This window comes from Flavobacterium sp. 9, assembly GCF_002754195.1.
Lineage (GTDB): Bacteria > Bacteroidota > Bacteroidia > Flavobacteriales > Flavobacteriaceae > Flavobacterium.
Window position 1 is genome coordinate 1 of sequence record NZ_PEEU01000001.1, and the last position, 230686, is coordinate 230686.

177 protein-coding genes, 1 pseudogene and 1 riboswitch (1 of these 179 cut by a window edge) are annotated in these 230686 nt (G+C 33.7%); of the genes and pseudogenes, 82 read left to right on the forward strand and 96 right to left on the reverse strand.

All coding sequences use genetic code 11. The annotated features are described in order from the left end of the window. Nucleotides 1-250: 250 nt before the first annotated feature. Complete coding sequence (locus CLU81_RS00005) at nucleotides 251-931, reverse strand: DUF4294 domain-containing protein (RefSeq protein WP_099707948.1); 681 nt, start codon at nucleotides 929-931, stop codon at nucleotides 251-253. Between the two features lie 81 nt (nucleotides 932-1012). On the opposite strand from CLU81_RS00005, the gene CLU81_RS00010 reads away from it, so the two are divergent. The 8 genes from CLU81_RS00010 (at nucleotide 1013) to CLU81_RS00045 (ending at nucleotide 11829) form a co-directional block, all read left to right on the forward strand. Further along, on the forward strand, nucleotides 1013-2101 hold the full coding sequence (locus tag CLU81_RS00010) for a M42 family metallopeptidase (RefSeq protein ID WP_099707949.1): 1089 nt from the start codon (nucleotides 1013-1015) through the stop codon (nucleotides 2099-2101). Nucleotides 2102-2165: 64 nt separating this feature from the next. Then, complete coding sequence (locus CLU81_RS00015) at nucleotides 2166-2846, forward strand: response regulator transcription factor (RefSeq protein WP_099707950.1); 681 nt, start codon at nucleotides 2166-2168, stop codon at nucleotides 2844-2846. Then, nucleotides 2843-4204 (forward strand): HAMP domain-containing sensor histidine kinase, encoded by a 1362-nt coding sequence (locus tag CLU81_RS00020; protein ID WP_099707951.1) that lies wholly within the window; start codon nucleotides 2843-2845, stop codon nucleotides 4202-4204. The genes CLU81_RS00015 and CLU81_RS00020 overlap by 4 nt, the downstream gene beginning before the upstream one ends. An 84-nt stretch (nucleotides 4205-4288) precedes the next feature. Then, nucleotides 4289-5536: a TolC family protein gene (locus CLU81_RS00025; RefSeq protein WP_099707952.1), complete on the forward strand. Its 1248-nt coding sequence runs from the start codon at nucleotides 4289-4291 to the stop codon at nucleotides 5534-5536. 12 nt (nucleotides 5537-5548) lie between these two features. After that, nucleotides 5549-6634 carry an efflux RND transporter periplasmic adaptor subunit gene (locus CLU81_RS00030; RefSeq protein ID WP_099707953.1) on the forward strand — a complete coding sequence of 362 codons (1086 nt, stop codon included), beginning with the start codon at nucleotides 5549-5551 and terminating at the stop codon, nucleotides 6632-6634. 4 nt (nucleotides 6635-6638) lie between these two features. Next, complete coding sequence (locus CLU81_RS00035; protein ID WP_099707954.1) at nucleotides 6639-7904, forward strand: carbohydrate porin; 1266 nt, start codon at nucleotides 6639-6641, stop codon at nucleotides 7902-7904. Nucleotides 7905-7990: 86 nt separating this feature from the next. Further along, nucleotides 7991-11089 (forward strand): efflux RND transporter permease subunit, encoded by a 3099-nt coding sequence (locus CLU81_RS00040; protein WP_099707955.1) that lies wholly within the window; start codon nucleotides 7991-7993, stop codon nucleotides 11087-11089. Between the two features lie 137 nt (nucleotides 11090-11226). Next, nucleotides 11227-11829: a DUF2238 domain-containing protein gene (locus CLU81_RS00045; RefSeq protein ID WP_099707956.1), complete on the forward strand. Its 603-nt coding sequence runs from the start codon at nucleotides 11227-11229 to the stop codon at nucleotides 11827-11829. A gap of 301 nt (nucleotides 11830-12130) precedes the next feature. Here CLU81_RS00045 and CLU81_RS00050 read toward each other — a convergent pair whose 3' ends face one another. Further along, the gene (locus tag CLU81_RS00050) at nucleotides 12131-12514 is read right to left on the reverse strand and encodes an ankyrin repeat domain-containing protein (protein ID WP_099707957.1); all 384 of its coding nucleotides are present in this window, start codon (nucleotides 12512-12514) and stop codon (nucleotides 12131-12133) included. 355 nt (nucleotides 12515-12869) lie between these two features. On the opposite strand from CLU81_RS00050, the gene CLU81_RS00055 reads away from it, so the two are divergent. Then, a complete protein-coding gene (locus CLU81_RS00055) occupies nucleotides 12870-13409 on the forward strand; it encodes an SRPBCC family protein (RefSeq protein ID WP_099707958.1) in 540 nt (179 codons plus the stop codon). Between the two features lie 112 nt (nucleotides 13410-13521). Here the strand turns inward: CLU81_RS00055 and CLU81_RS00060 are convergent, their stop codons facing one another. The 6 genes from CLU81_RS00060 to CLU81_RS00085 all read right to left on the reverse strand — a co-directional run bounded on the left by CLU81_RS00060 (nucleotide 13522) and on the right by CLU81_RS00085 (nucleotide 20316). Next, nucleotides 13522-14478 (reverse strand): phosphoribosylaminoimidazolesuccinocarboxamide synthase, encoded by a 957-nt coding sequence (locus tag CLU81_RS00060; RefSeq protein ID WP_099707959.1) that lies wholly within the window; start codon nucleotides 14476-14478, stop codon nucleotides 13522-13524. Nucleotides 14479-14674: 196 nt separating this feature from the next. Next, nucleotides 14675-17023, reverse strand: a complete 2349-nt coding sequence (locus CLU81_RS00065) for a prolyl oligopeptidase family serine peptidase (RefSeq protein ID WP_099712607.1) — start codon at nucleotides 17021-17023, stop codon at nucleotides 14675-14677. 400 nt (nucleotides 17024-17423) lie between these two features. Further along, nucleotides 17424-18257, reverse strand: a complete 834-nt coding sequence (locus CLU81_RS00070; RefSeq protein WP_099707960.1) for a Cof-type HAD-IIB family hydrolase — start codon at nucleotides 18255-18257, stop codon at nucleotides 17424-17426. A gap of 139 nt (nucleotides 18258-18396) precedes the next feature. After that, nucleotides 18397-18759 carry a DUF1801 domain-containing protein gene (locus CLU81_RS00075; protein WP_099707961.1) on the reverse strand — a complete coding sequence of 121 codons (363 nt, stop codon included), beginning with the start codon at nucleotides 18757-18759 and terminating at the stop codon, nucleotides 18397-18399. Further along, the gene (locus CLU81_RS00080; RefSeq protein ID WP_099707962.1) at nucleotides 18756-19241 is read right to left on the reverse strand and encodes a hypothetical protein; all 486 of its coding nucleotides are present in this window, start codon (nucleotides 19239-19241) and stop codon (nucleotides 18756-18758) included. The genes CLU81_RS00075 and CLU81_RS00080 overlap by 4 nt, the downstream gene beginning before the upstream one ends. A 124-nt stretch (nucleotides 19242-19365) precedes the next feature. Next, the gene (locus CLU81_RS00085; RefSeq protein ID WP_056190794.1) at nucleotides 19366-20316 is read right to left on the reverse strand and encodes a PhoH family protein; all 951 of its coding nucleotides are present in this window, start codon (nucleotides 20314-20316) and stop codon (nucleotides 19366-19368) included. A gap of 241 nt (nucleotides 20317-20557) precedes the next feature. Between CLU81_RS00085 and CLU81_RS00090 the strand changes: the two genes are divergently transcribed. The 7 genes from CLU81_RS00090 to CLU81_RS00120 all read left to right on the forward strand — a co-directional run bounded on the left by CLU81_RS00090 (nucleotide 20558) and on the right by CLU81_RS00120 (nucleotide 27447). Next, the gene (locus tag CLU81_RS00090; RefSeq protein WP_099707963.1) at nucleotides 20558-21385 is read left to right on the forward strand and encodes an S-adenosyl-l-methionine hydroxide adenosyltransferase family protein; all 828 of its coding nucleotides are present in this window, start codon (nucleotides 20558-20560) and stop codon (nucleotides 21383-21385) included. A 374-nt stretch (nucleotides 21386-21759) separates the two neighbouring features. Then, nucleotides 21760-22056 carry a putative quinol monooxygenase gene (locus CLU81_RS00095; RefSeq protein ID WP_099707964.1) on the forward strand — a complete coding sequence of 99 codons (297 nt, stop codon included), beginning with the start codon at nucleotides 21760-21762 and terminating at the stop codon, nucleotides 22054-22056. A 148-nt stretch (nucleotides 22057-22204) separates the two neighbouring features. Further along, nucleotides 22205-22579: a YbbC/YhhH family protein gene (locus tag CLU81_RS00100; protein WP_099707965.1), complete on the forward strand. Its 375-nt coding sequence runs from the start codon at nucleotides 22205-22207 to the stop codon at nucleotides 22577-22579. Between the two features lie 180 nt (nucleotides 22580-22759). Next, nucleotides 22760-23485 (forward strand): gliding motility-associated ABC transporter permease subunit GldF, encoded by a 726-nt coding sequence (gene gldF / locus CLU81_RS00105; protein WP_099707966.1) that lies wholly within the window; start codon nucleotides 22760-22762, stop codon nucleotides 23483-23485. Then, complete coding sequence (gene gldG, locus CLU81_RS00110; RefSeq protein ID WP_099707967.1) at nucleotides 23485-25170, forward strand: gliding motility-associated ABC transporter substrate-binding protein GldG; 1686 nt, start codon at nucleotides 23485-23487, stop codon at nucleotides 25168-25170. The genes gldF and gldG overlap by 1 nt, the downstream gene beginning before the upstream one ends. 107 nt (nucleotides 25171-25277) lie before the next feature. Then, nucleotides 25278-26396 carry a DNA polymerase III subunit beta gene (gene dnaN / locus CLU81_RS00115; RefSeq protein ID WP_099712608.1) on the forward strand — a complete coding sequence of 373 codons (1119 nt, stop codon included), beginning with the start codon at nucleotides 25278-25280 and terminating at the stop codon, nucleotides 26394-26396. Nucleotides 26397-26817: 421 nt separating this feature from the next. After that, on the forward strand, nucleotides 26818-27447 hold the full coding sequence (locus CLU81_RS00120) for a DsbA family oxidoreductase (protein ID WP_099707968.1): 630 nt from the start codon (nucleotides 26818-26820) through the stop codon (nucleotides 27445-27447). A gap of 322 nt (nucleotides 27448-27769) precedes the next feature. Here CLU81_RS00120 and CLU81_RS00125 read toward each other — a convergent pair whose 3' ends face one another. Next, nucleotides 27770-29542, reverse strand: coding sequence for a DNA mismatch repair protein (locus tag CLU81_RS00125; protein WP_099707969.1), 1773 nt, complete (start codon nucleotides 29540-29542; stop codon nucleotides 27770-27772). Nucleotides 29543-29610: 68 nt separating this feature from the next. After that, nucleotides 29611-30444, reverse strand: a complete 834-nt coding sequence (locus CLU81_RS00130; RefSeq protein ID WP_099707970.1) for a universal stress protein — start codon at nucleotides 30442-30444, stop codon at nucleotides 29611-29613. Between the two features lie 183 nt (nucleotides 30445-30627). Between CLU81_RS00130 and mnmE the strand changes: the two genes are divergently transcribed. Continuing rightward, nucleotides 30628-32028, forward strand: a complete 1401-nt coding sequence (gene mnmE / locus CLU81_RS00135) for a tRNA uridine-5-carboxymethylaminomethyl(34) synthesis GTPase MnmE (protein ID WP_099707971.1) — start codon at nucleotides 30628-30630, stop codon at nucleotides 32026-32028. 121 nt (nucleotides 32029-32149) lie between these two features. Here mnmE and CLU81_RS00140 read toward each other — a convergent pair whose 3' ends face one another. Continuing rightward, on the reverse strand, nucleotides 32150-33274 hold the full coding sequence (locus CLU81_RS00140; RefSeq protein WP_099707972.1) for a LytTR family DNA-binding domain-containing protein: 1125 nt from the start codon (nucleotides 33272-33274) through the stop codon (nucleotides 32150-32152). Between the two features lie 190 nt (nucleotides 33275-33464). On the opposite strand from CLU81_RS00140, the gene CLU81_RS00145 reads away from it, so the two are divergent. From CLU81_RS00145 to CLU81_RS00165, 5 genes are all read left to right on the forward strand, one after another. Then, the gene (locus tag CLU81_RS00145; RefSeq protein ID WP_099707973.1) at nucleotides 33465-34445 is read left to right on the forward strand and encodes a cytochrome P460 family protein; all 981 of its coding nucleotides are present in this window, start codon (nucleotides 33465-33467) and stop codon (nucleotides 34443-34445) included. Between the two features lie 2 nt (nucleotides 34446-34447). Beyond that, nucleotides 34448-34918 (forward strand): cytochrome P460 family protein, encoded by a 471-nt coding sequence (locus CLU81_RS00150; RefSeq protein ID WP_099707974.1) that lies wholly within the window; start codon nucleotides 34448-34450, stop codon nucleotides 34916-34918. 890 nt (nucleotides 34919-35808) lie between these two features. Further along, nucleotides 35809-38607: an outer membrane beta-barrel family protein gene (locus CLU81_RS00155; protein WP_099712609.1), complete on the forward strand. Its 2799-nt coding sequence runs from the start codon at nucleotides 35809-35811 to the stop codon at nucleotides 38605-38607. A 4-nt stretch (nucleotides 38608-38611) separates the two neighbouring features. Then, nucleotides 38612-39394: a GLPGLI family protein gene (locus tag CLU81_RS00160; protein WP_099707975.1), complete on the forward strand. Its 783-nt coding sequence runs from the start codon at nucleotides 38612-38614 to the stop codon at nucleotides 39392-39394. Nucleotides 39395-39658: 264 nt separating this feature from the next. After that, nucleotides 39659-40708, forward strand: coding sequence for a serine hydrolase (locus CLU81_RS00165; RefSeq protein WP_233209615.1), 1050 nt, complete (start codon nucleotides 39659-39661; stop codon nucleotides 40706-40708). 73 nt (nucleotides 40709-40781) lie between these two features. On the opposite strand, the gene CLU81_RS00170 is transcribed toward CLU81_RS00165, so the two are convergent. Then, complete coding sequence (locus tag CLU81_RS00170) at nucleotides 40782-41360, reverse strand: Crp/Fnr family transcriptional regulator (RefSeq protein WP_099707976.1); 579 nt, start codon at nucleotides 41358-41360, stop codon at nucleotides 40782-40784. A gap of 167 nt (nucleotides 41361-41527) precedes the next feature. Here CLU81_RS00170 and CLU81_RS00175 point away from each other — a divergent pair, with 167 nt between their 5' ends. Further along, nucleotides 41528-42208, forward strand: a complete 681-nt coding sequence (locus CLU81_RS00175) for a cysteine hydrolase family protein (RefSeq protein ID WP_233209616.1) — start codon at nucleotides 41528-41530, stop codon at nucleotides 42206-42208. A gap of 78 nt (nucleotides 42209-42286) precedes the next feature. Here CLU81_RS00175 and CLU81_RS26605 read toward each other — a convergent pair whose 3' ends face one another. From CLU81_RS26605 to CLU81_RS00195, 5 genes are read right to left on the reverse strand one after another with little or no spacing between them, the layout of a single operon-like run. After that, nucleotides 42287-42427 carry a site-specific recombinase gene (locus CLU81_RS26605; RefSeq protein ID WP_255410501.1) on the reverse strand — a complete coding sequence of 47 codons (141 nt, stop codon included), beginning with the start codon at nucleotides 42425-42427 and terminating at the stop codon, nucleotides 42287-42289. Between the two features lie 50 nt (nucleotides 42428-42477). After that, nucleotides 42478-43398 carry an IS3 family transposase gene (locus tag CLU81_RS00180; protein WP_144444448.1) on the reverse strand — a complete coding sequence of 307 codons (921 nt, stop codon included), beginning with the start codon at nucleotides 43396-43398 and terminating at the stop codon, nucleotides 42478-42480. After that, on the reverse strand, nucleotides 43341-43643 hold the full coding sequence (locus CLU81_RS00185) for a transposase (protein ID WP_099707978.1): 303 nt from the start codon (nucleotides 43641-43643) through the stop codon (nucleotides 43341-43343). The genes CLU81_RS00180 and CLU81_RS00185 overlap by 58 nt, the downstream gene beginning before the upstream one ends. Nucleotides 43644-43676: 33 nt before the next feature. Beyond that, complete coding sequence (locus CLU81_RS00190) at nucleotides 43677-45629, reverse strand: efflux RND transporter permease subunit (protein ID WP_099707979.1); 1953 nt, start codon at nucleotides 45627-45629, stop codon at nucleotides 43677-43679. Nucleotides 45630-45648: 19 nt separating this feature from the next. Further along, nucleotides 45649-46785 carry an efflux RND transporter periplasmic adaptor subunit gene (locus CLU81_RS00195; RefSeq protein WP_099707980.1) on the reverse strand — a complete coding sequence of 379 codons (1137 nt, stop codon included), beginning with the start codon at nucleotides 46783-46785 and terminating at the stop codon, nucleotides 45649-45651. Nucleotides 46786-46992: 207 nt separating this feature from the next. Here CLU81_RS00195 and CLU81_RS00200 point away from each other — a divergent pair, with 207 nt between their 5' ends. Beyond that, nucleotides 46993-47868 carry a LysR family transcriptional regulator gene (locus CLU81_RS00200; RefSeq protein WP_158235295.1) on the forward strand — a complete coding sequence of 292 codons (876 nt, stop codon included), beginning with the start codon at nucleotides 46993-46995 and terminating at the stop codon, nucleotides 47866-47868. A 432-nt stretch (nucleotides 47869-48300) separates the two neighbouring features. Then, nucleotides 48301-48801, forward strand: a complete 501-nt coding sequence (gene ilvN / locus CLU81_RS00205; protein ID WP_099707982.1) for an acetolactate synthase small subunit — start codon at nucleotides 48301-48303, stop codon at nucleotides 48799-48801. A 129-nt stretch (nucleotides 48802-48930) separates the two neighbouring features. Here ilvN and msrA read toward each other — a convergent pair whose 3' ends face one another. After that, nucleotides 48931-49425: a peptide-methionine (S)-S-oxide reductase MsrA gene (gene msrA, locus CLU81_RS00210; protein ID WP_099707983.1), complete on the reverse strand. Its 495-nt coding sequence runs from the start codon at nucleotides 49423-49425 to the stop codon at nucleotides 48931-48933. 291 nt (nucleotides 49426-49716) lie between these two features. On the opposite strand from msrA, the gene CLU81_RS00215 reads away from it, so the two are divergent. The 16 genes from CLU81_RS00215 (at nucleotide 49717) to CLU81_RS00290 (ending at nucleotide 66551) form a co-directional block, all read left to right on the forward strand. Beyond that, nucleotides 49717-51708 carry a GAF domain-containing hybrid sensor histidine kinase/response regulator gene (locus CLU81_RS00215; RefSeq protein WP_099707984.1) on the forward strand — a complete coding sequence of 664 codons (1992 nt, stop codon included), beginning with the start codon at nucleotides 49717-49719 and terminating at the stop codon, nucleotides 51706-51708. Nucleotides 51709-52440: 732 nt separating this feature from the next. Further along, complete coding sequence (locus CLU81_RS00220; RefSeq protein WP_099707985.1) at nucleotides 52441-53259, forward strand: alpha/beta fold hydrolase; 819 nt, start codon at nucleotides 52441-52443, stop codon at nucleotides 53257-53259. Nucleotides 53260-53327: 68 nt separating this feature from the next. After that, complete coding sequence (locus CLU81_RS00225) at nucleotides 53328-53648, forward strand: phosphoribosylpyrophosphate synthetase (protein WP_099707986.1); 321 nt, start codon at nucleotides 53328-53330, stop codon at nucleotides 53646-53648. 139 nt (nucleotides 53649-53787) lie between these two features. Beyond that, nucleotides 53788-54420, forward strand: coding sequence for a hydrolase (locus tag CLU81_RS00230; RefSeq protein ID WP_099707987.1), 633 nt, complete (start codon nucleotides 53788-53790; stop codon nucleotides 54418-54420). A gap of 77 nt (nucleotides 54421-54497) precedes the next feature. Further along, a complete protein-coding gene (locus CLU81_RS00235; RefSeq protein WP_233209618.1) occupies nucleotides 54498-55895 on the forward strand; it encodes an alginate export family protein in 1398 nt (465 codons plus the stop codon). 210 nt (nucleotides 55896-56105) lie between these two features. After that, complete coding sequence (locus CLU81_RS00240; RefSeq protein ID WP_099712613.1) at nucleotides 56106-56837, forward strand: M17 family peptidase N-terminal domain-containing protein; 732 nt, start codon at nucleotides 56106-56108, stop codon at nucleotides 56835-56837. A 7-nt stretch (nucleotides 56838-56844) separates the two neighbouring features. After that, a complete protein-coding gene (locus CLU81_RS00245; protein WP_099707988.1) occupies nucleotides 56845-58731 on the forward strand; it encodes an amidohydrolase in 1887 nt (628 codons plus the stop codon). 11 nt (nucleotides 58732-58742) lie between these two features. Continuing rightward, entirely contained in the window at nucleotides 58743-59177 is a 435-nt protein-coding gene (locus CLU81_RS00250; RefSeq protein WP_099707989.1) for a DoxX family protein, read from the forward strand. Nucleotides 59178-59351: 174 nt separating this feature from the next. After that, nucleotides 59352-59825: a Dps family protein gene (locus tag CLU81_RS00255; protein ID WP_099707990.1), complete on the forward strand. Its 474-nt coding sequence runs from the start codon at nucleotides 59352-59354 to the stop codon at nucleotides 59823-59825. An 8-nt stretch (nucleotides 59826-59833) separates the two neighbouring features. After that, on the forward strand, nucleotides 59834-60499 hold the full coding sequence (locus CLU81_RS00260; RefSeq protein ID WP_099707991.1) for a YoaK family protein: 666 nt from the start codon (nucleotides 59834-59836) through the stop codon (nucleotides 60497-60499). A gap of 53 nt (nucleotides 60500-60552) precedes the next feature. After that, the gene (locus CLU81_RS00265) at nucleotides 60553-62832 is read left to right on the forward strand and encodes a histidine kinase dimerization/phosphoacceptor domain -containing protein (protein WP_099707992.1); all 2280 of its coding nucleotides are present in this window, start codon (nucleotides 60553-60555) and stop codon (nucleotides 62830-62832) included. Between the two features lie 9 nt (nucleotides 62833-62841). Next, a complete protein-coding gene (locus tag CLU81_RS00270; RefSeq protein ID WP_099707993.1) occupies nucleotides 62842-64200 on the forward strand; it encodes a sigma-54 dependent transcriptional regulator in 1359 nt (452 codons plus the stop codon). Between the two features lie 71 nt (nucleotides 64201-64271). After that, complete coding sequence (locus CLU81_RS00275) at nucleotides 64272-64562, forward strand: GNAT family N-acetyltransferase (RefSeq protein ID WP_099707994.1); 291 nt, start codon at nucleotides 64272-64274, stop codon at nucleotides 64560-64562. Nucleotides 64563-64734: 172 nt separating this feature from the next. Then, complete coding sequence (locus CLU81_RS00280) at nucleotides 64735-65355, forward strand: alpha/beta hydrolase (protein ID WP_099707995.1); 621 nt, start codon at nucleotides 64735-64737, stop codon at nucleotides 65353-65355. Further along, nucleotides 65355-65705, forward strand: coding sequence for a hypothetical protein (locus CLU81_RS00285; RefSeq protein WP_099707996.1), 351 nt, complete (start codon nucleotides 65355-65357; stop codon nucleotides 65703-65705). The genes CLU81_RS00280 and CLU81_RS00285 overlap by 1 nt, the downstream gene beginning before the upstream one ends. A gap of 228 nt (nucleotides 65706-65933) precedes the next feature. Further along, nucleotides 65934-66551: a TMEM175 family protein gene (locus CLU81_RS00290; RefSeq protein WP_099707997.1), complete on the forward strand. Its 618-nt coding sequence runs from the start codon at nucleotides 65934-65936 to the stop codon at nucleotides 66549-66551. A 1-nt stretch (nucleotide 66552) separates the two neighbouring features. Here the strand turns inward: CLU81_RS00290 and CLU81_RS00295 are convergent, their stop codons facing one another. Beyond that, on the reverse strand, nucleotides 66553-68145 hold the full coding sequence (locus CLU81_RS00295; RefSeq protein ID WP_099707998.1) for a sigma-54-dependent Fis family transcriptional regulator: 1593 nt from the start codon (nucleotides 68143-68145) through the stop codon (nucleotides 66553-66555). A 315-nt stretch (nucleotides 68146-68460) separates the two neighbouring features. On the opposite strand from CLU81_RS00295, the gene CLU81_RS00300 reads away from it, so the two are divergent. Further along, entirely contained in the window at nucleotides 68461-69399 is a 939-nt protein-coding gene (locus CLU81_RS00300) for a ring-cleaving dioxygenase (protein ID WP_099707999.1), read from the forward strand. 77 nt (nucleotides 69400-69476) lie between these two features. Here CLU81_RS00300 and CLU81_RS00305 read toward each other — a convergent pair whose 3' ends face one another. From CLU81_RS00305 to CLU81_RS00340, 8 genes are all read right to left on the reverse strand, one after another. Next, entirely contained in the window at nucleotides 69477-70976 is a 1500-nt protein-coding gene (locus CLU81_RS00305) for an aminotransferase class V-fold PLP-dependent enzyme (RefSeq protein WP_099708000.1), read from the reverse strand. Between the two features lie 21 nt (nucleotides 70977-70997). Continuing rightward, nucleotides 70998-72998 carry a thioredoxin family protein gene (locus CLU81_RS00310; RefSeq protein ID WP_099708001.1) on the reverse strand — a complete coding sequence of 667 codons (2001 nt, stop codon included), beginning with the start codon at nucleotides 72996-72998 and terminating at the stop codon, nucleotides 70998-71000. A 339-nt stretch (nucleotides 72999-73337) separates the two neighbouring features. Then, on the reverse strand, nucleotides 73338-76133 hold the full coding sequence (locus tag CLU81_RS00315; RefSeq protein WP_099708002.1) for a pitrilysin family protein: 2796 nt from the start codon (nucleotides 76131-76133) through the stop codon (nucleotides 73338-73340). An 87-nt stretch (nucleotides 76134-76220) separates the two neighbouring features. Continuing rightward, on the reverse strand, nucleotides 76221-77354 hold the full coding sequence (locus tag CLU81_RS27275; RefSeq protein WP_099708003.1) for a TlpA disulfide reductase family protein: 1134 nt from the start codon (nucleotides 77352-77354) through the stop codon (nucleotides 76221-76223). Between the two features lie 194 nt (nucleotides 77355-77548). Continuing rightward, nucleotides 77549-78748, reverse strand: a complete 1200-nt coding sequence (locus CLU81_RS00325; RefSeq protein ID WP_099708004.1) for a TlpA disulfide reductase family protein — start codon at nucleotides 78746-78748, stop codon at nucleotides 77549-77551. Nucleotides 78749-78813: 65 nt separating this feature from the next. Further along, the gene (locus tag CLU81_RS00330; protein WP_099708005.1) at nucleotides 78814-80220 is read right to left on the reverse strand and encodes a RagB/SusD family nutrient uptake outer membrane protein; all 1407 of its coding nucleotides are present in this window, start codon (nucleotides 80218-80220) and stop codon (nucleotides 78814-78816) included. Between the two features lie 17 nt (nucleotides 80221-80237). After that, on the reverse strand, nucleotides 80238-83816 hold the full coding sequence (locus tag CLU81_RS00335; RefSeq protein ID WP_099708006.1) for a SusC/RagA family TonB-linked outer membrane protein: 3579 nt from the start codon (nucleotides 83814-83816) through the stop codon (nucleotides 80238-80240). A gap of 279 nt (nucleotides 83817-84095) precedes the next feature. After that, nucleotides 84096-85247: a FecR family protein gene (locus CLU81_RS00340; protein WP_099708007.1), complete on the reverse strand. Its 1152-nt coding sequence runs from the start codon at nucleotides 85245-85247 to the stop codon at nucleotides 84096-84098. Between the two features lie 291 nt (nucleotides 85248-85538). Between CLU81_RS00340 and CLU81_RS00345 the strand changes: the two genes are divergently transcribed. Further along, nucleotides 85539-86144 (forward strand): RNA polymerase sigma factor, encoded by a 606-nt coding sequence (locus CLU81_RS00345; protein WP_099708008.1) that lies wholly within the window; start codon nucleotides 85539-85541, stop codon nucleotides 86142-86144. A gap of 52 nt (nucleotides 86145-86196) precedes the next feature. On the opposite strand, the gene CLU81_RS00350 is transcribed toward CLU81_RS00345, so the two are convergent. The 3 genes from CLU81_RS00350 to CLU81_RS00360 all read right to left on the reverse strand — a co-directional run bounded on the left by CLU81_RS00350 (nucleotide 86197) and on the right by CLU81_RS00360 (nucleotide 88271). Beyond that, a complete protein-coding gene (locus CLU81_RS00350) occupies nucleotides 86197-86655 on the reverse strand; it encodes an RNA methyltransferase (protein WP_099708009.1) in 459 nt (152 codons plus the stop codon). Nucleotides 86656-86791: 136 nt separating this feature from the next. Further along, complete coding sequence (locus CLU81_RS00355; protein WP_099708010.1) at nucleotides 86792-86986, reverse strand: hypothetical protein; 195 nt, start codon at nucleotides 86984-86986, stop codon at nucleotides 86792-86794. Between the two features lie 193 nt (nucleotides 86987-87179). After that, complete coding sequence (locus tag CLU81_RS00360; RefSeq protein WP_144444449.1) at nucleotides 87180-88271, reverse strand: SEFIR domain-containing protein; 1092 nt, start codon at nucleotides 88269-88271, stop codon at nucleotides 87180-87182. A 424-nt stretch (nucleotides 88272-88695) separates the two neighbouring features. Here CLU81_RS00360 and CLU81_RS00365 point away from each other — a divergent pair, with 424 nt between their 5' ends. The 5 genes from CLU81_RS00365 (at nucleotide 88696) to CLU81_RS00385 (ending at nucleotide 94003) form a co-directional block, all read left to right on the forward strand. Then, nucleotides 88696-89736 (forward strand): sterol desaturase family protein, encoded by a 1041-nt coding sequence (locus tag CLU81_RS00365; RefSeq protein WP_199174535.1) that lies wholly within the window; start codon nucleotides 88696-88698, stop codon nucleotides 89734-89736. A 234-nt stretch (nucleotides 89737-89970) separates the two neighbouring features. Beyond that, the gene (locus CLU81_RS00370) at nucleotides 89971-90576 is read left to right on the forward strand and encodes an RNA polymerase sigma-70 factor (RefSeq protein ID WP_233209619.1); all 606 of its coding nucleotides are present in this window, start codon (nucleotides 89971-89973) and stop codon (nucleotides 90574-90576) included. Then, complete coding sequence (locus CLU81_RS00375) at nucleotides 90573-91553, forward strand: FecR family protein (protein ID WP_099708013.1); 981 nt, start codon at nucleotides 90573-90575, stop codon at nucleotides 91551-91553. Before CLU81_RS00370 ends, CLU81_RS00375 begins: the two co-directional genes overlap by 4 nt. Nucleotides 91554-91565: 12 nt before the next feature. Further along, nucleotides 91566-93329 (forward strand): carboxypeptidase-like regulatory domain-containing protein, encoded by a 1764-nt coding sequence (locus CLU81_RS00380; RefSeq protein ID WP_099708014.1) that lies wholly within the window; start codon nucleotides 91566-91568, stop codon nucleotides 93327-93329. Nucleotides 93330-93643: 314 nt separating this feature from the next. Then, complete coding sequence (locus CLU81_RS00385; RefSeq protein ID WP_099708015.1) at nucleotides 93644-94003, forward strand: hypothetical protein; 360 nt, start codon at nucleotides 93644-93646, stop codon at nucleotides 94001-94003. Nucleotides 94004-94064: 61 nt separating this feature from the next. Here the strand turns inward: CLU81_RS00385 and CLU81_RS00390 are convergent, their stop codons facing one another. From CLU81_RS00390 to CLU81_RS00490, 21 genes are all read right to left on the reverse strand, one after another. Further along, a complete protein-coding gene (locus CLU81_RS00390) occupies nucleotides 94065-94313 on the reverse strand; it encodes a hypothetical protein (RefSeq protein ID WP_099708016.1) in 249 nt (82 codons plus the stop codon). Nucleotides 94314-94505: 192 nt separating this feature from the next. Next, complete coding sequence (locus tag CLU81_RS00395) at nucleotides 94506-95468, reverse strand: CorA family divalent cation transporter (RefSeq protein WP_099708017.1); 963 nt, start codon at nucleotides 95466-95468, stop codon at nucleotides 94506-94508. 103 nt (nucleotides 95469-95571) lie between these two features. After that, complete coding sequence (locus tag CLU81_RS00400; RefSeq protein ID WP_099708018.1) at nucleotides 95572-96210, reverse strand: NAD(P)H-binding protein; 639 nt, start codon at nucleotides 96208-96210, stop codon at nucleotides 95572-95574. Between the two features lie 39 nt (nucleotides 96211-96249). Next, nucleotides 96250-97290, reverse strand: coding sequence for an adenylate/guanylate cyclase domain-containing protein (locus CLU81_RS00405; RefSeq protein ID WP_099708019.1), 1041 nt, complete (start codon nucleotides 97288-97290; stop codon nucleotides 96250-96252). A gap of 157 nt (nucleotides 97291-97447) precedes the next feature. After that, nucleotides 97448-98272 (reverse strand): DJ-1/PfpI/YhbO family deglycase/protease, encoded by an 825-nt coding sequence (locus CLU81_RS00410; RefSeq protein ID WP_099708020.1) that lies wholly within the window; start codon nucleotides 98270-98272, stop codon nucleotides 97448-97450. Between the two features lie 45 nt (nucleotides 98273-98317). Next, on the reverse strand, nucleotides 98318-99079 hold the full coding sequence (locus tag CLU81_RS00415) for a putative quinol monooxygenase (protein ID WP_099708021.1): 762 nt from the start codon (nucleotides 99077-99079) through the stop codon (nucleotides 98318-98320). 59 nt (nucleotides 99080-99138) lie between these two features. After that, complete coding sequence (locus CLU81_RS00420) at nucleotides 99139-99363, reverse strand: 2TM domain-containing protein (RefSeq protein ID WP_099708022.1); 225 nt, start codon at nucleotides 99361-99363, stop codon at nucleotides 99139-99141. 70 nt (nucleotides 99364-99433) lie between these two features. Then, on the reverse strand, nucleotides 99434-100021 hold the full coding sequence (locus tag CLU81_RS00425; RefSeq protein ID WP_099708023.1) for an NAD(P)H-dependent oxidoreductase: 588 nt from the start codon (nucleotides 100019-100021) through the stop codon (nucleotides 99434-99436). Nucleotides 100022-100096: 75 nt separating this feature from the next. Continuing rightward, nucleotides 100097-100687 (reverse strand): Crp/Fnr family transcriptional regulator, encoded by a 591-nt coding sequence (locus CLU81_RS00430; RefSeq protein WP_099708024.1) that lies wholly within the window; start codon nucleotides 100685-100687, stop codon nucleotides 100097-100099. A 26-nt stretch (nucleotides 100688-100713) separates the two neighbouring features. Further along, the gene (locus CLU81_RS00435; protein WP_099708025.1) at nucleotides 100714-101481 is read right to left on the reverse strand and encodes a methyltransferase domain-containing protein; all 768 of its coding nucleotides are present in this window, start codon (nucleotides 101479-101481) and stop codon (nucleotides 100714-100716) included. Nucleotides 101482-101778: 297 nt separating this feature from the next. Then, nucleotides 101779-102225 (reverse strand): hypothetical protein, encoded by a 447-nt coding sequence (locus tag CLU81_RS00440; protein WP_099712615.1) that lies wholly within the window; start codon nucleotides 102223-102225, stop codon nucleotides 101779-101781. Nucleotides 102226-102447: 222 nt separating this feature from the next. Further along, on the reverse strand, nucleotides 102448-103083 hold the full coding sequence (locus CLU81_RS00445) for a hypothetical protein (RefSeq protein WP_099712616.1): 636 nt from the start codon (nucleotides 103081-103083) through the stop codon (nucleotides 102448-102450). Between the two features lie 555 nt (nucleotides 103084-103638). Beyond that, the gene (locus CLU81_RS00450) at nucleotides 103639-103908 is read right to left on the reverse strand and encodes a hypothetical protein (protein ID WP_099708026.1); all 270 of its coding nucleotides are present in this window, start codon (nucleotides 103906-103908) and stop codon (nucleotides 103639-103641) included. Nucleotides 103909-103949: 41 nt separating this feature from the next. Continuing rightward, entirely contained in the window at nucleotides 103950-105302 is a 1353-nt protein-coding gene (locus CLU81_RS00455; protein WP_099708027.1) for a S41 family peptidase, read from the reverse strand. Between the two features lie 46 nt (nucleotides 105303-105348). Further along, a complete protein-coding gene (locus CLU81_RS00460; protein WP_099708028.1) occupies nucleotides 105349-106122 on the reverse strand; it encodes a hypothetical protein in 774 nt (257 codons plus the stop codon). A gap of 99 nt (nucleotides 106123-106221) precedes the next feature. Next, nucleotides 106222-106926, reverse strand: coding sequence for a hypothetical protein (locus CLU81_RS00465; RefSeq protein WP_099708029.1), 705 nt, complete (start codon nucleotides 106924-106926; stop codon nucleotides 106222-106224). Nucleotides 106927-107223: 297 nt separating this feature from the next. After that, nucleotides 107224-108540, reverse strand: coding sequence for a hypothetical protein (locus CLU81_RS00470; protein ID WP_099708030.1), 1317 nt, complete (start codon nucleotides 108538-108540; stop codon nucleotides 107224-107226). 556 nt (nucleotides 108541-109096) lie between these two features. After that, entirely contained in the window at nucleotides 109097-112333 is a 3237-nt protein-coding gene (locus tag CLU81_RS00475) for a TonB-dependent receptor (protein ID WP_099708031.1), read from the reverse strand. 157 nt (nucleotides 112334-112490) lie between these two features. Then, on the reverse strand, nucleotides 112491-113339 hold the full coding sequence (locus tag CLU81_RS00480) for a FecR family protein (protein ID WP_099708032.1): 849 nt from the start codon (nucleotides 113337-113339) through the stop codon (nucleotides 112491-112493). A gap of 219 nt (nucleotides 113340-113558) precedes the next feature. Further along, entirely contained in the window at nucleotides 113559-114137 is a 579-nt protein-coding gene (locus CLU81_RS00485) for an RNA polymerase sigma factor (protein WP_099708033.1), read from the reverse strand. A 529-nt stretch (nucleotides 114138-114666) separates the two neighbouring features. Further along, complete coding sequence (locus tag CLU81_RS00490; RefSeq protein WP_099708034.1) at nucleotides 114667-115725, reverse strand: serine hydrolase; 1059 nt, start codon at nucleotides 115723-115725, stop codon at nucleotides 114667-114669. A gap of 386 nt (nucleotides 115726-116111) precedes the next feature. Between CLU81_RS00490 and CLU81_RS00495 the strand changes: the two genes are divergently transcribed. Beyond that, the gene (locus CLU81_RS00495) at nucleotides 116112-116699 is read left to right on the forward strand and encodes a nucleosidase (protein ID WP_099708035.1); all 588 of its coding nucleotides are present in this window, start codon (nucleotides 116112-116114) and stop codon (nucleotides 116697-116699) included. Between the two features lie 248 nt (nucleotides 116700-116947). Here the strand turns inward: CLU81_RS00495 and CLU81_RS00500 are convergent, their stop codons facing one another. After that, complete coding sequence (locus tag CLU81_RS00500; protein ID WP_099708036.1) at nucleotides 116948-117385, reverse strand: cupin domain-containing protein; 438 nt, start codon at nucleotides 117383-117385, stop codon at nucleotides 116948-116950. Between the two features lie 306 nt (nucleotides 117386-117691). Further along, nucleotides 117692-118690: an NADP-dependent oxidoreductase gene (locus CLU81_RS00505; protein ID WP_099708037.1), complete on the reverse strand. Its 999-nt coding sequence runs from the start codon at nucleotides 118688-118690 to the stop codon at nucleotides 117692-117694. A gap of 92 nt (nucleotides 118691-118782) precedes the next feature. Between CLU81_RS00505 and CLU81_RS00510 the strand changes: the two genes are divergently transcribed. Then, entirely contained in the window at nucleotides 118783-119160 is a 378-nt protein-coding gene (locus CLU81_RS00510) for a helix-turn-helix domain-containing protein (RefSeq protein ID WP_099708038.1), read from the forward strand. Between the two features lie 278 nt (nucleotides 119161-119438). On the opposite strand, the gene CLU81_RS00515 is transcribed toward CLU81_RS00510, so the two are convergent. The 8 genes from CLU81_RS00515 to CLU81_RS00550 all read right to left on the reverse strand — a co-directional run bounded on the left by CLU81_RS00515 (nucleotide 119439) and on the right by CLU81_RS00550 (nucleotide 127316). Next, nucleotides 119439-120911, reverse strand: coding sequence for an aminotransferase class V-fold PLP-dependent enzyme (locus tag CLU81_RS00515; RefSeq protein ID WP_099708039.1), 1473 nt, complete (start codon nucleotides 120909-120911; stop codon nucleotides 119439-119441). 337 nt (nucleotides 120912-121248) lie between these two features. Further along, entirely contained in the window at nucleotides 121249-122241 is a 993-nt protein-coding gene (locus CLU81_RS00520; protein WP_099708040.1) for a TlpA disulfide reductase family protein, read from the reverse strand. 276 nt (nucleotides 122242-122517) lie between these two features. After that, nucleotides 122518-122618: riboswitch (SAM riboswitch) on the reverse strand. Between the two features lie 549 nt (nucleotides 122619-123167). Continuing rightward, nucleotides 123168-124253, reverse strand: coding sequence for a nitronate monooxygenase family protein (locus tag CLU81_RS00525; RefSeq protein WP_099708041.1), 1086 nt, complete (start codon nucleotides 124251-124253; stop codon nucleotides 123168-123170). A gap of 16 nt (nucleotides 124254-124269) precedes the next feature. Next, nucleotides 124270-124650 carry a nuclear transport factor 2 family protein gene (locus tag CLU81_RS00530; protein ID WP_233209620.1) on the reverse strand — a complete coding sequence of 127 codons (381 nt, stop codon included), beginning with the start codon at nucleotides 124648-124650 and terminating at the stop codon, nucleotides 124270-124272. Between the two features lie 76 nt (nucleotides 124651-124726). Further along, the gene (locus CLU81_RS00535; protein ID WP_099708043.1) at nucleotides 124727-125461 is read right to left on the reverse strand and encodes an SDR family NAD(P)-dependent oxidoreductase; all 735 of its coding nucleotides are present in this window, start codon (nucleotides 125459-125461) and stop codon (nucleotides 124727-124729) included. A gap of 5 nt (nucleotides 125462-125466) precedes the next feature. Then, nucleotides 125467-125685 (reverse strand): 4-oxalocrotonate tautomerase family protein, encoded by a 219-nt coding sequence (locus CLU81_RS00540; RefSeq protein WP_042564553.1) that lies wholly within the window; start codon nucleotides 125683-125685, stop codon nucleotides 125467-125469. Between the two features lie 26 nt (nucleotides 125686-125711). Beyond that, nucleotides 125712-126245 (reverse strand): YceI family protein, encoded by a 534-nt coding sequence (locus tag CLU81_RS00545; RefSeq protein WP_099708044.1) that lies wholly within the window; start codon nucleotides 126243-126245, stop codon nucleotides 125712-125714. A gap of 453 nt (nucleotides 126246-126698) precedes the next feature. Further along, complete coding sequence (locus CLU81_RS00550; protein WP_233209621.1) at nucleotides 126699-127316, reverse strand: Crp/Fnr family transcriptional regulator; 618 nt, start codon at nucleotides 127314-127316, stop codon at nucleotides 126699-126701. 163 nt (nucleotides 127317-127479) lie between these two features. Here CLU81_RS00550 and CLU81_RS00555 point away from each other — a divergent pair, with 163 nt between their 5' ends. Both CLU81_RS00555 and CLU81_RS00560 read left to right on the forward strand, forming a co-directional pair. After that, nucleotides 127480-127878, forward strand: coding sequence for a DoxX family protein (locus tag CLU81_RS00555; protein ID WP_099712618.1), 399 nt, complete (start codon nucleotides 127480-127482; stop codon nucleotides 127876-127878). Between the two features lie 145 nt (nucleotides 127879-128023). Beyond that, entirely contained in the window at nucleotides 128024-128845 is an 822-nt protein-coding gene (locus CLU81_RS00560; protein ID WP_099708045.1) for a thioredoxin family protein, read from the forward strand. Between the two features lie 209 nt (nucleotides 128846-129054). Here the strand turns inward: CLU81_RS00560 and CLU81_RS00565 are convergent, their stop codons facing one another. The 7 genes from CLU81_RS00565 to CLU81_RS00595 all read right to left on the reverse strand — a co-directional run bounded on the left by CLU81_RS00565 (nucleotide 129055) and on the right by CLU81_RS00595 (nucleotide 135776). Beyond that, nucleotides 129055-129822, reverse strand: a complete 768-nt coding sequence (locus tag CLU81_RS00565) for a LytTR family DNA-binding domain-containing protein (RefSeq protein ID WP_099708046.1) — start codon at nucleotides 129820-129822, stop codon at nucleotides 129055-129057. Next, entirely contained in the window at nucleotides 129803-130819 is a 1017-nt protein-coding gene (locus CLU81_RS00570; RefSeq protein ID WP_099712619.1) for a sensor histidine kinase, read from the reverse strand. The genes CLU81_RS00565 and CLU81_RS00570 overlap by 20 nt, the downstream gene beginning before the upstream one ends. A 228-nt stretch (nucleotides 130820-131047) precedes the next feature. Continuing rightward, nucleotides 131048-131821 carry a thioredoxin family protein gene (locus CLU81_RS00575; RefSeq protein ID WP_099708047.1) on the reverse strand — a complete coding sequence of 258 codons (774 nt, stop codon included), beginning with the start codon at nucleotides 131819-131821 and terminating at the stop codon, nucleotides 131048-131050. A gap of 67 nt (nucleotides 131822-131888) precedes the next feature. Next, entirely contained in the window at nucleotides 131889-132320 is a 432-nt protein-coding gene (locus CLU81_RS00580) for an organic hydroperoxide resistance protein (RefSeq protein WP_199174536.1), read from the reverse strand. Between the two features lie 71 nt (nucleotides 132321-132391). Next, nucleotides 132392-133432: an alpha/beta fold hydrolase gene (locus tag CLU81_RS00585; RefSeq protein ID WP_233209622.1), complete on the reverse strand. Its 1041-nt coding sequence runs from the start codon at nucleotides 133430-133432 to the stop codon at nucleotides 132392-132394. A gap of 442 nt (nucleotides 133433-133874) precedes the next feature. Beyond that, nucleotides 133875-134282 (reverse strand): cupin domain-containing protein, encoded by a 408-nt coding sequence (locus CLU81_RS00590; RefSeq protein ID WP_099708048.1) that lies wholly within the window; start codon nucleotides 134280-134282, stop codon nucleotides 133875-133877. A gap of 192 nt (nucleotides 134283-134474) precedes the next feature. Then, on the reverse strand, nucleotides 134475-135776 hold the full coding sequence (locus CLU81_RS00595) for an epoxide hydrolase family protein (protein WP_099708049.1): 1302 nt from the start codon (nucleotides 135774-135776) through the stop codon (nucleotides 134475-134477). 646 nt (nucleotides 135777-136422) lie between these two features. Between CLU81_RS00595 and CLU81_RS00600 the strand changes: the two genes are divergently transcribed. From CLU81_RS00600 to CLU81_RS00610, 3 genes are all read left to right on the forward strand, one after another. After that, nucleotides 136423-137169 (forward strand): hypothetical protein, encoded by a 747-nt coding sequence (locus CLU81_RS00600; RefSeq protein ID WP_099708050.1) that lies wholly within the window; start codon nucleotides 136423-136425, stop codon nucleotides 137167-137169. A gap of 88 nt (nucleotides 137170-137257) precedes the next feature. Then, nucleotides 137258-137467, forward strand: coding sequence for a DUF2798 domain-containing protein (locus CLU81_RS00605; protein ID WP_099708051.1), 210 nt, complete (start codon nucleotides 137258-137260; stop codon nucleotides 137465-137467). A 164-nt stretch (nucleotides 137468-137631) separates the two neighbouring features. Next, nucleotides 137632-138924 (forward strand): epoxide hydrolase family protein, encoded by a 1293-nt coding sequence (locus CLU81_RS00610; protein ID WP_099712622.1) that lies wholly within the window; start codon nucleotides 137632-137634, stop codon nucleotides 138922-138924. Between the two features lie 153 nt (nucleotides 138925-139077). On the opposite strand, the gene CLU81_RS00615 is transcribed toward CLU81_RS00610, so the two are convergent. After that, nucleotides 139078-139821, reverse strand: a complete 744-nt coding sequence (locus CLU81_RS00615; RefSeq protein ID WP_099708052.1) for an SDR family oxidoreductase — start codon at nucleotides 139819-139821, stop codon at nucleotides 139078-139080. Between the two features lie 243 nt (nucleotides 139822-140064). Here CLU81_RS00615 and CLU81_RS00620 point away from each other — a divergent pair, with 243 nt between their 5' ends. Both CLU81_RS00620 and CLU81_RS00625 read left to right on the forward strand, forming a co-directional pair. Further along, on the forward strand, nucleotides 140065-140415 hold the full coding sequence (locus tag CLU81_RS00620; RefSeq protein WP_099708053.1) for a helix-turn-helix domain-containing protein: 351 nt from the start codon (nucleotides 140065-140067) through the stop codon (nucleotides 140413-140415). A gap of 393 nt (nucleotides 140416-140808) precedes the next feature. Beyond that, nucleotides 140809-141561, forward strand: coding sequence for a hypothetical protein (locus tag CLU81_RS00625; RefSeq protein ID WP_099708054.1), 753 nt, complete (start codon nucleotides 140809-140811; stop codon nucleotides 141559-141561). A gap of 150 nt (nucleotides 141562-141711) precedes the next feature. Here the strand turns inward: CLU81_RS00625 and CLU81_RS00630 are convergent, their stop codons facing one another. From CLU81_RS00630 to CLU81_RS00660, 7 genes are all read right to left on the reverse strand, one after another. Further along, the gene (locus CLU81_RS00630; protein ID WP_099708055.1) at nucleotides 141712-143535 is read right to left on the reverse strand and encodes an alkaline phosphatase; all 1824 of its coding nucleotides are present in this window, start codon (nucleotides 143533-143535) and stop codon (nucleotides 141712-141714) included. Nucleotides 143536-143897: 362 nt separating this feature from the next. After that, on the reverse strand, nucleotides 143898-145433 hold the full coding sequence (locus CLU81_RS00635; RefSeq protein ID WP_099708056.1) for a RagB/SusD family nutrient uptake outer membrane protein: 1536 nt from the start codon (nucleotides 145431-145433) through the stop codon (nucleotides 143898-143900). Between the two features lie 21 nt (nucleotides 145434-145454). Further along, nucleotides 145455-148787 carry a SusC/RagA family TonB-linked outer membrane protein gene (locus CLU81_RS00640; RefSeq protein WP_233209623.1) on the reverse strand — a complete coding sequence of 1111 codons (3333 nt, stop codon included), beginning with the start codon at nucleotides 148785-148787 and terminating at the stop codon, nucleotides 145455-145457. A 268-nt stretch (nucleotides 148788-149055) separates the two neighbouring features. After that, the gene (locus tag CLU81_RS00645) at nucleotides 149056-149976 is read right to left on the reverse strand and encodes a FecR family protein (RefSeq protein ID WP_099708058.1); all 921 of its coding nucleotides are present in this window, start codon (nucleotides 149974-149976) and stop codon (nucleotides 149056-149058) included. A 115-nt stretch (nucleotides 149977-150091) separates the two neighbouring features. Beyond that, a complete protein-coding gene (locus CLU81_RS00650) occupies nucleotides 150092-150649 on the reverse strand; it encodes an RNA polymerase sigma-70 factor (RefSeq protein ID WP_099708059.1) in 558 nt (185 codons plus the stop codon). 538 nt (nucleotides 150650-151187) lie between these two features. Continuing rightward, on the reverse strand, nucleotides 151188-153116 hold the full coding sequence (locus CLU81_RS00655; RefSeq protein WP_099708060.1) for a glycoside hydrolase family 97 protein: 1929 nt from the start codon (nucleotides 153114-153116) through the stop codon (nucleotides 151188-151190). Nucleotides 153117-153331: 215 nt separating this feature from the next. Further along, nucleotides 153332-154363, reverse strand: coding sequence for an aldose epimerase family protein (locus CLU81_RS00660; RefSeq protein WP_099708061.1), 1032 nt, complete (start codon nucleotides 154361-154363; stop codon nucleotides 153332-153334). A 137-nt stretch (nucleotides 154364-154500) separates the two neighbouring features. Between CLU81_RS00660 and CLU81_RS00665 the strand changes: the two genes are divergently transcribed. From CLU81_RS00665 to gldM, 5 genes and pseudogenes are all read left to right on the forward strand, one after another. After that, nucleotides 154501-155409: an AraC family transcriptional regulator gene (locus CLU81_RS00665; RefSeq protein ID WP_099708062.1), complete on the forward strand. Its 909-nt coding sequence runs from the start codon at nucleotides 154501-154503 to the stop codon at nucleotides 155407-155409. Nucleotides 155410-155537: 128 nt separating this feature from the next. After that, nucleotides 155538-156947, forward strand: coding sequence for a sugar porter family MFS transporter (locus CLU81_RS00670; RefSeq protein ID WP_099708063.1), 1410 nt, complete (start codon nucleotides 155538-155540; stop codon nucleotides 156945-156947). An 18-nt stretch (nucleotides 156948-156965) separates the two neighbouring features. Continuing rightward, a complete protein-coding gene (locus tag CLU81_RS00675) occupies nucleotides 156966-160280 on the forward strand; it encodes a DUF5107 domain-containing protein (protein WP_099708064.1) in 3315 nt (1104 codons plus the stop codon). 448 nt (nucleotides 160281-160728) lie between these two features. Further along, nucleotides 160729-161376: a gliding motility protein GldL gene (gldL, locus tag CLU81_RS00680; protein WP_099708065.1), complete on the forward strand. Its 648-nt coding sequence runs from the start codon at nucleotides 160729-160731 to the stop codon at nucleotides 161374-161376. Between the two features lie 48 nt (nucleotides 161377-161424). Next, nucleotides 161425-162961: pseudogene (gldM, locus tag CLU81_RS00685) on the forward strand (gliding motility protein GldM). Between the two features lie 273 nt (nucleotides 162962-163234). Here gldM and CLU81_RS00690 read toward each other — a convergent pair. The 11 genes from CLU81_RS00690 to CLU81_RS00740 form a co-directional block, all read right to left on the reverse strand. Next, nucleotides 163235-165502, reverse strand: coding sequence for a GH92 family glycosyl hydrolase (locus CLU81_RS00690; protein ID WP_099708066.1), 2268 nt, complete (start codon nucleotides 165500-165502; stop codon nucleotides 163235-163237). Between the two features lie 238 nt (nucleotides 165503-165740). Further along, nucleotides 165741-168080, reverse strand: a complete 2340-nt coding sequence (locus CLU81_RS00695; protein WP_099708067.1) for a glycoside hydrolase N-terminal domain-containing protein — start codon at nucleotides 168078-168080, stop codon at nucleotides 165741-165743. Between the two features lie 165 nt (nucleotides 168081-168245). Further along, complete coding sequence (locus CLU81_RS00700) at nucleotides 168246-171191, reverse strand: discoidin domain-containing protein (protein ID WP_099708068.1); 2946 nt, start codon at nucleotides 171189-171191, stop codon at nucleotides 168246-168248. Between the two features lie 198 nt (nucleotides 171192-171389). Next, a complete protein-coding gene (locus tag CLU81_RS00705; RefSeq protein WP_099712623.1) occupies nucleotides 171390-172922 on the reverse strand; it encodes a RagB/SusD family nutrient uptake outer membrane protein in 1533 nt (510 codons plus the stop codon). Between the two features lie 25 nt (nucleotides 172923-172947). Further along, a complete protein-coding gene (locus tag CLU81_RS00710; RefSeq protein WP_099708069.1) occupies nucleotides 172948-175974 on the reverse strand; it encodes a TonB-dependent receptor in 3027 nt (1008 codons plus the stop codon). A 1019-nt stretch (nucleotides 175975-176993) separates the two neighbouring features. After that, complete coding sequence (locus CLU81_RS00715; protein WP_099708070.1) at nucleotides 176994-178586, reverse strand: solute:sodium symporter family transporter; 1593 nt, start codon at nucleotides 178584-178586, stop codon at nucleotides 176994-176996. A 3-nt stretch (nucleotides 178587-178589) separates the two neighbouring features. Then, a complete protein-coding gene (locus tag CLU81_RS00720; protein ID WP_099708071.1) occupies nucleotides 178590-179606 on the reverse strand; it encodes a GntR family transcriptional regulator in 1017 nt (338 codons plus the stop codon). 66 nt (nucleotides 179607-179672) lie between these two features. Then, nucleotides 179673-181877, reverse strand: coding sequence for an alpha-galactosidase (locus CLU81_RS00725; RefSeq protein WP_099712624.1), 2205 nt, complete (start codon nucleotides 181875-181877; stop codon nucleotides 179673-179675). Nucleotides 181878-181896: 19 nt separating this feature from the next. Next, on the reverse strand, nucleotides 181897-183873 hold the full coding sequence (locus tag CLU81_RS00730; RefSeq protein WP_233209624.1) for a sialate O-acetylesterase: 1977 nt from the start codon (nucleotides 183871-183873) through the stop codon (nucleotides 181897-181899). 4 nt (nucleotides 183874-183877) lie between these two features. Beyond that, nucleotides 183878-185833, reverse strand: coding sequence for an alpha-galactosidase (locus CLU81_RS00735; RefSeq protein ID WP_233209625.1), 1956 nt, complete (start codon nucleotides 185831-185833; stop codon nucleotides 183878-183880). A gap of 843 nt (nucleotides 185834-186676) precedes the next feature. Then, on the reverse strand, nucleotides 186677-187258 hold the full coding sequence (locus CLU81_RS00740; protein ID WP_099708073.1) for a Crp/Fnr family transcriptional regulator: 582 nt from the start codon (nucleotides 187256-187258) through the stop codon (nucleotides 186677-186679). A gap of 561 nt (nucleotides 187259-187819) precedes the next feature. On the opposite strand from CLU81_RS00740, the gene CLU81_RS00745 reads away from it, so the two are divergent. From CLU81_RS00745 to CLU81_RS00765, 5 genes are all read left to right on the forward strand, one after another. Continuing rightward, nucleotides 187820-188260, forward strand: coding sequence for a heme-binding protein (locus tag CLU81_RS00745; protein ID WP_099708074.1), 441 nt, complete (start codon nucleotides 187820-187822; stop codon nucleotides 188258-188260). A gap of 20 nt (nucleotides 188261-188280) precedes the next feature. After that, nucleotides 188281-189276 carry an L-glyceraldehyde 3-phosphate reductase gene (mgrA, locus tag CLU81_RS00750; protein WP_099708075.1) on the forward strand — a complete coding sequence of 332 codons (996 nt, stop codon included), beginning with the start codon at nucleotides 188281-188283 and terminating at the stop codon, nucleotides 189274-189276. Nucleotides 189277-189388: 112 nt separating this feature from the next. After that, nucleotides 189389-190849, forward strand: coding sequence for a glycoside hydrolase family 30 beta sandwich domain-containing protein (locus CLU81_RS00755; protein ID WP_099708076.1), 1461 nt, complete (start codon nucleotides 189389-189391; stop codon nucleotides 190847-190849). Nucleotides 190850-191039: 190 nt separating this feature from the next. Next, nucleotides 191040-191690 carry a carbohydrate-binding protein gene (locus CLU81_RS00760; RefSeq protein WP_199174537.1) on the forward strand — a complete coding sequence of 217 codons (651 nt, stop codon included), beginning with the start codon at nucleotides 191040-191042 and terminating at the stop codon, nucleotides 191688-191690. A 280-nt stretch (nucleotides 191691-191970) separates the two neighbouring features. Further along, nucleotides 191971-192654 carry a cytidylyltransferase domain-containing protein gene (locus tag CLU81_RS00765; RefSeq protein WP_099708077.1) on the forward strand — a complete coding sequence of 228 codons (684 nt, stop codon included), beginning with the start codon at nucleotides 191971-191973 and terminating at the stop codon, nucleotides 192652-192654. A gap of 247 nt (nucleotides 192655-192901) precedes the next feature. Here the strand turns inward: CLU81_RS00765 and CLU81_RS00770 are convergent, their stop codons facing one another. From CLU81_RS00770 to CLU81_RS00810, 9 genes are all read right to left on the reverse strand, one after another. Continuing rightward, a complete protein-coding gene (locus CLU81_RS00770; RefSeq protein ID WP_099712627.1) occupies nucleotides 192902-195226 on the reverse strand; it encodes a TonB-dependent receptor in 2325 nt (774 codons plus the stop codon). 565 nt (nucleotides 195227-195791) lie between these two features. Continuing rightward, the gene (locus CLU81_RS00775; protein WP_099708078.1) at nucleotides 195792-198743 is read right to left on the reverse strand and encodes an FAD-binding and (Fe-S)-binding domain-containing protein; all 2952 of its coding nucleotides are present in this window, start codon (nucleotides 198741-198743) and stop codon (nucleotides 195792-195794) included. Nucleotides 198744-198904: 161 nt separating this feature from the next. After that, entirely contained in the window at nucleotides 198905-201202 is a 2298-nt protein-coding gene (locus CLU81_RS00780) for an aminotransferase class III-fold pyridoxal phosphate-dependent enzyme (protein WP_099708079.1), read from the reverse strand. Between the two features lie 110 nt (nucleotides 201203-201312). Then, nucleotides 201313-203448 (reverse strand): beta-galactosidase, encoded by a 2136-nt coding sequence (locus tag CLU81_RS00785; protein ID WP_099708080.1) that lies wholly within the window; start codon nucleotides 203446-203448, stop codon nucleotides 201313-201315. Between the two features lie 320 nt (nucleotides 203449-203768). Continuing rightward, complete coding sequence (locus CLU81_RS00790) at nucleotides 203769-205775, reverse strand: trehalase family glycosidase (protein ID WP_099708081.1); 2007 nt, start codon at nucleotides 205773-205775, stop codon at nucleotides 203769-203771. Between the two features lie 356 nt (nucleotides 205776-206131). Beyond that, complete coding sequence (locus tag CLU81_RS00795) at nucleotides 206132-207631, reverse strand: RagB/SusD family nutrient uptake outer membrane protein (protein WP_099708082.1); 1500 nt, start codon at nucleotides 207629-207631, stop codon at nucleotides 206132-206134. A 23-nt stretch (nucleotides 207632-207654) separates the two neighbouring features. Beyond that, nucleotides 207655-210777, reverse strand: a complete 3123-nt coding sequence (locus tag CLU81_RS00800) for a TonB-dependent receptor (protein ID WP_233209626.1) — start codon at nucleotides 210775-210777, stop codon at nucleotides 207655-207657. Between the two features lie 158 nt (nucleotides 210778-210935). After that, nucleotides 210936-212489 carry an aldehyde dehydrogenase family protein gene (locus CLU81_RS00805; protein ID WP_099708084.1) on the reverse strand — a complete coding sequence of 518 codons (1554 nt, stop codon included), beginning with the start codon at nucleotides 212487-212489 and terminating at the stop codon, nucleotides 210936-210938. A 228-nt stretch (nucleotides 212490-212717) separates the two neighbouring features. Further along, nucleotides 212718-213533, reverse strand: a complete 816-nt coding sequence (locus tag CLU81_RS00810; RefSeq protein ID WP_099708085.1) for a DUF1338 domain-containing protein — start codon at nucleotides 213531-213533, stop codon at nucleotides 212718-212720. A 189-nt stretch (nucleotides 213534-213722) separates the two neighbouring features. Between CLU81_RS00810 and CLU81_RS00815 the strand changes: the two genes are divergently transcribed. From CLU81_RS00815 to CLU81_RS00880, 15 genes are all read left to right on the forward strand, one after another. Continuing rightward, the gene (locus CLU81_RS00815; RefSeq protein ID WP_099708086.1) at nucleotides 213723-214193 is read left to right on the forward strand and encodes an Lrp/AsnC family transcriptional regulator; all 471 of its coding nucleotides are present in this window, start codon (nucleotides 213723-213725) and stop codon (nucleotides 214191-214193) included. A 401-nt stretch (nucleotides 214194-214594) separates the two neighbouring features. Further along, nucleotides 214595-215032, forward strand: coding sequence for an META domain-containing protein (locus tag CLU81_RS00820; protein WP_099708087.1), 438 nt, complete (start codon nucleotides 214595-214597; stop codon nucleotides 215030-215032). A 407-nt stretch (nucleotides 215033-215439) separates the two neighbouring features. Continuing rightward, the gene (locus CLU81_RS00825; RefSeq protein ID WP_144444450.1) at nucleotides 215440-216300 is read left to right on the forward strand and encodes a LuxR C-terminal-related transcriptional regulator; all 861 of its coding nucleotides are present in this window, start codon (nucleotides 215440-215442) and stop codon (nucleotides 216298-216300) included. Between the two features lie 563 nt (nucleotides 216301-216863). After that, a complete protein-coding gene (locus tag CLU81_RS00830) occupies nucleotides 216864-217433 on the forward strand; it encodes a Pvc16 family protein (protein ID WP_099708089.1) in 570 nt (189 codons plus the stop codon). Next, nucleotides 217430-218263, forward strand: coding sequence for a hypothetical protein (locus CLU81_RS00835; protein ID WP_099708090.1), 834 nt, complete (start codon nucleotides 217430-217432; stop codon nucleotides 218261-218263). Before CLU81_RS00830 ends, CLU81_RS00835 begins: the two co-directional genes overlap by 4 nt. Before the next feature lie 36 nt (nucleotides 218264-218299). Continuing rightward, a complete protein-coding gene (locus tag CLU81_RS00840) occupies nucleotides 218300-219877 on the forward strand; it encodes a phage tail sheath C-terminal domain-containing protein (RefSeq protein ID WP_099708091.1) in 1578 nt (525 codons plus the stop codon). A gap of 54 nt (nucleotides 219878-219931) precedes the next feature. After that, nucleotides 219932-220405, forward strand: coding sequence for a phage tail protein (locus CLU81_RS00845; RefSeq protein ID WP_099708092.1), 474 nt, complete (start codon nucleotides 219932-219934; stop codon nucleotides 220403-220405). After that, entirely contained in the window at nucleotides 220392-220862 is a 471-nt protein-coding gene (locus tag CLU81_RS00850; RefSeq protein WP_099708093.1) for a phage tail protein, read from the forward strand. Before CLU81_RS00845 ends, CLU81_RS00850 begins: the two co-directional genes overlap by 14 nt. Nucleotides 220863-220868: 6 nt before the next feature. Further along, nucleotides 220869-221039, forward strand: coding sequence for a DUF5908 family protein (locus tag CLU81_RS26700; RefSeq protein ID WP_158235296.1), 171 nt, complete (start codon nucleotides 220869-220871; stop codon nucleotides 221037-221039). Nucleotides 221040-221240: 201 nt separating this feature from the next. Continuing rightward, complete coding sequence (locus CLU81_RS00855; RefSeq protein WP_099708094.1) at nucleotides 221241-221915, forward strand: hypothetical protein; 675 nt, start codon at nucleotides 221241-221243, stop codon at nucleotides 221913-221915. Then, entirely contained in the window at nucleotides 221915-223714 is a 1800-nt protein-coding gene (gene vgrG / locus CLU81_RS00860; protein ID WP_099708095.1) for a type VI secretion system tip protein VgrG, read from the forward strand. The genes CLU81_RS00855 and vgrG overlap by 1 nt, the downstream gene beginning before the upstream one ends. A 387-nt stretch (nucleotides 223715-224101) precedes the next feature. Further along, the gene (locus tag CLU81_RS00865; RefSeq protein ID WP_099708096.1) at nucleotides 224102-224401 is read left to right on the forward strand and encodes a PAAR domain-containing protein; all 300 of its coding nucleotides are present in this window, start codon (nucleotides 224102-224104) and stop codon (nucleotides 224399-224401) included. Continuing rightward, nucleotides 224394-224831: a GPW/gp25 family protein gene (locus tag CLU81_RS00870; RefSeq protein ID WP_099708097.1), complete on the forward strand. Its 438-nt coding sequence runs from the start codon at nucleotides 224394-224396 to the stop codon at nucleotides 224829-224831. Before CLU81_RS00865 ends, CLU81_RS00870 begins: the two co-directional genes overlap by 8 nt. Then, nucleotides 224828-228637, forward strand: a complete 3810-nt coding sequence (locus CLU81_RS00875; RefSeq protein ID WP_099708098.1) for a hypothetical protein — start codon at nucleotides 224828-224830, stop codon at nucleotides 228635-228637. Before CLU81_RS00870 ends, CLU81_RS00875 begins: the two co-directional genes overlap by 4 nt. Further along, nucleotides 228638-230686: the 5' portion of a hypothetical protein gene (locus CLU81_RS00880; RefSeq protein WP_099708099.1), read on the forward strand. The gene runs 702 nt beyond the window's last position; the window shows 2049 of its 2751 coding nt (coding positions 1-2049); the start codon lies at nucleotides 228638-228640; the stop codon falls past the right edge of the window.

Below are 230686 nucleotides of genomic sequence, written 5' to 3' on the forward strand. Positions count from 1 at the left end.
GGGAGAAAATCCTTTTGCTTTTTCCTTTAAAAAGCAAAAGATTGGAACGTCCCGAGACTTCGGGAGCGGGAAATAGCTCCTAATTCTTATATAAATTCCAAATCTTAAACGAAAAGCTTCTTACGAACCTTCGGCTCTCTTCGCTCGACAAAAATTCTCCTTATATATAGGTACCAAAAATAAACCCGACAGGTTTTAGAAACCTGTCGGGTTGTGGAGATCATATTCTTCCTTATATATAAGGAGTGAATTATTTTTTAGCTTGTGTCTTGGCTTTTTCTTCCCAAGTATTCATTAGATCGTTGTAATCTATTGGAGTCGCAGGTTTTTGATTTGCTAATCTACCAGATTCGAAAGCACGTTGAAGAATAGTTTCTATCAAATAGTCTTCGTTTACTTCAAACGGTTTATATTCTTTCTTTAGACTTATGTCGAATAAATTGGCCGTTGTATTAGATACAAAGGCTTTGAATCCGCTTTTTAAGGTTCGGATTAATTCATACGTTGTGATTCCGGTTTGTCGATTGATTAACTTTACAAGTATTTGACCTTGTCGGCGCGACAATTTCTTTAATCTGTCTTCAAATTCATTATTAAGATAGTCTTCAACGATCTTGAAATACTTTTTCTTTTCGCGATTGGTTTTCAATCGAGCCATTCCCTGATTTAATGCCGTCAATCTATCTGCCGCAAGTTTAGCATATGGATATACTTTATAAACACGGTTTTGAAGTATCAAAAATTGCTTTTGTGCTTCGGGATCGAGCTTTTCTTTAGAAATAATAATCTCAGGTAATTGAATTGTATCGTTCAAAATAGAATCCTGCTCGGTTAATATATAACCCATTTCCTCATTTGGCTTTGGGGTAACCTGAGCTTGACTTGTAAACGAAATCAATGTAAAGAATAAAATAATGTAGGTAAATCTCATCGAGTCATAATTTAAATGTAAAATTATATATTTATATACAACTCTAATACCAAATTTATAAATTAGCAAAAAAATATTTTTATGAGTACTGAATCTATCTTAAAAGATACCTCTATTGCTTTTCTGGAAAGCTACCTAAATAATGCCTCGCCGACTGGATATGAAAGTGAAGGCCAGAAACTTTGGATGAATTATTTAAAGCCTTACGTTGATACTTTTATCACTGATACTTATGGAACTGCTGTTGGTGTTATTAATCCTGATGCACCTTTTAAGGTTGTAATTGAAGGTCACGCTGATGAAATTTCCTGGTATGTAAACTATATTACTGACGATGGTTTGTTGTATGTGATCCGAAATGGTGGTTCTGATCATCAAATTGCGCCTTCTAAAAGAGTCAATATTCATACTAAAAAAGGAATTGTAAAAGGTGTTTTTGGATGGCCGGCAATTCATACGAGATTACGTGATAAGGAAGAATCTCCAAAAATCAGTAATATTTTTATTGATTTGGGTTGTGAAACCAAAGAACAAGTTGAAGCAATGGGTGTTCATGTAGGTTGCGTGATTACATATCCTGATGAATTTATGATTCTGAACGAGAATAAATTTGTTTGTCGCGCCATTGATAACAGAATGGGCGGTTTTATGATTGCCGAAGTTGCTCGTTTATTAAAAGAAAATAAAAAAGAATTACCTTTTGGTCTATATATCGTTAATTCTGTTCAGGAAGAAATTGGTTTGCGCGGAGCTGAAATGATTGCTCAAACGATCAAACCAAATGTTGCTATTGTAACTGATGTTTGCCACGATACGACTACTCCAATGATTGATAAAAAAGTTGAAGGTGATCTTAAAATGGGTCGCGGTCCTGTTATTGCTTACGCTCCAGCGGTGCAAAACAGACTTCGCGATTTAATTGTTGATACTGCGGTAGAAAACAAAATTCCGTTTCAGCGTCATGCAACTTCACGAGCTACAGGAACTGATACTGATGCTTTTGCTTATAGTAATGGCGGAGTAGCGTCGGCATTGATTTCTTTGCCTTTGCGTTATATGCATACAACTGTAGAAATGGTTCACAGAGAAGATGTTGAAAATGTGATTCAATTGATTTACGAATCATTATTGAAAATTGAAAACAATGAAACTTTCTCTTATTTTAAATAAAAAACAGCATTAAAACATCAATTCGGTTGTTTTAATAATAACCGAATTGATTTCTAAAAAAAATATGAAGCTACTATTACTCGAAGACGATTTTACTTTGTCTAAAGAAATCTCAGCGTTCTTTACTTCAAAAGAATTCGAGTGTTTTCCTTATTATGACGGTTCTTTATTACTAAAAAAGTATTTTCCTTATGAATACGATTTAATTATTCTGGATATTAATGTTCCCGGAATTAATGGTATAGACGTTTGTAAAGGGATTAGAGAAATCGATAAAAAGACTCCAATAATTATGCTCACAGCTTTTAGCGAAATCGAAGACAAACTTGCTTCTTTTGATAATGGTGCCGATGATTATTTGGTTAAACCTTTTCATTTTGAAGAATTATATGCCCGAGTTTCTTCTTTATTAAGACGAAAAGATATTCCGCAGCAAAGTGAAAAAAAATTATTGATTCAGGATTTAGAGATTTTAGAAGATGATATGAAAGTTTATCGCTCTGGCGAAGAAATAAAACTTACTCCAAAAGAATTTAAATTGATTTTGATTTTGGCTCATGCCAAAGGAAAAGTTTTGTCGAAACAATTTATTGCAGAGAAACTTTGGGATTATCATATTGAAACAAATCAGAATACAATTGAGGTCTATATTAACTTTCTAAGAAAAAAAATAGACAAAGACCACGAAACAAAACTTATTCGCACCAAAATTGGATACGGATATTATTTAAGCGATCAGGAATGACTTTAAAAAACCGAATATCATTATTAGTTAGTTTATTATTTACAATCCTATTTGGATTGGCATCTACTTTGATATTTGTTTTGTATTCTAATTTTAGAAAAGAAGAATTTCGTGACCGTTTGGAAATAAAGGCGCTTTCGAACATTAAACTTTTAGTGAATGTAAAGGAAGTCGACGATCAGCTTTTGAAAATGATCGACCAGAATTCCATCAATAAATTATACGATGAGAAAACATTGGTATTCGATTCTCACTACAAACTTATATATAGCAGTATTGACGATGCGAGAATCAATTGGTCTATTGATGATTTAAAATACTTAAAAAAACATAAAACTTTCTTTAAACAACAAGGTAATTATGAGGTTTATGGTGTTTTTTATGATACTAAAGACAGGGATTTTTATGCTTTAATATCTGCAACGGATGATTATGGACAAAGAAAGCTTCTGTTCTTAAGATATACTCTTGTAATCTCTTATATTTTCTTTACTTGTATTTGTTGGGTTTTAACGTCTTTTACGGTCAAAAAAGCGATGAATCCGTTAAGTTCTTTTCATCAGAAAATTAAAAATATAAACGAGAATAATCTTGATACCCGAATTGCATCGAAAAGCAATAAAAACGAAATTGATTTGATTGCAAATGAGTTTAATTTTATGATGGATCGGATTGAGATTTCTTATCAAAAACAAAAAGAATTTACCGCACATGCTTCTCATGAACTCAGAACTCCACTGTCGAGAATTACTTCGCAAATTGAGAATATTGTAGCTAATGATAAAACTCCGCCTGAAAGTAAATCGTTCCTAAAAACAATTTTATCCGATGTAAATCAATTAACTGAGCTAATTAATTCGTTGCTTGTTTTATCTAAAATTGATTCTAAAAACTTCAACAATAACGAAGTTCATCGTATTGATGAGATTCTGTTTTCGGCAATCGAAAAATTAAATAAAAGCTTTCCGGATTTTGTTATTCTGTTTGAAATAGAAGAAAATGACAATTTAGATACGGCATTAGAAATCAAAGGAAATAAAAATTTACTTGAAATAGCATTAAGTAATGTCTTAAAAAATGCTTGTGTTTACTCTGATAATAAACAAGCAAAAGTCAAAATTAGCACTAAGGAAGATTATCTTGTTATTTCGGTCTTAAATACGGGGAAAACCTTAAATGAAACTGAACAGCAAAATCTTTTTGAGCCCTTTATGCGTGGCGAAAACTCAAAAGGAACGACTGGTTTCGGATTAGGATTGCGTATTGTACAGCGTATTTTAAATCTTCACAACGCTACTATAACTTACACAGCTACAGATATTAACACGAATTTATTTCAATTATTTTTTCATTTATAATTTATTTTAAGGTATTTTTAAGGTAGAATTTAAGGCATCTTAAAGTCTGCTGATAGAATATTTGTATAAAATAAATTTGATACAATGAGAAAACTATGTGCACTTCTATTGCTTGTATTATTCAATCAAGCGATTACGGCTCAAAAAACGGTCACACTTCAGGATTGTGAGAGTCAGTTTCTTAAAAAGAATCTTTTTTTGTTGGCATCACAGTATAATATCGATGCTTCGAAAGCACTAACCATTCAAGCCCGTATTTGGGACAACCCCACGATCAGCGCAGAATTAAATGCCTACAATCCCGAAAGAAATCAATATTTTGATATTGGAAAAGAAGGACAAAAAGCATTTGGAATTGAGCAGCTAATTTACTTAGGCGGAAAAAAACGCAACGAAGTTAAACTGGCTCAAACCAATGAACAATTGGCTGAATTGCAATTTAATGATTTACTGAGGACTTTAAAATTGCAGCTTCGCAAAAGTTTTTACACTGTTTACTACAATACAAAAAATCTTGAAACTACAGACAAACAAATCGCGCACATTGAAGATTTAATTAACTCCTACTCTGTTCAGGTTCAAAAAGGGAATATTGCACTAAAAGATTTGGTTCGTTTACAGTCTTTGTATCTAAATTTTAAAAACGAACGAATGGAAGTTGTCAACGACAATATTGAAGAACAGGCAAATTTAAAGCTACTATTAAACGAAACCGAAACTGTAGTTCCTAGCGTTCCTGATGGTGAGTTTAATAAATACCTAAAAACGATTGCTTTTGATTTAAAGTCTTTCGAAAGTGATGCTATTACCAATCGTCCTGATTATTTGGCTAAACAAAAAGAAATTGACGCTAATACATTAAATGTAAAATGGCAAAAATCTCTTTCTATTCCAGATATAACTGTTGGAGCAAACTATGACCAACGAAGTGGTGCTTTTAATAAAGAAGCTAATTTGACTCTGGCAATTCCTCTTCCACTTTGGAATAAAAAAAAAGGAAACATTAAATATGCGCAAACAATTTTGGAACAATCTAAAGTTGATAAACAAAATTTTGACTTGCAATTGCAAACCGAAATTACATCGGCATGGAATAAATGGGATGAATCGCGTAAAAACTATGTGGTTATAAAGCCAACCGTTAATTCTGATTTTGAAGCGGTTTATAACGGAATGCTAAATAATTTTCAGAAGCGAAATGTTAGTTTATTAGAGTTTACTGATTTTATGGAAAGCTACAATCAAGCTTCAATTCAGGTAAATGAATTAAAGAAAAAAGTAGTGCTTTCAGGCGAAGAATTAAATAGTACAATCAACAAAGACTTATTTTAAAACCAAATAAAGATGAAACATAAACTAATCATAGCAATTGCAATCGTAAGCCTGTCAATTGCAAGCTGCAAAAAAGAAGTTGAAAATCCAGACACAAATGCCTCTTTTGCTTTAAGCGATGCGATGCTGAAAACTACAACAATGGCAGAAGCTCAAAATCAGCCTGTAAAAAATCAATTGAGTTTTTATGGAAAAATTACTGCCGATAATAATAAAGCCATCGACGTTTATCCGCTTGTTGGCGGAAGCGTTATAAAAGTAAATGTAGAACTTGGTGATTATGTAAATAAAGGGCAGGTTCTCGCTACTATTAGAAGTACAGATATTGCCGATTTTGAAAAACAAGCTATTGATGCAAAAAGTGATTTATTGGTTGCCAAAAACAGTTTGAAAGTTGCTCAGGAATTATTTGACGGAAAATTAAATTCTGAAAGTGATGTTCTTCAGGCGAAATCAGAAGTAAATAAAGCGCAATCTCAATTGAATAAAATTCAGGAAACTTATAAGATTTACAACATCAAAGCAGGTTCTATTTATGAAGTTACGGCGCCAATAAGTGGTTTTATCATTCAAAAAAGTATTAATCAGGATATGCTTTTAAGAAGCGATCGTTCTGAAAACATCTTTGATATTGCAGAAATCAGTGAGGTTTGGGCAATGGCAAATATTAACGAAATGGACATCAATAAAGTAAAACTTGGAATTGATGCCGATGTAACTACTTTAAGTTATCCTGATAAAGTTTTTAAAGGAAAAGTAGACAAAATCTTCAACGTAATTGATCCGGAAACTAAAGCGATGCAAGCCCGAATCAAATTGCAGAATCCCGGTTATATGTTGAAACCAGATATGAATGCAAGTATCAAATTGTCATTTAATGAAGATAAATCGATGATTGCAATTCCTAGCAAAGCAATTGTTTTTGATAAAAGCAAAAACTTTGTAATGGTTTTTAAAGATCGTCATAATATAGAAACCAGACAGGTCGAAGTTTATAGAGTTGTTGGAGACACAACTTATATTTCAAGTGGTTTAAAAGAAAATGAGAAAGTAATTACCAATAATCAACTGTTTATTTATCGCGCTTTAAACGACTAGCAAGATGGAAAAGTCTGTAAACATATTGAGTTTTGCAACGTTGTTTTTTTCAGCGTTATCATTTTCACAAGAAACAGATTCGATACGAAAATATAGTCTGAAATTTCAAATGACTTCTATTTATCAATATCATCCCGGTTTTAGCGCCAATTATTCCGGAACGAATAGTATGAATCCCAAAGAAGAAAGCGCGCTGTCATTGACTTCGACTTTATATCTTGATGTTCCGCTTTGGAAAGGCGCAACTGTAACTTTTAATCCTGAAATGTCCGGAGGAGAAGGTTTGTCGCAAGCCAGAGGATTAGGAGGTTTTCCTAACGGAGAAACTTTTAGAATTGGAGATACAAAACCAGTTGTTTATGTTGCCCGAATGCTTCTGGAACAAAAGTTTAAGCTTGGCGATAATAAGTCATTGCAATTAGTTTTCGGGAAGTTTGGATTATCAGATTACTTTGATGACAATTCATATTCACATGATCCAAGAACACAATTTCTAAACTGGTCTTTGATGACGCACGGAGCCTGGGATTATGCCGCAAATACTCGAGGATATACAGATGGATTGTATGCTAATTATCAATTTGATAGCTGGCAAGTACGGGCTTCTTTGACTGCTTTGCCAACATATGCTAATGGTCCAAATGTCGAGTTTAGTTTTAAAGATTCGAATGCAATAAATATAGAAATTGAAAAGAATATAGTTTTCAAAAATAATGATTCCGGAAACATCAAATTGTTAGGTTTTCGAAATGTAGCAGGAATGGGAAATTATGATGAAGCAAATTCAAATTTTACAACAACTCCGGATATTAAAAGTACAAGACAAAATGGTCGTACTAAATATGGTATTGGTTTAAATATGGAATATACACATAACGATATTTGGGGGCTTTTTGCCAGAATGAGTTATAATGATGGTAAAAATGAAACCTGGGCTTTTACAGAAATTGACAGATCGGCACAATTAGGAATTAGCTTAAAAGGAAAAATGTGGAACCGTCCAGACGATTTTGGCGGTATTGCTTTAGTTGCAAACGGATTATCGAATCCGCATGAAGAATATCAGAAACTTGGAGGAAATGGTTTTATGATTGGTGACGGGACTTTGAATTACGGAATTGAACAAATCGCCGAGGTTTATTATTCTTTTTTAGTTCCCAATACACATATTTGGCTTTCGCCCGATTATCAATTTGCCATGAATCCTGCTTATAATAAAGACCGAGGTCCAGTTAGTTTTTTTGCAATACGCTTTCATACCGAATTCTGATCTTGAATTTCAATCAGAATTTATACTAAGAATGCCAATATCATAATTAAAAAAATAAAAATTCATCATTAAAAATACTTTTTAAAATGAACAAATTCATACGAAATATTATTGCTTTTTCACTTAAGAATAAAGCATTTACATTTTTTTGGGTGGGAATATTGGCAGTTGCCGGATTTATTTCTTTCAAGAATATGCCTATTGACGCTTTTCCGGATGTAACTAACACACAGATAATTATCATTACACAATGGAATGGTAAAAGTGCCGAAGAAGTGGAGCGTTTTGTTACCTCGCCTATTGAAATCTCTATGAATTCGGTACAAAAAAAGACCAGCGTTCGTAGTATAACGATGTTTGGTTTGTCTGTAATCAAGATTATTTTTGATGATGGTGTCGATGATACTTTTGCGCGTCAACAGGTAAATAATTTATTAAAAAACGTTTCTCTTCCAGATGATGTTGAACCAGATGTTCAGCCGCCTTACGGGCCAACCGGAGAAATTTTCAGATATATTGTCAAAAGTGACAGTAGAGACAGTAGAGAATTATTAACATATCAAAACTGGATTATTGACAAACAATTGCGTTCAGTTCCTGGTGTTGCTGATTTGAATGTATTTGGTGGTCAGGTAAAAACTTATGAAGTTGGTGTTGATCCTATAAAATTGGCCAAATATAATATTACGCCGTTACAAGTTTATAATGCTGTAAATGCCGGAAACTTGAATGTTGGTGGAGATGTAATCGAGAAAAATGGACAAGCATTCGTAGTTCGTGGTGTCGGACTTTTGAAATCAATTCCTGATATCGAAAATATTATTGTTGATGACGCACACGGAAATCCAATTTTAGTAAAAAATGTTGCCTCGGTTTATGAAAGTTCAATGCCTAGAGTTGGTCAAACCGGAATAGGTAAAAATGATGATGCCGTTGAAGGAATTGTTGTAATGCGAAAAGGCGAAAATGCTCAGGAAACACTTGCTTTAATTAAAGATAAAATAAAGGATTTAAATGAAAATGTACTTCCAAAAGATATAAAAATTGAAACTTTCTACGATCGTGATAATCTGATGAATTTCACTACCGAAACGGTAATGCACAATTTATTCGAAGGAATTATTCTGGTTACTTGTGTCGTATTTCTTTTTATGGCCGATTGGAGAACAACATTCACCGTTTCGATTGTTATTCCTTTATCGTTATTATTTGCGTTTTTATGTCTCAAAATGATGGGAATGAGTGCAAATCTGTTGAGTTTAGGTGCTGTCGATTTTGGGATTATCATTGATGGAGCTGTTGTTATGGTCGAAGGTTTGTTTGTGGTTCTCGATCATCGAGCGCATCAACTTGGAATGGCAAAATATAATAAAATTGCAAAAGGCAGTTTGATTAAGAAAACCGGAACTGAAATGGGTAAAGCCATCTTCTTTTCTAAACTTATTATCATTACGGCGTTATTACCAATATTTTCATTCCAAAAAGTAGAAGGAAAAATGTTCTCGCCTCTAGCCTACACTTTAGGTTTTGCCTTAATGGGAGCTTTACTTTTTACTCTGACATTGGTTCCTGTTCTGTCACATATTCTTCTTAATAAAAACGTAAAAGAGAAAAACAATCCTTTTGTGAATTTTTGGGACAGAATAGTGGGTAAAGGTTTTGCGTGGACTTTTAAACATAAAGTAAAAACATTAGTTGCTTCTGTATCCTTATTGGCAGTGGTTTTCTTCTCAGCAACTTTCCTGGGAACTGAATTTTTGCCACAATTAAATGAAGGCGCTTTATGGGTAACTGCCGAATTACCAATGAGTACTTCATTGCAAGAAAGTGTACAAACAGCGTCAATGATTCGAAAAGATCTTGAAAGTTTCCCTGAAGTGAAAAATGTTTTATCTCAAACTGGAAGAAGTAACGACGGAACAGATCCAAATGGTTTTGGTTTTATTCAGCTTCAGGTAGATTTAAAACCTAAATCTGAATGGAAACGAAAAATTAATATGGACGAACTGATCAATGAAATGGATGAGAAATTAAAAGTTCATCAAGGAATTACTTATAATTATTCGCAACCTGTTATTGATAATGTTGCTGAATCTGTTGCTGGTTTTAAAGCCTCAAATGCAGTAAAAATATACGGAGATGATCTTGATAAACTAGATGAATTATCGAATGAAGTTCTGGCAAAAATCAAGGATATTCCCGGAATAAAAGATGCCGGAATTCTTAGAAATGTTGGTCAGCCGGAAATCAGTGTGGTTCTTGACAGAGAGAAAATGGCCGCTTACGGAGTTACTTTAAGTGATGCTCAAGCGGTTCTGGAATTGGCTTTTGGAGGAAAAACTGCCACTCAAAAATACGAAGACGAGAAAAAATTTGATGTCCGAGTTCGTTTCTTAAAAGAATACAGAAAAGACGAATTCGATCTTGCTGAATTGAAAGTGCCAACAATAAGTGGTGTAAAAATTCCGCTTAAAGAAATTTGTGATATTAAAACCGTTACAGGTCCCGCTTTTATTTACAGAGATAATACAAAACGATTTATTGGCGTAAAATTCTCTGTTCGTGATCGAGATTTAGGAAGTACAATCGCTGAAGCACAGAAAAAAGTGGCTGAATTAAAAATGCCAACAGGCTATACAACAGGATGGACAGGAGAATTTGAAAACCAAGTTCGCGCCAGCGCACGTTTAGCACAAGTAGTTCCAATTAGTTTAATTGGGATATTTGTTCTGTTGTTTATTTTATTCGGAAACATCAAAGATTCTCTGTTAGTTCTTGCCAATGTTCCTTTTGCTGTTATTGGAGGAATTATCGCTTTACATCTTACAGGAATGAATTTTGGAATCTCGGCAGGAGTTGGATTTATTGCTTTACTTGGTATTTGTATTCAAAACGGAGTTATTTTAATATCAGAATTCCATCATAATCTCAAGGCAAAATTCACACTCGAAGAATCCATATTTATGGGCGTAAAAGCAAGAACAAGAGCTGTAGTTATGACTGCATTGATGGCTTCTATAGGTTTAATGCCAGCTGCAATCTCTACAGGAATTGGTTCTGAATCACAAAAACCATTGGCAATTGTTATTATTGGCGGTTTGGTTACAGCAACGATTCTTACCTTATTAGTATTCCCAATTTTATTTTGGGTATTCAATCGTAAAAAACATATCAAAATTGAGTAAAATATTGAAGAGTATTAATTGGTTAAATTAATTTGATTCGGTTACAAAAAGAAAGCATCATTATTTTAATGGTGCTTTTTTGATTTCATTATCTCTAAGTTTGATATCTTGCAGACACTATAAGTAATATCTGATTTATGAAATACATCTATTCTCTACTCGCCATTTTTGCAATTTCTTTAGTGGCTTCTGTTATAAATCCAAAAGAAGGATTTACTTGTTTTCTTGAAATTATTCCGGCAATTATTGGTTTCTTAATTTTAGCTTTTACCTTCAAAAAATTCCGTTTCACAAATTTCACTTATACTTTGATATTAATACATTGTATTATTCTTTTCGTCGGAGGACATTATACGTATGCCGAAGTTCCTTTTTTTGACTACATAAAAGAGGTATTTCATCAAAGCAGAAACAATTATGATAAAGTGGGACATTTTGCACAAGGATTAGTTCCTGCAATGATTATCAGAGAACTTTTTATTCGTAAGGAAGTAATTAGTAATAAAAGTTTCTTCAACTTTATTATCGTTTGTATTTGTTTGGCGATTAGTGCGACGTACGAATTTATAGAATGGTTTGTTTCACTTGCAACCGGCGAAGGTGGCGATGCGTTTTTAGGAACTCAGGGATATGTTTGGGATACACAATCTGATATGTTGTTTGCTACAATTGGAGCAATTGTTGGGTTAATTGTATTCTCTAAAATTCAGGATAAACAAATTAAAACGATCAATTTTTAAGCTATTTGTAATTGAGTAATTCTGTATCTGATTTAGTCTTTATTGAATAGCCTCCTGCTTTAGCTGAAGGTACTTAATGCCCTTAGAAATGGCTTTAGCCAAATCTGCTTTTTTTTGGCTAAAGCCATTCAAATTGATTCTGTATAAACTCCAGCTAAAGCTGGAGGCAATTCAAAAGAACTTTGCTCACAAGCATCGGGATGAATTTATATAAAATAAAAACGACCTTCTGCTCAAGGAAGGTCGTTTCAATTACTAACTCAAAACTCTTTTAAACTTTTAGTTCAAAAACGTTTATTTTTTATTTTAAATCTTTTAAAAATGCAATTGCATCTGTTGCATTAGATAATTGTGCATATTTTAATGCAGTATATCCTTTCTCGTTTTTATCGCTTGGACGAGCGCCACTTGCTATTAGTACTTTTAAAATTTCTACTTTATTGTATCGTGCAGCCACCATTAATGGAGACATATCATCTGAGAACTGATTTACATCAGCACCATATTCGATAAATTTTTTCACGATTTCAAGATCTCCTTTGCTAACTGCAACGTTTAATGGAGATACCTCATAAGTTCTAAATTCAACTCCATTTTTTACAGATGGTGTTGTGTGATTTGAAGCCATTGAAACATTTGCAAATGCTATTAAAGCTACTCCTAAAATAATTACTGATTTTTTCATGTTGATTGATTATTAATTGATTGATAATGATGATTCTTAATTTCTATGTAAATGTACTCTATTTTATGTATTATGTATTGCAAGGTACCGTGTTTTAACTAATTCTTAACATTCAGTTAATAAATGGGTTACATTTTAAAACTTAACGTTTCCAAAATTTCAACTTGCTTTACTAATAGACGCGACAACTATCGAAATGTTACAGTAAAATCGAAAAAAATATAAAAAAATTCATCAAAAAATTTTAAACTCAACAAATTCAAGCCTTTAGTTTTTTAACTTTACTGTAGAATGAAAGCAAAAAAGAATGTCTAACCAGAACAGAACCTAATTTTTAACCTTTAAACTAGAGAAAATGATAATTATTAAAAGAATTTTGGTAGTGTTGATTTTAATTATAGCAATAGTATTAATCGCGGCTTACTTTATGCCAAAAGAGTATGCGATACAAAGAGAGATTGTAATCGACAAACCAGCCGATAGTGTTTTTAAATATGTGAGATATTTAAAAAACCAAAATCAGTTTAGTGTTTGGGCCAATATTGATCCAAAAATGAAATTAACTTACAAAGGAACTGATGGAACTGTAGGTTCTATATCTTCTTGGGAAAGTAAAGTAAAAGAAGTTGGTATTGGCGAACAGGAAATCACAAAAATCACTGAAGGAAAACGTATAGACTTTGCTTTACGCTTCAAAGAACCAATGAATGATACTGCGGTTGGTTTTATGTCTACAGATGCAATTGCGGGAAATCAAACTAAAGTGAAATGGGGAATCAACGGCGTTTTTCCTTATCCGATGAATATAATGATGCCAATGATGAATATGGATAAGATGATTGGAAAAGATCTGGATAAAGGTCTTGAAAATTTAAAGGAGCAAATGGAGAAGTAAAAAAAATAGCCACAGATTAAAAAGAAGAGAACGATTATTAAAATCATTTTAATCTTTTAATCTGTGGTTAAAATTTATTCTTTATATCAGAAAGAAATCCTTTGGCTAAAAACTATTTTTTAGCGTTAAGATATTCTACTACATTTTTTTCAATACGCTGATCGATATTAGCGATATCAGCTTTCACGAATTTCTCTCCAAGAATATTTTCATATAATTCAATATATCTTTCAGAAACTGATTCAATATAAGCATCTGTCATATCTGGAATTTGTTGTCCGTCTTGTCCTTGAAAACCATTTTCGATTAACCAACGACGTACAAATTCTTTTGAAAGCTGCTTTTGCTCCTCCCCTTTTTCTTGTCTTTCCTGATATCCATCAGCATAAAAATAACGAGAAGAATCCGGTGTATGAATTTCATCAATCAAAACAATAACACCGTCTTTAGTTTTTCCAAATTCGTATTTAGTATCTACCAAAATCAAACCACGACTTGCAGCGATTTCAGTTCCTCTTTGAAATAAAGCACGAGTATATTTTTCTAAAACCAAATAATCTTCTTCCGAAACAATTCCTTTAGATAAAATATCTTCACGAGAAATATCTTCATCATGAGAACCGTTATCCGCTTTTGTAGTTGGCGTAATAATTGGTTCCGGAAATTTATCATTTTCCTTTAAACCTTCAGCCATTGTAACTCCGCAGATTTGTCTTTTTCCGGCAGCATATTCGCGCGCAGCATGACCTGAAACATAACCACGAATAACCATTTCTACTTTAAAAGGATCACATAAATGTCCAACTGCTACGTTTGGATCTGGTGTTGCAATTAACCAATTTGGAACAATATCCTGAGTTAACTCCATGAATTTTGTTGCAATCTGATTCAAAATTTGTCCTTTGTACGGAATTCCCTTTGGCAAAACCACATCAAAAGCCGAAAGTCTATCCGTTGCAACCATTACCAAAAGTTCGTCATTAATATTGTAAACTTCTCTAACTTTTCCGCGGTAAACTGATTTTTGATTTGGGAAATTAAAATTTGTTGTTGTAATTGTATTGCTCATTATCCTTAGTTGTGTTGTTTTTTTATGATTGCAAATTTAAAACTAATTAAAGTAAAAAAAGAATCTATTCAGATTCTTTTTTTTAGTCGCGGTTTTCAGTTTTCAGTCGCAGTTTGTAGTTTTCGAAAAACTTAAACTTGAAGCTTTGTCAAAGTTTTAAACTTTGACAAAGCTAGCGCAAACTGAAACTGAACACTTATTTCTCTAGAAGCGTCGAATTAAATAAATTCAGAATTCTACTATATTCATCAATCCACGAGTATGTTTCTTTAAAACTGTGCGATTCTATTGGAAAAGTAGAAAGGGTCCAATTCTTCTTTTGTAACTCTATAAAGCGTTGAGATAAACGAACAACATCCTTATATTCCACATTATCATCGACCATTCCGTGTAACATAACAAGATTTCCTTTTAAATTATCAGCGAAATAAATCGGAGAACTTTTCTTGTAAGCTTCAGGATCTGTCTCCGGAAAATTCAAAATATTTCCAGTATATCCGTGATTATAATGTGCCCAATCTGTAACAGAACGCAATGCAGCACCAGATTTAAATTCGCCAGGAGTCGTTAACATTCCCATCAAAGTAATAAATCCACCATAAGATCCGCCGTAAATACCAACTCTGTTCGCGTCTACACCGTATTTTTCTACTAGATATTTTTTTCCGTCAAGTTGATCAGATAAATCTTTTCCTCCCATAAAACGGTAGATTCCAGTTCTAAAATCACGTCCGTAACCATCACTTCCTCTATAATCAATGTCCAAAACTGTATAACCTAAATCAGTCAACAAATTATGAAACATATATTCTCTGTAATAATTGCTCCAAAAATTATGTGCGTTTTGTAAATAACCTGCGCCGTGAACAAAAATTACGGCAGCTTTATTATTACTTTCTGCTTTTGGCGTATATAATCTCGCATTTACAGGAGTTCCGTCTTGCGCTTTGAATGTAATTACTTCCGGTTCTCTCCATTTATACTGTTTGAAACTTTCAGAAGTCGAAGAAGAAATTTGTTGTAATGTTGTGTTCTTTTTATTATCGGCAATATAAAAATCCCAAGGAATATTTTTATAAGAATAACGTACTAAAAGTGATTTTTCATCTGGCGAAACCACAACTTCATGCGCGCCGTCTTTAGTTAAAATTGGTTCCAAAACACCGCCAATTGCAGGCAATTTATAAAAATTTCTATTTCCCGGATTTGTTGTATTTGTCGTTAAATAAAATGTCTTTTTATCTTTAGATAATGCTACCTCACGAACTTCCCAATTTCCGGTTGTCAATTGTGTTTTCTTATTTGACTTTAAATTATAAGTGTATAAATGTGAATATCCTGTCGCTTCAGATTGGAAATAAATCGTTTCATTATCCGCTAAGAAACCAAGAATTCCAGATTCAAAAGAATACGATGGAATTCCGGGACCGCCAATCCAGGCTTCGTCATGCTGATGTTCAATTTCCTTAAATGTTCCGTTTTCAAGGTTTAAACTTATCAGCCATCTGTCTTTATTATCCTGACTTCTAATTTCAACAATTGCAAGCGTTCCGTCTTCGTTATAAACCGGAGCAAGAGTTGTAATTAGTTTATCTTCTTTGGCTTTATTTTTTAAATTAGCATAAGTTTCATAATACTTCGGAGTATCCTGAATATGACTTAAAGTCGAAAAATTCACATAATAAACGGTATCTTTTGCTACAGAATAAATTCCGAATTTTGTTTTTACCAAATTAGCTGTAGAAACTTTCTCTTTAGTATTCGGCGTTTGATTATAACCGTCATCCGTTATAAAAACTTCCATTTTTTCTTGTTTGATATCTGCTTCTTCAACTAAACTGAATGTTGCAAAATTTCCATTTGGATTTGCTTTCAGATTAGACAAATTATCTTTTCCGTAGAAATATTCTTTAGCAAAATCAGATTTAACCGCTTTAGTTTTAGCAAGATTCCATTGTTTTTTTGCTGCTGCATCTCTAATAAACTGAAACAACTCTTTTTGTTGCGTCACTAAAAAAGAATCTTTTTCTGCAGTTTTTTCTTTTTTATCTCCTTTAGTAAGGTTTGTTATTTGCAAAACTGTCCCTTCTTTAGCATTGTATTTGAAGATATTACCATTTTGTTCGAAAAAAACAATTCCTGCAGTTGTTCCTAATTCCAAATTTGAAATTTCATTACTTTGCTGAATAATTTTCTTAACTGCTTTTGTACTATTTGTATAAGAATATAAAGCACCTTTGTCTACATAATAAAAAACATCAGAACCTGGTTTATTTTTAAAATCAAGTTTAGAAAAACTAGCTTCTTTAGGTTCAACCAAAAAAGGTTTTACGGCACCTTTTTGCCAAGAATAAGTACTTTCGCCTAAATCATTCGTAGGATTCCATTCAAAATACACTTTTTTTCCATCCAAAGACCAGCGTCCGTTTGTTGGTTGATTCCCAATAAAAGACTCGCCTTTCATTATTTCTTCAAGTTTCAAAATTTGGCTATTGCCCGATATTGAAAAAATCAAAAAGGCAAGGATAGAAAAGTTTTTTCTCATAGTATTTTTCATTTAAGAAAACAAAAATACACTTTGCAAATTATTAAAAAAATGTTTCTGCAATTTGGTTACAAAATCCTTAGAATAAACCGTCAGTTGCAATTCAAAAAAAAAATTAACACATAGAAACATAGATTATATATTTGAAAAAGAGAAAAATAAGAAACATGTTTCTTTCACATAGTTGACTATGCTTATTTTTAATAAGTGAAACGCCTTTATACTCAACAAGAACTATGTATCTATGTGTTAGAATTAATTACGCTCAATAGGTTTCGCGTATATTCGTTTCATAAAAAAATCCCTGAAGAATTATCTTCAAGGATTCTGTTTTTGTTAAAACTCTAAAAATTACAATTTCAATAATAGTAGACTTTCTATGTGTATTTATTTTTAAAAATTAACTCTGAACAAATTCTTTATCCAAAATTTTTGAAGCTATATATTTCGCTACACCATCTTTGGCATTTGTTTTAATTACTTCTAAATTTGGCAAAGTTTCCTTTAATAAAGCCGGAGCATTTCCCATAATTAAACCTTTTCCTGTTGAAGACAACATTTGAACATCGTTGAAACCGTCTCCAAACGAAATCGCTTCTTCTAATGAAAATCCTTCTTCTTCCAAAACTTTCTGAATTGCAACAGCTTTATCTACAGATTTATCCATAAATTCCAAGCATGTTGGTAAACTAAAAGCATGATGTAAATCCTGAGAAGAATTTGCCATAATAGCATCTTTTAAAGCCACTAATTTTTCATGATTATCATGAGAAAAGAATATTTTAATAGCGCCAAAATCTTCCAGTTTTTTATAATCAACCAATTCCGGAGCATATCTTAATTCTTCCTGAAAAGCATTTAATCTTTCACTTATTCTATTGGTTTGCCAAACATTTTCTTTGAATAAAACTACTGTAATTTCAGGATCAATTTCTACGTTTAAAGCTGCTTTTACAACATCACTTTCTAAGTTAAATGCAAAAAGCTCTTTTCTTTCAGGTGAATGAATTCTTGCTCCGTTTGAGCTTACCAAATAAACCGGAACTTCCAGTTTTTCAATAATTGCCATTGCATCAAGATGATGACGTCCTGTGGCAACAACGATAAGATAATTTTGATTGTGTAATTCCTGAAAAATAGATTTAGTATAATCTGATATTTTGTGGTGTGGGTTGAGTAAAGTTCCGTCTAAGTCCGTTACAACAACTTTTATATTTTTAAGTTTCGAAGTCATATTAAAAATCAAGTATTTATGATGTGCAAATTTACGGCTTTACGCTCACAAGAGCAAAGATTACAAGTCATAAAAGCCCGAAATACGCCAAGTTTATTATTTATTTAACTATTTCGTTAAATATTGTTTTATAACTATTTTAAACTTGAATAATTCCTGATTTATATAATTTTATTGCTTTCTGTATTATGTCTTCAATTTGTTCCAAAGGCAAATCTTCATTTATATCAAAAAGCATAATTTTCATTCTCGACCGATTTTCCTGAAGTAAAAAATCTTCGTCAAAATGTTTTCCTTCAACAATTCCAATATAAGGTTGTTTGTATTTTTTATGAGTCCACAAATAGCAGAACATTTTTCCTTTATAACAGAAGAATGGCATTCCGTATTTTAAAACATTTGTAATGTCTTCGTCTTGTTTCAGAATAATTTCTTTTAATGCCAAAAACAAGCCTTTTATAGGCTCTTCTTGTTTTAAATAGAAATCATCCAGTTGTTTCATTTTCTAATCTTTTGAGTTCTAGCAAACGTAATTTTCAAAGTATCCGGACAGCCTGAACTTGATTTTAGTTTATAAACTAAGGAATCATTTTTGATATAAAATCTTTCTTTGATGAAAATCGCAAATGATTTATTATTGACAGGATCGCAGTTTGGGATTGTTAGAATATCTTTCCTGTTATTTTTCCCAAAAGGAATACATTCAGCAAAAGGAAACATCTTATAACAAGTATCACTACTTGTACTATTTAATTCAAGAGAATCTCCAATTATTTTCCAGTTTCCTTTAGAAACTACTCTCCAATCACAACCTGCACTTTTATAATAAAAAGAACTATCTTTCTTAATTAAAATACTTGATTTTCCCGGAACAATATATTCTGTATCATACCAAGTTCCAACAAATTTACTAATTGGAATTTCTGCCTTTCTACATGAAATCAAACAGATCATTAATGAGAAAGCTAATATTCTAATTTTCATTTAATTGCTATTTAAAGTTTTATCAAAAAAATATTCGTTTTACACATTTCAAAAGATATGTATAAAACGAATATTAATAAATGTCAAAACACATTTCACGATTTACATTTGACATTTTATAAAATTAATCGTGATTTTCTATTTGTTTATAAGCGTCAATTACCTTTTTGACTAATCTGTGACGCACGATATCTTTATCATCAAGATAAATAATTCCGATTCCGTCAACGTCTTTCAAAACTAAAATAGCTTCTTTAAGACCAGAAATAGTTCTGCGTGGTAAATCGACCTGTCCAGGATCACCCGTAATCATGAATTTGGCATTTTTTCCCATACGGGTCAAAAACATTTTCATTTGCGAGTGTGTCGTATTCTGTGCTTCATCGAGAATTACAAAGGCGTTATCAAGCGTACGTCCACGCATAAATGCAAGCGGCGCAATTTGTATAATTCCTTTCAAAATATAATCTTCGAGTTTTTCGTTAGGCAGCATATCGCGCAAAGCGTCATAAAGCGGTTGCATATAAGGATCTAATTTTTCTTTCATATCGCCGGGTAAAAAACCAAGATTTTCTCCTGCTTCTACCGCTGGTCGCGTTAGTATTATCCTTTTTACTTCCTTGTCTTTAAGCGCTTTCACAGCCATTGCAACACCTGTATACGTTTTTCCGGTTCCTGCAGGACCAACTGCAAATACCATATCATTTTTCTTGATGGTATCTACCAATAATTGTTGGTTAGGCGTCATAGCCTTAATTATTTTACCGCCAACACCATGAACTAATATTTTGTCATGATCGTATGATTTTCTTTCATCCTGACCATCACTCATTATTACACGTTCAATTACATTATCATCAATGTTGTTGTATCGGGTAAAATGAAGCATAAGCCTCTGAAATCTTTTTTCGAATTCATCTAGAACTTCTTTTTCGCCAAATGCTTTCAAAGTGGTACCTCTCGCTACTATTTTAAGCTTTGGGTAATACTTTTTAATTATTTCAAGATGAGTGTCTTGAGCGCCCCAAAAGTCTTTTGGAGCGATGTCTATGAGCTCGATAATTCTTTCGTTCAAATGAGATAGTTTTAAATTAAAAATAAATCAGTTTTTATAATTTAGTGGTTGTCGGGTCTTTTTTAATTTACATGCAGTTTTTGTGCCATTTTTCAATAATTGCCATTGTGACTGAAAGCTGAGACTATTATTGCAAATTGTCTTTTCTTTCTTTCATTTTGCAATTACTATTATTAGCTTTGCATTTCTCAAATTTAATGAAAATTAGATTTAAATACTACCAATAGTTATAAACAAAATTATGTCAATAATTACCCTTACTACCGATTACGGCTTAAAAGACCACTTTGTTGGTTCGCTAAAGGGTAAAATATTATCAGAGTATCCAGAGGTTACAATTGTGGATATTTCGCATGACATAGATCCATTCAACACTGCCGAAGCGAGTTACGTTGTTGGCGCATCTTATTTGAGTTTTCCAAAAGGAACTGTACACTTAATTGGAGTCGATATCGAACGCAATAAAGAGAATCAGCACATCGCAATGGAATGGAACGATCATTTCTTTATTTGTGCCGATAATGGTATTCTGAGTATGCTTACGCAGAAGATTGTTCCGCAAAAAATTGTTTCTATTAATATACATGATCGTTTTCCAAGTGAATTCAGTGATTTGGATATTTTTATAAAAGTAGCTTCTCATATTTCTAAAGGCGGATTACTAAATGTCATTGGAAAAGAAATCACAGAAATCAAGCAAATTACAGAACTACAGCCAGTGATTTCAAACGACGGAAGTTCAATAAAAGGATACGTGATTTACATCGATCATTTTGGAAACGTCGTAACAAATATTTCGAAAAAGCAATTTGTAGAAATCGCAAAAGGACGTCCGTACGAAATTGTAATGAAGCCAAAAAGCATCAAAACTATTTTGCCGAATTATTCTGCTATTGCAACATCAGATAAATATCCAATAAAAACGTATGAAGGAGAAAAACTTGCCATTTTTAATGAAGCCGGTTTTCTCGAAATTGCCATTTTTAGAAGTAATCCTTCAAAAGTAGGTTCTGCAAATAGCCTTTTAGGATTGAATTATCGAGATGTGATTACGATTAAATTCATTTAAGATTTTAGACTGTAGATTTTAGATTCTTTCGATAACGAAAAAATGGCTCGCTGACTAAACTGGTTTGGCAGATTTACACTGATTTTTCCTTTACTTTTTATTTTCGCTGAAGGGAATTTTTCATTGCATCGTGAACATAGCCCAAGGTTTCAACCTTGGGACACGTATTGAGATATTTATTGTGATATTTATTGCGCTCCCAAGGTTAAAACCTTGGGCTATGTTTTAGCATTATTATGAGAAAAAAAATGCTTTTAGAATATTTTACTTTTTAATAAAAAGAACAATCTATTTTGGTATTTTTGCGCACCTGAAATAATTTTAGACTTCAACAAAAAATCTAAAATCAGCAATCTAAATTCTAAAATTAAAATATGTTTGTTCGAATAGTCAAAATGAGTTTTCACGAAGAAAAAATTCCTGATTTTCTGGAGAATTTTGAATCCGTAAAAGACAAAATACGAAAAGCAGATGGAAATCGTTTTTTAGAATTGTATCAGGATAAAAACGACAAATGCATATTTTTTACTTATAGTTATTGGGAAACCGAAGAAGATTTAGAAAACTATAGACAATCTGAGCTTTTTAATACAGTTTGGAGTTTTACAAAACAATTGTTTAATGCAAAACCGGAAGCTTGGAGCGTGGATAAATTGGTTTCTTTAGTGTAAATTGTTTCAGGTTTCAGGTTTCAAGTTATTGCTGAATCTGAAAATTGGGATGAATTAACCGCAAAGAACGCAAAGATGGCATTTAAAAAGTTAAATAAAACGCAAAGTTCGCAAAGCTGAATGTGAAATAAAAACAATAGATTTAATTATGAAATACTTTTTCTTATCTCTTTTATTAGTTACGCTTGGGAGTTGTGCACAAAATAAACGTTTAGTTTTAGGGGAAGAAAATGCAAAACAAGAACTAAAAGAAGCTCTCACCAAAAAAGTGCAACACAATGTTATTGATTACAAAAAACTTATAATTAAAGATAGTCTTACAGCAATTAAAATCGCAGAACCAATTTTATTTGATATCTACGGAAAAGAAAATATAGAACAGCAAAAACCGTATGAAAATTACTTATTAGAAAATTACTGGGTTATTTCCGGAACTTTGCCTGAAGATTATAAAGGAGGAACATTTTTAATAATTATTGATGCTAGAAATTCGCAGGTTATTAAAATTACACACGGAAAATAATTCAACACATTTTAAATAAGAATGATTTAACCGCAAAGAACGCAAAAGAGATATTTTAAGATTTTGGTAAAACGCAAAGTTCGCAAAGTTGAACTTGAAACCTGAAACCTGAAACTTTAAACAAAAAAACAATTCAACAATTCAACGATTTAAACAAATAAACGATTAAACAATAATTAAATGAAATCAATCATTTTACGAGAAATAAAATCCTTTTTTGGCTCTCCTATTGGCTATTTAGTCATTGCTATTTTCCTAATTAGCAACGGACTGTTTTTATGGGTGTTCGAAGGGGATTACAATATATTAAATACTGGTTACGCAGATTTGACTCCGTTTTTTACATTAGCGCCTTGGATTTTGATTTTCCTGATTCCGGCGGTTACAATGAGAAGTTTCTCTGACGAAAAAAAACAAGGAACATTAGAATTGCTTTTGACAAAACCATTATCTATTTGGGAAATCGTAAACGGAAAGTTTTTAGGTTCACTCCTATTGATTGTTTTGGCAATTATTCCAACATTTATATATGTAAAAGTAATTTCTAATTTGGGTTCACCAGAAGGAAATATCGATATGGGAAGCACAATTGGTTCTTATTTTGGTTTATTGTTTTTGATTGCGGCTTATTCTGCAATTGGGATTTTTACTTCTACCCTATCAGAAAATCAAATTGTAGCTTTTATAATTGCTGTTTTTATATGTTTTTTCTTTTATTTCGGATTTGAAGGTTTAGCATCATTAATTCCGGGATCTTCAACAATTGTTTCGGCTCTTGGTATGCAGGATCACTTTAAAAGTATGAGTCGAGGCGTAATTGATACTCGCGATGTTATCTATTTTTTGAGCATCACCGTACTATTTCTGTCTTTTACAGTTTATCAATTAAAATCTTTTAAAGCCTAATGAAAGCGTCTACTCAACAAAATATCAAAACATTAGGTATTACTGTTTTTGTTTTAATCGTTTTAAATGTATTAGGAAGTTTGTTTTTCCACCGATTTGATTTAACAAAAGACAAAAGATATACTTTATCCGAAACCTCTTTACAGATTGTAAAACAGGTAAAAAATCCGTTGTCAATTAAGATTTACATGCAAGGTGATTTACCGGCAGATTTTAAACGTTTACAACAAGAAACCAGACAATTACTAGAAGAATTTCAAGCTTATAACAGCAATATAGTTTTCGAATTTGTAAATCCAATGGAAAACAAAGACGAAAGCATGGATGTGGTAAAATCTTTGTATCAAAAAGGTCTTACGCCAATAAACATAACTGTTGACGATAAAGGAAAGCAATCTCAGGCGATGGTTTTTCCTTGGGCAATTGCAGTTTATAACAATAAAGAAGTTAATATTCCTTTGTTGAAAAACATTATGGGCGCTTCAACTACACAAAAAGTAATTGGATCGATTCAGCATTTAGAATATTCAATTGCTGATGCTATAAATAAAATTAGCAAAGACAGACAAAAGAAAGTTGCGATCATAAAAGGAAATGGAGAATTGAACGAAATTCACATTGCCAAAATGTTACAGCAAATTCGCGAAAGCTACTATATTGGACCTTTTACATTAGATTCTGTAGCCAAAGATCCAAACGGAACTTTAGACGCTTTAAAGAAATACGATCTTGCAATTATCTCAAAACCAACACAAACTTTTTCTGACGAAGAAAAACAAGTTTTAGATCAATATATCATGAACGGCGGAAAAACGTTATGGTTAATCGATCAGGTTGCTGCAGATATGGACAGTTTATACAATCAATCCGGAGCAACTTTAGCGTATCCAAGAGATTTGAATCTTAACGATATGTTCTTCAAATACGGATTCAGAATTAATCCTGATTTGGTAAAAGACGAACAAGGAAGTCCAATAAAATTAGCTACCGGAGAACAAGGAAGTGCTACTCAATATCAGGAATTTATTTGGAAATATGCTCCAGTCGTAGTTCCTGTCAGCAATAATCCTATAGTAAAAAATCTAGGTCAGATTAAGTTTGATTTTGCAAGTCCAATCGATACTTTAAAAAACGGAATCAAAAAAACGGTTTTATTACAATCGTCTCAATATTCGAAGGTAATTGGAGCTCCAACAGAAATCAATTTAAATATTGTAACAGAAAAAAGTTCTCCACAGGATTATTTAAACAAAGGAAATATTCCGCTTTCTGTTTTACTGGAAGGTTCTTTCAATTCGGCTTTTGAGAATCGCGTTTTGCCTTTCAAAGAAAATTCATTTTTAGCAAAAGGAAAACCTAACAAAATGATTGTAATTGCTGATGGAGATCTGGCGAAAAATCAATTAGACAAAAACATGATGCCTGTAGAATTAGGTTACGATCAACGTACCGGAAACCTATACGACAACAAAGATTTTATGATGAATTGTATTAATTATTTGTTGGATGACACAGGACTTATTAACATTAGAAGTAAAGATGTCAGCTTACCATTATTAGACAAAGAGAAGGTTTACGAGAATTATACGATGACACAATTCATAACTATCGGACTTCCAATTCTAATTTTATTAGTTTTCGGAATCGTATTTACTTACTTGCGAAAAAGAAAATACAGCAAATAGATGTTAATAAAAAAATTGCGAAACTAAGATTGTTTACGATATATTTGTAAAACCTATCTTAGTTGAAGAAATACTGAGGAAAAGTGCAAAAAAATAAAACAAAAGAGATGAAATTTATAGTATCGAGTTCGTACTTATTAAAACAATTACAAGTTTTAGGTAGTGTAATCAACAGTAACAATACGTTGCCTATTTTAGATAACTTTTTATTTGAACTAGACAATAGTGAGTTGACAGTTTCGGCTTCAGATCTTGAAACTACAATGTCGGCTACATTATCAATCGATTCTACAAGTAAAGGAAGTGTTGCTGTTCCAGCTAAACTTTTGCTTGAAATTTTGAAAACGTTTCCAGAACAACCTTTGACTTTTACAGTTGAAGAAAACAATACAGTCGAAATTAGTTCAAACTCAGGAAAATATGCATTAGCATATGCTGCAGGAGAAGAATTTCCTAAAGCAGTAAGTCTTGAGGATCCTTCTGTTACGCTTGTTCCTGCAGATGTTTTAGCAACTGCTGTAAGCAAAACTATTTTTGCTGCCGGAAACGACGATTTACGTCCGGTAATGTCTGGGGTTTTCTTTCAGTTCTCACCAGAAGGATTGACTTTTGTAGCAACTGATGCTCATAAATTAGTAAAATATGCACGTACAGATGTAAAAGCATCTCAGGTTGCTGATTTTATTATGCCTAAGAAACCATTGAATATCTTAAAAAGTATCCTTGGATCTTCTGATGCTGAAGTAAAAATTGAATACAACGATTCAAATGCGACTTTCTCATTTGACAATTATATCTTAATGTGTCGTTTAATTGATGGAAAATACCCTAATTATGAAGCGGTAATTCCAAAAGAAAATCCAAACAAATTAATGATTGACCGTTCTTTATTTTTAAGTTCTGTTCGTCGTGTGGCAATTTTCTCAAACAAAACAACACACCAAATTCGTCTAAAAATCGCTGGAGCTGAATTAAATGTTTCTGCCGAAGATATTGACTATTCAAACAAAGCTGAAGAAAGATTGACTTGTGATTATCAAGGAGATGATCTTCAAATTGGTTTCAACTCTCGTTTCTTAACAGAGATGTTAACTAACTTACAATCTGATATGATTATGTTAGAAATGTCATTGCCTAACAGAGCCGGAATCCTTACGCCAGTTGATGGTTTAGAAGAAGGAGAAACCGTTACAATGTTGGTAATGCCTGTAATGTTAAATAGTTAACATCAAAAGTTCTTTTTGTTACAGGGATCTTTTTTAATTTCAAATTAAAGACATATCATTGTAAAAAAAAATATCGCTATTAACCAACCATTTTTTATACCTAGAAACCGCAATTCCTATAAAGAGTTGCGGTTTTTTATTTGGAACACTTTTTTGTTTCAGGTTTCAGGTTGAAAGTTTCAAGTTTCAAGTTGAAATGCGGTTAAAGATTGGGCTGATTTTACCGCAAAGTCCGCAAAAGTTTTTTATCTCGTGTTTACAGTGCTTTATAAAAGATAAAGTTCGCAAAGCTTTGTGTATAAAAACTTTGCGAACTTTGCGAAAAACCTTAGCGAGCTTTGCGGTAAAAAAAACACAATACAAGCAAACTTGAAACTTGAAACAAATAAAACCTGAAACAAATTTTCTTTAACTTTGTAATATGAAAATAGAAATTTGGTCGGACATCATGTGTCCGTTTTGTTACATCGGAAAAAGACAACTGGAAACAGCCTTAGCTGAGTTTCCAAATGGAGAATTTGAAATTGAGTGGAAAAGTTTTCAACTTGATCCAACTATTGCGCCACAATCAGGTAAAGATGTTTATACGTTTCTAGCTGAACGAAAAGGTATTTCTGTTGAACAATCAATAGAAATGCATAAAGGTGTCGTAGAACGCGCAAAAAGCGTTGGTTTGGATTATCATTTTGACAAAGCGATTATCTCGAATTCTTTGACTGCACATCGCATTATACATTTGGCTAAAACCAAAAAATTAGGCGACGAAATGGAAGAGATCTTCTTTAAAGCTTATTTTACTGAAGGAAAAGATCTAAATGACAATCAAACTTTAATAGCATTAGGTGTTCAAGCAGGTTTAGATTCAAAAGAAGTACAAGAAGTTATAGAGAATGAGAATCTATATCTAAGTGATGTTCACGCTGATATTCACGAAGCAAATGAAATTGGAGTACAAGGTGTTCCATTTTTTGTTTTTGATCGAAAATACGCTGTTTCAGGAGCACAACCAGTTGAAGCTTTTGTACAGACTATTAAAGAAGGATTGAAGTAGTGATTTTTTAGAAGCAAGAGGCAAGATTATAGAGTAAAGATTATAGAACATAGAATATAGAGTATAGATGTTTTACTTTGTGATTATGTTGTGCTCTTCGACTTCGCTCAGAGTGAGAAGCGATATTTGTCATGCTGAGCGAAGTCGAAGCAGTCAAAGTGAATCAACCCTAACTTTAGATTCAATCTTAAAGACAATCAAGATAAAAATCTAAAATCTTGACTCTTACATCTTGCTTCTATAATCTATATTCTATGTTCTACAATCTTGACTCTTGCATCTTGCTTCTATATTCTATGTTCTATATTCTATAATCTTCCATCTAAATCACCCCCATTTTTTGCATTAAGAACGTTGCGCTTTTATTCTGGCAGATTCCGTTGCGGAGTTTATAATCAAAGTGAAGTTCGTTGTTTTTAATTTCTACTTCAAAACATTGATTCGTTAAAATATTCTGATATTCATTTGTTGTTAAACATACTTCGATATCGTGCGTCGCGATTGCTCCAATTGCTTTTTTTGCAATAATCTTTTTTACAACCTCAATTGTTCCGTTTCGTTTGTCGTCAGAGTTTGTTCCTCTTAAAATTTCGTCTAATAAAACAAACGCCGGTTGCTCTTCTAATGCGTCCATAATTTGCTTTAAACGTTTGATTTCAGCAAAGAAATAAGATTCGCTATCTGCTAAAGAATCCGATAATCTCATTGAAACTAAAACTGGAAGTGGGTGAATGTTAGCTTTTGAAGCACAAACAACTGAACCTACTCCGCCTAAAACCATATTGATTCCTAAACTTCTTAAAAAAGTACTTTTACCCGACATATTAGAACCTGTAAGAATCATAAACGATTCCGGATAAAAATGAGTGTCATTCCCTACTCTAGTTGCCGGATTCAATAACGGATGACTTAAATCTGAAAATCCAATTTTATATTCTGAATTGATTTCAGGAAAAACAAAATCCTGGTTATTATAAGCAAGATTTGCATAACTATTTAAAGCTTCAAATTCACCAATAATTTCAATCCATTTTTCAAGTTCTGTTGAATAGTTTTCTTTCCATTTTAATAATGCTTTTAAAACGTGAAGATTAAACAAAAAGGTTCCGTTAAATACTATTGCAGTTACAAAATTATTAATAGTATCCATTCTCGAAAATAACTCCGAAAGATCATTTAAATGTTTACTTGCAGTTTCTTTTCTAAAAATAAGCTGTTGTTGTAAATCGATTAGTTTCTTAGATTGAAAAGTTTCGTTTTCAATTTTCTCTACTAATAAACTATATTGTTTAATGATTTTATCGATATTATCTGCCTTTGCAATTTCCGATTGAATTCTTTTAAATGATTGTCCTAACACGATCATATTGGCTATAAAAATATAAGTCACATAAGATAATAAAATCGTTTTTGAAGTTATAGAATAAGCTATTAGAAAGCCAAAAAACAAAGTTGGAAGGATAATTGAAAGTGCAATTAAAACTTTAGATAAATGATTATTTTTAAATGAATTCCAATAAATTAAAGAATCAAATGAATTCTTACTGTCATTACTGACAATTGCTAAAGCCAGGAAATCCTGACGCCAATCAATTTTAGTTTTTAACTCGTTAATTGCTTCTTGGTTTTCCAGAATTGTTTCATTAGGCAACAACTTCAATAATTGATTTGCCAATGTTTTTTTTCCGATAAAAGTTGCTGTTCTATTTATATTTTGGAATAAAGAATGATCTCCAAAAATATCTAAATCGTAAGCATAAGGATGATGAAAATCATTGAATTCAATTCCGTTTTCAAAAGGGATTTTTTCTCTTTTTAAATACGTTATTTCATTTTTATTGATTTTTAAAATAGCAGAAGTAAGTTCTTTCTGGAAAGACAATTTTGAATGAAGTCGCATCAAAAAAATAAAACCAACAAAAGATAGAAAAGCAAAAACTACGTAAAGAATTTCACTGGTTTTTATGTAATAAAACAACATAAACAAACAAAGAAAAACGGTTAAAAGACGCAGAATACTTATGCTATTGTATCTTTTATTGATTTTATGAAAAAGTGCAGTATAGTGTTCAACTTTATTATTGTATGCTTCCATTTTAAGAATTTAATGAAATACAAATATAGGTTTTAGACTTACAAAACACCATCAATAGTTATTAGATTTTAGGTTTCATGCATTACCAAAACCGGAATTGAAACTTCTTTTGTAATTTTCTTAGAAAAACTGGATTCAAAAATACTCTCAAAGAAAGATCTTTTATGCGTTATTGTCGTTAAAACATCAACATCTTTATAAAGTATAAAATCAAGAATTGTTTCTTTTACTTCGTCACTTGGCAAGACTAGAAATTCAACATTATCGTTTGCAAATTCTCTTTCCCATTCTTTAATAGTAGCATCTGAAACATCTGAATTAGAAGTTCTAACATATAAACTTTTTACTTTTGCTTTTGTTTTATTTGCAATTTCAAGAACTTTTCTTAACTCTGTTTTATCTTTTTCACGATAGCGCGTTGTGAAAGCAATTGTTTTAATTTTCTTGAATTTTGCATCGGCAGGAATACACAGAACCGGAACTTTTACTTCTGAAATTACAGAACTCGTATTTGATCCCAGAAAGAATTTTGTCCAGTCTGTAACTCCCGAAGTTCCCATTATTACAAAATCAATCTTATCTTCTTCGACTGCGTTTTTTAAATTATAAATTAAATCGCCATCCATTAAGCGATGTTTTATTACAATGTCGTCCAATTTTCGTTCTGTGGCAATAGCTCTAAGTTTTGGAATTTCATCCTTAAACATTTCAAATTTTGCTAATTCTATTGAACTATAAATCGAGGCATAATTTTCAGGAAAAAACTGGCTGTCATAAACCGGAATCTCAAAAGTATGCAACAAAATAAGTTCTGCATTAACAATTTTAGCAAATTCTAAAGCATGAACAAAAGCATTTGTGGCTGCTCCGGAAAAATCTGTTGGAAATAATATCTTTTTCATTTTGACTGAGATTAAGTGGTTTGTTTCTCAAATTTAATCATTATAAAGAGAAAACAACTTGATAATTATCAGTATTTTAACATTTAATATTGCCTCAAAAAAACATTTAATTGAACCAAAAAAACTCGCTTTCAGCATCAATTCCTGGTTGCTAACTTTACGGCTTTTTTATACCTTTGCAAGATGATAAATCAAGATTCTATAGTTGCATTGGCTACTCCATCCGGAGCTGGAGCTATTGCTATCATTCGTATTTCGGGTTCTGACGCTATTACCATTGGAAATTCGGTTTTTAAATCCATAAAAAACAAAGACTTAACGCAGCAAAAAACACATACTTTGCATTTAGGTCATATTGTCGATGATTCGAAAACACTTGATGAAGTTTTGGTTTCTGTTTTTAAAGGACCAAATTCTTATACTGGCGAAAATACCATTGAAATCTCTTGTCACGGTTCTACATATATTCAGCAGCAAATTATTCAGTTATTATTGAGAAAAGGCTGTAGAATGGCTGATGCGGGTGAATTTACGCTTAGAGCTTTCCTTAACGGGAAATTAGATTTATCACAAGCAGAAGCTGTTGCAGATTTGATTTCGTCAGATAATGAAGCTTCGCATCAAATTGCTATGCAGCAAATGCGTGGTGGTTTTAGTAATGAAATAGCAAAATTGCGTGAAGAACTTTTAAACTTTGCGTCGTTAATCGAACTGGAATTAGATTTTGCAGAAGAAGATGTGGAATTTGCTGACAGAACTCAATTTCACGAATTATTGAACAGAATTGAATTTGTTTTGAAACGTTTAATTGATTCGTTTGCAGTTGGAAACGTTATTAAAAACGGAATTCCTGTTGCAATTGTTGGTGAACCAAATGTTGGAAAATCGACTTTGCTGAATGCTTTATTAAACGAAGAACGCGCCATTGTTTCGGACATTGCAGGAACAACTCGTGATACTATTGAAGATGAATTGGTGATTGGCGGAATTGGTTTTAGATTTATCGATACAGCAGGAATCCGAGAAACAAAAGATGTTGTTGAAAGCATAGGAATCAAAAAAACTTTTGAAAAAATCGATCAGGCGCAAGTTGTTATTTATTTGTTTGATGGTTTAAAATTCCAGATTTCAAGTTCTGAATTTGTTTCTGAAATTGAGCAAATCAAGAATAAATATCCATTAAAACCATTGGTAATTGTAGTAAATAAAAAAGATGTATTGTCTGCTGATGAAGTTTTAAATATTACTACAAAGCTTGAAAACTTAAATGCAAAACTTTTATTGATTTCTGCTAAAGAGAAAATTGGTGTTGATGATTTAAAGAATGAATTACTTTCGTTTGTAAATACCGGTGCTCTTCGTAATAATGAAACGATTGTAACAAATACAAGACATTACGATTCATTACTTAAAGCATTAGACGAAATACAAAAAGTAAAATATGGTCTTGAAACAAATCTTTCAAGCGACTTAATTGCTCTTGATATTCGCGAAGCTTTATATCAATTTGGACTTATTACGGGTCAGGTTTCTAATGATGAATTATTAGGGAATATTTTTGCTAACTTCTGTATTGGAAAATAACAGGGCAAAACAAGGCGAAATAACCATAGAAAACGAGTTAAAATATTGATTACAAATATTTTAACTCGTTTTTTTTTATGGGATTTTCTTTTGGATAATTTCAAATTACTTGTCTCTTCTTTTACTGATCAAGCCAATTCTTAAATTCTGCTACTTTATTCTTACTGATAATAATATCGATTTTGAGATCAGGTTTTATAATTAGTTTCAACTGGTTTTTTCCATAAAGCAAGATGCTGCTAATCGAACTAATGTTTACTATAAACTGCCTGTTTGCTCTGTAAAAAATAGTTGGATCAAGCCATTTCATTATCTCGTCAAGGCTGCTATTACTGTTAAATTGACGATTGTCAAAAGTATAGATATAAGTAATTCCGGTATCCAGTAAAATATAGGCAATCTCCTCTATATCTAATTTTATCAGTTCATCTTTATGATACGTAAGTATTCTTTTCTTTGGAATTTCAGACTCTTTTGATGTATCATTTTGAATAGTGTTATCTGCCGGATTTTGTAATTTCTGCTGATTTGAGTTTAACTGCAGATTCAGGATCTGAAGCTCATTTACCCGGTAATTTAAATCCTCTTTTTCAAGATCAAAAACCCTTTCATATTTTCGATAAATAAGTCGTATCATTAAGTAACAGCAAACACTTATGAAAACTGTGCTTAAAAATAGACTCACCACAAACTGCAGATACAAATCTGATAATTCTTCTTCTAAAACAGCTAAGTTAGCATGAGAAGCTACCATCCAGTCTGTTCCTGCAACGGGATTTATATTGATTATTTCTGATTTTCTTTTTGGGTCATTCGGAAATGTTCGCATCCCTCCTATTTTTTCTCCCTGTTCTAAAACGGTACTTAATGGTTTAAACTCTTTATTCCCTATTCCATTTATCTGAGAATTATTTTCCTGAATTTTAAGCCCAATTAATGCCGGATTAGGATGGCAGAGTTCAATTCCTTTTTGATTGTACATACAGATAAAATCACTTTTTATGTCTGTATTTTCAATACTTATTTGAAGATTATGAATAACCTGATCTTTAGATAATCCGCTGCGAAGCTGCTGTTCTAAAAGACGGGAAATTTCCCGAACTTCCCTCTCACCCGATTCCAATTTACTATTGCACAATTTTTCTTTGGCAGACAAATAAAGATAACTGGAAGAAATCAAACTAATAATTAGAACAACAATACTAATGCCTGTAAGTGTCAAAGTATAAAGGCGTGCTTTTTTCATGTAAATTTATAGTCCTTAAAATGAAATCCGTTTAGAAAATTTTACTTAGGCTAAAATAAGCAATTTATTTAGCTTTCAATATTTCGGCTTTAAGGTCAAAAAATCCCCTTTGAACCAATTAAATCTTTTAAACACAGGGATTAGGCCTAATTTTGAATTGATAATTTATTTCATCTAAAAAATAAAACAAATGAAAAAAGGACTTAAAATCTTCGCAATTTTACTGGTTGCACTTATTGCTTTACAATTTTGGAAACCCGAAGAAATTGAATATAGTACACCAACAAAGGACTTAACTAACGTTCCTGCAGAGGTAAATACTATTTTAAGAAACTCTTGTTTTGACTGTCATTCTAATACTGTAAATCTTGCCTGGTTTGACAAAATAACACCTGCAAATTTTATAGTCGCTTCTCATATTACAGATGGCCGGAAAGCGCTGAATTTTTCTGATTGGGATAAATTAGAAAAGCCAAAGCAAAGTGCAACACTTTTTTACGCTTTCAACAAAATACTATCAGGCGAAATGCCGCTTAAAAGTTATACAGCCCTTCATCCTTCAGCCAAATTAGATGATCGCTCTATCGCTGTTTTAAAGAATTATTTAACAACAATAGCTGCCCGAAAACCAAGTCAGGAAATAGCGCCTGTTGCTGCTCCAAAAGATGTTGAAAAAGTGCTTCCAAACAAAAAAATAACAGATTACACTAAAGTTAAACCTACCCTAAATAATATTTCATATATCCCCGATTTTAGAAACTGGAAAGCCATTAGTACATCAGATCGTTTTGACAACGGCAGTATGCGTATTATTTATGGAAACGAAATCGCCGTAAGAGCTATTGCAGAACATCAAACTAATCCTTGGCCCGATGGTGCTATTTTTGCCAAAACTGCCTGGAAACAAAAAACAGAAGCCGATGGAACCATATCTGCGGGAGCATTCATTCAGGTTGAATTTATGATAAAAGATTCAAAAAAATATGAAGCTACAAAAGGATGGGGATGGGCAAGATGGAAAGGAAATGACTTAAAACCATACGGTGATAATGCCAACTTTGATCAGGAATGTATTTCCTGCCATAATCCGGTCAAAAACAATGATTACGTTTTTACTACTCCGTTGCATCTTGATGTCAATAAATTTAATATTTACAATAAAACCAAATAAATATGAAACCATTTCACACTATCATAATTGCGCTTATTATTATACTTTCTGGATGTAACGGAAATAATAAGGATAATCTTAATGAAAAAGCTTCTGTATCAGCATTAGATGCGCTACCGGAAAATCCTTTATTATTATCCCCTATTACATTTTCAATTAATCCGAATAAAGCAGCTATGTCAACTTTATACGGAAATAAAATTGCTTTTCAGCATGCAAGAGCAAAAGCAGACAGTTCTTATCCTAATGGAGCTGTTTTATATGAAGTTACCTGGAAACAAAAAACAGATTCTCTATGGTATGGCGCTAACATTCCTGATCAGATTATTAGTGTCGAGAAAGTACAATTTAAAGCAAATGCTGTTCCTAAATATGAATTGTATGCAGGACACCCTTTAAAAAAAGTTTCTTCTAATGATGAAAGAAACAGAATAGCCTCGATTTTATCTAAACATATGGCAGAGACTCCATAAAGTAAAAATGGTAATTTTAGAAACTGGACCTCATACCTTTTTTTGCCACAAAAAGTTAAGATGGTTTTAAAGATATTTCACCAGGCTGAGTTTTGTGGCAGAATTGTGGCACATGGGTATTAACAAAAAAGGATTTCCACTAAAATAAAGGCATAACGGATTTAGGTTCGAAACTGTATTAAAATTTAATATAAATTTCATCAATCCCAACAGGACATCCAAATCAAAATACTCAAGACACATAAAGACAGCCTTTATAAAACACACCAAATACTTTTTACTTTGATATAGGTTTCATCAAATCTACAGCCTGCCCCTGATTTGATCTTTCTCTTATTCATCTCTGATTCAATGAAAGCTGCAAATTTATAAACACACGTTAAATCATAGCATGATCCGCAATCATGCCCCAAAGCTTAAAATGTACTGCCAGCAGAATGATAGACTTTGGATAACAATGACTTTTGGTATTCATTTTTCGATGAGTTTAAAATTCTACAGATAAAAGCTATTCTCAGATGCAACAGAACCCATAATTGTACTGTAAATAATTAATCGACAATAAAAGTAAAGTCTTTTTAATATTGTAGTATTTTTATTTACTTTTGAACCACATTTACATTTAACTATTATAGTAACAATTACCAATTAAAACTATTAAAAATCAAACCACCAACAAGCAAAACCTCACAAAAAAATTATGAATTTCATAAAATCAAGTCACTATACTTCAGCAAACCTGTATCAAAAGGTGCTATTTCAATTTCTATTTTAGAATCTACAATCTTGCTTACTTAAAAAACAAATTACAAAACCACTGCATTTTATTTCTATTTTTCAAAAAATAGAATAGAACAATAATGCCTTTTTTCAAAAAACACAACCAGTTAATGAGACAAACAATTCTAGTATTATGTTGCTTTCTTTTTTTATCAAATACTTTACAGGCACAAAAATCAGGTACAATTAAAGGATATGTAACAGATACCATAAACAAATCTACTTTAGCCAAAGCATCAGTCTCTTTGTTAAGAGCAAAAGATTCTGTTTTAGTAAAATTTACACGAGCTAAAGAAAATGGTTCTTTTGAGTTGAATAATATTAAAGCCGGTAAATTCATTTTACTGGTTTCTTATCCCAAATATGCTGATTTTGTAGATCAATTTGCTATTGATTCCACAAAGTTAATCAAAGATTATGGTAAAATTAATTTGGCTGATAAAGGAAGATTACTATCCGAAATAATTATAAAAGGCAATAGAGCCGCCATGAAAATCAAAGGAGATACGTTAGAATTTGATCCAAAAGCATTTAAAATAGAACCTAATGCAAAAGTGGAAGATCTAATAAAGCAATTCCCAGGAATACAAATTGATAAGGATGGAAAAATTACTGCTCAAGGCGAAACCGTAACCAAGGTTTTGGTTGATGGTGAAGAATTTTTTGGCGATGATCCCACTTTAGTTACAAAAAATCTACGTGCGGATATGGTCGATAAAGTACAATTGTATGACAAAAAAAGCGATCAAGCGGCTTTTACAGGGATTGATGATGGTCAGAAAACCAAAACTCTAAATGTTAAACTTAAAGAAGACAAAAAAAATGGTCATTTCGGGAAAGTAGAACTCGGTGGAGGAACTGATAATTTTTACAAAGGTCAAGCCATGTTTAATAAGTTTTGGGATAAGAAAAAATTAGCAGCTTATGGCATTTTAGGCAACACAGGACAAGTAGGATTAGGATGGGGAGATAAAGATAAATATGGACAAAGCAGTTATCAAGTAAGTGATGACGGCGGTATTAATTTTTCAAACAATGGAAATGATGAGTTTGAAAGTTGGGATGGACAATTTAATGGTGAAGGAATTCCAGTAGTTCAAACTGGAGGAATACATTTTGACAATAAATGGAACAACGATAAAGAATCTATCAATGCAAATTACAAAATTGGCGATATCAAACTTTCGGGAAATCGCAATGATATTAACCAGCAAAATTTAAGTTCCAGCAGTATTTATAATACTTCAGACAAGAGTTTTGAGAAAAACATGACTAAAAATAAACTTGATCTGACTTATGAAATTAAAATTGATACTACTTTAACTTTAAAATTAAATATAGATGGATTATTTAAAAAGAGTAATTCAAATGAAGCAGAAATGCGAAAAGGTACTGACGAACAAGGTAACCAATTGAATAATTTGAAACAGACAACTACAAACGATGTTGATGACAAAACATTTAATATAAATACTTTATTAACCAAAAGACTTAAAAAAACGGGCCGAACATTATCTCTTAATTTAAGCCAATCAAGTACAAATAGCAAAAGTGATGGTTATTTAAATTCCAGAGCTGAATTTTTTACACCATCCGTAATTAGTCCGGATAGCACCAAGGTCGTCGATCAAAATAAAGTCAATAATATTACCAATACAGCTTTTAAATCGAATTTAATCTATACCGAACCGTTGTCCAAAAGTTTATCTTTAATTCTTAATTACGGATTCAATATAAGTAACGGAAAATCTGATCGTAAATCTTTTAATCAATCCACGGATGGAAATTATAATGTTCTCGATTCAGTCTTTAGTAATAATTATGAATTAGACCAAACGATAAATCAACTTGGAGCAATTTTTAATTACAAAAAAAATAAAACTGTTTTTTCTTTTGGTTCTAAATTTAGCGGCGTAAACCTTAAACAGTACAATGTTTATACAGATGAAAATTTTACGCGAAAATTTGTCAACTACATGCCTCAGATAAACTATCAATATAATTTTAAACAAAGAGAAGTGCTGCGTTTTTCGTATAACGGAAACACCGATCAGCCAACATTAGAACAAATACAACCGATACGAAACAATCAAAACCAATTAAATACGATTTTGGGTAATCCAGACTTAGATCCTTCTTTTAGAAATAATTTTAAAGGAAGTTATTATTCGTATAAAGTACTTAGTAATCAATATTTTTCGGTTAATGCTACGTACAATTTTACGCTAAATCCAATAATAAGTAATGTGGTTACAAATGATAGAGGAGAAAGTATTTCTCAATTTGTAAACCTAAAAGACAAAGCTACAACAAGTTATTTTTTGAATACTAATTTTGGCAAAACAATCAAAGCTATAGACGTGAACGCAGGAATTGGTTTAAGCGCCAACAAAAATGTAAACTATAATTACATCAATACAAAACTGAATCAAACTAAAAATTCAAGCTATTCCTTTAATTTAAACTTATCAAAATATAAAGAAAAAAAATATAATTTTTATGCTAGCTTCGGACCTACTTATAACGTTGCTAATGCAAGCATCAACGAAAATAGTGATAGCGATGGCTGGGGTTTTAATGGAAATTTCTGGAGCAGTATAGAATTACCTTTCAAACTAGAAATTAGCACAGATGGTAATTATCAATATAATGGAAAAACGCAAGTGATTCAGGAATCTTTTGAACGTTTTATTTGGAATGCATCTGTCACCAAAAAATTTTTAAAATCAGATAATTTAAAAGTTTCTATAACGGGAAGAGATCTTTTGAACCAAAATGTAGGATTTAATCGTTCTGCATTCAATGGAAACATCAACCAAAGTACCTATACCACTATTCAAAGATACTTTATGTTCTCTGTAAGCTGGGATTTCAGCAAAATGGGCGGAGGAGAAATTAAACAAAACTAAAACCATGAAAACAATAATAAATCACTACTTAATTTTAATAATTGTATTGACAAGCTGTAATACTTTTGCGCAAAATGACCACTTTGTACAAAATGGCGTAATCGAATTTGAGAAAAAATCAAATATGTATGCTTTGATTACAAAAAAAATAAAAGGGGAAACTGATAGTTATTATCAGGCTGCTTTTGAAAGTTATAAAAAAAACAATTCACAATTTAAAACTACAAAAAGCATTCTCAGTTTTTCAAAAAATAAGAGTTTATACAAATGGGATGAAACAAATCAATCAGCAAGCAACAGTTGGATTGCTGACGATGCAATGGCTAATTTAAAAAATGTTATCGCCACAGATCTTGATACGAAAACCAGCATTACCCAAAAAAATGTTTATGACGATTTATACTTAGTTAAAGACAGTTTGCGCAAAATTGACTGGAAAATTACCGATGAAACAAGAGAGATTGCAGGTTATGAATGTCGCAGAGCAAATGCTATAGTTCTCGATTCTGTTTATGTTGTTGCTTATTACACTATTCAAATTCCATTCTCAGGCGGCCCTGAATCTTTTACAGGATTACCCGGAACAATTTTAGGATTGGCCCTGCCTCATGAAAATATGACATGGTTTGCCACAAAAGTTACTGAAATTCCAGTAACCGAAAAAGATTTAGCTCCTCCGGTAAAAGGTAAACCTACTAACAATGAAGAACTAAACAAAACACTTTTGGAAGCTTTAAAAAATTGGGGGAAATGGGCAAGAAAGACATTACAAGCCTACTCCTTGTAATTTCTGTATAGGCAAATAAATTGCTTACTAACAACACTCTGCAGCAAAAAGGTCATGGTTTCTTTAAAACAATATTAAAAGAAATATATTTCTCTACAATTTACGCTTTCACGTAAAATTAAAAATCTTTTTTTCAATATTTTAGCAAAAATTATTATTCTCGATAAAACTTAGTGAATTAAAGAAGGTTAAATAAAACAAAACTTATTTAACCTTTTTTATAGCTGGTATAAGATAAGTGAGCGAGTAATTAAACTAAGAATCATGACAATAAAATATGTAATACCATTCTTGATTTTTGCCTTAATTGGGTGTAAAAGCAAACAACAAAACAATAAACAAAATATTGAAAATACGATTACAAAAAATGCTCTTCAGTTATTAGAAGACAAAAGATTTCATTCTGTTTCAGTGGCAGTGTTTAAAGATGGGAAATCCACAATAAAACATTTTGGAGAATTATCTATTGGAAAAGGAAATAAACCAAACGATTCTACACTTTATGAATTAGCTTCTGTAACTAAAACTTTTACAGGTTATGTAGCCGCTAAAGCTGTACTTGATAAAAAAATAAATTTAGATGATGATATCAGAATCTATCTTGACGAACCTTATCCAAATTTAGAATTTAAAGGTGAGCCTATAAGGATTAAACATCTTCTCACGCATACAAGCGGGTTTCCTAATTTTCCCATAAAAAGTGAAAATAAAACGGCTTTTTTTGAGGGATTGAAACTAATCAAAATTGAAACTATACCGGGAGAAACATACTCCTATTCAAACACCGCTCCGGAGTTAACAGCATATATACTTGAAAAAGTGTATCAAAAACCTTACGAAGAATTGGTAACTGAATTTGTTTTGAAACCGAATAAAATGAATCAAACCAAATTTACATTAAATGATAATGACAGACTAAGATTGGTAAAAGGTTACAACGATAAAAACGAGTTGATGCCAAACTTCAATAGAACTTTATGGGGAGGAATCTCAGGTTTGCATTCTACTACTCCAGATTTAATAAAATATATGAAATTACAACTTGACGAGTTAAATCTTGTTGTAAATGAATCTCATAAAAAATTATATAAAGAAGGTTCTGATTTTTGGGAAGGTTATCATTGGTACATATTAGAAAATGGTAATGAATTAATTTACAGACATCACGGAGGTATTTACGGAATGCAGAATTGGTTTGTGATTTATCCTAAACAAAATATGGGGATATCTATATTGACAAATACCAGCTTTAATGAAACAGGACAAATTTTGGAAAAAGTAGTTAATCAATTACATGACGATATAAGTAAATAGATCACTCTTATGTATTTCCTTCTCTCAAAACCCTAAAAATAAAGGAATTCATATATTACATACGAAATAAAGATCACAATATTTTTCTCCTGATTTTACTTAAAAATTCATGAGAAATCCCCAAATATGCCGCAATTTGATGTTGAGGAATTCTTTGTTCAAGCGTTGGGTATTTGCTTTTAAATTCGAGATAACGTTTGTCTGCGGTTTTATTGAGCATACTAATCATACGCAATTGAATTGACTCTAACGCTTTTTGATTCATCAAACGGAAAAGTCTTTCGGTTTGAGGCATTTCCTGATATAATTTTTCTTTTTGCTCTTTGCTAATCATGATTACTTTGGAATCTTCCAGAGCCTGAATGTTTAGTTTTGAAGGTGTTCCGGAAACAAAACTTCCAATATCCAAAACCCACCAATCTTCTACTGCAAAGTATAAAATATGCTCTTTGATATTGTCTTCATTATAGAAAATTTTAAAACAACCTTCTAATAAATATCCTTCGAAATCACAAATTTCTCCCTCAGAAAGTATCATTTGATTTTTTTGAATTTCTTCAATATGATAAAATGAATTCAGTTTTGCAAACTCAGTTTCAGAAAGATCAATATACTTTTTTATGTTTTCGTAAAATTGGTTTTGTTCTATCATTTGCTTTATAAGATCAATTTGTTGTGGTACTCTAATTTAAAAAAAATATTGATTTTCTGAACCAATATTTGAATTGATATCCCGATTTATTCCCATTTGAGTATTTGGTGAACTAGTTCAACGTCTCTATTTCTTGTGTCGCTATACCTTTGACAAAAATATAAGACATGAAAAAATTAGCTTCACTATTGCTCATAATTGCTACAACGATAGCATGCAATAAAAAAAATGATTCATCAATTCAAAACAGTATTAAAAACACAAAAGAAATGGAAAGTTCAAAAAAAGAAAAAACAGCATTAATTATTATTGATATTCAAAATGATTATTTCCCAGGCGGAACTATGGAACTTGTTGAACCTGAAAAAGCAGCACTAAAAGCAAAAGAGGTTTTATCGTATTTTAGAGAAAACAAAATGCCGGTAATACATATACAGCATATTGCATTGCAAGAAGGTGCTACGTTTTTTCTGCCAAACACAAAAGGTGCCGAAATTAATAAAATTGTTGCTCCTCTTGCTAACGAAAAGGTAATTACAAAAAACTATCCTAATAGCTTTAGAGATACTCAATTATTAGAATATCTACACGAAAATAATATTACCGATCTAGTTTTTGCCGGTATGATGACAGATGTTTGTATCGATGCAACTGTAAGAGCTTCGATGGATAACGGTTTTAATAACACTTTGATTAGCGATGCTGTTGCGACAAGAGATCGTGAACTAAACGGAAAAGTAGTTCCGGCAGGCCAAATTAATACTGCTTTTCTAGCCGGATTAAATGCTCTTGGTGGTTTGTACGCTACAGTTTTATCAAGCGATGAATTTCTATCAAAAAATAAATAATTAAAGGTTCTTTAGTATAAACCTTGGCAAACCAATTCAGGTTTACCAAGGTTTTTTTATTACAAGAAATTGTAAATATTATTCTGATGCAGGACTATTTTTTGGTGGAAAAAAGAATTGCAAAGGTTTACTTCTAAAATATCTAAAAATCGCTTTTGCCACTTGTCTTAATTCTGAAAGTGGAATATTACGCGAACGAAATGCAAGTCCCAACGACAAACTAAAACTAACTGGACTTGCAACAAAAAGTCGGACAAATTTTCTAAGACCTATGCTACACTTTCTATTTTATAAAATTCTAGTTCCATTTCTTTAGGTGTTTTATATCCCAAAGAAGAATGCAGACGTTTTCTATTATACCATACTTCTATATATTCAAAGACTGCTAATTTAGCTTCTTCAATGGTTGTGAATTTATGCTGATAGATAAGTTCTGCTTTAAGGGTCTTGAAAAAACTTTCAGCTACAGCATTATCCCAACAATTAGCTTTTCTACTCATACTTTGAGTGATTAAAGTATTTTTATTAATCAATTTTCTGAATTCTATCGAAGCATATTGTATTCCTCTATCTGAATGAAAAAGTAAAGATTCTGTTATTTCTCTTTTTGATACTGCCATTTTCCAAGCTGGAATAATCGTTTGATCGGTATACATTCGTGTGCTTAATGACCATCCTATAACCTGCCTGTCATATAAATCAATAATAGTAGTAAGATATAACCAGCCGGCAGCTGTTCTTATATAGGTTATATCAGACACCCAAACCTCATTAAGTGATTTTGGTGTAAAATTTCTATTGAGATGATTACTGCACACTGGATATCGATGATTAGAATCTGTGGTTACTTTAAAGCGTCTTTTAAGTTTACTTCTCCAGCCATTAAGAAGCATCAATTTAGCAACTTTCCTTTTGGATATTTTATATCCTTTTCTTTTTAGCTGTTCCGCTATTCTGGGACTTCCGTAAGTTTGACTGCTTAGATCAAAAACTTCTTTTATTAAATCTGTAAATAGACTATTTTCTATAAATCTATTAGAAGGACCGCCACTGAACCATCTATAATAACTACTTCGGCTTACTTTTAAAACGCTGCACATCTTTTCAATAGGATATAAATGTTTATAGCTGACTATAAATTGGTAGATTTCCCATCGCTCTTGGAAAAGATGTGAACGGCCTTTTTTAATATCTCAAGCTCTAATTCTTTTTCTTTAAGGGCTTTTCGTAATTGTTTTACTTCTAAAGAATCTATCTCTGTCTTTTTAGAAATAATTGGTTGTAGATTAGTAAATGTTTTTTGAGAAGACCTCCATTTATAAATACGCTCTACCTGGACGCCTAGTTCATCTGCTAATTCTTTGATGTTTTCTCGCTCGTAACTTAATCGTACTGCTGATGATTTAAACTCAGCACTGTAAACTCGTTTTTTCATAATTCTAAGATATTTATTTTTATTTAAACAGTCTTAAAATTTATGTCCCAGTAAATGTAGCAACTCCACTTCGGGCTGTTTTAAAATGGTATACGAAGCGGCGTAGGATGGTGAAACAGTGTTGGCCAATAAATTACTACCGTTCACCATCGCATTAAAATATACGCCTTCAAATTTACTCAGCTTTTTACTTGCCTGCGTTGTTACTGTTTTGGTACGTTCCAAAGAAGTTCCCGGAGGCATGCTTAAAGCGGTCATTACAAAACTCTGATCTTCTGTAGGGATAAATGCTTGCGGTGTGTTGCGTGCCAATACTACCGTTAAAATGGTAACCAAAACCAATCCGCCCAAAGCCAGCCATTTTCTTTTAATTAGAAAAAGAACAGCATTTGTATATCTTTTTGTAGCCGCATGAAAACCAGTATTAAAGAGTTCATAGAATCTTTGTAAGCCTTTTTTATGTTTATCTTCATACAATTCAGCATGTTTGTTTTTAAGTAAAACAGCACATAAAGCTGGACTTAAGGTTAAGGCATTTACTGCTGAAATTACAATAGCAATAGCAAGTGTAAAAGCAAACTGTCTGTAAAACACACCAACCGGACCTTCGATTAAACCAATAGGTAAAAATACCGCCGACATTACCAAAGTAATAGATAGAATAGCTCCGGTAATTTCGCCCATCGCGCTGATTGTCGCTTTTTTAGCATCGGTAGAATGGTGTTCTAATTTATGATGAACGGCCTCGACGACGACAATCGCATCATCGACCACCACTCCAATAGCCAGAACGAGGGCAAAAAGTGTCAGCAAATTAATGGTAATGCCAAAGACTCCCATAAAAAAGAAAGTTCCAATAATCGCCACTGGTACAGATATTGCCGGAATAAGCGTAGAACGAAAATCCTGAAGGAAAATAAAAACAACAATAAATACCAGTATAAAAGCTTCAACCAAGGTATGTTCAACCTGATTGATAGAAGCGTCCAAAAAGCGTTTTGTACTATAAGTGGTTCTGTAACTAATTCCTTTTGGGAAACTCTTTTTGGCTTCTTCCATAAATTTCAGAATCTCAATCTGAATATCATTGGCATTCGAACCCGGAGTCTGAAAAATCGCAACTCCAATTCCCGGATGCCCATCCAGCGTTTGTGCCGATGCATAAACATGATCCAACGATCCTAATTCTATTTTAGCAACATCTTTTAAACGCAGCACAGAACCATCCGGATTTGCCCTGATTACAATATCTTCATAATCCGGTTCTTTGTTCAGTTTTCCTTTGTATTTAATCGTGTATTCAAAAGCCGTTGCGCTTCCTTCTCCAAATTTACCCGGAGCTGCTTCAATATTTTGATGGTCAATGGCTTTCATGACTTCCTGTGCTGTCATTTGATAGCTTGCCAATTTTCCCGGATTCAGCCAGACACGCATGGCGTAATCCTTACTTCCAAATACCTGCGCTTTTCCAACTCCCTGAATACGCTGGATTCCCGGAACAATATTAATAAGATCGTAATTGTTCAGGAAAGCCGAATCGTAATTAGGATTGGTGCTTTCGAGATCAATAATCATGATCATACTGTTGTTTTGTTTGGAAGTATTAATACCCGTTTTTACGACTTCCTGAGGCAGTTGATTTGTGGCTTGCGAAACCCTGTTCTGTACGTTAATTGCCGCCTGATCCGGATTGGTTCCCAGTTTAAAATAAACGGTAATCGTCAATGTACCATCGTTTGAAGAAGACGATGTCATGTAGATCATATTTTCTACTCCGTTAATTACCTGTTCTAACGGCGTGGCTACAGAACGGGCAACGGCTTCGGCACTGGCTCCGGGGTAACGTGCGGTTACCACTACAGAGGGCGGTGCAATTTCCGGAAAGGTTTCCATAGGTAATTTTTCCAGAGCCAAAAAGCCTAAAATTACCAATATAAGTGAGATGACAGTAGCCGTGACGGGTCTGTCGATTATTTTCTTTAACATAATTTAAAAGGCTAGATTATTATTTTGAAACTTTTACCTGTATCCCTTCATGCAAGCGTTCAAGTCCTTTTGATACCAATATATCTCCAGGTTTTAATCCTTCGGAAATGATATAATTTAAAGCTGTTTTTTGTCCTATTTTTAAGGATACGCTTTTCAGCTTGTTGTTTTTTTCGACCACATAAGCCATGACTTTATTTTGTAATTCGTAAGTAGCCGACTGTGGAATCTGAATTACATTTTTGTTGTATTGCGACATGATAATCTTACCAGTATTTCCGGAACGTAAAAGTCCTCCGCTATTAGGAAATGAAGCTCTAAACGTAATAGATCCGGTAGATTTATCAAATTGTCCCTGAACAATATCGACTTTGCCCTGTTCGTCGTAAACTGAATTATCAGGAAGCATTAAACGAACAGAAGGAATTCTTTTGATTTTTTCTTCTATGGTTTTTCCCGGATATTGTTGTTTAAACTGCAAAAAAGCTTCTTCACTCATCGAGAAATAAGCATACATGGTATTGATATCTGAAACCACAGACAAGGGTTCCGGTTCGTTATGCCCCACAAGACTCCCAACTCTATAAGGCAGTTTGCCTACATAACCGTTTACAGGAGCTTTTATAAGCGTAAATCCTTTGCTTATAGCCGCACTTTTCTTTGCAGCTTCTGCTTGTCGAACAGCAGAATTTGCGGCGCTGAGTTCGGCTTGGGCATTTTTAAGCTGTACATCTGAAACTACTTTTCCGTCAACCAGTTTTTGTATTCTAGTGGCTTCAATTCTGGCTTTTTCCCTGTTGGCTAATGCAGTTTGCAAAGATGCAGTTGACTGATTTAGTTTTTCGCTGTAAGGCGTATCGTTAATAAGAAACAATGGTTGTCCTTTTCGTACATAAGCTCCTTCGTCTACAAATATTTTTTCCAGATATCCTTCAGCCTGAGGTCTTATTTCAATATTGCTGATTCCTTCAAGCATGCCCGAAAATTCTAATTCTGTTGTAACCGATGTGGTATCAACTGTAACGGTTGACACTAATGGCGTCACTGTTTTTTCTTTTTCTGCTTTGGATGAACATCCTTGTAAAACCAATAAGCAATAACCGACCATCGACGTTCGGAATATAGTACTAAGCAATGCTTTTAAATGTTGCTGCATGACAATAAATAATTTTTAATGGATTAATAATGAATTGGATGGAAATTTCAATATTGTTGTTTTTAATTGAAGTTTCTCAAATTGCATGCAAAGGTGTATCGGAATTAATTATAAAGGAAATAGCATAATTTATAGATATCTATAAATCAATTTATACTTAATATTATAAGGAAAATAAAAAACAAGTAACTTTGCACTATGGTAGACATGGAATGGTACAGAACGTTTAAAACGATATATCAGGTGGGTACGCTTACTGGCGCTGCACAGGAATTGCTTATTTCGCAACCCAATGTAAGTCAGCATTTATCAGCCCTTGAAGCTCATGTAGGTAAACAGTTATTCGAACGTAAACCACGCCGAATGGTGCCAACAGATTATGGCAAATTATTTTATACTCAGGTAATTGATGCCATTGAAAAATTAGAATATATTGAAGCCGAATTTAGATATACACGTTCTTCAAATATTCCGCTGACTTGTATTGGCACATCTAAAGAGTTTTTCTACAGCATTCTGTCTTCAAAAATAAGTCAGGCTCCCGCAAATCTTGTTTTTGAATTTTGCCCTTCCAAAGAATTAATGCAAAAATTAAATTCAGGAAAATTGTATTTTGTCATCACTTCAAATCGTAATGATGAGAAGGATATTGTTTATGAACCTATTCGTACTGCCAATTTACTTCTTGTTGGCAATAAGGAATTCGATACAACCGAATTTGATCTTTTCATAACTAATTCTGAATTTGATAAAGCCGAAAAATGGCTTTGCGATAAAGATTGGTATGCTTACAGCAGTGATCTGGCGATTATTAGACGATTTTGGTTAGAAAATTTTAAAAAACGCCCAACCATAAAACCCCGATTTGTTATTCCTGATTATAATTCGATTTTAAAAGGAATTCGTTTTGGTTCCGGTATCACCATTGCATCAGATTATTTAGTGCAGGATGATATTGATCAACATCATATTAAAGAAATCTGGAAAGGCCATCATCCTACTCAAAACACGATTTATCTTGCCTACAATAAAAATAATGTCACTACAGATCAAATCGAAATGGTCAAAAAGCTATTGAAATAATCTTTTGTTTTCAAAGATTTATTCTAAAATATGTTCGCCTTTGAAACAAATAGCTTCCATCAAAAAAAACTTTCTTTAGCATTATAAAAATCAATACATTTGTCGCACATCAGAAATACAAAATGAAAAACTTAATTAACATCACTATTATTAGCAGCATTATTATCATTCGATAATGATCAGGGATGTTATATAAATAAGTACACAGATACAATTTAAAACCTCCCTTTTCGGGAGGTTTTTTTATTTAAAATACACATGAAAAATTCAGTACAAATTATCATTATCGCAATTATCATTATTCGTCTTTTATGACGAGGCAGGATTCTATTGTATAATAAAAACCTTTCTCAGTCATAAATGAGAAAGGTTTTTTTATTTCCGGAAAACACTAACTACTAATAAATCAATCAATTTAGACACACTTTTCAAATGAAACAAGAATATACTTTAACCGCCTACACCGAAGATCAAATGGGATTACTCAATAAAATAACCATTATGCTTACGCGAAGAAAAATCAGTATAGAAAGCCTCAATATCTCTACTTGCGAAATTGACAAAATGTACCGATGTACGCTCGTTATAAAAGAAACTTTTGAAATCGCCAGAAATATTGCGCTTCAAATCGAAAAAATCATCGAAGTTTTTAAATGTTATTTTAGCACAAACGAAGAAATCATCTGGAAACAAATGGGATTGTTAAAAGTAAGGACATCTGGTTTCATCAATGAAGAAAACATAAATCATTTACTTAAAAAATACAACGCCAGATTTATATTAATCGAAAAAGATTTCACTGTTTTTGAAGCAACGGGACAAGAAGATGAAATCAATAATTTGGCTAGCGAATTAAAGAACTTTGGATTAATAGAATTTATAAAAACAGCTCGAATTGCTCTCACTCTAACCAACGAAGCTTTTGATATATAATCTACAATATATAGTAATATTAAACCAAATAAATAAAGCCTATAATCTCCACTTTTTTGGCGGAGATTATAGGCAATAGTTTTCAAATCGCACAGATTTTTAATTGTGCTTTTTTATGAAATAATTCGATTATAAAAACGAAGTTCCAAATCGTTCAAAATGGCAAGTATAACCATTTGGATTCTTCACAAGATAATCCTGATGATATTCTTCGGCAGTCCAAAATTTAGAATAAGGTTCCAACGTCGTAACAACTTTGCCCGGCCATTTACCTGAATCATCAACAATTTTAATTACTTCATCAGCATCTTGTTTTTCTTCCTCATTCTGAATAAATATCGCAGATCTGTAACTAGAACCTCTGTCATTACCTTGTCTGTCGACAGTTGTTGGATCATGCATTCTGAAAAAATAATCTAATAATTCTTTAAACGAAGTTTCGTTAGCATCGTAGGTAATTTCTATTCCTTCGGCATGTCCCGGATGATTTGGATAGGTTGGATTTTCGTTGTCTCCGCCAATATAACCTACTTCGGTATCTTTTACTCCAGGTCGCACGCGAAACAGATCTTCCATTCCCCAAAAACAACCTCCGGCTATGTACGCTTTTTTTAAATTTTCCATGGTATTTTATTTTTAATATCCTTAAGATTAGACGCTAATATCTATTTTAAATATATACTCTCATCCTATCTTATTTGAGCAGTTAAATTAATACTATATTTTTAGAACATTCGCATTTCTTAACAAAATTAAAGAGAACTTTCACAAACATTTTTGTAGAAGTATATTCTTATTTTATTCTTCAAATATTATAATTTATCCTCTAAAATAGCGAAATAATCAGTTCTAAGCCATATTTAACATATGTTTATATTACATTCTCTATACTTTTGTATTTTCCTTATTGACTGAATGAATAATCTACTACAACCTTTACCTCACAACGAGACAGAGCGACTTGCGGCATTAAAGCGTTACAATATTCTCGATACTTTGCCTGAATATGCTTTTGATGATGCAACAGCACTCGTTGCTTATATATGCGGTGTGCCCATTGCACATATTTCTTTTATAGACGAAAACAGACAATGGTTTAAATCTGAAATTGGAATTGGAGTAACAGAAGTTCCTCGTGATATTAGTTTTTGCAGATATACAATTATGCAATCCGAATTGGTTGAAATATCCGATACTTTTTTAAGCGAAAGATTTAAAAACGATCCAAATGTTCTTGATGGTTTTAAAGTGAGATTCTATGCCGGAATTCCGCTTACAACACCAGATGGTTATAATATTGGAACTATTTGTGCAATCGACCATGTTTCTAAAGAGTTGAATGAAAATCAACGAAATGCACTTTCGATTGTTGCAAAACACATTATCAATCAATTAGAATTAAGAACAAAAAATATTGATCTTGCAGCTCAGAAAAAAATTGCCGAACGCGCAGTTCTCGCAAAAGATAGTTTTCTGGCTAATATGAGTCACGAAATCAGAACGCCTTTAAATGCTATTATTGGTTTTACAGATCTTTTGGCGCAAACTTTTCTGGATACAATTCAACGTGATTATGTTAATAGCGTACAAATTGCCCAAGAGAATTTACTTTTAATTGTAAATGATATTCTGGATCTTTCTAAAATTGAATCCGGAAACCTGACAATAGATGAAGAACCATTCAATTTAAAAAGCACGCTGAAACACGTTTATGATTTACTAAAAGTAAAAGTTTCTGCAAATGTCGAATTCAATCTTTTTCTCGATGCCGATATGCCGGAAATGGTAATTGGCGATCAGGGACGATTGAATCAAATTCTGGTTAACCTTGCCGGAAATGCACTAAAATTTACAGAAGAAGGTGAAGTAACGGTTTCTGTAAAAAAGATTAGTGAAACCGAAGATCAATATTCGCTTAGATTCTCTGTAAAAGACACCGGAATTGGTATTAATGAAGCGAAACTTAAAAGCATTTTCGAAAGATTCACGCAAGCCGAAGAAAGCACAACACGAAAATTTGGCGGCACAGGACTTGGTCTTAATATTGTAAAACAACTTATTGAATTGCAGAATTCTGAAATTCAGGTAAAAAGTAAACCTGGATTTGGTTCCGAATTTTTCTTTACTCTTACTTATAAAAAAGCAAATCATATTGAAACCACAGTTGAAACCACAACTGCTTATAACCCCGGAAACCTTAAAATACTTCTTTGTGAAGACAATGTTTTAAACCAAAAACTGGTGAAAAGTGTTATTCATAATTTTGGATTTAAATTAGATATTGTTGGAAATGGTGAAGAAGGAATTGCTCTTTTATCCAAAAATGAATATGATTTAGTATTGATGGATCTTCAGATGCCAGTAAAAGATGGTTATCAAACGACAGAATACATCAGAAACGAAATGAAATTAACCGTTCCTATTATTGCAATGACGGCGCACTCTCTTGTGGGTGAACAGGAACTTTGTTATAAAATTGGGATGAATGCTTACGTTCCTAAACCCTTCAAGCAAGAACAACTTTTAGAAGCTATAAAAACAGTTATAACTAAAGATGTTGATCCGATACAAAAGAGAATAATTGATTTTTCTTTTATTGATGAGGTTTCAAGCGGCGAAGCAGATTTTAGAAAAGATATGATTGATCTTTTTCTGGAAAAAATTCCTAATGAAGTTGTAGAATTAGGAAAAGCCATTCGCAATAACAATTACAATACAGCAATGAGAATTTGCCACAATATGAAATCCAGTCTGGATATTTTCATGCTAAAAGATCTTAGTAATTATTTATCTACTATTGAAAAAGAAGCCAAACAAGAGCAATTTAATTCTAAAACAATAGAAAAAATAAAAGCCTTAGATTATGAAATTGCCGAAGTCTTCAAGATTTTAAAGGAACTTCGATAGAAAAGCATTAATTATCTCTTTTCTATTTCAATAAATCCACCTATAGCCCGTGGTTTCAACCATGGGGACACAATATATATAACACGTGTTCCCATGGTTGAAACCACGGGCTATGTTTTACCTATCCGTTTAATTATAATTCGATTTCAACCATGCAATCGCAATTATTTATAACATATAACACGTGTCCACGTGGAAAACCACGGATTATGTTCTCCCTATTTCAATAAATCCAACTATAGCCCGTGGTTTCAACCATGGGGACGCAATATATATTACGCGTGTCCCATGGTTGAAACCACGGGCTATGTTTTTTATCTTCTACATTTTTTTTCTTTTCCTTGCGTTCGCCTTATAAATCTCCTCTTAAAAAAAATGCATTTTATATAATTTATATAAAATCATAATCTCCGATTAATAATTTTACGAAATACCGTAAAATAAAAATCACTCCAAAAATCACAATTCATTTAAAAACAACCGCTTAACTTCAACGGCACATTGTTTGAAAATTACTCTGCGTAAAATAAATAGTATTTAAAAATGCAGAACGTGAACATATCAATTTCGAGATATTTTTTTTTCTTAATCTAGGTTAACTGACAGACTTTCGAAACTGCTGTAAGTTTGTCAAAGAAATCAAACAACATCAATAAAATTAAAATAACACTTTATTATAATTCAAATTTTAACAATTATAGAAACAATTTAATAATCTAAAACCATAACAAGATGAGCACATTTAAAACACAAGACGGAACAGAAATTTTTTACAAAGATTGGGGAACAGGAACACCAGTAGTTTTTCACCACGGATGGCCATTATCAAGTGATGACTGGGATGCTCAAATGATGTTTTTCCTAAAACAAGGATATAGGGTTATTGCACATGATCGCCGCGGACACGGTCGTTCAGGTCAAAGTTCAGAAGGGAACAACATGGAAACTTACGCATCAGATATCGCAGAACTTACTGCATTTCTTGACTTAAAAGATGCAATTCACGTAGGTCACTCAACCGGAGGTGGTGAAGTAATACGTTACGCAGCAAAATACGGAAAATTACGTGTTGCAAAAGCAGTAATTATTAGCGCTGTAACACCAATTATGATTCAAAACGAAACAAATCCTGAAGGAGTTCCATTATCAGTTTTTGACGAAATCAGACAAGGAACAGCTTTTAACAGAGCGCAATATTTTTATGATTTCCCAATTCCGTTTTACGGATGGAACCGCGAAGGAAAAGTAGTTCAGGAAGGAATTAGACACAATTGGTGGCGTCAGGGAATGATGGGTTCAGTTTTGGCACATCATGATGGAATCAAAGCTTTCTCTGAATCAGATTTTACAGAAGATCTTAAAAGTTTAGATATTCCGGTTTTGGTTTTACACGGAGAAGATGATCAGATCGTTCCTTACGGTCAGGCGCCAAGAGCTGCAGCACTTTTGAAAAACGGAAAACTAATTTCTTATCCTGGTTTTCCTCACGGTATGCCAACTACAGAAGCGGAAACTATCAACAACGATATTCTGGCTTTCATTAAAGCATAAGTAAACAATTAATTAAAACTGCCTCTATTGGTTCGCTTTTACAGGCAGTTTTTCAAAACTTTCCAACCATGAGTACTATTCAACAACCCTCTTTTGATACTGTTACAGAAGCTTTGCAATGGCTAAATCAACAAGGTTTTACCGAAAACTTTAATCTTGATGAAAACTGTATTCGTTACAACAATAACAAACAAACGATGTCACCGGAAGAATTCAAAATCGAATATCTATTCCGTTTTGAAGGAGATACAGATCCCGGAGATGAAGATATTGTTTACGGAATTATATCTGAAATCTACAATATAAAAGGTGTTTTGACCAGCGCTTTTGGAATCTATGCCGACGCTGTTTCTGCTGAAATGATCCGTAAACTTTCAACACATTCTTAATGAATTTCACCAAAGCGATAATAAATCTGCGAAATATCGTAACCAAAAAACATCGTTTTATCTCATACATCCCAATATAATAGCCAATTACAGATTTGGCACCTTGTTAGCTTAACTAATAATATTAAATATCAAACTTATGAAACCATCAGTAAACTTATTATCACCAGACAATCACGCATTAGTATTAATTGATTTCGAAGGGCAAATGGCATTTGCTACAAGCAGTATTGCTTTGAGCGAATTGCGTAATAATGTTGCTATTGTTTGCGGCGCATCAAAAATCTTTAATGTTCCAACAATTGTAACCACTGTTTTTGAAGAAAGTTTTGCAGGACCGGTTTTTCCGGAAATTGAAGAATATTATCCAATCGCAACTTCAGGATATATTGACCGTACAACAATGAATACCTGGGAAGACGAAAACGCTTATAAAGCAATTACAGGAACGAAAAAACAAAAACTGGTTCTTGCAGGATTATGGACAGGAGTTTGCATTGTTGGTCCAGCTTTATCTGCTATTGAAGAAGGTTATGAAGTTTACGTAATTACAGATGCCTGCGGAGATGTAAGCACCGAAGCACACGAACGCGCAATACAAAGAATGATTCAAGTTGGTGCACAACCTATAACTTCTATCCAATATATATTAGAACTTCAAAGAGACTGGGCACGTCAGGAAACATACGTTCCGGTAACGAATTTAATGAAAAAACACGGCGGATCTTACGGTTTAGGAATTCATTATGCACACAACATGTTGAAACACTAATTCATTTCAACATAAAACTTGAAACTTCAAACCTGAAACTTCAAACAAAATAAATAACCCTTTTACGCTTCATTATCTTGGAATCATCAAAATCCATATCGCCAAAAAACAAGAACTTCGGAATCATCATAATATGTTTTCTTTTAATAGGAAGCATTGCATCGGCGCAAAACTTTAAACTTTTGCGTTATGATGAAAACTACGAATTTCTAAAAGATTCAAGCAGAAATTTTTATGAGAATCTAAAATTCATTCCGTTAAACAAACAGAAAGATTTTTATATGTCTCTTGGAGGTGAAGCAAGATATGAATACGTTGATTTCAATAATGAAGATTGGGGAAGATTAAATATTGGTCACAACAACTTTTTTCTGCAACGTTATGATCTTCATGCCGATGTTCATTTAGGAAAAACCTTTAGAGTATTTGCACAATTAAGAAGCGCTTTGCAAGATGGCAGAATCAACGGTCCAAGAGGAATTGACGAAGATCAGTTGAATGTTCAGAATCTTTTTTTAGATGTAAATCTATATCAAAAAGAAGATAAAAAACTAACGATTCGTGCCGGAAGACAAGAACTTGATTACGGTTCAGGAAGATTAATTTCAGTAAGAGAAGGTCCAAATGCGAGACTTTATTTTACAGGAGCAAAAATAATGTACTCTTCTGCCAGATTCTCAATTGACGGTTTTGCCATGATGGCAGATACAGTTTACAAAGGCGTTTTTGATAATAAAATGTCGAAACAAATCAATTTATGGGGCGCTTATTCCAAAATAATATTCCCAAAAGCAGGAAATCTGGATCTTTATTATCTCGGAATACAAAAAAAAGAATCACTGTTTGAAGAAGGAATTGCTCCCGAAAAAAGACATACAATAGGTACAAGATTCTGGAAATACGGCGGAGGTTTTATTTATAATCTTGAAGCTGCATATCAATTTGGGAGTTTTGGTTCCGGAAATATTAATGCCTGGACAGCTTCTGCAGATTTAGGTTATTCCTTTGAAAATATAAAGTTCAAGCCAACGATAAACCTTCGAAATGATTATATCTCGGGAGATCAAAATCAAGGCAATGGAAACCTGCAAACGTTTAATCCGTTGTATCCAAAAGGAGGATATTTTGGTTTTAGTCCGCAAGTGGGTCCCGTAAACCTTATCGACATTCATCCTTATGCCACGATGGATTTATTACCACAATTAAAGATGCAGGTCGATGTGGTTTTTAACTGGAGATATTCACTGCAAGACGGTGTTTACAGACCAAGCGGCACACTAAATCTTCCCGGAAGTGCATCAGACAAACGTTATATCGGGACGGCTTATCTTGCTAATTTTACCTATAGTATCAGCAAATATATATCAGTCGTAAGCGGAATTCAATATTTTAAAACAGGCGCTTTTATCGACGACATCATTCCAAATTCTAAAGACGGCGTTTTCTTTAATGCCCGACTCGGATTTAAATTTTAAGAACAACCATTGAACATAATTAATTAACACATAGAAACATAGATTTTGTAATTTTAAAAAGGCGTTTCACTTGCATTAACAAACATAGACTATGTGTGAGAAACAAGTTTCTTTTAGATACTCTTTTTTATTCATTTCAAAATATAAATCTATGTCTCTATGTGTTTAAAAAAATTCACCATTACAATAACGTTAACTAAATTCATAACGATGAAAAATACCACACTTTTATCCACATATAGACTTAGAAATTCTTATCTAATTCTTTTTACAGCATTATTTTTTGCTAATGCTTCTTTTGCACAAACAGCAACACTCGGATCAACAACCACTTGGGGAAAAGTTGACGGAGTTTCCATAAACGGATTGGTTCAGGGACCATCATCAGCCGAAGCAGAATTGCAAGTTGCCTGCGTTTTCGAATATACTGAAGGTGACATTTTTAACCCTCCTGCCCTTCCTGCAAACTTAAACGGAATGGTACATTTAGACGATGCCTTAAAAGGAATTATTACCGAATTACGCAAAAGCGGAAAATTCACCGGACATTCTCTTGAAACTTTATTGATTACACCTCCAAAAGGAACTTTGGCAGCCAAACAATTATTACTTATTGGTCTTGGCGATCGCAATAAATTCACACCAGATTTAATGATAAGTGTAGGAAGTGTTGCCACGCGCGAAGCTTTGCGTTTAGGCGTTTCTAACTTCGCTTTTGCAAGTGATATTAAAGATGCAGGAATCGATTCTCCCACGGCTTTAGTCGCAACAAATGTTGTTTTAGGCTCTTTTGAAGCTTATAGAACCCAAACCTATTTAAAAGATAAAAAATTATCAGATTATAAGCCTTTGACAAAAATCACTTTGCTTGCAGGACCATCATTCTACAATGTTGCAGGCGAAGGAATTAAAGAAGCAATTACAAAACTTAACGCTAAATAATTGAATTATGAAAGCAGATTTAATTTTATTCAATGGCAAGATTCATAGTTTCAATGCCGAAACGCCAAATGTTACAGCCGTAGCAATCAAAGACGGAAAATTTATTGCAGTTGGAAACGACAGCAACATAATGGAATTTGCTTCTGAAGAAACCAAAATAATCGATCTTCAAAATAAAAGAGTTGTTCCCGGAATCAACGATTCGCACATTCACCTTATTCGTGGCGGTTTAAACTACAACTTAGAATTGCGTTGGGATGGCGTTCCTTCGCTTGCAGATGCACTTCGAATGTTAAAAGAACAAGTCGATCGTACACCAAATCCGCAATGGGTTCGTGTGGTTGGTGGTTGGTCAGAATTTCAATTTGCTGAACGCCGAATGCCAACTTTACAGGAAATTAATGCAATTGCACCTGAAACTCCTGTTTTTATTCTGCATTTATACGATAGAGCAATTATGAACAGAGCCGCATTAAAAGCTGTTGGTTATACTAAAAACACGCCAGCGCCTCCCGGAGGGCAAATTGAGCGTGATTCAAATGGCGAACCAACCGGACTTATTATTGCGACTCCAAACGCCATGATTTTGTATTCGACTTTAGCAAAAGGACCAACGCTTTCGTATGAGCATCAAATCAATTCGACGCGTCACTTCATGAAAGAATTGAATCGTTTTGGGATAACAAGTGTTATTGATGCCGGAGGAGGATTTCAGAATTTTCCCGACGATTATAAAGTTGTAAACGAACTAAACGAAAAGAAACAATTAACGGTAAGAATCGCCTATAATCTTTTTACTCAAAAACCAAAACACGAATTCGAAGACTTTGAAGATTGGATCGATACCGTAAAATTATATCAGGGCGATGATATGTATCGTCATAATGGTGCGGGAGAAATGTTAGTTTTTTCTGCTGCTGATTTTGAAGATTTCCTTCAGCCAAGACCAGATCTTCCTGAAAATATGGAAGCAGAATTGGAAAAAGTAGTTCGTCTTTTGGTAGAAAATCGCTGGCCATTTAGACTTCATGCAACTTATAACGAAAGCATTACAAGATTTTTGAATGTATTCGAAAAAATCAATCAGGAAATTCCGTTTAACGGATTACCCTGGATATTTGATCATGCCGAAACTATTGACGAAAGAAACATCGAACGTGTCAAAAATCTAGGCGGAGGAATCGCAGTTCAAAGCAGAATGGCATATCAAGGTGAATATTTCACAGATCGATATGGCGCAAAAGCTGCCGAAAATACGCCACCAATTAAAAAAATGCTAGAAATGGAAGTTCCCGTTGGCGGAGGTTCTGATGCCACAAGAGTAAGCAGTTACAATCCTTGGGTTTCAATGTATTGGATGACAGTTGGAAAAACGGTTGGAGGTTTGCAATTGTATAATGAAAGCAGATTAAGTCGAGAAACGGCATTAGAATTATATACCAGAGGAAGCGCTTGGTTCTCTCAGGAACAAGCCAAAAAAGGAGATGTCAAAGTTGGAATGTTTGCTGATTTGGTAGTTTTAGACAGCGATTATTTTTCTATTCCCGACGAAGACATTAAAAAAATCGAAGCAGATCTAACCATTGTCGACGGAAAAATTGTGTATGCAAACGGGGATTTCTCCTCCTTTTCACCGCCTCATATTCCGATATTACCAGATTGGTCACCAACGAATATTTACAACGGTTATCCAACCAAAAGTAATTTGCAAAGTGCGATCGAAAAGAACTCAAAAGCAGATGCAAAACCAAGTCTGACTTCTCAAATACACAGTTGCTCCGGAAGCTGCGATGTTCATGCTCATAGTCATGATATTGCCAGAATGAGCAACGTGCCCGTAAATAACTATAACGCATTTTGGGGCGCTTTAGGCTGTTCCTGTTTTGCCTTTTAAATTTAAAAAAGATGAACGAAATTATCAAACAAATCCTTTACTCAGATTTAGGAACACCATTCAACAATGCGGCATTTTTAGTATTTAGAGTATTACTTGCAGTTGAGCTATTCAGAGTACACGGAATGAAGAAATTTAGAGTTGAAAATGGACAAAGAGAACACGTTCCAAATCCACTTCATTTACCAGAAAAATTAAACGGATTAGTCGCTACTTTTTCTGATACTGTAGTTCCGTTTCTTATCATTTTAGGTATCGGAACCCGACTTGTTGTCTTGCCAACTATTGGCGTTACAGCCGTAGGATATTTTGTCGTACACAGAAAAGATTCACTCGAAGTACGCGACGTTCCTTATATGTACACGTTGTCTTTATTATTAATCCTTGCACTTGGAGCAGGAAAATATTCACTTGATTCTTATTTATTAACATTCTTAAACAATTAATTTAAACACATAGAATCATAGTTTTTGTTTCACGCAGATTTTGCAGATTAGAGCAAATCTAATTTTAGATTTTTATTAATTAATCTGCGCTTATCAGCTTAAATCTTTTTAAATCTGCGTGAAAAATATCCAATACATAAATTTAAAATGATTACTTATTAAACCTTATATAAAATGAAAGCAAACATCGGAATTAAACAAGAAAGCATCACAAAAGTTGTAGATGTATTGACTAAAGTTTTGGCTGACGAATTTGTACTTTATACCAAAACAAAAAAAGCACATTGGAATGTAGAAGGTCCGGATTTTTACAACAAACATATCTTCTTTGAGCAACAATACGAAGCGCTTGACGAAATCGTAGATGCTGTTGCCGAAAGAATCAGAACTTTAGGTCATTATGCGCCCGGAACTTTAAAAGAATATTTGGCATTAACGCATTTGACAGAAGAAACAAGAGAGAAAAACGACAGCACAGGTTATATCAAAGAATTATTGGCAGATCACGAAAGCATTTTAATTCACTTACGTGAAAACATCAATAATTTTGCTGCCGAACTTCACGACGCCGGAACCAGCGATTATATTACCGGACTTTTAGAAAATCACGAAAAAATGGCATGGATGCTTCGTGCTCACCTGAAATAATCAAAATTATGGAAATACAAAAAAACATTTGGTACGTAACCCTGCTTCTAACCATGATTGCAGGGTATTGCGATACCGTAACATTTGTTGCCGCAGATTCTATATTTTCGGCACACGTTACGGGCAACTTTATTGTCTTTGCTTATCAGATCATTAAAGGTTCTGATGTACATGCCTGGATAAAATTACTAACATTTCCGGTATTTATTATGGCCGTTATTACCGGAGGAAGAATCGCCTTAAAAAACACAAACCATTATACAATTTTGTTTTGGGAAGGTATCGTGTTGGTTTTAAGCGGAATTGCTTCTTATGCTTTTGGCTTTTTAGAAATTTTTTCAGAATGGACGATTTATACTATCGCAATGGCAACCGTTTTTGCAATGGGACTTCAGAATGCTTTTGGAAAATTGTATGCTAAAGAAACTCATGGTCCAACAACTATGATGACCGGAAATGTAACACAAGCTTCTTTGGATTTAGGCAGCATATTAAAAAACGGATTAAAAGATGCCGAAATCCTGTTGAGTTTTAAGAAACAAGTAGTTACTATTATGGGATTTTTGACAGGTTGTTTTTTGGGCGCAATTGCAGGAAAGTTTTTTGGTTTAGGAACTCTGATTATTCCCGGAATTGCCATGCTGATATGTTACCATTATCACCGCGAAAAATAGGCAAACTGAAGATACAGATTTGCAGATATCTCATAATAGATTATCTTTAAAAAATGAATTTGATCCCTATTATTCCTGTCAAAAACCACGTACGCGCCTTATTTGCAGTAACCTTTTTTATACTCGTAAATTATAGCGTTCCGGCGCAATCCAAAGAAGATTCAAATGTGTTAAAAAGTAAAATCAATAAAGCTGGAAACACGTCTCAAAAAGTCGAATTACTGTTGCGTTTGAGCGCTTATTATCTAAACAAAGATCACGAATATAAAGCCGATTTAGATGAGGCGGATATTTTAAACGGTCAAGCAAGACAATTAGCTACTAGTTTACATTATAAATCTGGAATTGGAAAATCAATCTTGCTTAACGCTCAGATTAATAGAGAAAAAGGAGATCAGAAAAATGGTCTGAAAAAGGCAAAAGAAGTTCTGGATTATTCCATAAAAAATAATTTAGCAGAACTTCAGGCAGATGCTTACTTAGAACTTGCTATGTATGGGGAATCACTGAGTGAGAGAATCAAATACAAAGAGATGGCCATCCCAATTTTAAAAAAAAATGGAGCAAAAGAAAAACAAGCAGACGTTTTAAAGGAGATTGGCGAATTGCACCTTATGCAGGATAATTGCGACAAAGGACTCGCTATTTTAAAAGAATCGCTGCTTTTGTATAAATCGATAAAATATCCTCATTTACAAGGCGTATATAACCTCTTTTCTGATGGTTATACACATACAGGGAATTTCGCAGAGGCTTTGAAGTATGCCCTTTTAGCAGAAAAAACAGCCTTAGCTGTACATGATAGTTCACTACAGTTAAGTTCAATTTACAATCATGTTGGAATGGCATATCTTAATCTTCAAAAAAAAAATAATGCAGCGGAATATTTTTATAAGGGTCTGGAAATAGCCAAAAAGCATAAAAGTACAGATTATGTCAGAGTAATTGGTGATAATCTTTGTTCGGTATTTATTTTGCAAAAAAAAGGAAACGATGCGCTCAAACTTTTAAAAGATATGCAGGTAAATTATCCTTCTTATGATGAGGAGAGGCAGATAAAAGAAAATTACCTTTTTCTTGGTATTTACAGAGTTCTGAACAATAATGAAAAAGCCACGATATACTATAATAAATTGGTAGCCTATTATGGCAAAAATGCAGAGAAAAAAGCCGAAAACAGAATGCCAATTCTGAGAAGTTTTGTCCGGTATCATTATCAGTTAAAAAACTATACCGATTTATATCCGGTAATTTATCGCTTAGATTCGCTTGCGAGGGCGTCGAACAATACTATAATGTTGTCTGACAATTATCTTATCTGGTTTAAAGCAGATTCTTCAAGAGGAAATTATCTCGATGCCATAAAACATTATCAGCTATATAAAAACATTTTAGATACTATTTATAAAGGTGAGACAAACAAACAAATTAACAATCTTCAAATTCAATTTGACACTGATAAAAAAGACAAAAATATTGACTTACTGACGCAACAAGCTAAAGTACAGCAAATACAAATTCAGAAAGACACCGTAGTAAGATATGTCTTTATAGGAAGTGTTGTCGTTCTAATACTTTTTCTGGCGTTTTTATACAATAGTTTCAGATCCAAAAAGAAAAAGAACGAAGAACTTGAAATTCAGCGACAACAGATTAACGAACAAAACGAGCTGAACAAAAAAATGTTGATCGAGAAAGAATGGCTTTTAAAAGAAATTCATCATCGTGTCAAAAATAATCTTCAGATCGTTATAAGTTTATTAAACACACAATCGGCTTATTTAGATAATGAAGACGCTTTAATGGCGATACAAAATAGTCAACACAGAATGCATGCGATGTCATTGATTCATCAAAAACTATATCAATCTGATAATCTGGCTAATATAGATATGTCTTGGTATATTTATGAATTAATAAACTACATGAAAGAATGTTTTGATACTGATAGAAATATTCTTTTTGTTTTAGATACAGAGAAAGTATATCTTGATGTTGCTCAAGCAGTTCCGTTAGGATTAATTATAAATGAAGCGATAAATAATACTATTAAATATGCTTTTCCTTCAGGCAGAAAAGGTGAAGTACATGTTTCACTAAAAAACACAGAAGCAAATCAATATCAACTTATTATAGACGATAATGGCGTTGGACTTCCGGCAGATTTTGAAGATACCGAAAGAGATTCGCTTGGCATGAATTTAATGATTGGTTTAAGCGATCAAATAGATGGAATTTTTGATATGAAAAGTGATAACGGATTGAAAATCAAAATCACGTTTACCCGAAACACAGAATTTGAAGGATCATCTGATAATGCAGAAATTATATAAATCTAAGAAATGAAGGAGAAAATTCTAATTGTTGAAGATGAATTTATAGTAGCAAATGACCTAAAAATCATGCTGCTAAAAGCGGGTTATCAAGTAACTGGTATTGCTTCTTCTGTGGTTCAGGCCCGAAAATTAATCGAAGCCAAAAGACCGGATTGGGTTTTACTGGATATCATGCTAAAAAATGATCTGACGGGAATTGATCTGGCTTGGGAATTAAGGGAGATGCAATTGCCATTTCTATACATTTCGGCAAATACCAACCAAACTACTCTTGAAGCTGTAAAAGAGACGCATCCGTATGGTTTTATGGTAAAACCGTTTAGAGAAAGAGATCTTATTGTAATGCTGGACATTGCAAAATATAGATTTGAGCAGGAAAAAGGAACATTTACGGAAATAAAAACGGAAAACGAAAATCAGGAAATCGACGGAATCATCGGCAAAAGTCATCTTTTAAAAGAAGTAATCGAAAAAATAAAAATTGTCGCTCCGGCAGAAACTTCTGTATTGATTCTTGGAGAAAGCGGAACAGGAAAAGAAAGAGTTGCGCATGCCATACATGATCTTTCGGCACATAAATCAAACCCTATTGTCATCGTCAATTGTGCTGCTTTGCCTCATTCTCTTATCGAAAGTGAATTATTCGGACATGAAAAAGGTGCCTTTACAGGAGCAAATGCTTTACGAATTGGGAAGTTTGAACAAGCAAATAACGGAACTATTTTCCTTGATGAAATTGGCGAATTACCGCTAGATTCTCAGGTAAAATTATTGCGTGTTTTACAGGAAAAAGAAATTCAGCGACTTGGAGGAAATAAAACCATTAAAATCAATGTTCGTATTGTGGCGGCAACCAACAGATCTCTGGAAAAAGAAGTTGCCGAAGGACGTTTCAGATTGGATTTGTATTACAGACTAAATGTTTTCCCAATACAATTGCCAACCTTAAAAGAACGTAAAGAAGATATTGAATCTTTGGCTAATTATTTTCTAAAGAAATATTCCGCAAGCTCCCGAAAAAATGTCAATAGTATTAGCACCGAAGCTTTAGAGCAATTGATGCAATACAACTGGCCGGGAAATATCAGGGAATTAGAACATTTGATAGAACGAAATGTACTACTTGCCAAAACAGATGAAATCAAAAAATTTGATCTTCCGTCTAATACAGTAAATTCTGTTTTAGAAAATACAGGAAAAATGAAATCCATGGAAGAAATGGAGAAAGAACATATTATGAACGCTTTACAATCCTGCAACGGTAAAGTTTCGGGTATTGGAGGCGCAGCAGAACTGCTAAAAATACAACCGCAGACTTTGTATTCAAAAATGAAAAAATTAGGTATAAAACAAGAATATAATTAATCTACATTAAGTAGACTTAACTCCTAGTTTAACGAACTTTGTAATTCTAAACCAAGACATAAAAAATAAATATGGAAACAATAAAACTAGAATTAGACGAAAAAAAACATGGAGCTTTTAATCTTTATGTTGATGAAAAAAAACTAGGCGAAATGACCGTAAGCATCAAAGATGATTTACTAACGGTTTACCATACTGGAGTTGAACCGGAAGCGGAAGGAAAAGGTTATGCAAAGAAACTTCTGGAAGAAATGATTTCTTATGTTCGTGCGAATAACATGATGGTTTTGGCACTTTGTCCTTATGTACACGCGCAATTCAAAAGACATCTGGATGAATATGCAGATATCTGGAAGAAATAATTGAATAGTCACAGATTTTAAAAACTTTGCGACTTTGCGTCTTTGCGCGCAAATTTCTCGCCGCTTAGAAAAAAAATAATCTCGCAAAGACGCAAAGTCGCAAAGTTTAATATATAAAGTGAAATAAAAAAATCATGCTATTCTAACAACATTAATTTAAAAATATAAACTCATGAATACAGACGTTATAACTGAAGGTATTCCCTTAAGCGAAGCAAAAAAAGCCCTAATCATAATACATGGACGTGGTGCTGGTGCTGACGATATTCTTTCGATTGCGAAACATCTTAAGGTTGAAGATTTTGCATTAATTGCACCTCAGGCCGAAAACAGAACCTGGTATCCATATTCGTTTTTAGTTCCTCTTGAAGAAAACGAACCTTCGTTTTCAAAATCATTAGAAGCTATTCATCAGGTTGTGGTTGCTATTCAACAAAACGGAATTGAGAAAGAGAATATCTACTTTTTAGGATTTTCGCAAGGAGCTTGTCTAGCTTTGGAATTTACGGCTAGAAATGCTGCAAAATATGGTGGCGTTGTGGCCTTTACAGGCGGACTTATTGGCGATAAAGTATATGGAAATCATTATGCAGGAAATTTTGAAAACACGCCAATTTTCATCGGAACGAGCGATCCTGATTTTCATGTTCCGGTTGAAAGAGTAAATGAAACCGAAGCACTTCTTGAAAAATTAGGCGCAGACGTTACTAAAAAAATCTATCCAAATATGGGACATACCATAAGTCAGGATGAAGTCGATTGTGCAAATGCGCTTATTTTTTCTAAGAAATAATGATCACGATAACGCGAGTTTACAGCGATGAAAATGGCGAAAGTCATTTTGAGGATTTTGAAGTTCCGTTGAAAAACAATGGCGACATCGGATTTTTATCGGATGATGAACCTGTGAAATCAATCGTTTTTAGAGAAGTCAAACCTTCTTATGATTATGATTTTCATAATGCGCCGGATCGGCAATATATTGTTTTATTAGAAGGCGGCGTAGAAATCGAAACTTCGCTTGGCGAAAAAAGAACTTTTGAAACCGGTTCTATTTTATTGGTCGAAGACACAACAGGAAAAGGACATAAGACCAAAAATATTGAACCGAAATTGCGAAAATCAATATTTATCAAATTATAGATTGAGAAAAAATTTTACCGCAAAGTTCGCTAAGGTTATATTATAGATTGTTTTGAAAAACACAAAGTTCGCAAAGCTTTGTCTTGAAATAGCTTTGTGAACTTTGCGTAAACCTTAGCGAACTTTGCGGTAAAAATTTAACTGCAAAGTTCGCAAAGCTTTGTCTAAAAACTCTGCGAACTTTGCGTAAACCTTTGCGAACTTTGCGGTTAAATAAATAATCATAAAATGGAAAAAGAAACCGTACGAATCGAGAATTTCAGCGATGCTGTTTTTGCCATTGCTATTACGCTTTTGGTTTTGGATCTTCATGTTCCGGACACAAATATCATCAAAAACGGCACAGATCTTTTGGTTTACTTAAAAGGCGAATGGACATCGTATCTGGCTTTCACGCTTTCTTTTTTCAGTATTTTTATCATGTGGGTCAATCATCATAAGATTTTCAAACAAATTTACAGCCGCAATACTGCCATTATGTTTGCCAACGGATTGATTCTTTTTTTGGTTTCTGCCGTATCGTTTCCAACCGCTTTATTAGCACGTTTTTTTGATGGAGAAGCTTCAAATATTGCTGTGGCGCTTTATACAGGAATCTTTGTACTAATCAATATTTCGTACAATCTTTTGTGGTTTATTGCAAGTAAAAACAAAAAGCTCTTGCGTCCGGGAATTACAAATTCGGCTATTCTGAAAATTCGAAATAACTATTTATATGGACTTCCAACGTATATAATCGCGTTTGGAATTTCTTTTCAATTTCCGGCAATTGCTTTGGCTATCTGTATGATTTTGCTTGTTTTCTGGGCTTTTTCTTCCGGAAAAATAAATGTAATACAAGAATAAATCAGCCTAAAAAATGTTCTTTTTTAATGCCTAATTTCTGCATTTTCGAAATTAAGGTTGTTCCGGGCAAGTCTAATAAAATAGCGGCGCCTTGCGGACCAGAAATTCTTCCGTTGCATTTTTTTACGACTTTCAAAATATGTTCGCGTTCTACTTCCTGCAATGTTTTTAAGTACAATTCAGTTTCCGTACTATTAGATTCTGTTATAAAAACTGGAGGGAAAATCATTTCACTAATAACATCGTTTTTAGCAAACAAAACACTTCTTTCGACCATATTTTCTAATTCTCTCACATTTCCCGGCCACGAATTTGCCGTCATACTATTAAGGACTTTTTTAGAAAAGCCTTTAATCTTTTTACCAATTCTTCCAGCGTGTCTCTCTAAGAAAAAATTCCCTAAAACGGCAATATCTTCCGGACGATCGCGCAAAGCAGGCAAAGGAATCGGATATACATTTAATCGGTAATATAGATCACTTCTAAAACGATCTTCGGCAACTTCTTTTTCAAGCGATCTGTTTGTGGCCGCAATAACTCTTGCATTTACTTTTATGGTTTTATTTCCGCCAATTCTTTCAATCTCTTTTTCCTGCAAAACACGAAGCAGTTTCCCTTGAAGTTCCAAAGGCAACTCTCCTATTTCATCTAAAAAAATCGTACTGTCTTCGGCTTGTTCAAACTTACCAATTCTTTGTTCTGTTGCTCCCGTAAAAGCGCCTTTTTCATGTCCGAATAATTCACTTTCGATAAGATTTACAGGAATCGAAGCACAATTTACTTTAATCATTTTTTTATTCGAAACAAGGGACAAATCATGAATCGCACTTGCCACTAGTTCTTTTCCAGTTCCGGTTTCGCCAAAAATCAAAACCGTAGATTGCGATGGCGCGACTTGAGCAATTAATTCATAGACAATTTGCATAGCATTGCTGTCACCAACAATTCCGTAAAAACCTTCCTTATTTAGGTTCGAGACTTCAGCTTTTTTTTCGCCTAAATTTCGTTTCAAAATCTTTAATTCGGCAATGTTATTTTCGTATTCTTCCGTCATCATAATATTTCTGACCGTAATAGAAAGCTGCATGGCGATTCCACGGATGATTCGGTTGGATTCTCTGCTAAAAGTAGTAGCATTTTTAAAGAAAAGAAAAAGCACATTCCGATTTCCCTTTATATAAGGAAGACAAATTCCAATTCCGTTTTTAAAACCTTTATTATTTACCGTACTTATATAAGGAGGAAAATTATTCTGTTTTTCGTTTATTGTTTTTAGATCGAAAATAACAGCTTCGGCAGAATCCAGACAAACGTCAAAAAAGCCGTCATTAATTATTAGTTTTTGTGACGTTAGATTTTTATCTAAAAATTGATAAAAAACATGATATTCGGTTTCTTTTTCATCGGCAGAAGCCAAAATAAAATCATCAAAACTAAAATGTTCTTTTAATAAATCACTTACTACATTATTAAATTCTTCTTTGGATAAAGCCTGAGCAAGCGCACTGCAAATAGACAAAATCAGCATTTGTTCTTTTTCTCTTTCCTGCAATCTATTCATAATAATTGCGGTCTGATCTGTCGGCTTTTCCATAAACGATAATTGGTGTGGTATTTTAATGAGGTAATAGGGTAAATTTAAGAAATAGCCTTTATTAAAATACTATTGATTTTGTAAATTAAACAATTTCCATCCATAAAATTACGATATATCGTATAATTAAAAATTACTTTACATCATTAAACTATTAATAAATAAGCAATTAAACAGAACGGAATATTATTTGGTTAGTACTTTACGAATAAAAAAATAACGGCTTTTTTATTTCTTAATCTAGGTTAATCGATAGACAGCCATAACCGAAGTAAATTTGTATAAGAAAATCAAAACAAATAAATAAAAAACATCATGGAAAATAAAATTTTAGGCTTACACCATATTACTGCAATTGCTGGTGACGCAAAACGTAATTTCAACTTTTATTCTAACATATTAGGATTAAGATTCATTAAAAAAACAGTGAATTTTGATGATCCTGGAACGTATCATTTTTACTTTGGTGACGAAGTTGGAAGTGCGGGAACAATCTTAACTTTTTTCCCTTGGGGAGAAGGAATTCAACAAGGAAGAAAAGGTTCTGGAATGGCAACAGAAATTGGATATTCTGTACCAAAAGGAAGTCTTGATTTCTGGCAAGAACGTTTCGAAAAATACAATGTAATTTATAATAAACCGGCTGAAAAATTCGGAGAAAAATATCTTACTTTCTTAGATCCGGACGGTTTAAAATTAGAATTAATCGAGTCTAAAACTGGCGATAACAGAAAAGCATGGGAAACTGATGAAGTAAAAGCTGACGTTGCTACAAAAGGTTTTCATAACATCACTTTGACTTTGAATAGTATCAAAGCTACCGCTACAATTTTAACAGATATATTTGGTTATAAATTGATTGACCAAGACGTAAACAGATATCGTTATGCAACAGATGCGGTAGAAAATGCTGCAATTGTTGACTTAGTAGAATTACCGGAAGAAAAACGCGGTTTAGGAGCAAACGGAACTGTACATCACGTGGCTTTCAGAGTAGAAAATGACGAAATTTTAATGCACTTCCGTGAAAAAATCGAAGAATACGGATTGCAAATTACGCAACAGATTGACAGAAATTATTTCCACTCTCTATATTTCAGAGAGCCAGGAGGAGTTTTATTCGAAATCGCTACAGAAAACCCTGGATTTACTGTTGATGAGCCACTAGAAGAATTAGGTAAAAATCTGAAACTTCCTGCACAATATGAATCTGATAGAGCTGCAATTGAAGCACATTTGGTTAAAATTAATTAATTCTAAAAACTGAATTAAATAGCTAAAAAAAAGGCGTTAATTTAATATAATTAACGCCTTTTTACATTTAAAAAATCTTATTCCAAAATAAACCATTGCTTAACATCTTCGGCAATTGTTTCTTGGTTTATAATACTTTCGAACTCATTGTTTGTTGGATTGTATTTATAAACTTCCTGCCATTGTTTATAGTAAAAAGTTATTTTTTGGATGGCATCACAAATAAATAAAAGTTCATCGTTGGTCATTGTTGGATGCAAAGAAATACGAACCCAACCTGGTTTATTGCTTAAGTTTTTCTGAAGAAGTTCTTTTGTTATTTCTGCAGATTCTTCCCGATTAATACCAAATAAATAATGCGCATACGTACTCGCACAAGACCAACCGCCACGAACCTGAATTCCGAAGCGATCATTTAAAATACGGACAATTAAGTTATAATGAATGTTTTCAATATTAAAAGAAACGCATCCAATTCGTTCTGTATTTAAATCACCTAAAATAGAAACTCCTTCTATTTTTTGAAGTTTTGAATAACATAAATCCAACAGTTCTTTTTCTCTGTTTTTCATGTTTTCGACGCCCATTTGCTCTTTCAATTCTAAGCACAAAGCCGTTCGAATTACTTGTAGAAAACCCGGAGTTCCGCCATCTTCCTTTACTTCTATTGTATCATTATAATGATATTCGCCCCACGGATTCGTACATTTTACATTTCCGCCACCGGGATTATCAGGAAAACTGGATTTGTATAATTTCTCATTAAAAACCAAAACACCGCAAGTTCCTGGTCCACCTAAAAATTTATGAGGCGAAAAGAAAATCGCATCCAATTGCGCTTCAGGATCTTCGGGATGCATATCGATTGAAACATAAGGTGCCGAAGCAGCAAAATCAACAAAACAAAAACCTCCGTTTTGATGCATGATTTTGGCTAATTCATAATACGGCGTAATAATTCCTGTAACGTTCGAACAAGCTGTAAACGAACCAATTTTTAAACTTCGGTTTTTATATTTCTTAAGTTCTGAAGACAAGATTCTTGGATCAACCAAATTGTTTTCATCTGCGGGCAAAACCACAATATCAGCAATGGTTTCGTACCACGGAACCTGATTAGAATGATGTTCCATATGTGTAATAAAAACAACTGGTCTTTCGTCATCAAAGTGCAGTTTTACATTATAAATATTATCCTCAGAACGAAGTCCCATAATGCGTTGCAATTTTGATAAAGCAGCTGTCATTCCGGTTCCAGTCGTTACCAGACAATCTGATTCATTGGCATTTACGTGCTTTTTGATTATTGTTCGCGCGTGTTGATACGCATATGTAGATGCTTTGCCGGTTTCGCTTGAAAACGAATGCGTATTGGCAATCATCGGACCTATTTTATTGAGCATTACCTCTTCAATTGGAAAATACAATCTTCCGCTAGCGATCCAATCTGCGTACAATATTTTCTGTTTTCCGTAAACTGATTCGAAAGAATGATTAACGCCAATTGTATTTCCTCTGAATTTAGAAAAATAATGTTCTAATTCTGTTGTCGCTGTTTTTTCTATAATAGATTCCATGACTATTTTTTCTAAAACCAATTATGATTTGAAGTTTTTGATTCCTGTATTCAGCCAATTATAATAATCTTCGATATCAGGATTATACGCCGAAGGTTCCGTTAAGTTTACACTATTTTGGTCTACAATTACATAAAAAGGCTGTGCGTTTGCTTTGTAGGTTTTGATTTGTAAATCGCTCCATTTATTTCCAACCGTTTTGATCTTTTTGCCTGTTGTTTCAGAAACATATTGTTCGTTTTCCGGAAGCTCATTTTTGTCGTCTACGTACAATGAAATCAAAACTACTTCATTTTTCAAAACACCTAAAACCTTTGGATCTGACCAAACCAATTCTTCCATTTTTCTGCAATTCACGCATGCATAACCTGTAAAATCTAATAAAACTGGTTTCTTGTTTTTCTTCGCGAATTCCATTCCTTTATTATAATCATGAAAAGTGATAATATTTTGCGGACCAAATTCAGCTCCTTCCGGTAAAGCCGACTTTACTTCGCTAACACTTTTAGAAGCGCCAAATCCGTCTGGCGATTCACTGTATTGCATTGGAGGCGCAAATCCGCTGATTAATTTTAAAGGCGCGCCCCAAAGTCCTGGAATCAAATAAATAGTAAACGATAAAACAATTAATCCAAAACCTAATCTTCCAACTGAAATATGGTTTAAAGGAGAATCGTGCGGTAATGTTATTTTTCCGAATAAATAGAAAGCCAAAGTTCCAAAAACGGCAATCCAAATCGTTAGAAATACTTCTCTTTCCAGCCAATGCAATTGCAAAACCAAATCAGCATTTGATAAAAATTTGAAAGCTAAAGCCAATTCCAAAAAGCCTAAAACGACTTTTACAGTATTTAGCCATCCGCCCGATTTTGGCAAAGCATTTAACCAACCCGGAAATGCAGCAAACAATGAAAATGGCAATGCAATTGCAGTCGAAAATCCTAACATTCCAACAATTGGCGCGATACCTCCTTTTGAAGCTGCTTCGACTAATAATGTTCCAACAATTGGACCCGTACAAGAGAATGAAACAATGGCTAAAGCCAAAGCCATAAAGAAAATCCCGACTAATCCTCCTCTATCCGCTTGCGAATCGACTTTATTGGCCAATGCATTTGGCAGCATGATTTCGAAAGCGCCCAAAAAAGAAACTGCAAAAACAACCAATAAAATAAAGAATATAAGATTGAACCAAACATTCGTTGAAAGCGCGTTCAGAGAATCGGCACCAAAAACAGCTGTTACAATTGAACCCAATAAAACATAAATAATGATGATCGAAAATCCGTAAATCAAAGCGTTTCTAATTCCTGCCGCTTTGGTTTTGCTTTGTTTGGTAAAATAACTAACCGTCATCGGAATCATCGGAAAAACACAAGGCGTTAATAAAGCTGCAAATCCCGATAAAAAGGCAATAACAAAAATGCTTATTAATCCTCTTGTATCTTTCTTTTTAGTTGGATTTTCAATTTGTGTTTCTGCTTTTTCTGTTGCTTTAACCGTCGTTTTTTCTTCAGCAACAGCTGAATCTTTTACAATTGCTATTTCTTCGGCGGAAGCCAACTTTTTAGAATTCGGAATTTTAAAAGACAATTCTTCTGATGACGGCGGTAAACAATTACTGTCGTCACAAACCATAAATCCAACTTCGGCTGCAATGTTTGTAATTTGATCTGATTTGAATTTTATTTTCTGCGTAAAAAGCGCTTTATCTTCAAAATATTTAATTTTCATATTGAAGATTTTATCCACGACTTCATGTCCTTTTCCTTCGGTAGTTTTGCCTGTTAATTCAAAGTTATTCTTTGGATTTTTAAACGAAAAAGCTGTCGCCGATGGTCCACCTTCTTCGATATATTGTCCGTACAAATGCCAACCGGACTGAATCGCAGCTTCGGCTTTTAAAACATATTCTTTATCTGATATTTTTTCTACAGAAGTAGTCCATTTTACCGGATTGTACATTTGTCCAAACATATTGCAACTCACAAGCAATAGTAAGGTTATGATGAATTTTTTCATTGTTTTTTTGTTTTGATATTTTAAGTTTGATTTAAAAAAAGAGCTGTCGGCAAAACAGCTCTTTTGGGTCTTTCACAAAAAATTGCTTACTAATTCAGATTTAAAAATGAAAGACAACTATTAAAATTGTTTTTTTTTGTTTCAGGTTTCAGGTTTCAGGTTTCAGGTTTCAGGTTTCAGGTTTCAGGTTTCAGGTTTCAGGTTTCAGGTTTCAGGTTTCAGGTTTCAGGTTTTGGATTGCGATAACTTTGTCAAAGTTTAAAACTTTGACAAAGTTGAATCACAATCTTGCTTCTAGTATCTTTATTCTTTATTCTAACTTCTTCCTCCTAAAAAAAATTACTTCAAAGGATTCCCTTCTTTATCTAATGAACCAGCTTTTATAACAATCATTTTGTCTAGCTGAACATACTTTTTGATCGCGTCGTTTACTTGTTTCAACGTTACTTTTTCGATATCTTTTGGATATTGGTCGATGTAACTTGGCTCTAAACCTCTTTCTATAAAGCCTAAAATTGTTCTCGTCATTCCGTTTGTGGTTGCCATTCCAACTTTAAAACTTCCAATTAAATTGGTTTTCTTATTTTCTAACTCTTCCAAAGTAATTCCGTCGTTTACCCATTTTTTCACCTGAACTATTGTTGCGTCCAGTCCTTTTTGGAATAAAGTTGGATTAAAAGATGCATTTACCATCCAATATCCGCCAGTTGCAATATTTCCACCTGTTCCAGATGAAATGTTGTACGTTAAACCGTCATTATCTCGAACTGTTTGCATCAAACGACCAGCAAAACCAGCGCCTAAAGTATAATTACCAATGTAAAACGGAATATAATCTGCATCGGTTCTTTTTAAACCTGTATATTGTCCAATGTACAATTCGGCGCTTGGTTTCTCCGGAATTGTAATAACTTCTGTTTTTGAATTTGCTTTTACAGCTTCTTCAAACTTCATATTTTCAATTACACCGCCGTTCCAGTTTTTGAAAGATTTATTTAATGAAGTGTTCAAATTAGCGCCTTCAGTATCGCCAACAATCACCAAATGCATTGAAGCTGGACCGAAATATTTTTTGTGGAATGCTTTTACTTCTTCCAAAGTTGCCTTTTTTACATTCGCTAAATCTTCTTCAACGCTTAAATCATGATTCGGATTTGCTTTTGGATAAATCGCCTGAGTTAATGCAATACTTCCTCTTTCTCCCGGATCATTCAGATTTTGCTGAATACTTCCGGTAAATTGTTGCTTTAAATTTTCAAATTCTTTGGCATCAAATAATGGGTTTCTTAATTCTTCAGCCAATAAAGTAATGACTTGATCTAAATCTTTTTTCAGACATTTAAAACCAATATTTACTTTAGTTGTAGAAGCATTTACGTTGATATTTACACCTAATTTTTGGAGTTTTTCTGAGAATTTAAATTTGTCATTCAACGTTGTTCCTTTTGACAACATTGAAGCTGTTAAAGACGGAATTGCCAGATTTTTGTTTTCATTGGCATAATTTCCTAGCGAAATACTTGCTGCAACGGTCACAAAATCTTTAGCCGAAGTTTTTACTGAAACGACATCAATTCCGGCTACTTTTTCTCTTTTGTAAGCCGAAGCTGTTTTTTCAATTGCATTATTATCTTCTAAAGTAAGTAGTTTTGTAATATTTTTTTCTTCAGATAAATGAACTTCAGAAGCTTCTTTATGATCGTGTCCATTTTCTGGATGTCTGTAATAAAACGGTCCATTCTCTGGCATAAAATTATTGGCTTGCGCCGATTCCTGATTTTGACCTCCATTTTGCTTCGGAACAAAATATCCTGTTGTGCTTTGATCTTCAACCAGATATTTTTTAGCAACACGCAAAACATCTGTTGGCGTTACTTTTTTCAATCGGTCAACTCCTGTAATATAGTCTGTCCAATCTCCCGCTGCAATGGCTTCGTTTAATTGTGAAGCGATTACGCCAGAACCATCACGAGCCAAAATAGTTTGCGCGCTGATATTGGCGACAACACGATTTACCTCTTCCTGCGTAACGCCATGTTTCTGAATTTTGGCTACAACTTCACTAATTTTAGCATCGATATCTTCGTGCTTTGAAGTCGTCGGAAAACCAACTCCAATAGTAAAAAGTCCTACTTCTTTGAAATTTGTTGCGCTTGAATATGTGTAAATTCCTAAACGCGTGTCTACAAAAGTTTTGTTTAAAATAGCCGATGGACCCGATCCAATAATTTCAGCAAGAATATTCAAAGCAGGTAAATCTTCGTGTAAAGCTCCCGGAATTTTATAAGCTTTGTTTATAACGCCTAATTCGCCGGGTTTTTTAACTACAATTTTGCGAGGTCCATATTGTTGCGGTTCTTCGGTATATGGCTGAGGCATTGCGTTTGGTGCTTTTGTAATTTTACCGAAATACTGTTCGATTAAATCAAAAACATTCTCTTTTTTGAAATCGCCAATAATAGTCAAAGTTGCATTATCCGGCCAATAATAAGTGTTGTAGAAATTACGTAATACTTCAATTGGTGCTTTTTCGATATCTGATTTCCATCCAATTGTAGAATGATGATACGGATGTGCAATATAAGCCGCTGCCCAAATTTCTTTGTCTAATAAACTATTTGGATCGTTTTCTCCGCGTTCGAATTCGTTGCGAACAACTGTCATTTCAGCATCTTTATCTTCTTTCAATAATAAAGAATTACGCATTCTGTCGGCTTCAATTTGCAATGCCAATGCGATTTTATCACTCGGTAATGTTTCAAAATAATTGGTTCTGTCATACCAAGTCGTTGCGTTAAGTTGCGCTCCCGTATTTTGAAGAACATCTGTAATTGTTGTTCCATTTTTCTTATTGAAACTTGGCGTACCCTTGAACATTAAATGTTCTAAAAGATGCGTTGATCCTGTGTTTCCTAAAACTTCGTTTTTAGAACCAACACGATACACAATTTGCACGGTTGCAACTGGCGAAGCATTGTCTTGCAAGAGTAAAACATTCATACCGTTTGGTTGATACAAATACTCTTCAATTCCACCTAATTCTTTGATTTTCTTAAAATTAACTGATTTATTTTGCGCTGAAATAAGCGTACAGAAAGCTAGTGAGCAATAGCCCACGAAGATGTGTTTTTTCATTTTTTGTGATTGAGATGTTTTTTTTAGCGTGAAGTAACTTTGTCAAAGTTTAAAACTTTGACAAAGTTTGACTGCTAATTTTATTGTTTATGACTTACTAAAAATCTCTTTTAGTTTAGACTGAAGTGCTTCTTCTCTTAGATTTTTAGCTACTATTTTTCCGTCAGGTCCAATTAAGTAATTGGTTGGAACTAGTTTTACTCCGTATAAAACGGCAACATCATTTTTCCATCCTTTTAGGTCAGAAACGTGTGTCCAGCTTAAGCCATCTTTTTCGATTGCTTTTTGCCAAAGATTCTTTTTATCGTCTAATGAAACGCCTAAAACTTCAAATCCTTTATCGTGATATGCTTTGTAAGCTACGACTACGTTTGGATTTTCTTTTCGGCATGGACCGCACCAACTTGCCCAGAAATCAACCAAAACGTACTTTCCTTTATAATCTGATAGTTTTACCACTTTTCCGTTTACATCTGTTTGAGAAAATTCCGGAGCAGCAACGCCAACAGCGGTTTTATCGTTAAGTGCAATTCCTTCTTTTATTTTTTTACCGAAATAAGATTTCTGAACTTCAGGGCTTAAAACTGCAAAATATTCTTTTACTTGTTCCGGAGTTCCGTATGTTACCAAACGATCGTCAAGAACTAAAGCTCCGGCAATCTGATCTTTATGAGATTTAATAAATTTAAAAGTAAGATCATCTGCCAACTTTTGTAAATCTGCCCAACGTTTGTCCATCATTGCTTTTTGCTCCGGAGTTAGTTTTACTTTTCCGCTTTGACTTATAGAATCAGATGTTTTGTAAACCGGACCTGCAATTTTCTGGATCTTTGTAAATTCGTTTTTGTAATAAGACATATAAATCGAATCCTGAATCGCTCCAGTTAATTTTGCATTAAAAATACTGTCTTTATGACCAACAAGATTTATAGTTTCATTTGATAAAACAAAAACTCTTCCAAATTCCTGCCCTTTTAATTTGATGCTGTATCTTAAAGGTTCGTCTACCTTTCCTGCAAAAGTAAATTTGCCGTCTACGATTTTAGCAGAATCTTTTACAACATTTTTATCTCCATCCTGAAATTCCAGATAGACCATTCCGTCTTTTTGTCCGGCAATATTTCCGTTTATTGTAAATCCTTCTTCTTTCTTAGAACAAGAACTAATTGTGGCTGTTAGCGCTAAGGCTAACAAACCTGATTTTAAGATTGTACTTTTCATGTTTGATATTTTTTTTATTTTAAGAATGTTTTTGTCTGAATTTTTAACACATAGAGCAATGTCATTAAGTTAAGATTTTTAGAAAATAAAATTAATCTCGCAAAGGCGCTAAGACGCCAAGTTTAAACAAACGTAGCTGTGTGACTATTTTGATTTTTAATTTTTAATTCTCAATTTTTAATTGAAACTGACAATTATGATTTCAAAAGTTCTTTTAATTTGGCTTCTAATTCTGCACCTCTTAAATTATCACCAATAATTACACCTTTGCTATCTACTAAATAGGTTGCCGGAATTGCTTTTACATTAAATGCATTACTTACTTTATTGTCATCCAGAAGATTGTGCCATTGCATATTTTCTTGTGCTAAAGCTTTTTGCCATGCTTTTTCGTCTTTATCAATTGAAATACTTAAAATTTCAAATCCTTTTCCTGCATATTCTGAATAAGCTGTTTTTAAATTTGGAATTTCTTTACGACATGGTCCGCACCAAGATGCCCAAAAATCAATCAGAATGTATTTTTTTCCTGCAACGATATCTTTTACATTATAGGCTTTTCCGTCTTTGTCTTTTAGACCGAAGTTGGCAACGCTTGTTCCGATTAATGACTTTGGGTTAAGATCTTTATCTACCAATTGACCATAATAACTTTTCTTTGCTGCGGGAGAAAATTGCTCATAAATTGGCTTTTGATCCGGTGTGAAATAACTGTATTGTGTGATCATAAAAAATGGTCCCCACCAAGTTGCTTTATTTCTTGTAATTAAATCTGCTGTTGTTGTTTCGACTTTCTTAAAAAATGCTTTTTCTTTTGCTTCGAAAGATTTCCATGCTGGAGAATTTCCAATAGAATCCATCAGTTTTTTGTTTCCTGAAACTCTTGCTTTTCCGTATGCTTCTGCAACTTCTTCGCTTCCTTTATGATATTCTTCGTAATCTTTGTTTAATTCTTCTCTAAAAGCTGTTTCTTTTTTAAAATAATCGTTCGATTTTGATCCTGAAACGACTTCATTTTTAAAATTGATTTTTCCTTCTTCTTGTTTTAAAACTTCGGCTTCAGCTGTTAGTTTTATTTTAGAATTTTCTATTAATACCGGAATGTATCCTTTGTTTTTTCCAAACTCCAAATAAAATAAACGAGGTTCATTTAATTTTCCTGTAAAGGTAAATTTGCCGTCTTTAAGCGTAGTTTCTGCAACTGCAGATTCTGATGAATGTGTTGCTCCGGGAATTAATTTTATGGTCGTTCCATCTTCAAGTCCTGTTATATTTCCTTCCAGATTATAAGAGGTTGATGCAACTGCTGGCTTTTTCTTTTGCGCTAGAATATTGTTGGAAAATGCAAATAAACAGATGCATAATCCAATTACTTTAAATTTAATTGTATTCATTTTTGATTGATATTTTAAGTAAAAGCTTCCTTTTCGAAAGTCCTAATCAGGAAGCTTTAAAGTTTTTATTTTGCTACATTTTGAGTTATAGTTCCGTTTCCAGGATTTTTTACAGCTCCTTGAGGAAATGGCATTGTCCATAAATGAGAATCCGGTGCTAATGTGTAGTTTACTCCACCAGAAGTTTTTGATAAACTTAATTTATAAGTACCTTCTGCATTTAGACGACGTGCATCTGCAAAAGGAATAATCGTCAGGATAAGTTCGTTATACTTCGTTTTGAAAATAGCGTTTAGGGCAACTGTTTTATCTGCAGTTACAATATCCTGATAAGCAGCTGGTTCAATACGAGTTTTACGTACTTTATTTAAAACGTCCAACGCATCGCTAATTTGTCCTGCACGAGCCAGACATTCTGCTTTAATTAAATATACTTCTACAGTTGTGATTCCGCCATAATTAAACATTCCTGATAAAGTTCTTCTGTAATAAGTATCTGCACCAACTGTTCTTAATTTCCAACGAGATTTAAAGCGAACATCTCCAGCTTCAAAACGTTGCGCACGTTCTACGGGAATACTATATTCTGTAGATAAATAGGTTCTTTCGCCATGACGAAATGTGTAATTCTCAACATAGTCAAATCCCATTGGAGATGGCGTCGCAGTATAAGAATTCGGAATGTCAATAATCGCTTTATTAGCATTATAATAAGCAACCCAATCGTACAGTTTATTATTTTCGGCAAGAGCCAAATCAGCGTATTTCAAGGCTTCTGTATAATTATTCATTTGCAAATAAACGCGGGAATAAAATGCATAACCTGCTCCTAAATTTGGATGCAAAGCGGTTTGAGAAACTTTTGGTAAATATGGCAATGCATCTTTTACATCTGCCAAAATAAAATCGTACAATTCCTGAATAGTTACTTGTTTACTTGGCGCATTTATATCGGCACTTGTAATTAATGGCACAGATAATTTTGTTTTTGCAGTTGAAGCCACATAAGTATCTGCATAAAAATTAACTAAGTTATAATATGACATTGCACGTAGAATTTTTGCTTCTGCCCAAATTACTCTTTTTTGATCTTCTGTTGCTTCTGTTGTTGTTAAAGCATTTGCGATAATCAAGTTAAAGGTCGAAATTCCAGCATATTGTCCGTAATATTGTCTTTCGTCTGCTTGATTTAACTGGATACGATCTGCAGTTTCATCCCACATATAGTTGGCTTTTGTCAAACGTTGCGCTGCCAGAGTCGCTATATCGATAAACTTATCGTTCAACAAAGTCGAAGCTTGTGCAATATCTACGCTTTGGTTGGTGTATTCATCACGAATAAAAGCTTCATAATCTGCCAATGTTGTTGGAATTTTAGATCCTTTTGGCGCATCGTCTAAATAGTTGGAGCAAGATGCTAAAACTAATCCTAGTGCTAAAATGCAAAGTATATTTTTATATATATTTTTCATAGTGTAGTTTTTTAAAATTAGAAGTTAATGTTTACACCAAAAACTAAACTTGGAGATTGAAAGCCATTTAAAAGAAATTTAGCGTCTCTGCTTTTAGCGAAAGTATAGACATTTTCTGCATTCAGATTGAAGCGAACATCTTGTAATTTTACTCTTTTTATAATAGACGAAGGCAAATTATAGGCTAGAGAAATATTGCTTAATCTGATATTTGAAGCATCAAGAATATTAATATCTGCATAACGATAAATGTCACGAGAATCTGTAGCAAAATCGGCTTCGTACTCGTAAACCGCGCGAGGAATATTGGTAAAAGCTTCGTCGCCTGGTTTTTGCCAACGGTTTTCGATATTTTTATTTACAGTTGTAATATCTGTTACATAACTACCAATTCCAGCCGAATAATTATTCTCTAACATTGGTAAAAATGTATTTCTGATTTTATGCCCTAACTCATAAATAAACAATGCCGAAAGTGAAAAATTCTTATAGTTTACAGCCGTATGAAATGATCCGCTGTGTGTAGGAACAGTTGAGCCATAATCATGAATTGCATTTAAATCTGCGGGATTGTAAATTGCTTTTTCACCTTTTGCATTATAAACCTGAGGCAAACCTTTATCATTTAAACCTGCCCATTTGTAACCGTAAATAGTGTTGTAATTGTTGCCAACTTTAGGATAAGCAGATGGATAATCTAATTGAAGGTAATATACCGGAGCTTCGACTTTTACGTAATCGACTTTGTTTTTATTGTAAGCATATAAAACTGAAGCATCCCAAGAGAAAGAATCTGTTTTTACGATTGTTCCTCTCAAAGTGGTTTCAATACCTTTGTTTGTCATTTCTCCATTGTTAATTTTATAGGTCGAATAACCAAATCCTTCTGTTGGGATTCCGTTACTGTTTGCTAATAAATCTTGTCCTTTTTTGTTGTAAACATCAAAAGTTCCGCTTAATCTATTTTTAAAGAATGAAAAATCTACACCAATATTCGTTGTTGTTGTTTTTTCCCAAGACAATTCAGGATTTGGTCTTTGGTTAACATATCCTTGATTTCCGCCAACATTTGGGTTTGCATAATAAGAAGCTGTTAAATAAGGCGCTGCATCTTTGGCAACATTTCCTCCAATACCATATGAAGCACGAAGTTTAAGAGAGTTTATCCAATCGACTGCAAAGAATGATTCTTTATCAATATTCCACGCTGCTCCTGTAGACCAAGTTGGTTTATTTTGATATTTATTATTTGTTCCCCAAAGGTTAGAACGATCCCAACGCAAACTTCCGGTTAAAGAATATTTTTTATCATAAGTATAACCTCCTGTTGTATAGAAAGAAACGTAACGATTTACCAATTCACGATCTGCTGCGAAATCATTTAATCCCATAGAACCTCCAAAAACAGACCCGTAAACTTTAAGTAAATCTGCCTGATTAATTGGTGTGTACGATAAAGTTTGCTCGTCCCAACCGTAACGTGTTTTATCTCCGTATTCTATTTTTGAATGGCGGATTTCCATACCTGCAATTGCGGTTACATCGTGTACATTATTAAAAGTCTGATCAAAATTCAATTGCTGACGGAAATTGTAAGCATTAGAAAATTGGTTGGTTTCTTTTAAGATATCGCCATAAGGCAAATTATAAACGGCTTTGTTATTACCATCAATAGTTACTAAACCATTTACTTCATTTCTAACATTAAAAGATTCTTTTTCTCTTAATAAACTGCCACGATCAACTCCATATTCGTACTGAAACATTGCATTATATGTAAGTGCTTTACTGAATTTTACATTAAACTTTGCAAAAGTTCTGTTCAGGAAGTTTTTAGTTTCATTTACATTTCGCCCTAATTCATCCATTGGCGTAATATCCATATTATAAAGACCGTAAGTCTTCATGGATTGAAGCGTAAAATTATTGTATCGTGATGCTGCTGTAGAAGTAAAATTTGATCCGTCGTCATTTACCAATTGGTTGTACATCTGAGTCTTATAATCTTGCTGAGTTAGAGGATTATAAGTTTGTGTATTGCTTTCGCCATAATTGATATAGGTTCCTAAATCTAAAGTCAACCAGCTTGTAATATCAGTAGAGTTTTTTAGATTTAAACCAACAGATTGATTATCAGAATATCTATCTTCAAATTTGTTTCCTTTATAAGTCAACGAAGCATTAAATGTGTTTGATTCTGTTGCTTTGCCTAAACTTACGTTATGCTGAATAAAATATTGATCGCGTTTTGCATATTTCGCAACATCATCATAATATTTATAACCTTGAGAACCCAATTGAGTCAAACGATTATTCATATCTGTTTGCGAAATATTTCCGGCATAACCGTTTAACAAAGTCTGCATTCCCTGACTAGTAAATACGGCATTGTTCAATAAAGATTGTGCGTACGTACTTGCATTTGCGCCTTTTAAACTTGGATTTGCATCTGCCCAGCCTTTTTCAAGACTTATAATATCGCCTGCGTCCGTAAGATTTCCGGTGTAATTTCTATATGGAGTTACGGTTAAATTGCTTGAAAACGAAATATTAGTTTTTCCGGCTTTGGCTTTTTTAGTAGTAATTACAACAACTCCATTTGCTGCACGTGCACCATAAATAGACGAAGCTGCTGCATCCTTTAGAACTGTAATAGTTTCAATATCTTCTAAATTCAGATTCGGAAGATTTTCTTCCAGACCAAAATTCTCCGTAAATTTTGTGTTTTCTATCGGAAAACCGTCAATTACATACAATGGAGTCGTTAAACCATTCATAGTCGTTGTTCCACGAATTTTACCGTCCTGATAACCAACGATACGTCCTTCTAAAATTTTGTTTAAACTGCTCAAACGCTGTTCTTGAAAATCTTTTGCTTTTAAACTAGAGAAAGATCCAGTCGCTTGTTCAGATGAAATATTTTGATAACCTGTAGTCAATACAACTTCGCCTAATTCAAGTGTATCTTCTTTAAGGACAACATTAATAACGCTTCTTCCGGCAACTTTAATTTCCTGTCTCACAAATCCTAAATAAGCAAATGCTAAAGTAGTTTCCTTTCCTACAGTAATAATCTGATATTCACCATTAAAGTCAGTCTGAACACCGTTTCCAGAACCATTATCGGAAACTGCTGCACCAGCCAAAGGATTCCCTTTTTCGTCTGTAACTTTACCTTTTACAATAAAATCTTCGGCTGCTTTTTGTACTGTAACAGCTTTTTCTGCAGGAGCTTTTTTAGGTGTTAAAATAATATGAGTTCCTGAAATTTTAAAATCAGTTCCTGTATTATTAAAAATTGTACCCAGAATCGCTTCAATAGATACATCATTGAGACTGACATCTATTTTGCGCTCTAAATCAACTGATCTTACATTATAAACAAATCTGTAATTTGTGGTGTACTCAATCTTTTCAATTATTTTTCCAACGGTCATGTCGCTGGCATTAAATGACATTTTTGCCTTTTGGGAATAAGTAACTCCCGCCTGCATCACTGTCAAAGTGGTCAATAAAAATAATGTAGTCAATTTCATCTTCAAATCAAATTTCAAAAAAGGCTTGTCGAACCTGATTTTGTTCAATAGTTTTTTCATACTTTTAAATGTTTTTAATTGTGGTTGGTTAGTTTACCGATCGCATCTTATCCTACCGGAAAATGTTGGCGCATTTTCCGGTTTTTTTTATAAAATAACGATCCATTTTTCGTGGAACTTTTTGTTACATAGGCTTCTTTTTTATTTTAGATTTATGATTTTAGATTCCTTGTTATTTCATCTTAATTCTTAATTATAAACTTTAGTCTACAAAATATAATCTTGCTTCTTGTTTCTATAATCTATTCTTTTTATTCTATACTCTATTCTCTTTCCAGGCTACTTTATAGTAATCACATCTTCATCAATCTTATAATCAATGGCATAACTGTCACTAAAATATTTCAGTACAACTTCGATAGGTTCATTATCAAAACGGGCGTTGAAAATTTCTTTACCCAGTTTTTTGTTTTTATTGATGAAAGTCACATTATAATGACGTTCTAACTTTTTAATAATTGACTCAAAAGAAGCGTTTTTAAATACTAAACTTCCTTGTACCCAAGCCGTATAATAATCAGTATTGACACTTTCTGTCGTGATTTTCTGTTGTCCGCGTGTGTTTGAGCCTTTTAATCCCGGAGTCAGATACACTTGATTTTCGGTTGTCTTTTTGTCTTTATAAAGCGAAACTTTTCCTTCGACCAAAACTACATCTGTACTTACATCTTCAGTATACGAATTGACGTTGAACTTAGTTCCTAAAACTTCAACATCAACTTCTTGCGTATTTACGATAAACGGATGCGCTTTGTCTTTTGCAACTTCAAAATATGCTTCACCGGTTAAATAAACTTGTCGGTTTTGATTCTTTAAAAACTGAACTGGATATCGCAATGATGTTCCGGCATTTAAATGAATCACTGTTCCGTCTGATAATTGAACTTCGAACTTTTTCCCGTACGGAATTTTCAATGTATTGTAAACCAGTTTTCCATTATAAGAAGTATTAGAATATACTAATCTGTTTTTTTCTTGTTTTCCAATTATTCTACCTTCTTTATCCGTTAAATTTTTTGATTCTGATGTATCAATTGTTTCTGATGATTCATTTTCTGATTGAAGTACAATTTCATCTTGTCTCGGAACTACAACATTTCCTTTCGAATGAAATAAATTTGAATTCTTATAGAAATAGAAACATCCTAAAGCTACAATCAAAATAGCTGCATATTTGTAATAAGATGAAAATCTTCTTTTCTGAAAAACATTATTTTCTTTCTGAATTCTTTCTGATAATTGTTTTCTCACTTCAGTTGAATCAAAAGTATTTACAACAGAATCTATTGCATAATTGGTTTTTACAAAATCCTTAAATACAATTTGATTCTCTTCTTCCTTAAGCCATTCCGTCAAGGTTTCTATTTCTTCCTGACTGGCTTGATTCGTGATGAATTTCACGATTAATCGCTCTGACTTTTTCACTGTCATTTTACTCTTTTTAAATATTATTACGAAGCTAAAAAACAAAACCCTAACAATTTGATAATCTTTTTTTCATTTTAGTGATTTTTTTATTATTTGAAGTCTTTTTCTTTCAATATAAATTTTTAAAAACTCTATTAATCACATAGAATTAATAAACAATTTAATATACCTTTGCATTTTCAAGTGATTTTCTATTTGTAATAAAATTCAATAGAAAATAGAAAAACGCAATGTTTTTGGCAAAAAAACTATCGTTTTGGGTCATAAAAATTATAAATTTATATATTTGTTTCTATGAAAAGCGAAGATTACAACGATAACGATATATTAATCGAATCTCTAAAAAACGGAGACGAGAAAGCATATACTTATTTGATCGACACGTATCATCACAAACTTTGTGTTTATGCCAATAGTCTGGTAAAAAATGTTTACAGTGCCGAAGATATCGTGCAAAATGTATTTATAAAAGTTTGGGAACAACGTACTCGCTTAAAAACAAATCATGCAATTAAGAGCTTTCTTTATAAATTAGTTTACAATGAGTTTATTGATTTGTATCGAAAAAATCAGTCTTTATTTTCATTAGAAAAATCATATTACGACGCCTTAAATTCAATTGTTCTGGAAGATGATTCAGAATCTTTGCAACATGTTATAAATGTCGTTAATAAAGAAATTCAAAACCTTCCGCCAAAATGCAAAGAAGTTTTTATTCTGAGCAAAAAAGAAGGTTTAACCAATATTGAAATTGCAGAACATCTTGACGTTTCGATCAAAACTGTTGAAGCTCAAATAACCAAAGCGTTTTCGATTTTACGATCTTCGCTTGACGAGAAAATAAAAAACTTCTTGTTTTTACTGTTCTCCATAAAGAAAAATTTACGCTTAAATACTTAAAGCGTTATTAATTCCTTCATCCGGAAATTATTGAAGTTTTTGATGTATTTGCTTAAGATCTTGGTTTTGGCAAGTTTCTGTCGTACATAATAATAGTTCCTGCAACAGCCACATTCAAGCTTTTTATAGATTTAAATTTCACTAAATGATGGCATTTTTCCATAGCTTTTAAGGACAAGCCATGATCTTCTGCTCCTAATAAATAAACGCAACGTCTTGGATGTTCAAAGGTTTCTAAATCTGAAGCTTTGTCATTTAATTCAACGCCAACCAATCGCGCTCCTTTTGGTAAATTTTCATAGAAAGCTTCAAAATTTTCATAATGAAAATAAGGTATAGCTTTTACTGCATCGTGAGTATCACAAGCTTGTTTGGCATATCGATTACCAATGGTAAATATAAAAGTAGCGCCCAGGTTTTGAGCTGATCGCCACAAAACACCCAAATTTTCAGGCGTTTTACCATTTTGTATTCCTATACCAAAGTATTCGTTTATAAAATTATCATTCATAAGTGCAAAAATACAAACTGCAAGCACATAAATCAATTTTAATTGAGATCAAACGAAGAACATAGAATTGAAATTTTACCAATTTCTTTGGTTTCCAATATTTAGGACTACCAAAGAAATGGTAAATAATATCTAGCTATTTCTGTAAAACATAAACGATGCTAAATGAAAATAATGATTGTGAAGGTTGCACAATATCTGTTTTATAAATCTTCCAACCATCTGCCAAATGCTGATTTAATTCGGTCGGTTCAAATTCAAGAGTATGGTTATTATCTCTTAATGCCTCTTTCAGTTCTGAATTTACATTTACTACTAATACTTTTTGCATTTTTAATTTATTATTAAGATTTTTAATTATTTTTTCACATCCTCTTTTTACTTAGAACTATGCTAAATTGGAAACTAACTTTTTATTGCAATTAAAAATTTTGAACCCAACCGCTTTCCGCTAAACGTAAACATGATAAAAAACGTTAATTCCACTAAATACCAAATCTGGTCAACCATCATAAACGGCCTAATTACAACTTAAATGGTTTTATTTCAACTTTTTTGATTTCAACCTCAGTAGTACTTATATCAGAAAATTGCAAAATATTCTCTTCTTTTAATTTAGAGAATAAATTATTGAATGAATGGTTGTCTTGGTCATCCTTAAGGTCTAATATATCAATACCTGCTATTGCTAATGGAGCTATAGTTTCTCTTTTAGATGTACCAAACGAAGCGAAAATATATTTATTTTTATTCTTTTTCATGTCCTCAAGAATAATTTTAAATTCTGTACCAACACCGCCCTCGAACTTATCAGCTCTTTTTTTATATTGCTCAGAAAGAATAATAATAATTTTGTCATTATTTGAAATACCTTCAACCATCATTTGATTAAAATTAATTGCAGTCTCTCCTTGACTTTTCATTCTGTCCATTGAGGCGTCAAAGTTATTTTGTCTCAAAAAGTCTACAAAAGAAATCACCAATGAATTAAACGCATCATCATTCCAAGCATATGTAACAAAAACAGATTTAACAGGAGTCTTGATTAAAGAATCTTCATTTTCTAATAAAATAGTTTCTACAGAGGTATCAGTTTTACGATTGAGCTTTTGGAATGCTTGAATTAGATCTTGTCTGACTTTTACCAGTACATATTCAATTGTCGCTGTTGGGAGTTTATGATATGCCGCATCTAAATGCAAACTTTTATTATTGTGATGAAAAGTTTTATCAAGCATTTTTACTAATTCTTTCGGAATTGGTTTTATACTTGTATTTTGAGTTAAATTTTTTAATGTTGTTTCTAAAAATGAAATTCCATCGGGTAAATAAGCAACTTCTAAATCGAATCCTATTCTATCCGATAAAGGCTTAAAATCTATTGTCTTTTCTCTAAATACTAATTGTCCATAAATATCTTTTATGTCACAAACAATTTCAGCCTTGACTTTTCTATATTCAGGTATTCCATCTTCTATTTTGTAGCCTTCAATTTCTTTTTCTATGTAGCTCAAAAGCTCTTTATCCTCTTTTTGTTCAGCAATAACTTTAGCTTCTAATAATAATAAACTTAAAGTATTTTCAGTATTATATAATTTTTTTAAAAAATCTTCCATTTTTTTATTTTTTAATCTTTTTAAAATCACCCATAAAATATTTAAAAATTCAAGAAAACTTAATATAAATATGAAGTTTCTATATGAAATTTAAAAATTTGTTTTACTTTATTTTTGTCTCAAATATATTAAATTTTTTCTTACAAACATCTAAATGATTCTCTTTCAAAAACATTTTTTTTATATTTTCTCATAATTAAGTTGTTTCAATAATACTTAAAATGATTATTTTAAAAAAAGCTGTTAAAATTCTCAAATACGACAAACTATACTCTCCTAAATCCCTTTAAACCAAAGGGATTTTCTTTTTTCAAAAAAAACATAAAAAAAGTCAAAAGCTACATAGGGGTAAAATGTGATTCGATTGTATTACTTCTATAACAATGTCAAATCGCATAAATCAATCAATCAAAAATCAATCATCATGTTACCAATCATCACTAAAATATTTATTAAGCTATCCCTCTTTGGCGCAGACCCAATTGCGATAGAAAAAATTCATGAAGTCGAAAAAAGTGCACCAAACTTAATCGTTTATGCCTTGCCAATTGTATTGATTTTTACTTTGGTCGAATTTGTTGTTTTTTATTATTTAGAAAAAAAAGAACATGACAAGAAAGAAACGATGGGATCTGTGTTAATTGGTTTTGGTAATCTAACAGTCAATCTCTTAATGAAAACCGGTTTGTTGTATGTTGTAGTAGGAATTTATAATATACTCCCGTATCGCATGGAATTGAATTGGTGGACTTTGATTCCGTGTTTTATTCTGTATGATTTTAGTTCGTATTGGACACACCGAATCTCTCATTATTGCCGTTTTTTCTGGGCGACTCATGTGGTTCATCATTCTGCAGAGCATTACAATCTTACGGTAAGTTTTAGGCAAAGCTGGTTTCAATATGCCAAAATTGTATTTTTTATTCCGCTGATTTTTGCCGGTTTTCATCCTGCTGTATTTTTTATCGCCAATCAGCTTAGCGTATTGTATCAGTTTTGGGTACATACCGAAGCCATTGGAAAACTGCATCCTTTTATCGAAAAATATTTTGGAACTCCGTCTAATCATCGCGTACATCACGGAAGTCAGGAAAAATATCTGGATAAAAACTTTGGCGCAACTTTTATGATTTGGGATCATTTATTTGGTTCTTTTCAATACGAAGAAGAAAAACCTAAATATGGAATTACAAGTCTTCTCAAAAGTAAATTGAACCCGTTATATCTTAATATTCATGAATTTCAGGATATTATTACTGATGTAAAAAAGGCGAATGGTTTTCGGAAAAAGATGCATTACATTTTTGCCAGTCCGGATGCTATTGCAAAACAAAAATTAGTTAAAGAAACTGCTCAACCAATCAAATTATCCACATCATGCGAACAAGTCAAAAAAAGCAACAAGAATTTCAATACCAACTTTTCAAATACTTTAGCCGAAAAGATAATTGTGCAACAGCCTTAAATAATGAAATAATTCATGCCGAAGAAACAGATCAAGCGCTGTCTTTTACCTATCTCACAGATCATATTTGTATTATTCATAGTTACGAATTTGGTTTGAATACTGAACTTGATATCGATACTACAATTGAAGCTTTTATTACCCTGTTAACCAATCATAACAGGATGCATTATCAATCGAATGCATCTTACAATTAATCAAAAAAATAATATTAAATATAAAAAGTATCTATCTTTGATTGAATGTCAAAACGTATTTGTGGAGTATAGCAATATCGAGCATATCAGTTTTATAAAGAACGGAAATGAAGCTGCTTTTGAAAAGATTTTTAAAATGTATTTTAGAAATCTTCATGCTTTTGCCTACACTTTTATGAAAGATGATGTTATTGCCGAAGAAATTGTCCAAAATGTATTTTTTAAGATTTGGGAAAAAAGAAATCAATTGCAAATTGATGATTCATTAAAGGCTTATCTCTACAGAGCGGTTCATAATGAGAGTCTTAATCACCTTAAACACGTAAAAATTAAATCTTCTTTTCAAATTCAATATTCAGGTCATATGGAATCCTCAAATGAAGATGCATCCAATCAAATGATGGCATCTGAACTCGAAGACAAAATTCAAAAGGCAATTAGCGAATTGCCACCGCAATGTCGTACTATTTTTCAGCTGAGTCGTTTCGAGCAGCTTAAATATCAGCAAATAGCCGATCAATTGAATATTTCGATTAAAACTGTCGAAAATCAAATGGGAAAAGCACTTAAAGTATTACGCTTAAAACTGGTTGAATATCTTCCGTTTCTACTGCAATTATTATATTTAATTAGAAGATCATGAGCCAAAACAATATGAATATGAACGATGATTTACTAGTGAAATATCTAGTTGGCGAAACTGATGCAAACGAAAGTGCAACAGTAGAAATTTGGCTTAAAGCCGATGAAAAAAACCAAAACTATTACAATGGTTTTAAGAAAATATGGGAAGACAGTCTTGTACTTGCCCAAAATACAACCGTGGATGAAAATGCAGCCTGGAAACGATTACAGAATCGCATTCACGAGAAGGATATTCCGGTACATAACCTGAAAAAAAACTCTTTCAATTGGTTACACATTGCCGCTTCTGTTCTCTTAATTAGCACTTTGGGATGGCTAAGTTATTCTTATTTCGAAAATAAATCAGCTAATACTTTAATTGCAATACATGCAACAAACACTACTCTAAATGATACTTTACCTGATGGAACAACCATCACTTTAAACAAAAATTCATCATTGACTTTTACTCAAAAGTTCAAGGGAAATACTCGTCCGGTTACCTTAAAAGGGGAAGCTTTTTTTGATGTTTCTCACGATAAAACAAAGCCTTTTATTATTACAATTAATGATGTTACAGTACAAGTTGTAGGAACTTCTTTTAATGTGAAAAACAAAAATGGAAAAACTACTGTAGATGTCGAAACGGGAATTGTAAAAGTGAGCAAAAACAAGGATCAGGTAGAATTAAGAGATGGTGAAAAAGTAATCATTTCTGATCAGGATTTAAAGTTGTTAAAAAGCATTAGCAAAGGCAGATTATATAATTATTACCGAAATAAGGAACTCGTTTGTGATCAGACACCTTTACAGGAATTGGTTGAAGCGTTAAACGAAATTTATAATGTCAATATCGTTATTAAAAACCCTGAATTGCAGGAAAAACCAATAACTACAATATTTAAGGATCAATCACTGGATCAGATTTTAGAAGTAATTCAGGAAACATTTTTGATTAAAATCGAACGTAAAAACAACCAAATTCTATTAAAGTAATTCCTTTTTTATATGCTGATTAATTCAAGGTCTATTTTCGTTTGGATTTTATTTCTGTTTCTTTCAGGTGTTTTTTTTAATGCCAATGCTCAATCTGTATTAGGTAACGAAATGTCTATCGATGGCGATAAAAAACCATTGGGTACTATTTTAGAGGAAATGGAACAAAAAGGCAGTTTTAGGTTTGCTTATTATAGCAAACTGGTTCCAAAAGATAGTATTGTTACTATTCATTCTGAGCAATCTACTGTAAAAGACATCTTAGATCAATTGCTAAATAATAAGTATGAATATAAAGAATCTCCGGGTTTTATTATTCTCAGATATGCGCCTTTAGAACTCAATCTCGAATTGGAAAAAAACACTGTTTCTGGTGATTTCAATATAGTAAGCGGCTACATTATTGATGTTCAAACCAACAAACGTCTTCAGAATGTCAGTGTATATGAAAAGAATGCACTGCAATCGACATTAACAAATAAGGACGGTTATTTTGAACTAAAGCTAAAAAATCTACAACAACCTGTCGAGTTGACTGTTACAAAGGAAAATTACAAAAGCATCACTATGATGTTGCTCTCGGAAATTACAATTCAGAAGGATTCACAAAAAAATGGTTCCGATTATTTCACGGATAATTTATCAGAAGTGGAACGTACAGGAATTGGACGTTTCTTTATTTCTTCTAAACAAAAAATACAATCACTAAATCTTGGCGGACTTATTGCCAAAGCGCCAGTTCAGGCTTCTTTAATTCCGAGTATCAGCACACGCGGTATGATGAATTCGCAAATTAACAGCAGTTTCTCTTTGAACTTATTGGGAGGATATACCGGAGGAGTTCGCGGAATAGAAATGGCCGGACTTTACAACATCAACCGAATGAATGTTTATGCGCTACAAATGGCTGGTTTGTTCAACACCGTTGGAGGATCTGTCAAAGGAGTTCAACTCGCCGGAATCTACAATAATGTATTTGGTGATTTAAGAGGTCTTCAAATGAGTTGTATTCACAATAGTGTAAAAGGTTCGCAAATTGGACTTCAGATAACGGGAATTTACAATAATGTAAAAAAAGATTCTAAAGGGCTTCAAGTTTCAGGTATTCAAAATACGGTGAATGGTACTCAAAACGGATTACAACTTTCGGGTATTTATAATATTGGAAAAGATACCGTTCGTGGCGCCCAAATTACAGGTATTTTTAATTATGCCAAAGAATTAAAAGGAGTTCAAATTGGATTAATTAACGTTACAGATTCAGAATCAGGTTATAGTTTTGGTTTATTGAATTTTAAAAAGAATGGTTACAAAAAAATAAGTATTACAAGTAATGAAATTTCGGATCTAAATCTTGCCATAAAAACGGGCGATAATAAACTCTATACTATTTTGATGGCGGGAAGAAGCGAACGAAGTAACGAGGAAAAACTAACTTCTTTCGGGATTGGATTGGGAAAAAATATCAAATTAGGAAAGCGTTTTACATACAATCCGGAAATCAGTACTCAATATCTTTATTTAGGCAATTGGGATCAATATAATTCGTTAGGTAAATTTGATTCTCCTTTTACATTCCGAATATTCAAAGGTGTTGCGATATCAGCCGGACCTTCCTTTAATTTGTATTGGAATGGAAAAAATGATAAAGATCCTGCCATTATCACTACTTCTACTTTTGTCCAAGATCGAACAAAACGCTATAATGTCTTAAAAGATAATGACAAAGGATTAAGCGCATGGATTGGATGGAGTTTTGGATTAACGCTTTTTTAAGACAAATACGTTTCAAAAAACTGCGTAAAGACGCCGCTTTTTTGAGTATTAAATTTATTGAATAGGCTCCAGCTTTAGCTGGAGAAACCCATTACGCAAACAACAAGGCTTTAGCCAAATTACGCATTTTGGCTAAAGCCATTCAGATTGATTTTATAAAAACTCCAGCTAAAGCTGGAGCCTATTCAAAAATGGTTTACGAGAGATTCTTGCAGCTCCGTTAAGAGTTAAATATTGGTAGTAGAATAATAAAATTTACCCGAAAAAATATCACGTTTTGCCTTATTTTGCTCAAATTTGCATCAAAAAAATAAATGATTATAGAAGAACTAATCGGGAGTTATGCGATTTCCGGAAGTAATCAGGATGAAAGTCTTGAAATGACGTACAAAGGTATTTTGAGCTTATCATTAGACAATGACAAACGTGTTATTGCTAAATGGCTTATTAACAATACTCAGGAACAAAAAGGCTACGGTTTCTTCAAAGACAATATTCTTGTTATTAATTTCAGCTATAAAGGCGAAAATAATAAAACTTATAAAGGCGTCGCTGTTTACAGATGCATCACCAAAGATGTTCTGGAAGGTTTTTGGTCTGAAAAACATGGAAATCCCCTATTTCTTGGAACTGAACATTGCCTGAGAATGGAAAGCACCGAGAAACTAAACTAGATTTTGTCTTTAAATTTTCAACTGGATTTTATTGCAAATTCAAAGACAATCCTCCAAAATATTATTTGTAAAGTGTAATTGTATCGGCAAGATTTTCTTTGCTAATAAATGCTGTAATATATTCCTGCACTTCATTAGTAGTTTCAACTGGCGTCTCGAAGGAATTGATGTGAAATTCATCATCCTGATCCAGAATATGTATTATTTCTGTATAACCAAGGGAAATTAAACTTCCTTTTAATTTAATGATATTAAACTGCTGTTTGCCATCTAATTCCTTGCGTACTTTTAGTTTTATAGCTTTGTCCATAGTAAAATATTTTAAATTAATAAGTCAGTTACTTATTCCAAATATAAAAATTAATTCTTTGAAACCACTGTTAAAAAAGACGCTTTAACACATTATTTATCAACACATTAATAACAATTTCATAAGATAAAATCAACATTTATTTCCTGAAAATTTACGCTTATCAAAATGAAATTCGTTGCGAAATTTTAGTTAATTCAGCCATTTTTTTCGTTTAAACCATATCAACGGTACAACAAAACATAAAAGTATTAGCGTAATCGCAAAAACATATCCGTATTCCCAATCCAATTCCGGCATGTTTTTGAAGTTCATTCCGTAAATTCCCGCAACAAGCATTGGCAAAGAAATGCACATTGTTATTATCGTCAGGGTTTTAAAAATCTTATTTTGCTGAAGATCTATTCTCGTTGACACATAATCTTTAAGATCTTCCAGACGCTCAAAATTATTCTGAACATATTCATTGATTACCGTTAAATCTGTTAATTCTAATAAAATTGCGTCTTTAACTTCAGCTTCCAGTTTTTCGCTTTTTCTAAGCATGAGTAAAATTCGCCTAAACTCATTAAGAGATTCTTTAATTATAAAATTATTGAACTTTAAAGCGGTTATTTCATTTAATCCCTGTTCAGAAAAGTCATTTTCCTTTTGTAATCTTAAGTAAATAGTTTTGATATTCTTTGAAATAATCTCCGTTAAATCAGCAAAATAATCGGGAACAATCCCAATCATCATCTGCAGAAATGTATCAATTGTAAAAGGCAGATTTTTTATTTTATCAAAATGTTCCTGTTTTTTATTTTCAGGAATAAACTTCTCGAAATTAATATCCATAAACGAAAACATGATTTTCTCTTTAAGAATAAAGGAAACAATCACTTCTTCGACTTTATTTTGTGGCGTAAAATAAGGAAATGAAAAATTAAATGCCAGCTGATTTTCTTTTTCTAAATAATGCGAACTAATTTCAATATCCTCACTATTATTAAGAATTGTGGTATCGATATCAAAAAGTTTTTCAAAAACCGGAACGTCTTTCTTAGCATAATTCACAACCTGAACACTATTTATTCCTTTCAGGTCTTTAGGAATTTCATCAATGCTTTTTACTCTTGTAATATTTTTATCAGTATCTAAAAGTTCAATAATCATAGATGAAGTTTTATGTTGTAGCTTGGTTTTAGTCCCTTTTACTACTATTGGTTTTGAACTAATTTAAGTTCAATTTATGGATTATCCTAAATTTATGAGCTTCTTAAAAACTGAATATTTCTTTCAGTTCAATAATAGACTTTCCTTTTGGTAATTTTTTCGGTGCTTTTACCAATTTCTCCGCTAATAAAGCCGTTGGTAAAGGTTTGTATTTTTTCAGAATTCCAATTGAATTAAGGACATTTAGAACTGGTACCATTATTTTTTCGCCCAAACGATCTGTTCCGGTTCTTAAAAGTAATCCCGGTCTGAAAATAATATATTGTTCGAAATTTAGTTCAGCAATTTTGTCTTCAAGTTTTCCTTTTATCTGAGAATAAAAAATCTTGCTTTGCGCAGAAGCTCCATAAGCAGATAACAACACAACCGAAGAAACTCCATTTTCTTTGGCTAAACTGGCAAACTTTGCCGGAATATCAAAGTCTATTTTCAATTGATTTTCTTCTGAACCCGCAGCTTTTAAAGTTGTTCCTAAACAAGAGAAAAAAACATCGCCAACTATCAGATCTTTAAACGATTCAATATTAGAGAAATCGACAATTTGTTCTACCAATTTAGGATGTTGTTTCTCTATTGATCTCCTTACAAAAACTGTAACTGTTGTATAATCTTTGTCTTCTAAAAGTTGGTTAACCAGAAATTCTCCCGTTGCACCTGTTGCGCCAATAACTATTGCTTTCATGTTATAAATTTATAAATATTCCTTGTAATACAGCCGACTTTAAAAATTAAAATCTACTGTATAAAGTTTCATTGGTTTTGCTTTTCCCCTCAAAAGTATTTCTCCCTGATGACTATAATTTACCCGAGAATCTTGTGGTAATACCTCTTTTATTGCTTCTGAAACCACAAAATCATGATTAAAATCATTACACTTACATTGAATTCTGGAAGTTGTATTAAGAAGATCGCCATGATAAACGATCTCTTTTTTTATTTTTCCAACCCAAGTTGTTATTGCCGTACCAATATGCATTCCTGCCTTAAATTTTGGAACAATATTATAATGTTCCAGATAATATTCCTTTTTGCTTTCTATACTTTGCCTTAAAAGATAAAAACAATACAGACAACGTTTGTCTTTTAATCCGGATTTTGTTTTCCAGGTTAGTATGATTTCATCTCCTGCATATTGATAGATTTCTGCGCGCGAAGCCATAATAGCATCGGTAAAATCGTTGAACAAATCCTGCAACATTTTACTATAAAGAAGATCTCCCAATTGTTCCGCCAATGTTGTGGACGATTTTACATCGACAAACATGAAAATTCGTTCTTCCTGCATTGGACGATGATATTGGCCTGTAAAATAATTATAGAAAAATCGGCTGTTTAGTAAACTACTGACTTCCAGAAAAAGAATTAAAAATATAGATGCTCCAAACGAAAATATAAAATCTTCGGCCAAACGATCTTTAATATAACTTTTGATTACTTCCTGATAAGTCAGTTTGCCCAATATTTCTTCAAAAAGTACGATACAAAGAAGCAAAAAAAGCAATATAGCAAAGCTGTAAAGAAATGCTTTAAGAATAACGGTTTTCAAAAAAGAGTATTTATTCAGCTTGACGGATCTTTCGAAAGTTATAATGATAATGCTAATGAAAACTCCAATCATTGTTCCTGGTAAAAACCTTAAATAAGCATAACCGGAACCAGCATCTGTAAAAACGGCATAAAGTAAACCTAATATTCCGACTACAATGATTGCTTTAAAAGTTAGGCTGTACTTTCTATAAAAAGGTATTTTGGGCAATTCCATAACAACATTAGCTTTAGTTTGAGACAGGCTAAAAATGCAAAAAAAGTATTCTAATCAAAAGTAATACAGAACATTAAGGATAAAAAATTATTCTTTACTATTATAATGTTCTGATAGCGAAGAAAGTGCACTTCTCCACTATCAGAACTTTTTATAATTATTTTTTAACTAACCAGTTTTCAACGGCTCTCGAAAAATCGGCTACATCGATTGGATGTCTGCTTGTTACTATGTTTCCATCTGTTACAACAATTTCTTCAAGTACGATTCCTCCGGCGTTTTTCAAATCTGATTGAATATTCCAATATCCGGTTAATTTTCTTCCTTTCAAAATATCTGCCGATGCCAATACAACTGGCGCATGACAAATTGCAGCTATTAGTTTTCCTGATTTATTGAAATCCTGAACAAATTTAATAACGTCTTTATCATATCGAAGATTGTCCGGATTCCAAGCTCCACCCGGAATAAACACGGCATCATAATCACTTACTTTTATTTGATCTGCTGTTCTGTCAAATTTTATCCAGCCAACCGGTTGCAAATACTGAATTGCCATTACGTGCGTTTTTGCCATTTCAGGAAATGCAAGCCCGTATCTTTCCGGAGCAGGATTGTATTTTGGAGCGACAATTTCTACCTCTGCTCCTAGTTCTCTAAAATACCAAACCGGACCAGTTAATTCAATTTCTTCAAAACCATCTGCTACAAGAACAGCGATTTTCTTTCCTTTTAAAACGGTTTTGTCTTTTACGGGAGTAAAAAAGAATGCTTTTAAAGCTTCATTTCCCGGTGCGTCTAATAATTTTGTTACTGGCATATTTACCACTGCGGATTGAGTAGATAATTGATTTACAACTGCTAACTCATTACTGTAATTTGTTTTCATTTCTTTAGTTTTTACTTTTACCTGACTTTCTACATTTGCTACAGCAAGTACACTTGTTATACCTGCAATGATCATTTTATTAATTGTTTTCATTTTTTTTTAGATTTAATTGTTTGTGAGGATTGCTTTTAATTTTCGTTATTCTCGAGTAAGCGGTGCAAACTCAATTAGATTGTGAATTCCGTCCTGAAATGGTTGTTTTTTAATGCTTGTATTCAAATAATCAATCACAGGCTGAATGGGCGGAAAATTCAAATGATACTCAAAAGCATTTTTGCTTCGGAATTTCTCGAAAGTCACAAATTGGGTTTTATCTGCTTCTAATTGTGATAATTGATACGTTACAACTCCTGGTTCGCTTCTAAATTTTTGCATTGCCGTGTGATAGACATCTTTGAAGTTTTCTTCGGTTCCTGATTTTGCATCCACAAAAAGCATGATTGTTAATTGATTGTCTTCTTTTTTGCTGACTTTTCTCCATTCTTGTTTAGAAATAGGTTCTAAATCTTTTATATCAATTATTTTTTCAGGTTTAACCAAAGCCGTTTTTCCGAGTTTTATTACTGCTTTGGATTTTGAATTGCTTCTAAAATTCTTCATTGCTTTTTTATTCGACCAACGTTCAAATAACCAAAGCACTGATGGATTATCTTGTTCGAAATACGCTTCTGACATAATATTATTTTCATCAGAAAGCGATTCTAATACATAATCACTCAATATCTTACGGAACTTCTCCTGATATTCTTCTTTAACTTCATAACGAGTGATTGTAGCGGCTATTTCTTCGCTTTTAAATTCTTCAGCTAGAGTTTTATGTGCAGCTTTGGCTGATGCAGATAATGAAAACGCTGAAAAAGCTACTACTGCTGTGAGCATTTTAGGGATTCTTTTTTTCATATCATTTCGTTTTATAATTAGTGCTTACTTTTTTTACGGTGTTCAGCTTTTCCGTTTTTTTAGCTTGTTTTTTTACTTCTGAAAACAAAAACTCCCAGATAGTGAAACAATAAACCGGTTCCCCATGCAGCGGTTTGCCACAAAGGCCATAAATAAGTTCTGTCTGTAAAAAACCAGATTAACCAAATCGCTGGAATAGTTAATGCAAATACTAATAAGTGAATTCTGAAACCTTTTTCCGGATTGATTTGAGCAACTTTTTGCTCGTTTGCTAAATGTCTCATGATGTTTGATTTTATTATTTTTTGTTCCCGATCTTTAAATCCTAGCGGATTATCTTTTTTGCAATTCTATTTATTTAAGTTGTTTTCCTAATTTCTCTACTTTTTTCAGCCATTTATTTCGTTGGCTTTCAGTTGATTTTCGCATAAATCCAAATGTTGAAAATCTGATTGGGTCAAATCCTACGTAACCAAAAACAATGTTTTTAAGGATCTGATATTGTGAGGCTCGATAAATGAGATAGAACCACCATTTTGGCGTATCCATCGTAACCAGAAGCCTTAAGCTTTTTCCTTTTAAAAGTTTTTCGGGGAATATTTTTCCGGAATGGTGTTTGAATGCAAAGTCAGGAAGTAGGATTCTGTCGATGTATCCTTTGGTGATTGCTAGCATAAAACCCCACCAGTTTGGGTAGCATAAAACAACGTGATCTGCCCATTTTATAAGTTCTTGCGAATGGACTAAATCTTGTTCGAGTTCTAGAGTTTCTCCGTTTTTATATCCGTCAGAAAGATTTACATTAAAATCAAGTCTGGAGATATAAATCGTTTTACAATTTGCTCCTGTACTTTCTACTCCTTTTCTGTAAGCGTCTAATAATGCGTTACAAAAAGAATTTTCAGATGGATGCCCAAGTATAAGTAAGATATTCGTTTTCATTGCAGTTCATTTAATTTGACACTGCAAAGATTTTAAATAATAGAAAGGGGTTCGTGACACAAATGTGTCAAAATATTATTGATGCGCTAATTTTTGCCTAATTCTGGTAAGTGATTGTCTTTCAATACCCAGAAAGCTGCAAAGATGAGAAACAGATATTCTGTTAAACAGATCTGAATGGTGTTTTATAAAATCAATATATCGCTCTTCGGCAGTTTGAAATATGAAGTTTTCAATACGCGATTGTTGTCGTTTTAGGATTTCTTCGGCAACTAAACGTCCGTATTTTTCAAAGCTGGGCAAATTTTTGTAGACCCATTGCAAATCTTCGTAGGAAAGACAAACCATTGTAGTTGGTTCTAAACACTGAATCGAATATTTACTGGGTTGTTGTGTTATAAAAGCAGGATAATGTGTGGCATAATCGCCTTCAGAATAAAAACCGACCGTTATTTCGTTGCCTTCGTTATCTACAAATGAAGAACGAACTAATCCGCTTGCAATAAAACCTATCGATTTTTGAACTTTACCAACTTGTAGAAAAAAGTCTTTTTTATGAAGTTCTTCAAATGTCAATCTTGAAGCATATTGTGACAATTCAGCATCAGTTATCTCAGGACAAATTTTCCTAACCGATTTTAAAAGTATCTCTGCTCCCAATTCCATCTTAAGACTTGTTTTTAATGATGTATTTAAGCCTTTCTTCCGTAAAGTAAAATTCTTTTAAAAGCATAAATCGCAGGAAGTTTTGGGAAATGTTCTGCAATTCTCTCTTTAAATGTGCTGACAAAATGTTTCTGTTGTTCTTTATCAAGACGTTCTATATACGGAATCAGGGCTGAACCGGAAATAAAATTATAAAGCGCTTCATGATCCTGAGCAATTATAGGATAAATTTTCTGCATCACCTGAATATCTTCAAGTTCCCCATCAAACATAATTTGTGCATATTGATCGATACTTAAAACTGGGGAATATCTTCTCCAATCGTTCAAATAGGTTTTAAATGGTTCTTCGCCTGCTAATTGATATAAAATCTTGTTTAGTATATTTTCATTCTGAACAGGCATTTGAACTGCAAATTGACCTTTTGGATTAATCAAATCGATCAGTTTAGGAAACAATACTTCATGATTATCTGACCATTGTAATGCTGCATTACTAAAAATCAAATCCCATTTTTGGTTTGATTCTGCTATATCTTCTACGGTTCCGCGCTCAAAACGAAGATTATTTGCGTCTAAAGTTTTTGATTTGTCCAGCATTTCTACAGATGAATCAATGCCCAGAAAATCAGTTTTGCTAAATTTCTTTGCTAATATTGCGGTTTGTTCTCCTGTGCCACATCCTAAATCGATTGCCTTTGTAGCTTCTGACTCTTTTATAAAATCCATCAGATCATAAAACGGTTTATATCTTAGGTCTTTAAACTCATTATATATTTCGGGATTCCAAGGCATAAAAGTCAGTTTTAAAATTTTATTTGCTTCTGAAAGTAATTAAAATGTAATTCAGCTAATTTACAATATAATTTTAAATTATAAACTTTTGAAATTAATGTCCTCGTTTCCAATGTCATTAAGTTAAGCTTTTAGAAAATAAAATTAATCTCGCAAAGACGCGAAGTCGCAAAGAAAGTTTTTAAACTTGGCGCCTTTGCACCTTTGCGAGATTTTTTTTAGTCATACTTATCAAAAAAAACCTCCAAAATCAAATGACTTTGGAGGTTCTAAATTTTATATTTTACTGTCTTACAATTAGTTCAAGTCGTTGAACTCATGTAATGATTTCAATGTACCTTCGTAGAACAAAATTGCAGCAATTAAATTTCCTTTATCTGAGTAAGGCATCATTTTTCTTTGAAACTCTACTGTAGTATCCAAAAATGCTGTTGTTCCAATTGCTTGGTTGTCTAATACTTTTTTGTGCTCACTATCGTCCGGAATACCTAAATCTCCCATAGTAACTCCTGGCTTAGTAACCAAAGCGATGTAAGGAAGAGTTTTTACAAGAACTTTGATACGCTCGATGTATAATTCTAAAAGTTCTCCTTTTTGCATACCACTTAGTTCTTTTTGATCATGATACTTACGAATTAACGCTGTTGTACTGATGATACTTCTTGGTGCATTTTTTGCCTGTGCTGAGATCGCTCCTGTAGTCAAAAAGAAAAGGATACTTAGTATAAAAATCTTGCTCTTCATTTTCATAATGTAATTGGTTGTTAATGAAACAAAAATATATAATTAAACTTAAACTGCAACTTTATTGATTTCTTTTTTTTTAATAAAATTTTAACTTTTCGTAATATGCTATTGCAGACACTTATAGAGGCTATTTTAGTCTGTTTGAAATGCTTTGCCAAGACAAAAATTTATTAAGAAATCAATTTTAATACTGTTTTGCAACGTAATAATAAGTGTAATTTATGACTTTATTACTCTAAAACGGCCTGGATATTTTATCCATATACTTTTTTTGTTGCCGTAATAATCCATAAACTCTTCGCAAACAAAAACGGCATGTGCAGATGACCAAGCGACAACTCCACAAAATTCACTTCCGGATTGTCTTTTTAGTTTTTGCACTTGCTTTCCTAGTTTAAATCCTAAATACTTGTAGATTGTTGGCGTATAAACCGCACCGTCTTCTAAATCTTCTAACGCTCTGTCAAAAGTTGATTCTTTGTCTATAATCTGCTTATATTTTGCCATCACGGCATAAGTCAATACAGCATAATCGGTTATTTTTTCGCTGTCGCAATTGTCTTTGATAAACACAAAACCTGCAGATTCTTTGGCTTTGCTTAATTCGTCATTATTAATATTAAACGACGCGCCGTTTTTCAGTGTTATTTTATGCAGATTATCGTTTATCTGTTCATATTCAAAAAGATTATCTAATCCGTAAATATTTAAAGAAGCTTTGATAAAAGCAATCGATGAACAATTTGTTCGTTCTCCTTGTTTAAAGCTCTCGAATATTTTATCTGCACTTAATTGTGAATAAGAATTAGAACACACTAACAATAAGAACAAAAATATTGAAGTAACAGATTTCATCGGCATTAGATTTTATAATTGTATCCCAACTCATTTTTGGGAATAATACATTATACAAATCTATAAAAATCAAGTTATAATTGCTTTTTTACTTCTTAACTTTTATTATTTTTTTAAAGACAACTCTATTTCAGATATTTAGAAAGCATTATCTTTTTGATGCGATGTTATATCCTTAAAAAAACTCAAATAAATCGAGATTATTTGTGAGTTATTTCATGAATTATGACTTAAACTGAGATTTTACTAATTCTAAAATTAGTTTGGAAGCGAAGTTTTTGTTATTTCGAGGAACGAGACCCGAGCGATAGCGAACAGACGAAGTAAATCTCCGCGAGAAGCTCGACAAAGACTGGATTCTCGTTGCGGAGTTACTTGCGGAGATTTCTCGTTCCTCGAAATGACAAGATTGAGCTGATAAAATCCGTTTTAATCTGTGTTTTCGCAAAGCGAATCCGCGTCATCCGCGTTCTATATTGCCGCCAATCTTTATCGAGTTACAAGTGTGATTTCTCCTTCGTCGAAATGACAGTATTGTGTTTAAGCCTTACATCTTTAAATAAAAACAGGCGTTAGTTTTCTTAAGCTTTTATTGATGATGCTTCGGGTCGATTTCTTTTTGATTTCATAATCTTCGCTGCACTTTTTTAGCTCCACAAATAATACCTGAAATCTATCGTAGAGCGCATCAAGTTCTTGCATGGCTCTTCGTGTGTTAGCATCTTCGCTTTCCTCTATTTTATTCTTGGAAATCATAGCCATATATTCAAATTTTCGAAATGCAGCCAACAAAATACGATGTTCTGAAGAATTTATTCCTTGCATAATAAGATACTCTAATATAAATAATATTTAAAAATTTGAATTTAAGGCTTAACCAATAACGGATCAGCATCGATATAAATTTTTGATAATGGTAATGATCTTGCCGTCGTCGTTTTTACTTTTTTGGTATTTCCGGATTGCATATTTATTGCAGTATTTAACAAAAGTTCTGAACGATTGCCTAACGGAAATATCTCAGGTTCCTGCAATTCGTCAACGGCAATCGATGGATTTATTCCGCTTGAATAATCGCCTTCGTGTTTTGCGTTGAATAATTTATAGATCGAAGGATATAAAATCCAGCCTTTAGTATTTGGATTTCTGTCATCTTCTATTGGAAAACCTGCTACATCTTTGCCAACCGTTTTTTCGCCTATTGTAATAACATCCATAAAAGGCCGAAGATTATTGATCATTATTTCTGAAGCAGAAGCGGTTCGTTTTCCGCATAGAATATATACTTTCTTAATATCCGGATGTACATTTTTAAGCAGATCAAAACTCACATTTCGTTCATTGCTTTCCAGGGCTTGCTGAAAAGATTGTTTTACAAGTCCGCCGTTTTTATTTCCTTCGAATTGTATAAAAAGATCACTCGCAATTATATTTGGTGCAATAATTATACTTAAAGCTGTTGCTGATGATACGTCTCCTCCTCCATTATATCTGAGATCCAAAACTAATTCGGTTATATTCTGATCTTTTAATTCCTGAAAAATCTGCTGGAATAATTTGGCTTGACCAACATCAAAATGCGGAATTTCTACATATCCAATTTTAGTATTATTGTTTGTAAATACTTTCGGAAAAATAGGCTGAGAAAACGAAAACCCCTGTAATAAAGAAACTGATTCCGGTTTAGAAAAACCCGTTTCTTTTGAATATGAAACTACTTTTAAATCTAAATGATTAGCCGATATTATACTTTTGTAAATCTTCTCATAATTACTCAAATTCAGTTCTTCTCCATTAATTTCAGTTATTAATTGTCCTCTTAATAATCCGTTATTTTTAGCCGGAGAATCTTCTAAAGCATATAAAATCACGCCATAAATTTTGCTTTGATATTCTACAAACGAAATATCAAACCCAAAATTTCTTCGTAAACTCTGCGGAACGGTTTCAGGTAAATTTGGATTCACAGCATACGAATACACATCAGATTTATTTAATAATCTATTGAAATATTCCTTTGGATTTACAGCTAAATCTCCCTTATCAGGCATTGTTTCATTCCATTTATAATACTTTTTCATTTGATTGTAGATCCAATCATTTGTGTATTTATTGGACCCTTCTTCATAAACTTCCGGTTTGTCATCGACTTCGCAGGAAATTAAAAATATGCCGAAAAAAAGAAAAAAAAGGATTCTGATAAGAGAAGAATATTTCATTTTAAACTTTTAAAATTATGGAACCTAAACTCTTAAAATAATAGTATTACAAATCAAAAAAGTCCAATAAACTCAAGCTTCCGTCTACACCAGAAAATTGACCATTATCCCCCTTTTTTTCATCCAATACAATCAATCTTGATTTGTCTTTAGTCATTAACATCACAACAAAAACCTGTTTTCCTGGTATATAAGATTCGCTTGTGCCGTGTTTTACTAATTCCATTTTAATAATTGGAGGCAATGTAGCAGGAAATTCAACGAAAGTACTGTATTGATTTTGTCCAATATTTTGTGCTACAGCAACAGTTTCTCCGTCTAATTTTCGTATTATTCCGTCCAGATTTCCTTTATATCCAGTATTTGAATACTTATTGAATGTTGGAAAAATAAATTTGAATCCCGCATTTCCAGCCTTTGTTAATGCTCCGGGTTTTGTTGCTAAAACATTGTCAACCCATAAATCTTTCTTGTGATAAAACGAAATTGTATCAATGCTTTTATTGTCTGTTATGTGATAGGAATGCAAAATTTCTTTGCTTCTTTTGTTTGTAATCACAACATCTTTGGGCGCGTTTTCATAGATTACAAAATCATAATCTTTGACAATATTTTTGACGAATGCATTCTTATTTCCAATTTTTATTATTTTGCCATTAACAGCAATCTGAATAGAATCTGCCCTTGCATTATAACCTCTAATAACCAACTTTCCCGCTTTTTGTTCCGGATAATAAGGAACCAATTCGTCATTTGTACAAGACTCTAAAAAGAGAAGTGCTATTAAAAAAAAAAGTGCGTTTACAATCTTGTTTTTCATTTTATATATGTAATTAGTAACTGTTTTTGTTCTTCGATAAAAACAATTACTTATTTATTTTTAGTTTTTGATAAATTTTATTTTTTAGAAATATCTGTTTTAGTTTAACTTAAGTGCTTTTTTCGAAACGTTTTCTAAAAGTGTTTCAGCAGTAATCCATACTTTGTCAATTTCATAGCCTACAAAGCTTGTGTTTTCGTTTAAGAACGAAATATAAACATTATGACTGCCTTTAAATTCTGAAATATCTAATGTGTAATCTGCAAAATATGCTGCATCTACAGAGGGTCCTCTAGTCAACAATATTGTTCCTAAAAGTTTGGCTGTGGCCGGATCTGATGATGTAGATCCATAAACTAAAAGATTGTAATTTCCACTGTAAACAGAAGGTTGTGCTGTAAAATTGAGTTCAATTTTTCCGCCGTAATAAGATAAATCTATTGCAGGCATAATGGCCCAATTTTGTTCTATTTGGTCAAGAGGTGCGCCATTATTAAGATCTACATTATATGTCCCTAAAATATTTATATCCCCTCCGACTATACCACCGGTATTTAGGTCTAATTGAATATTTTTTCTGGCAATCCAATTACTGTTATTTCCATCTTTATCGAGCAAAACCCAATCAGAAACATCTCCATCTTCAAAATCGTCTTCCCATATTGTGAATTTACCACTTACAGGTTCTTCAGGAGACTCAGGTTCCGGTTCTACCACCACAGGAGGAGAAGAAACAATGGGATCATCATTTTGGCAAGAAATCGCAATCAGAGCTATAATTGCCAATAAAAAAAAGTTTTTCATAATAAATTAATTAGTGCGTATTTGCTGCTGTTATACCAAGTAATTAGAAAGGGCAACAAAATTCCTTTCCTTAGCTATTTATTGTATTTGGTAAATACTTTTTTATAAACTATTCTGCTTTAAAACCCAATCAGAAACGTCACTATCCTCAAAATCATCTTCCCATATTAAATTGAGCAGATGAAGCAGTTATAATTATTAGTAAAATGAATAGTATCGTTTTTTTCAATTTTTGTTTTTAAAAAGCATGGGCAAAAATGCTGCCCATGCTGAATTAAATATTTATTAACCTGACAATTAGAAATTTGTAAACTTAGTCCAAGTGTTAGTCCAGTTAGCTTCTGTTTTGAAAGCTCCTGTAGCACCTGTAAAGTCTAATGTACCATTGTTGAAGAATGGTTGAGTAAGTGCCCAAGCTGTAGCTGGATTTACTGTTGAAGTTGTGTTTCCAAGACCTAAACTTGTTGTTGTAGGCAATACTGGATTAACAAATCCGTGAATAGATAATCCTGACCAAGTAGAGTTACTTGACAATGAAGGAGCTTCCCAGTAGATTCCTTTATTGTATCCTGTAACAGTAACATTAGTAAGACTGATTTGTCCTAATCTACGAACGTGGATTGCATTTTCGTATAAATTAGCTGTTGTAGCAGAGCTAACTCCAATGATAGACAATTGATTAATTACTGGACGAGTGATTAATGTAGTTGTAGTACCTCCAGCGTTGTTATCTAATTCGATACCGTTTGAATCCGGGCTTAATGTAGATCCACTACCTGAAGTACTGTGAGTAGAATTACTGTCTGCAATTGCGATAGCTTTTGTAACTGTTCCTGTGTAACCAAGATCAAAATCAAAGTTATCATCATCTGGAGCAAAAGAAACTAAGTGATTTACATTTACTGTTCCTCCAAAAAATTCGAATGAATCATCTCTTCCGTAAGAAACCTGAACGTGATCAACAACTGTAGCAGAACCAGCTCCACCAAAAGTTAATCCGTTGATTTCAACTCCTGTTGCAGCATCAAGAATACGTCCTGCAAATTCGATACGTACATAGTTTATAGCTCCACCATTGTGAACTGAATTTGTTCCTCCGTAGTAGAAATCAGAAACATTAGGCTGATCTCCTAATCCTTCGATAACGTTAGTAGTTAAACCATTGTTTACCGGAGCGTCTCCTAAAACAACAACTCCACCAAAATCTCCAGGAGTTGCTTTTGTAGTTGCGTTACCATCTAATAAATTGTAACTTGTAAAGATAACCGGAGATGCAGCAGTTCCTTGTGCGTCGATTTTACCTGTTTTAGTAATTACAAGAACTCCAGTTGCAACACCTGCAGCAAGAGGTTTTGCTTTAATATAAGTACCTGCCTGAATTGTTAATGTAGCACCAGATTTTACTCTTACTACTCCGTTGATTTCCCAAACTTTGTCACTTGTCCAAGTTGTGTTTACAGTAATATCACCACTTACAGTTTGAACAGTTGCTGGATATCCTGTGTAATCAGCACCAGCAGCTTTCATAGAAAAAGAAGAATCAGCAGAAGAATCATCATTTTGGCAAGAAGTCACAGCCAGAGCTATCATTGCACATAGAAAAATTTTTTTCATAATAATTGGAATTATTGCTATATTTGCTGCTATTAAACTAGGCCTTTGGAGAGAGCAGCAAAATATCTTTCCTTAGGTCTTTCTCTTTTTTGGTAAATTCTTTTTCTTCAATAAACGATTCCGCTTTACCGCCGGAGGTTTACGCCTACTTCCATCTTTCATTATAGGATTAATCTAATGAAAGGGTCAGGGTCAAATTCTCATTTAAATTTTAGAATAAATAAAAAGTTAGATGTTTATGGATATGATAAACCTAATGCCGCTTTATGGTGATTTGGCTTTGTATGAAGATTCCGAATATCTGCAACCTTTACTATTTTATTTATTTAAAATTTATCAAAGAACTTTTTTTATAAAAACTCTCCCTCAAAAATGAGTCTTTACAGAAAAACAAATAAGCATCGTGTTGTAAAATCTCCCCTACACAATCACAGTACTTACTAAGTATTAGATTTCAAAAAAGCAAAATATCATGCCTGATTTTATTGTTAACGGTTTCTTAATATTCAGAGAGAAAATACTTATAATTATCACTCTTTTCATTAAGTAAGTGTTCTTAAAATGAGTAATTAAGAGAGACACTTATTGTCCTTCCGCTCCAGGCTTTAAATACAACCTGATCAATATCTTCATCGTACTTATTTGTTGCTCCTGCTCCCAGACTATATCTTTCTCTTGGATTCACTCCATAGGGAACATCCGTAGTTTTACTATAACTATTAGTGTTATTATAAGTTTCTATACCTGTATCAAATATGTTTTTCATACTGCATTTTAATTCCAGATTTCTCTCTTTAAAAAATTTGTAACTTACCTGAGCATCCGTTATAGCGTATGGCATACGAATTTCTTCGGCCCTGTATTCAAATCCTACCAATATATATTGATCTCCAATAGCATTGCGTCTAAGACTAAAACCTAAACGATCACCTACATAGTCTAAACCAAGATTATAAGTATAAGGCGACTGCCCGTACAAAGGTCTGTTGGCTTCATAAAGTCCTCCCGTTCCATCTATATTAACATAAGAAGTTACTTTTGTATCATTGAAAGAAGCATTGCCATAAACAAACAAATCTTTCAAAATTTCGCCTTCACCTAAGAAAGAAAGGCTTTTATAAAACTCAAATTCAACTCCCCATAGTTTGGCATTGTTGGAGTTCAAAACGTAGATATCTCTTCCATCTGAAGGATTACGAAAACCAACTGATTCTATTGGATTATCAATGTCTTTATGATAAATACCAAAAGACAAAATTTCACCACCGGATGGAAACCATTCTACTTTTAAATCATAATTATTAGCTACACTTGAAACCAATCCATTTGAGTAATTGTAGACTTTAGCCGAACGAATTGGATCGTAATAAGGAATACCCAAACGCTCTGCAAATTGTGGACGCAAAACAGATTTATTATATCCCAATCTAACATTCATTTTATTAGTTGGACTAATTATTAAACTTGCCGATGGCAGAAATTGCCACATTTTATCATTACCTTGGTCTTTTGCTAAACCATCAGGATATTCAGACTGACTTTGTATTTCGGTATAAATGTAACTTTCTGCTCTTACTCCCCAAACCAACCTTACGTAACGGCCAATTTTATCATCGAGCATTAAAAATGGAGAATGTATTTTTACGTCGCCTTCATATTTATTACCGTATACGCCATAATCCTGCCATCCAAAACCTCCCCAATAATAATTTGATCCGTCTAAGAATTTAGAAAGCGGTTCATAAATAACAGCGCGGTCAGTTGGCTGACCAACCGTTATTAACTTAGCTGATTCTTGTTGATTTGTTGCTCTTTTGTAAGTCCCAAAATAACCTCCTTTAAGATCATTTGTAAAAGAATCTCCAAAATTAAAAGTGTATTTAAAATTAATCGCCCAGTTATAATCAGCCTCATCATTAGTAAAATTGCTTCGGCTAAACGGAAATCTCGTCTCAGCGTTATAAACACTATAAGATCTCAATATATCATCACCAACTTTTTCCTCGCCAATAGTTACAAATGTTGCGTCCTTGGTATCTTTTGCTACATTTCCATAAGCTCCATACCAATTAACTTCAAGGTTATCGAATTTGTGATTTCCTTCAATTTTATTCTGAATAAAAGTGGTGTAAACAGGATAATTAGACTCTGTAGTAGTTGGGAGTTTGCTACCGTCTAAAATCCCTTCTATAGAATCTTCATTTCCCCAACCTGTAATTTGGGTTAATTGATTGTTATAAATATGCATAACAGTATTGCGCATTGTAATTTTATGATTACCCAACTGAATACCCGCATTAAACATACCGCCCAAAGTCGAATTATAAGTATAATTGGCTCCTGAATTTTTAAAGCCATATTTTGCAAAAGTGGAGTACAATACTTTATCACTCTCCGGCGAAAAATCAGTATTACTTCTAAAATTTCTTTCTGTATGCTCAATTTCTAGTTTTTCCTGTGTATTCTTAAAAATTGCTGAACCAACAAATCCCCATTTGTTATTGTCTTTTAATTTATAAGTTCTTCCTATACCAAATTGCAATGTTGTTCCCGGAGCGCCATAGGTTTTATAGGTAGAAAAATTATCCTGAGTAAATAGTCTGCTATAATCCAAAAACGGACCTGATTGTGCCTCCGTTGTTGGTGGATCTATTGTGGCGCGGTTAGATGGATAATCACGTCGACCGTCATCAAATCCCCAATAATCATAATCACCTTCCTGTTTTGTCAATCGCTCTTTAAAAGCACTTTTGCTGTTATAAGAATTACTAATAGAAAAATTGGTGAAATTTTCTTTAGGAATATCCATCGTCTTAACTTCTACATATCCACCGGCAAAATTGGCGTACATATCCGGTGTTGCAGATTTGCTCACCACAATACTTTCGACAATAGCAGTTGGAATGATATCGAAAGAGAAATTTTGCTGATAAGCATCTGTACTTGGTAAAGCGATTCCGTCCATAACCGCCTGATTCCATCTTTCGCCCATAGAACGTACCACAACATATTTATCGCCAATTGTCGTTACACCCGTAATACGTTTTAATGAACTCGCTACATCTCTGTCAGGAGTTCTCGCAATTTGCTCTGCCGAAATACCGTCAGAAAACTGAGCCGCTTTTTTCTGTTGCAGCAACATACCTCCAACCGAAGCTGTGGCTTTTTTATAATCCTGAATAATAACAACTTCATTCAGTGATTGAGCATCTTCTTTTAAAGAAACTACAAGCGGAGTTTCTCCATTTTCAAGAACTTTAACTCCTGTAATTTTTTGCGTTTGAAACGAAATTGCGCTAATTTCAATCGTATATTCTCCTGGTTCTAATTCCAAAACATAATTACCATCAATATCTGATTGTGCGCCAATACTCAGTTCAGCTACTTTTATATTTACACCAGGTAACGAAAGTCCGTTGACATCTACGACTTTACCTGTAATTTTTCCCTTCTTTTTTTTTTTGTCACCGTCTTTACTATTTACGGCTATATTATTTTCGTTTCTTCTGAAATTTAAGTTGGTCATGTTTTGCAAATCACTCAAAATTTCATCTATCGAAACATTATCTTTTTTTAGTGTAACCAATGGCAAATCCAGATCTAAATCTTTTTGATAAACAAATTGATAAGGTGTGCGGGATTTTAGATTATCTATAATTTTTTGTGGTGAAGAATTTTTAAAATCAACCGATACAGTTCCGGTTTGTGCATAAATTGAATTTGTTCCGAAGAAAACCCCGAAAAATAAAATCCATAAGGCAACGACAAATCGCCTCGAAAATTCATTGTTCATAATTGATGATTGTTAGTTTATTAGAATTCTTTTTTTAATATGATTGTGGGCAAATATTTTCAGTTTAAAGCGAGCGATTCCTGACAACTTCTCTTAAATCATTTTTTTTTAGATTTAATTCCGTCGTAAATTATTGTTTCAAAATTTTTATAAACTTTTACCTGCTAATGAGAAAAGTACTGTTTCCGGTAGTTTGAATCTTGATTTCCAAAGCAAAAGCAATAGTCTGAAGCATTTCATACAAACCTTGTCTCGTATCAAGAGTTCCCTGAATTTTAAGATTCTTTAAATCTTCGTCTAAATACATTACCGAAAAATGATTATTTACTTTTAGCTTTTCCAGAACTTGGGCCAATGTTAATCCGTCAACATAGATTAAGACCTTTTTCCATTCCGGTTCAAGAACAAGAGATTTTTGTTTATTCAGCATCGAAGTTTCCGCTTCATAAATTGCCTTATCACCTCTTTCCAGCAATACAGTATTTTGTGTACTTTCGACTTTTACTTTTCCTGTTCTTACGTTTACTTCAGGTTGTTTATCGGCATAAGCTTTAATATTAAATGAAGTTCCAAGAACAGTCGTTTTTATAGCTCCGGAACTAATCACAAACGGATGTGACGGATCACGTTTTACTTCAAAAAAAGCTTCCCCTTTTAAAGTAACCGTTCTTTCTTTTCCAATAAAACTCTTAGGATATTCGATTTCAGAATTTTCATTTAACCAAACTCTCGTTCCATCAGGCAAATTTAAAAGTCGCACATCTTTACTAAATGTTATCGTTGAAGTAATTTCAGGTTTAACAAAACCAGACCTATTAAAAGCCTGATAAGCGCTAAAAGAAAGGATAATTACAGCACTTGCAGCAGCGGTCCAGTTATAAAAACTTCTATACTTATCAACTGTAGTCTTACGTATCGTATTCCACATACGAGTTGTGCTTTCATTTGGCAAAATACCTCTGTTGGGTATTGCGTCCCACTCTTCTCTTAATTTTCTGGATTTCATTAAAATCAACTTTAGTGTTTGGAAAATCATACATTAATCTCCACGATTCAACTACATTAGATTTCCAATGATTTAAATATCACGGGTAGTTGCATCTATTAATGTTTTCTTAATGTAGAAGAACATTTACTTAACTTTGACTTCAATGCAAAAAATGGATTATTGGCGCTAAAACAGGAGAAATCAGCCTAATTAAAAGGCTAAAAACACAAGTTAGTTTTAAGAGATAAATTCGGCCTGACTCACAAAAAAAAGCGCAAACCAATACAATTCGTGATTCTTAATCGAATTCTTTTTGAGAAATTGCAATGTCTTAGAAATTTGGTTTGCAACGGCGCTTGGAGACATATCCATTTCTGCCGCAATTTCTTTGTAACTGCGGTCTTCAAACTTATGAAGATTGAAAATTTTTCTTCTTTTAGCAGGGATTTTATTCAGCAGATATTCTATTTTTTCCAGTTTAAAACTAATATCATCATCGACTTCAGCGACATAATCTACTTCCTTAATCAACTGATCATTCTCTACAGAAAAAATTCTGTTTTGTTTCTTATACCATTTTGAGATTTCCTGCTTTGAGCTTTTAAACAAAATGGCTTCCAACTCAACATTCGGATCTAATTTTGTTCTGTACTTCCAAAGATGGATAAAAACATTTTGTGTCACATCTTCTGAATCTGCTAGCTGTGCAGTATATTTTTTTACAAAACAAAATATTTTAAAATGATATAAATCGTAGATTTCTTTAAAAGAGGAATCATCTCCATTTCGTAACCTTACTACCAAATTAGAACTCATAATGCAATTTTAAATTGTTAAAGAAGACCCTTACAAAAGTAAGACAAACCGCAATCGATATTTTTTGCGATTCGCTCATTTAATAATTTATTAATATTACCCTGTTGGCATATCAAGAAGATGCACCTTAGCCACAATATTGTCATTTCGATTTCTATGATAAAACCTTTTTTTTTCAGGAGCTAATCCCGCTATTCATTTCAATCTTTTGTGGCGAACCCCGCCACAAAAGGATTTCCACTTCTATCGGGGCTAGGTCAATCATTTTTCATAACAATATTTTCGTTTAGTTTGTCATTTCGAGGAACGAGACCCGAGCGATAGCGAACAGACGAAGTAAATCCCCACGAGTAGCTCGACAAAGATTAGATTCTCGTTGTGGAGTTACTCGTGGGGATTTCTCGTTCCTCGAAATGACAAAAATGAGAGTGAGTTTCTCGCAGATTCAGCAGATTACGCTAATAAAATCCATTTTAATCTGTGTTTTCGCAAAGCGAATCCGCGTCATCCGCGTGCAATTTTGAGCTTTTTATTGCAGAACTTTCTCAGTAATAGTATCTAACAAATTCGATCTCATTTTTGAATTTCTTTTATCAAGAAGAATTATAATTCCCCAATTTTTAGCTCTGTTATAACAGATAATAGAAGATTGTCCCATTGAATCACCAGATTTCATATAAAGCGTGTTTTTATCATCTGAATCAATATTTACAGCCAATCCTAATTCTCTGTTATCAACTTTATAGAACGTTTGTTCAGTAATTAATGCCGCTTTACCAACTGTAGTTTCTTTATTCAAAACCGCTTTAAGATATTTAACCATATCCGTAGCATTCGATTTTACTAATCCCGCAGGCGCAGTAACATTCCATTTGAAAAACTCCTGAATTCCTCCTTCAGGATTGTGACCAGTTGTTCTGTTTTTTACATCAAAATCTTTCGTTAGCGTATTATTCATATGTAACGGATTTATTATTTTTTCTCTAATAATTTCATCGTAACTCTTGTTATACGCTTTCTCTAGTATTTGTCCCAATAAAGTAATTCCAATTGTAGAATAACGGTATTTGCCATAATCTTTAAGTTCTGTACAATTATTGATAATGTCTGCCAATGTTTTTTCGGTCACATTATTTATTGGTTGTTGCGGATCTAGTGCAATTAATTTTCCGAAATCTATATCAGGCAAACCAGATTGATGAGAAGCTAAATCAGAAATTTTGATTTTGTTTTTTAAATTTTCATTCAAAACATATTGTTTAGGAAGATAATTGTCGATATAATCATCAAGCTTTATTTTGTTCTCCAAAACGGCTTGTGCAACTAAATTTGCAGTTAAAATCTTGGTAATAGAAGCAATTTCGAAAATAGAATTTTTATTAATTTCTGTTTTACTTTCTGCATTCAATTTTCCGTAAGAACTATAGAATTCTTTATTATTCTGAATAAAACCAACACTAATACCTACATCAGGATTCTTTTGATAATTGTCTTTAATTATGGAATCAATTTTTCTTGTAATGTCTTGTCCAAAAGAAAAAGTGCTTACTAATAATACTGCTGCTAATAATTTTAGGGAAGTTTTCATGGTATCGTTTTTTAAGGTTAGAAATTTATTCTGATACAAATCTCAGAAAGAAACCAGTCCTGCGCGACCGAATAAAAACACTCGTACTCATTTGTTTCAAAAAATAGGTACGAATAATAAAAACAAGAAGTACGAGTAATTACAAAGCGCTATTTTACAACATCTTAAAAACAAAATTCCAAAGCAAATTACAAAATATTGACAATATATAATCAAGAAAACAAAGCTGAATTTATTTAAAAAATTTACTCATACGAATTAAAAAACTTTGTTTTAACTTCTTCATTTAATTTTTCCGATTGCTTTTTTATCCAAAAATTAAAGCGCAACACCTCTATTTTATTTATTTTAATTAGGCATATTTGCATCTTCAAAATAAAATTTTAATGATAAAGATTAACAACGAGCAATCCTTTGCTTTAGAGAATGTACTTTTTTCGTTTGCTTTAGCAGTTGAAGCTGCCGATGTTTTTGATGGACAAAACACATTAATTACCGGAATTGGAAAAGTAAATGCTGCTTATGAACTTACCAAAGCTATACAGTCCAAAAAGCCGTCTCTTATTGTTAATCTTGGATCAGCCGGAAGTAGTCATTTCAAAAAAGGCGATGTTATTTGTTGTACCAAATTTGTACAAAGAGATATGGATGTTCGCGGATTAGGATATGCGTTATACGAAACGCCACTTTCTGATTTACCGGTAATTTTAGAATATGGTTTGACAATGCCGGAACTACAAATCGGGATTTGCGGAACCGGCGATAATTTTGAAATGGGACACGACACAAAAATATATGACGTCGTAGATATGGAAGCTTACGCACTTGCTATGATTGCGATGAAAGAGAATATTCCGTTTTTATGTCTAAAATATATTTCAGACGGCGCAGATGATAATGCTGCCGACGACTGGATGATTCAGGTTCATAAAGCCGCTGAAGCTTATGGGAAAATTTTAAATTTAAAAAAGTAACAATTCTTCTATTTAGAGATTTAGAATTTCCTGTTACTTTGTTTAATTAATTCCAGCTGCTAGCTTAATAAATCCGTTTTTATCCGCGTTTTTACGAAGTAAATCTGTTTTATCCGCGTCAAAATTAGACGCTGATTTTACTGATTCGCTAAAGCGAAAACGCTGATAAAAACGGATTTTTCTAATTATTAACCAATAACTTTAATTAATTAAATCATTTATTTGGAAGCATCCAAAAGTATCGCCAATTATATACAAGGCAAATCAGAGCGATTGCTCCAGGCATGATTTGTTCCTCTTTGTACGACAATATCTCCCGCTTGCAATAAAGTTTCGCCTTCGTCTACAATTAAATAAATTTCCCCAGAAAGAATAATGATATAATCCAGAGTTTCTGTTTGATGCATTAACGGATGTGGCTGATTTTCTGGCGCTACAATCCCTAAATCTTTATCAGGCGGAATCTGTACATATCTAAAATAACTTCCGTTTAAAGGTGTATTAGGAAAAGCTGTATTCTCAATAATTTTCTCTTCAAATTTCGCCGGAGCACTATCTGTTGACCAAATATCCGAAATTATCAGACCCGGAAAATGTTCTGAAACATTGGTTACTATAGAATCTTCTTCGATTATTGATTTTCCGTTGTGTAAACCCGTGACAACTCTTCTTGGAATTGTTTTCATATTGTATTGATTTTATTTTTTGAATCTTATCAAGTTTTTATTTGTCATTTCGACTGAAAAGAGAAATCACACAAGTAATTCGACAAAGATTGGCGATTTTGATTGTATTACGAAGCTAAATATCATTAAGTTAAACTTTATAAAATAAAATCATTGCAAATCAAATCCGTGTTTATCCGCGTTTTTACGAAGTAAATCTGTTTTATCCGCGTCAAAATTAGACGCTGGTTTTACTGATTCGCTAAAGCGAAAACGCTGATAAAAACGGATTTTCCTAATTACTTTCTTGACTAATTCGTTTATAATTTATCTTTCGCCTATTTGCATTACTAATTTCTTTCCTTGTGTTTTATTCTCGCGTAATATTGAATGTGCAGTTGTAACTGTAGAAACCTCTAAACCTCCAACTACTTGAATTTCTGGCGGTGAGATTATTCCGTTTTGCAAAAATAATCTTAACTCATTTAATCCGTTTTTGTAATAATCATAACGTTTTTCAAGTCCGTAAACGTAGTTCGAGATATTTAAGATTGTAGCGCCTTTTGTAAAAAGAATTCCCCGCGATTCTGGTGTCGAAAAATTAGTTACATCTACATAAACTCCGTTTGTTTTTAGGAGTCTCGCGCCAATTTCTGCTGTGTTGTTTCCTACCAAATCCACAACAAAATCAAAGTTTTTATTTTCATTTAAAGAAAGTGCGGTTTCGTAGATCTCCTCTTTTTTATAGTTGATGATTTTTTCTGGCTTAACACCAAGCCCAAGTAAGGCATTGATACTATTTTCATTTCCAGCCGTAACAATAAAATTCTCATAGTTATTTGCAATAAGTAATTTCACGAGCATATTGCCCACTCCGCCCGCAGCGCCTGTAATTAAAACCGAATCCGAAAGAGAAGCGTTCATGCGGTTAAACGATTGCAAAGCCGTTAAACCCGCAGACGGAATTGCCGCAGCTTCTTCGAAAGAAATGTTCGAAGGTTTATGTACCGCAATGGCTTCAGGAATAGAAATATATTCGGCATAAGTCCCATTAGATCCCATACTTCCTGATCCGCATAAAACAGCATCTCCTATTTTAAAATCGGTTACGTTTGTGCCAATTGCTGAGACAATTCCGGAAAACTCACGACCGAGAATTGGAGAACGCAAAAGCTTTCTTTCTGATCCGTCTTCGGTCATTTGATAATCAATCGGATTAAAACCTGAAGCTATAATTTTTACCTGAATTTGATTGTTTTCAGGTTGCGGAATTTCTATTTCTTCCAGAAGAAACTCTCTGTTTTCTTGTAGTACAATTGCTTTCATTTTTATTGTTTTATTATACAAAAATATAGTGCTAAAGCTTTATTTTTGTTATAGGTTAACCCGAGGTAACCGGTTACCAAATAGAAACTAGTATGGCAAAAATTAATGATAACGGAATACTTCGTGAAGCCAATTGTTCAGAAGAACTTATGGCAATGCGCGACAGTTTGGATGTATTGGGTGGAAAATGGAAACTTATGATTCTGCGTTTCTTAACGAATCGAACGCATCAAACGATTCATTTTAAGAAAATGCAACGTGAAATTGGAGGAATCTCGGCTAAAATGCTCAGTAAGGAATTAAAAGAACTGGAGACAAATTTACTCGTAAGCCGAACGGAACAAGATACTAAACCCGCAACTGTTGCTTATGCAATTACAGAATATGGAAAATCTGTGCTTCCCGTAACCGAAACATTGGTAAATTGGGGAATTACACACAGAGAGAAAATTATCGAATCTCTAAAGTAATTCTTTTTTTTTCGGAAACCAATTTCATTCCGTTAGGAATGTTTGGTCGGTTGAACCAAATTTGAATTGCGATTTATACGCTCCGTAGGAACGTTTGGTAAATGCTCCATAATCTATTCTTGTGTCAGATGTCCTTACAGGACATAACTCCAATCAATATCATTTTTTTTCTACCGACGAGATATTCCTACGGAATATTATCAATAAGAAACCCAACAGGTTTTAATCCCGAGGCTTCGGGACTATCGGGTTTATGTTATCAATGTTTATCTCATGTATTACTCGAAGTTAAACCATTCATTTACTTCTTCGGCTATAGTTTCTTTAATTTCAGGATTTTCAAATTCATTTGTAACCGAATTATACTCGTAATCTTTCTGCCATTTTTTAGAATGTAAAGCAACTTGTTCAATTGCATCGCAGATAAACGAAAGTTCATCATTTGTCATAATTGGATGCAGTGATAAACGAACCCAACCAGGTTTATTGGTTTGGTTTTTCTCTAAAAGTTCACTTGTAATTATTGCTGATTTTTTCTCATTTATATTAAAAAGATAATGCGCATAAGTACTCGCACAAGACCAACCGCCACGAACCTGAATTCCGAAACGGTCATTTAAAAGTCGTACAATAAGATTATAATGAATGTCTTCGATTACGAAAGAAACACAACCTATTCGATCCGTTTTAAGGTCTCCTAAAATAGACAAACCTTTTATTTTTTGAAGTCTGGAAAAACAAAGATCAAGTAATTCTTTTTCTCTGTTTTTAATATTTGAAACTCCCATTTTATCTTTTAATTCTAAAGCTAAGGCAGTTCTTATTACTTGTAGAAAGCCTGGCGTCCCACCATCTTCTCTAACTTCTATGACCTCGCTATAACAATATTTTCCTAACGGATTTGTCCATTTTACATTTCCTCCGCCGGGATTATCCGGAAAATCAGATTTGTATAATTGCTCATTAAAAACCAAAACACCACAAGTTCCTGGTCCGCCTAAGAATTTATGAGGCGAAAAGAAAATAGCATCTAATTGCTGTTTCGGATCTTTTGGATGCATATCGATTTTGACATATGGCGCCGAAGCAGCAAAATCAACAAAACAAAGTCCGCCGTTTTCATGCATAATTTTAGCTAATTCATGATAAGGCGTAATAATTCCTGTTACATTTGAACAAGCCGTAAATGAACCAATTTTTATACTTCTGTCAGCATATTTTTTAATTTCTTCCGAAAGAATATTCGGGTCGACCAAATTGTTTTCATCAGGAGGCAAAATCACAACTTCGGCATTGGTTTCATACCACGAAACCTGATTAGAATGGTGCTCCATGTGCGTGATAAAAACAACAGGTTTATCATTATCATCATTTGCTCGCAAGCCCATTATTCTTTGCAGTTTTGATAAAGCGGCCGTCATTCCGGTTCCGGTCGTAACCAAAACATCAGATTGGCTGGCATTAACAGATTTTTTTATGACATCTCTGGCATATTGATAAGCATAAGTCGAAGTTTTTCCGGTTTGACTTGAAAGTGAATGCGTATTGGCAATCATTGGACCAATTTTATTAAGCATAATATCCTCGATCGGAACGTATAATCTTCCGCTGGCAACCCAATCTGCATACAGCAAATTTTGTTTTCCATAAACCGATTTAAAAGTGTGATCTACGCCTACTGTGTTTTCTCTGAATTTAGAAAAATAACACTCCAATTCAATTGGTTTCGTTTCTGTCTCAATAGCATTCATTTCCTTATCATTTAAATTAACTAAATTTATTATTGTTTGTATTTTAAACACATAGAAACATAGATTCTATTCTAAATAAAAGATGTTTGAAAAAATCTAGATTTTCACACATAATCCCAAAGCTCGATATCATTAAATTAAGCTTTAAACACAATCCCTTTGTGATCTTAAAGCAAAGCGTAATTCTCAAAACTTTGCGAACTTTGCGTAATCCTTTGTGAACTTTGCGGTAAAATTTTCTTTGTCGAGTTAGATACAAGGCTTCTCCCGAAGTTTCAGGATTTGTTAAAACGCCTATCTATATAAAGAGAAACTATGTTTCTATGCGTTTAAAAAATTAATTTGCTTGTCCTAAAAGTGCTTTAAGCGTAGTTTGTAATTCTTCTCCGTGAAGATTTTTTGCTACGATAATTCCTTTTGAATCCACTAAATAATTCCCCGGAATTGCTCTTACACCATATAATTTAGCAACGGCGCTGTTCCAGAAAAGTAAATCAGAAACGTGTGTCCAGGTCAAATTATCATCCTGAATACCTTTGATCCAGTTTTCTTTCTTTTTATCCAAAGAGATTCCGATAATGTTGAATCCTTTATCATGAAATTCTTTGTAAGCCGCTACGATATTTGGGTTTTCTTTTCGGCAAGGTCCACACCATGAAGCCCAGAAATCCACTAAAGTGTAACCGCCTTTTAAATTTTCATAAAAGCGAACTGGTTTTCCTTCTGGATTAGTGCTGGTAAAATCAGGGGCTTTTTTTCCAACCGCCAATCCGTTCAAAACGGTAACCAGTTCTTTTAATTCTTTCACGTAAGTGGTACTTTGAAGGCTTTTATCAAGCAAAGCAATATTTTGAGTGATTTGCTCCGGCGTTAATCTGTACGACCAGTTTCTGTATAAAACATAAGCCGAAACGATAGATTTTGGATTTTCTGTAATGAATTTACTGATTTCTACATCTTTCGATTTTCTGTAGGTTTCGAATAAATTCTGAGTTTCAGAACCTTCAACTACAGATCCGCTATAGTATTTTTTTGGATTTAATTTTACAGTTATTGGACCTTTTTCAAGGAAAATATATAATGGACTGTCTTCTGTATTTACGCTTAAACCGTATAATTCAGGCGTTTTTACTTTGGTTTTAAAACTAAAATTTCCGTCTTTTACTTTTACCGAATCAATTGTGGTAAACATTTTATTGTGGAATTTCTGGAGATAAACATATTGCGCAACTGTATCTACAACAGTTCCTTTTAATTGCAAGCTGGTGTCTTGCGCCTGAGTTTGTGTAACTCCAAGAAATAAAGCGAAACCTAATAGTATTTTCTTCATTTTGTTTTGATTTTTAAGTGATAATATGATTTTTATTTTAGTTGAAATTAGACAACAGAATTCCTTTAACCCAATGCAAAATGGATTTTAGCAAATGCTATTTAAAGGGAAATTGGATAGAGTTTAATGCTTTCGCATTCGGAAAACAGCAATACTATTTGCATCAAAAATTGAATTCAAAAATTCATAAGCCGCGTATAAAGTTGAGTCTGTTTTCATTTTAAAAAATAAATAATTTCTAACATTCATGATCTTATTCAGATTTTGAGGAAATCTTTCTTATCTGTCCCGCAAGGCAGGAAGGATTTAGCACCTTATTCGGTAACAGGTTGCTAAGACATCATTGGGCCTATTCCCTCAGTCTTTCTGGATAAGTATCATACAGAAGTTTTCTGTGATACAAATATATATACTAATTCTATAAAATTAGTATAGTTTAAGAATATTTTTTCAGAAATTATTCAAACAGCCTATTTTCTATATCATAAATGACTGTAAAATAAATATTTATCTATAAAAAATTCTTTTGAAGTTTTCTTATTTTATAACATAAATTCATACACTTGATTGATGAAAAACATCAAATATCATTTTTATGTTGTAGAAAAAGCATAAAAAAACTCATTCCGTTTTTGAAATGAGTTTGCTTATTTTTATCGTAACTATATATCGCCCTGATGGGGCTCCACTTAAATTAATAAATTCTTTTCTATAAATATTACATTCCTAACGGAATTTTATTCAGCCCTGGAGGGGCATCATATTTATAGCACGAACAATTGCTATATGTTAAAAAAGCTTCAGAGAAGCGACATAGCATCAGCCTTACATTAAGCCCTGAAAGACATCATATTTACAGAAAAAAACAATTATAATATATTAAAAAGCTTCAGAGAAGCGACATGAAATTTTATACAAAAACCAGATTACAACCTCAAATCCTCAAAATAAGCTGTCGTTTCTTCAATTAAGGAATGCATTAATGCTGTCGCCTTTGTGTGTTTTAAAATTGGCGAAATTTGTCCTCCCCAGAATAATATCATATACCATTTTTGTTGATCTAGCGCTGCTTTTCGCAATGGCGAAATAAAAGTCGTTTGTAACGGAAAAGGCAGGACATCTAATTCTTTCCCTATTATATCTTTTGCGATTCGGCTTGTGATGCCGCGTCCTAGTCTTCCTGTGTAAGCTCGTGAAAGTGTTGTGTATTTTGCTGCATCCGAAAACAGCATTTCTCTGTGAATTGGTAATGCATTCGATTCATCGGTGGCTAAAAATGCTGTCCCAATTTGGGCTGCGCTTGCGCCTAATGTTAAAGCTGCGGCAATTCCTTTTCCGTCCGCGATTCCTCCAGCGGCAATAATAGGAGTTTTAATTTTTTCGCGCATTAACTGTAGTAAAACAAAAGTTCCGGTTACAGATGATTCGGCTGAAGCCAAAAAAGAAGGTCGGTGTCCTCCTGCTTCAAAACCCGAAGCGATAATCATATCAACACCTTTGCTTTCGAGAAAAATAGCTTCGTCAAGTGTTGTAGCTGCTCCTACGGTTACAATTCCTAATTTTCGGCATTGTTCTAAAACATCATCCGAAGGAACGCCAAACATAAAGCTGAAAACTTTTGGTTTAACATCTAAAATAACTTGCAATTGATTATCAAATCTCGATTGAAACGGCGCTGCTTTTTCCGGTAACGGAATCCCAACTTCGTCATAATAAGGTTTGAAAAGCGCTTTTGTTTTCTCGAATTGTTCATCGGTTAAACCGCCATCTGGAATATCATGATCCGAAACCCAAAGATTAATATTATAGGGTTTATTCGTTGCTGCTTTTATTTGCTTGTCGGCTTCATAAATTTCCTGCGGAGTTAAAGTATAAGCTCCGTAACCGCCTAATCCGCCAAGATTAGAAACCGTTGCTGTTAATTCTACGGTTGATAAATTACCGCCAAAAGGTCCTTGCAATATCGGATAATCAATTCCTAACAGTTCCTTCGCTTTTGTATTGTACCACATCGCTTTAGAGTTTAAATTATTCGCTAACGTCTGTCAACATTTTATTGACAATAATCCATTTGCCGTCAATCTTATGGAAAGATAAAAAATCCCGATAATTAAAGTTGTACATTTTAACATTAATCTCTGCAATCGCTATTGAATTCACGACTTTTATGTTCAGAATTTCACCTTTAAAAGGTTTTCCGGAATCTTTTGGACTTTGTCTGTTTTTTACGCCATCCAAATAAAGATCTACAGTTTTGAAGTAAGCTTGTCCTTTAACATCACCAAAAAGTAACGATCCGGGATGAAAAATACTTCCCAGCAACATTTCGTCTCCTTCATAAATTCCTTTGAAATAATAGTTTTCTACTACCTCAGTAATTGCTTTTATTTCTACTTGTTGATTTTCCATTTTAATTTTATTTTGTGCTTTAAGTCCTGCCGTTAAGCAGGACATCAAAGCTATTAGTATTGCAAAAGTTTTCAACTTAATTCAAATTATGTCCAGCTGCTTTACCTCCGTCAACATTGATAATTGATCCGGTAATAAAGTTGCTTTTTGCCACGGTATAAACCATTTCGGCAACATCGTCGATCTCTCCTACTCGGTTTAATAAATGTAAACCTGCACTTTGATCTGCGTTATCGCCATGCATTGGAGTTCTGATAACGCCTGGCGCAACGGTATTTATGCGGATATTTTGTTTTCCAAATTCTGCTGCCAATTGAATCGTCAATGCGTGAATTGCACCTTTACTCGAAACCGGAGCCGAAGCTGGCCATCCGCCCAATCCGTGGTTTACTAGCGGTGTTCCTATATTGATTACGACACCGCCTTTTTGTTCTAACATTTGCGGAATTACGGCTTGTGTAGTGAAGAAAGTTCCTTTTAGGTTTGTTGTTAGAAATTTATCCAAATATGCTTCGTCAACTTCCAAAAATGGTTTGCTGTCAAAAATTCCGGCATTATTTACCAATACATCTGCTGATCCAAATTTTTGAATTGCTAAAGCAACTAATTGTTTTCCGGTTTCTACATTACTCACATCGCCTGCAAACATTGCAAGATTATCTCCTGCTCCAAATTCATTAAAAGCGTTTTCTAATGCGCTTGGCGTTAATGAATTGATGACAACATTATCTCCTCTGTCCAAAAAGTATTTGGCGATTCCTTTTCCTATTCCAGATGCTGCTCCGGTCACTATTATGGTTTGTTTTTTCATGATATTTATTTTTTATCGGCTGTAATGCCTTTTTCTCTTAATACTGATACTTGTTCTCCTGCGTAACCCCAATCGTCCAATTCAATTTCCTGAATTACAACGTGAGTTAAGTGCGGATCTTTGTTTAAAACGTCTGTAATCAAATTGGTTATTCCGCTTATTAATTCCTGTTTTTGCTCGCGAGTTACTCCTTCGCGGGTCAATTCTATTTTTACGTAAGGCATGACTTTAGTTTTTAGATTATTCTAAATTAGATTGCTTGTGCAGTAATATTGAAATCCAATTCAAAATCATTGTAAATCAATGTATCACCCAAATCTTTGAAGAAATTCCCTGAACGGAATCTAATATCATATTTGGTACGATCAATAACCAATTTACCAGAAAGTGTAATTGCATTTTCAGCATTTTCTAAACTCGCTTCAAAACCAACAACATGCGAAATATCTTTTATAGTAAGATTGCCTTCAAGATAATAAGTGTTGTCTGCTACTTCTTTCACAGAAAGAATATCAAAAGATGCGGTTGGAAATTTTTCGATAGAGAAAAAATCATCTGAAGCAAGATGTCCAGCGAATTGTTCGTTTGCTGCAGTATCTGTAATGTCCAGAATTTTTATTGTAGAGGTATTAATAACAATATTACCTCCTTTTACTTTTCCACCATTCAAGATGAAATTACCTTCTTTGATACCAATTGTACCATTATGTGCACCGGTAACTTTTCTACCAGTCCATTCTACGTTGCTATTTGAGCTTACGATTTTAAAATTTGTTGTTTCCATTTTTATTGTATTTAAGTGTGTTTAAAACTACAATACAAAGGAACGGCGGATATAAAAATTGGTTACGTGACCTAGATCACATTCTTTTTTTTTGAGGTTCAAAGGGGCAAAGTTGCAAAGGTGCAAAGGATTTTACATAGAGATAAAATTAACCATTGCCTGTGGTTTCAACTACAGGGATTTAGATTATGATAATGAATTGCGCCAATAGATTGTATTCCCATGGTTGAAACCACGGGCAATGCAACATTTGTGGCGATAAAAAATCTACTTAAATCTGTAGAATCTGCGAGAAACTTATTTTCGTTTTTGTCATTTCGACAGAGGAGAAATCACACGCGGGATTCGACAAATATTGGCGATTTAGTTTGAGGAGTTACTTGCGGAGATCCCTCGTTCCTCGGGATAACAAACTACACGTAAACACATAATAATAATAATAATAATAATAAACTATTTATGAGCCTGCAATCTACTTAAAGTTTCTCTTGAAACGCCCAAATAAGCAGCAATCAAATGTTTGGGAACAAGATTATACAATTGAGGATATAATGCCAAAAGTTCTTCGTAGCGGGTTTTGACATTGTTATTCATAAAAGATAAAAGCCTTTTCTGTGAGGCGATATATCCTTTATTGGTTCTCCAGCGAAAAAAATGTTCTACCTGATGGAATTCCTTACACAGTTTTTCGCGGTCACTATTAGAAATACAAAGTACTTCGGCATCTGTAATGCAATCAATATTTATGGTTGCAATTGTTTGATTGTATAATGCATTATAATCCGAAGTCCACCATGTAGGCATGGCAAACTGAAGAATATACATCTTGATTTCGTCGTTTATAAAAAAAGCTTTTAGACAACCCAAAATCACAAAATATTCGCAATCAACATGATCTCCGGCGCTTACAATCGTTTGTCCTTTCTTGAAGGAAAGCGGTGAAAAATGAGAAAAAAAATAATCGAATTCCTCGTCCGACAATAAAGCGGTTTTGGTAATATGTTCTTTTAGTAGTTCTTTGGCTCCCATTCTTGTTGTATGAATTTCTGTTGTTGAGAAAGTATTTTTCAAAGTTACGAAATCGGATTACATCAAAACTTTAGTTCTGTAGAAAAGCTTAAAGTTTAGAATGTCTGATTCAAATCTCAAATTGTCCGTTTCGGCAAAAAAGCAATATGATTCCGAAGCCTTCTGTCGCAAATTTGTCCTGTTTAACAACTTAAAAATTAAAATCATGAACACAAAAACAACAAAAATTATTTATTGGACAGGAATTATTTTAACTTCTTTATGGTTTGGTGCCAGCGGATTTTTTGAACTTACAACAAATCCTGTAGTTTGGAAAATCACACAACAACTAGGTTATCCTACACACTTTATTTATTTGCTTGGCGTAATGAAAGTATCCGGAGTTATTACACTTTTGATTCCGAATAAATTATTAAGGTTGAAAGAATGGGTATTTGCAGGCGTTTTCTTCGACATCATTTTTGCTTTCTTTTCAAAAGTAGCAGTATTAGGTTTTCCTGCTACAATCGATGCGATAATTGCCTTTATTATGGTAAGCGTAACGTATATTATGTTTAGAAAATTATACACTGCAACTTACGTTAAAAACGAAATCGAAGCTTAATAATTCTCCTTCATTTCAGAAAATAAAAATATCAAACTAAAAATGTCTGAAGGTTTATTTCAGACATTTTTTAGTTTGTTCAAAACATTAAAATACATCTAATTATTTCGCTTTATCTAAAGTGAAAATTTAAACTTTAAAAATCATGAAAAATGCACTTTTAATAGTTGCGGTAATCGCACTTTCGGTTCTCTTTTTTCTCAATTGTTTCATGTTTCCGGACAGTCACGAAGAATTAATTGGAGAGCCAAAATCTGAAAAAACAAACCTCGAAATCTTAAATAATAATAATAATAATAATAATAATAATAGCTTCGCTGTTGTAGAACTTTTTACTTCAGAAGGTTGTTCGAGTTGTCCTCCTGCCGATGAATTAATGGCGAAATTGCAACAACAAACTGGCGATAAAAACATTTATTTCATGGCATATCATGTTGATTATTGGGATCGTTTGGGATGGAAAGATCAATTCAGCTCGAATGAATTTACGAATCGCCAACAGAAATATCAGGATTGGCTTCACTTGTTTGTAATGTACACGCCTCAATTTATCATTAACGGAAGTACTGAATTTGCAGGTTATAATGAATCTGCTTTAAAGCAAAAGGTTTCTGATGCTTTGAAAGCCAAAACAATAGCAGATTTAACTCTAAGTTCAAAATCAGATAAAGATTCTTTAGAAGTAGATTTTAAAACTAATTTACTGGAGAAAAACACGAGTTTGTTTGTTGCTACAATTCAAAAACAGGCAACTTCTAATGTAATTCGGGGTGAAAATAAGGGTAATATATTACATCATGTTCAAATTGTGAGACAGCTAAATTCTTTTTCTTTAACTGAAAAGCAAGGAAAAGTAAAGATTCTAAAACCAGGGAATTATAATTTGAAAGACTTTGAATTAATTGGGTTTATTCAAAATACCGTTACCGGAAAAATACTTATAACAACAAAAGCTGATTTATTGTAAATCAGCTTTTTTATTTGTCTTAATGTTATGATTAATAGATCTTGTAAAGGTTTTTGTCATTTCGAGCGAAGGGAGAAATCTCCACGAGAAGCTCGACAAAGATTGGATTCTCGTTGCGGAGTTTCTTGCGAAGATTTCTCCTCCGTCGAAATGACAAGATTGTGTTTAAACTTCAGGGTTACGAGAAAAACTAAAATTTAAAAGCTATTTTACCTATTCTCTAACCAACTTAAAAACGCAGTAGCTTTCTCTTTTCCTACCAATAATTTTTCTTCTGTGGGAACGGTTAATTTGAGGATTAACTTGCGAGAAAAATAATGTTCTGCTTCTCTGATTGCTGAGAAATTAACCAAATATTGTCTGTTGACTCTAAAGAATTGCATTGTAGATAATAGTTTATGAACCTCATCGAGGGATTGTGTAATTTGATATTCTGTTTTATCAAATGTCATAATCGTTGGGGTTTCATTTTTGATGTAAAAGAAGGCTATATTCTCTGTTAGAACGGTTTGATATTTATTGTTTTTAAAAACCAAAAAGCTGCTTTTTCCAGTATTTTCGCCAGTTCTGGTTAATAAATATTCGAAATCAGGCATCATTTTTTTATTCCTTTGAAAGAAATTCTTCAATTCGCCTACTTTCTTTATTGCGTTTGCAATGCTTTCTCCCGAAAAGGGTTTTAAGACATAATCGACTCCGTTTGATTTGAAAGCTTCAATGGCATAATCGTCAAAAGCGGTGCAGAATATAACGGGTGACAAAACCTCAACGTTTTTAAATATCTCAAAACATAATCCATCTGCAAGTTGAATATCCATGAAAATAAGATCAGGCTGATCGTTTTCCATCAAATAACTTACGGCTCCGTCTATGCTTTGTATATAGGACAAAATTTGAGCATCTGGTCTGATACTCAAAATAAGCTGACCAAGTGCTTTGGCCGTTTTAACTTCATCTTCAATTATTATGATAGTCATAGATCATTGGGATTTTTACTTTAAAAGTAGTTTCGGTTTTATGAATTTCAATTTCTTTATGAATCAGATGCATAAATCTCTGATTAATGTTTTCAAGACCTACGCCTGTCGATAATACGCCTCTTTTGAGTTGTATTTTATTTTCGATAATTAGAAAATCATCTTCTGAATATAAATTAATTTGTAAAGGTTTATCGAGTGAAACAACATTGTGTTTGATACAATTTTCAATTAATAATTGCAATGTAAATGGTGGAATTGCTGAGTCGTATTGTCTTTTATCAACTTCATTTATTAGAACAAATCCGTCTTCGAAACGGGCTTTTAGCAAATAAACATATGAATCTAAAATTTGAAGTTCTTCCCGAAGCGGTATTAAATCTAACTTTCGGCTTTCGAGTGTAAAACGATAAAAATCAGATAGTTTCAAAATAAAATCAGAACTCTGCGGATCCTGAATTTCTACCATCGATTTTAATGTATTCAAGCTATTAAACAAGAAATGCGGATTGACTTGTTGTTTTAAAAGTTCGTATTGTGCACCAAGATGTATTGCGTGTGTACGTTCCAGCTCCATTCCCATTTGCTGCGTTTGATAGTTTTGAAAAAGCAAATGCAGAAACATATATACAATCAAATTGATGAGAACGCCTCGCAATTCGAACATAATTGGTGCGTCCATTTTTGAGATCTGAAAAAGTTCCTGATGTCCAATTACGAGTACAACCATTATTAGGATTCCTAATATGACACTTAGCAACAGTTTCCAATTGAACAAACTTTTATTGGTACGTTGTGTAGAGAATTTTGGAAGACTATAAATGTTATAATACCATATAAAAATGGAAAACATCAACGTAATCGACGAATTGATGACAATATCTCCAGGTGTCGAATCGGCATCAAATAATTTGGGAATCGAAGCAAGAACTGCCAATGCTATAGAACTTCCCCAAATCACCTTGCGGGAAACGTGAAAGCTTTTTACTTTTTCCATATTTTTTTTATCTGTTTTTTTAGCTCTTGCTTTGTCAAAGATAGGATTTTTTGAAAGGCAATTTATTTCATTTTGACTTTTGCAATACAAAATAAATTGCTTTTTTATACCTAAATTTTAGATTTAAATAAAGTACTTAAATTAACTGTTTATCAATAACTAATAATCTAACATATAATTACTAATATTTAAAACTGTCATTTTGTCGACTTTATTTTTTGCTAATTTTCACAAAGAAGGAACTTGAAAATTTGCTTTGTTTACACCCAAAATACTTCCGGTTTTTGAATCTTGTATAAACCCAATTACTTCAAAATCTTTTGTATTAAAATCATTAGGTAAATGAAGTATCGCTATTCCGGATCTGTCTCTGTTTAAATTTACAGTATGCAAATGATGAACAATTTGATAATGGGATAAAATACGATGTGCATTCTCTCCTCTTTTCACATTGCTTTTGGCAGCTTTTTGAACTAATGCAATCAATAACTGACTGTTTTTTGAAGTTCCTTCTACATTATAATTTACTGCGAGTGTATTATTGTTTTCAACAGCTTCTAATGATACATTAGCAACAGCGGGCTTAGAAAGTGCGTTTTTAATAGCGTTTCTCACAACGGTTTCTTGTGAAGCAATATAATCTGCTTTGCCGTTTACGATTACTTGTGGTGTATAAATTGGTTCTTTTCCCAGGAATTTTGCGTATTCGTATTGTCTTTTGGTATAATCAGGATTGCTAAAGATGTCTTTCCAGCCTTGTTTGTCCCAATAATCAACGTGATAAGCCAAAACATAAACATTGTCCTCTTTATATTCGTTTTGGATTCTTCCCATTAATTCATCTGCCGGAGGACAACTTGAGCAACCTTCGGAAGTATATAATTCTAATAAGGCAAAACCTTTTGTTGCTTTCTGCTCAGGATTGTTTTGACTAAAAGCCATTGTTCCGATAAATAACAGTAATGTGGCAAATAATGTCTTTGCAATTTTTGTATTTTTCATAATATGTGTTTGTTTAGAGTAGTTAATAGAAAAGCCTCAACTATTGAAGAGGCTTTTACTTGGATTATTACAGAATATTAATTTCTACATTAATGTTTCCTCTTGTGGCTTTAGAATAAGGACAAGTCTGATGTGCTTCATGAGCCACAGCTTTGGCAGTTTCAGGATCTAAACCCGGAAGACTGATATTCAAACGTGCTTGTAAAGAATAAGCTCCGTCTGTCAGACATAAATCTACTTCGGTATCTACGGCAGTATCAGCAGGCAATTTGATATTTAGTTTAGAAGCTGCAATTCCCATTGCGCCAATAAAACATGCTGACCATCCAGCTGCAAAAAGCTGCTCCGGATTTGTCCCAGGACGTGAAGATCCCGGTGAACTAAGTTTTATATTCAATTGATCGTCTGAGCTTTTTGATGCTCCTTCGCGACCACCAGTAGTGTGCGTTTTTCCTGTGTACAATACTTTTTCTACTTGAAAGATGTTGTTGTTTTCCATGACTATTTTAATTGTTAATTGTTGATTATTAATTGTTGCTGTTATGATTTTTAATTTTTAATTCTAAATTTTTAATTCTTGCCAAAAGCATCCACATCTATAATTGCTTGGGCGAAAGCTTTTGGGTCTTCTTGTGGTACATTATGTCCGATGCCTTTTAGGATTCTGTGGGCATATTTTCCTGTGAATTTATCTGCGTATGCTTTTCCATCTGCGTAAGCGCCGTCAAAGTCACTTGCTATTGTAATCGTAGGAACTTTTATTGCCGGTCTTGCTGCTAAACGTTTTTCTAAACTATCGTATTTAGATTCTCCTGCTTCAAGCGATTGACGCCATCTGTAGTTGTGAATTACAATTGCTACGTGATCCGGATTATCAAATGATTGTGCGGTTTGATCGTAAGTGGCTTTATCAAAATTCCATAATGGAGAAGCGATTTGCCAGATTTGTTTGTTGAATTCGTAGGTGTTTTGTGCGTAACCTGCTTTTCCTCTTTCAGTAGCAAAATAATATTGGTACCACCATCCAAGTTCTGCTTTTGGAGGCAATGGTTTTAAGTTGGCTTCAAGATTTACAACCAAATAACCACTTACCGAAACTAATCCTTGTAAACGTTCCGGCCAAAGCGCTGCCATTACAACTGCTGTTCTTGCGCCCCAGTCAAAACCGCCAATTATGGCTTTGTCAATTTTAAGTGCATCCATCAAAGCAATAATATCACTTGCTAACGCGGCTTGTTGTCCGTTTCTAAAAGTATCTTTTGAAAGGAAACGAGTTGTTCCTGATCCTCTTAAATATGGTGTGATTACTCTATAGCCTTTTGAAACTAAAATTGGAACGACTTCGTTATAACTGTGAATGTCGTAAGGCCATCCGTGAAGCAAAATTACCGGAGTTCCGTTTGAAGGTCCTGCTTCTGTGTAACCAACATTCAATAATCCTGCGTTGATTTGTTTTAAGGTTCCCAGTGAACTGCTTACTTCGATTTCTTTTGTTTTTTGTTGGTTTGATTGTGCCGAGATTTGTGTTGCTGCAAATAATAAAACGGCGATTAAAACTGCTTTTGAAGCTGTTGCTTTGATAATTGTTTTGATTTGAGATATTGTTTTCATAAGTATTAATTATTTGATTATTAGTTAATTTCTTCGTCAAAGGTATCTCGGCAATACTCTTTTTAAAAGATGAAAAAAGGTGAAGTGGACAAAGTAAAAGGTGAAATGGACAGTCTTTTAGTTATGAGTTATGAATTGTGAAATGTGAATTGTGAGTAAGTTAACCGCAAAGGGCGCTAAGGTTTACGCAATGTTCGCAAAGTTTATTTCGCACAGCTTTGCGATCTTTGCGTTTTTATAGAAACTTACGAGTAAAAAATCTTTGCGCGCTTTGCGGTTAAATCATTCGCTAACTTATTTCACGCAAAGTCGCAAAGTCGCAAAGTTTATTTTCGCACAGCTTTGCGATCTTCGCGTTTTTATAGAAACTTACGAGTAAAAAATCTTTGCGCGCTTTGCGGTTAATTTATTCGCATTTCAACTTGAAACCTGAAACTTCAAACTACTTCTTCAATACTAAAATTGGTTTCCCTTTCTCTACAACATACGTTGCCAATTCAGAAGCTTTTGCGTTTGTATTATTTTTTGCCGAGTGAACCGTTCCTGCGGGAATAAACAAAACTTCTCCCGCTTTTAGTGTTACTGTTCCTTGACCTTCTACTTCATATTCTAATGTGCCTTCTAATACATAAATGATTTCTTCGCCCGGATGATAATGTTTTCCAAAAGCGGAATGTGCATCAAAATCAATTCTTGCCTGAACGGCTTCTTTTCCCGGAATGCTTAGATCATGTTTTTGTAAATCGGTACGTTTTATTCCTGATTGTTGTGCGGAAGCGTTATTTGAAGCAAAAGCCATAAAAAGGAACATTGCAATTGTATATAAGCTGAAGTTTTTATTTGTTTTCATATTGTGTATGTTTTAGATTGTGTGTAATTATTTAAACACATAGAAACATAGTTTTTCTGATACTGAAAAGGCGTTTCACTTTCCATGAATTCACATAGCTATGTGAAGAAAATTTAATTTTCTATTTTATTCTTTCTTAAAAGATAAAACCTATGTTTCTATGTATTAAAACATTTAAATTAAATAGTTTTATTATTTTCTTAATGATTTAAAAGCTGCACGAAGTTCTTCTGTATAAAGCTGTGGTTCTTCCCAAGAAGCAAAATGACCACCTTTGTTTACTTCATTAAAATAAATTAAGTTTTTATACGCTTTTTCAGTCCATGTTTTTGGCGCCTGATAAATCTCTCCGGGAAATACCGTTACTGCAACCGGAATTTTGATATCATGTGTTTTTTGCTCTACAACATTAAAATTGTTATTGTTGTTTTCCCAATATAAACTAGCCGAAGAATTGGCTGTATTCGTAAACCAGTATAAAGATATATCGTCAAGGATTTCGTCTCTGGTAAGTGATTTTTCAGCATTACCACCGCTGTAAGTCCAATCATTAAATTTATCTAAGAAAAATGAAGCTAAACCAACTGGTGAATCTGTAAGTCCGTATCCTAAAGTTTGAGGACGTGTTACCATCATTCCTGCATATCCTGCACCTCTGGTATATAATTTATTCAAAGAATTGAAAGCTGCTTTTTCTTTTACTGATAATCCTGCAGGCGCCGGATCTCCGTCTTGTAATGCTTTGGCAATATCAGCAGGAACCGTTGCCGGCATATTCAGGTGAATCCCCAATAATCCTTCCGGAGCTTGACGTGCCATTGCATCTGCGATTACAGAACCCCAATCACCACCTTGTGCTACATAATGTTTATATCCCAAACGTTTCATTAATACATCCCAGGCGCTTCCTATTTTTTCTACGCCCCAACCCGTTCCTGTAGGCTTTTCAGAAAAACCATATCCAGGCATTGAAGGAATTACAACATCAAAAGCATCTTCTGCTTTTCCGCCATAAGCAGTTGGATCTGTTAATGGTCCGATAACTTTTAAAAGTTCAAAGAAAGATCCCGGCCATCCATGAGTAATGATAATTGGTAAAGCATTTTTATGTTTTGATTTTATATGAATGAACTGAATATCTAATCCGTCAATATTGGTTACAAACTGTGGTAATGCGTTTAACTTAGTTTCTGTTTTATGCCAATCATAATCTGTTCCCCAATATTTTACAAGACCTTGAATCTGTGCTAATTTTACTCCTTGTGACTGATCTTGTACAGTTTCTTTTTGTGGCCATCTTGTAGCATTTACGCGTTCACGAAGTTCTGTGATTGCTTTTTCTGAAATAGTAATATGATAAGGACGAATCGCTTCTGAATCTGTTTTCCTTTTTTCTAAATTCTTTTGTGCAAAACCAGTTGTGGTAAGCAAAAGGAAAGCTCCTATTGCAAAAATATTTGCGATGCTTCGTTTGTTTGTGTGAATTGTTTTCATTGTTTTTGATTTTAAATTATTTGTTTATCAGTTAATTTCTTCCCAAAAGTATTCCGATAACAAGCCCTTTAAAATCAAGAAATATCTCAAACAGGCGAAGTTGATGCCCAAATGGACATTCTTAAACTTGAAAAATTTACGCATTACAATAATGGCAATTTTTCTAAAATCAAATAGATGGAAGTGCTGAGGCTTTCGTTCTGCTTACTGTAGGATAGAATTCTTAGAACTGAATAAGTATTACGATGTAAAATTACTCTTTAATAGTATGACGATACTTTAAATGATCTTATAACTGTTGTTTCAAGATTTTTATAAATGTATTTTCTTATGATTTATACAAATAGAATCATTAAAGCATAATAAACTGAATATAAACAAGATACTCATCTGTATTGCAATACCTTTATACTATAAACTCACTTATCCGCACATTAAAAACTTCCCTTAAGGATAAAGGCAAATCTTATGTTTTGCCAATAATTTGATTCCATTATTATAATGTTGTGAACCCAAAGTATTTCGGGTTCTGAATTGTCAGACTCACTACTCACTTCGTCTGTTTGACCTATATTTTGACTGTACTGCCTGTATAGCCAAAATACCTTTGTCTCCAATAATTTAAAATAATTTAAAAACAAACACAATGGAAACAGTTAAACAACAAGTAAAGAATGATTTACTAGAATTTGCAATCAAAGGTCATGGCGGTCAGGTAAATTTCAATAAGTTTGAAACTGTCTCAGCAAGACTTATCTGCGATGGAGTTCTTTGGTCAATGGTTGGACATCCGGGATCTGTAGATGATATTTATGTTACTTCTAATACCAATAAACAATTTACATCACATTCACCATTTCTTAATGAAGATTGGCATACTGCTTTTACAGCAAAACATGTGGCGATACTAAATAGTAAAGACGAAGTTCTGGAAGAGATTTCAAATCCTCGTGATTCTTTTGCCGGATATACAACAGAAACTCCGTGGAGCCGACTTCAGCTTGCTTACTTTACCGGATATGCAATGTGGACGTATTTTAATGCGCCTTTTAATTTTGTAAATGAAGGTTACAAAGTAAAAGAATTAGAACTGTGGGAAGAAAACGGAGAGACATTTAGAAGACTTCAAGTGACTTTTCCGGAAGATGTAGCTACACATTCTCCTGTACAGACTTTTTATATCGACAAAGAGGGTCTTATTAAAAGACATGATTATAATGTAGATATTGCCGGAGGTGCAACTGCAGCACATTATTTATCTCATTACATCGACGTACAAGGCATTAAAATAGCCACTAAAAGAAATGTGTATATAAGACAGGAAGATAATACTCCGTTGTTTCCCGAACCTTTATTAGTATCTATTGATTTAAGAGAAATCAGCAGAAAATAACAATTCACAACAGTATCAGCAACAATAAAATTAATTCAACTGAAAAGCATCATATCAATATGGTGCTTTTAATAAAACATATCTAATTATGAAAAATAAAATTGCATTTGCACTCTGTATGGGTGTTATTACAACAGGAATTATTTCTTTTAGTTTAATAGCAATCAATCTTGGTTTTACCGAAAACTTTTTGAAAGTCTGGCTTAAATCATGGGGAATGGCTTATGTCTTAGTTATTCCGGCTATACTAATTATTGGACCTCGTGTACAAAAAGTTATAGACCAAAATATACAATAAGGCTAATTTATCCCACATTCTTTACCAAGGCATTTCAGATTTGAAATTGTCCGCTTCATTCCCTACTTCGTCTGTTTAACCTATTCTCTGATTGTAGCGACTGGATTGTCAAAATACCTTTGCTTCAGAAATCTAAAATTATTATTCCTTTTAAACCAAAAACAATGAAAACAATTAAACAATACAAACAAAATTTCACTGGTATTTTTACATTCGCTTTGCTATTCCTGATGATAACAGCTGGTTTGGCTCAGAAAAAACAAATAGCAAACAATACTTCAGAATCTATTCGTCCTTGTGAATATCATGCTACACAAACGCAACTTGATGATTTGAAACGTAGAATCCAAAACACAAAATGGCCGGACAAAGAACTTGTCACTGATAATACGCAAGGTGTTCCGCAAGCAACAATTCAATCTCTTGCTAAATATTGGGCAAACGATTATGACTGGCGCAAAATTGAAAACAAAATCAATTCTTATCCTAATTTTATCACTAAGATTGATGAAGTTGATATTCATTTTATTCAGGTAAAGTCTAAACATAAAAATGCTTTGCCAATAATCATTACTCACGGATGGCCAGGTTCTATAATTGAGCAATTAAAAATTATTGGTCCTTTGACAGATCCAACTGCTTATGGCGGAAAAGCCGAAGATGCTTTTGATGTTATCATTCCTTCAATTCCTGGTTACGGATTTTCAGGAAAACCAACCGAATTAGGCTGGGGACCTGAGAAAATTGCTCAAACATGGGTTACTTTAATGAAACGCCTTGGATATCAAGAATTTGTAGCTCAAGGTGGCGATTGGGGCGCTTTGATTACTGATATGATGGGTGTACAAGCTGCACCGGAACTTATTGCGCTACATACTAATATGGCCGGAGCTGTGCCTAATGAAATTAATGCAGCTGCCTTTACAGATCAGCCTGAACCTACAAACCTTTCAATAGATGAAAAGAAAGCTTACGGACAACTTGCTTTTTTCTACAAACATGGTCTTGCATATGCTCAGGAAATGGGAAATCGTCCGCAAACTTTGTATGCAATAGAAGATTCACCAATAGGATTGGCTTCATGGATACTAGATCATGACGCGAGAAGTCTTGAATTGATTTCGCGCACTTTTGCCGGAAAAAATGAAGGTTTAACAAAAGATGATATTCTAGACAATATTACTTTGTATTGGTTAACAAATACTGCGGTTTCTTCTTCTCGTTTGTATTGGGAAAACAAGCTTGCTTTCTTTGCGCCAAAGAATGTAAAGATTCCCGTAGCAGTAAGTGCTTTTCCTGACGAAATTTATACAACACCAAAAAGCTGGGCAGAAAAAGCATATCCAAACTTGGTATATTTCAATAAATTGGAAAAAGGAGGTCACTTTGCAGCTTGGGAACAACCTGAAACCTTCAGCAAAGAATTAAGAGCAGCTTTCAAATCTGTACGTAAATAACAACAGCAATTTCATACTATTTTATTGCTCCATTTACCAACTTAACATGGTTAGTAAATGGAGTTTTTTTTATAATACTTAATGGCTAATTCTAAGCAAGAAATACAAATCCGTTTAAGATCTCATATTTAACATCTTCCATAAAACTTAGGCTTAAGCCAAAACCATTCCGCCATCCATTAAAATATCTGCGCCTGTTATAAATACAGAAGCTTCACCGCTTAAATACGAAACCATTTTTGCAACATCAGCTGCGGTGCCCATTTGTTTCAGCGGAATTCTTTCGACAACAACGTCCATAATAGATTTTACAGTTGCTTCGTCTAAACCTACTTTTTTCATTACTTCGGTTTCAGTTGGACCCGGACTTACTGAATTTACTCTGATTTTTCTTGGAGCTAATTCTACCGCTGCAATTTTCATTATAGCATTAAGGGCTGTTTTGCTTGAAGAATAAATTGATGAACCGGCGCCACTCATACTCGCTGTATTAGAAGAAAGAAATACTACTGAAGCTCCATCTTTTAGAATTGGAATAAATCGGCTTAAAGTAAAATATGCTCCTTTTAGGTTTATATTCATAATATCATCATATAAAGCTTCTGTTGCTTGCTCTATAGTTCCTAAACCAGCGATTCCGGCATTGATAAAAAGAATATCAACTTGTCCAAAATCTTCCTTTACTTTTAATGCTAAACGATCAATATCTGCAACACTCGATTGATCAGCAACAATAGCTGTAACGTCTAATTCTGAAGCTGCTTTTTCAATTGCCTCTTTTCTTCTTCCTGTAATGATTACCGTTGCACCTTGTTCTTTTAATTGTTTTGCAGTAGCATAACCAATACCGCTATTTCCACCTGTTATTACTGCAACTTTATTTTTTAAATTGTCCATTTTTTATGTTTTAAATTAACGGTACAAATTTAAAACTCAGAGCATATTACTTTTTCAACGGTATCATTGAGTATACCAAATTTTCTATCCTATAAGTGGTATAAGTTCATTTAAGTTGTACTGTTTACTAAGTGGTTAGCTTAAATTCTAATTACTAAATTCAGCATTTAAACTTATATTTTCTTATATCACTTATATGGTGAAAAATAAATGTTTTTATATCTTAGTTTAAAATAAATTCTAATGGCAAGAAATCAGCAAGAAGAAGTTCGCGCGCTTCAGGATACGATATATGTTTTGGGTGGTAAATGGAAATTACCCATTATCAATTCGATTTGTAACGGAAATAACAGATTCAAAGAAATCCAGCAAAGTATTCCGGGAATTACGTCGCGAATGCTTTCGAAAGAATTAAAAGATATGGAACTCAACAATCTTGTGAAAAGAACCGAAGACAGAGATGCAGAAATAGCAATACTTTATGAATCTACAGATTATTGCAAATCATTTGGACCAATTATTACCGAAATGATTAACTGGGGAATATCTCATCGGGAACACATTAAAAACAAAAAAACGAATACAGCGTTATAGCTTTCAAATTCTTAGCATAAATTAAATTAATTAGCAGTAAAAAAGGGTATTTATACCCTTTTTTCATTTCTTATATATTGATAAATTTGAATTCAATTAATTCACTGTACTACAGCTAATTAAACTTCTACTCTACTGAAAATACTGCTACATGCCTCCTTTTTATTGTTTTGCACAATTTCCTGCAGAATAATACTATTTTCATCCCGTCATAAATATTAAAACTCTAATAAGTTCAAATTTTAATTATTAATTAATTTAAATGAAACTAATATGGCAACAACTGTACATCTTGAGAAAAAGATCAATTATGAAATCTATGATTCGTTAATAATTTATATAAACTTGTAGCAAGTATTAAAAAACAATATACATTAAAATAACATTTAAGAAATGACCAATATTTATCCAAAAGAATATTTCAAAACGTTAAATAATAAAGTTGAAAGAGCCACTTGTTTTATAATGATGCCTTTTGATCCTAAATTTGATGATGTTAATAATACAATAACAAATACACTTCAATCTACTAACTTAAACTTTGTTTGTAAAAGAGCTGATGACATTATAGAACCTCATATAGTGGAAACAATATTAAAAGGCATTTTGAGAGCAGAATATATTATCGCCGATTTAACTGATCGAAATCCAAATGTTTTTTATGAACTTGGAATTGCGCATTGTATAAAAGATATAGACAAAGTAATAATTTTAAGTCAAAATATGGAGACAATTCCTTTTGACTTGAGACAATTTCGTTGCATTACATATAAACAAACAGAAGAAGGTTTAATACAGCTCCGTGATGACTTAATAAAAACGTTTGAAGCAGTTGCTAAACATAGATTCGTATTAAAAGTAACGGAAGGGAAGGAACTTCTATTTGATAAAAAATTAGCTGGAAATGACACAAATTTTTATCAACTTGAATTTAAAGTGCCTCACATTGGATACGGAGCGATAAAATTATTCATTAATTTTAATCAAATTCGTATTGACAGAGATCCTTACATTATAGAATCGCAATTTTTATTTCTGACAAATGAAAAAGCGACAGAAAAAATACAAAATATTCCTTGGTCAGTATCATTATTGAATATTGATGAACAAAACAAACAAGCTGTAATTTCAATTGAAATAGATTAAAATAACAAACATAAATTATAAATCTCTATAACGATGATTTAATAAATTAGAGAAAATTATATAGTGCCGAAATATGAAAATAAAAAAAACAGGAGTAAAAATACTCCTGTTTTTTATTTCTTTATTAAAAAAACTCACGCTAAACAAAAATTACTTCGCAGAAATAACTTCCATAATCTTAGTATAAATTGCTGTGTTTTGATAAACACCTGCAAAATTCTGAGCTCCTGCTCCATAAGCAAAAACCGGAACTGGAACTGCTGTATGATCGTTTGTACTGAAGCTTCCGTGTACATATCCTTTCTCGATACTTCCGTCGATTAAAGAAAGTCCGCCTGTTTCGTGGTCTGCGGTAACGATTAAAAGTGTTTCAGGATTTTTGTCTACAAATTCCATTGCTTGTCCAACTACTTTGTCAAAATCAAGCATTTCGCGTACTACATATTCCACGTTGTTTTGATGTCCGCCGTAATCGATTTGCGCACCTTCGGCCATTATAAAAAACGGATTTTTTGTTTTAGCAAAAGTTGATGTTGCTTTCGCTAAAGATTTAGTCAAAAAGTCTCCTCTGCCCGCTTTCATAGAAACTACCGAAGCATCTTCTAAAACAACAAATTTCAAGTTTTTGATGGTATCAAGACTACTGAATTTATCCGAAAAAGTATATCCTTTTTCTTTTAAAATCTTAGAAAGATCTTTACCGTCTTTTCTCGCATAAAATTCTTTTTCTCCTCCTCCAATCAAAATATCTGATGGATTTGATAGAAAATCATTTGCAATAGGTTCGCTATAACTTCTCTCTGGCTGATGTGCATAAAAACCAGCCGGAGTTGCTTCTGTAATATTTCCTGCTGAGATTATTGCGGTTTTGTAATTTTTCTTTGCCAATTGTTGTGTGATTAATTCTAACGGTTTTCCGCTTTCATCAACACTAATAAATCTATTATTGGTTTTATGTCCCGTTGCCATTGCCGTTGCTCCAGCAGCCGAATCTGTAATATAACTGTCCGAAGATTTTGTAATAGACAATCCCTGAGTCGGAATATTAAATAAACTCAACTGACCTTTATTTGCCGTATAACCGGAATAAATCTGAGTTAATCCCATTCCGTCACCAATTAACAGAATTACGTTTTTAGGTTTCTTTTTGGCGAAAGCCGAAACATTTTTAGGGACATACGCCTGATGAAATTCAGTGTTTTGAAAGAATGTCGTCTTTATATTATTGATGAATTGTGTCAATGTAGGAACATTGTCTGTAGCAATATAATCCACTTTTAGATTCATCAAAGTCATCCATGTATTCACATTATCTGCTGTTCCCCAAAATCTGATTTTTTTATTCTGATCGTGTACTTTTTTAATGATTTCCTGTACTTTTTCAGCATCAGCCTGAGTCATTACACCTTTACCATTCCAAGGTGTGATTTCTTTTAAATCCTCACTAATCATTTCGACACGAGCTAATTGCTCTGGAGAATAATTCTCGTTTAATCTTCCGTCAAAATAAATAAACTCCGGATAATCTTTCCAGTTTGCCGGAGAAGGTCTGCTTCCTGAAATAACCACTTTCAGGTTTTTATTCGAAATCAAATCCGGATACATTTTTAATTGTTGAGCAATTAATTTTAAAGTTGGCTCAGCTTCCGTTTTGATATCAATCATCAAAATTAAAGGTTTATTACTTGGATATGCTTTTCCGTTCAATGCCTTTAATTTATTCGATAAAGGATCCAAATACAAACTTCTAAGTGTATTGTAACTTGTAATTTCCTTTGAAGTATGAGCAACTGGTAATTCGTTATTTACTAAAAAAACATCGGCTTCAATAACACCGGCTTCATTAGAATAGGCATCATAAAAAGGATTTTTACTCGCATAATCATTATGAGAATGAATATTTGAAGAACTGTATTCCTGCGCTTGCGCAAACAGGAAAAAATGAAGACAAAAAAGAACTATTATTTTTTTCATTTTAACTGGGGTTTGTTTTTTATCATAATATTTGTCATTTCGACGGAGGAGAAATCACACGCGTAACTCTACAAAGATTGGCGATTATGCAGGCGGAGTTTCTAGTGTGATTTCTCCTCCGTCGAAATGACAATATTGCGGGTACTTCTTTGATATTTCCTTAAACACAAACCAGCCTTTTCCGTAAAAAAGACTGGCTGATTTTTTATATAAAATTCATTTCATTTTTATTACAACTGCAAGCTCCACAACTAAGCTTGCAGTGTAAAAAAAAAACAAAACAAACTGAAACTAATTAATTGTGTATGGTAAACTGTGAATGGCTAATTAATAATTCATAATTTACAATTCATAATTAAAATCTACCAACCTTTATTTTGAGTCAAAGCGCCTTTGCTCACTGCGATTTCATCTGGTGGTATTGGCCAAACGTGGTGAACTGCAGGATTGAAATTACGAGCCGGATAAATCACAGTTCCGTTATAGTGGTGCAAAGGCTTTGCGTATGTTGCCTGAGCATCTCCCCAACGAACTAAATCAAAGTGACGATCTGTCCATTCTCCAGCCAATTCGCAACGTCTTTCTCTTTTTAAATCTGTTAATGTTGCTCCCGAAATACTTCCTAAACCTGCACGATTACGGATCATATTAATTTCAGTGTCAGCGCTTAAACCTTTCATTAATTTGGCTTCAGCCAACATCAAAATCACATCGGCATAACGTAAAAGAGGTACATTTAAAGCTGTTGAAGGTTTATCTCCGTTTGCATTTACATAACGAATATCAATTCCGCCAGAATTTGTTTTTGGGTAACCGAATGGCTCCATATACTTCTTAAACTGATAACCTGTTCTGTTACTAGAACTTACAGTATATTTTCCTTCGTTAAAAGTTACTAATTCTCCAAAGTACATAAACTGATCTCCTTTTTGCAAGATAGTAGCGCTTCGTCTCTTATCAGCTGGATCATAAGTGTCGAACAATTCTTTGGTAGGATAAAAATTTCCCCAACCATTGTAAACTCCCCAACCTTTATCTTCTAAACAAACACCTGGAAAAATAGATCCTAAACCTGTGTTTTCTGAACTTGAAGTTACTGACCAAATATATTCTGAAGACCAATTGTTTTTAATTTTAAATACATCTTCAAAATTGTCAAGCAATTTGTGTTTTCCGCTATTTACGATCATGTTTGCGTACTTAATTGCATTGTCCCAATCTTTAGCATACAAATATGTACGAACTAAATATCCCCAAGCTGCAGTTTTATGAGCACGTCCATAATTGTCTGACGTAAGCTCATTAAAATAAGGCAATAAATCTGCTGCTTTTACTAAATCTGCTGCGATATAGGCGTAGTTTTCGGCAACATTTTTAGCACGTGGTACGTAAACATTTGTTGGGTCATTACGATCCTGAATCGGAATTCCCGCACGATCGTCTCCATAATGGTAAGCCAATTCTAAATGCATTACAGCATGGTTAAAATAAGCTTCTCCAAGCATCATATTTTTTGTTTTATCGTCTAAAGCAATCTTCGGAATGTTACGAATCACGTCATTACAACGTTTCATTACTTCGTAGTGTAATCTCCAAATATCTTTAGTATCAGATTCTGATCCGTCAACAATAAAATTCTTGATACGTTCTGCGTTTTGTCTTGGTTTTGTTCCAATATCGTCACTGGCATTATTCAGCCAGAAAAAACCACGACCATACATATTATCATCAGAATACAAAGCATAAATTGCATTTACTCCCGCTTTTGCATCTGCCGGAGTTTTCCAGAAGTTTCCGGTTGACGGCGCTCCTTGCGGAACAACATCAAGTTCACTTTCGCAAGCCGAAGTGCCTAATAAAAGCACAAAACTCAATAATAAAAGACTTAAATTTTTCATTTTATTTGTTTTATATTTTTTTTAAAAAGTAGCATTTACACCCGTCATATAAATACGAGAAAGTGGATATTTACCTAAGTCAAGACCAAAATTGCTAAGACCAACTTCTGGATCCATTCCAGAGTATTTTGTAATTGTAAACAAGTTTTGTCCTGAAATAAAGAATCTAAGTTTTGCTTTTCCGTTCAACCAACTATCTTTAACTGTATAACCAATCGAAACGTTTTTCAATCTTATGAATGAAGCGTCTTCGATATAAAAATCTGAGATTCTCCCGAAGTTATTGTTGTTATCTGTTGATGAAAGAACCGGAATATTAGTGTCTGTATTTGTTGGCGACCAAGCATTTTTAGAATCAGCCAATAAATTATATCCTGGAAAAGAAGCGTTTAATCCTGTGTATTTTACTGCGTTGAAAACTTTATTTCCTGCAACAGCATTAAAAAATACATTCATATCAAATCCTTTATATCTAAAGTTTGCGTTCAAACTGTAAGTCGTTTTTGGGAAAGGATTTCCAAGTACTACTCTATCGCTGTTATTGATTACTCCGTCTCCGTTTACATCTTTAAATTTAATATCTCCCGCAACTGCATTTGGCTGATATACTGCACCAGTACTGTTTACATATGCTTTTGCTTCGGCATTACTTTGAAATAATCCGTCTGTAGCATATCCGTAATAAGCTCCAACCGGGCTTCCAACCTGATAAATATTTGCTAAAGGTAAACTACGAACTCGGCTAATATTTAAAGGCTCAAGAGAAGTTAAACCGTCTTTGATAGATACAATTTTGTTGCTCAAAAATGCAGCATTTGCCGTTACATCAAATTTAAATTCTCCACGAGTTTTTTGGTAAGTTAAACTTGCTTCAAGACCTTTGTTTTCAACATCTCCAGAGTTTACGATTCTACCTTGTGGCGTTCCTGAAACTCCCGGAAGCTGATCACGAACCAACATATCTTTGTTCTTTTTTACATAAGCATCTAAAGATCCAGTCAAGGTATTATTGAACATTGTAAAATCTAAACCAATGTTTGTTTGCTCAGAACTCTCCCATTTTAAGTTAGGATTTGATAATTCACCTTCTGCATAACCATAATTAATTACCGGAGTTGAACCGATCAAAGCCTGAGTTTGATTCAATGGCACACTAAATTGGTATGGCCCAAGGTTTCCTAAGTTTCCTATTTGTCCCCAGCTTGCACGTAATTTTAAATTGCTTACAATTGGACTAATACTTTTCATGAATTCTTCTTCAGAAATTAACCAACCTGCAGAAACAGAAGGATAAACTTTCCAACGGTTTTCTGATAAAAGTTTTGAAGTTCCGTCGCGACGAACAATTCCTGAGAATAAATATTTTTGATTAAAATCGTAATTCAACCTTCCAACATAAGACGAAATAATTTCATCAGATAATCCTGCTGCCGTTTGCTGAACCAATTTTGCATTTAGCAAATAACGTTGTGATGGATCTTCGTTATCAAAACCAGTTCCTTCGATCGTATAAAAATCTCTTTTTGTTTCCTGATACGTATATCCGGCTAAAGCTTTGAAATTGTGTTTTCCTAATGATTTTTCGTAAGAAATCGTTTGTTCACCTAATAAATCAGTAGTTGTAATTGACTTTTGCGTTAAACGGTTAAAGTCAAATATTTTTCCAGGTTCTGTAATTTTCACTGCAAAATCTTTTGCATTATCCTGAATTCTCGTGTAACCCCAGTTTGTTTTTACTTTCAAACCTTTAACAATTTCCCATTCAGCATAAGGATTGATCAAAATTGTCGACACAGGATTTCTGTTATCTAATCTTTTCAAATAAGCCACAGGATTGATAACGTCTCCGTAAGAACCAATATATTTCTCCGGAACTCCACCAAATTGTCCTGAACCATCTTCTTTATAGATTGTTGCATTTGGCGGATAAAAAATCGCTGCCAAAATTGCTCCCGTATATCCGCTTGACGTATTGGCGCTTTGACCGTTTGTCAACGAATAAGATAAATTTTCTCCAATTGTAAAGTTTGGCGCTATTTTAAAAGAAGAGTTTGCTCTTGCAGTATAACGCTCTCCAAAAGTATTTAATAATATACCTTCGTTTTTTCTATAACTTCCTGAAACAAAGAAATTAGATTTTTCTGTTTTACCGTTTATAGAAAGAGAAAAATCCTGAATTTCCCCTGTATGGAAAATTTCATCCATCCAGTTTGTTTTTGTAGTTCTCGCCGTTGGTTCAAATGCAGGATCAAAAGCAGGAATTCTTGGCATGCCAGCATTATCTCTTGCTAAGTTCATAGCATCAGCATATTCAGCAGCATTAAGAACATCAAGTATTTTGGCTACATTCTGGAAACCTCCCTGATAATTTACATTTATATTTACTTTCTCAGAAACTCCTTTTTTAGAAGTAATTAAAATTACGCCTCCAGAAGCTCTAGCTCCGTAAATTGCTGCAGAAGCCGCGTCTTTCAAAACACTTATCGAAGCAATATCATTTGGATTTAAAGTATTTAAAGATCCACTGTAAATGATTCCGTCCAAAACGATTAAAGGCGTTTCAGCATTCAAAGAACCAATTCCACGGATATTAATTGTTGGTTCAGCCGTTGGATCACCACCATTATTAAGCACTGTAACACCTGCAACAGTTCCTTGTAGTAATTCGGCAGCGCTATTGTAAGTTCTGCTTGAAGTTTCTTTCATAGAAACAGATCCAACAGATCCCAAAACTGCATTCTTTTTTACACTTCCATAACCCATAACTACAACTTCCTGCAGTTGTTTCATATCAGCTACTAATTTCACTTTTATGTTTTTATCTGCCGAAGTTACTTTAACCTCCTGATTAACATAACCAACATATGAAAAAACAAGTACAGCTTCAGATGAATTGATTTCCATCTTAAAAGTTCCGTCAAAATCTGTTGATGTAGCCACGTCAGAACCTTTATCTTTAATTCCTACGCCTGGTAATGGCATTCCGTCAGTTCCGCTGTAAACAGTTCCTGATATATTGATTTTAGTCTGTTCATTATCAGCTACTTTTTGGTTCTTTTTGATTACGATATTGTTACTTACAATTTCGTATTTCAACAAAAAGTTGCTGCATATTTTGTCTAAAGCTTGTTCTAATGTAACATTGTTCAGTTTTAAACTAATTTTTTGATTCGTGTTAACCTGATTGGTTTCGTACATAAAATGCACATCAACTTGTTTTTCAATTTTCTGAAAAACATTTTTCATACTTTCATTTTCAACTTTTAGCGTAACTCTTTTGCCAATATCTACGCTGGCCGCTTTTGCTGTTAATCCGATAAAAAATAAAGCCGCAAAAGTAAGTGCTTTCTTCAATACAGATTTTTTAATGCTCTGACAGTTTTGGATAAACCGCATTTGCTTTTTAGTCATGTTTTTGAGTTTTAATTGTTCTTGATTATGATTGGTTTTCTACGTAGCTTGTTTTTAAATAATATTGTAATCTGTTGTAATCATTAATCTTAACACATATATTCTATGTTGATCTTTATATATGTCTTAATTTTTTTCACGCAGATTGAGCAGATTTTTAATTTTTAATTCTCAATTTTTAATTCTTTTATTCTGTGTTAATTTTCTAAGCTTATTTTATAATATAACTTCCCGATTCTTGTTTATAATCAGCATTTATAATATTGCACACTAAAGCAAGAACCTGATCTACTGTAAGTTCTTTGAAATAAGCGCTAATTTTAAGATTGTTTAAATTCTTGTTTTCAATTTGAACATTTACATTATAATTGCGGTTAATTGTCGCAATCACTTCCGGTAAAGGAGAATCTTCAAAAACAATTATATTTTTTCGCCATAGCGAAATAGAATTCATCGGAATATCTGTAAACGCCTTTAGTTTGTTGCATTTTGATTTAAAAACTACTTTCTGCCCCGGCGTTACATATACATTTTCTTCGGTTACGGTCGACTTTACATTTACTCTTCCGGTTAAAACTGAAACTTCTTGCGTGGCGTGATCCGGATAAGCCTGTACATTAAAACTGGTTCCTAAAACTTTGGTGTCCATTTTATCAGTATGAATGATAAACGGATGTTTTTTGTCTTTGGCAACATCAAAAAAAGCTTCTCCGGTTAAATAAACTTCTCTTGTATCTCCTTTAAATTCTCCCGGATATTTTAATTTACTTCCGGCATTAAGCCAAATTTGAGTTCCATCGCTCAAAACTACTTTGGCACGTTCGCCCGACTTTGTAGTAAATTGTTTGTTCATTATTTGTTCAGACGATAAATAAAAGAAGCATGACAAACCCACTAATACAAGCAAAGAAGCTGCCATAGCCCAATTTCTATTCTGAAGAAAAACGACTTTATTTGATTTCTTTATTTGTCTCAGTTCTCTATTTAATTTCGAACGATCAGATTTTATATTTTCGATACTATCCAATATTTCTTCCGGATGGTCGTACCATTTATTCCATAATTCCTCCCCTTTTGGAGCAGGCTTTCCTTCTAAAAAAAGTTTTATATCTCGATGTAATTTTTCAGGCATTATAATTTGTTTATCTCTTTAATAGTATGTCTTAGAAATATTAATTTCAGGTAGGCGGATAAGGTTACGCTTTTGTTAAGAAAACAAAACGCTAACCTCAAGCAGGAAATCTTTGTCAGTTGAATTCGCCCAAATAGCTGCGCATGAACTTTAGCGCATAAGCAATATGATACTTTACGGTTTCGTGCGAAACGTTAAGTTCTTCGGCTATCTCTTTGTTGGTGTAATGCTTAATCCTGCTTAGAATAAAAACTTCTTTGGATTTTTTAGGAAGTAACGAAGCGGCTTTATCTACTGCTTCCTGCAATTCTTCGTAATAAATAGAATCTTCTGTTGCATTTGTACTGCTGTATTCGACAGTACTGCTATCCAGAACTTCTTTTATATATTGGTCTGTAATGGTGTGTGATTTGAAATAATCTAAAGTCACATAACGAACTGAAGTATAGATATAAGCCGAAAATTTCTTTTGAATAACCAAAGTCTTTCGACGTTCCCAAATAGTGGTGAAAACTTCCTGAACAATTTCTTCAGAAATGGGAATCGACTTCATCCTCAAATAAACGAAGCGAACTAATAAATCCCGATATCGAAAATATAATTCATCAAAAGCTTTGTCTTTTCCTTGTCTTAATAATTCGACAAGTTCTTCATCGGTAAATCTTTTATACATAATACGGCGCTTTTGTATTATTTGGCGAATAAATAAGGCTTGCCAAAACATCAGTTCCGATTATTTTCTTGCGATGTGTGCTCAATTTAAAAAATGACATATTCTACAGTGTGTTGTGTTGTTTTATAATATGTCTCCAAAATTAGAAATGAGGGTAGGTCAACAAGGTTACGTTTATATTAATAAAATGATCCGATTATAAAACATTATATTAACATTTCATTTCTCAGATGTTATGAAGGAAAGTTTAAAATTGAGATAATGAAGTTTTTGTGATATAAAAGAAATGTGCCGTTAGGTACAAAATATTGGTAGCCCAATAAATTCGCGATACGAAAGCGTGCCGTAGGTACGCAACAAAACGCAATCTATTACGTACCTACGGCACGTTGAACCCTTCTCAATTCATTTTTTTTCTACCGATATTTTGTACCTAAAGGCACAAAAACAAAACCTTCTGCCCTTTTATCTTTATAAAACAAAAAAGGTGACATCAATTAAGATATCACCTTTTTTAGTGTTTAAGTTATATTATAGACTACTTCACAAACTCAATTATAAATCCTCCTTTTGGAGCTAAATTATATTTCCAATTTGAAGTTATAGGATAAGTTTCTACTTTAAAATCCATTAAAGGATCTTTGCCTTCAGAGATAATTCTGAATTTTGAAAAACCTTTGCTGTATTTTTTAAGATCGATTGAAACTGGTGTTACAGAATTAGTTCCATTAATCCCAACGATATACGAAAGATTATCTTTTTTACGAGAAAGTACAATTGCTTTTCCTGGTTCTCCTATTATGCATTCGGTTTTATCCCAAGTTGCCGGCATTTCTTTTAATAAGTTCTTCAGTTCAGGAGGCAATGAATTAAAAACCTCTTCAGAATCGGCAAAATGAATAACTCCAGAAGTATAAATCATCGCCATTGACAACTCATGAACTGCAGTATTTAAACGTGTGTATTTTCTAAAAGTCAATGCAAATGGTGTATAATCTGCAGGTCCGGCAACATTTCTTGTAAAAGGTAAAACAGTGTTTTGTTCTGCTGCTTTTTCTGGGAATCTTGGCTCATAAAAATAACTTTCGGTTCCTAATATCGCTTCTGCAGTTACAAAATTCGGCCATGTTCTGTGCCAACCTCTTGGAACAGTTGTTCCGTGTAAGTTTACTAATAAATGTTGTTTTGCAGCATCTTCAAAAACTGATTGTAGCGTTCCCATAACTTCTTGACGATCTGAACACCAAAAGTCAATTTTAACACCTTTTACGCCCATATCAGCCAATTCTTTGAACCTTTTCTTTCTTTTATCCGCATCAAAATACTCAGCCGAATATCCCCAAACCAAAGGTTGAACTCCTTTTGACAAAGCATAATCAATAATTTTTCCTTCTTTATTTGCCTTTTCCCATCCTGCATCAAAAAGCGTGTATCTAAAACCAAATGAAGCCGAAACATCTGTGAATTTATTATACATTTCCGGCGTAAAATCCTCAGGATGTGACCACCATGACCAAGCTGCTTTTCCTGCTACAATCCAAGAAGTATCTTCAATTTTTGAGGCTGGAGCCAAATCTGTAATCATAGTCGACAATAAAATATCTCCTGCTTTATCGCCAATCATAATTACTCTCCAAGGCATTGTCCACGGTAAATTTGATTCCGGATAAGCATTATTATCTGGCAAAGGCAAGGTAAATTTTTCGTCTTTTTTAGCGAAAGCTATGCTGTAAATTCCTCCTTTAGAATCCGGTTGTAAATGACATCCCGGAAATGAACCGTCCGTTCCGGATTCCGCAATCAGAACCCAATTTTTAGTATCATTTACATTAAAAAGCGCTGGCATACACCAACCAACAGATTCATTTCGTGCGCCACTTATTGGATCTCCCGATTTTACATTTACATAAAAATCTTCATAACCAGGTGTATAATCTCCCGCTTTATTATACGGTTGAAGCCAACCTTTTGCATTTTGATCAATATGAAATCCTGTAATTTCATTTTTAAGAACTCTGGTTTGATTTTCTTTTTCTGAAAATCTATATCTAAAAGCAACACCTTCTTCTCCGGCAATTAAATCAATTGTCATTAAAGCGCCTTGCTTGTTTTTAAATGTTATGCTTTTACTTTCTAAAACATGATTTACAGCTTTATTATTGGCAACTTTAAGTTCGTATTTTTCGCGTTTTTCTTCTACAGCCGAAACATTTACAACCGATAAACCAGATGTAAAATCATTATTTTCGAAAGTCAAACCTAGCGGAGAATCTAAAATTACGGTTTTATCCTTGCGTGTCACTTTATAAGACAACTTTCCATCTTGGCTAAGCGATAAAGTAATTTTATTTAGATTATCCTTAGACTTCAGGTCAATTCCTGTATTTTGGGCTTTACCACTTGTCAGCACAAAAAATACTGCGGGTATCAGCAAATTTAAAGATCGATGAAGAAACATTTTTTTCATTATATATAATTTAGAGGTGATAGTTCATTTTTATTGGTTAGTAAAGTTTTTTTAGCCATCAATTTCACGAATTATTTTTTCACGCAGATTTAAAAAGATTTAAGCAGATCAGTGCAGATTAATTTAATAAAAATCTAAAATTAAATTTGCTCTAATCTGCTAAATCTGCGTGAAACAAAATCATTTTAATCTTTATAATCTGTGGCATATTTTTTTTAATTCTCAAGAATTACAACATCAAAAGCATACGTAATCGTTTCGTTATAAACTTGTCCGGCTCCAAAAATTGTATTTGGAAAATGAACATGATTCGGACTATCCGGATAATATTGACATTCTAAACAAAGTCCATCAAAAGGTTCATAATGTTTAGAATGTTCGCCGATTATTGCACTGTTTAAATAATCTCCTGTATACAATTGTACGCCCGGATAAGAGGTGTAAACTCGCATTAATCGTCCTGATTTTTCTTCGTACAATTCGCAGACAGCATTTTCATTGGCCGAATTTCGATCAAAAATATAATAGATATTCAGACCTTTATTTTGCATTACATCTGTTACTTTGTAATTAAAAAACAAATATTTATCTGCCGGTATAATTTTTCCTGTCGGAATATAATCTTCTTTACTTTCCAATATTTTTGTCGCCCGAATATTAAGTTTATGTTGACTTATTTTTTCTGTGCAAGCCGATAAATTAAAATAAGAATGATTCGTAAAATTCAGCGGAGTTGGTTCATCGGCTACAGCCAAAAATTCAATTTTGAGTTCGTTTTTATCTGTCCAGTTATAAATGACTTTTGCATTTAAATTTCCGGGGAAACCACCGTCTCCATTTTCATTTTCTAAAGTAAAAATCACAGAATCTTCCTTTATAATGAAATCAAAAACCTTGTTATTAAATCCCGCCGAACCGCTATGATTGTTGTTTTTACCATCGTTTTTATCCAGATAATAGGTTTTATTTTCGATCGAAAATTCGGCATTATTGATTCTGTTTGCAAAACGTCCAACCGTTGCTCCTATATAAGAAGTGTCTTTTAGATACCCTTCAAGAGTAGGAAATCCTAAAACTACATTTCCTTTAATTCCGTTTTTGTCCGGTACTACTATGGATTTTACTATGGCTCCATAATTAAGGAGTTCGACATAGTTTCCATGTACATTTGTCATTCGGAATATAAAGATTTCTTTGCCATTACAAACTCCAAAAGGTTCGCATGCAATCTTATTAATAGGATTCATATTGTTTTAAAAAAGGGATTGAAAACACCATTGTTATAATAGTATTTCAAATGTAGTTGTGATTATTATCATCAAAATGGACATTTTTTTTAAAAACATGGATTAAATTACGATATTTGAAAATTAGTAAACTGAAAATGAAGAATTCATCACAAAAGGAAAAAATAAAAGTTAGAGAAGGTTTTTTAGGACAACGAATGATTGTGATTCCTAAAAACATTCTTTCGAGCATTAAAAAAAATGCACTAATTTCTAGTTTGTACTTTACAGATATTGGTGTTTTCCCAAATGCAAGCCACCATTCGATGAAACGAAAACACGGAAGCAAGCAATATATCCTTATTTATTGTTACAAAGGTGAAGGCATTATTAGTAAAGAAAATAAAACTATAACGCTCAAAGCGAATACCTTTTATATAATACCTCCGGAAGTGGCGCATGATTATTATGCTTTAAAACAAAATCCGTGGAGTATTTACTGGATTCATTTTACAGGACCGCAAGCACCACATTTCTACGAAAAATTCATCACCGAATTTCCGGAAACAGCGCCACAATTATCGCTCGAAGAAAGACGTATCGAGCTTTTCGAAAATATACTTGATGTTATGGAAGATGGTTATAGTGCCAGTAATCTGGAATATGCGAATCTCTCGTTATGGCAATTATTGAATGCTTTTTTATATGAGCGATTTTTTATCAAAAAAAACAGGCAATTTTCAGAGGATAATACTATTGAGTCCGCAATTGATTATATGAAAAAACACTTGGATTTATCTTTAAAAATCAATGATGTCGCGGCTTATTTTAATTACTCGTCTTCGCACTTTTTTACCTTGTTTAAGAAGCAAACCGGTTATTCTCCAATACATTATTTCAACTATTTAAAAATGCAGAAAGCCTGCCAATATCTCAGCTTTACCACTATGAGTATTAAAGAAATAAGCTTTGCTTTGGGGTTTAATGATCCGTTGTATTTCTCGCGTTTATTCAAAAAAATAATGAGTACTTCGCCTATACAATACCGCACGGAATACAAGCAGTAACGCAATTGTTTTCGTATTTTAGCAAAGAGCATTCAAAAATCAGATTATAGTCCATCTATTCAAAAAAATCATCCATAAATCAAAGGTTCCTATTCCGCTAATTTTACAAAAGCTATTAAAACCTTTTTATGAAAAATTATAATTATACCTTTTTATTATCAATTAGCCTTGTTGCAGCATTGGGTGGTCTACTCTTTGGATACGACTGGGTTGTTATAGGTGGTGCAAAACCATTTTACGAAATTTATTTTGGCATTTCAGATTCTCCGGCTTTACAAGGATGGGCAATGAGTAGCGCCCTTGTAGGTTGCGTTGCGGGAGCCGCAGTTGCGGGAAAACTGGCTGATACATACGGAAGACGCCCTATGTTGATCGTTGCCGCCGTATTATTCTCCTTATGTGCGCTTGGTACAGGAGCTTCAGAAACTTTTACCGTATTTATTATCTGGCGTATTATTGGCGGAATCGGAATTGGGATTGCGTCGACAATTTCACCTTTATATATTGCAGAAATCGCTCCGCAAGAAACCCGCGGACTTTTCGTTTCGATTAACCAACTTACTGTAGTTATAGGTATTCTTGCCGCGCAAATAACTAATATGTTGATTACCGAAGTTATTCCGGCTGGATATACACACGCTCAGATTCTGGCTTCATGGAATGGTCAAACAGGTTGGAGATGGATGTTTTGGGCAGGATTTTTTCCAGCAGTTTTATTCTTTATTCTAATGTTTTTAATTCCTGAAAGCCCGAGATATTTGGCTAAAAAAGGAAAAAATGATACAGCCGAAGCAACACTTACCAAAATTGGTGGATTAGCTTACGGAAAAGAAGCTATCTCAAAAATTAAAGAAACTTTCACTGAGGAAACGGAGCAAACCGATTTCAGAATGTTATTGGATAAAAAAGCATTGCCAATTCTGGTAATCGGGATTGTATTGGCTGCTTTCCAACAATGGTGCGGTATTAATATCATCTTTAACTATGCTCAGGAAATCTTCGTTTCGGCGGGTTATAGTATCAATGATTTGTTTATGAATATTGTTATTACAGGAAGTATTAACCTTGTATTTACATTGGTTGCGATGGGAACTGTAGACAAAATTGGACGTAAAAAACTAATGCTTTTTGGTTCTGGCGCACTTGCTGTAATCTACGCTTTATTGGGTTATTTTTATTATACCAATGTTACCGGACTCCCTTTATTATTACTGGTATTATTAGCAATCGCTATTTATGCCATGTCCCTTGCTCCTATTACATGGGTTATTTTATCTGAAATTTTCCCTAACAAAATCCGTGGTGTTGCGATGTCTGTAGCCACATTTGCACTCTGGATTGCTTCTGCGCTTTTAGTACAAACCTTCCCTATTTTCAACGAATATCTTGGCACATCCGGAACTTTCTGGATCTACGGAATCATCTGTGCCTTAGGATTTGTGTTTGTATTTAAAAAACTTCCCGAAACCAAAAACAAAAGTCTTGAAGAGATTGAAGAACTGATGGTTTCTGATAAAAAATCAAAGAATATTCAATAATTTAAATTTCATTACATCATGCAAAAAGTAAATGTTTGGAAGGAAAAAATAATCCTACCAACCTATGAGGTGGGCAAACCTGAAAAAAATCCTGTATTTATTGAAAAAAGAGTTTATCAGGGAAGTAACGGATCTGTATATCCTTATCCGGTTATTGAAAAAATCGCAGACGAAAAAATCGACAAAGAATATCAAGCCGTTTATCTTGAAAATGAGTTTGTTAAAATAATGATCTTGCCTGAACTTGGCGGACGTGTGCATATGGCTTACGACAAAACCAAAGAACGTCATTTTGTATATTATAATCAGGTTGTAAAACCTGCATTAGTAGGACTTACAGGTCCTTGGATTTCTGGTGGAATCGAGTTTAACTGGCCACAACACCACAGACCAACAACTTTTGATCCGGTAGATTTTACGATTGAAGAACATGAAGATGGAAGCGCAACGGTTTGGTGCAGCGAAGTTGAGCGTATGTTTAGAACCAAAGGCATGGCGGGTTTCCGATTATATCCTGATAAAGCGTATTTAGAAATTAAAGCTCAATTGTACAATAGAACTTCATTCCCGCAAACCTTTTTATGGTGGGCAAATCCTGCGGTTAAGGTAAATGACGATTATCAATCGGTTTTTCCACCGGATGTAAATGCCGTTTTCGATCATGGAAAACGTGATGTTTCGTCTTTCCCAATTGCAAAAGGAACGTATTATAAGGTAGATTATTCGCCGGGAACTGATATTTCACGTTATAAAAATATTCCGGTTCCAACGTCTTATATGGCGATTGCGTCTAAATATAATTTTGTGGGCGGATACGAAAATGATTCAAAAGGCGGATTGCTTCACGTAGCCAATCATCATGTTTCGCCCGGAAAAAAACAATGGACTTGGGGACATGGAGATTTCGGTCGTGCATGGGATCGTAACCTTACTGATGAAGATGGTCCATATATCGAATTAATGTGTGGTGTTTATACCGATAATCAGCCTGATTTTACGTGGATTATGCCAGGTGAACAGAAAGATTTTACACAGTATTTTATGCCGTATCGCGATTTAGGTATCGTTAAAAATGCGACTAAAAATGCTATGGTAAATCTGGAAAGTATCGACAATAAATTAGTGATTAAAGCTTATACAACAGGTGTTTATCCGAATACAACGGTTACGTTAAAGAATAACGATACTGTTTTATTACAAAAACAATACGATGCTTCTCCATACAATTCATTCGAAGAAACGATTGATTTTGACAATAATACTTCGTTAGAAGGTTTATCAATTTCAGTAACTGATTCTGATGATAAAGTCTTGGTAGATTGGGCTTACGAAGGACCAAATGAGGCTGAAATTCCTGAAGCTGCAAAACCTGCTTTAGCGCCTGAAGATATTGAAAGTAATGAGCAATTGTTCCTTACAGCACAACATTTAGAGCAATACAGACACGCTACTTATAGCCCGATTCCGTATTATAAAGAAGCTATAAAACGTGATGTTGGCGATGTTCGTTCGAATAATGCGATGGGATTATGGTTGATGCGAAGAGCAAAATTCACAGAAGCTGAACCTTATTTTAGAGCAGCAATAAAAACTTTGACACAGAGAAACCCGAATCCATATGATGGCGAAGCGTATTTCAATTTAGGTTTATGTCTTAAATATCAAGATAAAAACAAAGAAGCTTATGATGCTTTCTACAAAGCAACGTGGAATGCTGCCTGGCAAAATCAAGGTTACTTTTATGTAGCACAACTTGACGCTTTAAACGGCGATTATGAATTGGCTTTGACACACATCAAAAAAGCAATTTCTAAAAATACCGAAGATCATAAAGCGTTGCATTTGCAAGTTGCCTTTCTTAGAAAATTAGGTCAACAAGAAAAAGCATTAAAATTAGCTAATGATTATCTTGAAAATGATTGCTTCAATTTTGGATTACTTTTCGAAAAATATCTTTTAAGCAATGACAAAAAAGACCTTGCGTATTTTAATTCATTGATCAGAAACAATATTCATACCTATATAGAGTATGCATTAGATTATGCTGCTGCAGGTTTATATCAGGAAGCTGCGAGTTTATTGAATGAAGGATTAAAAGATGAGGAAACTTATCCAATGGCTTGGTATTTTGCGGGTTCTTTCTACGAAAAATTAAATGATTACGGTCAAGCCGAAAAATGCTTCAAAATGGCGTCTCAGGCAAAGCCGGATTATTGTTTTCCTAATCAGGTTGAAGCGGCTTTGGTACTTCAAAATGTAATTAAGAAACAAACCAATGATGCAAAAGCTTTGTATTATTTAGGAAACTTCTGGTATGCTTCTAAATTTTATGATGATGCTATTTCTTGTTGGGAACAATCTGTGGCTATAGATGATACTTTCCCAACTGTACATCGTAATTTGGCTTTAGCCTATTATAATAAATTAGAAAACGAACAAAAAGCGCTTGCTAGTTTAGAAAAGGCGTTCTCTTTAGATTTAAGTGATTCAAGAATTTTAATGGAACTCGATCAATTGTACAAACGTTTGAACAGAGATTTGGTTTTCAGATTGGCTTTCTTAGAGAAACATTTAGAATTGGTGATTCAGCGTGACGATGTTTACTTAGAAAGAGTGGCTTTGTACAATCTTTTAGGCAAACACGATAAAGCGTTAACCCTATTACAAAACCGAATTTTCCATCCGTGGGAAGGCGGCGAAGGAAAAGTAAGCGGACAATATCTGGTTTCTTTAACTGAAATTGCCAAACAACAAATCTCCGAAGGAAATTATGATGAAGCAATTGAACTTTTAGAACAAGCGCAAACTTATCCTGATAATTTAGGTGAAGGGAAATTACCTGGCGCGCAGGAAAATGATATTCATTATTGGTTAGGCGTTGCTTTCGATAAAAAGAATAATCAGGAAGAAGCTAATAATTGGTGGAAAAAAGCGACTCAGGGATTAGAAGAACCAACAGCAGCGATTTTCTATAACGATCAGCAACCGGATAAAATTTTCTATCAAGGTCTTGCTTTCTTAAAATTAAACGACATTTCTGAAGCTAATAAACGTTTCGAAAAGCTCGTTGCTTATGCACAAAAGCATCTAAACGATCATGTTACGATTGATTATTTCGCGGTTTCACTACCTGATCTTATGATTTGGGAAGATGATTTAGATAAACGTAACAAAATTCACTGCTTGTATATGCAAGGTTTAGGTCTTCTTGGTTTGGATAAAAAAGCAGAAGCGGAAGAAACTTTTACAACTGTTCTTTCTGAAGAAAAAAGTCATTCAGGAGTTACGATTCATTTGTCTTTATTAAAGAATGAAGAATCGGTTTCTGTTTAAAAATAATGGTTAGTGGTTAGTAATTAGCCCCGACAGGTTTTAAAAAACTTGTTGGGGCTTTTTTTGTAATGAATATGGTACGCGGATGACACAGATTCGCTTCGCGAAAACGCGGATAAAAACGGATTTTTTTATTTTGCTTGCACTGATTCTTTTCAATCTTGTCATCTCGACAGAACTGTGCAGAATAACTTTGATGGCGAACCTTTGTCAAAGTTTTAAACTTTGACAAAGGTCATAGAACACTCCAACACTTTACATCAAAAAATGTCCTAATCTGATATTTTAATACTTTCTTATGTTTTATCATATTTTATTGTGCGAAGTATTTTTGCATGTTTTTAATAAACAACGAATTACGTCTAATTATATGATAAAAATTAGCACGCTAGTCGAAACTTATTATTAAACCAAAAACACAATTTAAAATTTTAAAACAAACAAAATTATGGCATTATTAAGTAAAAAAGCAATGAATTTCGCTTATGGTATGGGAGCGGCAGTAGTAATTATTGGAGCATTATTCAAAATTACTCACTTTGAAATTGGACCATTAACTGGTACATTGATGCTTTCTGTGGGATTAGTAACTGAGGCGTTAATCTTTGCACTTTCTGCTTTTGAACCAGTAGATCATGAATTAGACTGGAGTCTTGTTTACCCGGAATTGGCTAATGGTCAAGCTAGAAAAAAAGCGGACAAAGTTGAAACTCCATCTGATACTCAAGGATTGTTGTCTCAAAAATTAGACACTATGTTGAGAGAAGCTAAAATTGACGGAGAATTAATGTCAAGTTTAGGAAACTCAATCAAAAATTTCGAAGGAGCTGCAAAAGCAATTTCTCCAACAGTAGATTCTATCGCTGGACAAAAGAAATATGCTGAAGAAATGTCTATGGCTGCTGCACAAATGGAATCATTAAACAGCTTATACAAAGTACAATTAGAAAGTGCTTCAAGAAATGCACAAGCAAACAGCGAAATCGCTGAAAATGCTTCTAAATTAAAAGAACAAATGCAATCAATGACTGCAAACATTGCTTCTTTGAACAGTGTTTACGGTGGTATGCTTTCTGCAATGAATAACAAAGGATAATTAGTTTTTAACTATTATAATTTTATTAATAAAAACTAATTAGAAATAATGGCAGGAGGAAAATTAACCCCTAGACAAAAGATGATTAACCTGATGTATCTGGTTTTCATCGCAATGTTAGCAATGAATATGTCAAAAGAAGTTTTATCTGCTTTTGGCTTAATGAATGAAAGATTTGAAAGCGCTAATACTTCTTCAAAAACTTCAAATGAGGAACTTTTATCAGCTTTAGATTTAAAAGCTTCTGAAACCAAAGGAGAATTCGCAACTGCTGCAGTTACTGCTCATAAAGTTGAAACAGCTTCAAAAGAATTTTATGCATACATCGGATCTCTAAAAGGTGATGTTTTAAAAGGTTTTGAAACCGACAAAGAAACAGGAAAATTACCTTATGAGTCTATGGACAAAAGCGACAATATAGACAACTGGTTTACTGGAGAAGGATATACAGCTAAAGGTAATGATATCATTTCTCATATTGAGAAGTATAAAGCAGCTATGAAATCTGCATTATCAGATAAAAAATATGCTGTAATTTTAGCTGAAGTTGAAAAGAAATTTGATGTTTCAGATGTAAAAAATAAAGAAGGTTTAAAAGATAAATATCTAGCTTATCACTTTAAAGGTTTCCCGGCTGTAGCTTCATTAGCTAACCTTTCGGCTTGGCAAAATGATATTCAAAAAGCAGAATCTGATGTTTACAGTGCTGCTTTAGGAAAAGCTGCAGTAGCAGAAGCTTCTTATAGCAAATTTCAGGCAATTGTTGTTTTAGACAAAAATGCTTATTTCCAAGGAGAAAAAGTTACCGGTAAAGTGGTTTTGGGTAAATATGATCCAAATGCTCAATTTAGTGACTTTAAAGGTCCCGGTAAATTAGTAAATGGTCAAGCTATACTAGAGATGACTGCTGGTGGTGTTGGAGAACAAAAAATTGGAGGTTCTTTCAATTTTGTTGAAAATGGTAAACCAATTAATCTTCCTTTTAATGGAACTTATGTTGTTGTACCAAAACCAAATTCTGCTACTATTTCTGCAGACAAAATGAATAGTTTATAGAGGTGTTGTTAACCCAATCTCTGTATCATTCGCCGGTGTTGCTGATAATAAAGTTGTTGCTAGTGCTCCGGGATTATCTTCAGCTGGAAAAGCAGGAAAATATAACATGAGCCCGGGTTCAGGTACTGAAACTACTATTTCTGTAACTGGTACATTACCAAACGGAGATCAGGTTACGGATAAAAAAACATTTAGAATTAAAGGTATTCCCGGACCAACAGGAACAATTAGAGGTGAAATGGGTATCGTTAAAGGACCTAGATCTAACTTAGAAATTGCTACAATTGGTGCTAATTTACTTGATTTTGATTTTGAAGTTGGTTTAGAAGTTGTTGGATTTAACTTAAAAATTGCCGGACAACCTACAGTTGTTGTTAACGGTAACAAATTAAATGCACAATGTAAACAAGTTCTTTCAAGAGCAGGTAAAGGAGATCAGGTTACTATTTCTGAAATTAAAACTAAACTTGCCGGAGCTGGTAGTTATTTATTGCCAAGAACTGCTCCGGTAATTTACGAGATACAATAAGACAAATACTAGATCTGACACGATTTAAACTGTTAGTTTTTTGGAAACAAAAAAAGGTTTAATGATTAATTTCATTAAACCTTTTTTTTATTGTTTTTTTACAATCTTGTCATTCTTGGAATTAAATATAGTACGCGTATGACACGGATTCGCTTCGCGAAAACGCGGATAAAAACGGATTTTTTTTACTCATAGTGACATGTACAAATACTAAAATTAAAATCTGCGAAAACCCGTTCAATCTGTATAATCTGTGGGCAATTTTCGTAAAATTTATTTAATTGGTCTATCCTCTATTTTTGTTCCCCATTTATTATTGGGTTTTGATCCCATTATAAATTCTAAAACTCCGCCATTATCAATATCTGATTGATTAACAAAGGTTTTACTATAACTTTTACCGTTTAATTTGGCGCTTTGGATATAAATATTTTTATCAGAAACGTTCTTTGCTATAACTTTAAAGATCTTTCCGTCTTTTAATTCAATAGAAGCTTCTTTCAATAATGGCGATCCAATAACATAAATACTGCTTGCAGGATTAACAGGATAAAATCCCATTGCACTAAAAATATACCAAGCCGAAAGTTCACCACAATCATCATTTCCGGAATAACCTGATGAAGTTGTATTGTACATCTTTTTCAAAATCTCTGAAACATATTGTTGCGTTTTCCAAGGTTGACCTGCGTAATTGTATAAATAAGCAATATGATGACTTGGTTCGTTTCCGTGTGCATATTGACCAATGAAACCGGAAGCATTATCATTAACTTCTTCGGGTTTATCTTCTAAGGTGAAAAAAGTATCTAGTTTTTTGGTGAAAGCATTATCTCCACCAACTAAATTTATAAGCCCTTTTACATCTTGAGGAACATACCAAAAGTATTGCCAGCCGTTGCCTTCCGTGAAAGGATATCCACCATTTGCACCGTATTTTAATGGATCGAATGGACCAATCCAATTGCCTTTATCATCTTTGGCTCTGAAGAATCCTATTTGTTTGTCATATAGATTTCTATAAAATTGAGAACGTTTTGTAAAATGATTATAATCATCTGTTTCCCCAAGTTTCTTCGCTAATTCGGCTACACACCAATCATCATAAGCCATTTCTAACGTCAATGAAACCGATTGGGATTTTAGATTCTCCGGAATGTAACCATACTTTTCCCAAATACTAAATGGAGACCCCGGATGTTCACGCGTTGCCGAATTCTTTACGGCTTCAAATGCTGCTTCGGTATCAATTCCCGATAGATTTTTAAGAACAGCGTCAACCACAACCGGAATGGCGTGATTGCCTATCATGCAGTAATTTTCTTGTCCCCACAATTGCCAGATTGGTAAATATCCAAAAGCTTTATAATACGCCAACATGCTATTTACAAAATCAACCGAACGTTCAGGCTGTAAAATCGTGTACAAAGGATGTGCGCCACGATACGTATCCCACAAAGAAAATGTTGAATAATAAGGTTTTGATGAATTTCTGGTCGTAAAATCGGCTGAAGGATAATCTCCGCTAACATCTGATAAAGTATTCGGTTGAATGAAAGTGTGATACAAAGCAGTGTAGAAAATTTGTTTCTGTTCTTCTGTTGCCTCAATTTTTATTTTTCCGAGTTCTTTTTCCCAAATAGCATCAGCAGCATTTACGGTTGCGTTAAAATCCCAATCAGGGATTTCATCCTGAACATTCAAACGTGCATTTTCGATACTGGTTGCTGAGATTCCTACTTTCACCAGAACTTCCTGTTGTTTTGAAGTATCAAAATCTAAAATGGCACGAATTGCATTTCCGTTGACTATTTTGGCATTGTCATAAACATTTCCGCCGTCAGTTACATGATTACGGATTATAGGTTGTGAAAATTCAGCATGAAAAAATACTTTTCGCATTGGTGCCCAACCTGTGATAATTCGGTAACCTTCGATAGTATGATCGTTAGGAAATGAGATTTGTGAAGCAATTATGCGAGTATTCCAATCAGACTTTTTCATCGAATGATCTAAATCAATCACGATATGAGCTTCTTTATTTTTAGGAAAACTGTATTTATGAAAACCTGCATGTGTAGTTGCGGTAAGTTCTGCTTTTATCTGATAATCTAACAATTCTACGCTGTAATAACCGGGTTTAGCTGATTCCTTTTCATGAGAAAATTTAGATTGATACGCATTTTGTCCGGCTTCTTCCTTGACTATTGCACCACTAAATGGCATCAACATGACATCGAATAATTCAGCTACACCAGTTCCGCTTAAATGTGTGTGGCTAAAACCTGCAATGGTTGTATCGTTATAATTATAGCCACAAGCAACACTCCAATCTGGAGTATTGCGGGTATCAGGACTTAATTGCACCATTCCAAACGGAACTGTTGCTCCGGGATAATTATTACCTGAAAGTGGCGATCCGTGTGCTGCTCCAGTGCCAATAAATGGGTTTACGTGCGACGTTATTTTCTCTTTAGTTTGTGCTCCCAGAATTATTGAACTTAGAAATACACCGCAGAATAATATTTTATTTAAAGTCATTGTTTAGAATTAAATTAGTAAAATATGATTTCATTCTTCTATGGAATAGACTCCTGCTTTAGCTGGAGATTAAAAGAATTGATTTAAAAAATGGCTTTAGCCAAAATATTTTAAGATTTCGGCTAAAGCCATATTTGACTCTCACTACAATAACCACCAGCTAAAGCAGGAGGCTATTCAAGTATTAAACCTGACAGATTTTAATCCCGAGGCTTCGGGACTGCCAGGTTTAAATAAATTATAATTTAGAAAATGTAATCTCTTTCATTTCTCCGTTCACTTTCACTTTAACCTTTGTTGGTACAGGAGATAAAACTTCATATTTAGTCACTTTTCCTTTTTCCCATTTGATATTTATTGTAAAGTTTCCTTCAGCTTTAAGTCCTTTTACTTCACCTTGGTTTAACCAAACATCTGGCATTGCAGGCAATAATTCGATAAATCCGGCGTGACTTTGAATCAGCATTTCGCCGATTCCTGCTGTAGCTCCAAAATTTCCGTCAATTTGAAACGGCGGTCCTGCAGAAAGTAAATTTGGATAAACTCCTCCTCCAGCTCCATAATTGATGTTTGTTGCCAATGTTGGTCTAAGAATTGTTTTTAATAATTTGTAAGCTCGGTTTCCTTCTTTCAAACGGGACCAAAACAACATTTTGTAAGCTATAGACCAACTTGGACCATCATCTCCTCTTACTTCAAGAGTTTTCTTAGCTGCTTCTGCAAGTTCCGGAGTGCTTTCTGGCGTAATTAAAGATGCCGGATATAAACCGTATAAATGAGAAACATGACGATGCTGCGGATCTGGTTCTTTATATGGTTTTAACCATTCCTGAATCCTTCCGTCAGGCGAAACTACTCCTGCCGGAGGTAATAATTTTAATCGTTTTTCAAGTTCAATTCTTAGATCATTGTCCAATCCTAATTTTGCAGATGCTGTGATTACGTTATCAAATAATTCACGAACAATCTGATTGTCAATTGTTGGTCCCATACAAACATGAGCGTCCTGTCCGTTTGGTAAGAAAAATGAATTTTCAGGTGATACAGATGGTGAAGTTACCAACCAACCCGTTTCAGGGTCTTTGACCAACATACTATTGTAAAATTGAGCCGCTCCTTTTATAATTGGATAAATTTCGGCCAAATATTCTTTATCATTTGAATATAAATAATGGTTCCATAAATTGTTACATAACCAACCAGAACCCGCTTTTGCAATTCCCCACGAAGCACTTTCTCCAGGTTCTGTAAAGCCCCAAACGTTAGTAATTACGTGCGCTACCCAACCATCGGCATTATAATAAGCTTTGGCTGTTTTTTCTCCGTAAGGAACCATTTCTTTAACCAAATCTTTTAGCGGAAGATTCAATTCTGATAAATTTCCTGTTTCTAATGCCCAATGATTCATCTGAACATTTACGTCAAGATGGTAATCTCCGTTCCATGGTGTTTGTACTTGATGTGCCCATAAACCTTGTAAATTTGGCGGCAACAATCCTACTCTGGTACTGCTAATACTTAAATAACGACCGTATTGGTAAAACAGAACCGGAAGTCCTGTATCTGAATCGGAATCTTTCATAAAAGCATCTAAACGCTCATTTGTAGGCAACGTCTTTTTGCTAGATTTACCAAAATTTAAAGCCACACGATTGAATAACTTTTGATAATTTTCGATATGTGTTTTCTTTTGATCCTGGTATTTCTTTTGCATTGCTAAATCCAAAATTTTATCTACTGAAGATTCGAAGTTTTTATCTTTAAAATCGGTTCCTGCAGAAATAAATAATACTACTTCTGTTGCATTTTTTATTTCGATTATATTGTTAGTGTATAAAACATTTCCGTCTTTTAATTGAGCTTTTACTTTAGCTTCATATTTCATTCCTTTTCCGTCGATTCCATTGTTTAATTGTCCTGACATTAGAAGGGAATTATCGCTGCCATTTACGGTTTTAAAATGTTCTGGTCTGTCTAACTTAACAGTAAAATTCAACTTCCCTTTTTTACTTGAAGTTAATTTGATAAAAGCGGCATCATCACCAAAACCTGCAAAATATTCACGTTTATACGTTACGCCATCAAGTGTAAATTGAGTTGTTGCAATTGCAGTTTGTATATTAAGATTTCTGCTGTAATTTGTAGCTTTTGATTGGGTTTTATAATCAAATTTTAAGGTCATATCGCCTAAAACCTGATAACATCCAAATTGCACATTTGCTCCGTCTCCACTTCCTGAACCCGGACCTGTACAAACAAAATTTTCATTGATTAGCTTTTCGGCATCGCTGTTTTTATTGGCTAAAAGCAATTCTCTGATCTGAGGCAAGAATGTGTATGCTTTATAATTGTTCGCGTCTTGCGAAGATCCGCTCCATAAAGTAATATCGTTAAGAACCAATTTTTCGGTCGCGATTCCTCCATCGGGCATAATTCCCAAACGTCCGTTTCCTAATGGCAATGTTTCTTCCCATTGAGAGGCTGGTTTTGTATACCATAATTCTAATGGATTACTTTGCGAATAGCCCAAAAAAGGCAACATTATAAAAAGTAATGCTTTGTATTTTTTGATATTCATATTTTGTATTTTTTAGCCACAGATCAAATGATTCTTTAATCTTTGACAAATTTATTTAATCGTTTTTACGATGTGTATTAAACCTGACACGTTTGTGTTGAGAATATTTTGGGTCCTAAAAACATACCTACCAGGTTTTGGAAACCTGTTAGGATAAAAATCTTTTTATTTATTATATGGAATCGCTTTTATAACCGGTTTTTCTCCGTTTTTCAAAAGCGTTTCATCAAATTCTATTGTAACTTCTTTGCTTTCTCCTTTTAGTAAAGTAAAATAACTATCACTCACAATTGCCGGTAAAATTTGCGCTCCAGTTTTATCATTTAAAACTTGAATATGAATTCCGAATGCTAATCCTGAAGGACTTGAAACTTTAGATTTGATAACATATTTTCGGTTTTGTTTTACAACTTTACTGGAAACATTTACGTTTGCTTTTGGTAATTTATTCAAATCTGTGAAGTCTTTCATATTAGAACCTCTCCAATAAAAATTTTCACTAACCAATTTGTTTTGAGCATCTTTTAATTTTAATCTAATGAAATGTACCGGACTCAAATCTGAGGTATTTGTATTAGTTTCGGCTCCAAAAATTTTGAAATCATAAAGCGAATATCCCCAGCCTGAACCACGTTTTATACCTAACATTCGGACATAACGAGCTTTTACTTCATCAAACGAAATGGTTTCAAGACCTTGTTTTCCTTCTTTTATAATGCTTGCGTCTGTCCAGTTTTTAGCATCTAAACTTGTTTGAATTTTATATTCTTTTCCGAAGGCATTTTCCCAATTCAGAACCACACGATTTACAACATATTCGTTTTCAAGATCAACATAAATCCATTCGTTATCTGTTGAATTACTTGCCCAACGACTGCTCGAATCTCCATCTGTAACGTCTCTCGTATTTCCGCCATCTGTTGAAGAAGCTGTTACATTTTTCTGAAAAGCCAAATCTTTTTGGTTCGAATAAAACGGAATCACAAAACTCTCTGTCGCTGTATTCGAATACGAATCTACAATTGCATTTTGTTTGAATTTAGCAACTGATTTTCCATCCAAATTATAAACCGTTGCTTCGGCATTTAGATTTTTGAAATCAGTTCCAGTTGCATTGATTACTTTAACCGAATTATTAACTGGATTCCACTGAATGTGTAATGGTTCACAAGCCGATTTTACGCCCCAATATGCTCCTGTCAAATCGTAATAATAATCATAAGTCTGCCAAACCATACTTGGATATGACGATTGACTCATCCAGGTCATAATTCCCGAAGCATCTTCCCACATATGATCTAGCCAGCCTTCGTACATGGCTTTGTTGGTTTCGATATTTAGCAATTGCGCTTTTGTAGTATATTCTTCCAGATTGTTTGGTTTTCCGTAACGTTCTGTTATGCTTTTATCATAATTATCCGGTGAAGCATTAAAGGCTTTTTGTCCAAAGAAATGTTTGTCCCACATATCATTTCGCGGCCACCAATCTTTCTCCGGAATAAATTTCTTGAAACTTTCGATATTAGGAAAAACAGCTGTACCAATTTCAGTTCTTAATCCCCAACCCGGACCATCTCCTGTTCCAACATACGCTGCAGGATATTTGGTGAAATAAAACCTTGGATCTTTATTTCCCCAAAGTCCGCTTCCGCTCAGGTTTCCTGTATTTGAACAAGGCTGATAATATCTGTCATTATTATCGAAAGTTTTGATGTTTTCGGCAATCCAACCGTTAAGCGGAGGTTGAGGAACTCCTTCATTATCTCCACACCAAACGGCTATACTTGCATGATTTCTCACTCGTTTTATTTTCTCGACAACATTGCTATTAAAAACATGAATGTCTAATGGTAAATTAGGATTTGCATTTAACCAAAAATCATCCCAAACCATAATTCCGTATTTGTCGCAAGCTTCATAAAATTCATCATCTGTAGTTGAACCTAACCAGTTACGAATGATGTTGTAATTCATTTCTTTATGAAGTTTTACTTTAAGATCGTATTCATCTCCTCGACAACGAAGCATATATTCGCTCATTCCCCAGTTTCCTCCTTTTAGAAAAACGCGTTTTCCGTTTATCGAAACATGCAAAACGCCGCCTTCTGTATCGTAGGTATATTTTTTAATTCCGAAAGTTACTTTTTGAGCATCTGAAACAACGTCTCCAATTTTAAAAGTAAATTGACAAGTATATAAATTAGGATCTCCGTAACCATTTGGCCACCATAATTTTGGATTCTGAATCGCTAGTTCCGGAAACTGTTCTTTACTTAATTTTATGTTTGTAATAGCATTTGCATCCAAACTTATTTTTTTAGAAAAAGTAATATTTCCAGGCATTATAATTCCTGTCAAAACTCCTTCTTGATTTTGTGCCGAAGAATTTTTTAGATCTACTTTTATTTCAAGATCTGCACGTCCGTTTGATGGCAAATCAGTATGAATCCAAGGATCTATAATTGTAATTTTATTGGTATTACTAAGAAAAACATCATCTGTAATTCCTGAATTTAATCCCGGAACATAAGGCATCCAATCCCAGCCTGCGCTCGAAATATAGGTTGGACTTCCGTAATTATTTAAAGGTTGCTTTGGAATACTCACCAAAATCGCCAACACATTTTTTTCTTTGCGATGCACCAATTTGGTAATATCAAATTTACCGCGTTGCATCATTCCGCTTAAAGTGGCTATTTTTTTTCCGTTAAGGTAAATATCGCCTTCACGATTGATTCCTTCAAAGTTTAGCCAGACAATGTCTTTTGTGAAATTCTCAGGAACTGTAAATTCTGAACGATACCAAAAACTACGATCGTATTTTGATTTATCTACCTGATAAATATTGTCGCCATAATTAGGATCTTTTTCTATTCCGCTTACGACATAAGAATTAAAAATTGTTCCCGGAACAACGGCTTTGACCCAATTTATATCTGAATAATTTGAAGCAAATATTTTAAGACTATCCTGCCCTAATTCTGCTTGTGGTTTTAGCTTCCAAACAATATCAGAAGAGTTTAAACTTACTTTGTTTTGAGAATAAACGCTTAATGATAAAGCATTTAAAACCAATATTATGGTATAAATCTGAATATTAATAAACTTCATGTTGTTGCTTAATTGGTTTACAGATTGTAAACATTAAAAAATAAGAATGCCATTTTGGAATAAGTTTTTTCTAACAGAAAACTCACTTGTACTGTTATTACCTAAATCCAAAATGGCATTACTAATCAAATCGTGATTAACCAAAAATCACGTGACCAAAAAAATAAAAAAATTACATTCAAACTATTTTTAAGGATATTAATATCCTGGATTTTGATTTTCCGGACCAATCTCATCATTTAGCTTAATCTCTCCGATAGGAATAGGATAAAGACTGTGAAAGGTAGCAATTGTACCGTTTTGTTTTGCCCATTTGTTACGAGCCTTTACTAATTCTACTAATTTCCCTGTACGATTAAGATCCATTCTTCTCCAGCCTTCAAAAGCTAATTCACGCATACGTTCATCAAGAATTTGGTCTCTAAATTGCGTTTGAGAAAGTCCGCTCCACTTCATTGCTGCCGGCAATGTTCCTCCAAAAGCTCTTGTACGAACCTGATTTACATATCCTTCAGCTTCTGCTGTATTTCCTAATTCATTTAAACATTCTGCGTAGTTAAGTAACACATCTGAATAACGAATGTATGGTTTGTTTTTTCCTGAATTCCAGAACGATTGCTTTCCTTGTACACGAATATCTTCATATTTTTTAACGTGCGGATCTAACTCATCACCACCAAAACCAGCAGGAAGTGTTGGTGTAACTCCTTTATAAGTAAAATCATAACGAATACTCGCGTCTTTACGCACATCGCCTGGTTCCCATATTCCGCCATCCGTTTTATCTTTATAACAATATTGAGTAGGAAGTATCAAATCATAACCGCCAAAATAAGCATATTGGTCTATATTTGCCAAAACTCTTGAACCTGTTTGCCATTGGATTTGGTTATTATCAGGCCAGTTATTATTATACTGCCATTCATATAAAGATTCTGAAGAATTAGCATGATCCGGGCTAAAAACATCTGCATAATTAGGCAATAAACTATACTTTCCAGATTTAATAACTTCTTCAAACCATTGTTTTCCTTTAGCATAATCACGGTATCCTGAAGCTTCTGGAGCATATAGATATACTTTTCCTAAAAGCGCCTGAGCCACACCTTTTGCAGGAAATGCAGGATTGCTCTGTGTTACAGGAAGTTTTTGAATTGCTCTTTCTAAATCGGCAACTATAGAAGCATACACCAAAGTCAAAGGCTGACGTTTTAAACCATATTCTACCGTTTTTGCTTTATCATTAATCGGTATTTCTCCCCAATATTGTGTAAGCTCAAACATTAATGTTGCTCTTAAAAAACTAGCTTCACCAAGTAAAAGATCACGTTTTGCACTATCGTCTTCGGTATTGGTTCCTAATGCTCTAATAGTTTGTGCAGCTACTTCAATTACTGGCCATCTGTCATTCCACAATTGCCCAATTGCCTGATTTTCCTGACTTAGAAAACCATTGTACAAATCAAGTCCTGCCTGGTTTGCATCTCCGGTTACCTGCAAAGCCCCTTGTTGTGCTTCGTCTGTACCAAGAGAAGTATAAAGTCCTGCACGGTCTTTTTGCATATTCCTCCAATTCGTTATAGCTCCCAAAAGAACAGGTTCTATTTTACCTAAACTGCCATATGCCTGAGCAGCAGTAAGTGAACTTTTAGGCTCTTCATCCAAAAAATCTGAAGAACAGGAAGCTGATAATATTGCTAAGGCCATAAAGGCTATAATTTTTGCTTTCATAAAATAATTTTTAAAATTAATTTGATTAAAGAGATACATTTAATCCCATAACTAACATTCTGGAAATAGGATAAGAATCTCCTCCCTCTGGATCATAACCTTTATATTTAGTTACAATAAATAGATTAGATCCCGTTACATAAAACCTTACATTTTTAAGGAAAACACTTTCTGCAACTTTGTCTTGTAATGTATAAGATAATGTAAGTGCATTTAATCTTAGGAATGAAGCATCTTGTATTGCCTTATCTGTCTCGCCTAAAGAATATCTTCCTCCTCCATAATAAGCTCTTGGAACATCTGTATTGGTATTAGTTGGAGTCCAACGATCCAAAAGGTCTGTATGTGCTGCACTCATTCCTCCTGAGTTCATATAGCTTTCGTAAGTACCACTTGGTCTCTTACCACCTATTGAATATGAAAATACTGCATTTAATGCAAATCCTTTATAATTAAGATCTGTAGAAAAACCACCATAATAATCAGGATTCAAATCTCCAACTACATATCTGTCTTTATCGTTTATTACACCATCGCCATTACGGTCTTTGATTTTAATATCTCCAGCCTGAACAGTTCTACTTCCGTAATTTACTTTAGTAAGATCTTCTCCCGTCTGTGCTATACCATCATATTCAAATACATAAACTGTATTTACTGATTGACCTAAGAAAAAGTTCCCGGTACGTTGGATCTCATTATTACTATAACCACCCAAATTGTATATCTCTGTAGCATCTCCATAAAGTTTTGTAACCTTATTTTTTGCCGATGATATGTTGGCAGAAACATTCCATTTAAAGTCTTTGTTTTTAATAATGTCTCCGCTAAGTTCTAATTCTACACCTTTATTAGTTGTAGCACCAATATTATCCAGTTTATATTTATATCCTGATGAAACCGGCATATTACGCAACATTAAAAGATCGTCATTATTTATATGAAAATAATTAGCACTTGCAGTCAGCCTGTTTTTAAAGAAACCAGCATCTAATCCAACATTAAATTGTTTTTGTTTTTCCCATCTTAAATCAAAATTATCAATATAATTATCAGACACATAAGTCCCTGAATTATTACTAACTTGTGCATTATATAAGGCAAAATATCTGTAAGCATCAACATTTTGATTACCTACCATACCATAACCTACACGAAATTTAAGCTGATTTAATTTTTCAAATCCTGAAAGGAAATTTTCTTTAGCAACATCCCAACTTCCCGCTATTGAAGGAAAGGTTCCCCACTTGTTATTTGGGCCAAATTTAGAAGAACCATCTCTTCTTACTGTACCTGTAATGTTGTATTTACCATCATAAGTATAGTTTGCTCTTGCAAAATAAGATTGGTTTGAATAATCTGTAAAATTCGAGCTTAACTGCGCATTATCCTTTTGATATGCACCTGATAATGCCATATAGGTCAAATCATCACTAACAAATCCGCGAGCTCTTACATCAGTACTATTACCTGAATTACTCATTACAGAAAATCCTCCCATAACACTTACGTCATGCTTTGCAGCAAAAACTTTACTGTAACTTACGGTATTATCCCACTGATAATTGAATTGTGAATATCTATAATGATGAGCTTCTCCATTCATAGAATTTCTAAGCGATTGTCCTGTGTAACTTGGTATGTAATCAAAATTTGCCTGATCTGCAATATCTACAGACAAAGTAGTTCTAATATCAAGACCCTTTACTGGTTTTAAACTTAAAAAATTACTACTTGTAAGTCTGTTACGTGTGCTTGAATTGATGATATCAAGACTTTTTATCGGGTTATAAAGATTCTGGTCAAATACTTCACCATATCTCAGATAAGTAGCTTTAGAGTCTATTGGCAATAGTGGATTTGCTCCCAATGCCACACCAAAAGCACTACCTTCCTGATAATCGCTTTTACTTCTTGAAAAAGTAGTATTTGTACCAAACTGCAGCCATGATTTTAAATCCTGCGTAAGGTTAATTTTTCCATTATATCTTTTAAAATCAGAGTTTTTAAGAAGTCCTTCTTGGTTAACATAATTAAAACTTACAAAATATGTCCCCTTTTCTCCTCCTCCACTAAAACTTAAATTGTGATTAGTCTGAAAACCTGAACGCGTTACCTGATCTAACCAATCATAACTTTTACCCGTTCTGTAAGATTCCAATTCATAAGGCGCAAAAACAGTTGAACCATCTGATTTAATTTGATTAACATAAGCAGCACGATCAGCCCCAGGATGCTCATCCATATAACGATTTGCATAAGCATCAACTCTTAGATCAAATAATTGTTGACCATTCATCAACGGGATAGTTCTTGCAAATTCAGAAACACCCGTCCATGTATCATACTGTATTTTTGCTTCTCCTGATCTTGAACCTTTTTTTGTCGTAATTACAATTACTCCATTAGCAGCTCTTGAACCATATAGTGCAGTGGCAGAAGCGTCCTTAAGAACTTCCAGACTTGCAATATCGTCGGGGTTAATGTTTTCAAAATTGCTGTCAGTAACCAAGCCATCTATTACAAATATTGGGTTACCGCCAAAGTTTAGAGAATTATTTCCTCTAATTCTTATTGAACCTGTCTGACCTGGTACAGCGCTTTGTTGTATATATACACCTGAAGCGCGCCCTTGTAATGCCTGCACAACATTTGGCGTAGGAACCTCTCTAAGTTTATCACCAGAAACACTGCTTACAGCGCCCGATAGATCTCCCTTTTTCATTACGGCTCCAACTATTATAACTTCATTTAATTCCTGAGAGCTTGGTTTTAAAGATGCATTTACAACTGAGCTAGTAGCAGAAATGCTTAGTGGAGTAAATCCGATGAAACTAAATTCTAAAGTTGATCCAGCTTTAACATTTGTCAATTTGTAACTTCCGTCAATGTCAGTTGCGGTAGAATTTTGTGTACCTTTTACTATAACTGTAGCACCTGGCAATGGTAAATTTTCATTATCTGTAACTTTACCGGTGATGGTTTGGGAATAAAGTGTACCGGCGGACATCATAACTACTAAGAAGCATAAGTATCTTATTGCGATTCTCATAATGATTTGGTTTTTAGTTAATAAAATATTGAGTTAGTTTTTTTTTATATTGAGCATTTAAAATATCAGAAGACGAATTGACTTATACTATCCTATACTACAACAATACAAACATACAAATATTTTTATAACATCCAAATTTATGTTTTAAGAATTTGTTATTTTTTTACTGGATTTTTTTCGGCATTTGTATAAATAATAATGTTTAAAAAGAATAAAGGAAAAAAATCAAGAATAAAATAAAGAAATCTCAGACAAAAACTTACAGAATCTCCTTCCTAAACAAAGAAAATAAGCACTTTCATACGATTTCTATAGTAAAATGCACATTTAGAAACAATTCGAAATAAAGGGAAATAAATAGCATAAATTCATGAAATTATTAGCCAAACCATTACTAATAATTCTCGTAAAAGCCTGATTTTATATGTGTAAAAAAGACGCATTGATAAGGGGTTATCGTTCTTAAACCTAACAGGTTTAAAAAAAGATGTGCCTTTAGGCACTAAAGATTGGTAGAAAATATCAATTGGGAATAAATTTAGCGTGCCGTAGGTACGCAACAAAACGTTAATCACGCGCACCTACGGCACGCAAACGGATTTTAAACCATTTTTTTCTACCAATCTTTAGTGCCTAAAGGCACAGATTTTTGGTTCTTTGTTTTTATTTTCTAATCTATGCGGAGACGCACTGCTGTGCGCCTCTACGTTATAATCTTTGTCTTCACACCTAATTTTACCGGTGTTAGATCTAACAGGTTTTAAAAACCTGTTAGGTTTGTATTGAACATAAAAAAAACGTAAAAAAGACGCACTGCTGTGCGCCTCTACGTTAAAATCTTTATCATTTGCAATTACCCTACAACGGATTAAAATCCGTTGCTACAATATAAATCATTCCTCCGGAATTTTATTCAAATACATTCCTTAGAAACAAAACACAAAAAAAGACGCACTGCTGTGCGCCTCTACGTTAAAACCTTTGTCCCTTTGAGCCTTCAAGCCTTTGAACCTTCCTCACGCTATTCCCCATTTTGAGAACAGAATAAAAATACTAATCATACCAATTAAAAGCGCTCCAAAATACCAATAACGGTTTTTCCACGGCGCGAGTCCAACAGATTCAAGTTTGATTTCGGTGTATTTATAATTCGGATAAAACCTTGAAACCACCAACATACATATTGTTGTAAGAACAAATAATATAGCCAGCATATGCAAGTAATGAAGTTTGATATCCAGAATATAATTAAAGATTACATAACTTAAAATAAAGAATATCATTCCGATTCTAGCGGCTTGTGGCGGAACTTTTTTCGATACAAAACCAACGAGAATTATCGTGAAAATTGGCACACAAAACATTCCTCCAAGCTGTTGCAAATACGTATAAAAACCAGCTTTGCTAAACATGATAAACGGAGCCGAAAACATGGCTAAAGCCGAAACAATTATCTCGAATTTGCGTCCCGTATAAACCAAATGTTTCTCTGTAACTTCTTTATTTCTTTTTTCCAACCATGGTTTATAAAGGTTCAAAACAAAGAGCGTACTGCTACTGTTTAAACCCGCATTAAAAGTACTTATTGCAGCGCCTAAAACTACTGCAGCGGTTAAACCAATTAAAAGTGTAGGCAACGTATCTTTTACCACTAATGGAAAAACTTCGGTAGTATTCTCTAAATTTTTATACAAATGAACACCAATAAGTCCAGGAATATTAATAATAAACGGACATAACAATTTTCCTAAACAAGCCAATCCCATTCCTTTTTGACTGTGCGAAAGACTTTTTGCCGAAAGCGCCTGCTGAACAATAAACTGCTCCATTCCCCAATAATACAGGTTCATGATAAACATACCTGTAAAAATCGTACTTAACGGAACTTCATCTGTCGGACTTCCAATAGCGTTGAGATGTTCTTTATTCTGCGAAAGCATGATATGCAAACCCTGAAACCAATCGCCGTGACCAAGAAATTTGAATCCAAAATAAGGAAAAGCGATACCAATGGTCAATAATCCAATGCTTAAAATAGTATCACTTATAGATATTGCGCGCAAACCTCCAAGAACAGAATAAGCACAACCGGTTAACCCGATTACCCAAACCATAATCCAGATATTTTGCCAATACGTTAAGTGCAAAGGTTCTAAGAAATTGAACATTCCGGTTAACGCAACCGCTCCGCCATATAAAACGGCAGGAAGTAAATTAACGATATAACTGCATAAAAATACAATTGAAACCAATCTTTTGGTAGATTGATCGTAGCGTTTTCCTAAATAATCCGGAATCGTCATGGCTCCGGTACGAAAATAAATAGGCAAAAAGTATTCTGCAACCAATAACATTGCCAGCACAGAACTCACGCCCCATGCAATAACGCTCATATTATTGGTGTAAATAGATTCGTTTTCGCCTATAAATTGATTCGCACTTATATTGCTTAACAACAATGCTCCTCCAACTATTAGGAAATTATTGTTGTGATCTGCAAAAAAAAGTCCACTGGTAGTTTGTACCTTTTTTTTACGTGTTTTAATTGCTGAAATTAGGGCAATAAGACCTGTAACTAATATAAAACTGACAATAGACCAAACACTCATAAACTACAGCGAATTTCTGTCAACCAAAACTGTTGGAATAATCTCCTGAATCTTTTTACGATTCAAAACAAAATTTGCCGCTTTTTTTCCCATTTCAGCGAAATCTGTGGAAAAAGTGGTAACTCCGTCAAAAATGATCTCTTTTACAATATCATCATTATGCGAAATAAACCCAATATCTTTCCCAATTTTAAGCCCTTTTACTTTAGAATCTTTTAGCATTTCCCAAAGTTCAAGATTGTGAATCGTGAAATATACTTTCCCTTTTTCAAGAGATCCTGAAACATATTCTTCCTTAATTACACCTTTTATATCATAATCCTTCATGAATTTTTTAAACGAATTTAAAATCTCATCAGGTTCAGCAGACGATGGTTTAAAGAAGAAAATAATCTCATCATACTTCTTAATTTTATCTTTTAACTGCACAAAAGCATTGTATGACGAATCGCCAAACTCTTGTGCAACATAATTATAATCTTCATCAGTATCTATATAACGGTCTACCAACAAAACTCTGTTCGTTGGTAATAATTTCAAAACAGGCGGCGTTTTTACACTCGGAATTGGAGCGATAACAAACATTCCGTATTTTCCTTTTATATTTTGAACAATGCTTTCGAAAGTATCAAAATTATTATGGTGAAAAAAGATATCTAACTGAACGTTTTTTCCAAGACCTTTTCTGAAATTTTCATAAAATGTCTCCTGAAAAATATCAAATGCAAAGATCAATAAAGCCACTTTTAGCTCTTGTTTTACATCATTTGTTGCCACAAAATAACCCAATCGGTTTTTTGATTCGATAATTCCTCTGTGTACAAGTTCTTTATAAGCTTTGGCAATAGTTTCTCTGGCAAAACCTAATTCGCTTATAAAAGTATTTACCGATGGAAGTAAATCACCTTTTGTGACTACCTTTTCATCAATTGCATTAATTATTCCCTGAACCAATTGCTCATGTTTAGAGAAGGAATTTATAGATTCAAGATTTTTTATCTGTTGAATAATTTGCTTCATAAAACGGTTAAATAGGTATTTAATTAGAAATATATTACAAATATATACTAATGTTCGAGATTTAGTTTAGGCCTTAGTAATTTTTAGAACAACACTTGTATTTGAAGAATTTACATTTGGATTAATTCCAACCTGCATTAAAAAATCTCCAGAGTAAGTTACCGTTTCTACCGCAGCTTTTTTATCCGGATAAACATTGATTTCTTCCACTTTATAGTTTTGTCCCGCTTCAAGTCCTTTTAATTTTATCGGAAGATGTGTTCCAGCTTCATATCTTGAATTTACCAAATAGCTAAAAACAACTGCTTCATTACCATTTTTATTCACAAACATTACAGAAGCTGCATCATTACCCCAAGGATTTTGCAAACGATATTGATCTCCTTGCCAGATTGTAGTGCTCAAAGCGCCATAGTTTTTTATCGCTTGTTGCGCATAAGCTAAATCTTTCTCATTTAGATCTTTAACCACAATATCAAAACCTAATCTTCCCATCATGGCAACATCAGTACGGTATTTAATAGGTTGTTTTCCCCAATCTGTAACGTGCGCCGCGATCGTTAAAGCAGGATAAAAATACGAGTATTCCCATTGCATATATACACGCTCCAAAGGATCTGTATTGTCACTTGGCCAAAATTCTGTAAAGTATTTCAAGGCTGCATAATCAACTCTTCCGCCACCACCGGAACAAAGCATCATTGGCACTTTTGGATATTTTACACGAATACGTTCCAGAACTTTGTAAAGTCCGTTTACATAATCTGTATAAAAATTATTTTGTTTGTCTTTCAAATTACTTGAATACGCGTTGTAAATCACCGCATTACAATCCCATTTGATATAAGCTAATTCCGGATTCTCAGTAAAAAGATTGTCTACAACTCCATAAACAAAATCCTGAACTTTTGGATTTGACAAGTCTAAAACCAATTGATTACGGAAATAATGTTCCGCTCTTCCCGGTTGTTTTACAATCCATTCCGGATGTTTTTTGTACAAATCACTCGCAGGATTTACCATTTCAGGCTCAATCCAAATTCCAAATTTTACCTGATTGTCTTTAGCCGTTTTCACTAAAGTTCCAATTCCGTTTGGTAATTTCTTTTTGTTAACGTCCCAATCTCCAAGAGCCGCATCGTCATTGTTACGAGGATAATTGTTTCCGAACCATCCATCGTCCAATAAAAACATATCTACACCCAATTTTTTACTATCAGCGATAAGCACTTTTAATTTGTTTTCGTCAAAATTAAAATAAGTTGCTTCCCAGTTGTTAAGCAATGTCATACGACTTCCTTTTCCGTCTAATATTTTATAATTTCTAGACCAATCGTGCAAATTACGACTTGCATTTCCTTTTCCTTTTGATGATAAAGTGTACCAAAATTTAGGCGTTGTAAAAACTTCATTTTTAGCCAATGAATAAGCTGCAGCAGCATTATTAATACCCGAAATAACACGAAGATTATTTAAAGGATCTAATTCTAAATCAGTTCTGAAATTTCCTGACCATTCCAATCCTGCAAACAAAACTTTTCCTTCGTCTTCTGTAGCAGGTTTATCAAGAGAAACCATAAATACTGAAGGCTGAAATAAATTGGCACGAGAACCTAATTTAGTATCTAAAACTTTAATTCCGTGTGTTAATTTCGTTTCCTCAGGCTGCATTTCTTTTGCCCAATCACCGTGATATTGATTCAAATAGAAATTATTATATCCTTTAAGGTATAAATTTGCCGAAGCATATTTGTTTAAAGTAATATTTGATTTTTCAGAATGCTGAATTGTTGTCCATTGCTCAATCACATCAGTATCATAATACGATTGAATAAACATATGAACCTCAATTGGATATACATTATCTTTAAGCGTAATTTCGGTTTGAGAAATTCCTGTTGCGATCGTTTTTGTAGTATGTTTTACGTATAATAAATCAAGCGAAGTATTTCCGTCTGCGTGCGTTACGGCGATTGCAGGTTCTAATAAATTTTTAGATCCAGATGGCGTATAAGCCGCATTATAAATCCCGGAATAATCTGTTCCCTGACGAAACTGACCCTGAATTTTTACATATTCAAAATCGTTTGCCAATTTTTCTCCTAAATAAATGGTATTCAATTCTTTTCCCGGAGTTACTTGCAAAACAAGTGCATTACTTTTGGTTTTAACCGAGATAATTTCTTGTGCCGTTATTGTGCTGCAATAACTCGTCAGAATAAAAAATGCGATCGTAAAAGACTGCCTTAAAGTTGTAAATTGTTTTTTCATTTTATTATGTGTTATTTTCTTATTTCTTTTCTTGTGTAATTCCTGCCCAAACATCTGTTCTAAAAGATGATGCCGGCAAACCTGATGCATTCGTTAAATTTCCGTCAGGATTATCAGCCCAATTGCAGCGCACCGCAACCGGATTTGTTACGCCTTGAGCAAAAACTTCGACTTTGCCATTTACTATTTTAGCATCCGCCCAATGAAATTTTTGATCAGATCCAGCAATCGAAAATCCTTTTAGCAGATTGTCTCTGGGTTTTATATTTTCATTAAAATCAAAATCAATTGTCACGACATTTTGCTTTATAGAATAAGATTTATAAAGTGGTCCCGAATAATCGATTTTGGTATTATATACTTTTGCCAAAGCTATATTTGCCAATCGACCTCCAACATCTTGCTTGTTTTTTGGGTGAATATCTGCCCCGTTTCCAATATCAGTTGTAACAGCCATTCCCGTATTTGGCAATCTCAAAGCTTTAAATTGTGCTTCTCTTAATTCTGCCCAATCAGAATCTCCTGGTTGTTGTTTTTGTTCTTTATAATTTGCCAATTGAACAAAGAAAAACGGCAAATTTTTATCCTTGAATTTTTCTCTCCAATCGTTTATCAGCAACGGAAATAACTTCTGATATTGATACGCTCTTTCCGCATTACTTTCTCCCTGATACCAGATTACACCTTTTATTTTATAATCTATTATAGGTGAAATCATCGCATTATAAATAGCACTTGGTCTATTTTGGCCTTGAGCCAAATACGGTTTTGCAGGCAAATCTTTACTGTCAACACCAATATTATATTTCCAGTCACCAACCAATGAAATTGTTTCTTTATTTGATTTTAAAGCGATTTTTTCATCGCCATAAACTCCGCCATTTCCAGCTCCGTCAAAAACTCTTATTGTGATTGTATTTTCTCCTTTTTTCAGAAATTTCGCTGGAATTGTATAATGACGTTCAACATTATAACCTTTGGTTTCGCCAATATAGTTTCCGTTTACCCAAATCATATCTTCATCATCTGCATAATAACTTAGACTAAAGTCTACATTATTATCCTGAACTGTAATTTTTTTTCTAAACCAAACTACTCCATCAAAATTGCCTAATCCATTAGTATCAAAAAAAGAAGGAAGTTTCATTATTTTCCAAGTCGAATCATCCAAATTGGATGTTGCCCAAATTGCTTTTTCTTCAGAAAATCCTTTATCCGAAGCTGTCAAATTCTTTTCCCAAACCGCCATATCAGCATTATATTTTTGCAGTAATGCAGCGTTATCAGTTTCAGATTTCATGGCTTTAATTTCCGTATCAAAATCATGAATTGTCGTTAACGCTCCAGAACTTGTCCAGGCTTCGATAAGCGTTCCTCCCCAAGAAGAATGAATTAACCCTATAGGAATCTTTTTTTCGTTGTAAATCTTTCTGGCAAAAAAATAAGCTGTTGCGCTAAAATCTGCAATAGTTTTTGGATCGCAAACATTCCAGCCATCGTGTTGTACTTTTAAGGTACTTAATGGTAAAGTACTTTCTATATGTTCAGCCTGCAATAATCGTATTTGAGGATAATTTGCGTTTTCAATTTCTTCCTTATAATTATTGATTTTTCCCCAACCTTCCAGAGGCATTTCCATATTACTTTGTCCGGAACACAACCAAACTTCACCAATCAAAACATTATTAAGCGTTTTTACAGATCCATCATTTATTGTAATTGTATAAGGTCCGCCATAAATGGGAGTTTTTAAAATCACTTTCCATTTACCATTTTCTACCTTAGAACTATATGATTTTTTATCCCAGGAAGTTATAATAGTTACCGATTTTCCGTCACTTTCTCCCCAAAACGGAACTGCACTTTTTTGTTGCAATACCATATTATCTGTAAAGAAAGATGGTAATGATACCGTAGCATTAACGCTATTTAACGATAGAATAAACAATGCTAATACAAGCATCATATTCTTAAAAAGATGTTTTTTCAGCTGCATTTTATTAGTGATTTATAACTTTATACAAATGCGCATCTTTAGCGCCAAGAGTGACTTTTATAACATTGTTTTTTACGTCAATATTTTCAGAAGTAAAAAGATCCTGCAATTTATAATTACCGTTTTTTATCCCTAATCTTTCCAAAGGAAGTTCATAATTTTTACTTGAAGCGCCATAATTTAAAACTGCGATATACCAATCATTACCAATTTTTTGTTCGAAAACTTCAGTAGTTAATTTTCCGGTATTTCCTTCTACAGGACGGAATGCAACTCCATTTGCAACAATTTTTAAAAGCTCTTTATTCTGAAGCCATTCCTTAGCACGTTTGCTCCAGATTCCATCTTTGCTATAATCATCACCAGTAATCAAAGTTCCGGTAATAACCGCCGAAATTAATCTCGCACGATTTTCGCCTTCTGTAACATCTGCAAAAACCACGTGATCAGCATCAATATAATCGTAAGCATACGTTTGCCACCAACCATAATTAACACTATTTAAGGTATATTGTGTTTGCTCAATTGTTTTCCAGGCATCGCACGCAATACGACGAACGTGTGCATAACGAGAAGTTGCCATATTTGGAGAAATCGCAGCATAAATAAGCATTTGTCCGTCAAGAGCTTTTACTAAATGCTCCATTCCTACTTTGTAAGCTTGCATTCCAGTCGTAACATTTTTATCATAAAACGAAGTAGATTCCGCAGCAGCGTGACCTAAAAAGTCGATTTTAATCATTTTAAAACCGCACGCTTTTAGTTTATTAATCACATAATCAACACGCTTAAGCGTTCCCGGATGCGTAGGATCAATGGCACGAGCGCCATCAAAATCAAAATAAGTATTTCCGGTTTTTGTCCACATTTCACCAAAAGTATAATCACTTCCTTCGGCTTTTCGATTTGGACCATCTTTCCAACCCCAATCTGTAAAAGGTGCCCAATATGCTCCCGGTTCCAGACCTTTGCTTTTGCAATAATCTGCAAACTCTTTTAATTTACTAAAATCTCCGGTAAATCCACCTTTAACCATATTATCCCAAAAAGAATCTAAATCGATAAAAGCGGTATTTCCAACACGAAATTGCGGAATTGAATTGGCAAAGAAATCTGCCACTTTAGTCGTATTATCATAATTGATTTTTTCCATCAAAACGCCCCAACTATTCCATCCAACCGGAGTTGGTTTATCCCACGCAAAGACAAAAGGTTTCTCGACAATGCGATTCGTTTTGGCATATTCTTCCATTCCGTTTCTCCAATCAGAATAATATCCAACAAAGAATTTTGGAGACGAAACTTTATCGCCTTTTACAATTCCGTGTGCAATACTATCACGTGTAGTTTCTTTTTCTGAATATCCTGCCCAAGCAGAAAATAACGGTTCCTTATCTTTATTGATCGTTTTTACAGCACTTTTCCAAACCGTATGTTCAAGAGAACCAACGATAAAACCATTTCGCGAAGTATTATTAAAAAGAATCCCAACTTCTGCACTTGTATTTTGAGAAACTGCATCTAGTTTTTTCGAATCATAACTTATAAAAGCGTCATTATCATATGGAACAAAAACAGTTTGCAGATTTTCGATTTTGTCAAAGCCAACTTTTCCTAAATCTAATGGCGAAATATAATTGGTTACAATTTGATTTCCGTTGCCTAAAATTTCAGTTTGAGTTATAAAGTATGACTGATTGTTATAAGTTATAAAACTCTGGATTATCGTTGGATTATTTTTATCTTTATATGTAAGCGTATATTTTAAACCTTTCCCTAAATTGTCATTAATCGTTTCTTTTGATAAAACAGCTTCCGGATAATCGCTCACAGAAATTGTTTTACCATTCACAATAACCGAAGCTTTTGCTCCAGAAAAAATGTTTTTTCCGGATTGACTTACGGCAATTGTTTTTTGTTGAACATCATAAGTAATAATTCCGCTTTTGCCATAAGTCATTTTGATGCTCTTTTGAGCTTGCGCCGAATTGCAAAAAATGACCATAAATAAAACGGACAAAAACATGTTTTTTAACAGGAAATGATACTGTCTCATTAAATAAAGTTTTGGTTATTATACTATTCTATACTACAATAATACAAATTATAATTTATTCTGCAAGAACTTCAAAAAAAAATGTTCGCCAGTTCTTTTAAAAACCATGCTAAACATCACGGAATCAGCTATTTTAAAATTTTAATAATATTACACTTTTTTAGTCAAATAGTCAATTTGACAATAATTCTTTTTAAAGATATCCTAAAAGTTTAGTAAACACATAGATTGTGTCTTTAAAATTTTAACGCCACAGATTAATGGATTAAAATGATATAATTTATGGAGTTATTTTAATCCGTAGAATATAAATTATTTGCATAACGCTAAAATATATCGCTCCCCAGGAGCTTTGATCCTATTGTGTGCAAATATTCTATAAATATAATGCCCCTCTGGAGCATATCTTAGTGAATATTTATTGCTATGATATTATGCTTTCCGTAACTGTTGAACAAAGGAATAAAAATCCCATAGGGATGTTATATTTATAGAAAAATTTATATTTTATCGCATTAGAACCCCATCGGGGTGAAATTATAATTGCCTCCAGCTTTAGCTGGAGGTATAAAACAAACACAAAGATTTGGCTTTAGCCGAATTTCTTCATTATTTGGCTAAAGCCATTTGTTATCAATTCTTCAAACTCCAGCTAAAGCTGGAGCCTATTTACTAACTTTTACACATAAAAAAAGGAGCATTAAAACTCCTATTCTACTTTATAACGACAATCGATAAAGTCAAAACTTATCCATTTTTCAAATGTTTTGCTCTCAATCTGCTTAGAAACTCGGGCGTGATTCCTAAATAAGAAGCAATATATTGTTGCGAAACCCGTTGCGATAATGTTGGATATCGATTCACAAATTCTACATATTGTTCCATTGCCGTTGAAGAAACGGTTTTGAACAAGCGCTTTTGCAATTTCGATAAATGCCTTTGAATCATTAACCTAAACATACGCTCTAATTGCGGAACTTCATTGATTAAATTTTCTTTCGTTTGACGACTTAAAACCAGTAACTCACAATCTTCAAGCGTTTCAATATACATATCACTTGGCACCTGATCCTCAAAACTCGTAATATCACTTACCCACCAATCTTCGGTTGCAAATTGCAGTGTCAGTTCTATTCCGTCGCGATCAACGAAATATTCTCTTATGCAACCTTTATTTATATAAGCTTCAAAATTGCAGATTTCACCTGCATGTAATAAAATTGTTTTCTTAGGAACTTTTCTAAACTCCAGACTGTTTTCAAAAATTTTAATCTCTTGTTCTGATAGTCTGGCAAATCTGGAAAGATAATCGTGTATTTTCTCAAACATCTTTAAAACTTGTTTAGTAGGATTGCTTTTGGTAACAAGTCGTAAATATAAGATGTATTTATTTAAAGTGTTTGTTGCGATTGTTTTTATCAACGTTAATTTATAGACAACGAATATCCGTAGTGGCTCACAATATTAATCTATCGACAACGAATATCCGTAGAGGCGCACAGCAGTGCGTCTCCGCATAAATTATACACAAAAATTACGCCCTAAAATGTGCCTCTAGGCACATATCATCGGTAGAAAAAAAAATGGCGCAAAATTCGTTGGCGTGCCGTAGGTACGCATGATTAACGTTTTGATGCGTACCTACGGCACGCTATATTTATTTCGATTGATGTTTTTTTTACCGATGATATGTACCTAACGGTACATTTTTATTGCAAATCTTGATTTGCTACGCATTTCTACGTTAAAACCTATTCACATCTTCACATATTTACATATTTACAAATTCACATGATTTGTATTATTTTATTATTTCTTGATCTAGTTTAAGAAATTAGGCAATTTAATATTTGATCTTTGAAAATTAAACACCCAATAAATTTACAATCAATGAAAGATCAAGTTCTCCATCTACGAATTACATTGGCATTATCGGCAATTGACGATCTAATTCCTTCTTATATGCAAGTTGAAGAAGACAAAGCAATTTCTAACGGCAACGTTGCAATTTGTATTATTGACGAAGAAGGTATGGTTTATGGCCGAATGTACGGAAATGACAAAGCGCGTAAAAGACAATCGTATAAAATTGCCTGGACAAAAGCGAGTCAGGTTTGGCTTACTGGAGTTAAAACGGGAGATTACGAGAGATTGGTTTTCAATAAAATTGTAGACGAAAACGCTAACGGAATCGAAGCGCCGGATCTTATTGGCTGGCAAGGCGGACAACCTATTATATTAAATGACGGAACACAGCTTTCTATTGGTTTTAGCGGTTTTAGAGGTGTTACCGATTTAGAAATTGTAACCAAGGCATTCAAAAAAATATAACAATCATAATTAAAAAAAACATGACTTATTTACCAGATTCAAACCGATATCAAAAAATGGAATACCGTCGTTGTGGCAACAGCGGACTAATGCTTCCGGCGCTTTCTCTTGGTTTGTGGCATAACTTTGGCGCGATCGATAATACCGAAAACGCAAGAAATATATTGCACACGGCCTTTGATAACGGTATTACGCATTTTGATCTTGCTAATAATTATGGTCCTCCGGCGGGATCTGCTGAGACGACTTTTGGACAAATATTCAAACAGGATTTTAAATCTTTTCGTGACGAACTTTTGATTTCTACAAAAGCCGGATGGCCAATGTGGGAAGGTCCTTATGGAGATTTAGGTTCAAAAAAGCATTTAATTGCCAGCTTAGACCAAAGTCTTAAACGTATGGATTTAGAATATGTAGATATTTTTTATCACCACAGACCAGATCCAAACACACCAATGGAAGAAACTATGGCGGCGCTGGATTTAATTGTGCGTCAGGGAAAAGCACTTTATGTAGGTATTTCGAGTTATAGTCCTGCCGAAACTCAAAAGGCTTTTACAATCTTGAAACAATTAGGAACTCCGTGTGTGATTCATCAGCCTAAATATTCGATGCTGGAGCGTTCTGTAGAAGATGGATTATTGGATGTTCTAGAATTAAATGGTATTGGCGGAATCGCTTTTTCACCTCTTGCACAAGGTCTTTTGACAAATAAATATCTAAACGGAATTCCGGAAAACTCAAGAGCTACAGCACATCGCGGAAATGGTGCAATCGAAGAAGACGCAATCACGCCTGAGAATATTGCTAAGGTTAAAAAGCTTAACGAAATGGCATTAGAACGCGGACAAACATTGGCACAAATGGCGTTGTCATGGGTTATGAAAGACAAAAGAATTTCATCGGTTATTATTGGCGCAAGCAAACCAGAACAAGTGATTGATTCTGTGGGATGTCTTAAAAACACTTCGTTTTCTGCAGAAGAACTAAAAGCAATCAATCAAATTCTGATATAAAGCAATTACGAATTGGCACAAGTTTTAAATAAAAAAATCTGTGCCAATCCGCTTAACCCGCACAATCTGTGGGCTATTCGTAACACACATACTAACTATCTAAACCATAATTATGAAAACATATCATTTTACAACATGCCTGACCATCATGTTATCGGGATTTTTGACCAATAATCTCGTTGCTCAAAAAAGTCCCTCAAAAACGGATTATAAAAGCGTTACGGTTTATGTAACGGCAAAAAATACCAATAACAAACTAACAAAAACGGAAACTTTATCTTTTATAGACAAACCACAACCTATAGAAAAAGAATTTTCTGTATTTGTAGATCCTTCAAAGACTTATCAAACTATGTTGGGAATTGGTGGCGCTATTACTGATGCTTCCGCGGAAGTTTTCTACAAACTTTCTAAAGAGCAACAGGCAGAAATTCTGACTGCTTATTATGATAAAGAAAAAGGTATTGGCTATACTTTGGCACGAACAAATATGCAAAGCTGTGATTTTTCAAGTGATATTTACAGTTATATTGCCGAAGGTGACAAAGACTTAAAAACCTTTGATATTAGCCACGACAGAAAATACAGAATTCCGTTAATTAAAGAAGCTATTGCAAAAGCGGGTGGAAAATTAACTTTATACGCTTCGCCGTGGAGTCCGCCAGCGTGGATGAAAACCAATAATAATGTTTTGCAAGGCGGAGTTTTAAAACCGGAATACAACCAAAGTTGGGCTAACTTTTTTGTGAAATTTATAAAGGAATACGAAAAAGAAGGAATTCCAATTTGGGGTTATACAGTACAAAACGAACCTATGGCGGTGCAAAAATGGGAATCTTGCATTTTTACAGCGCAAGAAGAACGTGATTTCATTAAAAACTTTCTTGGTCCAACGATGCAAAAAGCAGGTTTGTCTAAAAAGAAATTAATTATGTGGGATCATAATCGTGATTTAATGTACCAACGTGTGAGTACAGTTTTGGAAGATAAAGATGCAGCAAAATATGTTTGGGGAATTGGATATCACTGGTACGAAGACTGGCATAAAAACGGAATGAACTTTGAAGCTGAGCGCCGTGTAGCAGAAGCTTTTCCGGATAAACCGCTTATCTTAACAGAAGGTTGTGCGGCTGATTTTGATCAAAAGTTACTGACGGATTGGACTTATGGCGAAAAATATGGAATGTCGATGATTAACGATTTCAATATTGGAACGGTTGCCTGGACGGACTGGAATATTCTATTGGACGAAAAAGGCGGACCAAACCATGTTCAAAACTTTTGTATGTCGCCTATTCACGCTGATCTTACAACCGGAAAATTGATTTATACAAACGGATATTATTATTTAGGTCATTTTTCTAAATTCATTCATCCGGGCGCAAAACGTGTGGCTTGCAATTCCAGCAGTAATAAACTTTTGTCTACAGCATTTGTAAATCAGGATAATAATCTTGAAGTTGTCGTTATGAATCAATCTGATGATAATGTAGATTATTTTCTTTGGATAAAAGGTAAAGCTTCAAAAATAACCAGTTTGGCACATTCTATTGCTACTTTAGAAGTAAAATAATCTTTTTAACACATAGGTTTTCATGTTTATGCCTAATCTATGCGAAGACGCACTGCTGTGCGCCTCTACCAATATTCGATGTCAATAAATAATGTTGTTCTCAGGGTTTTAATGTAGAGATGCACAGCAGTGCATCTAACTCTTTGTACATCCGAATCTAAACGTCGTAATCATCAAAAAAAAGAATAATATGAAAAAAACATTAATAATCCTGAATATTTTCGTTTTGATTGGCACATCGGCAATAGCCCAAACATCGGCTGAAAAGTCAAAACCAATGAAATTACAGCAGATTCCGGGAAAAATAGAATGTGAATTTTACGATTTTGGCGGCGAAGGCATTGCGTATCACGATACTGATGAAATCAATAATGGCAGCGGAAAACTAAATCCCGTTAACGGAAATCCTTTGAATGAATTCCGAATTAAAGAAGCCGTGGATATTTCGTATACCAAAACAGATAGTATCGACGACACGCCTTATACCAAAGTTCCGATCAAGATGAAACAGCTTTATGTGGGCTGGACGCAACCTACAGAATGGATAAATTATACGGTTCAGATTAAGAAATCCGGAACGTATAAAATTGGTGTTTTATATATCGCAAATGGCCACGGCGCAATTTCTATCGCAGTAAACGGAAATGAAGCCACGGGAAATATGAAAATTGAATCAACACACGACGATAAAGATCCTGTTGCTTGGCGACAATGGCATCATTGGAACAGTTCAGAAAACATAGGAACTATTAAACTCGAAAAAGGCACACAATTATTGACTTTGCATATTGTCGAAAACGGAAATATGAATTTAGATTACCTGACTTTTACGCCCAATTAATTTTTTCACCATATAAGTTATGTAAGTTTATTTAAGCTTTGCGCATAATTTACAAAGCAACTTATATTTTCTTATATCACTTATATGGTGAAATTCATTTATTTAAGCTTTGCGCATATTTACAATCCAGCTTATATTTTCTTATATCACTTATATGGTAAAAACAACTTATATAGTGAAAATCGTCAAATCAAGTATTTCTACCTAAAACCAGTTCATTCTATCTTTCTAAATTAGCTCAATAAAATGATCGTCATTTTAATTCTCTTATAAAGATCTTATGAGCAATCCCATTTTTACCGCACTTTTACCAATCCAAAAAGAATTTTCATACTATTTACCTAACAGAAATTTCCTTGAATTCAACGGAAAACCTGTTTATCAATATATGATTGAAAAATTACTGAAAATCGATGCATTTGAAAGTATTGTTATCAATACAGATTCTGAAGAAGTGAAAGAATATTGCAAAAGCAACGGCAAACTAAGGATAATCGACCGACCGAAATCTTTAATTGGCGAAGACATAAAATCAGATTTGATTACAGCTTATACTCTTGATAAAATTGGTGGAGAACATTTTATCGAAATTCAAAGCTTTAATCCATTGCTTACGCAGTTTACAATAGAGAGTTTCATCAAACTATATATAGATCTTATAGTGTCTGGAGAATATTATGATTCGCTTTTTAGTATGCAGCGTTATGAGTTGAGAAATTATGATGTAGATAAAATGGAAATAAGAAATGACTTCCCTTTTTCAATAATCGAAAACGGAATTCTTTACGGATTTAATCGAACCACTTTCCGCAAAAACCGAAAAAAAATTGGAAAAATGGCCACGCTTTCTGACGTAAAAGAAATTGAGAATACACTTCTGGATTCAGAAACTAACTATGAATTAGTGAAACTGGTTTTTGCTAATCAGGATAAATTTCCAGCTATTTTTCATAGTGGCGTTTAAAAAAAGAAGCAAGAAGTAAGAAGCAAGAAGGGCATTTCATTACAAATGAAATGCCCTTCTTGCTTCTATCCAAATTTCAAACATAGCCCAAGGTTTCAACCTTGGGATACGCATCGTGATAAATAATAATAATAATAATAATTAATAGATCACGATAATATAACCCGCTCCAATGGTTAAAACCATTGGCTATGTTTATAAACATTAATTTTATTTCCTTAATATTTTTTTGGCTTAGCCAATAATCTTAGAATTTAAATGTAACATTTGCTGTTATACGAGTTGGATTTTGAGCTGCAAGTCTGTAAGACCAATATTTTTCATTCGTAATATTATCTACTTTAAGACCCAATCTGTATTTTGGCTGATCATAGAAAAGTGAAGCGTCTAATACCGTGTACGACGGAATAGAAAACTTGAATGCTGCAGTATTTGTTTGGTTATATTTACTACCGTAGATTCCTCCAAAACCAATTCCTAAACCTTGCGCACCACCTGTCGTAACTCTATAACTTGCCCATAAATTTGCCGTAGTTGGTGAACCGGCCGTTGATGGTCGTAAACCTTGGAAATTAGGATTACTCTTTTCAAATTTACTGTCATTATAAGTATAACCAGCGACGATATTTAATCCTGAAATTGGGTTGGCAATAAACTCTGCTTCAAAACCTTTGCTGACCTGAGTTCCATCCTGAACAGAGAAGTTTGAATGATCCGGATCGTCACGAGTAACATTTGTTACCTGAATATCGTAATAACTCAATGTAGCCGAGATTTTATTAAGGTCAAACTTAAATCCTCCCTCCCATTGATTCGCCTGATTTGGTTTGAAAGTATTACCATAAAAATCAGAACCCGAAACGTTGCTAAAACCGTTCATATAATTACCAAAAACAGAAATCTTTTCTTTCATAATTTGGTACACTAAACCAAATTTTGGCGATAAAGCTGTTTGGTTATAATTTCCTGCAATAGAATCTTTGCTTGGATAATAAGTTCCGTTGTTCATATAGCGATCCACACGAATTCCTCCCATTGCTAATAATCTATCGGTAACATTCAAAACGTCTGAAACATAAGCACTATATGTTTCTTCGTCATTTGATACATAATTAGTAAACTTAGCGGTAGCAAACATTGGCGCCACTTTATCCACATTAAAATTATTATAAGCATCACCCGGTTTTTTATAATCCATTGCCGGCATGTTTACAATTGCATCATTACGAGTGGCACGCAAACTATAATAATCAACTCCCGCTACAACTCTGTTTTTCAGCTTTCCGATATTAAACTTACCAATAAAGTTTTGCTGAATATCAGTTCCATAAAACGGAGATTCCTGATACGTAACTTGTTGTCTTAATGTCGTTGGCGATGTCATTTGCAATGCTACCACATAACCATCAGATGATGATCTTGTTCTTGATAAAATGGTTTGAGATGTCCATTCATCAGAGATTTTATACTTTAACTGAGCAAAAACATTGTATTGCTGACTTGTATAATTAATAGTATTATTGGCAAATGATAATTTATACGGAATATTAAGTGCTTCTATACTCGTTAACGCATCTTTACCTGCAAACGGAGTAAGTCTGGTTGGCGAAGTTGCTTTGTATAAACTAAATTCGGCGTCGATTAAAAGCGTTAATCTCTCGTTGATTTCATAAGAGAAACTTGGAGCAATAGAAAAGTTTTTGTTGAATCCTGCGTCCTGAAAACTTCTTTCGCTATGAAAAGCTGTGTTAACTCTCAACAAAGCTGTTTTATCAGCGTTAATTGGCGTATTAATATCAGCCGTAAAACGATTCAAATCCCAACTTGCTGCTGAATATGAAATTTCACCTTTGAAAGAATCAAAAGGCTTTTTGGTAACACGATTAAATAAACCTCCAAATGATGATAATGTACTTCCAAATAGTGTCGCAGATGGTCCTTTGATAACCTCAATACGCTCTAAATTTGCAGGATCAATACTCGTATAAGTAAAACTTCCAACACCGTTTCTAACGACTTGAGGCGTTGCAAAACCTCTCGAAATAGAAGTTGTTCGGCCTTGATTTCTTACTTCGGCAATACCGGCTCCGGGAACGTTTTTAAAAGCACTATTATAATCTGTAATAACCTGCTCTTTCATTAATTCCTTGCTTACGACGATATAAACCTGTGAATTTTCAATATTTTTTAAAGGCATTTTTGCCACATCAAAACTTTCTTTTTTAGCAAATCGATTTCCTCCTGTACGAATCACAACGTCATCAAGATTCTCTACAGACGAGTTTACTCTTATGTCTACATCTGCAGTTGAAGTTTGTTCTGTAATCTCAGCAGTTTCAGTAGATGACGCATATCCTGCCATCGAAACTTCCAGCGTATATTTTCCAAAAGGCACTTTTTTGAAATCATATTTACCTGCTGAATTGGTTACGGCACTTTTATTTATTTCGATCAATTTTACCACAACTCCCTGACTTGCATTACCGTCATTCGTGATAACAGTTCCTGAAATTTGTCCTGTAGTTGCCGTTTGCGCCTGAATAAATCCAACATTAGCAAGTAAAAAAAGCATCAATAATAATGTGGAATGATACTGAATGCTTTGTATTTTTTGGAGCGAATATTTTATAAAAAAAGAAATTTGGGGTTTTGGTCTTGTCATGTTATTCTTATTTAAACTGATTCTAAATTAAAGCGCAAATGAACAATATTTTTTTTAATCTATCAAAAGAAGAATGTTATTTTTTCATTGAAATAAATCTTTTAAAATAAGCGTAAAAAATATACTACAGAAATAATAATCAGGGATAAACGACAAGCTATTCTTAAAAAAAACTAATACTAATCAAGGATGTAAAGCCTCTTTTTTTGTACCATTAGGTACTAAATATTGGTAGAAAATATTAATCGAATAAATATAGCGTGCCGTAGGCACGCAATTGCGGTCGTTTTGTTGCGTACCTACGGCACGCCAACTAATTTCAAATATAATTGCTACCAATATTTAGTACCTAAAGGCACATTTTCAATTCTTGATTCGCATTAATATTTTGAAAAATAAAAACGCCTGTATTCTTCCAGAAAGAATACAGGCATTAAAAAAACTTAACTAAATTATTTTATCGAAGTATCAAAACCTACTTCAATGCCTCATAAAGTATTTCTACCGGATGTTGCGCTTTTCGTCCTGTACCGTCAGCGATTTGATGCCTACAACTTGTTCCCGAAGCCGAAATCAATGTTGCAGCTTCTTCTGAACGAATTGTCGGAAACAAAATCAACTCTCCTATTTTCATAGAAATGTCATAGTGTTCTTTTTCATAGCCAAAAGAACCCGCCATTCCGCAACATCCACTTGGGATATTAAGTACGGTATAATTCTTTGGCAACATTAAAATTTTCTTTAACGGAACCAATGACGACAAGGCTTTTTGAAAACAATGCCCGTGCATTCTAACTCGTTCTGTTTTATCTGTAAAACTATTTGATGAAATTCGTCCTGCATCTAATTCTTTGGCTAAAAACTCTTCGATTAAAAAAGTTCTGGCTGCAAATGTTTTCGCTTTTGCTTTTAAATCTCCACGACACAAATCAGGATATTCATCACGAAAACTCAATATTGCCGAAGGTTCAATTCCGATTAAAACTCCATTTTCCGGAATTGAAATTTCGAAATCTCTTGTGTTTTGTTCTGCAATTTCTCTTGCTTCTTTTAGCATTCCTTTCGAAAAATACGTTCTTCCGCTGATTCCTATTTTCGGAATTTCAACTTCATATCCTAAACTATTCAGAAGCTTAACGGACGTCTGCCCTATTTCTACATCATAATAATTCAGAAATTCATCATTGTATAAATACACTTTGCCATTTACAAAATCTCCTTTTTGAATGTAATTTTTCATCCATTTGGCAAAAGTAATTTTGTGCATCAAAGGCAATTTTCTTTCTGTTGCAAAACCAGTTGCTTTTTTAATCACATTGCCCAAAACACCTTTTGTAGATAAATTATACATCCACGGAATTGCAGCAAACAAATGGTTTATTTTTGGCGTATTTCCAATCAATCTTGAACGGAATTTTACGCCATTTTTATCATGATATTGTTGTAAAGTTTCGGCTTTTAATTTTGCCATATCAACATTCGACGGACATTCAGATTTACAACCTTTACAACTTAAGCACAAATCGAGAACATCAAGCAGATTTTCATCATCAAATCGATTTACTTTTTTCGAAGTGGTAATCGTTTCTCGCAACATATTTGCTCTGGCACGAGTTGTATGTTTTTCATCGCGCGTTGCCATATAACTTGGGCACATTGTACCACCGCTTTTCTCCGTTTTTCTACAATCTCCGGATCCGTTGCACATTTCGGCAGCACGAAGGATTCCGTTATGTTCAGAGAAATCAAAATACGTTTCCGGCATTGGTGTTTCCTGACCAGCCGTATATCTCAAACTCGAATCCATTGGTGGCGTATTCACGATTTTGCCCGGATTAAAAACTCCCCAAGGATCCCAAACCTGCTTTATCTGAATAAACAATTGATAGATTTCTTCACCCAACATCAGCGGAATAAATTCTCCACGAAGTCTTCCGTCGCCATGTTCTCCGCTCAAAGAACCTTTATATTTCTTAACTAAATGTGCAATATCTGTCGCAATAGTTCTAAAAATTGCTGTTCCTTCTTTAGTTTTTAAATCTATAATCGGACGCAAATGCAATTCTCCCGTTGCCGCATGCGCATAATGCACACAGTTTAAGTTTCGTTCTTTTAATATTGCATTAAAATCTTCGATAAAATCCGGTAAATCATTCACATCTACAGCAGTATCTTCGATTACCGCAACCGCTTTTGCATCACCCGGAATATTCGATAATAAACCCAATCCTGCTTTTCTTAATGCCCAAACTTTGTTCGTATCGTCGCCATAAACAATCGGGAAATGATAACCCAGATTTTTAGAACGCATCAAAGCTTCCATTTCTTTTGCAACAGCGTCAATTTCTTCTTGGGAATCTCTTAAAAATTCAACCGCCAAAATTGCCTGAGGATCTCCTTTTACAAAAAAACGATTCTTGCTTTGTTCAATATTTTCTTTGGTACATTCCAGAATATAATGGTCAATTAACTCGACACTATCCGGATTAAATTTCAACGCTTCTATATTTGCTTTTAGCGATTCATTTATGCTTTCAAAATGTACACAAACCAAAGCTGCGTAAGGTTTTAACGCGTCAACTAAATTCAATTTTATAGCGGTAGAAAAGAACAAAGTTCCCTCAGATCCTGCAATTAATTTACAGAAATTGAATTTTTCATCAAAAGTTCCAAAAGGCATCGAATCTGCCAATAAATCCAAAGCATAACCTGTATTTCTCCTCGGAATTGTTTTCTTTGGAAAGTTATCGTCGAATAAAGTTCTGTTACTTTCAGAAGATAATATTTCTTTTGCCTGAACATAAATCGCTTGCTCTAACGGACTCACAACATTGATTCCGTTGCATTTATCTTCAAATTCAGCATTTGTTAAGGAACCAAAAGTAACCTCATTTCCATCAGCAAGAAAGCCTTTAATTTCCAATAAATGTTCACGAGTAGATCCATAAATAACAGACCTTGCACCACAAGCATTGTTTCCAACCATTCCGCCAATCATGCAACGATTACTGGTAGAAGTTTCGGGACCAAAAAAAAGTTTATACGGTTTTAAATGAAGATTTAGTTCATCACGAATTACGCCCGGTTCTACCCAAGCCGATTTATTTTCCTGATCTACAGTAATAATTTTAGTGAATTCCTGCGAAATATCAACAATAATTCCGTTTCCAACTACTTGTCCCGCAAGTGAAGTTCCAGCGGCACGAGGAATCACACTGCTATTATTTTCTCTTGCAAAAGCAATAATTTTCTGAATATCTTCCTTCGTTTTCGGAATCGCAACCGCCAAAGGCATTTCTTTATAAGCGCTGGCATCTGTTGCGTAGAGCAAACGCATCGTGTGATCGTAAAATAATTTACCCTCTAATTGCTTTTCTAAACCTTCAAGATTAATAGAACTCTTGGAAAGGATATTATTGTTATTCATTTTGATATTTTATTATATAGGTCTGCTTTTATCCTAAAAAGGATTGAAATCAGGAATATTCTTCGTTTGTTGTTGTTTAACGCCTAGGTTTATTTTCTCGCAAAGACGCAAAGTCACAAAGAAATTTTCTATAAACTTTGCGCCTTTGCTTGATTAATTTTCTACAATTCGCTTAAAGCGATATCTAAAAATTTCACCATTTCATCAGCATTTTGTTTACTGAAAGTCATTGGTGGTTTTATTTTTAATACGTTATGCAATGGTCCATCTGTGCTTAATAAATATCCGTTTGCTTTCAATTTTTCGACCACGATATCTATTTCAGGAACTGCCGGTTCCATTGTTGTTCTGTCTTTTACCATTTCGGCGCCAATGAATAATCCATGTCCGCGAACGTCACTTATGATTGGGTATTTTGCCATTAAACCTTTCAAACCATCCATTAAATGATTTCCAACTTCTAACGCGTGTTGCTGCATTTCTTCCTCCTGAATAACATCCAGAACCGCTAATCCTGTTGTCATAGAAACGGGATTTCCGCCAAAGGTGTTAAAATATTCCAATCCGTTATTGAAAGAATCTGCAATTTCTTCCGTTACAATTACAGCTGCAAGCGGATGTCCGTTACCAATTGGTTTTCCTAAAACAACAATATCCGGAACTACATTTTGCAATTCAAATCCCCAGAAATGATCACCAATTCTCCCGAAACCAACCTGAACTTCATCGGCAATACAAACGCCTCCGGCTGCTCTGACATAATCGTAAGCCGTTTTTAGATAATTTTCCGGTAACGGAATTTGCCCTCCAACGCCCAATAAAGTTTCACAAATAAATACGGCTGGCGCTTTGTCTTCTTTCTTTAAATCTTCGATGATTCTTTGTACATCTTCGGCATATTTTTCACCCGCTTTTTCGTCACCATATTTATACGGACCACGATACAAATCCGGATTTATCGCTTTGTGAATCCAAGGCATTTGACCAGAACCGCCTTTGCTGTCAAATTTATACGGACTCATTTCCATTGCTACAGTCGATGTTCCGTGATAGGCATGATCGAGTACAATTATATCTTTTTGTTTGGTATAATGACGGCTCATTCTGATTGCTAAATCGTTTGCTTCACTTCCTGAATTTACGAAATAACAAACGCTAAGTTTTTCCGGTAATGTTGCGGTTAATTTTTCGGCATATTCTGTTATGGCGTCATTCAAATATCTTGTATTGGTATTTAAAGTTGCGATTTGCTTTTGCATTTTTCGAACTACAACTGGATGACAATGTCCAACGTGCGAAGGGTTATTTACGCAATCTACAAAGGTTCTTCCTTTATCATCGTATAAATATTGCAATGCTCCTTTTACAATTTTTAGTTTGTCTTTGTAACCAATGCTTAGATTTCGACCAATTTTCTTTTTACGAATTTCCAACAAATCACTGTAATCATCTTCATTTATTAATCCGTCGAAACCACACGCTTTTCTAAAAACATCCTGAGCTTTAATTGGGTTAATCTGAATTAGTTTATACAACAAATCCCAAGCTGGTTTTTCGGTAATAAAATGATGCTCGTTATTACTGTCTAATGACGCATTATAAGCAGATTGTGTCACGCTAATGCAAAGTCTTCCGGCAATTAAATAGTACAACAAATCTAATTCCTCCTCTGTCAATGCATACGCTTTATGATATCCTGCAACAATTGATGCGGCAACCGCCAACGGATCTTCTTCATCGAGCATTGCATACGTACAGGCTATTGCCAAATTATTGATAAGCGCGGTATAAACCATATCGCCAAAATCAATCAAACCACTTATGCGGTTTTCTTGTACTAACACATTGTAATCGTTGGCATCATTATGAACATATGCATGTCTTAAACGATGAATTTGCGGCAAAACTTCGGTGTCAAACTGTAACAGAAAATAGCCTGCAATACGTCTTTTTTCGTGATTTAAAATGTGTTTCAGATTATCTCCCGCTTCACTCGCTCGGCTGATATCCCAAGTATAATTGCGATGCATTGCGGGATGAGAAAAATCCTGTAACGCATTATCCATATTGCCTAAAAAAGTTCCTAGATTGTGGTGTAATTCGGTTGTTTTATTTTCTACATCAACCCAAAAAGTACCTTCCAGAAAGTTTAAAATTCTAATATAATAGGTTTTAGAATCTCTTACTATTTTGGTTAATTCTTCTCCTTGTTTATTGATACTAAAATGCTGAAAACAATCAGATATATTGCTTTTTTTAAGGTGCTGAATAATATTTATTTGCGCTTCTAAAAAAGGAAATGGATGACTCTCATTGGACACTTTTAGAATGTATTTTTCATTTTTCTCATTCGATAAAAGAAAATTCAATTCATCATATCCATTTAATGCTTTTACGGTCACGATTAATCCGTAATATTCTTTTACTAAATCCTGAATAGTTGCTTCTGAAAAAGTCATTGTTACTCTTATTTATTTTATTTTTTATTTTTTCTCCTGCAAGGACTTTTTCAGACCTTGTAGGTGTATTTCTTATACCTACAAGGTTTTGAAAACCTTGCAGGAATGTTCTATTTCCAAATAATTGCCTGAGCCGGTTGCAAAGGATTTTGTCCTACCAATATTTTGCTTCCTTGTGGAATTGGCAAGTTTACAGGCTCATTTGTATAATTTACGCCTACATAAAAACCGTCTCTCCATTCTACATATACACCTCTTGGCAAGTCTTCGATCGCAACTTTTGCACGTTCGTAAATTGTTCTTACAACTTCTCTTTCTAAGTTTCCGTCTTTACTTTCAGCGCCAATATACGTAATTGTTCCTTTGCCTAATTTTCTGGTAATTGCCGCTGCTTTTCCTTTATAAAACTGATCTGCATAAGTTGCTAAAACTTCTGTTCCTTGTTTTGGATTTAAAACATCAGCCCACGAATTCCATTTGTAGGTATTTGTTCCAGCGTTTATAGTTCCGTTTACATCTTCGACAAGCATGTCAAAAAATTCTACATCGGCACCAATTAAAGGCACGATTGGCGCGCTCCAATTAGCTTCAAAGAAATGTCCGTTTTTGTCTTTTTGACCAGTTCGGCAAGAAAGAATTAAGTTTCCTCCGTTCTCAACATATTTCGTCCATTTATCTACTAATTTCTGATCAATTAGTTGATAAGCCGGAGCGACAATAAACGGATAAGCAGAAAAATCATCTTCTTCAGTAATAAAATCCATTGGTGCACCAGTTGATTTTATTGCCGATGTGTACGTATTTCTATGTCTCCAAGTATTCCAAAATTCCGTTTGTTTTTGGTTTTCCAGATCCCAAAGATTTTCATGACTCCATAAAAATCCTGTTTTTCTTTTCGAAAGATTCTCCGGAATCACCGCTTTTGGATTGTATTCTTTACGAAGCAATTTCATGTCTTCGATTGATTGTACAAACTCTTTTCCGCCTTGTGACAAAGTTACTCCATCTGTACCTACGATTCCGTCGTGATACATTTCACTGCTTCCCAACGGGTGTCTGTATCTATACGTGCAGGTAAAAGAACAACCGCCGCCAAAAGCCTGAGAAATCCACATATGAACCGTTCCCGGAAGTAATTGGGGGTTTATACTTGCCCAGTTTACTTGTCCCGGCTGCATTTCCATAACGCCTGTAACGCCGTTTATAGATCTGTAATAATCATTGGCTTCCGAAATTTTATTCGGTTGTCCCATTCTAAAATTCTGTCCTCCCAATGTATTTCTTCCGCTTACGGGATACATTGTGTAAGTTGCAAAATCCATTTTATCAGTTCTTCTAGGATCTGCGCCGTAAACAACATTTGTATAATTTGTGGTAATCCATTGTTTTGGATCAACATATTTACGAAGTGTTTCTGCTTGTAAATTCAGATATTCTGCCTGTGAATCTGCGGTATATCTTTTGAAATCTAAAATCGCATGTGGACTCAATTTATCTTCTGAATAAAGCTCTGCATTTGGAATCGCGATTTGCTCGAAATTATTATATCGAATGCTCCAAAAACTTCCCAACCATTCGGTATTTAATTTTTCGATTGTTCCGTATTTGGCTTTAAGCCATTTCTGAAATCCTTTTTGTGCAGATGGACTAAAATCATCTGGTGCGCCAGGCTCGTTATCCACTTGCCAGCCCATAATGTTTTTGTTTTTACCGTATCTTTTTCCAAGTTCTGTAACGATTTTTTCTACAAACTCTCTGTATTTTTCATTCGAAACAGATTGATTTGCTCTGTTTCCATGTTCTCTGCGGCGACCGCTTGCATCTACTAAATAAATCTCCGGATACTTCTCTCCCATCCAGGCTGGCGGAGTTGGCGTTGGCGTACAAAGAATTACTTTTAATCCTTGTTTTTCGGCTATAGCCAAAGCATCATCCAGCCATTTAAAATCATATTTACCTTCTTCAGGTTCCATATAAGTCCAGGCAAATTCAGCGAAATGCGTAAATTCAAATCCTAATTTTTTGATGTTTTTTAAATCGCGTTCCCATTGTTCTCTCGGCCATTGCTCGGGATAATAATAAACACCAATTTGCATTAAATCCGGCTTTGAGAAAAAACGCTGCGGATCTTTCTTTTCTGTAACTGTAGTTTTTTTGCTTTGAGCAAAAACAGGCATAGAATTGCAACTTGCAATAAGCAATCCTGTCAATACTATTTTTGTAAGCGATATATTTTGGTTGAACATACTTTGTAATATTGTTGTGTTAATCAAATTTAGATAAATAGGTAAACTTATCCCTTAATTGAAATATCAAATTGTAAATTTTATTATTTACATTAAGATAAATATGCATTTATTCTTTAAGTCAAAACTCCGAAGGAGTAAAATATTTATAGTTAATTTAATACACGATCTTTAAGTCAAGCCCCAGCGGGGCGACATTATCTTTTCTATGAGATAGCTAAGCATCTCACCCCGATGGAGTTCTGTTGTGTGCACTTTTCTCTTTCTATAAATATCCTGTCCCGCTGGGACTTAAAATTAATTGCTTCCAATTAGCTTAACTATTTATCCTCTAAAAGCAGCATTAAATAATGCGACGCTGACCAGCTAAAACTAAAAGCTTCTAATCCTTTTCCGGTAATTGGCTGATAGTTTTCTCTTATCGAAGTGCCTTTGTCCAAAACTCCTTCGGCATTATAAATCAGTTTGTGCGCTAATTCGTTTGCTTCGTTGTTGTAGCCGTATTTTTCTAAACCGTTTATTCCAAAATAGCTTTGATCTAACCAAACTGGTCCTCTCCAATATCCGCCTTCAGGTTTAAATTTAGGATGATTTGCTGCCAATGTCGGTAACGGAACAAATGTGTTTAAGGAGTTTGTATCCATCATATTTGTTTTGGCTGCCTTGGCTTGTTCCGCTGTTGCAACTTCTGCCCAAATTGGCAAATATCCTTCGCAACCCATTGCTTTTATCAATGTTTTTCCATCGATTGTTGTGTCGTAAAACCAACCTGTTTCGGCATCCCAAAATTGAGTTTGAATTCTACCTTTTAAGGTTACGCTTTCGTCTTTCCATTTTTTAGCTTCTTCGGTTAGTTTTAAAACCTCCGCCATTTTATTCAGATAGTTTTTCTCTGCGTATAAAAACGAGTTTAAATCGACACTTTCCTGATCTAATGAATAGGCTTTTTCTCCGTTTTTCAGGATTTTACTATCATCAAAACGAACGGCATTGTCCATTCCGCTTTCCCATTTTGCAGCAATTACGGTTCCATCAGTTGAGCCAAATTCGCATAAACCATCCTGATCATGATCACGTTCTTTGTACCACCAATTGTGATATAATTTTAGCTTTGGATAAAACTCTTTTATGAAATTAACGTCTTTTGTTTTCTCATAAATTTTCCAGATTGCCCAAGCTGCAAGCGGCGCTTTTGTATTTCGGTAATTGTTTTCTTCCAGAAGATTGTTTCTGTAAATACAATCCGGAATAAATCCGTTTGGTTCCTGATAATCAAACAAAGCTCGCATTTGATTTTTTGCTAATTCCGAATCATAATTGGCTACAGCAACGGCGTGTTTCCAACTGTCCCAAGCCCAAAAACCATGAAACCATTCGTAATTATAACTCGGAAAAAGTCCGCCGTGTTTTAATCCTTCTGCGGCAATTCTGGTATTGTTTTGTAATGTCAATACTAATTTTGCTACTAAATCAGAATAAACAACGTCTTTGTAAATGCTTTTCTTTCTGGCAATCAATTGTGCTAATTGCTTTTCTTTTTCTTTTTGTGTGTTGTTTAACAGTGTATTAAATGCTGTTTTTGCAATTGCTTCGTTTTCGTTTTTCCATGAATATTGAGCGAAAATAAACGTTTGTGCAACTACAATTTCTTTGGTTTCATTTGGTTTTAAGACCAGTTTTTCTGTTTGTGCTTTGTATCCTTGTTTTGAAATTTCAAATTCGGGATTGCTTTTCAAAAACTGAATATAACCTGTCGCTGTACTTTTCGTGGAAACGATTTTTAGTGTGTTTCCTTCTTTCGATAATTGTAAATCATCCAGAAATATATTCGATTCATACGAAGGAAAAAGTGTTATTGTTTTTCCTGATGTATTGGTAATGCTTGTTTTTTGTAATGCGGTATGTCCTGATAAAAATACTAATTGTTGTTTTATCGCTAGTTTTTCATTTTTAAATTCTTGTTCTAAATGGCTGTTGTAGCTGTTTTGAGCAACTAATGCACTTTTCCAGTTGATGGCTTCTTGTTTGTTTTCGTCCTTTAGCTGCAGCGAAACAAACGATGGACTTAACCAAACTCCATTTTGTTCTGTCATTAAAAATGGTCCTGAAAATCCTGCCTGAACTTCTGATTGTTCTAAGAATCCGAAGGCAAACCATGCGCCTTTATCTGAAAATGCTAATGGTTTTCTGTCGGTAGCATTTGCTGGGTTTCCTTTGTAATTTATACTGTTTTTGGATGATTCCAAGTTTGGAAAACTCTTTTGGGACCAACCATTTTGTAGTATAAAAAAGGATGCAAGAATAAAAAGTATTTTCTTTTTGTCCATGTTATTTTGTTTTTATAGTGTGTGTTTTATTTAGATAATGTACTAAATGTTTCTTTATGCTGGAAATATTTCTCGCAGATTTAGCAGATTTTTTTGATTAATTTTAATCTTTATATCTGTGGATTTTCTTTGTATTAAATGTTCTCTCGCAGATTTGCTTCGCCAGTTCGCTATCGCTCGGGTGGCAGATTGAGCAGATTTTTTCTGTTCTTCTCTTATTTTCTTCTAATTATAAAATGCTTTTCGAAAGGCTTCTCAATATTATAATTAAACCCACAAGGTCAAAAAAGACCTTGCAGGTTTAATCCCTTATAGAAAATCAATTTTTGATATTTTGAATTCTTTCTTCCAGATGATTATTTCGTTTGCAATTCTGTTAAAGGAATTGGATAAAAGCTATTTTTTGATGCGTCAAAACCTGTGCGTCCAACTGCGTCAAGTGCTGCTTTTGTTTTTCCCCAACGACGTAAATCATAAAAACGATAGTTTTCTAATGGGAATTCTATGATTCTTTCGTGTTCGATTTGTGCTCTTACTTGGGCAGTTGTTGTTCCTGTCATTCCAGGCATATCTGCTCTTGCGCGAACTTTGTCGATATACGGAATCGCTTCTGCGCTACGTCCTAATTCGTTTAGAACTTCGGCTTGCATCAATAATACATTCGCATAACGCATCAATGGAATGTTGATTGCTGTAAATTCCTGATTCATTTTTTCCTGTGTACTTGGAATATATCTGCGGTAAACTGGTTTGTCTGTTCCTCCAAATTTTTCATCATAAGTTGTTCCTAATACCAATGGATTATTTGGGTCATTGAAATAAGGATCTTTGAAGAAAATTGTGCTGTAAAGACGCGTATCGTAATTTCCTGTTGTCGCAATTTTTCCTTCTTTTTTAAATTCACTTACAAGCATTGCACTTGGCAGAATCTCATCCCAACCTCCAAGTTCAGCTGATGCCATCCAATAATGAAGTGCATTACGGTAGAATGCTCCGTTTGCTGTAGTTTCTGAGAATTGCAATTCGAAAATAGATTCTTTTGTGTTTTTTGTAGTTCCGTCAAACATCGAAACATAATCTTTCACTAACTCATAACCTTGTACTTTATTAAGTGCTGTAAGTGCTTCGTTTAAGAATGCTTGTTTTTGAGAAGTTTCTTCATAAGCTCTTGTCAAATAAGCAAATCCTAAATAACTATTTGCTGCTCCGCTTGTTGCGCGACCTGTTTTATCTGCAGATTGTTTTGCAGGAAGTACATCGGCTACAGCCTTAAATTCGCTTGTAATAAAATCCCAAGCTGCTGCACGTGTTGCCAACGGAACATTTAGATCACTTTCTTTGGTCACATATTTATTTCTAATGTAAATCTGATCCCAGTTCAAAAGCAATTTCATGTGATAATATGCGCGTAAAAAACGAGCTTCGGCTTCAATTTGTTTGCGATCTGCATCGTTTAATGTTGTTGCCGGAACTTGTGGCAATTTGTCAATAACCTGATTAGCATTACTGATTCCTCTGTAATTAATTTTCCAATAACTGGTAAACTGACTGTTTCCGTTTGTGTAGGTAAATGTCGAAAGTTCTACCCAGTTTTGGTAGTTTAATGCGTCACTTCCTAATTCGTTTATGTCTTCGCGATAGGCTTCAACCGGCCATTTTACTTCGGCGAAAGCCCATTCGTCAACGGCACATTCTAATTGAGAATAGGTTGATGCCAAAGCAGATTCAGCATCGGCTTTATTTCTCCAGAAATTACCTGAAGTAAGTTGATCCGGAGATTGTTGGTCCAGGTAATCACTACAACTTGTGATGGTGAACAGACCTATTGTGGATAATAATAAAAATATCTTTTTCATGATAATGTCTTTTTTAAATCGTATTAAAATATATACTGAACTCCAGATACAAATGATCTTGTAAATGGATAAACAAAACGGTCAACACCCGTGTCTACTACTGAAGCACGTGAGAATTCAGGATCTATACCTGAATAATTGGTGATGGTAAACAGGTTTTCAACACTTACATAAAATCTAAGTTTGTCGATTTTTGCTTTACCTAACATTTTGCTCGGAATAGTATATCCCAATTGCAATTGGCGCATTCTAATAAAATCTCCACTTTCAAGAAAACGATCCGATTCACGGCTGTTTCCGTTTGGATCCTGCAATACTGCACGTGGTATATTACTGTGGTTTTCCGGTGTCCATGAATTTAATGTCGAAGCCAACATGTTGGTTCCTGAATTCATAGATTCATAGAAATATCTGTTTCCGTTGTATAGTTTATTACCCCAACCGCTTCCAATCAAAGCAGAAAAATCGAAACCTTTATAACTTGCTCCTAAACTAAGATTTACTTCTAATTTTGGTAATCCTGTTCCTGCGTATTCTTTGTCTTTTTCGTCGATAACACCGTCATTGTTCAAATCTTTGAAACGAATATCTCCAGGTTGTGCATTTGGTTGTAATAAAACTCCGTTTTTGCTGTGAGCTGCAACTTCTTGTGCGCTTTGGAAAATACCATCTGTTTTATACAGATAGAATCCACTAATTGGACTTCCTACGCGAGCTTGAGTCGGAAAATGTTCGTCTCCATATTTCAATCCTTCTCCGTAAATTGTTTGTCCTTCGTTTGCAAGTTCTTGCACTTTATTTTTAAGTGTCGTAAGGTTTAAACCTGCGTTGTATTTGAATTCATTAACCTGATCGCGGTAGTTTACTTCAAATTCAAATCCGCTATTGCTAATTTTACCTACGTTAAGAATTGGATCGTCGATTCCGGCAGATGGAGCCAGTTTTTTGGTAATCAACAAATTGTCGGTTACATTATGGTAGTAGTTCATCGAACCGCTGATTTTTCCTTTCAAAAGGGTATAATCAAGTCCAATATTCTTAGAATCTGTAGTTTCCCATTGCAGGTTTCTGTTTTCTAATGCTGTTGCAATACTTCCCGGCCAAGGATTACTTCCAATTCCTTGTACATAACCATTGCCTAAACTGTTTCCGGTTTTGATCAATGTATTTGCTGAGTAATATCCTAATGCAGCTTCGTTACCCAATTGTCCCCAGCTAGCACGTAATTTTAATGTAGAAAGGATCATATCTTTTGGAAAGAAATCTTCTTGTTCGATTTTCCATCCTAAAGCAACAGACGGAAATGTTCCCCAACGGCTGTCTTCTCCAAATTTAGACGAACCATCTTTTCTAACCGTAACCTGAAGTAAGTAACGATCATTATACGAGTAATTTAACCTTCCGAAGAAAGATACACGATTGTATTGAAATTTTGAACCGTCTGCAGTATATGTTCCGCCTCTTCCTGCTCCAATAGTTTCAAAACCAGGATCAAGGAATCCAGACGGACGATCAATAGAAACCAATTGTCCATTTTCTACCGTATAATCCGTTGTTTTACCTTCAACGCTAACTTGGTTCCAGTTTGATGATTGACTGTTAAAAGTATTACCAAGCATTAATCCAAAAACATGTTTACCAAATGTTTTATCGATTGTGATAATATTGTCTAATATTTGCTCGTTCCAGGTTGTTCTCAATTCGCTTTGCATTGGATAAAGATGTACCTCTTTTGGATTTGCAATAAATGGTGGAAAATGAGCCATTTGCTGGTTATTTTTCACACGGTAAGAATACGCTAATTTGTATTTTATCCAAGGAGCAATATTTGTTGTAATAGCGATATTTGCTGTTAAATCCTGTCCTACGTCATTACTTTTTCTAAAGTGTTCTTCGGCAACCGGATTTGTTGCAGCCGGCAAACCGTTTTTGTCTGCCAATCCATAACCATATGGTTGTGTTGCGTCATAAACCGGAACTAAAGGCGCCATTGTATAAACTTCTTTCAACTGAAAGTTTGGCAATGCATTTTGTGTTCCGATGTAAGCCATTTTTCCGTCTACATCAAAAATAGATTTTTTGAAACTAACTCTTGCGCTTGCAGTTTGTTGTCCAAATTGGTTGTCAATTACAATTCCTTTTTGCTTTACTAAATTACCGTATAAAGCAAATTTAAAATCACCTTGTCTTCCCTGAACTCCTAAACCATAATTTTGGGTAAATCCAGAACGGAAAACTTCATCCTGCCAATCTGTATTTACATTAGACGGCTCCGTAATATAAGCCGGAAGCGGTTTTGGCGTAGTTGCATATTTATTATACTCATCATACATTCTTTTATTAACCGTACGATATCCGTCAGCGTCTAATAAGTCTAATGTTTTTGATGGGTTTGTAACGCTTAAAAAGGAACTGAAATCAACTTTTACGCCTTCTTTCTGACCATTTTTAGTCGTTACGATAATTACACCATTTGCGGCTACAGATCCATAAATTGCAGCTGCAGCACCATCTTTAAGAACCTCCATAGATTCTATATTGGTTGGATTGATGGTATTAATAGATCCTTGAAATCCGTCAATAATATAAAGTGGTTCTGTTGCTCCAAAAGTGTTTACTCCACGAATTTTTACACTTACAGAAGCTCCTGCAACTCCACCGCTTTTTTGCACGTTTACCCCTGCAACTAAACCTTGAAGTGCCTCGGCCGGACTTGTTGTGGCTCTGGTTTCAAGACTTTCCTTTTTAACGGTAGAAATAGCTCCGGTCACGTTACTCTTTTTCTGAGATCCGTAACCTATAATAACGACTTCATTTAATTTATTGGTTTCTTCCTGCATAACCACATCAAATTGTGTGCGGTTATTTACGGCTTCGCTTTTTCCTATGAATCCCATATACGAAAAAACGATAACCGGATCGACAAGACTTGAGGAATATACCAGAGTATAATTTCCGTCAATATCTGTTGCTGCATTGTACTTTGAGTCTTTGATAGAAATACTAACACCTGGCAATGTGTTGTTTTTATCATCTGTAACTTTTCCTGAAATTGTCTTTTGAGCCTGTGCGAAGTTGATACCTGGCAACCATAGACATAGCAGTAAAGGAAGCATGGATAGCTTCCTAACTAGTAGTTTTTTCATTTTGGTAATGGTTTTGGTTAATTAAAATTTTCTTTTTTTGTTTTTTTTTATTTGTAAGCAAGCAACTTATTTAGTCAGTGGCGGTAAAACACTGACCAAATAAATTGCGGTATTCTCATTCTTGTGACTTTTATTATAAGCGTTAGTTCTAATTCGGCTTATAAGTCAAATTTAATTCCTTGTGCTAGTGGCAAACTAGTTGTGTAATTAATTGTATTGGTTTGTCTACGCATGTAAACTTTCCAGGCATCAGAGCCGGATTCTCTCCCTCCGCCTGTTTCTTTTTCTCCACCAAAAGCACCTCCAATTTCAGCGCCTGACGTTCCAATATTTACATTGGCAATACCACAATCAGATCCTGTAACTGAAAAGAATAACTCAGCTTCTCTTAAATTATTTGTCATAATTGCCGATGATAATCCTTGTGCAACACCGTTTTGGATTGCGATGGCATCTTCTACAGTTCCTGAATATTTTAATAAGTACAATACTGGGGCAAAAGTTTCGTGTTGTACGATTTCAAATGTGTTATCAGCTTCTGCAATTGCAGGTTTTACGTAGCAACCGCTTTCGTATCCTTCTCCTGAAAGTACGCCGCCTTCAACAAGGATTTTTCCTCCTTCGGCAACTACTTTTTCTAAAGCCTGATTGTACATTTCGACAGCATGTTTATCGATAAGCGGACCAACATGATTTTTTTCGTCCAATGGATTTCCAATGCGTAATTGTTTGTAGGCAGAAACAATTGCATCTCTAACTTTATCATAAATACTTTCGTGAATGATCAAACGACGCGTCGATGTACATCTTTGTCCTGCAGTTCCTACGGCACCAAAAACGGCACCAATAACAGTCATTTTAATATCTGCATCCGGCGTTACAATAATTGCATTGTTTCCGCCTAATTCTAATAATGAATTTCCTAAACGTCCCGCAACTACCTGCGCAACAATTTTACCCATTCTTGTAGAACCTGTAGCCGAAATTAATGGTACACGTTTATCGCTTGTCAACAACTCTCCTATTTTATAATCGCCATTGATTAAGCATGAAATTCCCTCTGGAAGGTTGTTTTCTTTGATAACTTCAGCAATGATATTCTGGCAGGCAATTCCGCAAAGAGGTGTTTTTTCAGAAGGTTTCCAAACGCAAACGTCTCCGCAAATCCAAGCCAAAGCTGTATTCCAAGCCCAAACTGCAACCGGAAAGTTGAATGCCGAAATGATTCCAACAACTCCCAAAGGATGATATTGTTCGTACATTCTGTGTCCTGGACGCTCAGAGTGCATCGTTAATCCGTGTAGCTGACGCGAAAGTCCTACTGCAAAATCACAGATATCGATCATTTCCTGAACTTCTCCATAACCTTCTTGCAGCGATTTACCCATTTCATAAGAAACCAGTTTCCCTAAAGCTTCTTTGTTTTGGCGTAATTTTTCTCCAAACTGACGTACAATTTCTCCACGTTGTGGCGCTGGCATTACTCTGAATTGTTTGAAAGCAGCTGTTGCTGATTCCATTACTTTCTCATAATCTGCAGCAGTCGAAGTTTTAATTTTTCCAATTAATGCTCCATCAACCGGAGAATAACTTTCTAAAATTTCCCCATTCGAAAAATTGTTTAATCCTGTTGAAGTTCCTTCATTAACATCCTTTATTCCTAATTGGTTTAAAGCTTCTTTAATTCCGAATCCTAATTCTGTTTTTGTCATTCCGACCTTTTTTATTTGTTATTCTGTATTTCTCAATCGTTTGCGGATAATTCAAAATTTTTTTAACACATAGAAACATAGATTTTCTTCTTAGTAAAAGAGAATTTTTAAAGAAATTCATTTCTTTCACATAGTCATCTATGTATATTTTAAATAAGTGAAACGCCTTTTTTAAGCATTAAAAGTTATTTTTCTATGTGTTAAAACATTTACGCCTAACGAGTTTTATTATTTAGCTTCCTGCAACTTTACATCTGTACTTTCAAAGATTTTATCTGCAGATGATGCCACAAATCCCTGGTACAATTCTCCGTTTGCCATTGGGTAACGAAGTGCAAATTCATAATAGCAAGACGGAATTTCGATTGCTCCTTCTTCAAAATCTACTACATATAAATCTGCCAATGTGCTTGATTGTTCTAATAATTGCTCTGGCGTTCCTTTGATTTTTCCACCAGAAGCGTTTAATTTCCAACCGCTTTCTTCTAAGAAATTATTTAATTCTTCTAATGTTTTAAAGCCTTTTAAAGCATTAGTATTTATAGTGAAATGATTTGCTCTAAAACCGTAAACGTACATCCACGCTGCATATTCAGATTCTTCTAATAATGATTTGTAGATCTTTTGAGAGTTTCCTTTCCAAACAGATCCGCTTAAAACCAATTCAGGATCGTTGAATACATTTTGGTCACAACTGTTCAAAATGTTCTGTACTGTTTCCTGTAATTCAGCAGAGCATTTTTCTAATTCTAATTCTGAAATAAAGATTCTTGGAGCGCTTTTATCTGTAGCGTGCTCATAATGCTTTGCATATAATTTTTTAGTTTCAAAATTATACTCGCCCTTTGCCTCATAACCAACATTAATAAAAGGCTTTTCTAATACCTCAATATTAACACGTTTGTCATTGAAAGTACGAATCGCGATATGGTCATTCTGGATTTCTTCGCCTTTATCTTCTAATAGTTCATGTATTTTTTTTGCAGATGGAGTAATATCAGCATATTGCTCCCATAGTTTCGTAAGTAATTGATCTTTATTCATGTTTGGCTATCTTAAAATAATGTTATTATGACACAAATCTATAGAATATACTGTTAATATAACATTCAATAGATACGATTATTTACAACACGACATATTTTAAGTTAATTTTTGTATTTTTGACACTTTCAAAAGGAGTTTTAACAAAAGAATTGTCAAAATTGTAGAATCTATAAACAAACACAGGCTATGGCAAGTATCAAGAAGAATGAAAATACTGACTATTTAGATCGCGAAATCATGCAAAAACTGAGTGAGAATGGGAGAATACCTTTTTCAGATCTTGCGAAAGAATTAAATATATCAAATTCATTGGTGCATTTAAGGGTCAAAAAATTACAAGAAGCTGGTGTAATTACAGGTTTTGGCGTCAAGCTAAATGCTAAAGAACTTGGTTTTGAAACTATTACCTACACCGGAATCGTTACTAAAGAAGCGCGATACTCTTATTCTATTGCCGAAAAACTGAAAGAAATCCCAGAAGTGATCGAATGTCACTGGGTTTCGGGGAAATATGCTTTATTCATCAAAATTGTTTCTTTTAACAACGAAGAGCTTCGTAAAATTCTATACGAACAAATTCACCAAATCGAAGGCGTTGGAAGCACAGATTCGTTTTTCTCTTTTGGTGCGGCGTTTGAGAAGAATTTGCCGGTTTAGGTCTAGACTCGTAGAAGCAAGATTATAGAAGAAAGAATATAGAAGAAAGAATATAGAAGAAAGATTCTAGAAGCAAGATTATAGAAACAAGACTTAGAGAAAAGTTTAACCACAATATTGTCATTTCGACGGAGGAGAAATCCTCGCAAGAAATTCTACAAAGATTGACTATTAGGAACGGAGCTACTTGCAAGGATTTCTCCTCCGTCGAAATGACAAAAACTTTGCGCCTTTGCGCGAGATTTCTTCGCCATTAGATTATATATCTTTTCTTAACTTAATTACATTGTTGGTAGAGACAAATTAAATAAGAAACGAAACACATAAAACAAAAAATTCATCCTTTTTATGATGTAAATTCTATTAATAATTATTAAATTTATGTTCTAAAATCGTTTTTTATGAAAAATTACATCTTACTTTTTGTTGCTGTTTTAGCACTATCATTTAATTCTTGTACAACGATGAAGAATACCACAAGCTCTTCTGATCTTTACAATACAACTTGGGAATTAGAATATATTTCTGGTCCGCGTATTGCTTTTGATGGTCTGTTTCCTACCAAAAAACCATTTATTAAATTTGACGAAAGTAAAGGTCAGGTTTTCGGAAATGCTGGTTGTAACGGTTACAGCGCTCCTTATACTTTAAAAGGGAAATCTCTTAGTTTTGGAGAGCAAGGTCCGGCTACAATGATGTATTGCGATGGCGGCGGCGAACAGGTTTTTACACAAATGATCAGAAAAATTGATTCTTATTCTATTGATAAAGATGGTAAACTTAATTTGTTGATTAAAGACGTGCCAATGATGAGATTTAAAAAAGTGGCTGATAAATAAAAGTCATTTCATATCTAAATAAAAAAGAGATTCTTCAATATTGACGAATCTCTTTTTTTATGTAAATGAATCGTTAAAATAAGAATATACTGAAAAAACAAGTACTATTAGTTATCGTTGTATCGTATTTATTTTATAATTTTACATTCCAAATAAAAAACCAAACTTCTTTTACAAGCCTTGTAGAACTCTTTTATCTTATTTCCCCGATAAAAACCCCTTTTCTTTTAAAATTGAATCTATTTAGTAACTATTTTTTCAAAAAGAAATATCTAGTACAAAACTCGATTTCATGACAGGAAAAAACCATTCTGTAGCATATTTTTATTCGCGCGGTAAAAAGATATATAATTTTAATAACGATTTAAAAACAATATAACCAGGCAAAAAAATACTCCCCAAAAAAAATGCTTGACAAGAAAACAATATTGATTGGATGTGATGATACTATGGTATTAACCAAGGTATTACATATTTTGTCGACCATAATAGATTTCACTATTTCGACCGTTTCTGTTTCAAGAGCCGCAGATTTAAATCGTACAGCAGAATCCTTAAATCCCGATCTGATTTTTTTATGTTTCAAAAAAAACCAGACCATTATAAATGATCCAAATTTTAATTCCTGCAAAAATGATATTCCAATTCTCTGTTTAACAAAAAACGATGAATGTGAATCTTTATGCTGGTCAAAAAATTGTATCGTTTTTACGTATTCTTATAACCATTTAAATAATTCCGAATATTTAATCTATAGAATTCGATCTATTTTTTTACTCAAAAAAGGAGAAACAAGAAGTACTATTCCCACATCGTTTGTCGAAGCAGCATTTCAAAAGAATAACTCCAATAAATTAAGCCATTATGTAATGGAACTTGATCAAAAGGTTGAAGTCCTTTTAAAGGTAAAAGAACGCATTTCATACCTTTATCCTAATGTAGATGATAGTACGAGAATAGAATTAATGTCGATTGTAAATTCTATAAAAACAGTCGCAAACGATAAAAAACTCTGGGATGATTTTAAAATTTATTTCGAACAATCAAATCCCAATTTTCTTTTGGCTTTAGCCAAAAAACATCCTTCGCTAAGCTCCAAAGATTTAAAATATTGTTGCTACATCAAAATGAATATGAGCAACAATGACATCACAAATCTCCTTGGAATCAATCAGGAAAGCGTACGTACCCACAAATACCGCCTGAAAAAGAAATTGACCCTTAAAAAAGAACAGGATATTATCTCGTACTTGAGAACTGTTTCTTAAAGAATCAACAAAACCACGCAAAAATTTTACCTTCGATAATCTTTGTCAAAGTTTAAAACTTTGACAAAGATGAGACGCAAAAAAACTCCGTAAAATAACCGCCTAAAGAGTTCCGGAGGAACGGCGTATATTGTAGGGATGGATTTTAATCCATCAGACGCAATCATAAACGCAATCTTGTCATTTCGAGGAACGAGAAATCACACTAGAAATTCGACAAAGATTGGCGATCTACTATGCGGAGTCTCTTGTGTGATTTCTCCCTTCGCTCGAAATGACAAACCAATCGAAACAAATAAAAATTACTTTTAATCATAAAAATGTGGAAATCCGTAAAATCGAAGAAATTAATTGTCTACGTCACAAATAGACAAAACATTTTTTGTCTACAAAAAACGTTTTCTGTCTACATTTTGTCTACAAAAGCATCAAATATCTTTTGATTTTGTACACGAAAAGTATATTAGTATTTTTCTGTACAAATCTAATTCTCAACTACTTTTACAATAGTTATAGGTAATTAATTTCCCTATTATGCCCCAATCAATAAAGAATTAGACAAGATGATCAATCAATCACTTCAATTTACGAAAAATTTGCTCGGACAGTTTTTAAAAAACCGATTTGGTTTGGATGAAGACAAAACGGTCCTGAATTATCTTATTGAACCAAGCGGCACATTGCCAAAAGTGAATCAGAATAAAGTCGTTTTATCTTTAATTAATATCGAAAAAGAAACCAACCAGCCTTTTTACATTAGAAATAAAAAATTAGAAGACGGAAGTTTTTCTAATTTCAATCCCACAGAAAAATACAACATCGACTTATTGATTAGCAGCAACTTTGACGATTATACAGAATCTCTAAAATTTCTGGATGCTGTTATCGTCTTCTTTCAGATAAATAATTATCTCGATGCTTCGTCCTCTTCTTCTATTCCCGATGGTTTGAGCAGATTAGAATTCGAATATGAAAAAATCTCCTACCATCAAATGCACAGTTTGTGGACAGCGATGGCAGCAAAATATCAGCCTTCGATAATTTACAAAATGAAACTGATAAAAGTTCAGGGTCACGAAATCATGGAAATCATACCGTCTGTAAAAAACACCAGCAATACTATTGGAAAATGATACAGAGTAATTACATAAAGATCTTTAGTACTGCGGCTTATCACACTTTTTTTGATAATGGAAAATGCAATTGTCTTCACTTTATTCCGAATCATAAAACTGATAGTATATTAAAAAAATACGGCTTTAGAATGACTCCTGTTTCAAACGGATTTGATTTGTATTCTAATACAAAATCATCGCTATCAGACTTATTAGATTATATTTCTAAAAATACGGAGCAAGATTATTTTGAGTTTGATATCAAATGCAGTAATCCCAATTTCATTCTCTTTACCGCATTGCCTATTAACTGGATTGGAGCCGTTAATTACTCTAGTCAGGATCCTAAAAACGTAAACAATAATGGTAAAATAACGCTCAACCAAAGCTTAGAGAATAAACCTGCATCGACTCATTTTGGTCATTTAAAAATTTATTTCGAAGATATATTAAAAGAGCAAAATACAAGTGATTCAGTACTTTTCGAAATAAATTTTACCGCGAGAGCAACACAATGGCAATATTATTTTATCAATAAAAATGCTGTTCAGCTCAACAATCCTTCGATTACTGAAAAAGAAAATATACAATTTGACGGTCCACAAACCGTAACAATTCAAACCGGAGAATCGGCATTATTGTTTACTTCGAATAAAACTTATATCACGCTTAGCGAAAAACCGAAGTACAAATTTGATTTAATAAGCAGTTCAGCTTCGACAAATCAAACGAATACAAAACCCAAAGTAATTATAAAAGGGCTTCCTGTTCCGGATGTTTCCCGAATAGGAATAATCGAAAATAACGACCAAAATCAGGTCGCATCACCAATGTATATCTATCTATAAAAAACTATTAAAAATGAACATTAAAAACTAAAATCAATGAATTTATCTACCATTCAAACTCCTGGTGTTTACATTCAAGAATTAAATGCTTTTCCCAATTCAGTTGTTGCAGTTGCTACAGCCATACCAGCATTTATAGGGTACACACCACAGGCCTCTTACGAAGGAAAATCGTACACGAATAAGGCGGTAAAAATCACATCATTCGCTGATTTTCAGGCTTTCTTCTGTTTACCGGATCCGCCTGCTCCTGCAAGCCCGGCTAAGCAATACAGCCCTGAATACTATTTAGTAGCCGAAAAAAGTCAACCTGTAAGTGGCGATTATATGTTGATTTCCGGAACGTACTATTCGATAGTACCTGACCCTAACACTGTTTATTATTTGTATAATAGCGTAAGGCTTTTTTATGAAAATGGCGGTGGCGATGCTTATATTGTTTCTGTTGGACCTTATGGACCTTCGTCAGGAAAAGCCGGAACTCCGGGCACTCCTGTTGTAAACCCAAATGTGCAATTGACTGACTTGACAGGCGGTCTTGCACTACTGAAAAATGAGCAGGAACCAACAATGTACATTTGCCCTGAAGCAACTTTGTTAAGTTTAGACAACAATGGTACACTGATGCAGGCAATGCTTCTTCAGTCGACACAAATGCAAACGGCAATGTGCTTGTTTGACATTATTGGCGGCGACGATCCGGATCCGATTTTGTACACGCAGGACATTTCAAATTTCAGAATGAACACGGGTTCTGTTGGATTAAACTACGGAATGGCTTATTATCCTTTTATAGGAACTACAGTAATGCAAAATTCTGATATTGATTACACTAATTTATTTGGTGGCGATGTAAAACAATTAGAAGCTATCCTAAATCCTGCAAGTGCTCCTAATCCAGCTGTTGCTACAATTATTGCCGGTATTCAAAATCCTGCCAGTACCTTGACGGTAACGCAAAACAATAATGCTCTTTTGATTGCAAGTCAAACTTACACTCAAATGATCAAGCACATTTTGAAAGATGCTAATATTCTTCCTCCAAGTGGTGCTATGGCTGGCGTTATTACAACTGTAGACAATGCAATTGGTCCGTGGGAAGCTCCTGCAAATACTTCAATTGTTGGTGTATCATCATTGCCAATTTCTCTTTCAGAAAGTCAACAAGGCAATTTAAACGTTGATGCCGTTTCGGGTAAATCAATCAATGCAATCAGAACGTTCAATGGTTTAGGAATTTTAATTTGGGGATCAAGAACATTAGACGGAAACAGTCAGGATTGGAGATATATTCCGGTACGCAGAACGATGATATTCCTGGAGCAATCTTGTAAACTGGCAGCTCAGGCTTATGTATTCCAGCCAAATGACAAGAATACCTGGGAAGCTGTAATTTCTATGATTAGCAGTTTTCTTAGTTCGATCTGGAAACAAGGAGGTTTACAGGGAGCCAGCGCTTCTGACGCCTTTTCTGTAGCCTGCGGATTGGGTTCTACAATGACTGCAGATGACCTTTTAAACGGTTTTATGAATGTAACTGTAAAAGTTGCAGTTGTTCATCCTGCTGAATTTATCGTTCTGACATTTCAACAGCAAATGGCAACTTCTAGTTAATCGAATAAATACTCTAGTAAATCAAATAAATTTTTAATTTAAAAATATAATATTATGCCACCACCAGATGACGGAAGCGTACAAGGCGCAACATGGCCAATGCCAAAGTTTAGGTTCGAAGTAGATCTTGGAACCGAATTGACAAAAGTAGCATTCCAGGAAGTTACCGGAATGGATGTCGAAAATCAAATTATTGAATATCGCAAAAGTAACAGCCCTCTTTTTTCTGTAGAGAAAATGCCGGGTATTACTAAATACGGAAACGTAACGATGAAGCGAGGAATCTTTGTAAATGACAATTCTTTCTGGGATTGGCATCAGCAAGTCGTAATGAATACGATTAAAAGAAGAACGGTTCTGATAAAATTATTAGACGAAAAAGGCGGTGTAACCATGCAATGGACTTTAAACAATGCATGGCCAACTAAAATTACCAGCACGGATTTAAAATCTGATGGTAACGAAGTTGCGGTAGACACTATAGAAATTGCGCACGAACAACTGATCATTAAAAATGGCGGTAAGTAACGATTATCCCGTTAGCTTTTATTTTACACTCTCTTTTGCGGGTGTAGATGCGGCTTTCAAAGAGGTATCCGGAATTTCTAAAGAATTAAGCGTTGAAGAAATTGTTTGTGGAGGCGAAAATAGATTTAAATATCGCCTCCCAACGATTTCAAGCAGTCAAAACTTAGTACTAAAAAGAGCCATGGTGCCTGCAGGATCTCAGTTGGTAAATTGGTGTGCCAACTGCATAGATCAGGGATTATCAAACCCAATCCAGCCAAAAAATGTGATCTTAAAATTGCTCAATGCCTCTGGTGTTGTATGTATGCAATGGACTTTTAATAATGCCTATCCGGTAAAATATGCCGTTTCTGATCTAAACTCTCAGGAAAGCAATATTGCTATTGAATCTATTGAACTTGCTTACACCTATTTTAATATTTCTAAGGACACAAAATTTGATAAACTTTTTACGTAAACAATTATGCCAATCGAAATAAGAGAACTCATTATCAAAACAGAAATTGTAACTACAAATGCCAAAAATTCGGCTGTAGCCAAAGAAAGAGAACTATCAATTTTGAGAAAACAATTACTCGAAGAATGCAAAAGATTAATCGCCGAGAAAAATCAGGAAAACAGCTATAAACGTTAAAGCCACAGATTAAAGGATTAAAAAAGATTAAAAAAAAATCTGCTCGATCTGCAAAATCTGCGAGAGAACTTTTATCAAAAAAAAAAATCAGTTTTTATCCGCGTTTTCGCGATAGCGAATCCGTATAATCCGCGTGATCATAACTTCAAAAGTATAATTTATATTCTCAAAAAACTCTTTTAGAATTAAAATAACAAACCAATGGCAAGTTTAGAATTAATGAAAATAACGGGATATACCGACGAGGAATTTCAGAATAAATTCTCCGGAAATCCCTATTCTTTCATGATTAATCCTGATAATATCAAAATACAAAAAAGCATAGAATACAACGAGCAGCAAGCTCCGGCAACAAGCTCGGCATCGCAAAAGTACAAAAGTACGCCAAGCGACAAATTAAGTTTTGAAATGGTGATAGACTGTACCGGTATCGTAGATGCAAAACGTATCGATATGTCTAAAGAAATAACAGCTTTAGAAACGATTATTTATACCTATAACGGTAAAATACATCGTCCTAATTTTGTAAAAGTACAATGGGGTAAGAATATTACATTCAACGGAGTTCTCGATTCTATCGACATCTCCTACACCCTTTTTAAACCAGACGGAAGTCCACTGAGAGCCAAATTATCCTTGTCTTTTAGCCGCTATATTTCTCCAAAAACGGTAACCAGAACTGATGCTCCGGAATCTCCGGATCTTACTCATATCGTGACCGTTTCTGAGGGAATGTCCCTGCCGCAATTGTGTCAGAAAGTATGGAATGATGATTCCTATTATATACAAGTTGCGCAATATAATAAACTCAACAAATTCAGAAACCTGAATGGTATCGACAAACTAATATTTCCACCTATAAATCCTTCTAATTAATGGGCGCTTCAACCGAAATAAAAAGTGGCGGAATTGCAACATTCACTGTCAAAGTTAGCGGTACGGTAATACCGGACGAACTAAGTGTGCTTTCTGTTCATATCGAAAAAAAAGTAAACCGAATTTCTTCTGCAAAAATTACAATTCTGGACGGAGAAGCCAATACAGGTAAATTTGATGCCAGCTCATCTGCAATCTTTGCACCCGGCGCTCAAATTAGTATAGAAGCTGGTTATGATAACAATAATGTTGTTGTTTTCTCCGGTTTAATTACGAGTCAAACCATCCGAATTGATAATTTAGTAGGATCAGCATTAGAAGTTGAATGTCGCGATAATGCCATAAAAATGATCGTAGGTCGAAAAAGCCTTACGTATTCCAAACAAAAAGACAGCGCAATTATATCCTCCATTATAGGGAACTATTCCGGATTAAGCTCAGATATTACGGCAACAACCACAACCTGGCCGGAACAAGTGCAATTTTATGTTACTGATTGGGATTATATTTTGGCTCTAGCCGAAGCAAATGGCCTAATCGTAACCACCTTAAACGGAAAAATTTCTGCATTTCCTCCAGACAAAAACACATCATCAGTACTTTCTGTAACTTATGGTGATAGTCTGTTAGAGTTTAATGCCAAATTAAATGCCGTTACGCAATTAGGAAGCGCAACCGCAAACAGTTGGGATTTTAAAACTCAAGCAGTAGTAAATGGTACTGCTTCAGCAAATGTTGCCGGATCAGGAAATTTAACCACAAAAAAACTATCCGAAGTTATTGGACTTGAAACCTATCAATTACAAACTTCGGCACCTATAGAATCTGCCGATTTAACCAATTGGTCGAAAGCACAAATCATTAAAAGTGAATATTCTAAAATAATGGGTGAAGCCAAATTTCAAGGCACCAATTTAGTCGATCCCGGAAAATATATGACCTTCGCCGGTCTTGGAGATCGTTTTAATGGAGATTACCTTATTGGAGGCGTTGTACATGATTTATCGGTAGGAAACTGGGTTACAGAAGTTACACTTGGACTATCACCATTTTGGTTTACCGAAGAACCGGATGTTATGGCGCCGCCCGCTTCAGGACTTGTTCCCGGAGCAAAAGGTCTCTTTAACGCAACCGTAAAAAAGATGTACGAAGATCCCGATTCTCAATACCGAATCTTAGTCGATGTTCCCTTATTAGATCCAAAAGGTGAAGGAATCTGGGCGCGAATGACCAATTTTTATTCGACAAGCGGAGCCGGAGCTTTTTTCATGCCCGAAGTTGGAGACGAAGTTATTCTGGGTTTCATAAACGAAGATCCGCGTTATCCAATAATCCTGGGAAGCGTTTATAGCAGTACAACCATAAAACCCTTTGCAGGATTAGATCCAAATGAAAAAAACACAATAAAAGCCATAGTTTCAAAATCAGGAATCTCAGTGCAATTTGACGACGAAAAAAAAATATGGACCGTAGCAACGCCCAATAAAAATACCATCATAATCAGTGATGAAGACAAGAAAATCACGATTAAGGATGAAAATGAAAATAGCATCGTAATGTCAAGCGACGGCATCGATATTTCAAGCCAAAAAAACATCAATATCTCAGCCAATCAAAATGTTACCATCAAAGGAAATCAAGGCGTTAACATACAAGCAAGTGGCGGAGATGTCGCAATAAAAGGTCTGAACATCAAAGAAAACGCAGACATGCAATACAGCGCTCAAGGCGGACAAATGGCACAAGTTTCCGGAGGAATGCAGTTGACGCTGAAGGGTGCGATGGTAATGATAAATTGATGTGAGAAAATAGATTATAGAAGCAAGAAAATAGATGCTAGATGTGATTATCAAGCTTTGTCAAAGTTTTGAACTTTGACAAAGCTGTTGAAGTAGATTGTAGACAATAGTTTATAAACAATAGTCTATACAGCAGTAATCGCATTTTTTGTCATCCTGAGCGAAGTCGAAGGCGCAAGTAGCTCGACAAAGATTGGTGATTATAGCAACGGAGTTTCTTGCGGAGATCTCTCGTTCCTCGGGATGACAAGATTGAGAGACTTGTAGGGACATAATTTTTTGACATAACAACAAAATGAATCAACAAAAAACGATTAAACGACAAAACAATTAACCGATTAAACAACAACCAACAATTAATAATTAACAACTAACAATTAAAAAAATATGCCTCCAGCAGCAAGACTTACAGATTTTCACCAATGCCCGATGATTACACCGGGAGTGCCACCAATACCGCATGTTGGCGGACCAATTGTTGGTCCGGGTGCGCCAACTGTTTTAATAGTAGGATTACCGGCAGCCAGAGTTGGCGATATGCTGGTTTGTGTAGGACCGCCGGATTCTATTATAAAAGGATCAGCGACGGTTATGATATGCGGTATGCCAGCCGCCAGAATAGGAGATTCAACCGCTCATGGAGGATCAATTGTCCTTGGAGCATTTAATGTAATGATAGGTGGATAATAATACAGAACATAAAAACACGGCTTTTTTGGGTTCAGGATGGGCATTTCCTGTGTCTTTCTCTGTAGATAATCATCAGCTGAGTTTATCTGCTAATGAAACCAATATCAACGAATCTATCAATGTGATTCTAAATACCCGCAAAGGCGAGCGTACTCTCGAAGCCGAATTTGGCTCTGGAATACATCAATTTATGTTTAGAAAAATTGATAATACGCTTAAAGGCGAAATTATAGAAACCATCAAATATGCCTTATTACGCTACGAACCGCGAATAGTGGTACAAGACGTAACAGTTGCCGCAACAGATGTATTAAACGGAAAAATAGAAGTATTAATTACTTATATGTATTCAAAAACCAATACAAGACACAATTATGTGTTCCCATTTTATTTAAAAGAAGGAACAAACCTAGATCGTAAAAAATGATTTTAATTGATCAAAATAGCGCCATAAATTCACTCAACGAAGCACTCGTTCCAAATCCGTATTTGATAGACGGAAGAACGGAGCAAGACTGGTTGTGCTTTTTGACGGAGTTTAGCAAACTGATCAATTTCTATAATGACAGTAATACAATTGAAGGAAACTGGAGTCCATTTTTGCTAAAAGATCCTGTTTTTTTAATGGCATCAATTTCAAAAACAAACTACAAAAGTCTCTACTCCGACTATAAAAATGGCTGTAACGAAATTCAAAGATTAGTTAAAAACGAAAACGGTGGAAATCCGCATTCAAAAGCGCTAAACAACTTGTTTGATCGTCTTACGGCGATTTATAAAATCATAGAACGCTGGACGCATTATATGCTTAGTAATAACGAAATATACGATCTCAAAACTTATATTTTGCAAGAAGTAAAAACGAGATTAAGTATTGATTTTTGGGCGATTCAATCCTTTAGAGAATACTTGTACAGATTGTCTGTCGATGGTTTATTTATTGTTCCGGCTCCTCTGAGAGAATTTACTTCTTTTGATAAAAATATCTGGTATATCAATAAAGACAAGACGCCTTTCTGGCAAGTTTTTGGCTTTGATACAGAGCAAACTATTTCTCAGGAAAAGGCGACAATCACCTCTTTTAGTTTGGATATTCTAACAAAAATTGGCGATAAATTGTTTCAGTTTTTAGAAACGATAATTCATCATGCTTCAAAAGAATTTAAGAAATTAAACCTTAAAAAAGGGCAATTTCCGGATACCACGCTCCTACGCTCTTTTGTAAATATTTTGAAAGTTCAGCAAGATCAATTGAATGGTCTTTCTGAGAAACATCTTGATTTTTATTATAAAGATATTTTAAAACAAACCAAATTACCAGCTATTGCTGATCATGCTTTTTTATGTGCAACACTGGCAAAACCAACGCAGGCTTTTACTTTACCCGCAGGAACTTTGTTCAACGCAGGAGTTGACGCACAAAAAAATCCGATTTTGTTTGCTTCTCAAAAAAATGTAAATCTAAATCCTGCAACGATTACAAGCGTACATACGCTTGCTTATCAGGCAAAAAACACTCCGTCTTATAATTTGCAATCTATTGCAAAACCAACAGCTATTCAATTAGATCCCGAAAATAAAGTAATCAGTTGGGATACTTTTGGTTCCAGTAATCCTGTTATAGATCCTGTAGCAAATCCTACTTTAACAGGCATTGCGTTTGCTTCGCCAATGTTGTTATTGCGCGAAGGAATAAGAACCGTAACGTTAACGCTCGAATTTGATAATTCAATAGATTTATCATTATTGCAAGGAGCCAGTTATTTTTTGAGCACTCAAAAAGAGTGGTTAAAACTGAGTTTACTTCCTGCAAATTTTACACAAACTACTTCCAGCAATTGTGTGATCATATTTGAGCTAGATTCAACAATAGTTGCGATCGAACCTTTCCTGATTAATCCGGACGGATTAAAAAGTGATTGGCCAATGATGAAAATCTTATTTCAGGACATTCCAAGTTCCTATATGACACCGAAAATTACTTCGATAACTATTGCATTAAAAGTAAAAGGTGTTAAAACATTTCAATTGTATAATGATTTTGGGGAGCTCGATACAAAAAATCCCTACACTCCATTTGGACCAATTCCGTTGGTAAATGCCAATTTTATTATCGGAAATAATGAAATTTTCAGTAAACCGCTGGACAGTCTTATCGTAGAAATAGATTGGGACAAAAGACCTGCCAATTTTGCAACATATTACCAGCAATACAATGAATATTTGAATCCGCCAAAAATAGAGCAAAATAGAGGTTTTATGGGAACGTTTAGAAATATATTCTCAGTAAACGACGATGCTCCAAAAGCTACACCCATAACTTTGTTTGCAAATACCAGTTTTACTGCCGACCTTAATATTATGCAGGACAAATCATGGAAAGGTCTCAAAATGACAAAAATTCAAAGTAGCGATGTTGATAAAGTTTTTGTTCCGGTTGATGTTACTCCCCAAGCTGTTTGCTTATTCGATGATGCACCTGTAGATACTATACCTGCAGATCCTAAAAATCCTATTGTTATTCCATCTTTTCTTAATACATCAAGCAGTTATTATGTGTATTCTAAACCGATTCCAAAATCAAATGCAGATACAAATACAACTGCAAGTACAACACAAAATGATACTAAAACCTGGCAACCAGACCCAACTATTCAAAAAGAGGCTTTAAAATTTACAGAAGAAAGTTCGTCGGGATTTATAAAAATGACATTATCCAACCCAATTTACGGTTTTGGATCTGAATTATATGCAAATGTTGTTTCTAGTATTGCACTAAAAAATGGCAATAAACTTTCTATAGCAAAAGACACAGAAGTAAAAAATTTTCTGCCTTCTGCCAATGTTCCGTTTGCGCCAAAAGTACAAGCATTATCAGCAATTTATACCGCAAGTGTAACCTACAAACTTGACGGAACCGAAGGAGATTATCCGTTGCAATACTTTATTTATGCTCCATTTTTAAACCATATCGTATTTGATAGTACAACAGTTAATCAAACCAATAATAATAATAATAATAATAATAATAAGGTATTCAACACCTCAATAATGGGTAAATCTTCCAGCGATCTTGAAGACGGTTTTCCGCTTTATCCAACTTGCGATTATGATGGAAATTTATTCATTGAACTTGATAATCTGATTTCCAACAGCACTTTAAATCTCTATTTTGAACTCGCCAGAAACTCCACTGCACTTACGACTTACAATCATATTCAATGTTATTATTTAAGTGATTCAGGTTGGAAAACAGTTGAACCAATATCTGATGGAACCAACGATTTTAGATGTTCCGGAATTATAGAAATTCCAATTCCTGAAGATTGCAATAATAACCAAACGATCATGCCCGGAACCAATAATTGGATTTCTATTGTGGCAAATGGCAATATTGATTCGTTTTCTAAAACCATTTTTATGCAAACCAATGGTTTTAGTGTACAAAGAACCGGAACTACGTTTTTGACCGATACACAAAGTCCACAAATTGATGCAAATGTAATCACAAAACCAGAAATCAAGATTCCGGAAATAGGCACAATAATTCAGCCTTTTGCTTCTTTTGGAGGAAAAGCAGCCGAAGATAAAACCGATAGAAATAAAAGAGTCAGCAATACAATCAAAACCAAAAACCGAGCAAGCACGCCGGCAGATTATTATACTTTGATTGCCGAGAAATTTGATACCGTTTATTATTCAAAAGTCGTAACCAAGAAAAAAGACAATAGCACAAATGTTTATTTGGTAAAAAAAGTAGCATCTGATAATGATTCAAGTGCGTTTATTCCTTTGGTTACAAATTCTCTTGAAATTGAAATACTAAAATTTTTAAAAGCCAATTCATCGCCATTTACAAACTTGAAAGTCTCCAATTTTAATCTCGAATATGTTTGCGTTAATGCCACATTTTCAATTAAAAGCGGTTACCAAAAAAATCCTATGAGTAATGCTGTAAATCTGGCGCTGAAAGAATATTTATCGCCATGGATTTCCAATTGTCCTTCTCAGATCGAAATTGGACAACCACTTATAAATGCCAAAGTGAGCACTTTTATTCAAAATATTGAAGGAATTGCAGCAGTAGAAAGCGTGACATTTTCGACCTATTATATCAACTCAAAAACAGGACAACTAATCCCATTAAAGACAAAAAAAAGGACTTTAATGCCTTATGGACCAACTACACTTTTAGTTTCGGCACCAAATCATAATTTTATTTTTCAGGTATAAATGGATACAATTAATCAAATAACGAAAGTACAGCTTCCGCCACATCAGGATTTTAATTTCCTGAAGGACGAAGCTATTGATTATATCCAAAACCATATTGGCGACGAGTGGACAAACTTTAACCCAAGTGATCCCGGAATGACAATTCTGGATCAAGTTTGTTATGCACTTACAGAATTGGGCTATTGTACAGATTTTTCGATTCCGGATATTTTAACGGATTCTACCGGAAAATTAGAAATTGAAAATCAGTTTTATTTGCCTTATAAAATCCTGACAACTGCGCCTTATACGATCGACGATTATATAAAATATCTCGTTGATGGTATCGAAGATATTTATAATGTTGCGATAACCACTTTCAACAATAATATCCTGCCTTTTAGTAGAGTTTATCAGGTTTATCTCTATATAAATCCGGATATTACAGATGCAATTGAGCTTAATAACATTTGCAAATCGGCATTTTATTATCTTAATCAAAGCCGTAATATTGGAGAACTTTTTAATATGCCAATTGCGCTTCAGCCTCAAAATTATGCGATTGGAGGCAAAATAGAACTTGAAAAAGAAGTTGACGAACACGCGGTTTTATTAGATCTACAGAATACAATTCGAACTTATATATTCCCAAAAATAACTCAGGTAAGTTATGACGTTTTAAAAGAAAACGGATACAATGCTGCCGAAATATACGATGGACCATATCTTAAAAATGGCTGGATATTGACTGAAACTTTAGTCGATAAAAAAGACAGCATAAAAGTTCTTGATTTGATTCCGTTAATAGAATCTATACCTGGAATTGTTTCGGTTTCAGGATTAGAAATTTATCAGAATGCAAAATCAGTTTCGATATTACAATCGGCTTTGGGTCAAATAGTGGCAATCGATATTTTGTCTTCTTACAAGAATAAAACCCTGATTTTAAGCTGCAACGGAAAAGATTTGCCAATGGATCCTTTTGGTTCATTACCAATAAATAATTATAAATATGAAACGAGTGTTGTAAGTTTAAACAATCAGCCAAGTTATAAATTGCCTAAAAGCAGTTTTAGAGATATCAATAGTTATTATTCGATTCAAAATACATTTCCGCAGCAATATGGTATTGGCGATGACAAAATCGAAGATGATTCGGCGCCAATTCAAGTCGCACAATCGCGTCAGTTAAAAGGATATTTAACCTTATTTGATCAGGTTTTAGCAAATCAATTTTCACAATTGGCAAATGTTTCCCAGTTGTTTTCTTTTACTAATTCGGTTTGTGGAGCACCTTCTGATCTCGAAACTTTTTATGCTTTGAAAGATAAATTTGAGCAAAAACATTTAGAATATCCTGTTCCGTACAAAATGTTTTCGCCAAGTTATTTCTATCAATCCTTGTATAATGTGCCACATATCAAACCTTTATTAAAAGACAATAAAGTGTTTGATTTTAGTTTTGACGTAGAAACAAAAAAGGATCTGAATGAAAATAGCTGGTTCGAATACCAACAAGATCCTTATAATCCGTACATTTTTGGGATGATGAAAATCATGGAAGAGGAAGATACCAACCTCGAACGCCGCAACAAATTACTGGATCATTTGCTTGCCAGACACGGCGAATCGCCAATTGTGATTGACATGCTTATCGCTGACACAATTTATACCGGAAACAAGAAAAAAGATCAGATAATCCTGAAAAGTTTGTATTTGCAAAACCTTGGTTTATTGTCTTATAACAGACAAAAGGCATACAATTATTTGAGTGCTTCAGAAATAACTGCGGGAATTAATCAAAATATTGATGTGAATTTGTCAAGCATTAAAGACGAACATTATAATTATATAAAAGAAAATACATCTGATTTTATATTCAAATCAGACCAAATCAATAAAAAGGAAAAACTAAGCAAAAATGATTTCAATAATTTCTCGGGATTCGAATTAAAGCTCAACTTACTATTTGGATTAAAAAATATCTATGCCAATTTTATAACGTCACAATTTGAAACTACACAGAATAATGCTGATGATCGATTAAATATTTTTAAAACCTTAAAG

Coding starts and splice junctions, on each gene's coding strand:
- CLU81_RS00005 (WP_099707948.1), bottom strand. CDS start 931: ATGAGATTTACCTACATTATTTTATTCTTTACATTGATTTCGTTTACA.
- CLU81_RS00010 (WP_099707949.1), top strand. CDS start 1,013: ATGAGTACTGAATCTATCTTAAAAGATACCTCTATTGCTTTTCTGGAA.
- CLU81_RS00015 (WP_099707950.1), top strand. CDS start 2,166: ATGAAGCTACTATTACTCGAAGACGATTTTACTTTGTCTAAAGAAATC.
- CLU81_RS00020 (WP_099707951.1), top strand. CDS start 2,843: ATGACTTTAAAAAACCGAATATCATTATTAGTTAGTTTATTATTTACA.
- CLU81_RS00025 (WP_099707952.1), top strand. CDS start 4,289: ATGAGAAAACTATGTGCACTTCTATTGCTTGTATTATTCAATCAAGCG.
- CLU81_RS00030 (WP_099707953.1), top strand. CDS start 5,549: ATGAAACATAAACTAATCATAGCAATTGCAATCGTAAGCCTGTCAATT.
- CLU81_RS00035 (WP_099707954.1), top strand. CDS start 6,639: ATGGAAAAGTCTGTAAACATATTGAGTTTTGCAACGTTGTTTTTTTCA.
- CLU81_RS00040 (WP_099707955.1), top strand. CDS start 7,991: ATGAACAAATTCATACGAAATATTATTGCTTTTTCACTTAAGAATAAA.
- CLU81_RS00045 (WP_099707956.1), top strand. CDS start 11,227: ATGAAATACATCTATTCTCTACTCGCCATTTTTGCAATTTCTTTAGTG.
- CLU81_RS00050 (WP_099707957.1), bottom strand. CDS start 12,514: ATGAAAAAATCAGTAATTATTTTAGGAGTAGCTTTAATAGCATTTGCA.
- CLU81_RS00055 (WP_099707958.1), top strand. CDS start 12,870: ATGATAATTATTAAAAGAATTTTGGTAGTGTTGATTTTAATTATAGCA.
- CLU81_RS00060 (WP_099707959.1), bottom strand. CDS start 14,478: ATGAGCAATACAATTACAACAACAAATTTTAATTTCCCAAATCAAAAA.
- CLU81_RS00065 (WP_099712607.1), bottom strand. CDS start 17,023: ATGAGAAAAAACTTTTCTATCCTTGCCTTTTTGATTTTTTCAATATCG.
- CLU81_RS00070 (WP_099707960.1), bottom strand. CDS start 18,257: ATGACTTCGAAACTTAAAAATATAAAAGTTGTTGTAACGGACTTAGAC.
- CLU81_RS00075 (WP_099707961.1), bottom strand. CDS start 18,759: ATGAAACAACTGGATGATTTCTATTTAAAACAAGAAGAGCCTATAAAA.
- CLU81_RS00080 (WP_099707962.1), bottom strand. CDS start 19,241: ATGAAAATTAGAATATTAGCTTTCTCATTAATGATCTGTTTGATTTCA.
- CLU81_RS00090 (WP_099707963.1), top strand. CDS start 20,558: ATGTCAATAATTACCCTTACTACCGATTACGGCTTAAAAGACCACTTT.
- CLU81_RS00095 (WP_099707964.1), top strand. CDS start 21,760: ATGTTTGTTCGAATAGTCAAAATGAGTTTTCACGAAGAAAAAATTCCT.
- CLU81_RS00100 (WP_099707965.1), top strand. CDS start 22,205: ATGAAATACTTTTTCTTATCTCTTTTATTAGTTACGCTTGGGAGTTGT.
- gldF (WP_099707966.1), top strand. CDS start 22,760: ATGAAATCAATCATTTTACGAGAAATAAAATCCTTTTTTGGCTCTCCT.
- gldG (WP_099707967.1), top strand. CDS start 23,485: ATGAAAGCGTCTACTCAACAAAATATCAAAACATTAGGTATTACTGTT.
- dnaN (WP_099712608.1), top strand. CDS start 25,278: ATGAAATTTATAGTATCGAGTTCGTACTTATTAAAACAATTACAAGTT.
- CLU81_RS00120 (WP_099707968.1), top strand. CDS start 26,818: ATGAAAATAGAAATTTGGTCGGACATCATGTGTCCGTTTTGTTACATC.
- CLU81_RS00125 (WP_099707969.1), bottom strand. CDS start 29,542: ATGGAAGCATACAATAATAAAGTTGAACACTATACTGCACTTTTTCAT.
- CLU81_RS00130 (WP_099707970.1), bottom strand. CDS start 30,444: ATGAAAAAGATATTATTTCCAACAGATTTTTCCGGAGCAGCCACAAAT.
- mnmE (WP_099707971.1), top strand. CDS start 30,628: ATGATAAATCAAGATTCTATAGTTGCATTGGCTACTCCATCCGGAGCT.
- CLU81_RS00140 (WP_099707972.1), bottom strand. CDS start 33,274: ATGAAAAAAGCACGCCTTTATACTTTGACACTTACAGGCATTAGTATT.
- CLU81_RS00145 (WP_099707973.1), top strand. CDS start 33,465: ATGAAAAAAGGACTTAAAATCTTCGCAATTTTACTGGTTGCACTTATT.
- CLU81_RS00150 (WP_099707974.1), top strand. CDS start 34,448: ATGAAACCATTTCACACTATCATAATTGCGCTTATTATTATACTTTCT.
- CLU81_RS00155 (WP_099712609.1), top strand. CDS start 35,809: ATGAGACAAACAATTCTAGTATTATGTTGCTTTCTTTTTTTATCAAAT.
- CLU81_RS00160 (WP_099707975.1), top strand. CDS start 38,612: ATGAAAACAATAATAAATCACTACTTAATTTTAATAATTGTATTGACA.
- CLU81_RS00165 (WP_233209615.1), top strand. CDS start 39,659: ATGACAATAAAATATGTAATACCATTCTTGATTTTTGCCTTAATTGGG.
- CLU81_RS00170 (WP_099707976.1), bottom strand. CDS start 41,360: ATGATAGAACAAAACCAATTTTACGAAAACATAAAAAAGTATATTGAT.
- CLU81_RS00175 (WP_233209616.1), top strand. CDS start 41,528: ATGAAAAAATTAGCTTCACTATTGCTCATAATTGCTACAACGATAGCA.
- CLU81_RS00185 (WP_099707978.1), bottom strand. CDS start 43,643: ATGAAAAAACGAGTTTACAGTGCTGAGTTTAAATCATCAGCAGTACGA.
- CLU81_RS00190 (WP_099707979.1), bottom strand. CDS start 45,629: ATGTTAAAGAAAATAATCGACAGACCCGTCACGGCTACTGTCATCTCA.
- CLU81_RS00195 (WP_099707980.1), bottom strand. CDS start 46,785: ATGCAGCAACATTTAAAAGCATTGCTTAGTACTATATTCCGAACGTCG.
- CLU81_RS00200 (WP_158235295.1), top strand. CDS start 46,993: ATGGAATGGTACAGAACGTTTAAAACGATATATCAGGTGGGTACGCTT.
- ilvN (WP_099707982.1), top strand. CDS start 48,301: ATGAAACAAGAATATACTTTAACCGCCTACACCGAAGATCAAATGGGA.
- msrA (WP_099707983.1), bottom strand. CDS start 49,425: ATGGAAAATTTAAAAAAAGCGTACATAGCCGGAGGTTGTTTTTGGGGA.
- CLU81_RS00215 (WP_099707984.1), top strand. CDS start 49,717: ATGAATAATCTACTACAACCTTTACCTCACAACGAGACAGAGCGACTT.
- CLU81_RS00220 (WP_099707985.1), top strand. CDS start 52,441: ATGAGCACATTTAAAACACAAGACGGAACAGAAATTTTTTACAAAGAT.
- CLU81_RS00225 (WP_099707986.1), top strand. CDS start 53,328: ATGAGTACTATTCAACAACCCTCTTTTGATACTGTTACAGAAGCTTTG.
- CLU81_RS00230 (WP_099707987.1), top strand. CDS start 53,788: ATGAAACCATCAGTAAACTTATTATCACCAGACAATCACGCATTAGTA.
- CLU81_RS00240 (WP_099712613.1), top strand. CDS start 56,106: ATGAAAAATACCACACTTTTATCCACATATAGACTTAGAAATTCTTAT.
- CLU81_RS00245 (WP_099707988.1), top strand. CDS start 56,845: ATGAAAGCAGATTTAATTTTATTCAATGGCAAGATTCATAGTTTCAAT.
- CLU81_RS00250 (WP_099707989.1), top strand. CDS start 58,743: ATGAACGAAATTATCAAACAAATCCTTTACTCAGATTTAGGAACACCA.
- CLU81_RS00255 (WP_099707990.1), top strand. CDS start 59,352: ATGAAAGCAAACATCGGAATTAAACAAGAAAGCATCACAAAAGTTGTA.
- CLU81_RS00260 (WP_099707991.1), top strand. CDS start 59,834: ATGGAAATACAAAAAAACATTTGGTACGTAACCCTGCTTCTAACCATG.
- CLU81_RS00265 (WP_099707992.1), top strand. CDS start 60,553: ATGAATTTGATCCCTATTATTCCTGTCAAAAACCACGTACGCGCCTTA.
- CLU81_RS00270 (WP_099707993.1), top strand. CDS start 62,842: ATGAAGGAGAAAATTCTAATTGTTGAAGATGAATTTATAGTAGCAAAT.
- CLU81_RS00275 (WP_099707994.1), top strand. CDS start 64,272: ATGGAAACAATAAAACTAGAATTAGACGAAAAAAAACATGGAGCTTTT.
- CLU81_RS00280 (WP_099707995.1), top strand. CDS start 64,735: ATGAATACAGACGTTATAACTGAAGGTATTCCCTTAAGCGAAGCAAAA.
- CLU81_RS00285 (WP_099707996.1), top strand. CDS start 65,355: ATGATCACGATAACGCGAGTTTACAGCGATGAAAATGGCGAAAGTCAT.
- CLU81_RS00290 (WP_099707997.1), top strand. CDS start 65,934: ATGGAAAAAGAAACCGTACGAATCGAGAATTTCAGCGATGCTGTTTTT.
- CLU81_RS00295 (WP_099707998.1), bottom strand. CDS start 68,145: ATGGAAAAGCCGACAGATCAGACCGCAATTATTATGAATAGATTGCAG.
- CLU81_RS00300 (WP_099707999.1), top strand. CDS start 68,461: ATGGAAAATAAAATTTTAGGCTTACACCATATTACTGCAATTGCTGGT.
- CLU81_RS00305 (WP_099708000.1), bottom strand. CDS start 70,976: ATGGAATCTATTATAGAAAAAACAGCGACAACAGAATTAGAACATTAT.
- CLU81_RS00310 (WP_099708001.1), bottom strand. CDS start 72,998: ATGAAAAAATTCATCATAACCTTACTATTGCTTGTGAGTTGCAATATG.
- CLU81_RS00315 (WP_099708002.1), bottom strand. CDS start 76,133: ATGAAAAAACACATCTTCGTGGGCTATTGCTCACTAGCTTTCTGTACG.
- CLU81_RS27275 (WP_099708003.1), bottom strand. CDS start 77,354: ATGAAAAGTACAATCTTAAAATCAGGTTTGTTAGCCTTAGCGCTAACA.
- CLU81_RS00325 (WP_099708004.1), bottom strand. CDS start 78,748: ATGAATACAATTAAATTTAAAGTAATTGGATTATGCATCTGTTTATTT.
- CLU81_RS00330 (WP_099708005.1), bottom strand. CDS start 80,220: ATGAAAAATATATATAAAAATATACTTTGCATTTTAGCACTAGGATTA.
- CLU81_RS00335 (WP_099708006.1), bottom strand. CDS start 83,816: ATGAAAAAACTATTGAACAAAATCAGGTTCGACAAGCCTTTTTTGAAA.
- CLU81_RS00340 (WP_099708007.1), bottom strand. CDS start 85,247: ATGACAGTGAAAAAGTCAGAGCGATTAATCGTGAAATTCATCACGAAT.
- CLU81_RS00345 (WP_099708008.1), top strand. CDS start 85,539: ATGAAAAGCGAAGATTACAACGATAACGATATATTAATCGAATCTCTA.
- CLU81_RS00350 (WP_099708009.1), bottom strand. CDS start 86,655: ATGAATGATAATTTTATAAACGAATACTTTGGTATAGGAATACAAAAT.
- CLU81_RS00355 (WP_099708010.1), bottom strand. CDS start 86,986: ATGCAAAAAGTATTAGTAGTAAATGTAAATTCAGAACTGAAAGAGGCA.
- CLU81_RS00360 (WP_144444449.1), bottom strand. CDS start 88,271: ATGGAAGATTTTTTAAAAAAATTATATAATACTGAAAATACTTTAAGT.
- CLU81_RS00365 (WP_199174535.1), top strand. CDS start 88,696: ATGTTACCAATCATCACTAAAATATTTATTAAGCTATCCCTCTTTGGC.
- CLU81_RS00375 (WP_099708013.1), top strand. CDS start 90,573: ATGAGCCAAAACAATATGAATATGAACGATGATTTACTAGTGAAATAT.
- CLU81_RS00380 (WP_099708014.1), top strand. CDS start 91,566: ATGCTGATTAATTCAAGGTCTATTTTCGTTTGGATTTTATTTCTGTTT.
- CLU81_RS00385 (WP_099708015.1), top strand. CDS start 93,644: ATGATTATAGAAGAACTAATCGGGAGTTATGCGATTTCCGGAAGTAAT.
- CLU81_RS00390 (WP_099708016.1), bottom strand. CDS start 94,313: ATGGACAAAGCTATAAAACTAAAAGTACGCAAGGAATTAGATGGCAAA.
- CLU81_RS00395 (WP_099708017.1), bottom strand. CDS start 95,468: ATGATTATTGAACTTTTAGATACTGATAAAAATATTACAAGAGTAAAA.
- CLU81_RS00400 (WP_099708018.1), bottom strand. CDS start 96,210: ATGAAAGCAATAGTTATTGGCGCAACAGGTGCAACGGGAGAATTTCTG.
- CLU81_RS00405 (WP_099708019.1), bottom strand. CDS start 97,290: ATGGAATTGCCCAAAATACCTTTTTATAGAAAGTACAGCCTAACTTTT.
- CLU81_RS00410 (WP_099708020.1), bottom strand. CDS start 98,272: ATGAAAACAATTAATAAAATGATCATTGCAGGTATAACAAGTGTACTT.
- CLU81_RS00415 (WP_099708021.1), bottom strand. CDS start 99,079: ATGAAAAAAAGAATCCCTAAAATGCTCACAGCAGTAGTAGCTTTTTCA.
- CLU81_RS00420 (WP_099708022.1), bottom strand. CDS start 99,363: ATGAGACATTTAGCAAACGAGCAAAAAGTTGCTCAAATCAATCCGGAA.
- CLU81_RS00425 (WP_099708023.1), bottom strand. CDS start 100,021: ATGAAAACGAATATCTTACTTATACTTGGGCATCCATCTGAAAATTCT.
- CLU81_RS00430 (WP_099708024.1), bottom strand. CDS start 100,687: ATGGAATTGGGAGCAGAGATACTTTTAAAATCGGTTAGGAAAATTTGT.
- CLU81_RS00435 (WP_099708025.1), bottom strand. CDS start 101,481: ATGCCTTGGAATCCCGAAATATATAATGAGTTTAAAGACCTAAGATAT.
- CLU81_RS00440 (WP_099712615.1), bottom strand. CDS start 102,225: ATGAAGAGCAAGATTTTTATACTAAGTATCCTTTTCTTTTTGACTACA.
- CLU81_RS00445 (WP_099712616.1), bottom strand. CDS start 103,083: ATGAAATCTGTTACTTCAATATTTTTGTTCTTATTGTTAGTGTGTTCT.
- CLU81_RS00450 (WP_099708026.1), bottom strand. CDS start 103,908: ATGCAAGGAATAAATTCTTCAGAACATCGTATTTTGTTGGCTGCATTT.
- CLU81_RS00455 (WP_099708027.1), bottom strand. CDS start 105,302: ATGAAATATTCTTCTCTTATCAGAATCCTTTTTTTTCTTTTTTTCGGC.
- CLU81_RS00460 (WP_099708028.1), bottom strand. CDS start 106,122: ATGAAAAACAAGATTGTAAACGCACTTTTTTTTTTAATAGCACTTCTC.
- CLU81_RS00465 (WP_099708029.1), bottom strand. CDS start 106,926: ATGAAAAACTTTTTTTTATTGGCAATTATAGCTCTGATTGCGATTTCT.
- CLU81_RS00470 (WP_099708030.1), bottom strand. CDS start 108,540: ATGAAAAAAATTTTTCTATGTGCAATGATAGCTCTGGCTGTGACTTCT.
- CLU81_RS00475 (WP_099708031.1), bottom strand. CDS start 112,333: ATGAACAATGAATTTTCGAGGCGATTTGTCGTTGCCTTATGGATTTTA.
- CLU81_RS00480 (WP_099708032.1), bottom strand. CDS start 113,339: ATGAAATCCAGAAAATTAAGAGAAGAGTGGGACGCAATACCCAACAGA.
- CLU81_RS00485 (WP_099708033.1), bottom strand. CDS start 114,137: ATGAGTTCTAATTTGGTAGTAAGGTTACGAAATGGAGATGATTCCTCT.
- CLU81_RS00490 (WP_099708034.1), bottom strand. CDS start 115,725: ATGAAAACTTCCCTAAAATTATTAGCAGCAGTATTATTAGTAAGCACT.
- CLU81_RS00495 (WP_099708035.1), top strand. CDS start 116,112: ATGATAAAGATTAACAACGAGCAATCCTTTGCTTTAGAGAATGTACTT.
- CLU81_RS00500 (WP_099708036.1), bottom strand. CDS start 117,385: ATGAAAACAATTCCAAGAAGAGTTGTCACGGGTTTACACAACGGAAAA.
- CLU81_RS00505 (WP_099708037.1), bottom strand. CDS start 118,690: ATGAAAGCAATTGTACTACAAGAAAACAGAGAGTTTCTTCTGGAAGAA.
- CLU81_RS00510 (WP_099708038.1), top strand. CDS start 118,783: ATGGCAAAAATTAATGATAACGGAATACTTCGTGAAGCCAATTGTTCA.
- CLU81_RS00515 (WP_099708039.1), bottom strand. CDS start 120,911: ATGAATGCTATTGAGACAGAAACGAAACCAATTGAATTGGAGTGTTAT.
- CLU81_RS00520 (WP_099708040.1), bottom strand. CDS start 122,241: ATGAAGAAAATACTATTAGGTTTCGCTTTATTTCTTGGAGTTACACAA.
- CLU81_RS00525 (WP_099708041.1), bottom strand. CDS start 124,253: ATGTGGTACAATACAAAAGCGAAGGAACTGTTAGGAATTGATTATCCG.
- CLU81_RS00530 (WP_233209620.1), bottom strand. CDS start 124,650: ATGGAAAATCAACAAGTAGAAATAAAAGCAATTACTGAGGTAGTAGAA.
- CLU81_RS00535 (WP_099708043.1), bottom strand. CDS start 125,461: ATGAAAAAACAAACCATAATAGTGACCGGAGCAGCATCTGGAATAGGA.
- CLU81_RS00540 (WP_042564553.1), bottom strand. CDS start 125,685: ATGCCTTACGTAAAAATAGAATTGACCCGCGAAGGAGTAACTCGCGAG.
- CLU81_RS00545 (WP_099708044.1), bottom strand. CDS start 126,245: ATGGAAACAACAAATTTTAAAATCGTAAGCTCAAATAGCAACGTAGAA.
- CLU81_RS00555 (WP_099712618.1), top strand. CDS start 127,480: ATGAACACAAAAACAACAAAAATTATTTATTGGACAGGAATTATTTTA.
- CLU81_RS00560 (WP_099708045.1), top strand. CDS start 128,024: ATGAAAAATGCACTTTTAATAGTTGCGGTAATCGCACTTTCGGTTCTC.
- CLU81_RS00565 (WP_099708046.1), bottom strand. CDS start 129,822: ATGACTATCATAATAATTGAAGATGAAGTTAAAACGGCCAAAGCACTT.
- CLU81_RS00570 (WP_099712619.1), bottom strand. CDS start 130,819: ATGGAAAAAGTAAAAAGCTTTCACGTTTCCCGCAAGGTGATTTGGGGA.
- CLU81_RS00575 (WP_099708047.1), bottom strand. CDS start 131,821: ATGAAAAATACAAAAATTGCAAAGACATTATTTGCCACATTACTGTTA.
- CLU81_RS00580 (WP_199174536.1), bottom strand. CDS start 132,320: ATGGAAAACAACAACATCTTTCAAGTAGAAAAAGTATTGTACACAGGA.
- CLU81_RS00585 (WP_233209622.1), bottom strand. CDS start 133,432: ATGAAAACAATATCTCAAATCAAAACAATTATCAAAGCAACAGCTTCA.
- CLU81_RS00590 (WP_099708048.1), bottom strand. CDS start 134,282: ATGAAAACAAATAAAAACTTCAGCTTATATACAATTGCAATGTTCCTT.
- CLU81_RS00595 (WP_099708049.1), bottom strand. CDS start 135,776: ATGAAAACAATTCACACAAACAAACGAAGCATCGCAAATATTTTTGCA.
- CLU81_RS00600 (WP_099708050.1), top strand. CDS start 136,423: ATGGAAACAGTTAAACAACAAGTAAAGAATGATTTACTAGAATTTGCA.
- CLU81_RS00605 (WP_099708051.1), top strand. CDS start 137,258: ATGAAAAATAAAATTGCATTTGCACTCTGTATGGGTGTTATTACAACA.
- CLU81_RS00610 (WP_099712622.1), top strand. CDS start 137,632: ATGAAAACAATTAAACAATACAAACAAAATTTCACTGGTATTTTTACA.
- CLU81_RS00615 (WP_099708052.1), bottom strand. CDS start 139,821: ATGGACAATTTAAAAAATAAAGTTGCAGTAATAACAGGTGGAAATAGC.
- CLU81_RS00620 (WP_099708053.1), top strand. CDS start 140,065: ATGGCAAGAAATCAGCAAGAAGAAGTTCGCGCGCTTCAGGATACGATA.
- CLU81_RS00625 (WP_099708054.1), top strand. CDS start 140,809: ATGACCAATATTTATCCAAAAGAATATTTCAAAACGTTAAATAATAAA.
- CLU81_RS00630 (WP_099708055.1), bottom strand. CDS start 143,535: ATGAAAAAAATAATAGTTCTTTTTTGTCTTCATTTTTTCCTGTTTGCG.
- CLU81_RS00635 (WP_099708056.1), bottom strand. CDS start 145,433: ATGAAAAATTTAAGTCTTTTATTATTGAGTTTTGTGCTTTTATTAGGC.
- CLU81_RS00645 (WP_099708058.1), bottom strand. CDS start 149,976: ATGCCTGAAAAATTACATCGAGATATAAAACTTTTTTTAGAAGGAAAG.
- CLU81_RS00650 (WP_099708059.1), bottom strand. CDS start 150,649: ATGTATAAAAGATTTACCGATGAAGAACTTGTCGAATTATTAAGACAA.
- CLU81_RS00655 (WP_099708060.1), bottom strand. CDS start 153,116: ATGAAAAAAATGTTTCTTCATCGATCTTTAAATTTGCTGATACCCGCA.
- CLU81_RS00660 (WP_099708061.1), bottom strand. CDS start 154,363: ATGAATCCTATTAATAAGATTGCATGCGAACCTTTTGGAGTTTGTAAT.
- CLU81_RS00665 (WP_099708062.1), top strand. CDS start 154,501: ATGAAGAATTCATCACAAAAGGAAAAAATAAAAGTTAGAGAAGGTTTT.
- CLU81_RS00670 (WP_099708063.1), top strand. CDS start 155,538: ATGAAAAATTATAATTATACCTTTTTATTATCAATTAGCCTTGTTGCA.
- CLU81_RS00675 (WP_099708064.1), top strand. CDS start 156,966: ATGCAAAAAGTAAATGTTTGGAAGGAAAAAATAATCCTACCAACCTAT.
- gldL (WP_099708065.1), top strand. CDS start 160,729: ATGGCATTATTAAGTAAAAAAGCAATGAATTTCGCTTATGGTATGGGA.
- CLU81_RS00690 (WP_099708066.1), bottom strand. CDS start 165,502: ATGACTTTAAATAAAATATTATTCTGCGGTGTATTTCTAAGTTCAATA.
- CLU81_RS00695 (WP_099708067.1), bottom strand. CDS start 168,080: ATGAATATCAAAAAATACAAAGCATTACTTTTTATAATGTTGCCTTTT.
- CLU81_RS00700 (WP_099708068.1), bottom strand. CDS start 171,191: ATGAAGTTTATTAATATTCAGATTTATACCATAATATTGGTTTTAAAT.
- CLU81_RS00705 (WP_099712623.1), bottom strand. CDS start 172,922: ATGAAAGCAAAAATTATAGCCTTTATGGCCTTAGCAATATTATCAGCT.
- CLU81_RS00710 (WP_099708069.1), bottom strand. CDS start 175,974: ATGAGAATCGCAATAAGATACTTATGCTTCTTAGTAGTTATGATGTCC.
- CLU81_RS00715 (WP_099708070.1), bottom strand. CDS start 178,586: ATGAGTGTTTGGTCTATTGTCAGTTTTATATTAGTTACAGGTCTTATT.
- CLU81_RS00720 (WP_099708071.1), bottom strand. CDS start 179,606: ATGAAGCAAATTATTCAACAGATAAAAAATCTTGAATCTATAAATTCC.
- CLU81_RS00725 (WP_099712624.1), bottom strand. CDS start 181,877: ATGAAAAAACAATTTACAACTTTAAGGCAGTCTTTTACGATCGCATTT.
- CLU81_RS00730 (WP_233209624.1), bottom strand. CDS start 183,873: ATGCAGCTGAAAAAACATCTTTTTAAGAATATGATGCTTGTATTAGCA.
- CLU81_RS00735 (WP_233209625.1), bottom strand. CDS start 185,833: ATGACTTATGGCAAAAGCGGAATTATTACTTATGATGTTCAACAAAAA.
- CLU81_RS00740 (WP_099708073.1), bottom strand. CDS start 187,258: ATGTTTGAGAAAATACACGATTATCTTTCCAGATTTGCCAGACTATCA.
- CLU81_RS00745 (WP_099708074.1), top strand. CDS start 187,820: ATGAAAGATCAAGTTCTCCATCTACGAATTACATTGGCATTATCGGCA.
- mgrA (WP_099708075.1), top strand. CDS start 188,281: ATGACTTATTTACCAGATTCAAACCGATATCAAAAAATGGAATACCGT.
- CLU81_RS00755 (WP_099708076.1), top strand. CDS start 189,389: ATGAAAACATATCATTTTACAACATGCCTGACCATCATGTTATCGGGA.
- CLU81_RS00760 (WP_199174537.1), top strand. CDS start 191,040: ATGAAAAAAACATTAATAATCCTGAATATTTTCGTTTTGATTGGCACA.
- CLU81_RS00765 (WP_099708077.1), top strand. CDS start 191,971: ATGAGCAATCCCATTTTTACCGCACTTTTACCAATCCAAAAAGAATTT.
- CLU81_RS00770 (WP_099712627.1), bottom strand. CDS start 195,226: ATGCTTTTTTTACTTGCTAATGTTGGATTTATTCAGGCGCAAACGGCA.
- CLU81_RS00775 (WP_099708078.1), bottom strand. CDS start 198,743: ATGAATAACAATAATATCCTTTCCAAGAGTTCTATTAATCTTGAAGGT.
- CLU81_RS00780 (WP_099708079.1), bottom strand. CDS start 201,202: ATGACTTTTTCAGAAGCAACTATTCAGGATTTAGTAAAAGAATATTAC.
- CLU81_RS00785 (WP_099708080.1), bottom strand. CDS start 203,448: ATGTTCAACCAAAATATATCGCTTACAAAAATAGTATTGACAGGATTG.
- CLU81_RS00790 (WP_099708081.1), bottom strand. CDS start 205,775: ATGGACAAAAAGAAAATACTTTTTATTCTTGCATCCTTTTTTATACTA.
- CLU81_RS00795 (WP_099708082.1), bottom strand. CDS start 207,631: ATGAAAAAGATATTTTTATTATTATCCACAATAGGTCTGTTCACCATC.
- CLU81_RS00800 (WP_233209626.1), bottom strand. CDS start 210,777: ATGAAAAAACTACTAGTTAGGAAGCTATCCATGCTTCCTTTACTGCTA.
- CLU81_RS00805 (WP_099708084.1), bottom strand. CDS start 212,489: ATGACAAAAACAGAATTAGGATTCGGAATTAAAGAAGCTTTAAACCAA.
- CLU81_RS00810 (WP_099708085.1), bottom strand. CDS start 213,533: ATGAATAAAGATCAATTACTTACGAAACTATGGGAGCAATATGCTGAT.
- CLU81_RS00815 (WP_099708086.1), top strand. CDS start 213,723: ATGGCAAGTATCAAGAAGAATGAAAATACTGACTATTTAGATCGCGAA.
- CLU81_RS00820 (WP_099708087.1), top strand. CDS start 214,595: ATGAAAAATTACATCTTACTTTTTGTTGCTGTTTTAGCACTATCATTT.
- CLU81_RS00825 (WP_144444450.1), top strand. CDS start 215,440: ATGCTTGACAAGAAAACAATATTGATTGGATGTGATGATACTATGGTA.
- CLU81_RS00830 (WP_099708089.1), top strand. CDS start 216,864: ATGATCAATCAATCACTTCAATTTACGAAAAATTTGCTCGGACAGTTT.
- CLU81_RS00835 (WP_099708090.1), top strand. CDS start 217,430: ATGATACAGAGTAATTACATAAAGATCTTTAGTACTGCGGCTTATCAC.
- CLU81_RS00840 (WP_099708091.1), top strand. CDS start 218,300: ATGAATTTATCTACCATTCAAACTCCTGGTGTTTACATTCAAGAATTA.
- CLU81_RS00845 (WP_099708092.1), top strand. CDS start 219,932: ATGCCACCACCAGATGACGGAAGCGTACAAGGCGCAACATGGCCAATG.
- CLU81_RS00850 (WP_099708093.1), top strand. CDS start 220,392: ATGGCGGTAAGTAACGATTATCCCGTTAGCTTTTATTTTACACTCTCT.
- CLU81_RS26700 (WP_158235296.1), top strand. CDS start 220,869: ATGCCAATCGAAATAAGAGAACTCATTATCAAAACAGAAATTGTAACT.
- CLU81_RS00855 (WP_099708094.1), top strand. CDS start 221,241: ATGGCAAGTTTAGAATTAATGAAAATAACGGGATATACCGACGAGGAA.
- vgrG (WP_099708095.1), top strand. CDS start 221,915: ATGGGCGCTTCAACCGAAATAAAAAGTGGCGGAATTGCAACATTCACT.
- CLU81_RS00865 (WP_099708096.1), top strand. CDS start 224,102: ATGCCTCCAGCAGCAAGACTTACAGATTTTCACCAATGCCCGATGATT.
- CLU81_RS00875 (WP_099708098.1), top strand. CDS start 224,828: ATGATTTTAATTGATCAAAATAGCGCCATAAATTCACTCAACGAAGCA.